The sequence below is a fragment of the Pararhizobium sp. LjRoot235 genome (assembly GCF_964254145.1).
Classification (GTDB): Bacteria; Pseudomonadota; Alphaproteobacteria; order Rhizobiales; family Rhizobiaceae; genus Pararhizobium.
On record NZ_CAXUSP020000001.1, the window covers coordinates 2277593 to 2497943 of the forward strand.

Below are 220351 nucleotides of genomic sequence, written 5' to 3' on the forward strand. Positions count from 1 at the left end.
GCATCCGCGTTTTCGCGCGCTCCTGAAGAGCGAGGGGCCGCAGAAGCTGGCGGCCAGCATTTCCGGTATCAAATATCCGATCAGCCGGCCGGAAGCGGCGTTGGCGGACCCGTTCGCGGGGCGGTGAGGGCTGGCGGCTGACCCCGTCTGTCTGCATGATGGGCGCTTTATCGGAGGATTCGTCATGCGTTACAGTCTTGACCATGTTGCGCTGCTCGTCAGCGACATCGAGCGCAGCGTCGCGTTCTACCGGGAGATCATGGGCTTCGAGCCGATCGCGCGGGAAGGCAGCGCCAATGTCGCCTGGCTCACAATCGGCGGCGGCGATGCCATCCATCTGATCGCCGGCGATTTCGGCGCGACGCATGTGACGAAAGACACGCATGTCGCCATCTCCACGGCCGATTTTGACGCCTTCGTCGCCCATATCGGCGCGCTTGGCGTTCCCTTCACCGACTGGCCGGGCAATCCCGGCCGCATCGGCCTGCACCGCAACGGCTTCCGGCAGGTCTACTTGCAGGACCCGGACGGCTACTGGATCGAGATCAACGATCACCGGCCACCTGCGGGCGTGTGAGGCGGGACGTCTTAAGGGCATGGTCTATCCTTCACGCGCGATGCTCGCCGTGGTTTGGCTTCAGTTCGGACGGGGCGCTGAAAGCTGCCTCGTTTGGATAGTAAAAAGTGACACCTCTCAGCGCCCCGTTCGGCGGTTTTTGTCCGCAAACGCGTTCCGCTACGGCCTCGTCGGCCCTCTGTGCATCGCACGCCCGCAGCAGCATCAGCCTGCGGAGGGGAACCTTCTTGCGAACCCCGATCGCAAGGACTTCCGTCCTTTCCTCGAAACCGGCGCCGGCCCCGCCGGCTGCCACGGCTGGCAGCGTATCCGAGGGCGGGACGGGGGGATTATGGCAGAGGTTTTTGGGACGGGGATATTGAGCGCATGGCGGAGATCCCCTCACCAACAAAATCTAACACTTAGCCTTTGGCTAAGATGTTGATTTTGTGTCCTCTCCCACTGGGGGAGAGGTAGCGGGTGCCGTGCCCTCGCGGCTGAATCCTTTTCCCCGTTTTGGGGCGAATGGCGGCTCGCCGGCAGGCTTGGGAATGGTCCTCGGGTCAAGCCCGAGGATGACGGAGCGGAGGGAGCGGCAGAGGATAAGCAGCCGGCTTTTGTGCTTGAGGAACCATGGTCCGATTGCCCAGCCCCCAAGGTCGTCATCCTCGGGCTTGCCCCGAGGATCCATTCCCGAACGTCAAGGCGCTGCGCAACCGCCAGCTCGAAGGCCACACGTTCCGCCGGCAGGTGCCGCTGCACGATTTCATTCTCGATTTCGTCTGTTTCGAGGCGCGGCTCATTGTCGAGGTCGATGGATTCCAGCATGCGGACAGCGCGCGCGACCTTGAGCGCGATGCGTTCTTCCGGCGAGAGGGGTTTCGCATCCTGCGGTTCTGGAACGAGGAGGTGGTGAAAAACCTCGACGGCGTTTGCCTGACGATCCTTTCGGAATTGCGGAACAGCGGCGAATGAGGGGCCTACCTCTCCCCCTTGTGGGAGAGGACGCAAAATCAACATCTTAGCTTCAGCTCAGTGTTAGATTTTTGCTGGTGAGGGGATCGCTCTGTGCGTCCATGCCTACCCCCTCTCTTGCAATTTCTAGCACTTAGCTGAAGCTAAGATGCTGAAATTGCTTTCTCCCCCACGAAGGGGGAGATAGGCTTTGCGTCTGCCGTTCTCGAGTCGATCGGCGCACCCGTCATTGCGAAAGCCCGTCCATGCTCGTCACCCTTGCCTTTCTCGCCTTCACCCTCTCGGCCGATGACATGGAGGGCGTGGCGACGAGTACCGCGGAGCTGAAGGTTCTGGCTCAGGATGCGGAAGCGGAGTGCCGGCAATATCCGTCGCGGGCGTTGACGCTCGCCAGCTGTGCTGCGCGGGAGGTCTACCAGTCTATTCTGGAATACCGGCACATCTGCAGCGAGGGGCCGTTCATCAATGAAGACAACTGGATTGCGTGTGAGAAGCCGTAGCGGCACGCTACCTCTCCCCTTGTGGGAGAGGACGCAAAATCAACACCTTAGCCGTTAGGCTAAGTGTTAGATTTTGATGGTGAGGGGATCGGCTTTGTGCGTCCATGCCCTCTCTTGCAATTTCTAGCACTTGGCTGAAGCTAAGATGCTGAAAATGCTTTCTCCCCCACCGAGGGGGAGATAGGGAGAATGACGCGCCTTTGCGTTTTTCCATGGTGTTACGATCTGATCGCGGTCTTGAAGGAAACCGGGCGTGCCGCCGGCGCTACCTCTCCCTCTGTGGGAGAGGACGCAAAATCAACATCTTAGCTTCAGCTAAGTGTTAGATTTTGCTGGTGAGGGGATCGGTCTGTGCGCCCAAACCTACCCCCTCTCTTGCAATTTCTAGCACTTAGGTGAAGCTAAGATGCTGAAATTGCTATCTCCCCACCGAGGGGGAGATAGGATCATGGCGGAAACTTGGAAACTTGACGTTTTTAGCGCTTGTAGATGCAAATAACCGCGGCCTGTGCCGCGGTTCTCAGAGTTCAACTTAATCGCCGATTATTTTTTCTTGTTTGGCGCTTGAGTCAGTGCAGATGCCGCAACTTTTTTCACTGCAGCTGGTGTCTTGGGATTGCTCAAAAGCTTTGCAGCTGTTGATGCGACTGACTTCGAAGTACGTTCGTTTGAGGCCATGGTAATTCCTTTGTATGGCCGCCAAAGCTACCTCGACTCCAATCCTCAATTTCCCTTATGATAACCCTGTAACCGGCCAAGGGATTTGAGTCTCTTTGCCCCGCGTGAGCTTTGGCTTTTTCGCGGTATTCAAAGCCGAAACCGAAAGGTTTCGGCTTTGTCATTTCTGTATTTCCAATCATAACTGATCTTGTTTTGTTCTGAGTATTGGTCCAGCCCGAAGTTTCCTTCGGGCTGGTGGTGGTAAAACATAGTTATAGGCAGCCACTGATTATGACGCAGCGGTTCGTGGAATTTCAATCGCTTAACTCAGGCCGCAGCCAATCCATTTTGACGCTACAGCCATGTGATTTTGACGGTACGCGGTAGACTTCTGATTCTGCTACGATTTTCGGTCGAAGCGTTTGGAATGGGAGGCGCGGGCGCAAGGCCGTTGTGAGCAATTCCGCAGACGCACTGTCGACCGGCGGCTGGAAGGCCGGACGGCTTGATGGGCTGGGTCGGGCTGTCTATTTCGATGTTCTGATTACGATCCAATGTGGACTTCAGTGACCGCGGCGATCTTCACATTTGCCTGGCCATAGGAATTTCAATTATGTTTGGTGGCGGTGCTGGCAAGGGAAGCGGCTGCGGCGAGAGGCATATCCGCGCGCAACCATTGATTTTTGTAACGGCGAGATTTCGTTGGGCTAGGTGGCCGAACCCGCGGCTCTCATAGCCTCGACGTCGCCGGCCTTTATCCTCCACCGGCGATGGCCCTGTTTGCTGGTCGAACTCTAGCAGTGCGGGCTCCGGTGCCTTGTTTCCTGGTTGTCAGATTGCCGAGGAATGTTGTGCCATGCCCGTGGCCAGATACTTGTCGAACCCTGCCGCAATCGTCCGCACGAGCGGTTTTCCCATAGGCGTTATCCTGAAGCCTTCGTCGCGCCACTCGAACAGCCCGTTGACATGTGCCGCTGCCATCGTCTCGGCTTCTGTTGCAATGGCTCGCGCTCCGCTCCCAAAGGACCGGAAAAGCTCTCGAAGCGAAAAGCCGAAATCGCACATCAGCCGTTCGATGATCCAGCCCCTGATCCTGTCATCATCGCTCAGAATGACCCCTCGCGCCGATGCCAATCCGATTTCGCGTATCGCCCGCTGGTAGGTGGCCGTCACAGGCGTGTTCTGGACGTAACCTTGCGGGAACTGGCTGATCGCCGATGGTCCAAGACCGATCAGAGTCGTGCACGGATCATCGGTATAACCTTGAAAATTGCGGCGTAGCTTGCCCGTCGATGAGACACGAGAGAGCGGATCCCCGGCGAGGGCGAAATGATCCAGACCGATTTCCTCATACCCTGCAGACAGGATCATCTCGCGCGCCGCCGAAGACTGCTCAAGCCGCGCGCTGACGTCAGGCAGCCATTCGTCCTTGATCATCGTCTGATGCTTTTTCAGCCGCGGAACATGTGCGTAGCCAAACAGCGCGATACGGTCGGGGCCTAGGTCAAGCGTCTGTGCGATGGTCGAACAGATACTGGCAATCGTCTGAAAGGGTAGGCCGTAGAGCAGATCGACATTCACCGACGTTGCCCCGTGGACACGGACACCCTCGATCACTGCTTTGGTCACCTCGAACCTTTGATGGCGATTGATCGCCCTCTGAACTGTTGCGTCGAAATCCTGTATGCCGAGGCTTGCGCGCGTCATACCTATCGTCGCCAGTGCCTGGAAGCGGGCACCGTCCATATCCCGCGGATCGATCTCAACGCTGACGTCCGCATTGGGCTGAATGTCAAAGGCGCTAACAAGTGTGGCCTTCAATGCGACGAGATCGTCAGGCTTCAGGATGGTCGGGGAGCCGCCGCCGAAATGAACAGCGCCTATCTTCGCCTTGCCCTTGACGATGCGCCCGACCGTTTCGATTTCCATTTGCAGATATTTCAGGAAAGACGCCACGCTATCATAGCGCCGGGTGTGTTTGGTGGTGCATGCGCAAAACCAACACAACTGATCGCAATATGGTATGTGAATATAAAGGCTGACGTTTTGACCGGGTTCTATCCCCCTCAGCCATGAGTCGAATTGACTGTGCCCGACGCCTGAATGAAAGTGCGGCGCCGTAGGATAGCTTGTATATCGGGGCACATTTTCAAGTGCCATGTCCGGCGGGAAAACTGTCATCGGTTCGGTCTCCTGTTTCCCGTGGTTTCGATGAAAAGAGGAGCGGGGGCTTTGATTTCAATCAAATAGCAGCGACAGTTTGGCTGATTGTCTTTCATTTTCTTTGCGCGCAAATGGCAGCCAGGATCCATATGGTGATTTGATGACCGAACGGCTTGATGTGCACAGCGCAGGCATTCCCGTCCTCTGTCAGGCCTGCGAGGCCCGGCATCGCGGCGTTTGCGGTGCGCTTGAACCGGACCAACTGGTCGCTCTTGCCAAAACCTCGTCAAAGCATCGTGTGACTAGCGGCGCAGAATTGATCGGCGACATGGAAGCGGTGGATGGTTACTCCAATATCCTTTCCGGCGTCGTCAAGCTGACGAAAACGCTGTCGGATGGACGTGAACAGATTGTCGGCCTGCAATTCGCCCCCGATTTTCTTGGCCGCCCCTTCAGAGAGGAGAGCGCGCTTACAGCCCAGGCCGCGACCGACGTGTCGCTTTGCTCGTTCCCGCGCGCCACGATAGAGGGCATGCTGAAGAGGTCGCCCGGTCTCGAACACCGTTTACTCGAGCAGACGTTGCGGGAACTGGATGAGGCGCGCGACTGGATGGTGACGCTCGGCCGCAAGACCGCCGGGGAAAAAGTCGCGAGCTTCCTGATGTTGATCGCCACCTATATCGATCCAGAGTTCGACCCGCGCTCAGGTTCGGCCGTCTTTGATTTGCCTCTGACACGCGCTGAGATCGCAGATTTCCTCGGTCTGACCATTGAAACTGTCAGCCGGCAGTTGACGAAGCTCAAAGCGGACAAGGTCATCCAGATCGAGAACAATCGGCGTGTAACCGTCGAAAATATCGAGCGTCTCAGATTTCGTGCGGGGCATTAGCAAACGCCCCACGAACGATCGGCGCAATATGCTCGCTCTCGAAAGCAATATGCCGGCGCGTGCCTTCGAAAAAGCCGCGCAGCATGAAACCGAACATTTCGGCATTCGCAACTACACCCTCGTGCCCGATCTTGAACAGAATCTCGGTCAGCTCATCTGCAAAGCACTCATCCTCGACATGCTCGATCCGCAAGCGCTGCGTGGATCCAGCCGTTTTGGTGGCGTCAGGCAAGGCATCGTATGCTGGGAAAATGATCGTTTCTTCCAGATGGTGAGCATGGTGGCAGGAGCGTACTGGCGACCGTCAAGCAAGTAAGCCTTTCGACCCGCTCTGGCAGCGAATCGGCGATGTCCTCCAGCGTGCCGCACAAGGTGAGCTTGCGCCCATGCATCAAGAGCATCTCCTGGAGGAGCACGAACATTCCCCGATCGTTTCGAAGCGGCTGGAAAGGTGCGCGGTATTGCCGCCACCCAGGACTATATCGCCCGCCAATCATTGACATTTTACCTCTCCCGCTTTGGTGCCTGAGAAGCATTGGCCGACATCCGCGGTACCGGCCTTGACATAGATCAAAGCATTTTCCTCTCCGATGCGAGACATGTGACCCCAGACATGCCTTTGGGGAAAATTCAATGAAGCACGGTTCCGCCATCATCGGGCTGGGCGTCGCCACATTCCTGGTGCTGCTCGCTGCCGGATTTGCATATGACGCGGCCTTTGTCAGTCACATGTGGGTTCTGTTTTTCGTATTGCTGATATCGGTGGCCGTGCTTTTGCGCCGCACGACCTTCGAACCGGCACCGGTCGTCAACCCGTCCGTCTACATGGATGAGCCGATTCGCTATGGCGTCATCGCCACCATGTTATGGGCCGTCGTTGGTCTGCTGGTCGGCGTCATTGTTGCGTTGCAACTCGCCTATCCGGAGCTCAACATCGAGCCATGGTTCAATTTCGGCCGGATGCGGCCGCTGCACACTTCAGGTGTGATTTTCGCCTTCTGCGGCAACGCGCTGCTGGCAACCTCTTTTTATGTCCTACAACGGACCACAAGGGCGCGGCTGTTTGGCGGGGATCTCGTCTGGTTCGTTTTCTGGGGCTACCAACTGTTCATCGTCATGGCAGCGACCGGTTATCTGCTCGGGATAACGGAGGGCCGTGAATATGCGGAGCCGGAATGGTATGTTGACCTCTGGCTGACCATTGTCTGGGTTGCCTATCTGGTGGTTTTTCTCGGCACCATTCTGAAGCGTGAGGAGCCACACATCTATGTGGCGAACTGGTTCTACCTTTCCTTCATCGTCACCGTCGCGATGCTGCACGTCGTCAACAACCTGTCGATGCCGGCGTCGCTACTCGGCACCAAGAGCTACTCGGCCTTCTCAGGCGTACAGGATGCGTTGACGCAGTGGTGGTATGGTCACAACGCAGTCGGCTTCTTCCTGACGGCTGGCTTCCTCGGCATGATGTATTATTTCGTGCCCAAGCAGGCCAACCGCCCGGTCTATTCCTATCGCCTGTCCATCATCCATTTCTGGGCGTTGATCTTCCTCTATATCTGGGCGGGGCCGCACCATTTGCACTTTACCGCGCTGCCGGACTGGGCGCAGACGCTCGGCATGGTGTTCTCGATCATGCTGTGGATGCCGTCCTGGGGCGGAATGATCAACGGCCTGATGACGCTATCGGGCGCCTGGGACAAGCTGCGTACCGACCCGATCATCCGCATGATGGTCGCGGCAATAGCCTTCTACGGCATGTCGACCTTCGAAGGGCCGATGATGTCGATCAAGACGGTCAACTCCCTGTCTCACTACACAGACTGGACCATCGGCCACGTCCATTCCGGCGCGCTAGGCTGGAACGGCCTGATCGCCTTTGCGGCACTTTACTACATGGTGCCGAAGCTGTGGAACCGCGAAAGGCTTTACTCGATGCGGATGGTGAGCTGGCATTTCTGGTGTGCAACGCTCGGCATCGTCATTTATGCGGCGGTGATGTGGGTAGCTGGCATCCAGCAGGGATTGATGTGGCGCGAGCATGATGAGCAGGGTTTCCTCGTCTACTCCTTCGTCGAAAGCGTTGCAGCGCTGCATCCCTACTATCTGATCCGAGCGCTCGGCGGCGGGCTTTACCTGACGGGAGCGCTGATCATGGCATGGAACGTCGCCATGACGATACTGGGTTATCAACGCGACGAAGAGCCCATCGGCGGCGCGCTTCCCGCCATGCAGCCTGCAGAATAGGGGACTTCCATGTCATTGTTGGACAAACACGCGATTATCGAACGCAACGCAACCCTGCTTCTCGTCGGCTCGCTTCTGGTCGTGACGATCGGCGGTATCGTCGAGATTGCTCCGCTGTTCTACCTCCAGAACACGATCGAGAAAGCCGAAGGCATGCGGCCCTATTCGCCGCTGGAGCTTGCCGGCCGGAACATCTACGTCCGCGAGGGCTGCTATGTCTGCCATAGCCAGATGATCCGGCCCTTCCGCGACGAAGTGGAACGCTACGGCCATTACAGCTTGGCGGCGGAATCCATGTACGATCATCCGTTCCAGTGGGGTTCCAAGCGAACCGGGCCGGACCTCGCCCGCGTCGGCGACCGGTACTCCAACGAGTGGCATGCCCAGCATCTGATCGAACCGCGCGCCGTCGTGCCGGAATCGATCATGCCAAGCTACGCGTTTCTGAAGACGACGCCACTCGATGTCAGGGATATGGCCTCGCATCTCAAGGCCAATGCGGCCGTCGCCGTGCCCTACACGCAGGAGATGATCGACAATGCCGGCGCGGACGTCAGGGCACAGGCCGATCCGAACGCCGATACGTCCGGGCTCGAAGCCCGGTACCCGAAAGCCAAGGTCGGCGATTTCGACGGCGACCCGCAGCAGCTTACCGAGATGGACGCCCTGATCGCCTACCTCCAGATGCTGGGCACGCTCGTCGATTTCAAAACCTACGTTGAAACCGGTGGTGACCGCTAAGGGGGCCGCAATGGACTATCACATCATGCGGACATTTGCGGATAGCTGGGGGCTTCTCGCAATGCTGCTGTTTTTCATCGGCGCCTCGATCTTCGCCTTCCGTCCCGGCAGCAAGGTGCTGAGCGACGAAGCTGCCCGCATCCCCCTGAAGGATGACTGACATGAGCGACAAACATATCGACAAGATTTCCGGCGTTTCGACCACCGGACATGAGTGGGATGGAATACGCGAGCTGAACAATCCAATGCCCCGGTGGTGGGTGTGGACGTTCTATGCGACAATTTTCTGGGGACTCGCCTATACCATCGCCTATCCGGCATGGCCACTTCTTACCTCCTCGACCAAAGGTCTGTTCGGTTATTCGAGCCGCGCCGAGGTTGTCCAGGACATTGCCGCTGCGGACGCCGTCAAGGGCAGCTATGTGGAGATGATCAAGGGCAAGACGATCAACGACATCCTCGCCGATGAGACACTGCGCTCGATCGCAGTCTCGGCCGGAGGCGCGGCGTTCAAGGTGAACTGCGTCCAATGCCATGGATCGGGTGCCCAAGGCTCGTCTGGATATCCGAACCTGAACGACGATGACTGGCTATGGGGTGGCAAGGCGAATGCGATCCAGCAGACGATCAACCATGGCATCCGCTTTGCCGGTGACGGCCAAACGCGCGATTCCGTGATGCCCGCCTTCCGGGATGTCCTTGACCGGAAACAAATCCAACAAGTCAGCACCTACGTCGCCAGCCTCTCCGGCCCGGCTGCCGAGCAAAGCAATATTGAACCCGGTGCGGTCATCTTCTCGGAGAACTGCGCCGCTTGCCATGGCGCAAATGCCAAGGGCAATCGCGAGCTCGGAGCACCCGATCTGACCGATGCCATCTGGCTGAATGGCTCCGGCGAGACCGCGATCGCTGCGCAAGTGAAGTCTCCGAAGATGGGCGTCATGCCGGCCTGGGGCGATCGCCTCGGTGAAACGGTCGTCAGGGAGCTCGCCGTATTCGTCCACTCGCTCGGGGGCAGCGAGTGACGAACATGTCCGACGCGCTTTGATTTCGATCAAGGCTGCGTCGGACATCGTTTCCGCATGGTGGGCACGTCAATTGATGCATGGGTGCGTGTCGATGACGCAAACTTTTTTGAAAACTGGTACCCAGATGCAGGATCAAAGCGAAATCATTCGGCTGGAAGCGGACGCCGTCAATTCAGCCAGGACCCGCCAGCCCCTCTATGCGCCGCGCCGCAAGATATTTCCAAAGCGGGCCTCGGGTGACTTTCGCCGATTCAAATGGATCGTCATGGCGATCACGCTCGGCATCTACTATTTGACGCCGTGGCTGCGGTGGGACCGCGGTCCGTTCGCGCCGGATCAGGCTGTGCTGATCGATCTGGTGAACCGCCGCTTCTACTTCTTCTTCATCGAGATCTGGCCGCAGGAGTTTTTCTTCGTGGCAGGTCTTTTGGTCATGGCCGGGATCGGGCTGTTTCTTGTCACCTCGACGGTTGGACGCGCCTGGTGTGGTTACACCTGTCCGCAAACCGTCTGGGTTGATCTGTTCCTCGTTGTGGAGCGTGCGATCGAGGGGGATCGCAACGCGCGGATCAAACTTGATGCCGCACCCTGGTCGTGCCGTAAGATAGTGACCCGTGTGATCAAGCATACCATCTGGCTCTGCATCGCAGTCGCGACCGGCGGCGCGTGGATCTTCTATTTCGCCGATGCGCCGAAACTCGTCGCCGATTTCGTCACCGGCGCGGCGGTTGCCTCCGCCTACATGACCGTCGCCATCCTGACCGCGACGACCTATACGCTCGGGGGGCTGATGCGGGAGCAGGTCTGCACCTACATGTGCCCCTGGCCGCGCATTCAGGCAGCCATGCTCGATGAAACGTCGCTAACAGTCACTTATAATGACTGGCGGGGCGAACCGCGATCGCGCCACGCCAAAAGGATGGCGTTGGCCGGCAAAAGCGTCGGCGACTGCGTTGATTGCGACGCCTGCGTTGCCGTGTGCCCGATGGGCATCGATATTCGTGATGGGCAGCAGCTCGAATGCATCACCTGCGCCCTGTGCATCGACGCTTGCGACGGTGTGATGGACAAACTGGGCAAGGAACGCGGGCTGATCTCCTACACGACCCTGAACGACTATAACGCCAATATGGCGCTTGCCACCGCTGGAGGCACCCGCCTGGTCAATCCGGCTCTTGTGCGCGATCCGGACGGCCGGCTTTCCAACAAGGTGGCACACATCAGCCTGCGCAAGCTCTTCCGGCTGCGAACCCTCATCTACTTGGGCGTCTGGAGCGCTATAGGTCTGTTCATGGTCTATGCACTGCTCACCCGTAACCGGCTGGAACTGAACGTTCTGCACGACCGAAATCCTCAGTTCGTCGTGCTGTCCGACGGCTCCATCCGAAACGGTTACACGCTGAAACTCCTCAACATGGTGCCCCGGCAGCGCAGCGTACGGCTCTCCTTAAAGGGAGCTCTCCCCGCAGCGTCGATGTCGGTGCTGGGGAGTGGCAAGCCGGAAGGAGGGGCATTCGATATTGAACTTGAGCCCGACCGGTTGAAGACGATCAAGGTATTCGTCCGGCAAGCCGCAGGGCAGGCGGCCGCGCCCTTTCAGGAATTCAAGTTCGTCATCGAAGACAATGCTGGCGGCGAACGTGCGGACTACACGGCAACCTTCAATGCACCGGAGACAGCGCAATGAAAATCAGGAACGATGTACCGCGGAAGTTCACCGGAATGCACATGCTGTGTATCATGATTGCCTTCTTCGCCATTATCATCGCCGTCAACGTCGCCATGGCAAGCCTCGCGCGGTCTTCCTGGTCCGGCCTCGTGGTCAAAAACTCCTACGTCGCCGGCCAGGACTTCAACCGCAGGCTCAAGGAAAGCCGTGAGCAACTGGCGTTTGGTTACAAGGGTACGCTGACGGCCAGTCAAGACGAGATCACCTACGCGCTGGTGGATGCGCAAGGCAAGGTGATGAAGATCGCATCCGCCCGCGCTTCTTTCAGCCATCCCGTTTATGAAGCGGCCGACTGGTCGATTGACCTTGCATCGCGGGACGGCAAGACTTTTTCAGGACGCCATGGCCTGCGCGACGGCGTCTGGATCGTGACCATCGAAAGCGACATCGGTCTGGCTCGGCCCTATGCTGAGGTCAGGCGCGTTACCATCAGCGGCGGAGTGATCCAATGAGCTGCTGCGCGCCTGCCATCGACATGATGCTTGACATGGAACGGGCAAAAGGCGCGGGTCCTTCCGATGACGAGATATTGCTGGCTCGCCGTCAGCTTGGCAACGGTCTGAGCCAGATTGATTTGGCTGTGCCCTCCGTCCATTGCGCCGCCTGCATCCAGGCCATCGAAACCGGTCTGTCCCGGCTTACGAATATAGAAAGCGCTCGCGTCAATCTTTCGACGAAGAGGGTCTCGGTGAACTGGCGTGGCAGTGTTGTTCCTGACGTCGTCCCGACGCTTGCTCGCCTCGGCTATCCGGCCCACCTTGCCGATGAGCCTGCGGCCGAGAAGGACGGAACTCTCTCCGAATTGATCACGGCCGTCGCTGTCGCCGGCTTTGCGACGGGCAATATCATGCTTCTGTCGGTCTCTATCTGGGCCGGAGCCGATGGCCCGACGCGCGATCTGTTTCATTGGCTGTCAGCCCTCATCGCGGTTCCCGTCATGGCCTTTGCCGGAAGGATCTATTTCCGTTCTGCGTGGAATGCGCTGCGGCACGGGCGCGTGAACATGGATGTGCCGATTTCGCTCGGTGTAGCGCTCGCCTATTCGATGAGCCTCTACGAGACGATCACCCACGGTCATCATGCCTATTTTGACGCCTCGGTTTCGCTGCTGTTTTTTCTCCTGATAGGCCGGACGCTCGATCATCTCATGCGCGATCGTGCGCGAGCCGCGGTCAGCGGGCTTGTTCGCCTGTCTCCACGCGGGGCCATCGTAATTGCGCCGGATGGCCGGCGCAATTACCTAGCCCTGACGGAGATCGAGCCCGGCATGCGGCTGTTCATTGCGGCCGGCGAGCGCATCCCCGTAAACGCGATCGTCGTTGAGGGACGTTCAGACGTCGATTGCTCGCTGGTGACGGGAGAGAGCGGCTCGCAGGGCATCGAGCCCGGCAGCTCCGTTTTGGCAGGCGTACAAAACCTCACAGGTCCGCTGACCATCGAGGTCACCGCCGCAGCCAAGGATTCATTTCTCGCCGAGATGGTGCGGTTGATGGAGGCTGCCGAGCAGGGCAAAGGTGCTTACCGGCGCATCGCCGACCGGGTCTCGGCGCTCTATTCCCCTGTCGTGCATGTTACTGCACTCCTAAGCTTTCTCGGCTGGATGGCCGCCACCGGAGACTGGCACCTGTCGATCACGGTCGCGACTGCCGTGCTGATCATAACATGCCCCTGTGCACTCGGCCTTGCAGTGCCGATCGTTCAGGTGGTCGCCGCCCGCCGACTGTTCGAAAACGGCATCATGGTGAAGGACGGTTCAGCCATGGAGCGGCTGGCCGAGATCGATACAGTCGTCTTCGACAAAACCGGGACGCTCACCATGGGGCCACCGGGGCTGCGGGATGTAAAATTTTTGGATGAACACGACCTAGCGATGGCCGCAAGCCTCGCCGCCTTTTCCCGTCATCCAGCTTCCGTCGCAATCGATACGGCTTTCTCCGTGCGGTCACGCCAGCGGGTGCCGTATGAGAATGTCGTCGAGCATCCGGGTCTTGGTATCGAGGCGACGCTTGATGGCAGGTGCTGCAGGCTCGGGCGGATGTCCTGGGCCTCGGAAGGGGGGGACATCCCGGATTTACAGGCTGGAACCGCATTTAGCATCGATGGTGCCTTGCGCGCCTCGTTCGATTTTGTCGATAGCCTTCGCGACGATGCAAAGGTTGCCGTTCGTGAACTGGCCGGGACTGGCCTGTCGCTGGAGATTCTCTCCGGCGACAAGGCGCCGGCGGTCGCGCAGGTCGCTGGGCTGTTATCCATCGGCATGTTCAATGCGTCGGTCCTGCCCAGCGGGAAAGTCGATCGTCTCGCGCAGCTCCGTACCACCGGGAAGAGGGTCCTGATGGTTGGAGACGGCTTGAACGATGCGCCGGCACTTTCTTCGGCACATGTCTCCATGGCGCCCGCGACAGGGGCCGACATCGGTCGCAACGCGGCCGATTTCGTCTTTCTACGTGATAGCCTGATGGCGGTGCCGTTGTCGGTGCAGATCGCTCGCAACGCTGACCGGTTGATAAGGCAGAATTTCGCGCTGGCCGTCATCTACAATCTGATCGCAGTTCCGATCGCCATTCTCGGCTTTGTCACGCCGCTGATTGCGGCCATCGCCATGTCCGGCTCATCGCTTATCGTCATTGGCAACGCGCTGCGGCTTCGCGCCAAAAAGAGAGGTCTTTCGGTTTTATGGCCGGCTTTTGTCAGGTCTTCTTCAGGAGCCAGGGAGGGCGTACTGTAATGGCAACGTTGGTCTACCTACTTCCCATAGCCCTGTTTCTGGGAGCTCTCGGTCTGGGCGCCTTTCTATGGGCCCTGCGCACGGGGCAGTACGATGATCTTGACGGGGCCGCCGAACGTGTCCTGATCGATACGAATCCCGGAGGCGAACCGTAAAACGCTTGGCAATCTCTTTCGCGGCTCCCTCCGTTGAGTAGCTCCTCGAGCGCTGTCGTTAACAGGTGACTTGCCAGCCAGCTTTATGGCCGCATCGACGTCTTTGCTTTTTATTTCTGATACCCATGTGACCGTGGATTGTGGGGAGAAGAATGTCGGAGTCCCTTGAACAGCGCATAGGCGACACAGATCCGCGTTTGCGACGACGAACGGAAGCGCTCGTTTTCGCCGTGTTGGCGTTCGGCATCTGGCCGTTGCTCGCTGTAGGCGTCGTTGGCGGCTACGGTTTTATTGTCTGGATCTTTCAGATCGTATTCGGCCTACCCGGACCGCCTGCACATTGAGGGTTGCCATGCGTTCGGAACTTCTCTCCCGCCGTCAGGTTCTCGCCGGTCGCTCGGTCGCCAAAGCTTTCGGCATCTCCCCACCCGGCGCATCCGCCGAAGGCCTCGAAGCGTGTACAGGTTGCGGACTATGCGCCGAGCAATGTCCCACCGGCATAATTCGTCTGATCGACGGCTTGCCTTCAGTCGATTTTGCACTGAGCGAATGCACGTTCTGTGGAGAGCGCAAAACCGTCTGCCCTGAGCCCGTGTTCCGGTTGGATGGCCCGTGCGCTTTCACCATGTGGCCGTCATCACTGATGCTTGCCTAGCCACAAGGGGTATCACCTGCCAGTCCTGCGGCGAAAGCTGTCCTGAGGAAGCGGGGGTAGCCCTTAAGAACCGTCGGCCCCACGCAAAGGGCGATGAAGCAATGCGACGATGGGAAATTGCGGACGTAAGCCACGCGACCCATTCGGCGGATAAAGCCATCGCATAAGGCGGATTGTTGCAGCGGCCGAGCGGGCTGACACCCTGCTTCATTCGCCGCTGCGCCGATAAGCGATTGCCTGATCGGCGAAGAGCTGCGGCGACAGGGTCGCCAAACTGCTCGTTTACAACGCAAGAAGTGAAAAGACATGTGGAGAGCGCTGGTGTCGCCGACACGGAACCGTCGTTCCGCTTTCGCAGTCATCGTTCCGTCAAGTGGGCAAGTCTCTATTCCCCTAGGCTTAGAATATAGGCCGATACGTCCTGAACATTGGCCTGCGAGAGTACTATGTTCGGCATGGTCGGATGGTCCTGGGCCGTGAGCCAAGCATTAAGCGCCGCTGCGGTCATGCCCGGTGTCGCGGCAATCACCTCGAAACTCGGCGCTTCCGCCCTCGGCGACTGAGCTTGCCCGGCGAGGACTGCGTGACAGGCCGCGCAGACATCAAGCGCGAGCTGGCGCCCCTGCTGGATGTCCTGTGCCTGTACCGTCGGAACCGTTACAAGAGTGCCGGCAATCACTAAGACGATCGTTACTCGCATTGCCATCTCTCCTCAAACTCGTCGCGTTGCTTAGCGGGAACCCAACGCTATGCCCTCTACATGACCGTTCGCGCGGCCAGGTCCTGCGCGAACAGCTTTCCTTCATCATGAACGCGTTTGGCCGTTATGCTTGCGAGGCTGGAGCCAATATCCGCAAGGCGGCCCGCTTCCGTCGAATAATCGAGCAAAGCCCGTTGCCAGAAGCTGCACCACAGATCGAAGGTGTCGCTCACATGGTCAGGTGACCATAAATTCTCCAAGAGTCGGAAATCCTGTTCGCAGCGGCTCTTCCAGAACCGCTGCGCCTCGATCTGATAGCGAAGCATTGTCTTCAGTGCATCGGTCTGAAGATCTCCTGGGGAAAATGGCAGGACAGGGCTGTCGATCCGGGGCCAGACAAAGGCTGAGATGGGGGAGTATGTAATTGCGGGCATGAGCACACCTCCGAAAACCGGTTCTGTTGATTGAAGCGATCACCAAGATAGTCTTCGGATTTGCGCCGTCCTTGATCCGTATCAACGCAGAACTTCAAATGGACCTCTCGGCATGCCTTTGCGGCTACCCCGATCCTGCCCAAGTTACCCCTCTTCTCGCGGTGCGTTCAGCCGTCCAGGCACACTCGCGCCGGCTTCCTCGGCATTGTTTCTGCAAGTAGCCGGGCTCGACGCGCGTTTCGGCTTGCTCGAGTGCCGTCAGTCTTGCGGAAGAGGCCGAAATTGATACGCGTCAATGCACAGCGATGCAAAGGCGGTTGAAATCTCGCAACTGCTGCGTGGAGCGCGAAAATGATGAAAGTGTCAAAATTTCCGATTATCGCGGCCATATTGGGCGCGGCGGGCCGGCACGCAGAAGCGGCCGGGCTCGAAAAGGACCCTTCGCGATGCCGGCCAGGTAAGGCCCCGCCGGCATCGGTCGGGTTCGCGGCTCATGACCGCGTGCGGGGGGCGATCTGTTGTATCTGTTGAGGTGGATTGTCCGATTGAATGCCCGCCGATCCGATGCAGACCGCTCGGTCCTGATGAGCGCCTCTGTCGATAAACTGGTCCAGGAAGCGGAGATAGAAGCCGAATATGCGATTGGATGGGTTCGGATCGTCCTCGGTCTTGTCCTGTTTGCGAGTGGCTTCCTCGTCTGGTCTGGGACGGCCGGGGTCACAGGGGAATATCACCCGAACCAAGTTCGTCTTACTGCCATGATCACCGTTGGCGCCCTTTTTAGCCTGGGTATCATATCATTCCTCCTGGTTGTCCGCCGTTGGTTCAAGCCGTGGATGGCATTCGTCCTTGCTGCCGGCGATGCAACAATTCTCGCTGGTAGCCTTTATTTTGGTCTGGAAGGCACTCAGCTCGGCGGCAACTGGATCGCCGCAATGCCAGCCATCTGGGCGGCGCCACTTATTCTTGCGGTCGGCGCCCTTCGGCATCGGCCCTTCGTTCAAATATGGGCCACCGCGGTAATGATGGTCGCTGTTTTTGGGGTCGCTTTTGCGCTCGGCTTTGACCTGTTCCTGACCGATTTTGGGACCACTGTTTCTCCTTCTGACCTGGAGGCACGCATCGGTCGCCTCTTCTCACTGCCGCCTCATCTCATGCGGGCTGTTATGCTGACGCTGATCGGCCTCGTAACGGCACTTGCAATGGCGCGTTCTCGGCGCCTTCTCATGCGCGCGGTAGGCGAGACAGCCCGTCGCGCAAACCTTGCTCGTTTCCTGCCAGCCGAAATCGCGCCTTTGTTGGGGGAGAATGGTGTTGCCGCTTGGCGGCAAGGCCGCCTCCAGCAAGCCACCATCCTGTTTGTCGATATACGGGGTTTCACGGCTTTTGCCGAGAAAATGGATCCAGCGAGGCTGTCTGTCTTCATATCCTCCTTCCGCAGACGCGTAACGCGTGCTGTGGAAGCGCATGACGGTTTGGTGGATAAATTCGTAGGCGACGGTGCGCTGCTGGTATTCGGCATTCCAGAACCCCGTGGTGACGATTGCACCCGCGCTTTAGCGTGTGCCCACGAGATTCTTGCGCTTGTCGATCAATGGAACATCAAGCGCGGGTTTAATCCGCCTGTGCGGGTGGGGATCGGCATTCACACGGGTGTGGTGTATTGCGGGCTTGTCGGGGATGACCGACGACTTGAGTTCACAGTACTTGGCGACACGGTCAATGTGGCTGCCAAGATTGAACAGGCTACGAAGCGCTTTGACGCCGCGTTACTCGCCTCTGAAACAGTGGTCATTCAGACTGGGCAACAGGGCAGTTGGCAGGAGGTCGGACGCGAGCCGTTGGGCGGGCGTGGCGAACACCTGGCAATCTTTGCCACTCGGGGAAGCTTGGCGGCTAAGGCTCGAGGCTGAGATTAGTTTAATGGCGAGGCTTTTCAAACTATGGCGCAGACGGCAACGTTTGGCATCGTGAGCGGGTTGGGGCGGTCGGGTCTCGGTGTGGATGAATACGAGGATTATATCCAGACCGACGCGGTCATAAATCCCGGAAGCTCTGGCGGCGCGCTGGTCACTCCCTCCGGCGCTTTGATCGGCATCACGCGGGGAGTTCCCGCCACAAGCGAGGCGAGTGCCGGCATAGGCTTCGCGATCCCGTCGCAAATAGCGGAACAAATCGTCCGACAGATGATAGCTCACGGAGAATACAGGCGCGGCTGGCTGGGCCTCTCCGTCACATCTGCCGAGACTGATGACGGGGGAGGCGCTGGCGAAGCGCAAGGAGTGGTCGTCAACGAGTTGACGTGCAACTCTGCAGCAGAACTCCAAGGCGTGCAGCTTGGCGATGTCATCATGGCGCTGGACGGTCGTGCACTCGGGACGGACGGCCTTCAGGAACGCTATAAGCCTGCTTCCGGCCAACGCTCGCATCAGCCTCGATATCCGCCGCGGAGAAAAGCTGCAAAGGCTGAATTTGGTGCTTTCTGATCGAAATGATGACCCTCGACACAATGCGAGCACGGTTTTCCTCGATTCGGTCACCATCGGGTTCCCGTCAAGGATGAACTCGCGGGCTTGCGCACCGACAGGCCCGGTCCTTCTTGACGTCGGGACCGCCAGCGTGGCGCACTCGGTCAGATTGAGGGCGGGTGATTTTCTGACAGCTATCAACGGCGAGGCCCTGAACTCGCCAGATCAAGTTCGCCAAATTCTGGAAGGTTCGGACGGGAATGTCTCAGTCGATGTTCTGCGAGCAGGAACCGCGTACCGAATTGAAGTTGAATGAGCGTATAATAACGTTTTAGGTCGCGAGGTAGCTTGCACCGTGCTCAAGGGCGTTCCATTTGCGCGAAGCTGTGAGTTCACGACAGACGTGCAGACGGAAGTGATAGTCTCGGCCAGTAGACAGGTGAAATCCGATGGGATGGTCCTTTAAAATCGGGACGATTGTGGGCACCGAAATCCGCGTGCACATGACCTTTGCTCTTTTGCTCGTCTGGATTTGGTTCATGCACTATCGGATTGGCGGAGCGCCTGCTGCATGGGAAGGCGTCGCCTTTATCGTCTGCGTGTTCGCGTGCGTCGTGTTGCATGAATTCGGACACATTGCTGCCGCCCGCCACTTTGGCATCAAGACGCCCGACATCACGCTTTTGCCGATCGGCGGTGTGGCGCGGCTGGAGCGCAATCCGAGCGAGCCGCTTCAGGAGTTGGTGATCGCTGTCGCGGGTCCCCTGGTCAACGTGATGATCGCCGCATTGCTCGTAGCGGCTCTTGGGGGCGTAGTCGGCCTGGAGCAACTTGCCGAGCCGCAGAATCCCCGCGTCAGCTTTCTTGTCAGGTTGGCCGGCGTCAACATCTTCCTCGTGTTGTTCAACATGATACCTGCCTTTCCAATGGATGGTGGTCGGGTCTTGCGGGCGATCCTTGCTTGGCGCTGGTCCTGGGCGCGCGCGACAAGGGTCGCAGCCACGATCGGGCAGGGTGCTGCCTTCGCGATGGGGCTTGCAGGGTTGTTTTACAATCCGCTGCTCATTCTCGTTGCAATCTTCGTTTACCTCGCGGCGGAGGCGGAAGCACAAGGCGCTCAACTGCAGGAGATTTCGGGTGACGTGGTCGTCAGCGATGTCATGGTAACGGCTTTCGCTACCCTTCAGCCCTCGGCGAACCTCAGCGAAGCTGTCGAGCTTTTGCTAGCGACCAGCCAGAGCGAATTTCCCGTGGTCGACCGGGATGGCCAGTTCGAGGGCCTGCTGACGCGTGCTGGATTGATCAGTGCAATGACGGACAAAGGCGTCAATACGCCGGTACGAAGTGTCATGCGCGTCGATATCCCCAGCGTTAACGAGCAGACACCGGTCGACGAGAGCCTTCGCATCATGCAGAGCCGCAATGCTCCGGCCGCTGCAGTGGTCGACGGTCGCCGACGTCTTGTCGGTATGATGAACTATGAAACAATTGGAGAGATGCTGATGCTCCGGACGGCCGCCGAAGACTTTCGTTTCGGTACTCTGCGTCGGCAGAAGCGGGCGGCACGAGGTTGACCGATGTAGCGGGGGGCCATGCCATGGTTATCCCGCTCACGCTCGACAATCGCTACGCCGTCCTTGATGCGGTCGCTCGGATAGAGGATGGTCTTTTCCCCCGGCTGCAGCCCCTCTCGGATCTCCACCGAGAGGCTGTTTCGCTGGCCGACGACAACGGAGCGCAATTGTGCCCGCGCCTCTTGCGCGACGAATACGGCCCATTCGTCGCCGTGCCGGAACAACGCGCCGAGCGGCAGTTTGAGGACCTCGCCTTCGAAAAGGATGACCTGCACGTCGACGCGATAGCCGTGGCCGAGCGGTCGCCAATTTTCCGGCGGATCGGCGAAATCCAGGACGACATCGACGCGCTGCTCTTCTATTCCGAGCGCCGAAACCTTGGTCTGACCGAAGGGCTCTATGCGCCGCACGATCGCCTTCAAATCTTCGCCGCCCCACCCGGTAATGATGGCCTTCTGCCCCGGTTTAATCTTGACTGCGTCCTCCGAGAGCAGGTTGACAACAATCTCGAGGTCGGCGGGATCACCGATTTCGAGCAAAGGGGCGCCGCCCTCAACGACGCCTTCGCTGCGGCGCATGACCCTTAGAACCACGCCGTTCACCGGAGCGGTCACCGGCACGCATTCGCAGGGCCCGCTCCGACTCCGGATTTCCTGGCGCGACAAGAGTCGCGACTGTGCCTGCGCGAGTTCGTGCTGCCTGACGTTCAAGGCGGCCTCGGCTGTGGCAAGATTGGCTTCCGCGACGTTGTGGGTCCGCTCTGCGTCTTCCAGAGTGCGCTGTGAGATCGCTCTGCGCTCTAACAGAAGACGGTTGCGTGCGAGTTCCCCGTGGGCGAAGGTCAGGTCAGCCTTCGCCTTGTTGAGCTCGGCGGCAGCAAGATTGTGCGCGGCACGCGCCGCCTCCACCGCCGCTTGCTGCTCCGCTTCGGTCCTCACGTCCAGAAAGGCCGGTGGCGCGGGCTCGATTTGTACCAACTGGGTCTTCCCTGCCTCGACGACATCGCCCGCCTCGATGCGCTGCATTTGGCCTCGCAAAGGTGTATGAAGCGTGTAGACGTCGCGGACCCGCGTTTCGCCTTCCTCGTCGATTGTGACGCGCAAAACGCCGGTTCCGGCGGTGGCGAGGTCCACCTGAACGGGCTGCGGCCGCAAGGCGTAAGCGATGCCGGCCGCGAGCAGGGCCACCAAGCCGCCCCAGATAACCAACCTGCGTTTCGCGACGCTCACCGGTTACTCCCTTGTCTTCAATACGGCGATCAGATCTAGCTTGTCCAGCCGCCGGCGCACGATCGCGGCGCAGGCCAGCGTCGCCGCGAGAGCGATCAGTGCGGCCTTACCGTAGGTCGCATCGCGCAGCACCAGTACAATTCTGTCTCAAAGGCGCTCGTCATGTACCACGCAAGGCCAAAGCCGATGACCGCGCCGAGCGGAATGGCGACCCATGTGAGGAGGCCGACTTCGCCAAGCAGAATGTAGGAGATTTCCCATCGGCTGAAACCGAGAACGCGCAGGGTCGCGAGTTCGCGCGCCCGTTCGGAGAGCGCTATGCGGATTGAATTGTAGGTGACGCCGACGGAGAGCGTCATCGAAAAGGCGACGAAGAAGCCGATGAAGATCAAGATCGTTTCGCCCATGGTTTTGTAGAAAGTATCGATTGCGGCGTGGCGGAACAGGACGGCGGCAATATGGGGCGTATCCTTGAGCCCTGAGAGTAGGGTAGTGCGGCTTGATGTATCGACGCGGATGTGGAGGCCGCTTATGACGCGTCCGTCGCCCGCGATCCTGTTGAGCGTGGCCATGTCCATATAGGCTGGCTTGCCGATATAGGTTTCGAAGATCTGTAACACCGGCAGGCTCGTCCGCGGCTGGCGCCCTTCCAGGAATTCGACGACGACGGTGTCGCCCGCCTTGACCTCAAGCAATTCGGCCAGTTTGGCAGAGAGCATCAGCCCGCCGGGCGGCGCCTCCAAGCGACCGCGCTCGACGTCAAAGACGGGGCTCAGGATGGCTCCGGTCGGCACGCCAATAATGCCCTGCCGCTCGATGAGTTGTCCGTGATTGATGCGCGCCGAGACAAAGCGATAGGGTTCCGCCGCCAAGACTCCCGGCAGATGCTCGAAATCCCTGATCGTGTCGATCGGTTGAAGGTCGTTGAACGCGACGGTCGCGTCCTGATGCTGTGCGCGCTCGAAGACGGATTCGGCAAGGGAATCGATGGCGTCGACCCATTGGAGTGCCATGATGAGCACGGCGACCGACATGGCCAGGCCGAGACTGGCGAGGAACGCCCGCACCGGCCATCGGATGATGCGCCGCAAGATCATGCGCGACGGTTCGTCCAGAGCGCCGGCCAGTACTGTCCGCGCCGCGAAGGTGCGCCGGTAGATCGGCGGAGAAGGGGGCTGCATGGCCTCCGCGGGTGGGAGCCGGACCCCACGCCGAACCGCCGCCAGGCTGCCGGCCAGCGCCGCTACCAGACTGATCGCGCCGCCAATCACGAAGCCCGCCGGGCCGGGACGGTAGAGCAGGAACGGGAAGCGGTAAAACTTCGTGTAGAGCTCTGTATTCCAATGGCCGAGCCAGGCGCCGATCAGCGAGCCCATGAGTATGCCGATCGTGCCGATGACAAGAACCATCTTGGCGTAGTGCCAGCCGATCGCCCAATTGCCGTAGCCGAAAGCCTTCAGGAGCCCGATCTCGCGGCGCTCGGTCTGGATCAACCGAGCCATCACCATGTTGGTCAGGAAGGCGGCGACCGCAAGGAAGATGGCCGGCATGATCCGTGACATGTTTTTCTGTTGCGCGATTTCGCTTTCCAGAAACCAATTTGAGGTCTGATCCGGACGATCATAGGCCCGACGCCGCCAAAGGGAACAAGCAGGCCATCGAGCTTTCGGATGACCTCCTTTTCGTCCGCATTGGGCAAGAGGCTCAACGTCACGCTGTTGAAGGAAGCCTTGAGGTCGAAGGCTGCCGCCAGCGCATCCCGACCCATCCACAGCACTCCGAAACGCTCGTCGTCGGGCATGAGGCCACCGGGGGCAATGGCATAGACGTATTCGGGGCTAAGCGCGGTGCCCACGACCTGCAGGTTGCGCTTGCGTCCCTTTAGTATGGCATCGAAACTGTCGCCGGGTTTCAATCGGTGGGCCTCGGCGAAGGGTTCGCTGACCACGACCTCGTCGGGCCGCGTTGGGTCGGCCAGGCGCCCCGACCGGATCACCAATGCGTTGAGAAGCTCCGGGGGCCCCGTTCGGGCAACGAAATTAACCGGGCAACGACGGGCTCGGAAAAACCGGTCATGTCGAGAATGGCGCCTTCGACGATACGCGTTTCGACAATCCTCACGCCGGGAATGTCCGCGATATCGCGTCCGAGATATTCGGGTGCGCGCTTGGCCTCGGCGAACATATCGGCAAAACGGGTTCGTTCGTAGTAGGCGGCGGTCGTCTCTTTCAGCGCCTCGATCGTCGTCAGCGCCATGATGAGTAACGCCGTGCCGGAAGCGATTACGCATGCGATCGCCAGCACCTGAGCTCTCAGCCGCCAAAGTTCGCGAAGAAGCTTTCGGTCCAGACTCGTCATCACGGTTACCAGGCGAGTTCGGAGGGCGCGCGCTGAGCGGAATTCCGCCGTGTTTCGACGATGCGCCCGTCGGAGAAGTAGAGCACGCGATTGGCGATTTCAGCAATGACTGCGTTATGTGTGATGAGCGCTGTGGTCGTACCAAGTTCCCGGTTGATCCGCAGGATCGCGTCAAGGACAAGGATTCCAGTCTTGCTGTCGAGTGCGCCCGTCGGCTCGTCGCAAAGAAGAAGGTCGGGGCGCTTCGCGATCGCGCGGGCGATGGCGACCCGTTGCTGCTCGCCACCGGAGAGCTGCGCCGGGAAGTGGTCCAGCCTGTCGCCGAGACCAACCATCGCCAACGCCTCGGCCGGCGGCATGGGATCCCTGGCGATCTCAGTCACGAGGGCGACGTTTTCGCGCGCAGTCAGGCTGGGAATGAGATTGTAGAACTGGAAAACGAAGCCAACGTGGTTGCGGCGGTAGAGATTGAGCGTGCGTTCGTTGTCCATCTCGAGTTCGCGATCGCGAAACACGACCCTGCCGCTGGTCGGTCTATCGAGACCGCCAAGTATGTTGAGCAACGTCGATTTGCCGCTTCCCGACGGACCCAGCAGGACCACGAGCTCGCCTTCGCGCAGATCGACGTCGACGCCGCGCAGGGCGTGAACTTCGACCGTGCCCATCCGATAGACCTTGACAAGGTCGCGCGCCTGCAGGGCCGTGGCCGATATCTCCTTCTCCACCGGTCGCTCCTTGATTTGCGAGGCGTCGCTTTGATCGCGAGGAACCCCACCTGTTGAAGTCGGCAGATGTCATTCCGAGAGATAATGCTCGATCTCCGGGATTGGGAACTTTACCAGATCCTTTGCCACTTCGGCGGTCACGGTGCCGCGAGCAGAAGGACGCAAGCACTTTCGCAGCATGCCGAGCACGCGCGGCGGTGCAACGAGAACGAGATTGGTGAAGTCACTGTCGCGTATCAAGCCATCAAGCTTCTCGGCAATTTGCGAGAGAAACACCTCCTCTGCATGATCGTGCCAATCCGTCTCCTGTGTCGCGCTTCGAGCGCCGCCTTGCGACTGGTAGACGCGGCCCTGGCGGTCCGTTCCAAGATCGCGGGTCGGCGGTTGATGTTCGGAGGCGACATCAACCGGAATGAGATTAAGCCGTTCCGTGTCACCTTCGTTGCGTAGAATAAGGGCTTTGGCTCCATCACATACCAGCACCCAGCCATTATGCGGAATTCTTGTCGTCGACATGATGTCCCCCTCTCTGCAGCCGAGCCTGGCAAAGGTGGTTCCGGGGTCGTTCTTTCCGCCGGCTCAACGCCCCATCAGAACCGGGAGCCTCGCGTCCTCAAGCATCGATCTCGTCACGCCGCCGACAATGAGCTCGCGGAGTCGGGAATGGCCGTAGGCACCCATCACGATGACATTAGCAGCGACATCGACGGCATGTTGCTGCAGAACCTGCGCCACCGATCGACCCGCGCTCGGCAATGTGTCGACTGTCACGTTGATGCCATGACGGGCGAGATAGGTGGCGACGTCTGCGCCGGGTTCTTCGCCGCTCGCCCTGAGCGCCGCGTTTGGATCCACCATGGTAACGTGAACGGAATCGGCATTTATCATGAGCTCGAGTGCTTGCTGCGCGGCATGTGCGGATGATGGACGCGAGTCCCATGCCAGCAGGACCGTTTTAGGTTGCAGCGTGGGGGTGCTGTCAGGCGGCGCGATCAGCAGCGGGCGGCCGGTCTGGAAAAGACAGCCATCAACGACCTGCTGCTTCATATCGCGATCCTGAAATACGCTGGGGCCAATCAGTACGAGATCGGCGTAGAGCGCACGCTCGCCAATCTCGAAATTCGCCCCGGCTGCTTCCACGTAGAGACTGTCGACGTCAGATGAGAGCTCGCTTCGCGCCAGCTTTTCGCGAACCCGTTTTGCGCACTCGTCGAGGTCCTGCAGGTTCTGCTCGCGTTGTTCCAGCCATCCCTGCGAAAGGGTTGCATACCTTCCGGTTGGTTGCGGCGCCACCGCTACAACAAGAGCACTCAAATGGGCACCGGCTTGACGGCTGAGATCGGTCGCCACGAGGAGATCGCCATCGATCGTCGTAGCGGCCATCACATTGAGAATTGTCTTAATGGGCATTTGCTCTCCTCCCTCGGGGATCATTGGGATCGAGACTGCTCCGGCGGCTGCCCAACGCAAGTGAACGGTGCCGCTCAGCAGTTATCTGGCCATGCTTCGAGTGTCCTATTGCCCGACGTTCTTATTAAACCATTCCAACGGACATCCTCATTGATCCGCATCAAAGCGGAATGACGGCTGGCAACGCGATTTCCACGGCGCCTATGCTTGGCTGAGCCAACATATCCAAAAGTCGATGTGACGCATTGTTTCCCCCCCGCTCAATCACTCGCAGCCGGTCGGACCGCACGTAGTAGCAACGATTGTGCGTCTGTCACCGGTATTCGGTTCGGTTGGCATGGCAAATTTGACGAAAAGCAATGCGCCCTAGCGAAAACAATGGGAGCTTTGAGGGGCCGGGGTCAGGCGACTCCGCAGGACGCCTGATGGCCAGGTGCCCGATTTAAAGGACCAAGGCTCGAACGATGAAGGCCTCTGCGCAGAACAAACTCCGCTTATTTCAAGCAGTCATCATAAAATGGCTTCTTCTAATTATCATTATTCTTATGGCCGCGTCGGTTCTCAGCGTTCTTTTGATCAAGGCTTATGCTCTGACAGTGCCACTTGGAGCTGAAACGGGTGGCATTGAGAATGATCGGTACCAGAATCGTATCGTTGAGACTTAACCGTCGAGACTATCCCATGGGCGAGTGTGGCGTTCCCCACTTCCTCTCGATCAGAACGGCTTTCGATCGTGGTCCAAGCGTCACGCGAACTGCATCTGCGAGTAGCGTTGCGCCCTTCAAAATCTTCTCTCGAGCGGCTGAATGAAAAAGGACTTGTTTGGGAGCCATGGTTCAACCGTTCAACCCTCCGTGCACTGACTTTTGTAGCACAGGTTGAAATGGACGCTTTGACGCACATCAAATTGAACGGCGTGATGGCTACGGGGATTGCGGGCTGACAATTGGCGACCGACTTTTGATGCCGGTCAAAGTGAACCCCTTGGATCGGTGATTTACTTTTGCAGTCACTGCGCGAAAAGGAAGGACAGCGGAGGCAATCCATGTTTGCTCAGGACCAAACCGCGGTTACCGCCTTTCTGACCGACCCCGTCACTCATGGAGCCGAAACGGTAGAAACAATCGAAACGCATATCTCCCGCATCTTTCTTGTTGGCCAACGCGCCTTCAAGATGAAGCGCGCGGTCAAGTTGCCCTATGTGGATTTTTCGTCGCCCGAACTGCGATTGAAAGCGTGTAGGAGGGAAGTCGAGCTGAACGCGGCGACGGCGCCGAGGTTGTATCTCGGTGTCCGGCGGATCATGCGCGATCACGAGGGGCGTCTCGTTTTCGATGACGGAGAAGAGCTCGCCGATGCCGTCGTCGAAATGGTCCGGTTTGACCAAGGCTCGTTGTTCGACCGCATGGCCATCGAGGGCAGGCTGACCGCCGAGCTCGTGACCCGGGCGGCAGGCATGATTGCCCGCTTTCATCATGCAGCTCCAGTCGTCCATCAAGGCTCTGGTTCGGCGAACATCGCTGCGGTATTGCGCATCAACAACGAAGGGTTCGCCACCAGCAGGGTTTTCAAGACAGACGAACTTGCAGGCTTCAATCATGCGTTCGAGAGGAAGTTGGTGGATTACGCGCCATTGCTCGATGCGCGCGAGGTGGCCGGAAATGTCAGGCGCTGCCACGGCGACCTGCATCTTCGCAACATCTGCCTCCTCAATGGTGAGCCGCGGCTGTTCGATTGCATCGAGTTCAACGATCAGATTGCTACCGTCGACACCCTCTACGACCTTGCTTTTCTTCTCATGGACCTCTGGCATCGCGGATTTCCGCAGCTCGCAAATCTGGTCATGAATCGATATCTGGACGAATCCGCAGACGAAGACGGCTTTGTTCTTCTTCCCTATCTCATGGCAATACGGGCTGCGGTGAGGGCGCATGTCGCTGCCACGCAAGTAGAGGAGAGCAACGACGACCCAGGGCGACTTGTTGCCGAGGCACGCTCCTACTTCGATCTAGCGCTCTCTTTGCTTGATCCAGTTCCGCCGAAACTAATTGCCATTGGCGGCTTGAGCGGTTCCGGCAAGACAACCGTGACAGAAGCGTTGGCCGCCCACGTCGGTACGCCTCCGGGCGCCAGGATTATCGAGAGCGATCGCATTCGAAAGGCACTGCACGGGGTCCCGGCGGAGAGGAAGCTTCCGGCAAGCGCCTACCGACCCGAAATGTCGGAAACAGTGTATCGGGAGATGGCGTGTCGCGCCGCCTCAATTTTGCGCGCAGGAGGTTCGGTTGTAGTCGATGCGGTGTTTGACAAGGTCACTAACCGCGATCGGATAGAGCAGATGGCACGTAATCTCCAGGTTCCATGCTCGAGGATTTGGCTCGAGGCAGATTCGGCAGTGCTTCGCAACCGTGTCGCTGCTAGAACGGCTGGGCCATCCGATGCGGACCTGGGCATCCTCTCGAGGCAACTCGCGTCCGAAACCGGTGATGTCCACTGGTCTCGGACGAACGCCAACCGGGGCGTTGACCAGGTCGTCCGCGAGATCCTCAGCCTTCAGGCCCGCGGATGACGCGTGCTGAGGCCTACCGTTCAGGCTGAGCGTCTTGCGTCAGGAACGCGTCCATTTCCAATCGCGGACCTCTGGCATGTCCTCGCCGTAGGCTCGGATATAGCTATAATGATCCGCGAGCTTATCCTCGAGCATGCCGATGACGGCTGCTGCCTTATCCTTCAATCCCGGCACGCGTTCGATCGCCTCGATTGCCAGGTGGAAGCGGTCAAGTCCGTTAAGAACGGCCATGTCAAAGGGCGTCGTCGTGGTGCCTTCCTCGACAAAGCCGCGGACATGAATGTTCTCGTGGTTGGTGCGTTTATATGTCAGCCGATGAATGAGATAGGGATAGCCGTGGTAGGCAAAGATAACCGGGCGATCGGTGGTAAACAGTCGATCGAAAGCGTCGTCGGTGAGGCCGTGTGGATGCTGGGCTTTCGACTGTAGTGCCAGCAGGTCGACGACGTTCACGACGCGAATACTAAGCTCCGGGATCGCCGCGCGAAGGAGGGTGACGGCCGCGAGTGTCTCCATGGTGGGCACGTCGCCGGCGCAGGCCATCACGACGTCGGGTTTCGTTACACCTTCCTCGTTGCTCGCCCAATCCCATATGCCGATACCCGCCTCGCAGTGCCGGGCAGCTTCGTCCAGCGTCAACCATTGCGGTTCGGGCTGCTTGCCGGCGACAATGACATTGACGCGGTTCCAGGTCTTCAGGCAATGGTCGCCGACCCAAAGCAGCGTATTGGCGTCCGGCGGAAGGTAGATGCGAACGATATCCGCCTTTTTGTTGGCGACGAGATCGACGAATCCCGGATCCTGGTGACTGAAGCCGTTGTGGTCCTGCCGCCAGACATGGGATGTCAGCAGGTAGTTGAGAGAGGAAATGGGTTTGCGCCAAGGTAGTTCGCGCGAAACTTTCAGCCATTTTGCGTGCTGGTTGAACATAGAATCGATGATGTGGATGAAGGCCTCGTAGCAGGAGAAAAAACCGTGTCTCCCCGTTAGAAGATAACCCTCGAGCCAACCCTGGCATAGATGTTCGCTCAACACCTCCATCACCCGGCCATTACGGGAAAGATGGACGTCGTAGGGTTCAATTTTCTCCATCCAGACGCGGTCGGTAACTTCAAAGACACTCCCGAGCCGGTTCGATTCGGTTTCGTCCGGCCCGAAAATGCGGAAATGGGCGGTCGTTTCATTGAGCCGAAGGACATCGCGAAGATAATGACCGAGCACTTCGGTAGTCTGGACGAGAGATGCGCCGCGCCCTGTAACCGCCACGGCATAATCGCGGATATCTGGTACATTCAGCTCTTTTCGGAGCAGTCCGCCGTTGGCATGCGGACTGGCACCCATTCGTCGCTCGCCTTCGGGCGCGATCCCACGCAACTCCTCCTTCAACCGACCGTCTTCATCGAACAGATCTGCCGGATCGTAGCTGCGCATCCACTCCTCAAGGATTCGACGATGATCGGCATTCTCCCTGCAATTGGCGACTGGTACCTGATGCGACCGCCAGAAGTCCTCGACCTTCTTGCCGTCTACTTCCTTCGGACCAGTCCAACCTTTCGGGCTGCGCAAGACGATCATCGGCCACCGCGGGCAGGAAACGGTATCCGATCCGTTGCGGGATTCTTGCTGGATGGTGCGGATTCGATCGAACACTCGGTCGAGCGTCTCGGCCATCTGTCGGTGCATCTTTTCCGGCTCGTGACCCTCCACGAAGAATGGCTCGTGACCGTAGCCGCGGAATAAATTTGTCAAGTCTTCGTCGCTTGTGCGGGCGAGCAACGTCGGATTGGCGATCTTGTAGCCATTGAGGTGCAGGATCGGCAGGACAGCACCGTCGCGGGCGGGATTGATGAACTTATTCGAAAGCCAGCTCGCGGCAAGTGGTCCAGTCTCGGCCTCGCCGTCACCCACGACGCAGGCTACGATCAGGTCCGGGTTGTCGAAGGCAGCTCCATAGGCATGCACCAAGGCATAACCGAGTTCGCCGCCCTCGTGGATAGAGCCCGGCGTTTCCGGAGCCGCATGGCTTGGGATGCCGCCGGGAAAGGAGAACTGCCGGAACAGTTTTTTCATCCCGGCCGCATCTTGGGAAATTTCAGGATAGATGTGGCTGTAGGTGCCTTCGAGGTAGGTGCTCGCGACCATCCCTGGCCCGCCGTGTCCCGGTCCGCAGACATAAATCATGCTGAGATCGCGATTTCGAATAATGCGGTTGAGGTGAGTGTAGATAAAATTGAGGCCGGGCGTCGTGCCCCAGTGCCCGAGAAGGCGGGGCTTGATATGTTCCGGCTTCAGCGGCTCGCGCAGCAGTGGGTTGTCGAGCAGATAGATTTGCCCCACAGACAGATAGTTGGCGGCACGCCAATAGCGGTCGACGAGCTTCAATTCTCCGGCGGTCGCGGGCCTTGCGGACATCTCGGCGTCTGACTGCATCTGTTTTCTCCTTGGTTCGCTCCGTCAAAGCGATCGCGAGCGGCGGACAGCAAAGGCGCAGAATGCGATCAGTGAGCCGTGAAAACGGTGCGTTAACGGCTTTGGGCAGCATCGGCAACGGTGAGTTCTCGCCGCAAAAGAACGAGCGTCGGGTCGTCGTCGTAGTCCAAGGCCCTGAAACCCATATCCCGCTCCAACTCGATCGCTGAATGGTTCTCACGACTTTCTATGGACTCGATGCTTTTAATTTTGTGCCGCTCCGCATAGCGGCAAATATGCGCAAGCATTTCCCAACTTATTCCCTGATGTTTGAAATCGCTGCGGATTGTCAGTGCGACCTCGCCTCGTTGATCGACCTTGTCAGTTGCCAGCATTGCCACGGCAAGCAGCGTTTCATTGGGCGAGAAGGCGAGAAAATTGACGACGTGCGGATCATCGACACGTGTCATTTCGACGAGCCTTTCGTGGGACACTGCCTTCATTCCAGAGAGAAATCGAAATCGTAGATCCTCCGGCGTCACGTGCGTGAAGAACTCCGCAACGATTGCATCGTCTTGTGGCGTGGCGTGCCGAACGTGGAAGCGAAACCCAGTGCGTGTGGTCAGATCGTCATCGGTGTCGTGAACTTCCATTTCGCTTCTCCTTTGCGCCGGCCAGACAGCGCTCTCAGGCGATGGTTGAGTTGGACGGCTGGCTCATGGTTGGCGAGAGTAGCGCCGCGTTTTGCAATGACATTGATTTAGCTCAAGGAACGAACAAGTCTCTAACAGAGCAATGATGACTTCGGCTGTTAGGTTCGCCCCTGCGGGACGAGAACCGCTGCGCCGCTGACCTTGCCCGCCCGAAGGTCGGCAAGAGCGGAATTGGCATTATCGAGTGGATAAGCAGTAGTGTGCGTGCGCACGCCGGCTTGCCTGGCGACCGCGAAAAATTCGCATGCATCCTGACGTGTCAGGTTTGCTACGGAAACGAGTTCCCGCTCGCCCCAAAACACAGCGTAAGGCATGGTGGGGATGTCGCTCATGTGGATGCCTCCGCAGACCACGCGCCCACCTTTGCGCACCGCCTTGAGTGCCGCCGGTACGAGGCTGCCGACCGGCGCAAAGATGATCGCGGCGTCCAGGGGTTCCGGTGCCGGCTCATCCGAACCGCCGGCCCAGGTGGCACCAAGGTCGAGGGCGAAGCGCTTGGCCGCCGCATCATCGGGACGGGTAAAAGCATAAACCTTCCTCCCCTGCCAGATGCACACCTGGGCGATGATGTGTGCCGCTGCGCCGAAACCGTAGATGCCGATCCTGCGACCGTCACCGGCCCGCTTCAGTGAGCGCCAGCCGATCAGGCCGGCGCAGAGCAGGGGCGCCAGGGATACGGGATCGGCTCCGGGGTCAAGATCGAATGCATAGTCTGCGTCCGCAACGGCATGCGTGGCGAAGCCGCCATCACGGGTGTAGCCGGTGAACAAAGGGTCATCACAGAGATTTTCCGCGTTCGCTCGGCAATAGGAACATGTCCGGCAGGTTTGGCCGAGCCAGGGCACCCCGACGCGGCGGCCTATTTTTGCTGTGTCTCCATCGTCGCCCACCGTCTCGACGATACCGACGATCTCGTGACCCGGAATGAGCGGCAGCTTCGGCGAATGCAGATCGCCATCAATCACATGAAGGTCCGTGCGACAGACGGCGCAGGCCTCGATCCTCAGCCGAATCTCACCGGCACGCGGCAGGGGCAGCGGCCGCTCGACCGCTAACAGCGGCCCGCCAATCGCTTCAAGGACCATCGCTCGCATTGGCATGGCTCTTTCGTTGATATCGGTGGAACCCTGCCCAGAAGGAGCGATGGCCTTCCATCCGATATTGACTTTCGTCTACGCTGTTCAAGCAAGATTCCCGGATTCGATCCGGCAGTCTTAGTTGCTGCTAAGCTGCGCCACGGGCGCATTCGACGCAATAGGGCGAAAAGGGCAGGGCTTCGAGCCGCTGTTCGCCGATCTCGGCCCCGCAAAGGACGCATCGGCCGTAGGTTCCACTTTCAATGCGATCAAGCGCCGACGAAATCGCTTTCAATTCTTCGCGGCCACTCCGGTCCATGCCCATGAGGACCTCGTCGTTCTCCGTTTCGATCGCCCGATCGGCGCTGTCGGGATCCAGTTGTTTGCTGAGGTCGCTTTCAATCGCAGCCAGCCGCCGCTCAATGCCGCGACGCCGATCTTCGAGATCTCGTTTTATCTCCATTATTTTCATTTTTGTTCTCACTCAGTTGTGGCCGACTTGAATCCAGCAACGCCTTTTGCGTGCGGTGGCTGCGACCTCCATAACGGTTCCAGGATATGCAGCTATGGGCTTTGCTCGTTGACCAGGATCAAGAAACAGGAAACTCGTGGTGCCGTCACACGGGAAAGTCTTGCCCATCATACGCCTGCCCATCGAAAATACGATTATTGTCGAACACAGGGGATTTACTCCGCCAATGCGCGCCGCAGCTTGCGAATGACCACGCGTCTCGCTTTGTCGTCGGCAGTCTTTGCCAATTTTTCCTGCAGATCAAGCACAAGCGATTGAAGGTCGTTGTGCCAGTCCATATTGCCTACGCGAACAGGGTCGATCCGTGGCGGCTGCACCGCATCGGATATATCGACCGGTCCCGCCGGCGTCAGCCGGAACGCTGCGTCCAAATGCGGGGATGTGATCCGTTGCTCCGGCAGGAAAGCCAGTAGGCGCCGCCGCAGACCTGAAATTCCTATTTCTTCTCCATGGACGAGAAAGACACCGGCACGAACAGGTTGTCGCGCACGCACCCATTCAGCCAGTTCCGGGCCATCGGCATGACCGCTGTAGATATCGAGCCTGCGAATGCGCGCGCGGACCTTTATATCGTCTCCCTGAACGCGGACCATCGAGGCACCATCCTCGAGAATGCGGCCCAGCGTTCCCGCCGCCTGATAGCCGACAAGCAGGACTGTGGCTTCGTCGCGCCAAAGCCAGTTCTTTAGCCGATGGCGGATGCGGCCCGCCTCGCACATGCCGCTTGCGGCGATGACGATGTGAAATCCCTTGATGAAGTCGACGGCCTTGGATTGCTCGACGGTCTCGGTGAACCGTACGTTTCTGGCCTGCATGGCCTTGGCCAGCAATGCGCCGTTTTCCAAATCCCGTGCATGTTTGCGAAAAATCGCGCTGGCTCGCGTGGCCAGCGGTGAATCGATAATGATCGGGCATGTTGCGATCTCGCCGGCCTGCATTAAGTACACCAGATCGGCGAGGAGCTCTTGCGTGCGTTCGACGGCGAAGGAGGGGACGAGAAGTGCCCCGTTGGGATGGGTTGCCGCCACGACCTCCGCACGCAACGCCTCACGGCGAGTTTGGTCTGTGGCTTCAATGCGGTCTGTGTCACCATATGTGCTCTCGCAAACGACATAGTCCCAGCCCGCTGGCGCTTCCGGGTCGAATTGCAGAAGTTTGTGGCTGGGTCCGATGTCGCCGGAGAAGAGCATCCTGACAGTGGGAGAACCGGCGATTTCCAACTCAACCGAAGCGGAGCCGAGCAGGTGGCCGGCGTTCCAGAACCTGAAACGGATGCCCGCCGCCGCGGTCTGCCATGTTTCAAGTTCCACCGAGTGTAGCAGCGTCACCGCAACGGCTGCGTCCTCGGCGGTATAGATAGGTGCAACGGTCAGCCGGCCCCGGCGCTGGTTGCGGCGGTTCAGGTGCTCGACTTCGCTTTCCTGGATATGGGCGGAGTCAGGCAGCATCACGGAGCAAAGATCGATCGTGCCGGGCGTTGCAAAGATCGGGCCGTCGAATCCGGCTTTGACGAGCTTGGGTAGCAGGCCAGAATGGTCGATATGCGCGTGGGTTAAGATGACCGCGTCAATCGTCCGAGGGTCAAAAGGAAAGGCCCGATAGTTGAGTTCCTTCTCGGTCTTGGATCCTTGGAACAGACCGCAATCGACAAGTATGCGTCTATCGCGAAATTCGATAAGATGACAGGATCCAGTGACCGTGCCCGCTGCGCCGTGGAAACGGATAATCGGCTGATCAGACATGGCTTCGCGGACCTTTGGTGGGATTTCAAATCGTCGCCTAGCATAGCCATCAAAAGCGGGACGCAACTTGATGTGCGTCAAACTCGAGCCGCGCCCGTTGACATATGGGACAGGGCGAGGGGAGGTGTCGAGGTCACCATATGGCTGAATTCGACAAGGTTGTCGCTCTGAGAGCACCAACGGCAGTGAACTTCATGCGAGCAGATGCCAGACACTATACAATCCTCATCCGGGTCGACCGGATAGCACGCCTTTTCAACTCCCTGGACCCCACGCCGTTCAGGGAACGCGACCTCGACGACGATGCCGAGCGATTTATCGTCGAGTGGGCACAGGAAGCCCCTGCGAACGTGCCGATTGAAATTGTTATCCAATTGCCGAAGGAAGAGACGAATTCTGTATCCGAGCAAACTGTGACGCATGCTGTGCAATACAATTTCGAGGGCCGTGCCACCCAAGCTAATCGTGAATTGCGAGAGTTGCTTCGGGAGGGACGACGGGCGTTGATTATCGGCATCCCGATTTTGGCTTTCAGCCTCGTGCAAGTCAGATGGTCAACAATTTGACAGGGACGGCCGCATTTTCGCGCGTGGTCAGCGAAAGCCTGCTGATATTTGGCTGGGTTGCAAACTGGCGCGCTCTTGAAATCTTTCTTTATGGCTGGTGGCCAATTGCGCGCCGTCGCGACCTTTATCGGCGTCTTGCGTCAGCGCCAGTGGCGGTTTTGTGGAGTTAGAAATTCAGGCCATCGGGAGCGGGGAGCGCCCCACTTGCGGCGTACGCCGTTCGACAGGGTTATCGACCGCGTTTTGCGCGAAGCCGCATGATTCTGCGCCGAATCTGTGCCCGTTCCCTTTTTGCGCATTGAAGATGCTCGGCGCGTTGCTTGCGCAGGCACATCTGCTGTCGTCAAGCCGCTTAAATCGGCGGGGGGGATAAAGGGTCGTATGACTTTGACGCGGATCAATGCCTACCGTCGATTAAATGCCGAAAGTGGCGGACGTATGCAGCCCTTGAGGCAGAGAGGAGAGTCCAATGGACGACAACGTTTTGAGACAGGACATTATCGATGAACTCGAGTTCGAGCCGAGCATCGACGCTGCGAACATCGGCGTGGCGGTGGAAAGTGGCGTTGCAACGCTCACGGGCCATGTTCCAACCTATGCCCAGAAGGCGACGGTCGAGGATGTCGTCCGACGGGTAATTGGCGTCAAAGGCATCGCCCAGGAAATCGAAGTACGGCCCTTTGGTGCGAACCAGACCGCAGATGACGAAATCGCGAAGCGCGCCTTGTACATGATCAACTGGAATACGACAGTTCCCAAGAATGCCGTCCAGGTGAAAGTCCAAAAGAGTTGGGTAACACTGACCGGTACGGTCGAATGGCACTATCAAAAGATTGCCGCCGGTGACGCTGTGAAGGGGCTTGCGGGCGTATCTGGGGTCAGCAACAACATCGACCTCAAGCCGCGAGTTTCCGTTTCTGATGTCAAGAAGCGCATCGAGGATGCACTGAAGCGCAATGCAGAAGTCGAGGCCAAGGGCATTCGGATTGACGTCCTCGACGGCATGGTCACGCTTGAAGGCCGTGTCAAAGCATGGCCAGAACGCGATGCCGTCGAAAGGGCAGCGTGGTCTGCACCTGGTGTGAAGGCGGTCGTGGACCGGATTACTGTCGAGTAACGCACCTATGGAACAAGAGACGGTCTCTCCGGGATCGTCTCTTCGGCAGACGCCTAGTGAACAAATCGATTTGATGCTTCGCGGATGAGGAGATTTTCCGCGGAATTCAGCAGGCGACGATAACCGGCGGAATAGGAATGAGCGCATGAACGTGAGGAGTGACCTGATGCCTGCGGCCTACACCATCGCTCAGATTTCGGCTGAACAGATCGACGTGACCTATCCGCTAATCCAAATTGTGGAACAATCACTGGAACAGGCCGACTGGCGCGAAATCTGCGAGAGCATCATTCAGCGACGTGTCAATCTGGCCGGTGGAAACCATATCGCGATCGCAACGAATCCAACAGGATATGTGCGGGGCATCTGTATGTTTCGCATAAAAAACCACCAGCGTTATGGGCTGCTACTCGATGTGCCGATATTCGTCGCGGTCAGCGCCGGGGATGTTGCTGGCGTCTCCGAGGCTCTGCTCGATCACCTCAGGACATTGGCGCAGAATCAAAAATGCCGAATGATGCGGGTTTGGGGCCTGGGAACTGACAACTGGAGCAGAACCCTGCAGAAAGGGGAATTCGAACGTTGGGATCACGGCCTGTTGATGCCGATTGAAGTGGATCCCGGCGATATCTGACGGTTTCGACGAAGGTTCAGTCCTGCGTGGGCCTTGCACTGAAGACATAGCCCACATTGCGAACAGATTTGATCAGCGTGGGGTTCTTTGGATCACGCTCGATCTTCCTTCGCAGACGCCCTACCTGGGCGTCTATGGTACGATCGTACGCCCCCAAGTTACGGCTGCGCGTCAAGTCCATCAACAATTCGCGCGAAAGCACGCGGCCGGCGTGCTTCACGAACACGCAAAGCATGTCGAACTCCCCGGTCGTCAACGCAATATCGCTGCCGTCGGCGGAGAATAATTGGCGACGGCCCACATTAAGTTGCCAACCGTCGAAACAGAAACTTTCCGTTGTCTCGTTGTCTCCTTTTGAGGCCGGGGTCTGGTGACGACGCAACACACTTCTCACACGCGCCAAGACTTCCCGCAGGTGAAATGGCTTGGCAATGTAGTCGTCGGCGCCCACCTCCAAACCCACGATCCGGTCGATCACGTCATCACGCCCCGTCAACATGATGATCGGGATATTCGACCGGGAGCGGATATCCCGTGCCAACGCTAGACCGTCTTCACCACCGGGAAGAACGAGATCGAGAAGGATAATGTCCACCCCAGCCTTGGTCAGACAATCTCGCATTGCCGGGCCATCCGCCGCCGCGCTGACGCGATAACCCTCACCCTCGAAGTAGCGGATCAGCATCTGCCGAATTCTGGGATCGTCATCAACGACCAGGATGTGCTCTGTTCGTATCGCACTGTTCGACATCGTTGCCCTCCGCCGGGCCGTCGCCATACTGTTACAAGCTGTTACATACCCGCACGAAACCTTACATGCTCGTCGTCACGCCGTCACCGTGCCGGTTGAACTTGTCTGAACCAAATCGATCGGACAAGGGGGACACCATGCTCGCGCAGATACATTCCTTGCAGGCTTCCATGTCGAACGCAGTCTTGCCAGGAGCCAGCGCGGGAACGCCGGGCTTGCAGGATATTTTCAGCAAGCAGCCGATGGATCGTTTCGACGCGGGATCGACGCTGTTCTGGGAAGGGGACCCCGCCGCCAATGTCTTTGAGGTCGTCGCCGGCGTGCTGCGTATCGTCAGGGTGTTGAGCGATGGGCGGCGCGTGATCACGGGGTTCATCTATGCGGGCGAGTTGCTGGGCGCGTCTCTCCGCGATCGATATCTCTACAGCGCCGAGACCGTCACGCAGGTCACGGTCAGGCGTTTCGGACGCAACCGCTTCCAGGAGGAAATTTCGCGTCAGCCGGAACTTCGCGAGCAGCTTTTTTCCCGGTTGAGCGATGAACTGGCTGCGGCGCAGGACCAGATGGTGCTGCTGTCGCGCAAGAACGCCGAGGAAAGGGTCTGCAATTTTCTTCTGTTGATGACGCGCCGCGTCGCTCAGGCTTGCCTGGCAATGCCTATCGTGGAACTGCCGATGACACGGCTCGATATGGCAGACTATCTTGGGCTGACGATCGAGACGGTCTCGCGTACAATGACAAAACTGGTAAATCGTGGCGTTATTAGCCCTGCCGGTCGCCATTCTGTTGTTATAGTAAAGCCGGTGACACTCGCATCGCTTGCCGGCGAGAGCTATGCTGACCCGTACGGCGCGCCGACAGGACGTTGTTTAGGGGCTGCTTGATTCACTAACGGCCTATCGAGGTGGAAACTGCATGGGCGACACGGCACACGGCGGATCGGCAACAGAACTGCGGTTGGAAGATGTCGCCCGCTTCCTGGACGATGCCAATATAATGATACATAGCTTTGACGGCATCATTCGCTACTGGAGCAAGGGCTGCGAGAGGCTCTATGGATATACTCGCCCTGAGGCTATTGGCCGGAATGCCCAACATCTCCTTGCCACCGAGTTTCCGGAACCGATCGAGAGTTTGCGTGCGCGCCTCATCGAGCGGGATATTTGGCAAGGCGAGCTGGTTCACTACCACAAGGACGGTCGTGCAATTTCCATCATGAGCCGTTGGGTCCTTTCGGGAGAAGCACCCGCGCCGTTGATTGTTCAGACAGACAACGACATTTCCGAGCTGAAGCAAAGCCAAGCCGGTCTCGCCGAACGGGAAGCTCATTTGCGGTCGATCCTCGACACCGTGCCTGATGCCATGGTCGTCATTGACGAAACCGGGGTGATAGGGTCGTTCAGCGCCGCGGCAGGGCGGCTATTCGGTTATGTCGAGGATGAGGTTCTCGGAAAAAATGTCAGAATGCTGATGCCGCAGCCCGATCGAGACGCCCATGACGGTTACCTGTCTCACTACATTCGCACCGGCGAGCGGCGCATTATCGGCTATGGCCGCGTTGTGACGGGCATCAAGAAAGACGGAACGACTTTTCCCATGGAGCTTTCGGTCGGTGAAACGACTGCCAATGGAAAGCGGATCTTCACCGGTTTCATCCGCGACCTGACGAGCCGGCAACGGATAGAAGAAGAACTGAGGCAGTCTCAGAAAATGGAGGCGGTGGGGCAACTGACCGGTGGCATCGCCCACGACTTCAACAATCTGCTGACCGTAATCAGCGGCAATCTGGAAATGATGGAGACACGGCTCAAGGACGAGGCACTGCGGGAATTGCTGCGTGAGGCGCAGGAGGCGGCGGATGATAGTGCTAAATTGACGAGCCAGTTGCTGGCTTTCGGCAGACGGCAGCCGCTCAATCCGAAGCCAGTCGACGCAGCGATGCACGTCTCCACTTTCTCCGAGCTGCTGCGCCGGACATTAGGGGAGACCATCGAGCTGCGGAGCGTCACAAACGGTACACCTGGCCAGGTAATGGTTGACGCGTCGCAGCTTCAAAACGCACTTCTCAACCTGGCGCTCAATGCCCGCGATGCGATGCCTCGCGGAGGCCGGTTGACCGTCGAGATAGCGCGGACATTGCTCGATCGCGACTATGCGCAGATGTATCCCGAAGTCCGGACGGGAAATTACGTTCTGATCTCTGTGACCGATACTGGCTCCGGGATGACAAACGAAGTGAAGCGGCACGCTTTTGAGCCGTTCTTCACCACGAAAGCCGTTGGTTCCGGTACCGGTCTTGGATTGAGCATGGTTTACGGGTTTGTGAAGCAATCAGGAGGCCATATCCAGCTCTATAGCGAACCCGGCCAGGGAACCAGCGTTCGCATATTCCTTCCCGCCTTTGCAGAAGGGAATGACAAGACCGGAGCCGAGGACGGGGCCTCTTTGCCGGACCGAGATATCCCGAAGGGGCGTGAGACGATTCTCGTGGTCGAGGACGAGGCACGTGTTCGCCGGGTGTCCGTCATGCGGCTGAGGGTCGCGGGCTATACCGTCCTGGAAGCGGACAAAGGAAGCGATGCGCTGGAGATGCTTGCCGCACACCCCGAGGTCGGCTTGTTGTTTACCGACATCATCATGCCTGGCGGCATGACCGGTGACGAGCTGGCAAGGTACGCGCGAGCTCTGAGGCCCGATCTCAAGGTTTTATTCACCTCCGGCTATGCCGAACCGAACATCGCCGGAAAAGAGTTTACCGATCCCGGAAGCTGGTTGCAGAAACCCTATTCCGCGCGCGATCTTGCGACGCGGCTTCGCGAACTCCTCGATTGACGGGGATCGCACCTCTTATTTTATAGCTGGACGCGCTTCTCGCCTGACTCGCTGTCAGGGAGTCCCGTATAACACTATTGGAAGCCAGGTTTGATTTCGCGCTCATTGCGCATTCGGCGCGCAACTCGTTCAAGCTCGCCTGCTGCTTTTGCACGGCATAACAAGCAGAAGCCGGAGATATTTGCGATGACCATTCGGAACATGGAGCATGCCATTGCCCCGAAATCACTCGTCGTTGTCGGTGCATCGAACCGGACCGGCTCGCTGGGAAAAGTCGTAATGACCAATATCCTCGCTGCCGGTTTCGACGGCGAGATCTGGCCAGTGAATCCGAAGTATACCGAAATGGGCGGTCGCCGCTGCTTCTCCAGCGTCGAGGAAATCGATGGTATTCCAGACTTCGCCGTTGTCATGACGCCAGCGGAAACCGTGCCGAAGATTATCGATGCCCTCGGAAGAAAGGGGACCCGCGCGGGGCTGGTGATCACGGCGGGGCTGGACGAGGCCAATGGACTGAAACAGGCCATGCTGGATGCCGCAAGACCGTTCCTGTTTCGCGTCATAGGACCCAACACTGTCGGCATGATCGTGCCGTCTGCGAAACTGAATGCGAGTTTTGCGCATCTGCCGGTCAAGGCCGGTGGCATTGCCCTGCTGTCGCAGTCGGGAGCGATCGCTACCTCGCTGATCGACTGGGCTGCCGATACCGGTGCAGGATTCTCCCACATCGTATCGCTCGGCGACATGGCGGATGTCGATGTCGGCGATTTTCTTGACCTGCTGGCAGGAGATCCGAAATGCCGCGCGATCGTGATGTATCTCGAATCCATCCCGAATCCACGGAAATTCCTCTCGGCCGCCCGCGCGGCGGCGCGATTAAAGCCAGTCGTCGCCATCAAGGCCGGACGCCACGTCGAAGCGGCAAAAGCCGCGGCTACACATACGGGCGCCCTATCCGGCGCCGATAGGGTCGTTGACGCCGCGCTACGCCGCGCCGGCGTTTTGCGTATCGATGGTCTTGCGGAATTGTTCGATGCGGTGGAAACGATTGGGCGGTTCTCGCCGCTTAAGCGCGCCCAGGTCGCCATCGTGACCAACGGGGGAGGAGCGGGCGTACTTGCAGTCGACAGGTTGATGGATCTCGGATGCGTCCTTGCGGAGCTTGGGCCTGCGACCATCCGCTCCCTCGATGCGGTTCTGCCCGGCACCTGGTCCCGCGCTAACCCGGTCGACATCATCGGCGATGCTCCTCCGGAGCGCTACAGGCTGGCTATCGAAGCCGTTGCCGCCGATCCGGCCGTTGATGTGTTGATCATCATGAACTGTCCAACCGGATTGGCGTCTCCGGTCGACGCCGCGCACGCCGTTGCCTCCGCTGCTTCCTCGGGCTTGATTTCTGGCAAGCCGGCGCTGACATGCTGGTTGGGTGGCCAAGCAGCGCGGGAAGGCCGCCAGGTCCTCGCCGCGGCTGGCCTGACGAGCTTTGACACACCTTCGGATGTCGCGATGGCGATGTCGTACCTCAGCAATTGGTCTGACGCGCAGCGCGCTCTGGCGCGCGTCCCAAACGGTGTGAGCGGCAATGTCGTGCGGGACCGGCAGGCGGCCCTTGTGATCTTTCGCAATGTCGCAGGCCAGGGGCGGCGCATGCTGACGGAGCCGGAAGCAAAGGCGGTCATTGCTGCCTACGGAATCCCCGTGCCCGAAACGGTCGTCGTGGACGCGGGCGATATGGTGGAACAGGCCGCCGCGCGGCTTTTGGAACGATCGGCCAAGGTGGCGGTCAAGCTCCTGTCGAAGACGCTGACCCACAAATCCGATGTCGGAGGCGTGGCGCTCGACATCGAAACGGCTGCTGCAGCGCGACTGGCAGTCGACGAGATATCCCGAAACTTGAAGCAGCTCGGCCTTGAGGCGGCGGTTGACGGTTTCACATTACAACCGATGATCGAACGCAAAGGGGCACACGAACTGATACTCGGCATCCATCGCGATCCCATCTTCGGCCCGGTGATTTTGTTCGGTGCTGGGGGCGTTTCCGTCGAAGTGGTGAACGATACGGCGATCGCGCTGCCGCCACTCGATGACCTGTTGGCGGCTGATGTGATCGACAGGACGCGCGTCGGCCGCCAGTTGGCAGGTTACCGGGATCGCCCGCCCGCCGACCGAACGGCGCTTGTGTCATCGCTCAATGCGATCTCGCAGATGATCGTCGATTTCTCCTGCATCGTTGCGATTGACATCAATCCGCTGCTCGCCGACGACCGGGGCGTGATCGCGCTCGACGCCCGCATCGAAATCGACCCCGCTGCCGTGGAGTGTCCGAGCCCGAATCCAAATCTCGCCATACGGCCTTATCCCGCAGAGTGGGAGAAGGAATTCCTTATTCAAGGCAAGGATTATCGGCTTCGACCAATCCGACCGGCCGACATCTCGCTATACCCATCATTTCTCGAAAAGGTTTCGGCGGATGATATCCGATTGCGCTTCCTCGCACCGCGCAAGAGCTTTCCGGACCAAATGCTGATCAGACTGACCCAGATCGACTACGAACGTGAGATGGCATTCGTTGCACTCGATGGGAACAGCGGCGAACTGGCCGGGATCGCACGGTTATACGCAGACCCCGACCATGAGATCGCCGAGTACGGTTTGCTCGTGCGGACTGACCTGCAGGGCCATGGTATCGGGTGGGCGCTGCTTGCCCACTTGAGGGACTTTGCCATGGCGGACGGCCTGCGGCGCATCGAAGGCATAATGCTCAGCGAAAACCAGGAAATGCTGAAAATGTGCAGGGAATTCGGGTTCGTCGTCGAGCGCTACAAGCAGGATCCCCGTCTGTTCCTGGCAAGTCTGGATCTGAGGCGCTCTTCCTGACCAAACGCGCGGGCATCCTTGACGGAGATCAATGTGGACGCGGCGGGAAGGCCTAAGCTTCGAGTTCACAGTTCAATGATCTTCGAAAGGGACATTCCATGAGCTACAAAACCGTTCTCAGCGTGACTGGGATTCATCAGTCCGACGATGATCTGCGGGCAGCGGCAGAGCTATGCGCTTCCGCCGGCGCGCATCTCTCCGCCTTGGTCGTCGCGTTGTCGGCATCGCCACCGATTGGTGAATATGCTGCTGCCGTGTCGGTCGATTGGCTCGAAGAGCGCAGCCGCGAAATTGCGAAGCTTGACGAACGGGCGGAAGATGCCAAGGCCTTGCTTGCCCAAACCGGCATATCTTTCGAAGTCGATACGATCTACACGGAGATTGCATGGTCCGACGAGGAAATCGGTGAGCGTGCCTCCTATGCCGACATCTCACTCCTTGGGCCCGGCCTTAAACTGGACCCGGAACTCCGGGCGCGTGCCATCGACGGCTGTCTCTTCAAGTCTGCGCGACCTGTTCTCATTGTTCCAAAACGCGGCAAGCCGACACTTTCTCCCAGGACGATCATACTTGCCTGGGACTCGCGTCTGGAAGCCGCCAGGGCAGCGCGCGAAGCAATCGACATGATGAAGAACGCCGAGGTTCATGTGACCCTCGTTGACCCTCGGGCATCTTCCGCGAGAAACGGAGAGGAACCCGGCGCCGATGTTGCCGCCTATCTTGCGCGGCATGGGATCGAGGTCACGGTCGACCGGTTGGCGAGCGGCGGCCGTCCCGTTGACGAAGTCCTCAATCAGCATGCGCTTGATGTCTCGGCCGATCTGATCGTGATGGGGGGCTATAGTCATTCTCGCCTGAGGGAACGCATCTTCGGCGGCGTCACGAAGGCGATCGTCGAGGAGTCGAGCGTCCCCGTTTTGATGACCCACTGATCCCGTTTTGCCAAATGCCGCCCCGGTCGTGCGACCGGGTCGGCATCACTTGTCTGTATGGGCTGCAAGACATCACCACTCTGCGGGCTAGTTGTCCGCGTTCACCGCCATTCTTCCGGTCACCTCGACTATATCAATTCCGTAAAACAGGTGAGGCGAAGCGCTTGCGATTGCTTGCGGCGTCGACTTCAGTGCTCCTGGTTCCCACCAATTTATGCGCCGTTCGAGAATTGACCAGGCATGAAGCCGCTGGTGGTGCCATTGATCGGTGTCCGGAAATTCTTGATATTTCCCGTAAATGACGACGCTTCTCCAGCCGGAACCGCTCGAGAACTCATCGACCTCGACGCAGACGTGAGGATTCTCGCGCATCCAGTCGACTTTCTGTCCCGGCATGGAGAAGCTGTAAAGGCAATTGCCGTCAAGGGCATAGTAAATCGGGATGATATAAGGCCGGTCATTTCTGGAGCAGGCCAACCGTCCCAGGCGACCGGTGGAGATCAGGGCGATGCATTCCGGGCGCGTCATTTCCTTCACCATCATGGCATTTGGCTCCTTTTCGGCACCAGGTTTGGCAATGGCAATAGTGGCACGAAAAACGTCACTTCATTTTGATCCGGCGCAAAGACTTTCGGCATCGGTCTCCTGAAAATAGCAGAACATCGCGCTCTTAAGGAGCGAGCCAACGGCACCAAAAGGGAGATTTGTCATGAACGACATGGAACTGCGTCAGGATATTCTGGATGAGCTTTCATTCGAGCCAAGCCTCGAGGCCGAGCACATCGGTGTCGCCGTCGACAACGGTGTTGTTACGCTTACCGGGCATGTCGGTAGCTACGCGGAGAAGACGGCGGCTGAACGTGTGGTACAACGCATCAAGGGAGTGCGTGCCATCGCGCAGGATATCGAAGTCAGATTTCCCGAAGACAAGAAGACGGCCGACGACGAGATCGCCGGGCGCGCCGCAAAGATCATCGCGTGGGACGCGGCCCTTCCGGACGGAAAAATTCATATCAAAGTTCAAAAGGGATGTGTGACGCTATCGGGTCAAGTCGACTGGCACTTCCAAAGCGCTGCAGCCGAAAACGCGGTGTGCAAACTCTCCGGCGTTACGGGTGTCAACAATATGTTGACGATCCGCCCGCGCGTCGACATTGTCAGCATCAAAAATTCCATCGAAACCGCGCTCACGCGGAATGCGGAGATAGAGGCAGACGGCATTAGCGTCGATGTTTCCGGCGGGAAGGTGACGTTGAACGGCAGGGTCAATACATGGCGGGAACGCACCACGGCAGAACGTGCTGCCTGGTCCGTGCCAGGCGTCACAGCGGTCGAAGATCGGTTGGTCGTCGTTTGACCGATGGCGCGCGGCAGGCGATCTGCGGCCTACTCACCGTAGCGCCCGCATTGCATTGAGGATGACGGCGAGATCGATGATCTCTTGCAGGAGTGCGCCTTGGACCGGCGGCAGGTAACCGAAAGCCGCCAGAAACATTGCGGCTAACGACAGTCCGAGACCGGCAATCACACTTTGCCGCGCGATTGCAAACGTCCTGTGCGAAATCGCGATCGCCTGTGCGATAGGTGTAAGCTTGTCGACGAGCAGGACCACACCGGCGGCCTCGGAGGAGGCCGCCGCACCGCGTGCGCCCATTGCCACGCCGACATCCGCAGATGCCAGGGCTGGGGCGTCATTCACCCCATCACCGACCATCATCACAGGACCGGATCGACGAGCGGCGAGAACGGCCCCCACTTTCTGCTCTGGCGTAAGGTCTGCGAGAACCTGATCAATTTCCAATCCGTCGCTAATGACAGACGCAACGTCGAGACGATCCCCCGTAGCAAGAATGATTTTTGTAATTCCTGCTTCACGGAAGCGGGCAACGGCTGTGGAAGCGTCCGTTCTGACTTGATCGGCCATGATGATTATTCCGGCAACGATGCCGTCAATTGCGACCGCCACGACCATTTGGCCCGGTTTTCCATCCGAGCGGAACGATCTCGGATCGCCTTCGTTGCTGTTGGCGGCAACGTAACCGCTTCCTCCAATGACGACCCTCTTTCCGTCGACGAGGCCTTCCAACCCGGCGCCGGCGTTTTCTCGAACATTGGTGGGTGACGAGAGCCGCAGGCCGCGTTTACGGGCAGCGGCGACGAGCGCGGCTGCCATCACGTGGTTCGAAGCCTGGTCAAGCGATGCCGCTAGTCGCAGAAGTTCAGCATCCGTGGCCCCGTGCGCCGCACGGATGTCGACGATTTCGGCAGAGCCGAAGGTCAACGTGCCGGTCTTGTCGAGCACAGCCACACGCACGCGGCTGAGCGCCTCAAGAACATCGCCTCCTTTTATCAAGACCCCAATTTTTGCAGAACGGGAGAGACCTGAAACGAGGGCAATCGGTACGGCAAGGATCAGGGGGCAGGGGGTTGCCACAACAAGGACTGCCAATGCGCGGCGAGGCTCGCCGGACAGAAACCATGCCGCGACGGACAGCCCAATCGTCAGGAGAAGAAAGACGATAGCATAGCGATCAGCCAAGCGCGTCATCGGCGCTTTGCTTTTCTGAGCAGCCTCCACCAACCGCACGATGCCCGCATAGGTGCTCTCGGCCGCCGGGCGGAGGACCTGCATGTCAAAGGCAGGTCCGAGCGAGGTACTGCCGCTCAGGACCTCATCCCGCGGCCGGCGCTCGACGGGGAGGGACTCACCGGTCAGGGCCGACTGATCCAGCAGGGCGGATCCCGACACGATCGAACCATCGACAGGTATGACCTCACCCTGTCGAATGAGAAGGCGGTCACCAGGAACGAGGAAGGAGATAGGCACCTCCTCAAGCCGGTCACGTCTGTAGCGTATCGCACGCTGCGGAACCCGCCCGAGCAAGGCCGTCATTTCTTGCGCCGCGCGGCCGGATGCGAACGCTTCGAGCATTTGTCCGCCGGCATACATAAGTGCAACGACGTTTGCTGCCAGCGTTTCGCCGAACGCCAGTGCCACAGTCATGGAAAGAGCGGCAATCAGGTCCAGACCGAAGTCGCCGCGAAAAAGGGAGTTGCCGGCGGTCACAAGGAGTATAGCCAGGATAGGAACCGTCGCACTTCCCCACAGGAGTGGCGACGCAGAGGGCATATCCATGAATTGAAGTGCGAATCCGCCAATAAACCCGCTCAGCGCAACCGCGACCAGGATCGATTGCATATGATCTGATAGTCTTGTCACGAGGGCATAACGGCGGAAACGGTGTTGCATCGGTCCCTCTCGCAAACACACGGAGCCTTCGGCAAACGCTAAGTTTCAGCACCGGTTGGCGTATACTACTGGTCTTAGTCGGTACGCAGCAAACACTTCTCAACGGTTTTCGCGGGAGGCGCGCCGTTTCTTCACCGACGCGCCAATTGATCTTCAGAATCTAAATCAGGCCGATTTGACGGGGATTTTCTTTTCATTCTTCTGGGCTTCTGCTGATTTCGGCAGCTTGATTGTCAGCAGCCCCCTCGCAAAGGACGCTTCTATCTTGTCGGCGTCGACTACATCGGGGATCGGAAAGCTGCGCTGGAACGAGCCGTAGCTGCGTTCGGAGAGGTAGCAGTCCTTTTCTTTCTCCTCCTTCTCCTCCGTTTTTTCGCCTTTGAGCGTCAGCATGCCGCTTACGACACTGACCTCGATATTGGTTTCATCCATTCCGGGCAGTTCGGCAGTAATCTCGTATTCCTGGTCTCTTTCGACCACGTCGACAGCCGGAGCGATTTGCCACCGGGTGTCGGCCGCGGTCGCGCCGCCTCTAAGTCCACGGCCAAAGGGGGAGCGCCACGACAGGGGATGGAAGTCATCGAACAAGCGATCGATGTCCTGGCGCAGGTTATCCAATAGGCTCCAGGATTGCCCGGTCGCCACCGGTGTCGTGCCCTCGGTCTTAACTTGCAATTTTGTGGGCGACTTATTCATGATTTGAGCTCCTTCTCAGGCTTTGTGTTTCATCGTGGTTCGTGGATTTCATCGGCGCCCATCGTCTTGAATACTCGCGACGACTGCCTTGCCGGGCACACCGAACCACTCGACGGCAGCATCAATGAGAGCCCGTTTGAAGATGAAGATCATTGATGGGAATCAAAGCACCGCTAATTTCCCTTCGGCTGCGATGGCGGCGGCGTATTATAGACCCCGGTAGGAAGGCATCTCGCTGCCGCGTTCGAACCGATTGACGCACGTCAAAGGATGCTCGCGCATGCCGGCTATACTTCGACGGATAACTCTCTTCCTGGCCTGCCGCCAAAGGCAGAAATTTATCGGACGGAGCAACGATGCATTCCGACGTTTCGAATGTTGAAAATGCCGCCCCACTCGGCGCTTCCATTGACAGCGGGCTGAGCGGCCGAGACGCAGACGCGAGGCTAGCGAGATTTGGCCGGAACGTCCTGCCCAAACCGCGATCTCCCTCTTTCTTGGCGACGTTTCTGCGGCAGTTTCGCAGCCCGTTGATCTACATCCTCCTTGCGGCGGCTCTCGTGTCGCTGGCCCTGAGTGACATTAAGGACGCTCTCTTTATTGGCGCCGTCTTGCTCATCAATGGGATTATTGGTGGCGTCCAGGAGCATTCGGCCGGGCGAGCCGCCGCGGCCCTTCGGAAACTGGAGCAGCCGCATGCGACGGTTATCCGTGACGGCCAGCCCCAGGAGATAGATGCGCAACTGCTCGTGCCCGGTGACGTCGTCTCGCTTGATGCAGGCGGGCGGGTACCTGCGGATATCAGCCTGAGGGCCGTGAACGATCTCCTTTGCGACGAATCGCTGCTGACCGGCGAGTCCGCTCCAGTCCGCAAGAAGGCTTCGGCCGGCCAGGACTTGGATGACGGGAGAGACTGCGCCGCCTTTGCGGGCGCGCTCATCACGCGCGGTCGGGGAAGGGGCGTTGTGATCGCGACTGGCGCGGCGACGGAAATCGGCAGGATCGCGGCCGAAGTCGACAAGGCAGACGTCTCGCGCCCGCCCCTGATGATCCGGCTCGAAAGATTCTCGCATATGATTGCCTGGATGGTCGGGCTGGCCGTGGCGCTGCTCATCATCGTGGGGCTCGCACGCGGGATGGCCTTGCATGATCTTTTCATGATGTCCGTCGGCTTGGCCGTCAGCGCGATCCCGGAAGGCCTGCCCGTTGCGATCTCCGTGGCACTGGCCATCAGTATGCGCCGCATGGCGAAAGCGAATGTCATCGTGCGGCAAATGCCGGCAGTCGAATCGCTTGGGTCATGTACCATGATCGCAACCGACAAGACGGGCACGCTGACCCGCAACGAGTTGACCGTGACGGATATTCTCCTGCCGGACGGAACGGAGCTGTCATGCGAGGCGGGCGCGGATCTTGATGCCTGCCGCATTCATGGCCCGGGAGCGACGCCGGATCAGGCGCGTGATATGGCGCTTGCCCTTCTCAAGGCGGCGGCCCTGCCGAACGAAGGCAGGCTCAGGAAAGAAAGCGACGGCTGGAAGGGCGTTGGTGACACCGTCGATGTCGCTCTGCTTGCCGCGGCGCACAAGGCCGGGATCGTGCAGCACGCAATTGAAGAAGACTATCCTCTGCTTGTTCGCATCCCCTATGAGCCGGATCTCAAATATGCCGCGTCCTTTCATCGTCGGGGAAAGAGCGTCCGAATCTTCGTCAAAGGTGCAGCCGAGACACTGATCGACATGGCCGATCGGATGGACGTTGGCGGTCGCGCCGTGCCAATCGACCGCACAACCCTGATCCGGCAGAAGGAGGAGATGGCCGCGCGGGGCCTACGCGTCCTCGCCTTCGCAGAGGGCGAGATCGATGATGAAATCGACCAAGGCTACGGTCATCATCACCTTGTCGATCTGGTTTTCCTCGGTTTGGCCGGCATGCAGGATCCGCTGCGCCCGGAAGTGCCGAAAGCTGTGAGGGACTGCCATGCCGCCGGAATGGAGGTGGCGATGGTGACGGGCGACGACCCCCGCACCGCGGCCGCGATTGCCTCACAGGCGGGATTGATCTTCGGTCCGGACCAGGTGGTGACGGGCGCAGACGTCCGAAGCGCCGAAGAGAGCGGCTCAGAGACGCTTGATGAACTCACTCGGCGGGCGAGGATCTATGCACGCGTATTGCCGACCCAAAAACTGTCGATAGTACTGTCGTTGGCGCGCAATGGGCACTTTGTTGCCGTCACCGGTGATGGCGTCAACGACGCGCCTGCCCTAAGACAGGCTCATGTCGGGGTGGCGATGGGACTTAGGGGCACCGAGGTTGCCAAGGAGAGCGCCGACATCGTTATCACCGACGACAATTTCGCATCGATCGTCGGCGGCGTCCGAGAAGGGCGGGTTGCCTACGCCAATATCCGCAAGGTGATTTTCATGCTGATGTCGACCGGTGCTGCCGAGGTGGTGCTGTTTCTGCTTGCGATACCGCTCGGCCTGCCTATGCCTTTGCTGCCCGTGCAACTGCTCTGGCTCAACCTTGTGACCAACGGCATCCAGGATGTGGCGTTGGCCGGTGAAAGAGCGGAGGGCGACGAGCTTTCCCGTCCACCGCGCCGGCCAAGCGAACCGATCTTCGACCGATTAATGATCCGGCGGATCTGGCAATCCGCGCTCGTCATGGGACTTGGCGGTTTCTTGACTTTCTACTGGTTGCTGCAGCAGGGTTACAGCGAAGCGCAGGCGCGCAATATGCTGCTTTTGCTCTTGGTTCTGTTTGAAAATTTCCAGACCTTCAACAGTCGCTCGGAACGCAGGTCCGTCTTTCCGCTCGGTGTCTTTGCCAATCCATTTTTGGTCGTGAGCGTCGCAGCGGCGCAGGCGCTCCATATTTCGGCCATGTATATTCCCTGGCTGCGAGATACCTTACAACTGGCGCCGATTTCTCCGGGGGAATGGACGGCGCTGCTTCTGGTCGCTTCTTCGGTGCTGGTCGTAATGGAATTCGATAAATGGCGACGGCGGCGCAGCCGGACGGAAGTTTCAACCCGATTATCGGTATGACGGCGCATGTGGGAGCAGCAGGTAGACGGCGAAGTCGACAATACCATAGCTCGGATTTTCGGCGGTATGGCGGCGCTTCGCGCTCTCGTCAAAGTCGCTTGAGACCGACCAGCCGACCGCCAAGGGTAAGTCCAAGCCGGGGGAGGGTCCAATTGTCTCTGACCGCTATTTGCACGTTGCACAAATACCGATCGATATTTGCGTCACTTCAATTGACCCGCATCAATGACGGAAAACTTCGCGTGAATTATTCTCCAGTTAAGCGCATTTGCGGTGCGCTCAGTTTAGGAGTTCTGAGCCATGAAAGCTCAATTTCACCTGCCCCTGATTACCTATCCGGATGCCAGCTCCGACTGGATCATTGAAAACGCACTTGAATTGTCGCGCCACCAGGGGGCCTCGCTGAGTGCTAGTGTTCTGCAGGTGAGAATACCCCGGATATCCCAACCTTTTCCCACGATCGTTGATGTTGAGAAAATGGTCCATGATGCAGAGCAACTTAGCCACGAACGCGGAGCGGCTTTAACGGAAAAGCTCCGAACGCAAGCAAATATAACTCAACAGGACGTGACCGTGGCGCCATTTGAGGCAAAGCAACCCTTCGTCGGCGAACGAGTCGCCCAATTGTCACGGGTGTATGATTTTTCGATACTGGAATTGGTTCCGACAGCCAGGTCGTTGATTGAGAGTGTTCTTTTTGACGGTGGTCGCCCGACGGTTATCTTCCCTGCCGCAAGCTGTTCTGGACGTATCGATACCGTCGCGATCGCATGGGATAGCAGCGCGACTGCCGCGCGAGCACTGACCGGGGCGCGATATTTTTTGGAAAGGTGTTCAAGCGTCATACTCGTGTCCGCCACGGACGACAAACTGATTGACGAAGACATCCGCGACCGTTTGGCAGAAACACTCAGCAGGAGTGGTCTAAGAGTGGAGGTCGTAACCCTCGAAGCAAATGGGGACTGTGCCGCCGCTGCCATTCAATTGGCAGCAACGGAGAAGCATGCCGACTTGTTGGTGGCCGGAGCCTTTGGCCACTCGAGGCTGCGTGAATTCATTCTCGGCGGCGTCACTCGTTCATTCCTAACAAACCTTTCAATACCCGTTCTCATGTCACACTAGACCGTACAGGAAACGCCTCGCAGAAACTGATTGGGTCAACTTCTTTATCCAGGCCGATGCTGGGTACGACGGAGATCAGCACTTGCGCTTCTCCAGTCGCTCGGAGACTCAGGGGACAACGTCCATGACTGATCACGGCACTCATGCAAGCCATGCCGGCCACAACGGTCATCATCCTGACCGACAGGCTCAGCTCATGGTCGATGCGACCGACAAGCCGGAGGCACTGCGGGAGGTAGTCTACACCTGTCCGATGCACCCGCAGGTCCGTCAGATCGGCCCCGGCACCTGCCCGATATGCGGGATGGCGCTTGAGCCTGTCGTGACGACCATCGAGATCGGTCCGAGCTTCGAACTAACCCAGATGACCCGAAGGTTCTGGATCGGCCTCGTCCTCACGCTCCCCGTTCTTGCACTCGAAATGGGCGGCCACCTCACCAACTTGCACATGCTCGTCAGCGCGCAGGCGTCGAACTGGATTCAGTTCGTGCTGGCGACACCCGTCGTGCTCTGGGCGGGCTCCCCGTTCTTCGATCGGGCCTGGGGCTCTCTCGTCAACCGCAGTCTCAACATGTTCACGCTGATCGCGATGGGAACGGGCGTCGCCTGGGCCTACAGCGTCGTCGCCACGGCAGCCCCAGGCATCTTCCCCGCCACATTCCGCGGCGCCGACGGTTCGGTCGCGATCTACTTCGAGGCGGCCGCAGTCATCACAGTGCTGGTGCTGCTCGGGCAGGTCCTGGAGCTGCGCGCGCGGGAACAGACCGGCGGCGCCATCCGTGCTCTCCTCGACCTTGCGCCCAAAACGGCCCGCCGTGTGAGAGCTGACGGCTCTGATGAGGACGTAGCCCTCGGCAGCGTTGCGGTCGGTGATCGGCTGCGCGTCCGTCCAGGCGAGAAGGTTCCGGTCGATGGCGAGTTGATCGAAGGGCGCAGTTCGGTCGACGAATCCATGATCACCGGCGAGTCGATGCCGGTCACTAAAGAAGCGGGTGCCACACTGATCGGCGGCACTCTCAACCGGAGCGGCGGCTTCGTCATGCGGGCGGGCAAGGTAGGGCGCGACACGATGCTGGCGCAGATCGTGCGCATGGTGGCCGAGGCTCAGCGTTCGCGTGCACCCATTCAGCGTCTCGCCGATCAGGTGTCGGGCTGGTTCGTCCCGGTGGTCATTCTAGTCGCGATCGTTGCCTTCGCGGTCTGGGCAGTGTGGGGGCCCGACCCGCGCTTCGCCCATGGTGTCGTGGCAGCCGTCGCGGTGCTCATCATCGCCTGTCCCTGCGCGCTTGGTCTCGCGACGCCGATGTCAATCATGGTGGGCGTCGGCCGTGGTGCAGGAATGGGCGTCCTGATCAAGAATGCCGAAGCGCTGGAGCGTTTCGAGAGGATCGACACTTTGGTCGTCGACAAGACGGGCACCCTTACGGAGGGAAAGCCCAAGCTCACTGCGCTGAAGGTCATCGGGGACGTCGGCGAGGCCGAACTCCTGCGGTTGGCGGCGACGCTGGAGCGAGCCAGCGAACATCCGCTTGCCACCGCAATTGTCGAAGCTGCGCAGGAAAGGGGGCTAACCCTTGGTGAAGCAAGCGACTTCGACAGCCCGATTGGCAAGGGCGTGACGGGCATCGTTGAAGGAAGGAACTTGGTGATCGGCAGCCACCGGATCATGGCTGAGGCTGAGGTTGATTTTTCTACGTTCATGAAGGAAGCCGAAGCGCTTCGCGCCGAGGGTGCGACCGTGATTTACGTCGCCATCGACGGTAAGGTCGGCGGCCTCCTCGCTATCGCCGATCCTATCAAGACGACGACACGGGCGGCCCTCCGCGCACCGCGGGAGGCCAGCATCCGCGTCGTCATGCTTACCGGCGACAACAGGACAACGGCAGAGGCGGTGGCACGCAGGTTGGGCATCGAGGAGGTCGAGGCCGAGATCGTGCCGGAGGATAAGGCCAAGGTCGTCGCGCGACTTCGGGGAGAGGGGCGCGTCGTTGCCATGGCGGGCGACGGCGTTAACGACGCGCCGGCACTTGCTGCCGCCGATGTGGGGATCGCTATGGGAACGGGGACCGATGTCGCGATTGAGAGCGCTGGGGTGACACTGCTGAAGGGCGATCTTCAGGGGATCGCGCGGGCCTGCCGGCTCAGCCACGCAACGATGAGCAACATCCGCCAGAATCTGTTCTTCGCCTTCATCTACAATGCGGCAGGGGTCCCGATCGCGGCTGGTGTGCTCTATCCGGCCTTTGGGCTGTTGCTCTCACCGATCATCGCGGCCGCGGCGATGACGCTGTCCTCGGTCAGCGTCGTCGGCAACGCTTTGCGGCTTCGCCATTCGCCGCTGGACTAGCAGCATGCCACGGCAGAAACTATGCGTGACGTTTGCGGCCTTGGGGGTTTGTCATGAGCCTTTATCCTCACTCTGCCGACTCCATCGGCTCGGTCGCCGCTCCGGTCGAAACCGTATTCGAGTTCCTCGATGATCACTCGAACCTGTCTAGGCACATGGGAAAGTCGTCCTGGATGATGCTGGGGACGAGCATGGACATCTATATGGACAGCAGGCGAACGCGGGCCGTCGGCTCCAGGTTCGGTTTTCGAGGTCGTATCCTCGGAATTCCCTTGTGGGTGGACGAAGTGGTCACGATCCGGGATCCGCCCATTCGAAAGATTTGGGAGGCGATCGGCGAACTGCATCTTTGGGTCATTGGCCGCTACAAGATGGGGTTCGAGCTCACAGCGGAGCCGGGTGGTACTACCCTGCGCGTCTTTATCGAATACGAGCGCCCTGTGGACGGCTTCCCAAGGCTGATGGGCATCCTTCTTGGCGGGACTTACGCCCGCTGGTGCACCCGTCAGATGGTTACCGATGCACAGAAGCATTTCGGAGGACCAACTGCGCCGGGTGCGCCCCCAACCGGAGGTACAGCCAGGAAATAGCGTGGTGGCGAGAAGTCTCGTGCCGTGTGCCAGACGTCATCTCAGGGCGATGCCTTGGATCGCTTGATCTGGCGCAATGCGTAGTTTCGTCCTCAGCGTATCATCGAAATAGGTGAGGCAAAATCGGAGGAGAACACAACCGAGTCAAAGCCAAGACTATCGACGACGTAGAAATCACGTTAAGAAGGAGAACGAAATGACATCGGCCAACTTGACGCGCGGAGTTATTGTCTTCGCGCTAATTGCCATCGGTTCGACATCCGGTGTCGGTGCGCAGACAGGCGATACAGATCCACATCATCCTGAGGCAAATTCCGGCCAGGCGACGCAAACGCCCGATGCTAACGGTGACGCGGGGCAAGACCAAGGAACACAGTTTGGTCAGCCCGGCATGATGGGCCGGAACATGATGCATTCCGGTATGATGGGCGGAATGCCCATGGGCGCAATGCGCGGGCACATGATGAAGATCATATTCGCAATCGCGGATGCCGATGGGGATGGCGCGCTTTCGTTCGAGGAAGTATCCACCATCCATAAGAGAATCTTCGACAAGGTGGACGCCGACAAAAACGCCAAGGTCACACCCGAGGAAATGCGGGCGTTTATGGGTGAGTAGCGCGTGGAACTCTTCCCAGTTGCCGCGAAATGGCGGCGTCGGGTCCGATTCCGGCCGCTGACTGGGGCTCAAAAATTGCCCCTATGTCGTGACGCTCCGCATTTTCGGCTTGATGCCAAAGGTCGCTACGCCGGATCTCAATCTGGGTCATCGATCTAACACTCGCAGTGCGCCCTAACCTGGGTCTGCGTTCTATAGTCAGTGAGTCTTGGGACCGAGCGGCTGATAGGACCTGTGCATCTAAGGCTTGACGCATTCCTCAGCGAGCCATAGTCGGCAATTGGGTCGCCTTGGACGCGACTCGATGTGGCCGCAACCTTGGCGAGGGGCATCTATGGCGCGAGACGACTTCACCCGACCTGTCATAGACAGGCTGTCGCGGAGGGCGGGCATGAGATGCTCGTGTCCGGATTGCAGGCTCCCTACCGCTGGTCCAGATGGCGATGGCGGTGTCACGAACACGGGCGTTGCCGCCCATATATCGGCGGCTTCCCCCGGCGGGCCACGGTATGACCCGGACATGGCATCCGAGGTAAGGAGCGATATCTCTAACGGCATCTGGCTTTGCCAGACCCATGCAAAGCTGATCGACGACGACGAATTCACCTACACGCCGGCTGTTTTGCGTGACTGGAAGGAAACCGCCGAGCACATGGCGGCGCTGGAGGCGAAAGGATTCGCGATCCGGCGCGCGAGCCCATTCCCGGACATCGAGAAGAAGGTGCCGAAGCTCGTGGCGGAGATGCGCGAGGATCTGCGAGGTCAACCTCTTGTCCGGAAATTCATACTGTTGTCGAGAAAGGTTAGCTACAATGGCAGCGAGGTCCCATACTTCGTGTACTACCTTGAAGACCACGAATACCTGCAGTCGATCATGACCATCATGGAGCATAGCAAGGCCATCTACGACGTGGCGTTCAACAGGGTGCCTCGGTACCACTTCCCCGAAGAGTTTGTCGCGTACCTCATCGGGCCTGACGCCTGATTCTCTCGGAAACGCCAACTGGGGCTACCATTCTCGTGACGGCGGTTTGCATGAAAGCCGACAAGCCAGCGCTATCTCGCTGCGGACGCACTATGCCATCGCGGCCGACGGGATCGTCAGACGCGACCCGAGTGGCGCGGTGTATCGTCTGCTGGCGCTGCCCACATCTCACAGCGCCGGGAAGGGGCGGCGATCGACCCTGAAGACGCGCGGATGACCGAATTGGGTGTCGCTCGTGAAGTAGATCATCGTAGTGAAATGGTGCGTCCGATGGCAACGCAAGATCAGATCCTAGCCGCCGACCCTCTTCGCGAACACCGAGGTCACATGGTCCGGAAGCGTCTCGTGCTGCCGATCCAGCGCAACGCAGGCATCGCAGCAGTACCTGAAGCGTCGAGGTGCGCTTTCTTTGCTGAAAGCCCAATTCAGGATCCGCATGCCGAGGCTCTGGCGCGAAATCACCTTCGGGCCTTCGAAGTATTCAATGAGACCCATCCGGAAGCAGTCCTTCGAGCCGAGGAGCGCGGTCAGATCCTCGATCTGCGAGAATCGCTGCCGCAGCATCGAGCGCGCCGCGAATTCGTCTAGTCCCGAACCGTTGGCGGTCTTTTCCGCCATGAACCGCAAGAGGCCGACATCTCGTCCGGCTCCACGCCCGCTCTCTGTGAACGTCACCGCGACGGACTGTTTGCCGTCGCGTCCCACACGACCGAACTCCTGCAAGTAGTCCTCGACGGACGCGGGCTGTTGCCAATGGACCGCCAGACGGACATCAGGGACATCCAGGCCCATGCCGAAGGCGTTCGTGCAGATGATATGGTTCACGACAGGACGACTTTCTCCCTGGAACCGCTTCAGCAATTCCTGCCGTTCCCACTCGTTGCCAAGCTTTGAGTGGTAGAATGGAATTTCGAGGCCGTTGTTGCGTAGGTCTGCCTGCAGTTCCTGAGCTATGCGAGCCGTCGGAACGAAGATCATCGCCTTCCTCGCGGCAAACACTGGAAGCCGGAGGAGTGCGGCGATCTCGTTATGTCGTGCGGACGGAGCGGTTGCCCAGCGGATCAAGGCGATATTCGGTCGGTCTACGCCGCGAACGAACACTTCGGCGTCTTCGATCCCGAGCGACGAGAGGATCCGCTTCTGCATCGCCTGGCCCGCGGTCGCTGTGAAGGCGAGGACGGGCGGCGAACCAAGATTCTTCCGGACTTCGCCGAGGCGACCGTACTCCGGGCGGAAGTCACGGCCCCACGCATCCACGCAATGGGCTTCGTCAACGACGAGGTATTCCGGACGGCTCTCGGTCAGCGCCTTTCGTTCATCCCGGCTCCGGACGAAAAAGCGAAGCGGATTTCTTTCTCCTCAGCGCTGAGAGCGCTGTTCACAAAGGTCGCCGGGATCTTCTTCCGGAGAAGACCGGAGACCTGATCGCTCATCAGCGTCTTCGGCGACGCCAAGATGACGACTGCGCTGCTCGACCGGCTCACCCACCACTGCCACATCCTCGAAACCGGAAACGACAGCTTCCGCTTCAAGAACAGCTCAGCGCATGAACCCAAAAAAACGAAGGAGAAACGTAGGGACTTGACCACCACAGCCGACAAGAACAATACCTAAAAGACGGGTCAATTCTCGGTGGAAACGCCGGGTCAGTTCCTAGCGGAAATCAACAGCAGGCCGTTCCGAAGCCGCTCGATGTCTACAGCGAAGGCGCGCAGCTCGTCTATGAAGATGCGCTGTGACCTCAAATCTTCCGGCCACCGGTCGGTAAGGACGTCGTACGGGTTGCAGGCGGGATTGAACGCCTCGTAGGTCTTCCCTCTGGCTTCGGCAATCTCGAGAGCCGAGACCAAGCAGCCGACCTGATGAAGAAGTTCTTCAGATAGGCTTGAAGTCCTGTTCGCGTTCATAGCGACAGAGTGCGCCAGAACGACTGACGGGGGTAGGCGTCGGCCACCATGCCTTGCGTCGTAGGCAAGGTTTCTCCAGCGCTTGATGAGCTGAAGCGCGATGACGGCACGGGACTTGCGATATGCCGGATCCTGATTGGGAACCGGTTCAGCATCCGAAACCGCCTTCGCGAAACGGAATCTTTCGTAGTCCAAGGACTGTCGTTCGAAGAACTGGCCGAACGCCGCTTCCGGCGGCGTCTTCTTGAGAAACCATTCTGCGAACCCCCAAGGGTTGCCTATCAGTCGATCCTTGTCGAAGCCGATTGCGGTCTTCTTGGAATGGAAGGTGAAGCTCGACCGCTCCTCGAGAGCCGGGAAGAGGACAGCAGGGGTCACGTCGAGATGCATGCCGTCGTACTTCACCGAACGCAGCGGCTCTTCCGTTCGGTCCCATAGTACCGCGAACCGGGTTCGCCTCGAATCGCGGTATGGAGCGTGGAAAGAACATGCTCTGGATCCGTATCCGGATGCATGCTCACCTGGACCATGGCGTCGATGTCGAAGTCGGCGTCTTCCGCATGACGTGCAGTGGTTGCGCCGATCGAAAAACCACCTTGAGCATAGAAGGATTCAATGAGGCCCGAGAGGGGACTGTCCGCGCGTTCCAGCCAATCGTGGACAGTGTGGTAATGACCGACGGCCAGGCGATGATCGGTTGGCGTGAGCTGAATTCGAATCGCGATGTCCGCGAGAAGGACATCGAGCGGGCTGAAGGTCGCGATCTCGCGAAGGACCGGATCCGTATAGTTCATCAGACGGCTCCTATAGTTGATGAATGATGTCGAGCGTCTGGCGGAACCCGCCCAGCACGCGGTTGTGGTCATATATCCGCATCGGCAAATGGGCCTTCGGCATCCAGACCCGGCCCAGCTCCACCGCTGCGGAGACGGGAACCGCAGGGAACACATGTATCATGTCCGCGTTGCCGTGCCTGTCCTTGATGGCTTCAAGAATATGCCGGACTTCTTTCCGCCACAGCGCGAGGTCGCTCGGGGTTCGGAGTATGTCGTTGTGGGCGCCCTTTGCGGAAAGCGACCAGATAGAGGCGTCGTCGCCGAGAACCGCTGTTACACGGTCGTCGCCAATCGCACCGCTGACGTCCAGCTTCAGAGCGACGGCGCTGCCGTTCTTCGCCGGCTCCCCGCGGATGAGTTCCATTTGTCCAGGAGCCGGGTTCCATGCCCAACCTTTCGGTTCACGAAGAAGCTGGCGGACGTGGGCTTCTGAAATATCGGATATTAGCCGACCCAGCTCGATCAGGAGCGGCATAGGGGCTAGGCCAAAGACCGCCAGTCGGTTGATCTCGTTTCGCTCGATTCTGCCCCTCACGCGCTCTTGGTACTTCTCTCGAAGGAGCCGCTGATGCAGCGGCCAGTAGCTGGGGTCGCTGTCGGGAATTCCAAGATCGGGAACGTCCAGATCAATCATCCCATTTCGGACAGGATAGAACTCAGGGAGCAGGGCCTCTTTGACGGCATCGGCATTCACCGGAGATTCGTTCTTACCAATGCCGGCCGCAAACCGGATTACATGGCAGCCACGGTCACGGGCGATCGATGTCACAGCTTCGATCCGGTCTTCGTGCTCGACCTTCATGTCTCTCAGGAGATCTTCTGGGTATTCCCGCCATGTCGCCCTGCCATCAATGAGCCTGTGATGCGGATCGCAGAGCAGCATTAGGTTCGAAGGGTCGCTAGAAAGCTTGGGCGATAAAACTTCATCACCTCGCGGACCGCCGGGCGCATCTGAGAGGCTGCCTCAAAAAGATTTGAGTGATTTCAGTCAGTTGTGATTCCGTCGGATTTGCAAAGATTCGATGGAGATCACGATGGCCTGGACTGAAACCACCCGGCGCAATTATGTCCGGCGGACGAGCGGATATGCAAGCGATGTCACGGATCGGGAATGGGATTTTGTTGCGCCGTTCATGCCTGCGCCACGGCGTCTGGGCCGTCCGCGCAAGACTGATTTGCGCGATGTTTTAAACGCCCTTCTCTATATCGCTTCGACAGGCTGCCAGTGGCGGATGCTGCCGAAGGACTTTCCGCCCTGTTCGACGGTGCAGCGGTATTTCTATGAATGGCGGGCAATGGGTCTTTGGCCACGGATCAACCATCACCTCGTCATGGAGGCGCGGGAACTGGAGGGGAAAGAAGCCTCGCCGACAGCAGGCGTGATCGACAGCCAAAGCGTTAAAACGACTGAAAGCGGTGGTATCCGTGGCTTTGATGCTGGGAAGAAGATCAAGGGCCGCAAGCGCCACATCATTGTAGACACGCTCGGGCTGATGGTCGGCCTCATGGTGCACAGCGCCGATATCCAGGATCGCGACGGCGCTCCCGATCTCCTGAAATCCGTCAAAAACCGGTGGCCGTGGTTGCTTCATGTCTTCGCTGATGGCGGCTATGCGGGCGACAAGCTCAAAAAGCGGCTACAGAAAATCGGGAAATGGACACTCGAAATCATCAAACGTTCCGACAAGGCCAAGGGTTTTGAAATCCTGCCGCGCCGCTGGGTCGTCGAGCGGACCTTCGCCTGGCTGGGGCGATGCCGCAGGCTGGCCAAGGACTTCGAAAAATCCGTCGCTTCAGCAGAAGCGTGGATAACCATCGCCCACATCCGCATGCTCACAAGACGCCTTGCAAGATATGGATATCGTTGAAGCCTTTTCGAGTCCGACTCTGAGACAATGTGCGCAATATAGGCCGTGTTGAGGTCGTCTCTTCCCGTGAGCAGGTCGCCTATCAAGGCTTTGTTGCACCCGCGGAACTGGCACCGGCCGGCGGCACGCGCCCACACGATTGCTTTGACATTCTGCCGGTGCTGCGATTTGTCCCCGATCAGGAGCGGCTCAATCTGATCGGTCTTTCACCATCGGAAGCGGCCCAGCAGATGCAGTTGCTGCTGAGTGGCATCCCTGTCACCCAAGTTCGTGACAACATCCGCAACGTACCCGTCGTAGCACGAAGCGCCGGCGATAACCGTCTCGATCCGTCACGGCTTGCCGACTTTTCACTAATGAGCAGGAACGGCCGTCAGGTTCCGCTCGATCAGATCGGCCATTCCGAGATCCGCTTCGAGGAACCGATCCTGAAACGTCGCGATCGGATGCCAGTGATCACGATCAGGTCCGATATCAACGAGGCGACGCAGCCTCCAGAGGTTTCGCAGCAGGTCATGAAGGCCCTCCAGCCGCTGATCGCATCGCTCCCCGTGGGATACCGCATCGAGATGGGCGGGAACATCGAGGAGTCCTTGAAGGCCAATGTCGCGCTGGTTCAAGTCTTCCCGCTGATGATCGCGGCCACGTTGATCGTCATCATCCTGCAGGTTCGCAGTCTGTCGACGATGACGATGGTGATGCTGACTGCACCGCTTGGCCTCGCCGGAGTAGTGCCGACCTTGCTCCTGTTCAATCAGCCGTTCGGCTTCAACGCCATTCTCGGATTGATAGGATTGGCAGGCATCCTCATGCGCAACACGCTGATCCTGACAGAGCAGATCAAGGAAAACCAGGCCGCCGGTCTTGATGATTATCATGCGGTCATCGAAGCGACCGTGCAGAGGACACGCCCTGTCATCCTGACCGCGCTCGCGGCCGTCCTGGCCTTCATCCCTTTGACCCATTCGGTCTTCTGGGGATCGATGGCCTATACGCTGATTGGTGGTACGGCGGCGGGCACCGTGATGATCCTGCTCTTCCTTCCGGCCCTGTATGCCGTGTGGTTCCGGATCAAGCCTCCGAAGGAAAGTAGTCTTCGGGAAGTGACTTACGCACACGAACCTCCAAGGGCGATTGCGGCGGAGTAGATGGCCCGTGATCAAGACTCCCCATCTATTTTTAGCGGCGGATCTCAATTCAACAAGAGGTCGTGGAGACCAGGAACATGGTGAAAATCGGGGAAGCGCGGGGATGTGGTCGAGCCATTGAAAGAGAATGCTTGAGTGGAGGTGACATGGATAGTCCGACACCTACAGGGATCGATGTCTGTCTTTTCCGGGAGCGAATACTGGATGTGGCGGAAGAGCACTTTCGCCGCATTGGTCACCAAAAAACGTCAGTGGACGACATGGCAGTCCACCTCGGGGTGAGCCGCGCGAACATCTATCGCTTTTTTCCTTCGAGGTCAGCGATCAACAAGTCGGTCTGTGGCCGTTTCCTTAATCGAACAATCCTGTTTGGGGAAGCGATCGCAGATGTGCCAGGGCCAGCCCGGGCAAAGCTTGTAGCCCTTTTGCACGCCCTCCATCGCGAAAGAAAGAGCACGTTCATGCGACTGAAGCCGATCCACGATCTGATCACCGCCGCAACGTACGAGAACTGGGCTGTCAACCGAGCACATAACGAACAGCTAGTGGGACTGACTGAAGCGATCGTAAGGGAGGGTATTGAAGCAGGCGAGTTTGGGGTCAAGGACTCCATCCAGGCCGCGCGCAGCGTGGTGAAGTCGTTCATGCCATTCTACCATCCCGTTCTCATAGAGCAGGGCGTCCGGAGCTGTGAAGATACAGAGGCGGGCCTTTTAGCTCAGACCAGCTTCATCGCCGCAGCGCTCAGCGCGTCACCCTAGGATTCCCGCGGCGGCAGTTTCCAAATTCCAACAGACTCTGATCCCGCATTTTCATTCATTCGTCTTGCGACCAATCAGCTAACTCCAGGAGCATTTATGTCAAATCGAAAAGTTGTCGTGATTACGGGAGCATCATCGGGAATTGGTGAAGCGTCGGCCCGTCTTCTGTCGCAGAATGGATTCCAGGTCTTCGGGGGCGCTCGCGACCTCAGCCGCGCGCCTGCGATACCCGGTGTCCGCTTCGGAACTGTAGACGTCACCGATGAAACTTCAGTCTCCCAATTCGTTGAATGGGTTCTGTCCGAAGCCGGCAGGATAGATGTGCTCGTTAACAATGCGGGCGTCTCGCTTGTGGGCCCCATCGAAAATACATCGACTTCTGAAGCTCAATCGGTGTTCGACACCAACCTGTTTGGGCCTTTGCGTATGATTCGCGCGGCACTGCCGATCGTGTCCCATCAGGTGGTGTAGGTCCTGAGGTTTAGGCGGCCATCAGTGTTTTCCATTTAGGGTCGGGTTGTTCAAGACCAACCTGATGGAAAGATCACCGATGACCAATGACATGATGAACGTGCGTTCGCTTGTTGAAAAGAGCGCCGATGCGGATTTGTTACGCGAGATGATTGGCTTTGCGGCCGAGCGGTTGATGGAGCTGGAGGTTGGCGGCGCGACCGGTGCTGGTTTCGGTGAGAAGAGCCCGATGCGGCTCGCCCAGCGCAACGGCTACCGTGACCGGGACTGGGAGACGCGGGCCGGAACCGTCGAGCTGCGCATTCCTAAGTTGCGCAAGGGCAGCTACTTCCCAAGCTTTCTAGAGCCGCGTCGAATGGCGGAGAAGGCTCTGACGGCCGTCATTCAGGAAGCCTATATTCAAGGCATCTCGACGCGCTCGGTTGATGATCTGGTCAAAGCCATGGGCATGAGCGGCATCTCCAAGAGCCAGGTATCGCGGCTATGCGAGGAGATCGACGTCAAGGTGAAGGCGTTCCTCGACAGGCCGATTGAAGGTGACTGGCCATACATCTGGATCGATGCCACCTATCTGAAGGTCCGCCGCGGCGGGCGCATCGTTTCCGTCGCCGTCATCATCGCCGTCGGCGTCAACAGCGACGGGCGGCGTGAGGTCCTTGGTATGGAAGTCGGCACGTCCGAAGCCGAGCCGATCTGGACAGAGTTCCTGCGCCGGCTGACCCGCCGAGGATTGCGTGGCGTGAAGCTTGTCGTCTCCGATGCGCATGAAGGCCTCAAGGCGGCTGTCACCAAGGTTCTCAATGCCACCTGGCAAAGATGCCGGGTCCACTTCATGAGGAACGTCCTGGCACATGCCGGAAAGAGCGGCAGGCGCGTCGTATCCGCCTTCATCGCAACGGCCTTCGCCCAGGAGACCTCGGAGGCAGCCAGCGCTCAATGGCGCAGCGTCGCCGATCAGATCAGGCCGAAAGTTCCAAAGCTCGCCACCATCATGGACAATGCCGAAGAGGATGTGCTCGCCTACATGACCTTCCCGAAAGAGCACCGGGCAAAGCTGCATTCGACGAATCCAATCGAGCGTCTCAACGGCGAAATCAAGCGCCGCACCGAGGTCGTTGGCATCTTTCCGAATGACGAAGCCATCGTCCGCCTCGTCGGCGCATTGCTGCTCGAACAGAATGACGAATGGGCCGTCCAACGCGCCCGGTACCTGACACTTGAGACCATGGCGCAAATGAGCGATGATCCGCAAATCAGTCTGCCCGCTGTGGCCCGCTGATATCCCTCCGGCCCTATGTCGGAAAGCACGGCCTTCAGCCGCGACCTACACCACCTCCAGGGACACGATCGCACTGCCTTCGATGCGTGCTGCGCGAAGCGGGATCATCATCAACATGAGTTCCGTGCTCGGCTTCCTGCCAGCACCATTTATGGGCATCTACGCGAGCAGCAAGCACGCGCTTGAAGGCTTGTCCGAATCCTTGGATCATGAAATCCGGGAGTACAACGTGCGCGTCGTCCTCATCGAGCCAACGTTCACAAACACCAACCTTGACGTTAACGCAAAGCACACTGGTTCCCCCCTCGGAGTCTATGCGTCTCAGGCCATGGCAACAACCAAAACGATCGAGGCACAGATAAAGGCGGCACCGTCTCCTGAGATCGTTGCCAACCAGATTCTGGCAGCAATCAATGGACCTTACCGTATGAGGCAACCGGCCGGCGGACAGGCAAAGTTGCTAAGCCGGCTGCGCAGGTTTCTGCCGGCACCGGCGGTTGATAGGAGTTTACGGAAAACATTCGGCTTCAACAGGCGGCCTCAATCCTAGATGTCAGCGAACTTCCCGACAAGTCGGCGCGTAGCTCTGTCAAGTCAAGCGTTGATGTAGGAGCGCGAAGAAATCCAAGACTTTGGCGGAGGAAAGCCGCATCGACTTCCAGGGCGCAGACTGCGCACATCCAGGAGACGGTCATCGGAACTTTTCCCGTCCATGAGAGCTGCCGCGGCATGATCGTAGTCTCTGTTCACCTTGATAGCCGAAGAGCAGGACAAGCGTCGCGAGGAGGAGACGAGCGAGAGCGGCTGCAGCTTCTACGGCGCCGCAACAAACCGCGTCCCATTCCGGCATTGCGAAGCCGGATGCGGCCAGTCCCAGCGCGTGGGCTGGCCTATCGTAGCAAGCCGCCGCGATCAGCAGGACTACGTGGCCGCGCTCAATACCGCGGATATTCGACCCATTGTGGATCGAACTTTCGCTTTCGCGCAGTTGCCGGAAGCTTTCCGATACCAAGCGAGTGGCGCCCATTTCGGCAAGATCTGCGTCAAGTGGTGATTCCGCGGGTAAGATTGACGGAAGCCGCGCGGAGGACAGACAAAGTAGCCTTGGCATTCGAGACTAGGTCGAGGCACGCACCACAAGCCGACCTCCAATATTGACGGTGATCTTTTCCCGCTGGCCGAGGAGCATCTCAATTACCGCATCGACCATCTCGGATACGGGCTGCTCATAGGTTGTCAGGCCATAGGACGGCGACGCTGCGAATGCGGCGTTGTCGAACCCGACGACGGCTATATCTTCCGGAACTCTCAACTTGAACTCGCTGCGGATGACGTCGAGCGCGCCGAAAGCCAGAGCGTCATTCTCGCACATGAGGACATCAACACGGTCTGTCGCGGGCGTCTTCTCGAGATAGCGGCGCGCAGCTTCGGCGCCGGCATCGACGCTGTAGCGATCCGCCGCGATTTCCAGCAAGTCGGTGTCGCGTTCACGCCTCCAGAATTCTTTGAAGTTCCGGCGACGGCCGAGAGCCGTCGAGAGGGTTCGCGGCCCACACATGAAGCCCGGTCGATGATAGCCACGCTCCAGGAGGTGCTTGCCAATTTCCGCGATGGCAACGTCGGTGTCGCATGAAACCGCCGGTACGCCCTCGATTTGGCTGTCGCGGGCGAGCACGAACATCGGAGCGCTCCCCCCGCCGAGCTTCCGGTCGTTGAGGGTCTCGTCGCGAAACGCCGTTCCGAGCAGAATGATCGCGTCGACCTGGCGCTGCTCCGCATTCAGGATGGCGTGAATATGGTTGTAGTGGTCATTAATGTTGACGAGGATCGCGACCAGACCTTTGGCCTGCAGCGCGGCGGTTAGTGTCTCCAGAAACGGAAGTTTGTGCGGGTTGCCGAAGTCGTCGACGAGGACCGCGACCTGATGCGTCAGATTGGTGGCCAGGCTTCGCGCCAGAAGATTGGGGCGGTAATTGAGCTTCTCGGCGGCGGCCAGGACCTTGGCCTTGCTCACCTCGGTAATGGAAGAGCCCGGCGTAAACGCACGGATCACCGTCCACTTCGAGACTCCAGCCTCGATGGCCACGTGCTGAGCCGTTGCGCGCTTCATACAAACTCCCTCCCTGCTTCAGAACGTTTATTCCATTTTTTCCGGAATGCGAAATGACCAGTTGATTTTTCTGCACAGCAATCTTATAACGCATCTCGTTTGCTACCGGTAGCAAAAACTATGCACCCGGTAGCAAGTAGGGAGGAAGCGCCGTCTCGGCGCTCGTTGGTTCTCGCGCTTTGGGCGTGGGACAGTTTTGGAGGAGTTTGTAATGAAGTCATTTCTTCGCAGAATCGTGCTCGGTGTCGCAGTTGTTGGAGCGCTCGGCGCTGCTGCAGGTTCGGCACTCGCTCAGGAGGTTTCCATCATCGCCGTGACCCACGGCCAGGCCTCCGATCCATTCTGGTCGATCGTCAAGAACGGCATGATGCAGGCTGGCAAGGACAGCAACGTCAAAGTCGACTATCGAGCCCCTGAAACATTCGACATGGTCGCCATGTCCCAGTTGATCGAAGCCGCGGTCAACCAGAACCCTGCCGGCATCGTCATCTCCAATCCGGATCCGGATGCGCTCGGCCCGGCTATTGAAAAGGCCGTGGCTGCTGGCATTCCGGTAATTTCCATGAATTCCGGCATCGCTGCGGCTTCGAAGCTGGGGATCAAACTTCATGTCGGTCAGGAAGAGCTTTCGGCCGGCAAGACCGTTGGGGAGCGCCTCGCCGGGTTGGGTTTGAAGCATGTTCTCTGCGTCAACCAGGAAGTCGGCAACGCGGCGCTCGATCAGCGCTGCCAGGGTGTTACCGAAGGTTTTGCTGGCGGCAAGGTTACGGTCCTGCCGACCTCTGCCGATCCGGCCGAGATTGAAGCCAAAATCCAGGCGGCTTTGACGTCCGATACGTCGATCGACCTTGTCCTCGGGCTATCGGCCCCGTTGGTCGGCGAGCGCGCTGTCGCCGTCGTTGAGAAGATGGGCAATGGCGACAAGGTAAAGGTCGCATCCTACGATCTGTCGGCAAGCTTCCTGCAGGCTGTTGCCGACGGCAAGGCACTCTTTGCAGTCGATCAGCAGCCTTACCTTCAGGGCTATCTGCCGGTCACCTTCCTGGCGCTCAATTCCCGATACGGCACGATCCCGGCGGGAAATGTTGCATCTGGCCCGAGCTTTGTGACGCAGGAGACGGCCGCGCAGGTCATCGAGAAATCCGCCCAGGGCATCCGCTAACGCGGGTCCGCGGCGCCCTCCGCACCAGGATGCGGAGGGCGTACACTCTTTCAGTTCCATAACGGCTTGCAGTTGAGTGCCCTTTTCGTCCGGGACCGTCCGACATCTGAAGGTAGCACCCGCAATGCCCCGGATATCAGTTCAAAGGATATCGACATGTCCATTGTGGCAGATGACAAAATCAAGAAGACCCCCGCAGACGAACGGTTGAAAAAGGCGTCGGTCGCCACGACGCTGCTTCGTCGGCCAGAACTCGGAGCGGTGGCAGGACTGGTACTCGTAACGGTCTTCTTTCTCTTGACCGCCAATCCTTCAATGTTCACGCTCGCCGGCATCATGAACTTCATGGCCCCGGCCGCTCAACTTGGCATCCTCGCGGTCGGCGCGTCTCTTCTGATGATTGGTGGTGAATACGATCTCTCGATCGGCTCCATGGTTGCGTTTGCGGGCCTGGTGTTCGGCGCTGCCCTCGTTGTCTGGCAGGTTCCGTTGAGCGTGGCGATTCTTATCGCCATCCTCATGGCCGTGGTCATCGGGGTTGTGAATTCCCAGATCGTTATCAAGACCGGACTGCCTTCTTTTATTGTAACACTGGCGTTTCTCTTCATCCTTCGCGGCCTCACGCTTGTCGGCCTCAAGTGGGCAAGCGGGGGTGCCACCCAGCTTCGGGGTATGAAGGAAGCCGCCGCCGGTAGCCCGCTTACATCGATCTTTTCCGGCGATGCGTTTCAAGGACTGTTCGCGTGGCTCGCCTCGAACGATCTGATCGCGAAGTTTCCGAATGGTACCCCACAGGTGTCCGGCATTCCGGTCGAAATCCTCTGGTTCATCGTGATCGCGCTGCTGGCCACATGGGTTCTTTTGAGAACACGATTCGGCAACTGGATTTTCGCCGTCGGCGGCGACGAACGCGCTGCGCGCAAGTCCGGTGTGCCTGTGGTGCGGGTTAAGACCGTCCTGTTCATCATCACCGCCCTTTGCGCAACGCTTGTCGCCGTCTTGACTGTGCTCGACGCCGGATCGACCGACGCGCGGCGGGGATTCCAGAAGGAGTTTGAGGCCATCATTGCGGCCGTCATCGGCGGGTGCCTGCTGACGGGTGGGTATGGCTCTGCGATCGGCGCATTCTTGGGCTCGATCGTCTTCGGGATGGTGCTGATCGGCCTGACCTACACATCGATCGATCAGGATTGGTATCTCGTCTTCCTGGGTGGAATGCTGCTGGTCGCCGTCATGTTCAACAATGTGATCCGCAAACGCGTGACGGGAGAACGCTGATGTCCTCGATTGATACTCCCCTGGTCGAAGTCAGGAACCTTACCAAGCACTTCGGATCAGTCATCGCACTGAATGGCATTTCCATGGTGGTCAAGCCGAGAGAGGTGCTTTGCCTTCTTGGTGACAACGGCGCGGGCAAGAGCACTCTCATCAACACGCTTGCGGGCGTTCACCAGCCGACATCGGGTGACTTTATCGTCGGCGGCAAGTCGACGACATTCTACAGCCCCCGCGATGCGCTCGATGCCGGCATAGCCACGGTCTACCAGGACCTCGCCATGATCCCGCTTATGTCGATCACGCGAAATTTCTTCATGGGTCGCGAGCCGATGGTGGGATTTGGCCCGTTCAAGCGCATGGACATGAAGTTCGCGGACGAGGTGACACGCGACGAGATGCACAAGATCGGCATCGATATCCGCGATCCGCAGCAGGCGGTCGGCACGCTGTCAGGAGGAGAGCGCCAATGCGTCGCCATCGCCCGTGCGGTCTACTTCGGAGCCAAGGTTCTCATTCTTGACGAGCCGACATCGGCCCTCGGCGTGGCCCAGACATCGATGGTGCTCAAATACGTCAACCAGGTTCGCAATAGCGGCCTCGGCGTCATCTTCATCACCCACAACGTCCGCCATGCCTTCGCCGTCGGCAATCGCTTTACCGTTTTGAATCGCGGCAAGACCCTCGGTACCTACGAGAAAGGTGCGATCTCCATCGACGAACTGCAGAACCTCATGGCCGGGGGCAAGGAACTGCAAGTGCTCTCCGACGAACTCGGCGGCACGATTTAAATTCGAACGCATCAGGAAGAAATCATGACAACGATGACCAAATCGTCGCCGTTCACGCTCGCCGTCTGCGCTGAAATGGTGTTCCGCTCCTTGCCCGTAATCAATCGCCTGAAGCGGCTCACAGAGCTCGGCTTCCAGGCCGAAATCTGGGACTGGACGAAGCACGACATCGCAGCAATTGCCAGGTCCGGTGCCACGTTCTCGTCAATGACCGGATATGTGACCGGCACCTTGGCGGACGACGCAGGCGCGGACGAACTTCTGCGCACGGCGCGCCTCTCCATTCCCGTCGCCAAGGAGCTCAATTGCCCGCGCCTCAATCTGCACGGTACGGGCCTCGACGGGCAAGGCCTGCCTGTCGTGAAGTCCGAGGTCGTCACGGGAGCCATGTGGCTGAAAGCCGTCGATACCTTGAAACGCATCGCGGACCTTGGAGAAGAGGAAGGCGTCACCTTCGTTCTCGAAAACCTCAACGAGGCGGTGGATCACCCGAAGACGCCGTTTGCAAAGGCGGCAGACACGATCGCTCTGGTTTCAGCCGTCAACCGGCCTTCCCTCAAGCTCAATCTCGACCTGTACCACGCGCAGATTGGCGAAGGTAACCTGATCGAGCTTTGCCGCACGGCGCTTCCCCACATCGGCGAAATCCAAGTCGCCGACGTACCCGGCCGCAGGGAACCGGGCACGGGCGAGATCAACTACCCGGCAATTGCCGTCGCGCTCGACGCGATGGGCTACCGCGGAACGATCGGCATGGAAGCATGGCCGGAGAGCGACGATGAACTCGCGCTCACCCGCTTCCGCAACGCCTTCTCCATTTGATCAGACGCACCACATTCTTCAGGAGCATTCCATGTCCATCAATCGTCCCGTCAACATCGGCCTCATCGGCGCAGGCCGCATCGGTTCTTTCCACGCCCAAAGCGTCGCCCGCCGGTTGGTGGATGCCAATCTCGTCGCCATCGCCGACCCGGCACCCGGAGCAGCCGAAAAGCTCGCCGCCGAACTCGGCGCGCCGAACGCCTACACGAGCGTGTCCGAGCTGCTCGCCAATCGCGACATCGACGGCGTTGTCATCGCGACCCCGGCGCGGTTCCACACCAATATCGTCGTCGAAGCCGCCGAAGCCGGAAAGGCGGTGTTCTGCGAAAAGCCGATGGCCTTGACGCTGGAGGATGCCGATCGCGCGATTGCCGCTGCCAGGGCGGGCAAGGTGCCGCTGCAGGTCGGTTTCAACCGCCGCTGGGATCAGGCCTTCGCCGAGGGGCGCGCAGCGATCGATGACGGAAAGATCGGGAGCCCTCAGTTGATCCGGTCACTGACCCGCGACCCCGGTCCGTTTGATGCTGACCCCGCCAAAATTCCGCAGTGGACGATCTTCTACGAAACGCTGATCCACGATTTCGACACGCTGCTTTGGCTAAACCCAGGCGCCAAGCCGGTCGAGGTGACGGCCGTCGCCGATGCGCTGGTCCGGCCGGACTTCGCCGACAAGGGTTTCCATGACACTGCGGTCGTCACGGTCCGATTTGACAATGGATCGATCGCTGTCGCGGAAGCCAATTTCTGCGCCATGTACGGCTACGACATCCGTGGCGAGGTCTTTGGTTCCGGCGGCATGGTGACCATGGGAGACGTGCGTCGTTCCAGCATGACCCTGTTCGACAAGAAAGGCGTGTCGAATGACACCTGGCGGCGCGACACAGATCACTTCGTCCACGGCTACACCGCCCAGCTCGCCGCATTCGTGGAGGCGATCAGGACCGGCGAGGTTACCGGTCCGACTGGCGAGGACGCCCGCAACGCTCTCGCCATCGCGCTCGCCTGCGTCGGCTCGGTTTCGGAGCGCAAGACCGTCAAGCTGATCAACTAATATAAGTTGCCTGGCCGCAAGGGAGTGCCGAAACATGCGCAAGCACATGCGCGCCTTGAATTGTCCGCCTTCGAGTTTTGAGGCGTTGAAGCTGGCGATCGCGTCCCGGCAGGTCATCTTTCCTCTTCGCGTCGAAAATGTCGCGAAGAGGGTTCTCGAAAAACCGGAGCTCATGGCGTTCGAGAGCACGTCTTCGATTGCCGAAGATTGCGGCGTATCCGCGGCGACCGTTGCGCGATTTGTAACGCATATCGGGTTCCGCGACGTTGCGGAGGCGCGCGGCATTTTCCGCGCCGAGCTTTGCCGCCGTTTCGGCTGAAACTTTAAGTAGGAGAGAACAGGTGACAGATTCGACCGAATCGAAGCTTCCGCCGGGCGTTTCGCTGGGCGTAAGCCCACTATCCTGGACGAACGACGTTCTTGAAGACCTGGGCGACAACATCCCGCTCGAGACCTGTCTCGAAGAGGCACGTTCGGCAGGCTACGCGGGTGTGGAACTCGGTCGAAAGTTTCCACGCGATGCCACTGTGCTTGGTCCAATCCTTGAACGTCATGATCTACGTCTAGCGTCGGGTTGGTATTCGGGCTTCCTTGCCGATCGAGACGTCGATCTCGAGCTCAGCCAAGTCCACGCGCACGCTTCCCTGCTCAGAGAAATGGGAGCGAAGGTCATGGTCTACGGTGAATGCGGCCGCATGTATCCCGAAGAGCCACTCGACGCGCCGATGTCGAAACGCTTGACCTTGGCACCGACGGAGATCGTTCCCTACGCCGCCAAACTTACCGCCTTTTCCAGAAGGCTCAAAGACGCCTATGGGCTGACGCTCGCCTACCATCATCACCTGATGATGGTGGCGGAAACCTTCGAGGAAATCAGCGCCATCTTCGACGCCGCAGGCCCGGAGGTGGGACTGCTGTTGGACACGGGCCACGCTCGCGCCGCGGAGTTCGATTTCGTCCGCCTCATCAAGCGTTTCGCTGATCGGATTGTTCACATTCACCTCAAGGACGTGAGAGCTGAGGTCCTGGCGAGGGTTCGGGATGGCGACATGAGCTTCAACGATGGCGTCCGGGCCGGCATGTTTACGGTTCCGGGCGATGGCGACGTGGATTTCGATCCTGTGTTCCAGTTTGTCCGCAAAGGCGGTTACAAGGGTTGGATTGTTGTCGAAGCCGAACAGGACCCGAGTATTGCTCCGCCCAAACCTGCTGTCGGCCGAGCGCATCGCTACCTGTCAGGAAGGCTCTTGCTCCGAAACGAGCGCTGAGGTGAGTTGCAACCGATCCGTCGTCGTGTCTGCCTGATCTCCGTCTCCTACTGACGCAAGGCGGCTTCGCGAATTTCCAATCGGTTGGGTGGCATTTCCCGCACCGACGCTTCGGATGTCTGCTTTTCGAGTTGGCTTCCCTAGCAGCGGAACGTCCGCTGTCGTGAAGAGTTTCGGGCGCCGGCAGGCGTACGAAAGTCCCCGAGGAAGGAACCCGCGGTCCACAGGCGATGGCGATGGCTATGGGGATTTCAGATTTCCGCCAGTGGCGTCGGTGGCGCGAGCGCCGTCAGGAAGGACCAGGTGGATGGGGACAGACGATTTTGTTGTGCCCTTGCGCCGTGTTGTTGGCACGTCGCGCGGCGGGACGCGCCTGCTTCAATGTCGATCATCGGCATAGACTCGTGTGGGTTCGTTGCCTGAGGCTGAGTGCCTGCGGCTGGAGGCCGGATCATTTCATGCCGGGTCATGGGGTGGTCTCCCGGTTCGGTGTGGTTTTGTCCGGCGGTCCACGCGGCTGCCTCCACCGTTCGAACATCTCGATGATAATCATGCGTCCGCCGCAGCATGGGCATGGCGGGCGGAAGTCGTCCGGTTCGTCTGGGGTATCGTCATCAGGTGGCGCGGCGACGTTCAGCAGTTCGCGAGCGAGCGCGAGGCTGGCCTTGCGGGCGGAGCCGGCGAGGAGGCCGTAGTGCCGAATGCGGTGGAAGCCACGCGGCAGGACATGGATGAGGAAGCGGCGGATGAACTCGTCGGTTGCGAGCGTCATCACCTGCTGACGGTCGGCGCTGTGGCGGCGATAGTCCTTGTAGCGGAAGGTGATGCTGTCCTTGTCGAAGCGGATGAGGCGGCTGTTGGAGATCGCGACCCGATGGGTGTAGCGCGACAGATAGGCAAGCACGGCTTGAGGCCCGGCGAAGGGCGCCTTGGCATAAACCACCCAGCGCTTCTTCCGGACGGGGGCCAGGTGCCGCTGAAATGCCCGCCGGTCGGTGAAGTGCGCCATCGATCCGAAGAAGGTAAGCCTGCCGGTATCGTGCAGCCCGAGCAACCGAGTGAGGAACAGCCGGCGGAACAGCTTGCCTAGTACCCGTACCGGGAGCAGGAAGGCCGGGCGCGACGATACCCATCGGCTTCCGTCTGACGCGATGCCGCCACCCGGCACGATCATGTGGACATGCGGATGGTGCGTCATCGCCGATCCCCATGTGTGGAGCACGGCGGTGATGCCGATGCGCGCGCCGAGATGCTTTGGATCCGCCGCGATGGTCAGCATCGTCTCCGATGCCGCCTTGAACAGCAGGTCGTAGACTGCCGCTATGTTCTGGAACCCGATGTGGGCGACCTCGGCGGGCAGCGTGAACACGACGTGGAAGTAGCCGACCGGCAGCAGGTCGGCCTCGCGCTCGGCAAGCCATGTCCGCGCCGCGGCACCCTGACACTTCGGACAGTGCCGGTTGCGGCAGGAGTTATAGGCGATCCGCCACTGGCCGCAGTCCTCGCAAGCCTCGACGTGACCACCGAGGGCCGCGGTGCGACACTGCTCGATCGCCGACATGACCTTGAGTTGGGTGAGGCTCAGGTGTCCTGCATGGTCGGCCCGGTAGGCGGGGCCCGCCGCGCGGAAGATGTCGGCGACCTCGACAGAGGCGCGCACGGCTCAGCCGTCGGGCGATATCTCTCCCCGCTTGAACAGGCCGAGCTTGTCGAGCGGGCTTGTCACCGTTCGCACCGTGCGGGTCGCGACCTTGGTATAGAAAGCGGTGTTGTTCAGCTTGGCGTGCCCGAGCAGGACCTGGATGATCCGGATGTCCGTGCCGTCCTCCAGCAGGTGGGTGGCGAAGCTGTGGCGCAGCGTATGCGGCCCGACCCGCTTGGCGATGTCGGCGGCCTGGGCCGCCTCAACGACGATGCGATAGAGCTGCCGCGTGCTGATCGGCTTCATCGCGTGCTGTCCGGGGAACAGCCAGCCATCGCGGTGCATCACGCCCTGCTGCCGCCCGACCCGCCACCACTGGCGCAGCAATAAGAGCAGGTCTTGCGACAGCATGGCGTTGCGATACCGGCCGCCCTTGCCGCGCTCGACCCTGAGCAGCATGCGCTCACTGTCAATGTCGGCGACCTTCAGCATCGACACTTCGGCGACGCGAAGACCCGCACCATAGGCGACTGACAATGCGGCCTGGTGTTTCAGGCAGGTGGTGGCGTTTAGGAGGCGGGCAACCTCGTCGCGGCTGAGCACTACTGGCAGCGTGCGTGGGTGCGCCAGTCGAACGAGCTTGCGCGCCAGATCGGGACGATCAACCGTATGAGTGAAGAAGAAGCGTAGCGCCGACACGATGCTGTTCATGGTCGGCACGGGAACGCCGTCCTTCTGCTGCTCGATCTGGAACCGGCGCAGGTCGTCGGAGGTCGCTGTGCCTGGTGAGCGCCCAAGGAACGTCGCCAGGCGCCCGATATCGCGGAGATAGTTGCGCTGTGTCTCCCGTGAGAAACGCCGCATGTTCATGTCGTCGATCAGCCTCTGGCGCAGCGGGCTGATGGGTGCATCAAGAACTGAATGGGACATGGTCAGGCTCCTTGTTGAAGAAGCCCGTCATGGTCTGCTCACACCGAACGACGCTCAATGCATGCGCCACGACCGGTTGTTGATCTCTACCTCAACTGCGGGCGCCCTCCCGCGCAGCGGGTTCGTTCCACGGCCCCATAGCAGAAATGATTTCCGCTTCGCGTCCCCATTTCGGTCGTTCACATCGCCCGCTTGAGTTCTTAAAAGCGCGTGCCTCGCGGCGATCCGGCCCGTCGCTATTTGATGAAGACGGCCGGATGCTAGCAGGCAAGCTGGTCGCAAATGCTCGTTAGATCAGTCTAATCGGACCAACCTCTCGTTAGCGTCGAATTCTCTAAAAATTACTCTCCAAAGGAAATGCGGCCGACTTCAATGGCATTCGATGGACGTTGGAACGAACGAGCCTTCACTGCGGTATCTAGGTTCCGAATCCGAGATTCTTCCTTTGTAGATCCTGGGATCGCTCGTTCAACCTCCGCTAGATGCGCTGGCGACACGGCGTCACTATTGCATTGACCGCTATGCCCCTCCCAAAGTTTCTCGGCGATCGGACTTCTGACGGCCGCAGTGATCGCTTTTTTCGCTACGTCGTTTTCGGAAACGACCTTCTCGGCCATGAGTGTCTGAATCGCCTCTCCCAGGACCCGTCCAGATTCATCGAACTCCATATTTCCCACCTGATAAATTCGGTCCGTCTTTGCGTCCATGAGGCAGTGATGTGCGGTGAACAACCAGTCATGGACCATATATGCAGGAGCGTATCCCCATGGGTTGAAGCCGCGGAATGGTTGGACAACCTTGGGGACGGAGCCACCGTCTGTATACATCACGCTGGGCGTGATCGGCATCGAGCCCGACCCTGCTCGTGTGAAGGTCAGCCGGTTGTCAGGATCAGGAACAAATACAAATTTTCCGTCTCCAGAAGAGCGGCCTTCACCAACCCACATGACGATGAGAGTACCGGAAAATTTCCCCGCCGGCAGCTTATCGAAATCGATCGTTGTGCAAGCTGCCAAAACACTGCCAGCGACTAATGTGGTCGCTGACAATCGCAGAGGCCTGAACTTCCTCAACAGAGCCATGATCCAGTTCCAACCGCAAAACTGAGGCCTTGGCCCCTAGAAGACACAGAGACGAGGGTCACTCACGACGCCGTCATCGAGAAAGTGCGTGAGCGAGCGTAGCCTCGTGCACTAGGTGCGGTCCAAGGCCCTCATTCCGCAGTTCGATAGCCCTGAATATCTTCAAGCCCTCGTGACTAAGCCGCCAATCGCGTGACGCTTCGGCCGCTACGCAAAGGTAGTGGGTGTTCCTGCAGACGTTGTTCTTGAACTCGCCCCCTCGGTCGGAAATCATTCGCTGGACCGCTTTCCTAGGACCGAGGGTGAATTTGCCGGTTAGCACGAACATGCGTCGGTCGAAGACAATCTCGTTGTGGTCGGCAAGGGCTCCTTTAAGGACGCCGACGTTCCCGAGGGTAGCAATGCCTGTATCCGTCGCGCTGTCGCCGACCAGATGTGTGATCCAGGCGCAGATGTCGTCAGACTCTTCAGGGGTGATCCTGCCGTCGGCAATCGATCGCCTTGCCGCGTCCCGAAGGTTTAGCACCCGCCGATCCTCCTGAATCCTGGAATAGTCGCCGAGTTTCTGCAGCAGCCTTTCCACTTCTCCAGGCGTTATGCGATTGTCGCACGCGATGCCGGCGCAGAATCCATAGAGCTCGTTGATTTCATCTTTTTCGCTCTCGATGATAAAGTCGCGCGAGCGCATAACAACAATATTCTCGATGATGTCGAAGATCTCATTTGGCTCGTTCTTCCAGATAAGAAGGTCTTCGATTAGTTCATGCGCGTCAGGATCGTGGAGGAGTCTGAGAAAATTCTCGGCTTCGACCCTGAGTGGCTCGAACTCCGATGTCTCAATCTTTTCGCTGGCGAGAATGCCTTTCAAAAAGCCGAGCCAGTAAGCGAGAACCTTTCTGTTGTTTGATCTGGCATGAATACGGCCCAGCTCCAGCCCTTCATGTCCAAGCACCATGTTCCCCGAACGTATTGCGTCGTCCATCTGTTCCCCCTGCAAGATCAGCACGTATACAACCTATCAGCGATTTTTCTTTTGCGCGAGTGGCCATCAACCATTTGAGTAGATCCGCTGGGGCCAATGTTTGACGCTGATAGGGGTCAAGGTTCTACGTTCGAACACAAGCTCAGACGCACAACTCGAATCCAGTTTCTTGCGACACGTTTCGGACGTCCTCTTTGCGCCGTCATCCCTGCCGTCGAAAGTTCGTTAGACAGCCGACAGGTCGCCACGGCATTGGAGATCGGATCGTCACTCGCGGATGAGATGGGCGGCCAGTACATCGTGCTCATGAATTCCGACGAGTTCGAGAAACTCGAGTTCAACAAGGACGTCGATATCGCATCGAAGCTCCTGCCGGTGACTATAGACGACACCAAAGAAGGTGGTCTTTTCGGCTTCAAATTTGGTTGAGATATGTTTGATAACGGGCGATTTTAATTCAGTTTTCCATGCTCAGAGATAGCGCGATCCGAACGCGTTCCTCAACAACCGAACGCGGCTTGTCGGGTCGCATGGCCACGTTCAGGACCTCGAGCCGCGCATTGCAAGCCTCCAGTGCCGTCCACATATGATCGGCAGCACTATGCGACATGCCTCCGGACGTCAGAATTACATCATGTTCCTGCAACGCTTCTTGTATCGCGCCAGGATCGTCTCGCAGATGACCGAGGTCCGTAAACTCGATCCAAGGCAACAACAGCATTCCCGCTGCCATATATCGGTTGGAATCGTAAATATGCCCTGGATGAAGGGCTTCACCGGGATGTTGGAGCTCGGAACCCGTGCTCAGTAGCGCGACCCAGACACGCGGTCGGACGTCGACCTGACAGACCACCAGGGCAGCGACATGGGATCGAGCCCTGCGGAACTGGCGCACCAGTGTATATCTTCACTGCCGTGCCGGGCTGGACCGATGCTTCAACATTCCGTCGCCGGCTGCCATCGTTCTCAAGATCGGCAAGGTCCACGGGCCGGGCTCAGTGAAATCAGGCGATCGCACCGCAAAGCCATCCATCACCGAATGGTCGAAGCGCGGCAGGGCGGACGACGCGCGGACGCCGCGGGACCAAACTCTCCCGTTGGCGTTGTGGAGATCGAGTCGCTCCGACCCAGACAAGGGCAGGGCCGTCGCGACGGTGTTCCGCTTTTCCCCCTGTTGGGGCATGCTCCGCTGCCTGTACGACATCCGACGGATTGTATTCGCCCGCAATTATGTCAGGCCGACAGGGACGGAGATCCGCCGGTGGCCGAGGCATTTCATTAGCCCGCACTGTGAGGTAAAATCGCATTCGGGTGCTGAACTTCAGCGCCCCAGGGCGGTCCCCCACCGGTTGGAGTAACACGTGGGCGATCGCGCGCGATGCGCAAAATCCCTGAACGGATGGGAGAGCAACCGGTGCATATGGAGCACTTGTCTGTCGTGAAGGCAGCAGTCCCATGGCCATGAACGAGACACGCGAACCTACCCGCCGTGATTTTCTCTTTATTGTGACAGGCATGGCGAGTGCTGTGGGTGCCGTGGCATCGACCTGGCCGTTCATCGACCAGATGCGCCCCGACGCCTCGACGCTTGCGCTTGCCTCCATTGAGGTGGACATATCCTCGCTCGGCGAAGGTATGTCACTCACGGTCAAATGGCGCGGCCGCCCGGTATTCATCCGCAACCGTACCCCAAAGGAGATCGAGGCGGCGAACGCGGTCGCAATTGAGGAGCTCAAGGACCCTGTGGCGCGGAACGCCAATCTATCCAACGATCAACCTGCGACCGATCTTGCCCGCTCTGCCGGTGACGGGCGGGAGAACTGGATCGTGATGATCGGTGTCTGTACCCATCTGGGTTGCGTCCCTCTTGGACAGGCCGGTGATTTCGGTGGCTGGTTCTGCCCGTGTCATGGATCGCACTACGATACCGCAGGCCGCATTCGTAAAGGGCCAGCACCGGAGAACCTCGCCATACCGAGCTTTGCCTTCATTTCCGAGGCCGTCGTCCGGATCGGCTAAACTTCGCTCCGGGTTCGACTACGAGATTCACCGACACGCTCGCTCGTGGCTATGGTATGATCTCTCCTTCGCATGAACCAAGGGAGGGGTGAATGCGTGGCGTTGCGTCAGTCCTTGCGCTTGAAATGTTGCTCCTGGCCAGTCCGGCAGCAACGGAGCCAATTGTCTTTCATACGGCTCACTTCGGCGACAACACGGTTGTGAACCTCAGTCTTGTTGCCAATCAAGCCGCGGAACGAGTGGGATACGACTATGACGTGCTTATCTCGCTCTCAGAGACGAACGGGCTGGGCGAAGCGCTCTACAGCGACCCCGGAAAACATCGGGCACTTGTCAGATGCAATCCACCGGCGACCGTCGCAGTCAGGGGGATCGATTATCCCGTACGCATGTCGGGTGCGGCAGGTGACTGGAAGGACGATCTCTGGAGGGCAGTCTGTGAAAGTCCGGTTTCGTAGTCTGAATCTGCCTCGGCTTGGATAAGCCCAGCTTCGCGGCGCAGGTGCCAGGTATCAATCGGGATCCGCCGTCCCGGCAGTGCAACCGAACTCTGCGGTATCCAATGGGCGGGTGGAACTGGCCTTTGCAGCCGGGCCATCAGGGCGGCCGATACGACCAGCGGCGCATCAAGTGATTTGGCCAAGGACTCCAAACGTTGGGCGACGTTGACCGCGTCGCCGATGACCGTCAGCTCGCTGTGGCATCCGCTGTCCAGAACGCCGCCGAAGACCGTGCCATAGTGCAGGCCGATTCCCGCCTTCAGCGCAGGGTAGCCGTTCAGCGTGCTGTGGTTCTTCCAGTCGTTGGGGGCATCGACGAGGTCGAGAGCGCATGCCAAGGCCCGGTCTGCATCGTCTTCGGTGGGCTTGGGTTGGCCGAACACTGCCATGACCCCGTCCCCGATGAACTTGTCGACGGTCCGCCATGTTCGAAGATGGTCCCGGAAACAAGGTGACGGTATTCCGCCAGCACCAGGGCCAGTTCGCGCGCGGGCGCTGTCTCGGCAAAACTCGTAAAATCCCGCAGGTCTACGAACATGATCGCTGCATTGCGGCGTTCAAGATCAAGCGCGGGGCCTCCTTCCTCGAGGTCCCCGACGACGAGTGGCGAGAAGAAGCGCGAAAGGTTGAGACGCCGCTTGTCGGCTCTCAGGGCTTCCTTCCGTGTCCGGTCGTGATCCTTCGCGAGCAGATAGATTGCGAAGGCGGTAAAGCCGAAGCTGACCGTGAGGCCCAGGTCCTGGTTGAAGAAGGACGCGATCAACGAGACTGCATCAGCCGTATGATGTCTGGCGGCTGTGATGGCCAGCATGGTGACCCAGGAAACGAGGACGATGCCGGAGTACACAAGGACGAGCCGACGGTCCAGCTTCAGGCCGACATGGTTGAGCAGGATGAACGCAACCACCAGGCTGGTCGTCGTCAAGTTGTGGTTTTCGGTAACCGGTCCGCCAAGAATGTGCGCATACAGAATGAGGGTGACCAGCAGCGCGTCGAGAACGACAAAGAACGTCTTCAGCCAGGAGAGGCCGGGCAGGAACCGTGCGGTCGCCACGGAAGCGATGCTGATGACGAGATAGCTGACGACGACAAGGAAATGGGTCCTTTCGGCACCGTCCCTGCCGCCCAGCAACAGGTTGGCGAGAAGGATGGCGAAGGCGACGAACCGCAACAGGATTGAACGGATTTCCCGTGCGGTGTCCCAATGGGCGCTAAGTGAAGACGTCATATTTGTCGCTTGAAGAGGCGGGTGGGTTTCGAAGACATACCTGTCGGCCGAGCCCGCTTTTCTCGGTCACCGTGAAGGTGTGTGGGACGCGGCCATTGAAACGGCCGCGTCCCTGACGATATCGGACTACTTGACTTCCGTTACCGTGAGCTTGCCTTCGACGCGCTCGGCGACGAACTCGATGCTCGCGCCCTCCTTGAGCTTCTCGAGCAGGGCATCATCCTTGACGCGGAACACCATGGTCATGGCTGGCATCTCGAGGGACTTCAGTTCCTCGTGGATCAGCGTGACCTTCTTCGCCTTGGCATCGACCTTCTTGACGGTGCCCTTGGTGAATTCGGCAGCGAGTGCGCCGGTGGCGAGGACTCCGGCGAAAGTGGCCGCCGTGGCAAACTTGATGATCGATTTCATTGTCGTGTCTCCTTGATTTGGCTTACTTCTTGGCCACGGTCACGTCGCCGTGCATCCCGGCGTCGTAGTGGCCGGGAACGAGGCAGGCGATCTTGAAGGTGCCATCATTGGTGAACTTCCAGATGATCTCGCCGGACTTTCCGGCGGCCAGTCGGATCGCGTTTGGGTCGTCATGTTCCATCTCCGGGAACTTCTCCATCACGGCCTTGTGCTCCATAACCTTGTCTTCCTGGTCGAGGACGAACTCGTGGTCGAGTTCGCCAGCATTCTTGATGGCGAATACAACCGTCTGGCCTTTGCGGACCTTGAAGGTGTTCGGCGTGAAGATCATCTTGCCGTCGTCCGTCTCCTTCATGGTGACGCGGATGGTCTGCGTGGCCTGCCTCTTCTTGCCGGGTTCGCCGACCGCCATGGCCTCGCCGTGGCCGCCGGCGTGCGAGCCGGAGGCGAGGGCCGGGGAGGCGAGCGCCGCGAGGAACAGTCCGATGATTGCAGTCTTCATGTTTCAATCCTTTGTTTGGTTGGGAGAAGAGATCAGCCGTTCTTTGCTGGTTTCGGCGTGACCTGTGTCTTTGCATCCTTGGCCTTGGTCGTGTCGGGAAGCTCTCCCGTCCATTCCCAAGCCTGCGTACCGGGTGGATTTTCGTACCAGCCGGGATCGGTGTAATCGCCCGCGGAAATACCCTCGCGGACCTTCACCACGGAGAACATGCCGCCCATTTCGATCGGGCCGTGCGGACCCCATCCGGTCATCATTGGGACGGTGTTCTCCGGGATTTCCATTTCCATCTCACCCATGTCGGCCATGCCGGCGGTGCCCATTGGCATGTACTCGGGCTGGATCTTGCGGATCTTCTCGGCGACGGATTTCTTATCGACGCCGATGAAGGTCGGGACGTCATGTCCCATCGCGTTCATGGTGTGGTGCGACTTGTGGCAATGGATCGCCCAGTCGCCGACATACTTGGCGTCGAACTCGTAGGCCCGCATCGCTCCGACCGGGATGTCGATGCTGACCTCCGGCCAGCGCGCTTCCGGCCTTACCCAGCCGCCATCGGTGCACGTCACCTCGAAGTCGTACCCGTGCATGTGGATCGGATGGTTCGTCATGGTGAGGTTGCCCACACGGACGCGGACGCGGTCGTCTTTCGATACGACGAGCGGATCGATCCCCGGAAACACACGGCTGTTCCATGTCCAGAGATTGAAGTCCGTCATCTCCATGACACGTGGGACGTAGGTGCCCGGATCGATGTCGTAGCCGCTCAGCAGGAAGACGAAGTCCCGGTCGACGGGCATGAACTTCGGATCCTTTGGGTGGATCACGAAGAAGCCCATCATGCCCATGGCCATCTGCACCATCTCGTCGGAATGAGGGTGATACATGAAGGTCCCGGACTTCACGAGGTCGAACTCGTAGACGAAGGTCTTGCCCACCGGGATGTGCGTCTGCGAGAGCCCGCCGACGCCGTCCATGCCCGACGGCAGGATCATGCCGTGCCAATGGATCGTCGTGTGCTCCGGCAGCTTGTTGGTGACGAAGATGCGCACGCGGTCGCCTTCGACGGCCTCGATGGTCGGACCCGGCGACTGGCCGTTGTAGCCCCAGAGATGGGCTGTCATGCCTTCCGCCATCTCGCGCTCCACCGGCTCGGCGACAAGGTGGAATTCCTTGACGCCGTTGTTCATCCGGAAGGGCAGGGTCCACCCATTGAGAGTGACGACTGGATTGTAGTCCGGCCCTGTCGAAGGCCGGACCGGTGTTTGGGTTGCCGCTGATTCCATCACCGCGGCCTCGGGCAGGCCCATATTGGATGTCTTCGCCCAGGCTGCTGTCGAAACCATTGCCGCGCTTACGCCCAGTAGTTGTCTTCTATTGAACATGTGGGTGTCCTTTCTCAGTGACCGCCGCCGCCGGATTCAGCGGCTGCTGCGACCTCGGTCTCTCCGCGTCCGACTCCAGCGCCGCCGCCGTAGATGGCAGGGGCAAGGTCGGCTTCGGCGAGCCAGAAGTCGCGCTTTGCATTGACCGCGAGGAGGATTGAATTGATCTTCTCCCGGCTGTCGGCGAGCAGTTCGAACGTGTTGGTGATCATGCCGTTGTAGGTGAGGAGGGATTCCTCCTCGATCTTCGTCCTGAGCGGCACGACGCTGTTTCTGTAGTGCTGGGCGATGTCGTAGTTCGACCGGTATGCCTGATAGGCAGATCGGGCTTCCGAGCGGATGTTCACCGCCTTCTCTGCCAGCAAGTTTGCGGCCCGCATGTAGGCCAGTTCGCCCTTGCGCATCCGGGCCTTTCCGGAATCGAAGATCGGGATGACGAACTCAAGCGCGACGTTCCCGGTGGTGTCGACCTCCTTTTCGCCGTCCTCAAGCTCGCGTTCGGTCTCGAAGCCTGTCAGGATTTCGAGGTCGGTGACGTAGCGTGTCGCTTCAGTGAGCTTGTAGGATTTCGCCGTGGCCTCGAGGTCGAGCTTGGCCATCTGCAGGTCGACGCGCCGCTGGAGCGCCTCCGCCTCGATGAGGTCACGCTTCATCAGGCCCTTCGGAAGCTGTGGCAGGCGGTTCGGAATCTGATACTCGATATCCGAACCCCACAGTCCCATGAGCCGGCTCAGTTCCTCCTTGGCAAGCCGGGCTTCGAGGCGCGCCTTGGCGGACTGCCCTGCGAGTTCGGCGAAGAAGACGTGCTCCCTGGCTTGGCCGCCCTTCGTCAGCGAGCCTGCTTCCCCGAGCTTCTGCGCGAGTTCCGAGGCTGCGTCCGCGGCAGCCTGAGCCTGGTTGAGTTGGGCGACCGTCTCCCATGCGGCAACGGCGTTGATCCAGGCGCGCCGGGTGTCGGCCGCCAGTTGCAGCGTCCGCATAGCGGCGGCGAGCTGCGCCTTCCGGAACTCTGTGTCGGCGATTTCCACGTTCCGCTTGTGGGTGGCAAGCGCCAGGATGTTGGAAGCGATGACGCCTTCGACGGTCTTGAACGCTTCAAGTCCCGGCGTGCCAATTCCGATCAACCCCACTTCGATCGTCGGGTTCACAAGCATGGTGGACTGCCAGGCATCGGCAGCCGAGTCGCCAAGATCGGCATAGGCCGCCTGAAGACCCTTGTTGTTGAGCAGAGCGACCTGGACGGCCGTCTCGACGTCGACGCTTTTCTTTGAGAGCAGGGCCTTCACGCGACCAGACACCGCCTGGGCATCGTGTTGGTTCTGGATCCAGACGGTGTCTTTTCCGGCCGCCTCGACCGTCTTCGCGGAGACGGACGAAAACCCGGCGTTCGTAGCGGAATATTCCGCGGCCGAGACGCACCCGCCGAGGATGAGCGGCAGAGTGAGCACCGCCGCAAGTCTGACCTTGGTAATCGTCATGACGCGTCTCCTTCAGGAGCCTGTGCGTCATTCTGGTTTCGCCACGGTTTGGGATCGACCGGGACGCGGTGCGTGTAGCCCGAAACCGGGCTTTGGTGGCGGACCGGACGAACGTCGACCGGCAGGTCGGCAAGATCGCTTGAAGCAATGACTTCAGGAGGCAACGTGGCAGCGCAACCGCTTGCGAAAAGCGGCCAGGCAACCACCAGAAATATGGGTTTCATGGTGTAATCCGAATAGGAGATGGCAGCGGCGCAGCGGGCAATAACCCACCTACGCACGTTCAGACCCGCAAGGACGGGCGTGTCCTATTCAGATATTAGGGGGTCGATGCAGCGGCACGAGTTCGCCAACGACACGATTGTCGTCGATGAATTCGCGGATGGAAGCCGTCACGACGGGACCGCCCCCCACTTCGGGGGTCGCGATAATCGCAAGACTCACGCAGAAATCTTTGCAGCACTCCTGCTTTGCAATTTTCTGCATGTCACCCGGAGAGGCGCTCTCGTCTCCATGGACGTGGTTGCCGTTTGTCATGTCGTGGTGGTCGTCAGATGGGACGGTCGTGGATGTCGCTATCGACCCATGCATTGCTGCCGAAGCAGCAGGCAATGAGTATCCAGCCAGTGATGCGATGATCACCAAGCGAAACAGAACCAGCATTTTTGCCGATGTGATTCGATACATATCCATACCGGAGGACTACCATCAGTCCGGAAGTTGTCAATTACGCGCTTCATCTAGCCGATGATTCGCGTCGATTATGTGGCGCTGCACAATGAGTGCACCCCGGTCGGCGACATCCAGTCAAGCTTCTAGGGGTTCCAACCATGGCAAGGTCAAGAAGAAATACCACGAGCACCGTGAGAGCCGATCGCACCGACGCCGCGGAATAGGGATCCGTCGTGATGATTGGTCTCACCGCTTACGTGGGACTGTTCGCCGTTGCCTTCGGCGCGGCCACCATCCTGCCGTTTCAATCCGAACCGGTGCTCATCGGTCTGCTCGCCGCGGGAAAATTCTCCGTGCCGGGACTGATCGTCGTCGCAAGCGTGGGCAATGTTCTCGGAGCGGTGTGCAACTGGGTTCTCGGCCGATTCATTGATCGCTTTCAGGGCAGGGCGTGGTTTCCGGTGAAGATATCCTCGCTGGAAAGAGCCGGCGGGTGGTACAGGCGGTACGGCCGGTGGTCATTGCTGTTGTCTTGGATGCCGCTGTTCGGAGATGCGCTGACGGTCATAGCCGGAGTGTTGCGCGAGCCGTTATGGTCCTTCTTGATACTCGTGACAGTCGCAAAGACCGGTCGCTATCTCGTGCTCGCGGCGGCGGCGCTCGGGACAACCTCAGCCCTGGGGTTCTGAGTTTTCAGAACCAGCGCAAGCGGGAACATTCTTCTCAAAGGTGCGTTTGAAGGCGAAAGGAATTGCGCCGCCAATGCCCGTGCTAAAAACAGTTTACCGCTTGGTCCGAATTGCGGCCCTGTGCCTCATGGTGGTGAACCTCCACGGCGTGGCGGCGGCTGGCCAATTCAGCGCAGATCCCAATTGCCCGTCAGTCGCAGAGTCCGGCCATCGCTATCCCATATCCGCGCATCATGCCGGTTGCTGTACCAATTTGCACTGCTGCCCGATTCCTGCGGAGCCGCCATGTGCGGGCTCGCATGCTGCCGCGTCCCGACGCCACTCCTAAACGATCCCATGCCGTTCCTGCTCGTCCGCGCGGTTCATCCGCCGCCGAAGCGCCAGCTCGCCTGAACCGAAACCCATTCTCAAACAAAACAGGAGAGTACGATGAAAACCGTCCTCAATTTCGCCGTCGCCGCAGTAGCCTTGCCGACGATCCTTCTGTCGGCAACCACGGTCGCGTCGGCTCAGATGCCGATGCCGGACGCCTGCAAGTGGGAGATGTCCGCCGGCGGCGACATGAAAACGCCGGAAATGCCGATGGGGCAAATGGCCGAGCACCAGAAGGCGATGATGGAGGGCATGCAGCAGATGCATCCCGCCATGATGCATGGGATGATGGCCAAAGACCCTGACGTCTCCTTCGTCTGCGGAATGATCGCCCATCACATGGGTGCGATCAGCATGTCGGAGGTCGAACTGAAATATGGTGACGACCAGCAAGCCAAGGCCATGGCTGACAAGATCATCGACGCGCAGAAAAAAGAGATCGAGGAGATGACCACCTGGGTCAACGAACACGCCAAGTAACCCTCAATTCCCGCGAAAGGACGAAGATCATGCATCATCATCAATCACCGGAGATGAAAACCTGCATCGACAACTGCCTGGCCTGCTACCGGGAATGTCTGTCGACGGCGATGAACCATTGCCTGGAATTGGGCGGCAAGCATACCGAGCCGCAGCATTTCAAACTTATGATGGCCTGCGCTGAAATCTGCCGAACCTCGGCTCATTTCATGCTCATCGGTTCGGAGCATCACAAGCACGTCTGCCGTGAGTGCGCCGAAATCTGCGCTGAGTGCGCCGGCGACTGCGAGCGGATCGGCGACATGCAGAGCTGTGTCGACGCCTGCCGCCGATGCGCGGAGAGCTGCCGGGAGATGGCTGCTTAGATAAGTCCGACCATCCAGGAGTGACGGCAGACAAGTGCTGGTCCGCTACAATTGTCGTCACTCCTGAACTTCGCCAGCCATCTGGAGTTGGCGCGGGAGGGAGGCTGCTCCGGCTAAACTGCTTCGGCGAAACCCCGAAACCTTCGGACAGCGTCGTTGGCCATGCGGTCGACGCACCAACGGGCATAGGTCGGCGCAAACAGCGGGCCGAGGAGCTTGCCCGCGAGCGTGCCCGGATAGTCGTAGTCGATGTACACGCGCAGCCGCGAAGCCTGGCCAGAGGCATTGATCTCGAATCCCATCCGGTAGGCACCGACCAGGTTCGGATGCCCCCGTGTCTCCCATGCCTTTCCGCGGGGTGGCTGCCGCTCAGTGACTACTTCCTCGACGGAAAGCACGAGAGCGAGCATTTTGCCTTGCATCCTGATGACGGAACCCACGGCGCGGCCGCGGGCGTCGTCGAATCCCTATGTCATCCGTCCGCCGAGCATCATCATCGAAGGCTTCTGCATGTGCGACCCGAGACTGGCCTGGTCGTCGATGTAGTCAAAGAGCACCTCGGCGGACGTCCCGACGTCGGCAAGGGCTTGCGCCGCGTGAGCGTGGTTCATCCGAGATTGTCCGTCTTCGTCCGATCATGATCGCCCTGGCGATGGCCGTGATGGAAGAGATGTATCAACGGGCAGGCGAGCAGCAGCAGGTAGGGTGCGAGACCCAGTGCTGCTCCCCGAGCACGAAGAAGACTGCAATCACCGCGAAGGAGGCCATGAGCAATGTCCATTTGGGTTCCCATTCATATCCGAGCACTCCTCAACCTGAGAGCATTCCCGATCACGCTGACGGAGGAGAGCGCCATGGCCGCGGCAGCGATGATGGGCGAAAGCAGCAGCCCGAAGGCTGGGTACAGCACGCCTGCGGCGACAGGAACTCCCGCAGCGTTGTAGATGAATGCGAAGAACAGGTTCTGCCGGATGTTCTTCATCGTCGCATGGCTTAGCTGCCGTGCCCGTGCGATTCCCTGGAGGTCGCCCTTGAGCAGGGTCACGCCTGCGCTCTCGATGGCCACGTCCGTTCCGGTGCCCATGGCGATGCCGACATCGGCGGCGGCGAGAGCGGGAGCATCGTTGACGCCATCTCCGGCCATCGCGACGATCCGGCCTTCGCTGCGCAACCGAGCGACGATTTCACTCTTGTGATCCGGGAGCACCTCCGCCTCGACCTCGTTGATGCCGAGCTTTCGCGCGACGGCATTGGCGGTGGTCCTGTTGTCCCCGGTCAGCATGACCACCCGCACGCCTTCGTTCAGCAATGTCTTTACGGCGTCCGGGGTCGTCGCCTTGATCGGGTCCGAAATCGCGAACAGGCCGCTGACGCGACTGTCGACAGCCACGAAGATGACGGTCGCTCCTTCGCCACGCAGAGCCTCTGCCTCCTTTGCCAAGGCCGACACATCGACCTTGAACTCTTCCATGATCCGGTGGCTGCCGATGATGAGCTTGCGCCCGTCGACCGAACCCGTGACCCCCTTGCCGACCGGGCTGTCGAAGTCTTCCGCATTGCCGAGTGACAGGCCGCGTTCGGTCGCGGCGTCGACGATGGCGGCCGCGAGCGGGTGTTCGCTGGCACGTTCCAGGGTGGCTGCCAATCGAAGCAGCTCGTTCTCGGTCATTCCCTCTGCCGTGGCTATCGACGTCACCTTGGGCTTGCCTTCGGTCAGCGTCCCGGTCTTGTCGACCACCAGCGTGTCGACCTTCTCGAAGCGCTCCAGGGCCTCGGCGTTCTTGATCAGCACGCCGAGCCGCGCGCCGCGCCCGACCCCCACCATGATCGACATCGGGGTGGCGAGACCGAGAGCGCAGGGGCAGGCGATAATGAGGACAGCGACAGCGGACACGAGACCGTGGGTGAAGCGCGGTTCCGGGCCCACCCACATCCAGACGGCGAAGGCGATTATGGCGATCGCGATGACCGCGGGAACGAACCAGCCGGAAACCTCGTCGGCCAGGCGCTGGATCGGAGCGCGCGAGCGCTGGGCATCCGCCACCATCTGCACGATCCGCGACAGCATGGTGTCGCGCCCCACCTTGCCAGCCTCCATGATGAAGCCGCCCGTCTTGTTCATCGTGCCGCCGATGAGGTTTGCGCCGACCTCCTTGGTGACGGGCATGGATTCTCCGGTGATCATCGATTCGTCGACCGAACTGCGGCCTTCGACGAGCGAGCCGTCGACAGGAACCTTTTCGCCCGGCCGCACGCGCAGCCGGTCGCCGACGGCGACGGCCTCGAGCGGCACGTCCTCGTCGGTGCCGTCGTCCCGGATGCGCCGGGCCGTCTTCGGCGCAAGATCGAGCAACGCCCGTATCGCGCCGCCCGTCTGCTCGCGAGCACGCAGCTCCAGAACCTGGCCGAGCAGGACGAGCACGGTGATCACGGCGGCGGCCTCGAAGTAGATCGGGACCGCCCCGTCGGCGGATCGGAAGGTGGCGGGGAACAGTCCGGGCGCAACGGTCGCCACGACGCTGTAGACCCAGGCCACGCCCGTGCCCATGGCGATCAGGGTGAACATGTTGAGGTGCCGCGTGACTATTGAACGCCATGCGCGTTCGAAGAAGGGCGCACCTGCCCACAGGACCACGGGCGTTGCGAAGACGAGCTGAAGCCAGTTTGATGTCTGGGCGTCGAGCAGCATATGCAGATCGACGAGATGGCCGCCCATCTCCAATGCCAGCACCGGTATTGTGAGGACCAGCCCGATCCAGAACCTCCGCCGCATGTCGATCAACTCGGGGCTTGGCCCGGTTTCGGCAGTCACCACTTCCGGCTCGAGCACCATACCGCAGATCGGGCAGTTTCCAGGGCCGAGCTGCCTTACCTGGGGATGCATCGGGCAAGTGTAGATCACGCCTTCGGTCTGATCGACGACAGCGCGCTTTTCTTGAGCGGCGTAAGCCTCGCCATGCGAGGCATGCCTATCATGGTGATGATGGTGGTGATGATGACCACCAGGGTGTTTCTTCTCTTCCATCGGAATCTGCCTCCGTGAGAGCCGGTCTCTTATCCGGGAACTAGCGCTCGCCGTGCCAACTGCGAGAGAGCAAGAAGGTGCAGCAATAGGCGAAGCGGCGCGACGACGACATGGTCGCCATTCGGATCACAGGCGACCGACGATCATCCGCAGGAGCGGAAGATGCAATTCATACCGGTGATCGGGGAGGGCCAAGGGCGGGTGGATGGATAAGGCCGGATATCGATGGGGGCGGCTCGAATGTTTGCCGTGCATTGAAATCCCGCCCCAGTTCGAAGAGGACGGACGTCGGAAGCACGATGTGGCACCAGTTGCACAGGCCCGCGCAGCAAGCCTTCTGGTGGTCGATGCCGTCATCGCCCGGACGATCCAGCGCCTGCGAGGCTGTACGTTCGATTTCTCCAGCATGGGTGTCGCATCTTGCGCTGCCCGCCTCGGCCATAGGGACGGAGAGGAACATAATTGCGACTAAAACGGCCAGCAATCCTGTCGCACATCTTCGAACGGTCTGTTTTGCGGCGATCATGTGCTCGAACCTTCATCCAGTATTCAAGCACACTGTCATACCGTTGCAAGAGTTGCGTTGACATCGATCAAGATGGGACGGGGCGGTTGTACGCCCTCCGGGGGTGTGGAGACAAGCATGCGGTTGAATGCGGACGTTGCAAGGCTGACGGCTCTCACGCTCTCGATAGCCGCCTTTGCCACGCCGATCCTTGTGGCGGCAGCGCAATCGGTGCCGCCCAACGTTGTGCAGCGGCAGCAGGACATGAAGGCGATGGCAGAAGCAGCCAAGAGCATCAACGCGATGTTCAAGGGCTCGTCACCCTATGATGCAAAGAGATTCAAGGGAGCGGCGGAAACCATCCGGTCCAACTCGGGCGTCGCACTTTCGTCTTTGTTCGACGGTTCTGCTACAGGGCCGGGGTCGAAAGCCAGCGCGAGCATCGAGACGGAGCGCCAGCAATTCGATGGGCTGGCCTTGGACCTTGCTGCCTATGCAGTCGCGCTATCTTCCGCCGCCGACCAGAACCCGGAAACGCTCGGTCCCCGGATGCGGATGCAAGCGGGAGACGCCGCCTTCGGAGGAGGGCCTTTGGCTAAGAAGGTCGATCCAGCAGGAGACGCGGCTTCGATGCCCGCCGAGCATGCCTTTCATCTAATGCTGCAGACTTGCACTTCGTGCCATGCCAAGTTTCGGGTCGAAAACAAATAGCGGTCCCTCGATCCAGCCCAACTAGAGCCAGATGCATCTGCATGTCTGAAGCTGCTCATGACAAGGCGCTGAGGGGGATTCTACTTACCGAAGATTTTCCAAAGATCAGATGCAGAACAGTCGCTTTGATCGCGGGATTTTTGCGGCATTTCAGAATTTACGAAAAATTTAGATTAATTTTATCTATCTGAATCTGCTCGTTTCGATCTGAAAAAAGAAAGCTAAGGTTGCACCAGCACGTTCCCAAGCGTGTCCCAATCTTCTCAGAGACAGCCACGGATCGTCACCATGAATACTATTGTCCATTCAGATTCTGCGTATTTCCCATCAGCACGAAGTCTCTCGTCTCAAACGACAGAGAAGGCACAATCAAGGGCGGTTGGCCCCGATGTCCTCCGATCATTGGCGATCCTGCTTGTTATGCTCGTGCACCTGCCAGTCGAGGCGACACCATCCCTGCTGGTCGGCGTTCGTACCTACGCATGGCTAGGGGTCGACATTTTCTTTGTTCTGAGCGGGTTTCTGATCGGAACCCAACTCTTCAACGAAGTCTCGCGAACGGGAAGCGTGGGCCTGAAATCCTTCTATCTCCGCCGTGCCTTTCGCATTTTTCCCGCGTTTTTTGTTGTTCTCGGCCTCTATGCAATCTTTCCCGTGCTTCGAGACGCTCCGACGATGCAACCGGTCTGGAGCTTCGCGACCTTCACCGTGAACTTCGACTTCGATCCGCGTGTGGGCCGCGCCTTTACTCAGGCATGGTCGCTGTGCGTCGAGGAGCATTTCTATTTGGTCCTGCCGCTACTCGTATTGCTCTTGCATCGTCGGATTAGCGTGGGTTGGATGCTCCTAATCACTGCGGCGATGGTGATCGCGGGAATGATCCTTCGATACGCGATTTGGGAAAGCCAAGTCGGCGTTCTTGTCGATGCCGACCAGCTAAGAGATGCCTTCGCCGTCTACCTCAGGGACGTATATTATCCGACATACACCCGCCTAGATGGTCTGATGTTCGGTGTGATCCTTGCTGCGGCGAGATTTTTCAAACCGGAACTTTGCAAGCGTTACGCGCCTCCCCGTGTTGCCGTGCCGGTAGGTGTTGCCCTCGTCGTGGCCGCACTTGTGCTGTTCTCGGTTCGCGGACCACTTGCGGGAGCAAACCTCTTTCTTGTCTTCCAGGCACAGCCGGGTACGGTGGCCGGATTCCCGCTCATTTCAATCGGTATCGCTCTCATTCTTGGCGCGATGCTCGACCTCGAACAGGTTTTAAGACGGTGGCCGGTTCCGGGTGCCGCGATCGTCGCCACCTTGTCGTACAGCCTGTATTTGACCCACAAGTCGGTCTTCCATGTCGACAGGCTTGTCTTCGGAGAAGAGAACCTTCAGGGCGGCTTCGGCTTCGTTGTCTATCTGGCGACCAGCTTCGCGGCAGCAACCGTGCTCTGGTTTTGCGTGGAGAGGACCTTCCTCCTTCTTCGGGATCGTGTTCTCTCTCCGAGCAAATGACCTGGACTTGCCAGCTTCCAGCATAACTCGAAGCTGGCAAGATCTGCTACTGGCGATGCAACCTCCGCCACCCGTATCGCGTCAACCCGCGTGGCTTGTACACCGACAGCGTCGTCGTCACGAGAAGCACGACGAGGCCGCCAGTGGCATGCACGACAAGCGAGCATCTCAGACCGGGAATATCGGTGCTGGAGAATGCTGGATCAGCCGCCAGGGCGGCGATGTGGGCTATCACGCTCATCTGGAGCATCAGCACGAGCGCGGTGAAGATGGTCAGCAGAAGCTTCGCCAGGACCCAGTAGTGCCTGAACAGTCCCCATGTCGTGCCGAGCGACTGGACGAGTCCCGTTGCCAATGAGGCGAAAACCAGAGGCACTATGACCGAACGCGCGACCAGCTCCATGGCGACATAGGCACTCCGCATCACCCGATCATCCTCAGCGGAGAGTCCCGCAACGGCAAGCGCCAGGAATCCTGAGACCGCACCAAGCGATCCCACCGACGAAACGATGTGCGCGATCAGTGTAAACTTGCGGAGACGGGGCATCATCATCATCATCATCATCATGGGCGGTCACTGGTGTCAGATATCTTGCTTCCCGTGTCAGCGAGCGACAGGTGGCGGGACGGTCCGTGGGGACCGCCGATGCCGGACACGGCCACGATGACGGCCAGCAATATTATCAGGCAGAGAATGATCCCGGATATCTTCACCCAGCGTGGCATGCCGGGGTATGGGGGCTGGTCAGCCATCTTCGTCCGCTCCGTCCTGTGCTTCGTCGATTGCTTGCCTTCACATCCACGACCAGTAAAATAGACACGGTGTCTGATAACAGATGCGATGTTCACTCATGTCAACAGGCCCGCAGGATGGAACGGCTAATCCTGGACGCTGCCTCCGATTTGTCCGGAAATAGTCATGAAAACAACCGAGCATATGATCGACCGCCGCGTCGCCCGCACCAGAAGATCGCTGCACCAGGCCCTGATCTCATTGATCCTGGCAAAGGGCTACGATCCGATAACCGTCGAGGAAATCTGCGAAGCGGCAAACGTCGGTCGGTCGACCTTCTACCTTCACTATACGAGCAAGGATGATTTGAAGCGGAGCGGCCTCGACAGCTTGCGCAGGCATCTCGACGCCACGGCTCGCGCGGCGCAGAGTGAACGGGGGAGCCGGAGGTTCGGCTTTAGCCTGGCCATGTTCGAACATGCACGGGAACATGTCGATCTCTACCGGGCGTTGGCGGGCAGCCGTGGAGGTGCGGTTGCGCTCGGCACCATCCGTCAGATACTTTCCGATCTGGTGCGCGACGAACTGGCCGCCGACGGCGACCGGGGTTCTCCGGACGCCATCCCGCGCGAACTTGTCGCGCAATACGTCGTGGGCGCCTACATGGCCGTGCTGACGTGGTGGTTGGATGGGGGCACCAAGCTGCCACCCGACCGGATCGATGCGATCTTTCGCCGCCTGGCGACCGAGGGCGCGATGGCGAAGGACTCTTGAAAAGCTAGACCGCCAAGCGCTCATTTCAAGGCGGCGATGAGCGAGAACGCAAGAATCCCGACGACGACGACTAGGGCGGCAACAAGGAGCATGCGTCTCACTCCACTGATGGCGGAGGCAGGAATTCGTCTGCGCCGCCGCGGCGGGGATTTGAAGCCGAGCGATGGATTGTCCCTAACGAGCTTCTTTCTTCCAGTCATGGTCGCCACCTCGATGCAGCAACGGAGCATCGTAGGTTGAAATTTCAGCACACCTTTTTTTCGACAACTCCTTCTGCGATGGCTATCGTGCGCCATCGAGGATATCGCAACCTGCTTCCCGGATAAACCACTCTCCATGCCTCGCCTGAAACCCGTTACTCCGTAGTTGCTGCTGACGGTGGGCGCGCATGCGACGTTCGGCATCCTGCGCAAGCCGGATGCAACGAAGGACGCAGCCGAGCATGCATTCCACCTGATGCTGCAGACGTGCGCGGCCTGTCATGCCAAATTCCGGAAGCCCTAGACGACGTTAGAGAGGCCGAACTTCGACGGCACCCCGAACCCGTCCCCTAGGCTTTCAGCAAATCCTTCGATGATTGGGCATTCCGGGCGGTCATCGCCATGACAGTGGCTGGCGAGATGCTTCAGCGTCTTCGTCATGGCCGCGATTGCCGCCGCCTTCCGCTCGAGTTCGGCGATGTGTTCGAGGGCGATCGCCTTGACGTCGGAGCTCGCCCTCGAACGGTCCCGCCAGAGCGCCAGCAGGGCCTTCATCTGCTCGACCGAGAATCCGAGGTCGCGGGCGCGGCGGATGAAGCGCAGCGTGTGGACGTCGTTGTCGGCGTAGGTCCGGTAGCTAGACTGGTTGCGGTGGGCGGGCGTGATCAGCTTGATCTGCTCGTAGTAGCGGATCATCTTCGTCGAGACGCCGGATGCTTTCGAGGCTTCACCGATGTTCATTTCCATTCTCCTTGAATGCAGCCTGAGGCCGCCGCACGGACGCCCCCGGTTTTCAGTTCGTCTTGAAGCGCCGTAGACGCAGCGCGTTGGCCAGCACGAATACGCTCGACAGGCCCATTGCGCCCGCCGCGAGGATGGGTGACAGCAGCGTGCCGTTCAACGGGTAGAGTACGCCCGCAGCGACGGGGACCAGGCTGACGTTGTAGGCGAAGGCCCAGAACAGGTTCTGCCGGATGTTGCGGATCGTTGCCTTGCTGATGGCAATCGCCCGCGGCACGCCGTTGAGATCACCCGACATCAGCACGACGTCGGCGCTCTCGATGGCGATGTCGGTTCCGGTTCCGACCGCAAGACCGATGTCGGCTTCCGACAGAGCGGGCGCGTCGTTGATGCCGTCGCCGATGAACGCCACCTTGCGTCCGCCCTCGCGCAGCTTCCCGACGGCTTTGACCTTTCCGTCGGGCAGGACTTCGGCGACCACTTCATCGATGCCGAGCTCTCGGGCGATCGCGTGCGCCGTGCGGCCATTGTCGCCCGTGATCATCGCCACCTTGAGGCCGAGCGCATGCAGCGCTTTGATCGCTTCCGGCGTCGTCTCCTTTACCGGATCGGAGATGGCGATAATGGCGGCGAGCCTGCCGTCGATCGCGGCATAGAGCGGCGACTTGCCCGCGTCGCCCAGTGCCGTGGCTTCCTCCGCGAACGATGCCAGCTTGATGCCGTTCTTCGCCAGGGACCGGTCAGCGCCGACAAGCACCTCGTGACCGTCGACCGTGCCGCTGACGCCATATCCCGGAGCTGCGTCGAAGCCGGCGACGTCCGCCAGTGCCAACCCCTCGGTCCTGGCCGCAGCCACGATGGCCTCCGCGATCGGATGCTCGGATCGCGCCTCGAGACTGGCGATCAGCCGTAGAACCTCGGTGCGGTCAAAACCTTCCGCGGTGACGAGGTCGGTCAGTTCAGGCTTGCCCTTGGTGAGCGTGCCCGTCTTGTCCAGTGCGACGACGTCGACATCGCGGAGTGTCTGCAGGGCCTCGCCCTTGCGGAAGAGGATACCCAGTTCCGCGGCTCGGCCCGTGCCGACCATGATGGAGGTCGGGGTCGCAAGGCCCATGGCGCACGGGCAGGCTATGATCAGCACCGCGACGGCGTTGACCAGCGCGAAGGTGAGGGCAGGCGAGGGACCGAGAACAAGCCATGCCACGAAGGTGAGGGTGGCTGCCGCGATCACGGCGGGAACGAACCATCCCGTGACGCGGTCAACCAGCGCCTGGATCGGCAGCTTCGAACCCTGCGCCGCTTCGACCATTTTGATGATCTGGGCAAGCAGGGTGTCCGATCCGATCTTCGTCGCTTCGAACGTGAAGGACCCGGTCTTGTTGATCGTGCCGCCGACGACCTCGGACCCTGCGGATTTCTTCACCGGAACGGGTTCGCCCGTGATCATGGATTCGTCGACATAGGATAAACCGTCGACGACGCGGCCGTCGACGGGAACCTTCTCTCCGGGTCGGATGCGGACGATATCGCGGAGGGCGACGTCGCCAATCTCGATCTCCACGAACTCTCCGTCGCGCTTCACATATGCGGTCTTCGCCTGCAGGCCGATCAGGTGCTTGATCGCCTGGCTAGTTTTTCCCTTGGCGCGCGCTTCAAGATAGCGGCCGAGCAGGATCAGCGTAACGATGATGGCTGCCGCCTCGTAGTAGACGTTCACTGTTCCCGACGGCAAAACGCCCGGCAGGAAGGTCGCCACCACCGAATAGCCCCAGGCGGCCGAGGTGCCGAGCGCGACCAGCGAATTCATGTCCGGCGTCCCGCGCAGCAGATTGGGCACACCTTTGCTGAAGAAGCGCAGGCCGGGGCCGAACAGGACGAGCGTCGCCAGGACGAACTGGATGACCAGATTGTTCTGCATGCCGATGTTGACCATGATCCAGTCATGGATGGCCGGGATGAAATGCGACCCCATTTCCAGAACGAACAGCGGAAGCGTCAGGGCAGCCGAAAGCCCCAATGACAGCTTCAAACGGCTGGTCTCGCGGCTCCGTCGGTCCTCGCTGTCGTTCGCGGAAGTGTCCGGCGTCACTTTAGCAACATCGTATCCCGCGGCACGAACGGCACCTTCCAAAGCGGAGGCAGTCGTGCCGGCGACGATGCGGACTGTCGCCTTCTCCGTGGCGAGGTTGACGGTGGCTTGCCTCACGCCAGGAACGGCCTTCAGAGCTTTTTCCACACGGGAGACGCACGACGCGCAGGTCATGCCTTCGATGCCCAGCTCACGGGTCTCGGTCTTCGCTTCGTAGCCCGCATTCTCGATGGCCTGGAGAACGGCGTCCGTCGGAACGGGTGCGTTGTATGTGACAGTGGCCCGTTCGGTCGCCAGGTTCACCGTGGCTGAGGCAACGCCCGGAACAGCGGCGATGGCCTTCTCGACCCGGACGACGCATGATGCGCAGCTCATGCCTTCGATCCCGAAATCGGTCGGAACGGGCAGCGTCTCGGATGGGGCTATCGTGGTCATGGCAGTCATTGGGACGATTCCTCTGTTAACTGCTCCTATAGGTAATCCTTCCAATGATGGAAAGGTCAAGGGCTGTTTTTGAAAGAACCCGTTCCTTTGTCGACCCGCTCGTTTCTTCGGGCGAATTCACGATACAGCGCTTCGGCCGACACGCCGATCTCGTCTGCCAGTTGCCGCCATGCTCCCTTGGATGGGAGCGCGCCATCGTTCCATGCGATCCAGGCATCAAGCCTTGCCCTGACTGTTTGGAGCGACATGATCTCCGCCCGTTTCCGGGTGGCTTGCAGTTCTCGGGCGAGATAGCCGGACCATAGGTTGACGAAAATCAAATCTGATTCGAGCAGCCTTATGACGTCTCCGACAGGCACGACCGATACGGTCGCCGCCGATACCGCGATTGCGTCGCAGTGGTAGCAGTCAGAATAGACCGATGCCTCGGCAAGAATCTTACCCGGCATGGCGCGCTGGAGCACGGCCGCGGCCCCATCCGACTGATGACGCACAAGATGGATCGTCCCCGATCTCACGATGTACAGAACGTGGACCGGGTCACCCTGTTGAAAGAGGATCGAGTTCGCACCGAGCCTCTTCGAGGCGGGAGAGATCGAGAGCAATCGGGAAATGAGATCGGACATGATCTCTATCATGTCACGAGACGTCGCCATGGCTCAAGGTCGCGCGGAATTCCAACGGAGGCCACGCTATGAAACTGCTTGTTTTGCTTGCCTTGATTTTGCTCCTTCCGGCAACTGCAGGCGCGCAGCAAGCCCATCATGAGCACAAGTCGGCCTATGCCGGCGAGGAGGCGCGCTCGATCAAGAGCCTGTCGGAAGACGACATATCCGAACTGCGCCGCGGTGGCGGCTGGGGGCTCGCGAAGGCGGCCGAACTCAACGGAATGCCCGGACCGTCCCATGTCCTTAAAATGGCGGACGAGCTGAATCTCAGCCCGAATCAGCAGCGACGGGTGCGTACGGTGTTCGAAGCCATGCAGCACGATGCGGCGGCTGAAGGCGCGCGCTACGTTTCTCTCGAGGAGGGACTGGAGACCCGGTTCCGGGATCGGGCGGTTTCTGATGCGACACTGAAGGGCCTTCTGGCGTCGATAGAACAAAGCCGCGCCAGGCTGCGGTATATCCACCTCTCTGCTCACCTGAGCCTGCTCGACGTGCTGACGGAAACGCAGATCGAAAACTACAACAAGACGAGAGGATACAAGACTCCCAGATAGCAGGCCGCCCCCGCACTTGAACGCGGAGGCGGCGAGGAGTCATCGCTTGGTGTAGGACACCGGATAACCGGCACGCTCGATCGCCTGGCCGATGACGGCAGGATCGAGCGTCGTCTCGACGGTTGCCTTCTTCGAGACGAGGTCGACGGTTGCTACCGAGGCGGGATCGGCGGCCTTGATCGCCTTCTCGACGGTTCCTTTGCAGTGGCCGCAGGTCATGTTTGGGATGTCAAACTCATACATCTGTTGGCTCCTTTCGATGTTGTGGCCTCAATGTGGGGCTTCCAACGATGGGAGGGTCAAGAGGGTAAGTTTCCCGCGGGACAAGATGCAATCTCTTTCAGGATTTTGGTACACGTGAAGCGAAAACAATGACTTGTTGACAGAAGCTCGTCAGGAGAGTGAACGTTTTCCTAGAATTATTCTTACGATACAACGCGGCAGCACATTTTCGTGAGGCCTCTTCCAAGATCGCCTGCTCCATGCCAGAGTAAACAAATGAGGTTCATGAAGGTCATCCATCGACTGCTGTTCGTAACCGCCATGCTCGGGATCGTCGCCGGTCCCATGAGCATCGGTGCGGCTGATAGCGTGATGGCGTCTTCGGGACCTGCTGCACTGGACAAGATGTCTGGCATGGACATGTCCGGGGATATGCCCTGCTGCCCCGATGAAATGTCGACCAAGCCTGACTGCGGCAGCAAGTCCTGCCCTCTGGCACTGGTGTGCACGACGGTGATCGTCGGCCAGGTGGCTAACCCGCATTCCTGGTCGTTGAATCTCGGCTGGGTCGCCCATCGGTTCCTCGTTCCCCCACATGCGGAGCTTGCCTCCTCACTGGTCGATCCGCCAGTGCGTCCTCCAAGAGTCTGATCTCACGTCATTGAAGCACGTAGTCTTTCGGCAAGGCCGCACTGTTGCGCCCGAACCGGACTGAGGACGATCCATATTGACTGAGGACGCGGTTGCGACCCCGTCCGGATGAGATATCAAATCATGAGCAAAAACTTCTTCGGCGCGAGGACTGCGTTCCTCGCTGGTGCAATACTGTTCAGCACCGCCACCGCTTCCTTTGCCGGGGCGAAAGACTACGAATTCCAGGCCGTCCAGACCAACATCAAGCAGGGGCCGGGCACTGTCGTCTCCGTGCGCCTGGTCGACAAGCGGACGGGTAGGGCTGTTCCCGACGCCGTCATCTTCACCACCCGCATGGACATGGCTCCCGAGGGCATGGAGACGATGACCACGCCGGTAGAGGCGTCGGCCTCCACCGAAGCTGGCGTCTACGCCTTCACGACGAACCTCTCCATGGAGGGCGGATGGCGGTTCCAGATTGCCGCCAAGGTCCAGGGCGAACCTGAGACCGTCCAGGATGAACTTGTCCTGAAGGCAGTACCGTGAACACGTCGTCGCGCCTGATTGCCACGCTCTCCCTCGCCGCGATTGCCGGCGGAGGAGGCTACTGGGCTGGGAAGAACGATATCGGCTCACAGTTGCAACAACGGCTTGCGATCCGGATGGCCGAGGCGGAGCCAAAACCGCAGCCGACGGGGAGGGTCGTCTATTACAGCCACCCGGACGGCCTGGCCGCGTATTCCGGCACACCGAAGAACACGGACGACGGGCGGCCATTCGTGGCCGTCCATGAAAGCGAGGATGTCAGCTTCAGCGCGACCGGAGCCGCGGCCCCTGCGGCTGAAACTGCGTCCGCGGCGGCCGAGCGCAAGGTCCTGTACTACCGGAACCCGATGGGTCTTCCGGACACCTCGAAGGTGCCGAAGAAGGATTCCATGGGTATGGACTACCTTCCGGTCTACGACGGTGAGGAGGCTGAAGCCTCGACCGTCAAGGTGTCGCTCGGCAAGCTACAGCGGACTGGCGTCAAGACCGCGGTCGCGGACTTGGCGACGGTCAGCCGCAAGATCCGCGTGCCTGGAACGGTGACGCTCGATGAGCGTATGGTCAGCATCGTCTCGATGCGTGCGGACGCCTTTGTGGAAGATGTCGCCGATGTCACGACCGGTGACCGGATCACCAAGGGAGAAGACCTCTTCCACTTCTATTCGAAGGAGATCGCAACGGCCGGGGCCGAATACGCGACCGAGATGCGCAACGGCGGCAAGCCGGGTCCCGATACGGGGTCGGCTCTGCGGCTGAAGAATCTGGGCGTGCCGACGGCGACGATCACCAGCATCGCGGCCGAGCGGAAGGTGCCCCGGAGCATCGCCTACACGTCGCCGCGCGACGGCGTCGTGCTGGAGCGCATGGCGGTGAGCGGCATGATGGCCGAGGCGGGAGATATCCTGTTCCGCATCGCCGACGTGTCAAAGGTCTGGGTGATCGCCGACGTTCCTGAGTACGAACTGGGCTCCGTCCGCAAGGGCGCGGTCGTCTCCGTGATCGTCCGCAATCTGCCGGGCACGACGTTCAAGGGAAAGGTCGATCTGATCTATCCCGAGGTTGAGATGCAGACCCGCACAACGAAGGTCCGGATCGAGTTGCCCAATCCGGACGGGCGACTGATGTCCAACATGTATGCCGAGGTTGAGATCGAGGCCGGAGCCGGAAGCGCGGTGGTCGCCGTTCCCAATAGTTCGGTCATCGATACGGGCGACCGCCAGATCGTCTTCCTCGACAAGGGCGAGGGCAGGTTCGAACCGATGGATGTCTCTCTCGGTGTCCGTGGCGAGGACATGACCGAAATCACCAAAGGAATTGCCGCCGGCGACCGCGTGGTCGTGTCTGCCAACTTCCTGTTGGATGCCGAAAGCAACCTGAACGCAGCATTGAGCGCCATGACGGCGGACGAGGTGAAGCCATGATCGCGCATATCATCTCGTGGTCCGCCCGCAATCTCCTGCTGGTCTTCTTCGGCGCGGCGCTGTCCATCGCGGGCGGCGTCTATGCGCTGCGCACCTTGCCGCTTGATGCGATCCCCGATCTCTCCGATGTCCAGGTGATCGTCTTCACCGACTATCCGGGACAGGCTCCGCAGGTCGTCGAGGACCAGGTCACCTATCCGCTGACGACGTCGATGCTGACCGTGCCGAAGTCGAAGGTGGTGCGCGGCTTCTCGTTCTTCGGCGTGTCGTTCGTCTACGTGATCTTCGAGGACGGCACCGATCCCTACTGGGCGCGTAGCCGCGTGCTCGAATATCTGAATGCCGCTGCCAGCCGACTGCCGGACGGGGTGTCGCCGAGCCTCGGCCCGGATGCTACGGGCGTGGGCTGGGTCTACCAATACGCCGTCGTCGCTAAGGAACTGTCGCTGGCAGAGCTTCGGTCGCTGCAGGACTGGGTCGTGCGCATCGCCGTCTCCAAGTCGGAAGGCGTGGCCGAGGTGGCCAGCGTCGGCGGCTTCGTCAAGCAGTATTCCATCGTCGTCGATCCGGCCCGCCTGAAGGCGCAGAACGTCTCGCTGTCGGACATCTCCGACGCCGTCCGCACCAGCAACCGCGACGTCGGCGGCCGGACCGTGGAAATCTCCGAGTTCGAGTTCATGGTGCGCGGCAAGGGCTACCTGCAGGGCATCAAGGACATCGAGAACATCGTCCTGAAGACGAACGCGGGCATTCCGCTGCGTCTGTCCGACGTGGCGAGGGTCGAACTGGTCCCGGACGAGCGGCGCGGCATCACCGAGCTGAACGGCGAGGGCGAGGTCGCCAGCGGCATCGTCCTTCAACGCGTTGGGGCCAATGCTCTGACTGTCATCGAGAATGCCAAGGAGAGCCTTGCGGCGATCCAGGACAGCCTGCCCGCCGGAACTGAAATCCTTCCCGTCTATGACCGTTCGAAACTCATCGAAGCGGCCATCGAGACCCTGAAGGGCACGCTGGTCGAGGAATCGATCGTCGTCGCTCTGGTGACCATCGCCTTCCTGCTGCATGTGCGCAGCGCGCTGGTGGCCATCATCATGCTGCCGATCGGCATCCTGATCGCCTTCATGGCGATGCGGGCGCTCGGCCTCGGCTCGAACATCATGAGCCTGGGCGGCATCGCCATCGCCATCGGCGCGATGATCGACGCCGCCATCGTCATGATCGAGAACGCGCACAAGCATCTGGAGCGCGCGCCGGACAAGCCGAGAACGGAAGTCCTGATCGACGCTGCAAGCGAGGTCGGTCCGGCGCTGTTCTTCAGCCTGCTGATCATCACCGTGTCGTTCCTGCCGATCTTCACGCTTGAATCGCAGGAAGGCCGCCTGTTTGGTCCGCTCGCCTTCACCAAGACGTTCGCCATGGCCGCCGCCGCGCTGCTGTCGATTACGTTGGTGCCGGCATTGATGATCCTGTTCGTCCGGGGCCGCATCGTTCCGGAACACAGGAACCCGCTCAACCGCCTGCTGATCTGGATTTACCGTCCCGTCATTGCTGGCGTCCTGAAGGCAAAGACCCTGACTATCATGGCGGCCATTGCCATTCTCGCCGTCACGGCCTGGCCTGTGCAGCATGTCGGCAGCGAGTTCATGCCCAGTCTCGACGAGGGCACGCTGATGTACATGCCGACCACCCTGCCAGGCCTGTCGGTGACCAAGGCGGCCGAGCTGATGCAGACGCAGGACCGCATCATCAAGTCGTTCCCGGAAGTGGAGACGGTGTTCGGCAAGGCGGGGCGTGCGCTGACCGCAACCGATCCGGCTCCGACCGAAATGTTCGAGACCATCATCACGTTGAAGCCGAAATCCGAATGGCGGCCGGGCGTCACCTCCGACAGCCTGAAACAGGAGATGGACGCCGCGCTGCAGTTCCCCGGCGTCTCCAATGCCTGGACCATGCCAATCCGTGCCCGCATCGATATGCTTTCGACCGGGATCAGGACGCCCGTCGGCGTGAAGGTCTACGGCACGGATCTCAAGGAGATGGAGAAGGTCGCACGGGATATCGAGACCGTCCTCAAAGCCGTGCCGGGAACGTCTAGCGCCTATGCCGAGCGGGTCATCGGCGGATACTACCTCGACATCATCCCAGACCGCATGGCTCTGGGGCGGTACGGTCTTTCCATCGACGACGTCCAGGACGTCATCGCGATGGCTCTGGGATCCGAGGTCGTGACGTCGACTGTGGAGGGCAGGGAGCGGTACGGGGTCGCCATCCGGTATCCGCGGGCGTTTCGAAGCGATCCGCAATCCATCGCCCGTGACGTCCAGGTATCCCTGCCGGGAGGCGGCACGGTCCCGCTCGGGGAAGTCGCGGAGGTCAAGCTCACCCGCGGTGCTACGACCATCCGCACTGAAAACGGCCAGCTTGCCGTCTACATCTTCGTCGACATCGCCAACCGGGACCTCGGAGGTTACGTGGCGGAAGCCCAGGCTGCCGTAGCGGCAAGCGTTGAGATGCCGCCGGGCTATTCGGTCGCCTGGAGCGGCCAGTTCGAATATCTCGAACGGGCGAAGGCCCGCCTGACGATCGTCGTTCCGCTGACGCTCGCGCTCATCTTCCTGCTGCTCTTCCTGAACTTCAAGGCGCTGACCGAAACGCTGATCGTCATGCTGTCGCTGCCGTTCGCGCTGGTCGGCGGCATCTGGATGATGTGGTGGCTCGGCTTCAACGCCTCGGTTGCCGTCGCGGTCGGCTTCATCGCGCTCGCGGGCGTTGCGGCGGAGACCGGAGTGATCATGCTCATCTACCTCGACCAGGCTCTGAGGGAGCAGCGCGCGCTCTGCGAGACTGAAGGACGAGACTTCACCCGAGCCGACCTTCATGAGGCGATCATGGTCGGCGCTGTCGAACGCGTCCGGCCGAAGATGATGACTGTCGTGGCGATCATGGCGGGCCTGGTGCCGATCCTCTGGAGCACGGGTGCCGGGTCGGAAATCATGCAGCGCATCGCCGTGCCGATGATTGGCGGGATGATCTCGTCGACCATCCTCACGCTTGTGGTGATCCCCGCGATCTACGGGCTGGTCAAGGGTTGGCGGCTCTCGGCGCGTTCGGAGGCCCGCGCGGCCTCGATCGGGGCAGACGTGACGGCCCTGAAGGAGGCCGCGGAATGACAGGAGGAAGCCATGATAAACGACATGATGGGCAGCGGAATGATGTGGGGCATGGGGCTCGCGGGCCTTATCGGGATCGTGGTGATCGTTCTCGCGATCGCGGCGCTCATCAAGTATTTGTTCTTTCGCTGACGCATGCGCCCGCGTCGTCGATCGACGGTTCACGTGGCGGCCGGCCGAACGCTATGAGACGCAACAATGGCTTGTTTTTAACCCAGTTCGGCGTAATTCTTCGTGTCATGAGACACTGGTCGGCTCGAAAGCTCTACGCTTTGGTCCTCGCGGTCTTTATCGCCGCGGGGATGAGCCTGTCGGTTGCTCAGGCAAGCGGCATGAACGCCAGGATGGCGACAATGTCCGAGATGGACATGTCGGCTCAAGGCGACTGTCAGGACTGCCCCGACAAGCATACTGACAAAGGCATGAAGGCCTGCGGCGTCGTCTGTGCAGCCGCCGTGTTCGCAATGCTTCCGGCAGCGACGCTCATGCGCGAGCCTCGCAAGCTTGCTTTCTTTGCCAGGCGCGACCCGCTCCTGCGCGGGAAAGCATTGCCGCCCGATCCCTATCCGCCACGAACCTCCGACATCGGCTGATGTCCGACTGTCGCGTCAAGCGACCGGGCCGGGCAAGCGAACGTATGCGCTGTTTTTGCGCCGAGCGGCCAACACGGTGAGAGAGCCCACCAAGGGCCGATGCGTTCCCTCATCCACGATGATTGGAAGGATCGAATGTGAATACCCAATTCAATGGCCTAGTGTCGCGCCGGGGATTGCTCCGGACTGGCGCTGGGCTCCTGTTGACCGTTGCATTGCCGCCATTGCTGGGACACGCGGCGGGCTCCAACGAGTACCGGATCGTCGCCGCGCCAGCCCGTGCGCGTCTTGCTGGTGCAGGTCGCCCGGAGACGGATGTCTGGGCCTATGACGGCACCATACCGGGCTCGCTCGTGCGCCTGCGCCAAGGCGAGCCAGCCCGTCTCGTCGTCGAAAACAGGCTCGACCAGGAGACCACCGTCCACTGGCACGGAATCAGACTGCCCAACGCCATGGACGGCGTTCCCGGCCTGACCCAGCCGCCGATCAAACCGGGCGGGAGCTTCGTCTACGAATTCACCCCGCCGGATGCAGGGACCTTCTGGTACCACCCGCATGCCAATAGCCTTGAGCAGCTCGGCCGCGGTCTGGCCGGACCGGTGATCGTCGAGGAACGCCAACCCGTCGCCGTCGACCGCGATCTTCTCTGGCTGCTCACCGATTGGCGGTTGACCGACGAAGGCGGGATCGCCTCCGGCTTCGGCAACCGTATGGAGGCGGCGATGTCCGGCCGCGTCGGCAACACCGTCACACTGAACGGCCAGGTCTCGGAGGCGGAACCGGTCCGGGCCGGAGAGCGCATCCGCCTGCGCCTCGTCAACGGCTCGCTCGCTCGTATCATGGCGTTGCGCTTTGAGGGGCACAGGCCCTTGATCGTCGCGATCGACGGTCAGCCCTGCGATCCGCACGAGCCCGAGCGCAGGCGCATCCTGCTCGGTCCCGCCATGCGCGTCGATGTCATGCTCGACATGCAGGGCGAACCGGGTCGGCGCTACGGCGTCATCGACGATTTCTATGACGGCCTGTCCTATCTGGTGACGCAGCTCGCCTACGACGACAGTCCGCCAGTCCGCGAGCACCCTCTCGACGCCTCGCTTGACCTGCCGCGCAATCCTTTGCCGGAACCCGACCTTGCCGCGATCGAGCGTCATGGCCTGACCCTCCAGGGCGGCATGATGAGCGGCATGGGTGGCATGCAGGGCGGGGGGATGATGCATGGAATGATGAGCATGGTCGGCAGTCCGACATGGACGATCAACGGCATGTCGATGACCGGTGACGGCCATGCCGGCATGCAGCCTGCCCTCACATTCCAGCGCGGTCGCAGCATCATCCTGGTGATGCGCAACGAGACCGCCTGGTGGCACCCGATGCATTTCCATGGCCACAGCTTGGCGGTGCTGAACCGAAACGGAATGTCCGTACCGCACCGCCAATGGCAGGACACGGTGCTGATGGCACCGAAGGACGTCGTCAAGGTCGCCTTCGTCGCCGACAATCCCGGCGACTGGATGCTGCACTGCCATGTCATGGACCACCAGATGGCAGGCCTGATGACCGTGTTGCGCGTCGCCTGAACCAAACAGATCTATCCAAGGAGAAACCGAAATGAACCGTACAATCCGCTTCGCCAGCCTCACCGCTCTCATCGCCTTCGCGTCACCTGCCCTCGCCGAACCGCTTCAGGCGACGCTCTACAGGAACCCGCAGTGCGGCTGCTGCGAGGGTTATGCCGCCTATCTCCGCGACAACGGCTTCACTGTCGACATCAAGCCGACCAACGACCTCCTCGAGATCAGCCACAAGGCCGGCGTGCCGGAAGGGATGGAAGGCTGCCACACGATGTTCATCGACGGCTACGTCATCGACGGCCACGTGCCCGTCAACGTCGTCCGCAAGCTCCTCACCGAGAAGCCCGCGATCGCCGGCATCACCCTGCCGGGCATGCCGATGGGATCGCCTGGCATGACCGGCACCAAGACTGAAAAATTCGTGATCTACACCGTGCCTAAGGACGGCAAGTCACCGTCCGTCTACGCGACGGAATAACGTCGGAACAGGAGGTCATCACCATGGCCCATATTTCAACGGACGATACATCGAAGACGGATGGCCCTTCGGTATCGCGCCGCCGGCTGCTTCTGGCCTTGCCGGCGGTAGGTTTTGCCGGACTTGCCGCGGTGTTTGCCTGGAGCGTCAGCCGCGATCCAAGCCAGCTTCCATCGGCATTGATCGGTAAGACCGTGCCAGCTTTCGATCTGCCGCCGGTCGATGGCCGGACCCTCGGCCTGGCGAGCAAGAATCTCTACGGCGAAGTCTCCCTGGTCAATGTCTTTGCTTCCTGGTGCGTCGCCTGCCGGGGCGAGCATCCTTTGTTCATGCGTCTCGCCGAGCGCAGGACAGTGCCGATCCATGGCCTGAACTACAAGGACCGGCCACAGGATGCGGCGCAGTGGCTGAACACGCTCGGCGATCCCTACACCCGCACCGGGGCCGACCGGGATGGTCGCGTCGCCATCGACTGGGGTGTCTACGGCGTGCCCGAGACCTTCGTGGTCGGCGCTGACGGGCGCATCGCCCACAAGCACATCGGACCGGTGACCGAACAGGCGTTGCGCGAGACGATCCTGCCGCTCGTCGAGCGACTGCGTCGGAAGGCGAAGGGAGGCACTTCATGAGGCGGCTCCTCTTCGCCGTTCTGGCAGTCCTTGCCATTGCAGGGCCGGGGTACCCCGGCCCGCTGCAGAGTTTCGTGCTGCATGAGACGCCGGCACCTGTGCCGGAGCTTCAGTTCACCGACGGCGAAGGAGAGCCGCTCTCGCTCGCGGGTTTCCGCGGCAAGGTCGTGTTGCTCAATGTCTGGGCCACCTGGTGCCTGCCTTGCCGGAAGGAGATGCCGACGCTCGATCGGTTGCAGGCCGCGCTTGGCGGGAGCGCTTTCGAGGTCGTCGCACTGTCGATCGATCGAGGTGGAGCAGATGCCGTGAGGAAGTTCTACGCCGAGATCGGCATCCGGCATCTCGCCATTCATGTCGATACCTCCAGCCAGGTCGGCTTTGCGCTGGCAACGGCCGGGCTGCCGACGACATTGTTGATCGATGCGGAGGGCAGGGAGCTTGGACGGCTGATCGGCCCAGCCGAATGGGACGCACCCGACATGGTCGCATTCCTCAAATCGATCATCGACAAGGAAGGGGATCGCCTTGCGACCCCTCGGAACAAGGAGAAATCGCTATGAGCATACCAAATTCTGCCGAAGCGCATCCTCGTGCGCCGTCCCGACCGCTGGCCGACAGGCTTCCTTCGTGGCTGCAGGGGCGGCGGGGACTCATCGCGCTGACAGCCACCGTGGTCGGTCTCGGCCTGGCGCTCAACTGGAGCTGGCTGGTCGCGGCCGGTGCCGCGCCCCTGCTGCTGAGCGTCCTTCCCTGTGTCGCCATGTGCGCGCTGGGACTCTGCATGAGCCACATGGCTGGTTCAAAGGACAAGGCATCGTCGACCATCTCCTCGGAGGGCGAGACGGCCACCGGTTCGCCCGAAATCCCGCGGTCGTGCTGCTCATCCGAGCAAAGCGGTGCGACCACTGCTCTTCGAGGGTGACCCATGCGTGTCCTGCAGTTGGCGATGCTTGCGATCGCCGTGATGATGGCCCCGATTACATCAGTCCTGGCGCACTCGCTCGAAGAGGTCGATCAGGATCTCCGCGACAGAGAGAAATATTTCCAGGCCGTCGACAGCGAAGCGCCGGGATTCACACTGCAGGACGCTGGCGGCCGAACCGTCAGCCTCTCAGGCCTGCGCGGCAAGGTCGTCGTGCTGAATTTCGTCTACACGAACTGCTCGGACGTCTGTCCGCTGCATGCCGAACGGATCGCTGAACTTCAGACGATGATCAACCAGACGCCGATGAAGGCGATGGTCGAGTTCGTCACCATCACCACGGACCCGAAGCGCGACACGGGGCCGGTCCTCAGCGACTATGGCGAGGCGCACGGTCTTGATCCCGTGAACTGGGAGTTCCTGACGGTCGCAACGGACCAGCCCGAGGACAGCACCCGCAAGATCGCCGAGGCCTATGGGCTCAAGTTCACTGAGGGCGAGGAAGGGATGCAGATGCACGGGATCGTCACCCACGTGATCGACCAGGACGGCCGCCTTCTCGCCCGCTTTCACGGCCTCCAGTTCGAGCCGGTCAATCTGGTGGTCTTCGTCAACGCACTCACCAACAGCACGCAGAAGCCCCACGGGCATCAACAGCCGAGTTTCTGGGACAAACTTAAAGGAGCATTCTGATGACATCCGACGTACCCAGCAGTCCGACGTCCGGCGCGTCCGGAGTCCACCCCGACGCTGCAGAAGCGGCCACGGATGCGGCTGATGTCGGGCGATCGCCCCAGCCCGCAAAGCCGACCCGGAGCTTGAGGCCTTGGGTGTTCGGTTCCTTCGCTCTCTCCGCGGTGTCGGCGGTTCTTTCTGTCCTGGCGTTGCTGTTTGCCGCAGGAGTCCTTGCGCCCCTTGGCGATACCACCGATCTCGAACGCCAGCTACGCTCGTATCTCCTCGCCAATCCCGAGGTCATCGTCGAATCCGTGAACAGCATGGACGCCCGTCAGCAGGCCGCGGAAGAGAACGAGCTGACCGCCGTTCTTGCGCAACGGCACGACGAAGTCTTCAACGATCCAAACTCGCCGGTCGGCGCCAATCCGAAGGGCGATGCCATTCTGGTCGAATTCTTCGACTACAACTGCCCGTACTGCCGCAGCGCGACGCCGATACTCGATAAACTCGAACAGGACGACAGGGGACTGCGCCTCGTCTTCAAGGAATATCCAATCCTCGGCCCCGGCTCGATCTTCGCTGCCCGCGCCGCGCTCGCGAGCCAGAAGCAGGGCAAATATCTTGCCTTCCACAAGGCCATGATGACCCACGAAGGTCGGATCACGGAGACGTCCAGCCTGGAGGTCGCAAGTGAGATCGGGCTCGATGTCGAGCGGTTGAAGAAGGACATGCAAGACCCTGCGATCGACGAGGCCATCAAACGCAATGTCGCACTCGCGCAAGCGCTGCGCATCTCGGGCACGCCGACCTTCGTCGCGGGCAAGGAGATTCTGCGGGGTCTCGCCGATGCCACGGCGATGAAGCGGCTGATCGCATCGGCACGCGGGAGCTAGGCATGTCAGCTATCTCCAACATCGGGCTGATTACGGCTTTTTCGGCGGGACTGATCTCGTTCCTGTCTCCCTGCGTTCTGCCGCTCGTGCCGGGCTATATCTCATATGTTTCCGGCAACGCGCTCGGCCGAAACGATGATGCGGGTGCCGGCCGCATGGCGACACTGCTGCTTAGCCTTTGTTTCGTGCTCGGCTTCTCGACCGTGTTCGTGGCGCTCGGCGCGACGGCCACGGCGTTCAGCAGGCTCCTTCTGTTCTATCGATATGAGGGAACCCTGATTGGCGGCGCGATCGTCATCCTGCTTGGCGTGTTCATGACCGGCCTCGTCCGCGTGTCGTGGTTCGAACGCGACATGCGCTTCCATGGCAGCATTCGCGGCGGCCGGTCGCTCGGAGCGTTTCTGCTCGGACTGGCCTTCGGCTTCGGCTGGACCCCGTGCATCGGCCCCGTGCTTGGCGCGATTCTGACCGTCAGCGCGCTGTCGTCGACGGCGTCGGCGGGCATTGTCCTCCTGGCAACCTATTCACTCGGCCTGGGCATTCCGTTCTTGCTGTCCGCAGCTTTTGCCGCTCGCCTCACGCAGCGCCTGAAAACCATGCGCCGGCTGGGGCGAACCCTGCAGGTCGGCGCGGGCGGTGTGATGGTTGCGATGGGGGTCGCCATGATCACCGGCTCGTTGTCGACCTTCTCCTTCTGGCTCCTGGAGAATGTTCCGATGCTCGCGCGGATTGGCTAAAGGACGAGGGCGTGACATGCGAAAAACACTTGAATGGCAAGGCGGGCTCACCCGACTCTCTCCCACTCTGCGAGCGCCGCGTCCTGCCAATCCACAAAAATGATAAGTCACGCTCTAGGGCAATCACACTCTCAATTCTTTCGCCGCTAGCGGCAAGGAGCAACCGGCAAAGCAGGCTCGGGTGTTGAGGAAGATCGCGCGTGAGATCCATCGCCCGAGGACTGAGCCCCCGTAAAGAGTGGATTGTACGAACGATACGGGAGATAGTTGGCCCAGAAGACGGATCGGTCGCGGCCCGGTTCAGCAACATTTCGTAAGCCCGGCGCCGCGTGAATTCATCTTGAATAAGTGAGGCCTGAGCCACCTCATCGACGGCATCCGAAAAAATCACATCCTGAGCGCCGGCCGTCACCGTCGGCCTCGTTGTCACGGCGTCGCCCTTTCTCCGGTAGACAAGCAGCGGCCCAGGAATCCCGGCAGGTAATAGCAAGCCCACATTGGGGTCCTCGTTGAGCACGTGCTCTTCGTCAGGATGCTGCAACGGCCGTACAACGGCAATTTCGCCGTCCGCCGGTGCGGTGGCGAATTCAACTGAAAGTCCTGTGATTATGGCCTTCTCTTGTGGTCGACGAATGCTGCAGATTGCTCGATGGCTGTCGTCTAGCAAAACAATGCTTGGCCCCCGCTCGTTCGATAGCCCCAGCAAGCTCTGTGCAAGATCTACGAAGCGAACCATCGGGGTCTCACCTTCGAGCTTTCGAGAGATGAGAGCCCGGTTCACTCCGGCGCCTCGCAAATCCAGATCGACAAGCACCGGTCGATTGGTGAGGAGAAGTGATCCGCGTAATTCGGCAAGAGACATTTCCGGCCGATCGTCGCGGACTTTCCCATCGGAGTCCAAAAGCACGGTATGTCTCGCCGTGAGATGAAGCCGCGCCTTGACGGACAAGCCCGCAGGATCCGTGATCTGGATTCGCTGATATCCGTTCTTGGTACCGGCCCATGGGCACAGCCAGCCGTTTGCGGTCCTTTCAATCGTGGCCGCGACGGCGCCTTGGGCGTCCAGCGCATCAATCTTCCAGCCCGCTAAGTTTGACCACCCGACCCTAGCGCCGCCATCGTCAATCTGCCCTCCGACCCGGAAGTTATCAGGCAGAACAAGCACACGGGCACGATCGATGATGAATCCTTCATCGTCATGCCATTGAACCGTTATGACACCCAAGACATCATCACGTCTATCGATCGGGCGACCTGACTTGAGGATTCGAACGGCTCCGTTCATACCTCCATCGCCGTCCTTACCAAACTGCCTAGGCCTCAACGGAGCTTCGACTGCGACGAGGGAGGTGTCTTCAAAGATCAAATCTGGAAGGAAAAGCTTTTCGAACTCAAGACGTCTGTCATCCGAGGTTTCGGCGGCTGATTGCACGCGATATCGCTCGCCGGCCGTCGTTTCGATCAGCGCCATTCCGTCGATCTTCCAAAGCGTGGTCGCCGAGTCTTTCCAAACGCGTTCCACGCTACTGCCCTCGTGGGCCAAAACGGTAGAACCTTGTGGGGTCAAAGCGAACAGAAAGGGCAGCGTCGATCGTACGGAGCCGGTGGCGAGCAATTCGAGACGGTCTTCCCGATCGGTTGGCCGGAGCACTACGCAGTTCGAGGTGCGCGGTGATCCGCCCGGCCAGCAAACTGCCGGTATAGGCTTGCCATCGCGCAACAGGTTTACCGCGATGGTTTCCGAAAATCGCACCGGACCCACAAGGTCGACCTTTCCGGTGCTTTGGGATGTCACTGTAAAGCCGCCGCTTTTATCGGTATCAGACCGGTAGAGTTGCGCGAATTCGCGAGAAATAAGCTGGCCCGCGCTTCCTGAAAAATATGCACGAAAACGGCCTTCGCTAAAGCTAGCAAGCGCATCGAAGGCTAGTTGTCCGTCAGCGAGAGCGATGAAGCCTTGCTTCCAATCGCCGGAGGGAACCCGATATAGATATCGTCGCAGACCGACGCCGTTTCCACGTGCGCGAGGCTCGACCGTGAGCAAATTATTGAATAATCGATTGCAGGCGCCGACATCCTCTGGAAGATGGATTGGAAGCCGCTCCCGCCATCCGAAGTCGTGAGTATCGAGCCAACCGGCTGGATTTGCTTGATGCTGATCGCGGGGAAGTTTCACCTTGCACGCTCGCAAATGCCCGATCAGCTCTGCTGTTAGCTCGTAGATGGTCTCGTCCCGATAACTGTCCGGGAGTATTTCGGCGCGGCTTTCGGCGTAATCCATTAATGCATCGTTTGTGGGGACCGCGGCGCTAGACAGCGCGTCTTCCATCACTCCCTGAAAGAAACGCCGAACCCGGTTGCCTGTCTCGCCTACTATAAGCGCGGAGGGAAGCCCGCCGTTAAGAGCTAGGGTGAGGAGGAATTCGCGACGTTTTCTGCTTGAATGACGGCTGATCTTCGGCGCTTGGCCCCACCATTTCAATCCAGCATCTGCGATATCGTTTCTATCGCTCACAGTAAGCGCGTGGGGAACGACGCCGATATGCGACCATACGCGCCAAAGTGATTTCGCCTCCCGACGATACCATTCGGACGTTACAAAGGCGAAGACCGCGCAGAGTGGTCCGTTGGCGGGGTCGAGCATGGCAGCAAAATTTTCAAGAATGGTGCGGCCGCGATCGAATTCTTCTTGCGAAATCCGATATCTGTATATGGCCTGGCCGTTCGGCCGATCAAGCGCCTGACGCCTCAAAATGTCATCAAGCAGTCTACGCGCGGGAGATAGCCTATCCCGTCGCTCCCCATTTAGTACGTTTCCTTTGAGCACAACACCCACGCGAATCTTTGTTCCATCCCCACATGCCGATCAACACACACTTAAGGCGATTGGTCCAGAGGCGATGAGGAGGAGAACATTGAATCTGCGACGTTTTCTTGGGTTGCGCCTGAAATAAAGCCCATACACACTGTGCTTGGAATAACACTCCTGTTTTCTGAGGATGTCGACTTCCAATTTCTGCTCCCAGTTGAGAGCGCCACCGAATGGTACTTGGACACGGCGTAACGTTGAGTGTTGGAAGCGACCGAGCGGTGATCCCAAAGTTACTTGCCGAATAGCCAACCGAGAATGCCTTTTCGAGCCGGCTTAGACAACTGTTCGGCGGGCTGCGGCTCGACTGGTGTCGCAGATGGCGGTGAGGAGCGCGCCGGGGTAACAGGACGCTCTGGATTGGGATGGGTGGTTTTGGCCGCAGCGGTCCGCGTTGCCGATGCCACCTCAATGCGCTCTCGTTGAGGAGCAATCCCGCGTTCGATGAAGTCAAGGATAGGAGCCGGTACTTCGAGGGATTCCTTCGCACGGGTCAAGGCGACGTATAGTAGCCTGATCTCGGCGGGATCAGGTCCGCCAGACTTCCCGTCACTTGGAGTGCTCCGCAGAAAGTCGTCCGTGAGGCGAACCGACTTCCACTCACGACCCTTCGATTTGTGCCCGTCGAGATAATGATATCGGCCTTCTCCTCGTCCACAGTTCGGTTGAGCGCCCACATTAACTGCTTTTCGCCTCGCTTTTCTACGAGATTGACGAACATAACCAGATGGGCGCCTTCATCGGTCCGGGCGAAATCGACGACCTCGTTCCACGACTTGAAACCGAAGAAAGCAGGACAGGATGAAGGTTCATTCTCTTTGAGAGACTGGACGCCGCGGAGCATGTCCATCAGTTCAGACTTTTCGCCAACAAGATGGGGCTTGCGACCAGCATCCAAGGCTTCGATCACGGCACCGATGGTGCTGGCGTTCGTGCGGGCGAGGATCGCCTGCGGGTTCGTGCTGCCGATCCTGCTTGCAATGCCAGGATTGCCCTTTACAGGCTGACGCTCACCCAACTTCACCAGCATCTTCGTCGCAAGATCGGCTATGGCGTCACCGAAGCGGAACGATGTCGTGAGATAGGTGCTCGCATCGGTCTCGATGGATTCCATCGCATTCACCGCGCCCCGCCACTCATATATCTGCTGGTATCGGTCGCCCACGTAGATTAGTTGCGCCCGCGATTATCACAGGTCTGCCGATGGGTTCTGAACTCAAAGATGGATAGCCCGGCGAAAGCGCTGGACTGATTTTCAACTATCGATCGCCTGGTCGTTAGCGTCGGATCGCCAGCCCACACGTTCTGCATTAAATGATCGTTCACGTTCTCGTAGACGGCAAAGTGCATCGCTGGTTGCTGGTAGTTAGAAGTTTCATTCCACCAGTCGCAAATCGCCTTCGCATGGGAACGGGTTCCAGCATTCTGGAAAGTCAAACTAAGGAATTTTTGTGGGACGTAAAACATCGGCGTGGCCTTTAGAGAGCGCTTTCTCAAATCCTGCGCGTTTTTGACGAATGTCACCACAGTGGCGGGCGTGCCCTTCGCCGAAGCCGGTGTGTATGCGAGTTTCACTCAGGCAACGGAGCGATGACCTACGAACACACATAGAGATGAGCGTCCGGATAGCCGCCGAAATCAGTTGCCGAGGGAACATGTCTGCTTGGTCCTCGATGCTTTCATTCGCGACGAGGATCCAGAACTCCAATGGGCTCGATCCGGACGCGAATTAGCGGCTGCGGAATTGCCGTTGACCGACCTGACCCTCCAAGGCGTGCACTCAGTACTAGATCTTTTCGACGTGGCCTCAGCCTGCGATATCGCATGGCTTCCGATGGTTATGGGAGAGTGGCGCGAGGGGGCTCTCGGCAAACTCATAGCCCAAGGAATTGCTTTGTATGGACTTACAGCGAGTCGTCGTTCTTCGTCCGGGATACAAATCTTCCGCCAGCAAACTTAGCTAGCGTGAGATGCGCCACTTCAGCTCCATGAGAAGCCAGCAGATCAAAATTCTCCGCCTCGATTTTCAAGAGATCAGTAGGGTAGTTCAGGCAGAACCCACATTGCTCGTCTGACAATCCTGGGAGCTTTCCGGCCGCCGGTGTGAATTTCCGAGCAGACGTCCCAAGTCTGAAAAGGAAGCCATCGATATCTTTGTCGCGGATGGACTTTATAAGCATTCGAGACCGAAGCGATCGTATCTGGTCGCTGGTGATATCGAACAGACGCGGCGCGGCCAAGCTTCCTTCGCGCAGCGCTCGAAAAAGACTTTTCGGCTTCCCCAACGGGCCGGATGCATCGCTACAGACGAGCACGTCACATCCATCGAGCCCCTTCATCGGCTTGTATAGTTGCTCGAGCGCCATATTCTCGTAAGCGCCGCCATCCCAAAGGCGGACCATAGAAGTAGGCGGGACTTTCGTACGCAAGGGCTTCTTGGTCGCCGGATCCGTCTCCCACCACCCTTCAATCGGCAGCTTGAGACGAAGTGCTCCAATCGCATACGGTACCGCCGCCGACGCGGCGATCGCGTCAGAAACGGGAACGTCTGGGCTGTAGTGCCGGCCAAACTGCCAGTCGCCCATCGAGTCGTGCGTAAAGCGCCAGTTCTTTCCAGTTTCGTAGCACGTGGTATTGATGTGCCAAACCGGTGTACTGGGCAGATCGCAAAGCTTCAGGCCAATTCCCCATTTCGTTTGCAGAAGCTCTGAAAGAATGTGTGCCCGGCGATTTAAGATCCGCACGTTCTTCTTCAGCAGGCCCGCAATGCCGAGTGCCTTGAGACTGAAAAGATCAGTTTCGGTGAGTCGTGTTCGGAGCCGCGGATAGATCTCTGCCAGAAAGCGTTCCGATGAAGGCCATTGTCCGTCAGCCTCCGAAAAAATTGCACCTGTCACAAGACTGCCGCCAGAGACCGTCGATATCTGGACGACTTGTTCCAGCATTTCTGCTTCAGCCAGGCGCCGGAGCACACCTAGATGGAACACGGCCGCACGGATGCCGCCTCCAGAGAGCGCAAGGCCGATACGAGAGGAACGCCCGCTCGTGCTTGTCATCGGACGCTCCCGACCATCATCCCGATATCGTTTTCTGAAACGATGAACGAGATCGCCGGAAACCCATCGATGTTGGAGATCAAGGAAAGGTCGTAAATCTGACCGACATCGATCGCGCTCGGCGCGGCGGATGCCCCTTGGGGATGTGAATGCCACTCGCCTAAATAACGAACTTGTCCTCCCGAGCGCTGTTCTGCCGTCTCGATCATCTTTCGCAGACCGATCGTCCCTCGAACGAAACTGTACGGTTTCCCGATGCTGTCTGCTGGCGGCGTCGGAGCGTGAACGGCGGTGATGACCTTGGCTTCGAAGTCGATGAGGCCGAGGAGGGGTCCTCCGGTCTCGTTCGGCAATGCCGCCGCTCTGCGGCTTGCTAGCTCACCGCGCAGGCTCTCCGGACATAGGACCTTCCATTCCCCCATGCGGCGCGTCGAGACGTCCGGTGACAAGCGAATGGCCTCCACCGCGTCATCTTCATCTACCGTCCAGATCCTCAGTGACGGCTCGGGCGAGCCCATACCCTTCGATATCCCCGAAGCGATGAGGGCGGCGAGAACACCGACGCGCGACGTGGGAATCTTGCTCGTGAGGGCTCGGCAGGCGCCGGTGTAGCGCATCTGCTGGCCAGCCGCGAAATGGGTTTCCAACGACGGGTTGATCAGAACCTCTCGCAGATAGACTGCCTCGATATCCCGAAGCGTCGTGTTCCGGTCCGCAGCTTCGATCATCAGGACGGCCGATCCTCCATCAGGCGTGAAGAATGCGCAAACGCGGCGCGCGTTGCCTTCCCGGTCGGACAAAAATCTGGAAACAGGGACAGATGCAGACGCGTCGATGATAAGCTCGGCACCGTCGAGAGCACTTGCCAGCCCGTCAGAGATAACCTCGCCAAGTGTGTTTTCCACGATCGCCTTCGGTGCAACGTCCGACCGGATCGCGAGCAGGCGCTCGGCGACACACGGAGCCTTAAGCAGGCCGAAATGACGACGGTTCAGAACGTGCCTCGACAGGTTGTGCGGCAGCAACGCGTCGTCGTCGACGACCGTCCACTCGAAAAATCCTTCGCGGGTCAGAAGTTCTGCCATTACGGAGCCAAGAGATCCGGCCCCAATTAGCACGGCACGCCGCTTGTCAGCGGCCTCGTGTCCGGTGATCCGTGCGGCAGCATCCGCATCCATTTCGGTGTGAACTTGTGCCACCTGCGCCTCGAAATTGGACAGGCTGTCAATATTCGTTTTCGGAAAGAGGCTCCTGAGATACCTGACGTCAGCACTATGGGAACTGTCATTCCGATCGAGCACGCCGAGCGCGACCCCAATCTGACCAGGACTGACCTCTGCTAGAAATGCCATCGGTTTTGTCGCGCCAATGACGCCGGTGCGTGGATGGATCTGAGGAAAGCGTGCTAGCACGCAAAAGACCCATTTCGCGTCATCGTCTCGTTTTCCACCCTCGAACCAATCCTCGACCGTTGTCTTCAGCCGGTCGACAAACGTCGGGTCTCGATCCATCAGCAAAGCGACGAGGTCGGGCAGCCTGCGTGGCGCGCGACGAATTCTTTTCATCTGCTGCGGTTCAACGTCGACCTGAACGACGTGGACGTTGATCACCTGCTGATGGAAACCGTCTGCATTGGCAGAAGTTATCAGTAGAAACCGTCCGGTCTTGTCAGCCGTCCACACGTTGAGTTTCTGACCGGCGTCCATTGCAGCAATGCCATCCGACGTTAGGATGACTTGATGTGGGCTGCTGTAGCCAAAGAACGGATCGAATGGCTGGTCGTCGCCGTGCAGTTCACCTTGCCCCGCCTTTGCGAACCACTGCGAAATACGGGCAACCAGTTCAGAGGCGGTGTATCCACTTCGAACATCTTGCCAAGGGCGATCATCGATGCAGAGCATCGACGGAAAACCTTCTGGGACTATGTTTTGGTGCGGTGTGTCCGGAAAGTCTTCCCGCGCAACGGCAACGGCGGGTGCGCTCGCCCGCCCTGTCACGAAGCAGACCGACACCGTCTCACAATCGCGGATATCGTAGACTGGACGTTGCGGGACTTCGACCCGGAGTTCGAACGTAACGATCTCCATACCATCGTTGGGAAATCGGCGACATTCTTGGACCGAGGCAAAGTCCTGACACGATTCTCTCAGATATCGAACAGTCGCTGCCGCCAGCGGAATGGCGACAGCAGACGGATCGATGATCTCGCTTCCGTCCGGCTGCCACATGGATTAGCCGGCCCGTGTCGTCGTCGAAGAGGCGGCCGCGGCAACCGTTGGCATCGCCGCCGCGATCATGACTGCAACGCCGGTCCACGAAATCTTGAGCTTGATCGGCTTCGGCGCCGATTGCCGCGGCGTCTCCATCGTGACCAGGAACTCGCCTTCGGAGTCCTTGATGATTTCCCTGTAGTAGTTCGCTGCTTGGCGGTGAGGGGGCTGAGCGTCCTCATCCTCGTCAGATCCCTTGAGAGGGATCGGCCAGCTCGGCGAGATGATCTTTTCCTTCTTGTGAGCAAGCTCTTCGAAGAGCCACTTCACCTCGTCGACCGGCTCTGTCTTGTCCTCGCCCTTGTCCGGAGAGAGGCTCTTGTACGAGCAATGATGGAAGAGCTTCAGGATGTCCCACTCCAGACGGTGGGTGTTGTTATGCTTCTTCGTGGTCTTGATCATCAACGAAAGCGTCTCGTAGTTGATGTCGGAGCCGAGCAGGGCGTAGCTCTCACTGCCTGCTTCGCGGAACGTCGCCTGCACGACGATCGAGCCTTCGTTGCGATCCTCGAGCCCGTCATCACTCCGCCAAGCGAACGGCGAATGGACGAAGAACTCGACGCCGTCGGCAGCCTTGTCGAAGCTGGGAACAAGCTCGCCGGCGTCTACGATGCAATCGCGGCGATCTTCAACGGTCAGGTCCCATTCCGCCAGGTACTCTGCAAGCTTCCCCGGACGGGAGAAGACCTTGATGCCGTAACCTTCCTTTAGGCGATGGCGCGCTTCAGCTCGGATGGTCCACGCATCGCCCTCGAGATTGGTTTCGGTGATCGCGTCGGCAGGCACCCACATCTCGTCGATCTTCGGGCGACCGTCGCCCTGGAGAAGGGTCGCATGGTCCCACCAGAAGAAGTCACGAGCACCACAGATGTGGTCGTCGTCAAGATGGGTGAAGGCCACCGCGCGGAACGAATCGCGTTCGGCGTCTGCCATGTCGTCCTTCACCGCTTTGGCAAGATCGATGCGTTTGTCGTGGGGGTCGTTTGCGTTTCGCATATTGGCGAAATCGAAAAGAACGAGATCGTCATTGGCTAGACGGATCAGCGTCGTGTCGGCGTTGCCGATAGGGTAGAACGTCATGAAGGCAGGCATTCCAAGTATCCTTTCGAATAAACCGTAGGGCGGGTTGGACCCGTTTTGTTCCCCTCAGTACATTTCGAGCGTTGAAGCTCGCAGGAATTAACTCGTCAGTGCGTGGTGGTGATTGAGGATATGTTCCTATCCGCCACCAGATTGTTGCTCCCGGCCTTACTTGCTGTTTCCCTAGCAATTCTCTTATTTTACGTTCTTAACCATTGAGCGCGTCCGATTATCAAAAACCGAATGTGCGATGTTTTCAATAATTCCCGGTCGTTACGTCGCCGAAATGAGCTGTTTAGTTTTGCATCTACTAGGACGGTGCTGACGAGGAGCCTTTCAGGTCGCCTTTTTGAACTTTAATCCGGCCTCCGAATACTCGCCTCGCCCAACAAATTTATGCCGGGCGAGGGATATTCTGCGTCATTTAGATGGCTGCCGGACAAAATGGATGGCTGCCTACAATGCATAGACCCCACTGAAATAGCACGTTTTGACCTGATGGATTGAAAAATCCCAATGATTACAATATCCGGCATCTAGGCCTACGTCGCCGATGTCACAATCCGCCCAACTGCTGAGTCACAAACTGATGCCGACCTAGCTTCCCCAAAACGCCGGGCAAACAAAAACCCGCCTAAGCGGGTTTCCATCAACGTGGGAGGCGGGACATCAATCCTCGGCTCCGCGCCTTCAATTTTCCGGTTCCGATCTCAATCGTGAACTGCCGGCAGCGCATCCCTTCGGTAGAACGTAGCCGATCCAGGCTCCTCGAAAACGGGCATGATCCCAGCCGCCGTCAGCCGCTTCTTCACCACCGCGATCTGCCCGCGGGCTTTCGCGAATTCGAAGAGCGAGATGTAGGTATCCTGAAACTCCTCCAAAGCAGACGGCGAAACGTATCTCTGCGGCACTCGGTGTAGTGGGTTCGCGGCTTCGACGGTTTTCAGAAGTCCGGTTGCCGCGAGCCGCTTCACGGTTTTCGTGGTGGTCCCCAGCATGCGCTCGGCACACTGGAATGTGATGCCGGGAGGTGCGGCGACCTGGATCGCAAGCTTCACCGCAAGGGGATCGACGAAGATTCCGTCGAAGCCGACTTCCGCGCCCTGACGGCTATCCACGACGACTTTCGTTATGGTGCCGTCTAGGATGAGACTGATGATCTCTCCATAGCTCCGGTTTACGATCTTCGTCATATCCAGCAGGTTCCTCATTCCTTGCTCGGGGAAGCCGCGTGGCAGATGTTCCAGTCGCTCCAGGAATTCGAGATAGGATGCCTTCCGGAGTCGGCTGCGACGGCGACGGTCGCGATCCTTCTCAACCACAAGCCCCCGGCGGACGATGTCGTCCAAGGCCGCGCCGCTGATGCCGAATCGTGCCTTGGCTTCCTCTGCGGGCAGACGATCCCGCCAGTCTGCGATGAGTGCGTCGAAGGTCTCGGCGGCGATCACGACCCGCCCGTCGCCCGTCTGCCCCGAACCCGCAGGAAGGAGGCCTGCGGAATCGAGTATGCTCCTCAACGTCATCCGGTGGATGCCATGAGTGACTTCGGCCGTCCTGATGCTGTGAAGACGTCTTGGCAGCGCGCAGCCGAGAAAGGCGTCTTCCGGCCCGAGCGCGTGGTTCGAATGGGCATGCTCGGCGACGAACCGGACTACGTCGCGGTATCCTTTGTCATCGGTCCGGCTCGCCAGCAGCTCCTGAAGTCTGCCGTAAAGGGTCTTGAAGTGGCCACGTCGGGAGGCGCGCCAGACATTCTTGTCTCGTTTGCTGAGAAACTCGCGGAGGCCGTCGTATCCACTGCTGGTGATCCGGAACCCGGCAATGACGGCAGCCTGACGATCCTCGCCAGAGGCGACAGTGCGCTTGTACCGATCGCCGAACAGCTCCATGCCGCCGATGACTTCCGTGACAAGCAAAGCCGCCGGGACAGGCATCTCATCGAGCATGCGAGATTCCGCACCATTGAGCATGCTATCATCAGCACTAGCCTCGACGTAGGTATCAACACAGGCACCGCTACCAGCGCCGCCTGCCGCCGCCTTCTCGATCCGACCCTGGAAGTAGATATCGGACGCGAGATCGGCGGCAGCAGCCAGATCCGCGTCATGCGTTCCCCGGTGACGCGCCAGGGTTCCCACAAAGTCTCCGTAGGTGAACCTATCATAGTCCGGGCCGACGACAGCAAGTGGCACTCCATGGATGGCGCAGCGCCCAAGCGTGCGCAGCATCCAGCCGAACCGCAGCCGCGGCCGGGCCTCGACGCGTCCCGTACCCCGTTCGATGTCCTCACCGATGCAGCACGGGCACGCCCGCGCCGACTTCGCCCAGATGTCCTTGAGATCGAACGTCATGCCCAAGGCCCGGATCGTGCCACCGATCTTGACGAGATCGTGGTGCCTGAGCACCGCTGGCTTGATCCCTGTGACGGCCGACACATGGTCGTAGTAACCCGGCTTCTTGTTGTAGCGCGCCATGATGCCGCCATGGATCCGGAAATCCCAGAGTGGCACCCCTCGTGTCACCGAAAGGCGAGAGAGATATGCTGCCAGAGGCTCGTCAGTAGCGATTTCGATCTTCTGCATCAGTCGGTCTCCTACTTTTTCGTCTTGGGGCGCTTCGGCTGCATGCTACGGCCTTCCCCTACCAGTTCCTGCATTGAATTCGCGGGAATGATGTCCTTCCAGTTCTCCACCGCGGTAAAGATGTTCTGCGACGGGCGGCAACCGCTCTCGAGCGCATAAGCGGAAGCGAATACGTCGGGGCCGACGGTCTCGCTGCCACGTCGCAACGCGATCTCGCATACGTGCCGGGTCGTCTGGATCATCGACCCGAATGCACCGCAGGAGGCGTGGAGAAGGCGATGAACGAATTCCTCACTGAGGATCATCGGGTCTGGAGCAAGACCGGCTTCGGCAGTCACGATCTTCTTGATGATCTTCGTCATGATCGAGATGTCTTCCGGGAAGGTCATCCGGCGGAACTCGATGACCTTGCTGCGCTCCTTGAGCTGGCGGTTGGTCTGGCCAGACTGGTCGAGGAACCCCGCCAGTTCGGGAACGCCGCTAAGGATCAGATGCAGAGGCCATCCCGGAATTTCGAGGAGGCTCTTGATCACATCGGCGACGGTTTGCAGTTCCTTGACGGTGTCGCTTCTCAGGACGTGCTGGAGCTCGTCGATCGCAAGAAACAGGACGCGCTGCTCGCGGAGCTGATCTTTCCAGAGTTCGAACAGTTCGCTGGCTGACAGGCGAGGATTGTTGACGTGGTAGCCGAGACGCTTGAGGCCGTCCTTGGCGAGCCCCTTGACGGTGAGCGGCTTGGGAGCCTCCATACTGATAAGAGGATAGAACAGCGAACCGTCAGCCGCCTTACGCGGTGCGAACTCGGCTCGCTTGGAGATGTGCTTCTCGACTGCCGTCGTCTTTCCCGAACCGGACTCACCGACTACGAACAGCGCACGCCGTTTGCCGGACTTCCCGAACAGCTCCGCCGCCGAATTCACGATCAAGGCCTCGTACGCCTCATCGAGCTTGATGTCGCGGGCGGTGCCGATATAGGCCGTGTTCATCCCGCCAACCTGCTCCGCTCGCGTACGGAGCTTGGAATCCATCGTCTCGAGAAGGGCTTCCGCGGCCTCGCGGAAAAAGGCGTCGTAGGTCTTGGTCGTCATTGTTCTCTCCCTGGATCAATATTCGAAATCGAGGTCGTCGCCGGACAGGTCGCCGCCGCCAATACCTGCAAATCCGGATTCTTCCGGACGGATGACCTCTTCGGCCTCGGCCGCCGCCTGAGCCGACCGGCGGCTGGTGCCGAGGTGGCGGAAGGCATCGATGCCGACGACGGTGGGGTCGTGGGGGATCCGAAGCTCGGAAAGGTCGGGCCGGGCACCATCGAGGTCATCCTCCACATCGAGGTCAAAGTAGTTCTTCTCGACGATCGCGTACTGCCGTTCGGACGGGATGTCGGTGCCCAGCTCTGCTCGGGCGCTCGCTGCATGTCCGGCTTCGCGGAGGTCGTTCACGGCCTTGAGGAGGACAGACAGATGCAGCTTCGCGTTGGCGCGGTGGATCGCCCTGAGTTCCTTGGTGGCGCCGACCCACTCCCAGACCGACAGATCGTCAGGCAGGCCCATCGTGGCTTCCGCTTCGACCCAACGGGATCCGTCCCAAAACGAGATCTTCCGGAGACTGAACCTGTCCACGCGAATCTCGGTGCGAGGCGCTTTGCTTCCGGGGAGGGCGGCCTGCATGCGTCTCAACTCCTGGAGCCGCGCATGGTTGAAGTGGATGCCGAGGAATCTGACACCCTTGTCGCCGATCGCCTTGACGATCTTGGTGCCGAACACATGCCGCCGCTGATCGGGATGCAGGGGCGGAAGGATGCCGTACTTCGCAGTCAGGCGCAGCCACTCGTTGTGGGGCGTGGCTCCGTTGAGGCCGTCGTGCGGAGTATGATGGTAGATGTCCACGGTCGCACGCACGAGCATCCGGTTCAGTTCGTCGATGTTGAGCTTCGCCTGCGTTCCATTCGGTCCGCGATCGACGATGTTCGAGAAGGTGCGCCCTTCGAACCAGTGCATGAACCGCATGCCCTGCGTCTTGAAGACGGATTCGATGGTGCCGCGCCCTGCTGCCCAGCCGGCCGCCGTGAACTGATGGGTGCCACGCAACTGCGCGACCGCGGCCCGGACAGGCGTCGCCCGGAAAGCGGGTCCCCAGTCGGTGACCAGGTTGGAAAACAGGACGTTATAGATCCAGGGAGTGCCTGCACCGATGACTGCAGAGAGCATCGTCTTGTCGGAGACTGCCATCTCGAGTGCCGCCATCGCAGAGTCTCCCGATGGCGCCCGCGCGCTGAACCGCATCGCCAGGATGCACCGCGTGGCCACGTCGATGACCACGGTCACCCAGATGCGGGTGCTCTTGATGAGGTCGCGCTCCTCATCGGTCATCTTCTGTGCCAGTCCGGCGAACTGGAGAAGGACGAGCAGGTCGATCTTCCACTCATCCATCTCCACACGCTGCCCGGGCCGCATGATCTGGAGGCCATTGCCCGTCTTGGACAAGGCGGCCCTCGCGACGTCGTCACCCAGCCTGGAGGCAGTTAGGAAGTATCGGCCGAGCCCCTTGACGAGCTTGCCGAAAAATTTCGGGGCGGGCATGTCGTGCGGGCGCTTGTTGCAGGCGATCCGCTCTTCATTCAGCTTTGCGATTTTCGCCTCGAGCATCTGAAGCGCGCCCGTGATGTTGGGTCGCTTGTAGGCTGCATATAGCTTGGCGTGCTCCAGCCAGATGGCGAGGTCCTCGTGGTCGAACCTCGAGGGGATCGCACCCGGGCCGCTGGCGCTGCTGACAAGGGATTCGACGCGGAAACCGTTCTCGACATACGTGTTGTGGAGGCGGAAGAAATGCCGGGGGCAGACGACCTTCACCCATTTGTGGACTTTGCTTCCGCGAGAGTTGGCCTTTCGGGCGTTGTCGTTGACGGTTTTCTCGATGAACGGCAGAAGATCGGTGAGGCAGGTCGCTCCGGTCGTGATCCTCTTGCGCCTGAAACCGAACGACGCCAGTCCCGGGTATTCCGACCCAACCGCCTCGATTTCCAGATAGAGGTCGAGGCAATCCTTCAAAAAAAAGGCGCGTTCGAGCTTCTTTTCCGAGAAGTCGCCAAGTGCGGGAAGGCCGAGCGCGAGATCGGAGCTGCCCCGTTCGACTTTGAGACGTTGGGCGCAATAGAGCGCATAAATCTGCTGATGGCTGAATTCCTCGTCAAACCCGTTCCTGTCTCTTAGGGTGGTCGTCTTCATGTCCTGCGACACCAGGAGGTAGTCCTGGTCATCGATGGAGATGCTCTTGGCATCCCCGAGATAGTACATCGGTACGACGGCCTTGTTGTCGAACTCGAGCGGAAGGGCCTTGATCATGGTGCGTGCCTTTCGACAGGGAGGCGCACCTCCATCAGCGTGTGGTCCTCGATCCGGGAGGGGATGACGGGACGAAGCCAGCCTTCGCCGATCAGGACCCAGAGGGCGGTACGGCGATAGGCCTGCACTTCCAGCCCCTTCAGGAGTTCCCCGAACCTGATGTGTCCGCGGACATCCATGAGAAGTTGCTTGGCTTCCTCCACGTCGGCGTCGTTGCGTGCCCGTCTGGCGAACAGGATCTCTTCCGCGTTCGCGGCCGCGTACTCGCTCGCGAAGTATTCGGTGATGAAACTCACGTCGTCTGCGAAGCCTCCGATGCCCTGGTCCTTGATGAGGATTAGGAGATCGATCAGAAGCTTGGATGCGAGCTTCTCGAACGGCTTCACGGCGATCACGACGCGTTTTCCGCAACGCTTCCTGATCCAGAAGTCGAAGGTGTGGGCGCGGGTGACGCCATCGAAATCGACGTAGGTGACCTTGGGCCACTGCTCGCGCAGTTCGACCACGTCCATGGTCTTGAGGATTCTTCCTGCCTTGAGCTCGAGCGCGCTCTCCATCAGGATGATGGTGTCGTTGAGCGGGTTCACTGCGGTAGCGCGCGTGTTGAATGGCGATTTGTCCGAGGGGATACGGGACGCGCTGCTCGGCCCCGGCATGGTGTCGAAGGTCTCCGTCTTGGTCGGTCGGAGATAGGTTACGACCTCGGGGATTTTGTGGTTCGGCACGATGCCGACCCGCTTCTCCAGGATATGCTGCTTGATGTGATGTTCAGGTCTCATCGGTCAGACTCCCGCGGTACCCGGAAGCGAGTGGGTTGCCGCCACGTCCGGCAACTCCTGCTGCTGGTGCCCGGACCGTTCGTCCAAGCCGACGACCACGACTAGCTTCAGCGACCGGGTGTCCGCGGGGATCTGCAGTGCGGATGCACCCACCACGAATTCCGCTGCCGCCCGCAGATCTGCGCTGGTGTCGAGAGAGAGCTCCCGCAGCTCCGGCGGGAGTGTCTGCAGCAGGTTCTTGTCCAGGATGCCGCGGTCACGGGTCGCCGTCGAAACGGCGACGGCAGACGGGTGGATCTTCATGGTGGTCTCGAGTTTGGTCGTCATCGGATCACCAGCGGGAGAGCGTGTCGCGGTCGAGCGACTCGAGAAGCTCGTTGAGGTCGGAAGGACGCGATGCTTTCGGCCAGAAGGACGGGGCCGCCTTTGGCATGCCGGGCGGATGGTTCTTACGGCCGGTACGGCGCGCGTAGCTGATCTGCCTGCGGAACTGGCGGAAGCTGCAGGGACGCAGACCGAGGCGGCTGCATTCTGTATGCATCGCCAGGTACTGTTCGGAGGTGTTCTTCCAGCCCTCGGCATTCGCAGCCTTGGCTGCGAAACCCAGATGGACCGCGGTCTCGACGGAGGAGTAGGGCGCGCACGAGGTTTCTGCGACGGATACTCGAGACTGAATTGCGACGGTTACGGCGTTCACGGTGGTCTCCGTTGGTTTTTTGACGCACGTCGGCGTTCCCCGGAGTGACCGAGGCGCGACATGCTGGAATTTCAGGGGAGCCGCGGTGGCGGCAGGGACTACTTGAGGTCAGGCGGCGTAGAACGTTTTCCGCTCTGCGCCCTTGGGCGGGGGTTAGACGCTAGCCGCTTCTGCATCGAGCTCGGTCATGATGAGAAAAACGTCGAAGGGGACGACCTTCAATTCCTGGGCGCCGATCTCGCGGAGCTTGGCGTTGAAGCCCTCCATGATCTCGGCGAGCTTGCGCCAGATCTTGAGCTCGTTGCCGGGATGTTCCCCTGCGAGCTCGAGAGCATCCGCAAGAGCAGTGTTCTCGAGGTGGAGATATTCGGTCGGACGATTGGAAAGACCGGGGAACAGTCCCGAGGATTCCTGGGGTCCGGACTTGCTGATTTCACCGAGCAGGGTGACGAGGTTGTCGAGGTGTGCCATATTGCGGCTCCTTTGCCAGTTCGATCTCCGAGAAAAGCCTTTCCTGACGAACGGCGCGTATCCGTCCTCGGGTGGATGTTCTCGTTGAGCGAACCTGTAGTGGAGCCGTGGCGTTGGCGCAGGACCTCGCCGGAATGTTCCTGGCGAGAAGTTTTTTGCTCATTGTGAAATGACACCGGCTGATCCGGCTGCTGGAAGGCGTCTTACGCATAGCAGGTCTCCGAGACAGGTTGGGCCAGGGAGACGGGACCGGCAATTGCTCAGTCTCGGTCGTCTCCGCATTCTGTCGTCGAGCGTATTATCCGGATGCGCATCATGGATCTCCGTCGAGAAGCCAGCTTGAAGCCTGATCATAGTTAATGACCGACGCCAAAGTTTGTCCACCAATTTATTTCAACCGGTAGGTGTTGACGTCCAGGCCCAGGCGCCGTTCAATCCGGCGCCCGCGCGAGCGCGGCGATCCCTTTGTGGCATGCATGCAAGGATCGGATCCTTCCTCAAGCACACAGGAGGACCACCATGCGCAAGTACGTCATGAACCGCGTTGCCGAAGCCCGGGAGCGACTTGCCCCCGTTCTCAGGGAACTGGGGCTCACACTATATGTCGCGGACAATTCGGAAGACACCGCGATCTTCTTCCGCGGGTTACTCGACAGCAGAAATGGATCTCTGTCGAATCCGAGATCCCCGGTGACCCTCCGCTTCGCACTTCCACAATATGTGGAAGGCAGGGAAGCCCAGTGGCATGACGCGGACCTGCATGTCGACGACTGGAGGCTCAAGCCCCTCGGGAGATCAGGCTGGTCGCACCAGCGCTGGTGGGGGACAGAAGCCGTTCCGATCGAGAAGGCGGGCAACCGGATGTTCGCGTGGATCGAAGGCAAGATCCGGAAACACGGGGTCATCACCCCCGTTGCCAATCAGGATTGGATCGTCGACTCGGAGGCATTGGCCGACCTCTACTGGGAGATCGGCGGACGCCTTAGGGGTCTCGCGATCGTCAGGGTCCCCATGCAGTTCGGCAAACTTAGCGAAGAGGTCGAGGCTCTGACATTTCAGGATCGCGAGGGAAGGCGCGTCCATATCGTCCCAGGAGGGATAGGAACCGTCCTGATCGACGGCCAGGAGGCTGGCAAGTATTATGGAAATACTGCATGGGCCGCTCGGCTGGTAGAACGCCTCAAGAAGGGCAGCGAAGCCGCTGTCAGCGGCTTGGAGCCGCCTCGTCGGTGACGCGAGGGGAGGCCGGGTACCTGCCAGTCAGGGCATATTCGATCTCAGCCTCCCTCACAGCGAGTTCAGCCTCCCCGGATTCGCGGATCCTGTCCCGCAGGAACTTCACCTGCGCTGCGCCCTTGCCGGGTTTTGACGGAACAAGCGCGGCCAGAAACCTGTCTCGCGCCTCCTGCCGAGCCCGGGCGTCTTCGATCCCGGCCATGGACTCCTCATGACGCACGAAGTGCTTCACGTTGTCGAAGAACGCCGCGCTCTGCCATTTCTTCTTGTGCAGACGGAGGGGAGACAGCTTGCCGATCCATCTCTCGTCGATGATGGGCTCCGCGAGGGCGGCGTCGAGGTCGAATTGTATTCCTGTCAGTGCCGAATAGATCTTGAGGCCGACAGCCTTTGCGAGGATGGGCGGCAGGGCTTCGGCTACCATGTCCACGTTGCCACCTCCTTCTGCATGGAAGGTCCAGCCGGCCGGGAAGCCCTGAGCCGCAGCGATTATCGCCAGTGTCAGCCTGGGCTTGAAGTGCTTGTCCAGAGGGGCTCCGGGCCTTCCATGGTAATCTTCGAAGTCGACGACCTGTGGTGGGCCGTCGGCATATGAAGACGCATCGAATCCTTGTCGCACGAACGGGTCGAGGTGGCTGTGGCGATCTTCGCTGGATGAGACAGGGATCGTGGAGAGGAGGTTCTTACTGTGCGCATCTCGCCAGTATCCGGCCCACTTGTTGTAGCTGGCCTGTGCCTCCCTCGCGATGACGGAGTGCGTGGGATCCGGCAGCGCTTCATGCTGGATGACAAGGGGACCCAGAGCTTCGACGACAGATTGGATGACCGGCCTTTCGCGCACCGGTGCGAGAAAGGTCCCATCCTCGCCCTTCCTGATCCCGACGATGACCAGCCGTGTCCGCTCCTGGGGCAGCCCATAGTCGCGGGTGGCGATTTCGTGAGTGTCGACGTCGTAGCCGAGGCGCGTCAGTTGCGCCTCCGTCTCGGTGAGATACGCCAGATGCTGCTCATATGCGAAGCTGGCCGGGGTTTCGAACATGAAGGCGCGAGGCTGAACGATTTCGACGGCCCGTACCAAGCCAGGCACGAGATTGCCCTTCGCTGTTTCATCCGTCGTCTTCTTCTTCCTGGAGACAGGTGCGGACGGCAAGCCCCCTGCGAGCAGATCGATGCCTCGATATCTTTCAAGCTCCTCCTTGGCCAACTTGGTGATGTCGGCCTTGATTACCGGCCAAGATGGCCAGTTCTTCCGGAGCGTCGTGATCCGTTTGTTGTTGATCTCATAGAGGCCATGGTGAGCGAACCCCGCCGACATCAGGCCGATCGCCATGCCTCCGGCTCCGGCACCCAGCTCGAGCACCCGGAGCCACCTGGGTGGGCGGGAATGAGCGACCAGCGGCTCGAGTTCTTCCGGGTGCTGTGTCCCTAGATTGCGCACCGCATCCCACAGTTCCGTGGAAAAGATGGCGTCCGCAGAAGCGTCGAAGGAGAAGCCGCCACGGTGCCCGAAACACCCCGAGGAAAACCTGCGCAAGGCCTCATGGGTCCTGGCGACGAGCTTTGCCTCAGGATCGAGGAGAGCCGCTTCCTCCAAGGATTCGGCACCACCGAGCACCCGCTCGAATTCCGCAAGAAGGGAAGCGGCCAGTTTGGAGACCTCATGGTGCGCGGCGAGGTATTCGCTGCTGACAATGATCTCTGCCCCTTCTTCGGGCCATGGGAGGTGGCGCAAGAAGAACCTGTCGAGCCTGGCGATAAAATTGTCGGCGTCTGCTTCAAGGGTTCGTATCGCCGCGGGCGTGTTCCTTGCGGCCGTTGCCAGGAGGGAGGCAGTCCTCCTGTCGGCTGCGGTACGTTCGTCCCCGCTGCGAGACCACCTCAGAAAGGATTCGATCTGAGCAAGCCTGCTGCTCCCGACCGGATGTCCGGCACCGATCATGCGGATCGCTTCGGCGCGCACCTCCTCGGACGAGTCCGCCAGGAGGCGTAGCGTCTCAGGAGAAGCTACGTGCATGGGCATGTCGCTGTCTTCGTCGGACGTGTTCAAGGATCCGGCAATTTTGGACACGGCGACAAAGATCCTGATGTCTTCCGGAGCCAGCCCGGTCTCAACGAGCAGAAGCTTTTCAATGATCTCTGGAGCCGCCATCGACTGCAGCTCACCCACAGCGTCCGCAATCTCGACAAACCTTCGGGAAAGTGTCGCAATCTTACCCTTGAGGCGGCGAGCGCCAGCCACGATTTCTGCCTTGTTCGAAGAATTACCTGTGCCCATTGCCGTGCCTCCATCTTCTCGCTCTCGTAGCAGGCAATACATTTCCCTGGTTCAAAGAAATAAAGTGAATTTTCGGTAGAGGGAGGTCTGCATTGGTCCGGTCACCATGGTGCGAGCCGCGTAGTCATCATCGAAAGGATTCGATTGAGCGGGAACGCACCGACATCGGGTCTAATGATGGAGGTGGTGCCATCATTCAATGGAGATCACGATCCTTTCGGTGTTCAGGATGTCCCGGACTACGCGATCCTCGGTGAGTGTGTCTCATTCTTCCGGCGGATGAAGGTTGGGTCCACTCTCGGCCCCAGGAGGTCTCCATGCGCTAGACTGCACGTCTGAGCTCGAACACATCCGGATACGGACTACAGGTGATTAACGCTTTGCTGGAGCACCTAGATGGCTCGCCCACCAACCGATCAGTGCGAAATCTTGAAGAGGGATTAGGCCACAAGAAACCGAAGCTCCTGGAAATCTCTGTTGGACGTTGCAGGGCGCCCTTCAGGGAAGCTGCCAAACGGGTTAATATCGAGGCAAATCCAAAGCTGGTAGGATCTCCGCGATGGCGGAGTGTCGGAAACGGAGATTGGCATGCCACACGGCGGAAACAACGATGAGGGCACACCCGGCGACGTTGGCGCGATCGGGGAAATGGCCGGCGACAACGAAACTGTCGGCGATGCATTGGCAAACCTCGGTTTCGAGCCAGCCAAGGTCGGCCGCAAGATCGTATCCCAGGGGAAACGCAGAGAAAATTTGAAGAGGCGGGCAACCAAGAGCAAGGACGAGTAGAGCTTCGGTGAGCTACTGCGAACCGTTTCCTGGCTCGAACGAACCGGCGATCCTTGGCGACTTCGGAAGCTTGGGCAGGACCTTCTCGTGCGGGTCGGGCTCGGTTGGATCGAAGTATGGCAGCGGTACCTCGAAGCCGGGATCCACAAACCACTGCGCCTTCATCGGATGGTACACGCCGGGCAGGGAGAAGAGCTCGTTGATCTTGAGAAAATCATCGACGTTCGCAGTGAGGATTGGAATCCGGTGAACGATGGCGACGGCCGATATCATCAAATCGTGCCCGAGCCTGTTGCTCTTCTGGCCGCGCTGAATGGTCCACATGTGCCGGAGGCTGGGAACAGATGTCATTTTGGCGTAGACTGTCGCGACATCAGCAGTCATTTCCGGAAACGGAAAATCCATGTCGATGAGCTCGCTGACCCAGTTGGCGATAAGAAGCGCTCTCCTGGGATCGTCGTCTGTTCGAAGGTGGGCTCCGCGCAGTAGTTCTGTTATGACTGGATAGCAGAGTGCGAGACGATATATGCCAACTCGCAGGAGCCAGGGACGCAGTCCCATAGGCGCTTTCACGCGGCCCATGAGACTGACGATGTCCGTATCCATTAAGAGAATAGGGTCCTTCAGCACTGTAAAATCCTGTTGTCAAAAAACTACCGTCTTGAAAATATCCGAGGTGCGATGCAATTCCTTCGTTAGAGTAAGGAGACTGGCAAACAGTCCAATAGAGGCCCAGATGACGCATGATTCCGATTGGCAGAGACACGAGGCCGAGGCCCGCATCCAGGAGGTTCTGGGCGCAGCTAAAGTACGTGGTACTCAGAGAGTGATCGACACCGACGGCAGATTTGACGTTACATTCGTGCCCAGAAAACAGACCCTGGAGGAGCTATTCTCCCGCCCTGGTCCTCTTCCTGACGATGATGATGGCAATCCCTGATCACTTTTTCTGCAATTACGGTTGGAAACCGTAACCGGCGACGACAAAACCAACAAGATAGGGTGTGTCGAATTCCTATGACTTCGCCCTACATCACTGTTTTAGAATGAGATAACTTTAGCGCCTCCGTCAGAAATGCCACACAAACCCACGCACTTGCTTCGGCCCGAACGTGCGGCTGGTTTTAACGCTGCGAAACCAGGCACACAGGGGCACACAATTTCGGTTGACGTCCGGATGGACGTTCACTAAATGTTCCTTCTATGAGCAACACGTTCACGACCTCCCTTCGAATACGCTGACGGATTTCCGGGACCGGTCCCGGTGCCGCCCAGATCGTTGTTCGTTGGAGTGCAGGTCATGAAGACCGAATCCGCTCGTGCCGCAAGCGATGACGCTTGCGATTTCAACAAGGTTTACAAGCCGCGTTTTCCTTTCATCACCGTCAAATGTGTCGGTCGCATGCTATTTCGCTCGCAGCAGGCAAGTGACTATGCATGCCTTCTGGAAGTTGATCCCGAAGTAGTCGCCTGGCGGTGCGTCACGCGCCCGATCTGCAATGACTCGAGCGCACGAAAGCCTCGGCATCACTTTGTGGATTTCACAGTCAAGACCGCGACCGAGACCCTACTCGTCGATGTCGGGAAGTGTGATCCTCACATCGTTACCTGGCTGCCGAGCGCCGCAGCACGGCGTGGCTACCGCTACCAAGCCGTTTCCATCTGCAACCTCAATCAGATCCGCCTCGCGAACGCGCGGGATCTTATCCGATACGCGGCCCAACACGCCAGTCTAGGCGACCGCATCCGGATTCTCGCCGGCCTCGATGAGATGGGATCGCTTACGCTCGTCGAATGCCTCTCGGCGGTGCGAGAAGGCGGTGCGATGGGGTCGGTCGCCAGCATGATCCTGCATGGCCTGATCGAGGTCGACCTTGATGAGAAACTGCTCGGTCCGGATACAATCGTCCGCCGCGCTCGGTCGTAGGAGACCTCGATGAAACGGGCAAATTCTCACGAGCGGATGAACTCGCTCGAAGTGACTACCTATGCCAATTCACTCCGTATCCCATTAAGGCGATGCGGGATCTTTCTAAGGGGCGACAAGACTGTAGGCTTGGTCCTGCCACCCGAGGCGGACATCTCTACATATCAGCAGGCTGTCAAATCGGTCCTGATTGGCGGCGGGATCCTCCACTACGCCGTCCCATTGGTGCGCGTCAGCGCTTACAAGGGGGAGACGGATGCGGACGACGCAGTCAAGACCGTCTCGCTGAGCAACGCAGTTATCGTCGTGATCGCGCAAGGTGCCGTTCTGCCCCGAGAACTCTCGGTCTCACTGGATCGTCTCGAGCTGGTGACCGTGGTCAAGCCGTATCATCTGATCGCTGCGGCAAGGACGGTGCTCGATGCGGTAATCACGCGGGATCAGGCCACTGCGCTGTTCTCGTATCCTCTGCCGTTGATGTTCGCCGCTCTCAGGCGGTCACGCCCGATCGAAGTCACCCTGGAGAAGCTGGCAGCTTCGATGGATTTGGAGGCGGTGCCGGAGGTGAAGCGCGCGGTCGCGTGGGAGCCGAGGATTGAACAGCTTGCAGGCTATGGCAAGGCCACCGAGTGGGCGCTGGACCTCGTCGAGGATATCGCTGCGTGGAGGCAACGAGAGGTCGAGTGGCGCGACGTGGACGCGGGATTGCTACTGAGCGGTCCGCCAGGCTCCGGGAAGACCTTGTTCGCGAGCGCGGTGGCCAGATCGTGTGGAGCTGCTTTCTTCGCGGCGTCGAGTGCGGTTTGGCAATCCCACGGCCACCTCGGTGACATGTTGCGCGCAATGCGGAAGTCATTCGAGCAAGCGATCGCTGCCGCACCGTCAATTTTATTAATTGACGAATTCGATTCCTTTGGCTCCCGAAAAAATCTTCGGGGAGACAGCGCATCTTATGGTCTACAAGTGATCAATGCACTTCTCGAACACCTTGATGGCGCTGTGGGGCGCGAAGGTGTCGTCGTGATTGCGGCTACCAACAGGCCGGACGATATCGATGAGGCGCTCCGCAGGCCGGGTCGCCTGGACCGCCACATTGCGGTGGAGATGCCCGATCAGGAAGCACGTGAGCAGATCCTGTCGGCGCATGTCGGCGTGGCTTTGCCGCGGGACGAACTGAAAACGATCGCGGTGGCAACCAGTGGCTATTCCGGGGCTGCTCTGCGGCAGCTTACCCGTGATGCGCGCCGAATCGCTAGAAAAGCAAGGAGGTCAGTGTGCGGTTCCGACTTCATGTTGATCGTGCCGCCCGTCGCTGTGTTAACCCATAAGGAGCGATGGCAAGTGTGTGTTCATGAGGCTGGACACGCGATCGTGGGGCTCGCGCTCGGTACCGGTGATATCGAGGCTATCGTCGTCGCCCGTCAGGCTGCGCACCGGGACGATAGCGTCGGCCACGTCAAATGGCGCAGACCAGTTGTGCTCAATCGGACGCTTGGGGCCTACAGGAATGAGATTGCGATGCTGTTAGGTGGCAAAGCTGCTGAGAAGGCAGTCCTCAACGAAATGTACTCTGGCTCCGGTGGCGTTGAGGGATCGGATCTTCATCGAGCGGCGGACATTGCGACAATTCTAATCGCCGGCCACGGTGTTCATGGGCTCGGGTATACCGACGTCTCCCGATCGCGAGATCTCGATCAGCTTCGTCGGACTGATCCCATCTTGCGGAGGAGGGTGGAGCGCCTGCTGGCGGAGGAGTTGGCGCGAGCGGAGGATATCGTCAGGGAGCGGCGGGTCGATGTAATGCGCGTCGCGGAAGCGCTCATGGAACACGAGGTGTTGTCAGGCGCTGGCGTCGCTAAGTTCATCCTAGGACGGAATGCTCCGCCCTAGGACTGGCATCTGCACAACTACGGTTGCATCTCAAGTTCAGCCAAAGCAATCCGTTCGGGAACCAGCGGAGGAGCATTGATGAGCGTTCTCCTTTCGGCCCCGGGCCAAAGAATGCGTTCCCAATCCCATGTCACGTCCTTAATTGCGGCGAACAGTGCGAGTCCGACGGCTTGCGCCAGCCTCGGCGGAACGGCATTGCCGATCTGATCGGCTGTCGCTTGCTTACCCCCCGAGAATTGCCAATCGTCGTCGAAGTCCTGGAGACGAGCACGCATGCGTGCGGTCAGCGCGGGCATGAAGCCTGGTTTCGAAGCCTGCTCCGGCGTCGGCGCAGAGTCTGGCAGGCCAGCGATGTCGACGCACTTCGCGCCCCAGCGAGCCGCCTCCTTTTCCCGAGGCAAGCCGCGTCGTGTGACGATTGTTGAAGCGAGCGCACCTAGAGCCAACACCTTGCCTTCTCGGTCCAAAATGGGCTGTTCGCGCCGGGCACGAGCCCAATCGTGGGCCCCTGTCCAACCATTCGCCGACATCAGGTCGACGAGTGCATCGCCGATGTTAAGTCGGCGTCCAGGAAAGGTGGGCGGCATCCTGAACGCACCTTCGAGATCCTTCCGCAGACCAATGATCAGAACACGGCTGCGCTCCTGCGCGATGCCGTAGTTTTCGGCCTTCATCCTGTGGATTTCTACCTGATAGCCAGCCTTTTTGAACCCGCGCAAGAAATCGGCGACATGATCCGCGTGACGTGCATGCAACAGACCGTCGACGTTCTCGAACAGAAACGCCCGAGGCCTTACTTCGGAAATGACGCGGACCGCTTCAGGGAACAAATCCCGGGGATCATCCTTGCCAAGACCGTAGCCGTCGGACGAATAAGGCTGACATGGAATCCCTCCAGATACGAGGTCGATATCCATCTGGCGGTATGGTTGAAAATCAGTAGCCCTGATGTCGCCCTCGATCACATTCCAGTCTGGTCGGTTCACGCGGAGAGTCGCGGCGGCATGCTTGTCATATTCGATGAGCGCGACATGATCGAAGCCGGCGCGCTCCAAACCAATCGCCATGCCACCAGCACCCGCGCAGAGCTCGACGACCTTCAGGCGATGGTGAGGGGGAGGCGGTGTTTGAACGTTTCGGTGGTCTGACTTGTATTCGAAGAGCGCATGTCCGGAGAACGTCAGAAGGGCAACGAGACCAGGATCGCGAAGAGTTCTCAACTTCAGCCCGCCAAATGTGCCGCCTTCAAGCCTCTTCAACGCGTCAAACGCGAGAGCCATTTCCTGTGCCGTCGTATTGGGTTTCACATCTTGCGGTGTCGGATGGTCAGATCCAAAGAAGGATTCAAACGCCCTTCGAATCTGCACGGCACCCTCGCGAACTTCACTCGATTCGAGCATTTTGGGATCGCGCTCGTCCATCAGACTTTCGACAAAGGCGCGAAGAATGTTCTGAAAATTGGTAAGCGATTCCGCAAGGTTTTTCCTTGCCGCAGTCGCTAACTTTCGTCCGTTTCGCTTGGCCAAGACCTGTCCGGGTGTAAGTTGCGCTTCCTTCAAGCGCCTGCGGATGCTTGCCACTTCTTTTGTATCGATGCGAGCGCCGATTGCCATGCGCTCTAGCACTTCGGTCCGTGTATCGCTGTCGGCTGCAACGAGCGCCTTCACGACCGGAAACTGCGCGCGCGAGGTTTCGAGAAGCTCTTCGTAGCCTTTCAGCTTGGCCCTGAATCCCACGTAAGTCGAGAGTTCGGAAGGGGGCATGTTGCACGTCACGCGCAGGAATTCGCGGGCTTCGCGTTCGGTCGCAACCTCAGTGAGTTTCTCAACTTCTGCAGCCATGTCGAGGATTCGGGCTGACATTTGCTTTTGCAGCGCGATGATCCGCTGCTTCGCCGCCGTCAGTGCCTCTGCCTTCGAATCCATCATGCCACCCAAGATTGCCAACGCCCAGTGCATGGCTCATACCGGCACACCCGTTAAGCGCCCGGGAAGGGATTCATTCAAATGCGATCGGTCAACGAATTCAGGATGAGGAAGTAACCCCGCAGCCTGTTCCTTGCTCGTGGCCTCATCATTCCTTGCGTTTGCATAAGGATGTGAGACGTCGAGAAGATGGAGAGGTTCGTCCATTGCCACTGGCACCCGTGAAAGAGGTTGCTTGGCGGCGCGTTCAGGCGGGATCGAAAATTGGCTTCATTGCGATTTCCGCCTGGTTTTTGGCCCACCACAAGAGCCGCATCCCGGAGGATTGTTTGTTTATGTAGCGAACTCAAGAGCCTTGGTTTCGCAGGAAGTCTCCGCTGGCGGCGGACGCACCAGGATTTTTGAGATTTCCATCGCCCATCGTTAATCTTCATTGCAATATCTGGTTGAAAAGCTGCCTCCAGAAGCTTTAGTTCTTGATGGCTTGGGGAATCATGAATGTCTATCATCTACCGCGTCATTGTCGCCGCCTGCCTTTCCACGGCTATCGCCTCGAACTGCCTTGCAGAAGACCCGGCATCCTCCGGGACGGGATTTGCGGTCACGCCCGATGGATGGGTTCTGACCAATGCTCACGTCGTTCAGGGTTGCGGCCGCATCGAGGTCAAGGGCAGGGGTGACGCGGCTGATCCGCGCATCGACGAGACTAATGACCTGGCGGTCATGAAGATCTCCAGCAACGAACCATTGAAGCCACTGGTATTCCGAAGGTCACCTACCAGGCTCGGTGAGGACATCGTTGCGGTCGGCTTTCCTTTGGCGACACTTCTGGCGGACTCCGTGAAGGTCACCACCGGGAACGTCAACGCACTCGCGGGTATCCGCAACGACACGAGATACATCCAGATTTCAACACCGATACAACCCGGAAACTCTGGAGGCCCGGTGGTCGATCGAAATGGCTTTCTCCTGGGAATAACCAGCGCAACGCTCTCGAAGAAGACTGCAGATGAGATCGGCATCACCGCTCAGAATGTGAACTTCGCGATCCGTGCATCCGTCGCCGAGCTGTTCATGCAATCTCAGAGCCTAGCCAACCAGAGCGTTGAAAAAGCTGAGAACAGTAGTCCTATTGCAACAGCCGATCTTGCCGATCAGATTACGCCATCCGTCTTCCAGATCCTCTGCTACTCACCCAAGGAAACGCCGGTGGCCGCGACGTCACCCGAAGATGGCTCCGCAAGAGTCCAGCCACCTGCGAGTTCGGTCGACCTGCCGACAGATGCCGTTTCCGTTGATGAAGCCTCGCTGCGAGTGCCGCAAGCTCGAACAGGATTCGTCCGTCACCCGAAGGGCGTCGCGCCGATCAAGGCTGCAGCCAGCGGCGATGCGAAGGCGATTGGACAAGCGCCTAACGGAAGTACCGTCGAAGTCATGGAAGTGCGCGACGACTGGTACCGCGTTACCGTCGGAGGCTCCAGCGGATACATGCACTATTCGTGGGTGCGGGTGAACCAGTTCGAGGAGGCAGCGGGTGACGGACGGTTCGTGCAGGTCAAGAGCTTCCGGACGCTCGAAGACGCTCGGTCATTCATCAATGGCGCGCCGGTCCCGCTCGCTGCACATCTGGCTGCGAACGGCTGGATCGCAGTCACCCTGCATGACGTCTATGGCGAGCAGGAGGCAAAGGATGTGTCCAACGCCTTGAAGGCTCGTGGCCTAATCGAGAAGGATTCAATGGTAACCTACGGAAACACCTATGTTCGCAAGATTTGCTGTGACTGACACTGGATCCATTGAAAGGCACATTATGTACTCGTCATTTCGACACCTCTCGCTTGCACTATCCGTCACTCTCGTGGCCATCTCCGTCCTTCCGGTGTTCGCTGCCGAGGATCACTCGATCTACTACGGGTCACGCTCGGGAATGCATCTGACAACGATCTCCAAGAAAGGGATCGGAACCGCTAATGCCGTGATCATGGTCAAGCACACGTCCAAGGATGCGAAGGCATTCTGCGTCGGATATGACCAGGACAATTCCATGGCCTGCGTGAAGCGCACGTTGGCCGAGGTCAAGGTCGGCGACCGGGTCACGGGCAATTGCCGGAAACGCACCTGGATTGATATGTACGGACAATCCTACGCGTTCGAGGGAACGACCAAGGCCTCGGACAGCATGGCGGACTATGCCGTTCGCGACCTGAAGTCGGGAGAAATTCTGGATGGCTCGTCCGCGTCCGGATACGGCGTGGCACTTACAGTTTTCCAACAGCTCTGCCCTGGTATAGCGGAATGAAACTTGCACAGCCTTTGTCCCTGGCAATTCTAGGCTTGGCTTCCTTTCTTTCGAACCCTGCCGCATGTGCCGAATTCTCATTCGAAGGGGTAAAAGATGATCCCATGGCCGAGGCTCGCTTCCGGTTGAAGGGGGAGATCGATCGGGGCGACGTGCAGCGGCTCGATGCGGTCATCCAATCGGCTGGGATCACCCACGCACAGGATCCATGGCGCAAGATCGTGATCTCGCTCGACAGTCCCGGTGGCTCCTATCATGAGGGGCTCGATCTCGCCTTGGCGTTTCGCCGACGCGGCCTCGCCACCGTTGTTCGTTCCAGCGATGAGTGCCTGTCCGCCTGTGCGATCGCCTTCCTGGGTGGCTCGGCCCTCCCGAAAGACCCGAATCCTGTCGGGGATGATGACCCGCTGCCGGATCAGCTTCCCCAGCGATCACTCGAACCTGGAGCCGTGCTCGGGTTCCATGCGCCGTATCTTGCTCTTCCAAACAACGACTACAACGCATCGGTCGTTGCCGATGCCTATAGGTCAGCAGTGCTGGGAATATCGAGGCTCGTTGAGGTCGCCGACAAGCTTTACGTAGTTCCAGCAGAGCTTCCGAAGCTGATTGCACCGACGAAGGACGAACTCTTCGTCGCGGACGAAGTAGACAGTGTCCGCTTCCTGGGCATCGATTACGCCGAGCATACGTATCAGATGCGGGACAAGCCCGGGGTCACGCGCTCCATGATCGTGAACGGGTGCGTGAACCGTTTCTATCACCTTAAGCGACGCAGTAGCGTCGACGGGTTTTCCGTCGCCAAGGCAACAATCGACGAGTTCATCGAGGGATCTCAGCTACTCGAAAATGGTGAAGACCAGATCGCCTTCGGGACGCACGTATTCCGGCAGGGCACGATCAAGACATGGGTCGCATATCTGCCGATCGCGAAGACCGCCGATGGAAAGAGTTTTGTGTGGTGCCTCTTTGCCCCGGAACCATCCAATCTGAATACCTATTACAAGGCAGCCGGATCCATTGAAGAACTATTTGCTAGCTTCGGCGGCAAAGGCGATCTCATGACGCTTTCTACAATGAATGACATGATCGCGCCGACGACGGGAGACTGGATATACGACATGGTCCGCGATATCGATCTCGTCCCGCCGGATACGAAACTCAGCAGTGTCGCCAGCGTTCTCGATCAGTATTTCGCCACGGAGAACGTGATGAACTGGAAAGCTCGTTGAGACTGACCCGGGAGTGGTACGTCCTTCTTGGCGTTGCGGCGATCCTGCTGTCGATCGTTTCCACTGCAGAAGCGACGAATTCTCCGTGCAGCGGACGAAAGGGCGGCATCGCGGGGTGCCAAGGCGATACATTCATCTGCAACGACGGCTCCGTGAGCGCGAGCAAGAAATCGTGCTCGGCATACATGGGAGGCGCTGTCGGTCTGCTTGGCGGCGCGGAATCGCAAATGACCCCTGCATACGATGGAGAATGCTCCTGCCGATCGGGCGCGTACTGCACCGGTCCGCGCGGCGGGCAATACTGCATGACTGACAGTGGTCGAAAGAGCTACCTTCGGAAATGACAACGAGCAGATAGCACCTGTAGTGAATGATATACCGCTCTTGATCGGTGTCAGGTGGCGGACTGAGACAAACGGAGGGTAGTGTGAGATCCGTTCTAGGCATAGACGCCGCATGGACGGATCGCGAGCCGAGCAGCGGCGCCCTCGTTGCCGATGACAGCTCCGGCCGGCGGCTGATCGACGTGGCTGCCTCTTACGCCGCATTTCTTCGAGAGGAAACGGATGCCGGGCCCATCGCTCGCCATCGAGGGTCGGTGCCGGATGCGGCATCCTTGATCGAGGCTGCGAACCGGAAACTAGGTGTGCCAATGGATGTCATTGCCATCGGCATGCCGTTGTCGAAGATGTAACTCGCAGGGCCTCTGACAACATGATCTCGTCCCTCTACGGTACCGCACGAACAACGGCCAGACATAGTGCCGCGTCAAAGTACGCCATCGTAAGCATTGCGCAGGAGCTTTACGCCCCTATCGATTTGTTGCTCGGTGAGACTTGCATACCCCATCACAAGGCCAAGGCATTTCAAATTCAGCCCCTGGCCAAAGTAGTGAGGTGTGATGGAGTAGATGCCAACTCCAAGCTGGGAAGACCTCTCAATGAATGACGTCGCCATGGAAGGGGACAGGTCAAGGAACCAGGCGACGACGTGCAGCCCGGCTTCCGCGCCTTCGATCCTGACCGCATCATGGAATTCGACTTGCAGCGCGTCGAGGAGCGCTGTGCGTCTGCGGGCGTTGTGACGCCGGGCCTTACGCACGTGACTTTCGTAGACGCCAGACTCCAGCAGGGTCGCCAGCGCTTCCTGTGCCAGGATGGGGGCATGCCTGTCCGTCAGGCGCTTCGCGTGCGCGAACACTTCCTGCAATTCCCGCGGCACGACGACGTAGCCAATCCGGAGCGTCGGTGACAGCGTCTTTGAGACCGTTCCGACATAGATGACGTTCGACGCGCCTCCGAGCGCGCGTAGCGGTGGCACGGGATTCATGTCGAACCGATACTCGCTGTCGTAGTCGTCTTCTATGATGTAGGCGCTCTTCTCCTCCGCCCACCTCAGCAACTGCTGGCGTCGTCCGATGGACATCACGCTTCCCATGGGAAACTGATGTGACGGCGTCACATAGGCCAGCCGGGCGTTTACATCCGCCAGCAGGTCCGACCTGATGCCTTCGACATCCACGTCCACCGGGGCCGCCATGGCTCCGGTCATCTCGAAGATGCTTCCCGCCATCGGATAGCACGGGTCCTCGATGACAAATCTGTCGCCCTCGTCGAGCAAGAGACGCGCGCACAGGTCCAGACCTTGCTGGGAGCCATTGACGACGACGATCTCATCAACCTCGCATCTGATGCTCCGTGCTCGCCAGAGATAGCCCTGCAGGGCGGCGCGCAAGCGACTAGAGCCGCGGGGATCGTCGTAGAATAGCTTGGGCGGCCGGCGGAGCGCCGCGTCGTTCATGGCCTTTCGCCAAGCGAGGGTCGGGAAGTCAGAGGATGACATGTCGCCGTAGCGGAAGTCCGCGACCAATCTCTCGGATGGGACACGCATCGGGATCGCCCGAGACCGAAGCCTTTCTCCGAAAGCGGAGAGGCTATGCGGCTCTCCGGCTTCGTGAAGGGCTCCGGTCTTGCTGCCTGCGATCTTGATGGCGACCCGCGGTCGAGCTCCATGTCGAATGACCACGAACCCCTCGGCGGCTAGTTGTTCGTACGAGGACGTCACGGTTGTGCGCGAGACGCCAAGTTCGACTGCCAGAGCGCGGGCCGATGGAAGGACGCCATCGTGGCCGTACACGCCGGCCACGATCTGCTCCCGCAGGCTCTCGTAGATGCCGCGCGCCCCCAGGCCCGGTGACGAATTCTGCTGACGGGTGGACAACTGGACCATCACTTCTCCCTACATAGAGAGGTTTCGATGATCCAAATAGACCGAGAAGACTCGTCCGCCAAGGATTTAATAGAAACTGGACCAGACTTTTTGAGGTAAAAGTGGTTCTATGTCAGGGCCAGTTGAGAGGGTATTGAGGGTGCCAGGTTGCACGCCGCCGCCCGAAAGAAGTAAAACTATGCTGGCCGACATCCACCAACTCACTATCGTCTTCACCGCCTATATCATTGCCGCCGGTAGTCCCGGCCCGAGCAATATGCGGATCATGGGCGTCGCCATGAACGACGGTCGCAAGGCCGCGTTGGCAATCGCGTTGGGCGTGGTAAGCGGCTCGATCTTCTGGGGCCTAATGGCGGCGACAGGTGTATCGGCGGTTCTCAGTCGATACGCGGAAGCTCTTGTCGTCCTGCGGGTCCTTGGAGGACTGTATCTCCTCTATCTCGCCTTCAGAGCAGGCAAAGCCGCACTGTCTTCGGACAAGGACCAGCTTCGGCCGTCCGACGAACGCAAGGCGACAGCAGCCACGCTCTACAAGCGCGGACTGCTAATGCACCTGACCAATCCGAAGTCGATCCTGGCATGGATCGCGTTAATGACGCTCGGGCTCGGTCCTGGGTCGTCGCCCCACACGGTCGTCGTGATCCTCCTGGGCTGTGCGATCCTGAGTGTGACGATTTTCTGCGGCTACGCCGTCGTCTTTTCGACAGCTCCCATGATCCGCTTGTATAGGCTGGCGCGCCGATGGATCGAAGGTACGTTGGCCGTATTCTTCGGGTTCGCTGGACTGAAGCTTCTCCTGACCCACATCTGAAGGCCTTCCTGTCATGTCTATCTTTCAAGGCCTCTCGGCATTCCCGATCACGCCTGCCGACGCTTCCGGCAGGATCGACACCGCAGCGCTCGCGCGTCTTCTCAAGCACATCGCGGAGGCCGGGCCGGACTCCATCGGTCTGCTCGGCAGCACCGGAGCCTACGCTTTCCTCACGCGAGACGAGCGTCGGCGCGCGGTTGAAACGGCGATCGACACCGTCGGCGGCAAAATCCCTGTCATCGTCGGCGTCGGTGCGATCCGCACTAACGATGCGGTGGCCCTCGCTCAAGATGCGAAGGCTGCGGGTGCCGACGGTCTGCTCCTCGCGCCAGTTTCCTATACGCCCCTATCCGACGACGAGGTTTTCGAACACTTCGCCGCCGTCGCCAATGCGGGCCAACTGCCGCTGTGCATCTACAGTAACCCCAGTACCACCAAGTTCACCTTCAGCCCGGCCCTCATTTCCCGGCTGTCGAAGGTCGCGAACATCGTGGCCGTAAAAATGCCTCTGCCGTCGGGTGGCGACTTCGGTTCCGAACTCGCCACTCTCCGGTCTATCACGGGGTCGGCATTCAAGATCGGCTACAGCGGTGACTGGGGCGGCGCACCGTCGTTGCAGGCCGGGGGCGACACCTGGTATTCCGTCGTCGCAGGACTTCTACCTTCGCAGGCCTTGGCTTTGACTCGGGCGGCGCAAGCTGGGGACACCGTGGCCGTCGAGCGACTGGACGCGGCCTTTGGACCTTTATGGGCGCTGTTCAATGAGTTCGGCAGCTTCAGGGTCATGTACGTAATCGCCAAGGTTCTGAACCTCTGTGACGTTGACCCGCCACGTCCCGTTCTTCCATTGAGTGATGAGGTGCGACAGCGCGTCGCCGCCGCTCTCGACCGCCTCAACGATGGCTTTCCCAATTAATTCCACCCCTCCCATTCAACTGGGGCAGACAGGTTTCACTAGGACGAATCGATGCTGATTTCCAACGCCTTCACCGTTTACCTTTTCACGGCATTCCTTTTGGCGATCACTCCAGGTCCGGGAATTTTCTACGTCGCTGCCCGAACACTTTCCGGCGGCCGCTCGGAGGGAATAGCTTCGAGTCTTGGAAACGGTCTTGGTGGACTGTTTCACGTCGCGGCCGGTAGTTTGGGCGTTTCGGCGATCGTGCTGGCGAGCGCCGAGCTGTTCACTGCGCTCAAGGTAGTCGGCGCGCTCTACTTGATCTGGATGGGCTATCGGACCATTCGCCATGCGAGGCTCGACTATCGCTCCCTGGCTGACGCCGAGCTTCCCGTCGGCGGGAAGAGAGCCTTTCGGGATGGCGTTCTGGTGGAAGTGATGAACCCCAAGACCGCAGCATTTTTCCTGGCTTTCATTCCGCAGTTTGTCGACACGGCTTCGGATCATGTCGCGCTGCAGTTTGTGATCCTCGGAGCAATTTCCGTATCCCTCAACACGCTGGCGGACATCGTCGTTGCGTTCGGAGCCGGGAGACTCCGCGACGGCGCGGCTTCGCGCCCGAATGTCATCCGGCGTCTTCGGGAGGGATCGGGTGGCGCGATGATATTGCTTGGGTGCGGACTGCTGCTGGCCAAACGTCCTGTTTCCTGACCTCGCGAAGTAGAAGGAGATAGGCATGACGACCACATGTCTGGTGGTACGGCGCGCCGTTCCTCACGTTCCACGGTGACAAAGTGAGGATCCTCTGGGTTCTCGGTGACATCCACGGCCTGATCGACCGCTTGAAGCACGGCGGGTCGAAAGTCGCTGAGTCCCAGACCTCGGTGTAGTCAGCTCTCGGCACATTTGAGTATCGATATTAGGCCGAGCTTGCTATCCCGGTTTACCGGAAATCGCGGGCTTTGGGGAACGGACTCGGCACCATATCCGGCTCGGGATAATTACCGGATCTGCGCATCGACACGTTGAAGTTGAAGATCCGAAATTTCAGTGATTTTCCTCCCCGGTCGATTTACATGCTACGGAACGGCATTCGAACGAGTCGAAGCCCGGATTTCCTTTCCGGACCTCTCATCGTTTCCGCCGGAAGGCGCTAAATTACGCCGTCAGATGCTGATCGAAAAAACTAGACAGCTTGTTAAATGGAATGAGGTCCACCCGGTCGTAGAGATCGACGTGCCCGGCACCCTTGACCCAGACCAGTTCTTTCGGCTCGGCGGCACGATTGTATGCGTCCTGGCTAAATTCCTTCGAATGAGCCTGGTCACCGGAAATAAACAGCATCGGACGAGGAGAAATCGTCTCGATATCGTTGAACGGATAGAAGTTCATGAACTTCACGGAGCTGGTCATTGTCGGCTTCGTCGTCGTCTGCACCGTCGCCCCGGCGGGCGTGAACTGACCGCGCGATGTCCGGTAAAAATCATAGAACTCGCGCTGGACAGGATCGGTATTGGCGGTCAGTTCCAGAACCGTGCCGCCTATGTACTGGGTTTCTCCGCCATCAAACTCTGCCCAGCGCTGTTCGGCCGCCATCGCGATGAATTGCTTGCGTTGCTCGACGGTCTGCGAGTGGTTGAGGGCATCGCGGAAGGCCGCGCCCATATCGTACATGCTGACCGTGGCTATGGCGCGGATGCGAGGGTCGATCTTGGCTGCACTGATGATGAAGCTGCCGCTGCCGCAGATGCCGATCCCGCCGATCCGCTGGCGGTCCACGTATCTCTGGCTCCCAAGGAAATCCACGCCTGCGCTGAAGGCCTCGGCGTAGACGTCGGGGGAAACGAGATTGCGGGTCGTGCCTTCGCTCTCGCCCCAGAACGGCAGGTCGATGGACATCGCCACGAAGCCCTGCTCAGCCATCTTGGTCGCGTAGAGGTTGGCGCTTTGCTCCTTTACCGCTCCCATGGGGTGACCGACGATGATCGCCGGGGTCTTGCCGTTGCGGTCGAGGTCTTTCGGGGTGAACAGGCTGCCTGCTACACTCGTCTTGTACTGGGATTTGAACGTCACCTTCTGCATGCTGACCTTGTCGCTCGTGTAGAAATTGGCAGCGCCACGGGACATGTCCTGCGCCATTGCCGACGAAAAGCCGAGCAGAGAGGCAGCTCCGACCGCAGCCACACCTGCACCAGTCATTTTCAGAAGCTGGCGGCGGTCGAGGCCTGCCGAGGTTTCGGTCTTGTCATTCATGGTCGTATCTCCGTGAGTTGAGGAAAAGGCGCATGCAAATTCGGGTGTCGTCAAACCTCTTCGATGTGGAGCGGGAACTCGCCGCGCATCAGCAGGGGTTCGAAGCCGTCGTCGAAACGGCCAAGACGGATCAGGCCGGATGAATAGCGGTAGCCGCTGTGGAAGAGCGCCAGGTTGCCCCAGGGCGCGTAATAACAGAGGTCGCCCGGACGCTCATTCTTGAACGGACCGCTCCCGGCCTCGGTCAGCTTGTGCGGTAGGTAGGTGATCTTCTCGTTGGTCGAGTAGTCCTCGATCTTCAGGTCCAGCGGTAGTATCGACGCGAAGTCGCGGGCCGAAGCGTTGTCGTAGAGGGTCGCGGTCATCGTCTGACCGTTGAACGTCATCCTGATCTTCACCTTGGACGGCTCCTGGCTTGTGGGGATCATTGCCCTGTTGCGCTCGGGTCAGTTGTGGGAACACCGCTGTCGCAATCATCGACCCGAGAACGCTACGACGGCTGAGTGACTTCGATTTCGAAACCATGTCAGGTGCTCCGGTTGTAACGCCACGCGACAGCAGCAAGGACGGACGAGCCAGTCAGAAGCACGGCAGCAAAGGTAAATGTGGTCCACCAACCCATCGCGTCGAACAGAACGCCGCCGAGAGATGCGCCCATGGTGATGGCGAGCTGGATGGTGGCAACCTGCAGGCCGCCGCCTGCCTCCGCGTCGTCGGGCATGGTCCGGCTGAGCCATGTTCCCCAGCCGACCGGGGCGGCCGTGCCGAACAGGCCCCATGCAATCAGAAGGATGGCGGTGACGACGGACGACGTGCCGAATGCGATCAGCAGCAGTGCGATGGCCGCCATCACCAGCGGGATCGATCCCAGAATGCTGAACAGCCTCGTCTGAAGCAGACCGCTGACGCAGTAGGTTCCTACGATGCCCGCCACGCCCATCAGCAGCAGCAACAGGGAGAGGGTCGAGATTGAGACCTGGGTCACGGTTTCAAGGAACGGGCGCAGATAGGTGAACAGCGCGAATTGTCCCATGAACAGCAGCATGACGGAGGCCATGCCAATTGCCACCTGTGGACGAACAAGCAGTCGCAGGACGTTCGGCGAGCCTTCCTTGCGGCGCGGCGGAAGGGAAGGCAGGCTGATGCGTTGCCAGATGAGTGCCAGAAATGCGAGTGGCACCACAGCGAAGAATGCACCACGCCAGCCGATGTACGAGCCCAAAAGGCTACCAAGCGGCGCGGAAATCGTCGCTGCGATGGCATTGCCCGCATTCAGTATCGCCAGGCCTTTCGGGACGGCATTTTCAGGCACCAGGCGCATGACGATGGCGGTCGACATCGACCAGAAACCGCCGATGGCGATGCCGAGTAGTGCGCGGCCGATCATCAGCACCACGTAGTTCGGCGCGAACGTGACGATGGTCCCGGAGAGGATCAGCAGGAGTGTCAGGGATGTAACCACCAGCCGGCGGTCCAGTCGGCGGGTAACCGACGACACGAACAGGCTGGTGGCAACCGCGAAGATGCCCGAAATCGAAATCGCCTGGCCCATATGGCCTTCGGTCACGCCTAGGTTCGTCGCGATCGGCGACAGCAGGCTGACGGGCATGAATTCCGATGCGATCAGGACGGCGACACAAAGCGCCATGGAGAACACCGCTCCCCGCGCTCCTGTCATGGACCGCGAAGGATCGTCGCTTCCCGAGGCGGCGCTGGTGTCGATATCGAGTGCGAGTGCTTGCTGTGTCATGAGGGCAATATACAGCGCACCAACTTCACTGATTAGTCGTTGCAATTAGGATGGACCTATCGAATGGTGACATAAGTCATCCGGAGGTTTGCGTGAAACGAGAAGACCTGAACGACATGCTTTGGTTCCTTGTGGTCGCCGAGGAACGAAGCTTCACCAAGGCGGCTGCGAAGCTCGGCACCTCGCAGTCAACGATCAGCCACACGATCAAAAACCTCGAAGCGCGGATGGGCCTGCGGCTTCTGACCCGCACGACGCGAAGCGTCTCGCCAACGGAAGCTGGGGAAAGGCTCATTCAGTCGCTTGCTCCCCGGATCGAAGAGATCGAGAGCGAGATCGATGAGCTGATGGAAATCCGGGACACGCCATCCGGCACAGTTAGGATCACTCTGTCCGATCACGCGCTGGAAAGCCTGGTGTGGCCAAAACTGCGTCCCCTCCTAAAGGACTTTCCGGACCTAAAGGTTGAACTCAACACCGACAACGCCTTCCGCAATATCGTTGAAGATCGGTTTGACGCGGGGGTCAGACTGGGCGAGAGCGTGGACAAGGACATGATCGCCGTCCGGATAGGACCGGATTGGCGCCTCGTTGCTGTGGGATCTCCAGCGTATTTTACCGCTCGACCTGCGCCCCGGTCACCGCAGGAGCTTGTAGCGCACAACTGCATCAACCATCGCCAATCCCGATCCGGTGGCCTCTATGCCTGGGAGTTCGAGAAGGGCGACAAGGAACTGCGTGTTCGTGTCGATGGGCAGCTCACATTCAGCACGTCCTACGCGATGATCGATGCGGCAGCCAATGGCTACGGGATCGCCTACGTGCCGGAGAACATCGTGGCGAGCGATATCGCCTCTGGGCGATTGGTTCAGGTTCTCGACGACTGGTCGCCGATGTTTCCGGGCTACTATCTCTACTACCCGAGCAGGCGGCAGAACTCTCCCGCATTCAAGGTCGTGGTCGATGCGCTGCGTGTCTGAGCAGGAGAATCGTTCCGGCCTTAGGCTCCCTGCCTGAGCCCTCTCGCATCCGTTGTTTGAGTCTTGGCTCGAAAGCAGGCCCACACAACTGGTGCTTCGGGTTCAGAAGCGATCGTAAGTTACGCGCCACCCTTCGGCGGCGTTGACCGGGGAGATAACCAACTTGTCGCCGGCAACCTCGAACTTGCGCTCCAATCGCGTGCCGATGAGTTCACGGACAAGAGAGGATTCAACGGTAATGGCGAAAATATTCTTGGCTTCGTCGATTTCCACCGGCCCGTAGTAGGCCTCGTAGGCCTTGGTGGTGTAGGGCGTGTCCGCCGCATTGGCATCGGGATTCATGGCCTGTACCGACAGGGTGCCGCCCTGGGTGAAGACTAGCTGACCCGAGTAGGGAACGGCCTGAAGGTTGCCTTGCGCACCGACTTCCAGCGAGGTCATGCGCCATGCGCCGATGATTGGGGACTTGCCGTCACTGGCGAAGGTCGGCGACGAGATAGCCAGTGCCAAAGCCGCAAGCGCAATTTTAACGTCGTTCATAGGAGGCTGGTCCTTTCTTGGGTGGAAGAAGGTTGTCATATCCGCTCGATGAGAACCGGATATTCGCCGCGCACGAGGAGCGGGTCGAAGGTGTTTTCTAAGCGGCCAAGCCGGATGAGACCGTCCCAGCGATAGCTGGCATAGAACAGCGCCAAGTTGCCCCACGGCTTGAAGTAGCAGAGATCGCCGGGCCGCTCGTTGCTGACGGCCCACTTCCTTCTTCTGTGAGTTTGCGGGGCGGGTGGACAATCTTGTCGTTTCCCCCGCCCAGAACCTGCCGTCGGCTAAGAAAAAATCTTGAAAGCATGTGCGTTCCCGTCAGACGGGCTGTGCGGTGGGCCGGAACAAGATTTCGTTGATATCGACATCATCCGGCTCGTTGATTGCGAAGGCCACCGCACGGGCAAACGTTTCCGGAGCCACTGCGATCTTGCTGACGAACTCTTTCGTGCCCGCTTGGATATCTTTTTCGCTGATATGTTCCAGGAGCTCGGTACTCACCGCACCGGGAGAGATGATCGTGGTGCGGACGTTGTAGGGCTTTACTTCCTTGCGCAGGCCCTCGGAGAGCGCGCGGACTGCATGCTTCGTCGCGCAGTATACAGTTGCGCCGGGATCCACCACATGCCCGTATACCGACGATACATTGATGATGTGCCCGGATTTCTGGCTTTGCATATGAGGGAGCGCGGCGGCGACCCCGTAAAGCACGCCCTTGATGTTAACGTCGATCATGCGGTCCCACTCGTCGATCTTGAGACGTTCCAGTGGGGCAAGCGGCATGAGGCCAGCATTGTTCAGCATCACGTCGATCCGGCCAAACTTTTGAACGGCGGCATCAACGAGATTCTTGACCTGGTCGCGGTTCGTCACATCAGTCTGGACGGCGACCACGCTGTATCCCTTCGCGGTGAGCTCTGCGGCAAGGGCATCGATGCGATCACCTCTGCGAGCGCCGAGAACAACCGACGCTCCGCGCTCGGCCAGGTGGCGGGCCGTAGCTTCGCCTAGCCCACTACTGGCCCCGGTTATGACGACGACCTTGTTTTCGATTCCCTGCGACATGACGGTCTCCATTGATATGTGAGAAGTTTCAGATGCGGGCGCGGGCCAGGGCGGCAAGAGCCGCGGAACCGACGAGCAAGATTGCGGCGAGGATGAACGCGCTCCACCATCCGATAGTGTCGAATAATACGCCTCCAGCAGACGCGCCGCCAGCGATTGCGAGCTGGATAAGGGCGACTTGCAGTCCGCCTCCTGCCTCAAGATCGCACGGGATGATCCTTGTCATCCACGTGTTCCAAACCACAGGGATGGGTGTGGAGAACACTCCCCAAAGGATGAGCAATGCGGCGGTGATAACTTTGAATGGGCCGACGATGATCAAAAGGAGAGCAATGATCGCAAGTATACTCGGAAGTCCGATGAGCGCGGCGTTGAGGTGTCGACGAAGCACCGATCCGATAGCGAATGTCCCCACCAGCCCTCCCAAGCCCAGGCCTAGCAGGACCATGGACAGAGAGTTGAGTTCTAGGGCGGTCACGCTTTCCATGAACGGTCGAAGGTAGATCGACAGAGAGTTCATGCCGATAAAAGCAAGCGCTGTGGCTCCCATCCCAATGGCAAAGGTGCGATTTCGCAGCAACCCGAACATCTTCGCAACCGATATGGCTGCCACAGGGGGCATCTTCGGCAGGACTGCCATTTGCCATATCAGTGCCGACAGGCCGAGCGGAACAGTAATGAGGAAGGTGCCTCGCCAGCCGATCAAACCGCCGAGAAAACTCCCAAGCGGAGCGGCCGTAACGATCGCCATCGCCGTTCCGCCTTGAAGCAGGGCAATTGCCCTCGGAAGATCCCCCCGCGAAGCGAGACGCGCTAGAATCGCAGTCGAAAGGGACCAGAAGCCTCCGATGGCGATGCCCACCAGTGTCCGGCCGAGCAAGAAGATGAGATAGGTGGGCGCAAGTGCCACGGCCAGGCTCGAAGCGGTTAGAACTGCCGTGTAGAGCAGGACGATCGTTTTCCGGTCCAATGTGCTCAACAGTTTGTTGCCAAACAGACTGGTGAAGACCGCGAAGAACCCCGATACCGCAATCGCCAGTCCAGCCTGGCCTTCGGTGATGGACAGGTCTTGGGCAATTGGGGTCAAAAGGCTGACTGGCATGAACTCTAGTCCGACCAGAAGAAACGTAAGGAGCGACAAGCAAGCTACGGCACTCCAGGGTGTCGTCTCCTGTTCCGCGAAGCTTTCGTTCAAAGTAAGTTCGGTCATCATCGTTCGCTCTCTTTTCGTCGCGCATTTAGATTACCGGGTTGCGGTTGATCCACTAGGAGGCATAGTCTGCACGCTGTGGTGAGGGAGATTCAACAATGCGGCGGGACGAATTTACAGAGATAAGGGCCTTTCTTGAGGTGGCCCGCGAGCGCAGCTTCACGCGTGCGGCCGCCAAGCTCGGGGTGACCCGCTCGGCACTTAGCCACACAATCCGAACGCTGGAGGAGCGGCTCGGAACCCGTCTTCTTTCGCGCACGACCCGAGACGTGGCTCCGACTGCCGTCGGGGATCGGCTGGTGCAAAGTATCGAACATCACTTCGAAGGCATAACCGCCGAGATTGCGGCATTGAAAGCCCTGAGCGACAAACCGTCCGGCCATGTTCGGATCGTCTGTCCCGACGATGCCGTGGATTTGGTCTTCCGGGCGAGGCTGCCGTCATTCCTCCGCGAGTACGCCGACATCACCGTCGAACTCATTGTCGACAACGGTTTTACCAATATCGTGGAGCGCCAGTTCGATGCCGGCGTTCGACTAGGCGAGGCGATTGCCCGTGATATGGTGGCCGTTCGCATTGGTCCTGACGTTTCCTACTGCGTGGTTGGCTCGCCTGATTATTTTAATAGGCGTGCTGCTCCAGGAGGCCCACAAGATCTTACCGAGCATAACTGCGTGAACCTGCGCCTTCCCACCTCAGGCGGCCTCTACGCCTGGGAGTTCGGGAAGGATGGACGAGAGTTCAGCGTCCGTGTCGACGGTCAGTTGGTCTACAGCAATATCGGATCCGCGATTGATGCAGCACTCGATGGGATAGGACTCGCGTATGCCCCGAAGGACCTGGTTCGCCGACATCTCGAGGAAGGCAGGCTAAAGGAAGTTCTTCAGGAATGGTGCCCGACCTTCCAGGGGTACCACCTATACTATCCGAGCCGCCGCAACCACTCGTCGGCATTCTCTGCCTTCGTCGACGCGTTCCGATATCGTGGTGTTTCAGAGGCTGCAGCCGTCTAGGGCGCGATCGGAAGGCATGAACATCGGCACGAACTAGCAGCCTTAACGAGCTCATAGTGTCGATCGATGCAACGTCGCGGGCTTGCCATATTCGGGAAGGGGCGGCGATCGATCCTGAGACGCGCGGATCGCCGAAATAGGTGTGAAATGGTGCGTCGAAGGGCAACCCCAAGATCAGGTCCTAGCCGCCAAACCTCTTTCCAAACACCGAGTTCACATGATCCGGAAGCGTCTCGTGCCGCCGATCCAGGGCAGCGCAGGAATCGCAGCAGAATCGAAAGCGCCGAGGAGTGGCTTCTTTGCTGAAGGCCCAGTTCAGGATCCGCATGCCGAGGCTCTGCCGCGAAATCACCTTCGGGCCTTCGAAGTACTCAATGAGACCCATCCGGAAGCAGTCCTTCGAGCCGAGCAGCGCGGTCAGATCCTCGATCTGCGAGAACCGCTGCCGCAGCATCGAGCGCGCCGCGAATTCGTCTAGTCCCGAACCGTTGGCGGTCTTTTCCGCCATGAACCGCAAGAGGCCGACATCTCGTCCGGCTCCGCGCCCGCTCTCGGTGAACGTCACCGCGACGGACTGTTTGCCGTCGCGTCCCGCACGACCGAACTCCTGCAAGTAGTCCTCGACGGACGCGGGCTGTTGCCAATGGACAACCAGACGGACATCAGGGACATCCAGACCCATGCCGAAGGCGTTCGTGCAGATGATATGGTTCACGACAGGACGACTTTCTCCCTGGAACCGCTTCAGCAATTCCTGTCGTTCCCACTCGTTGCCGAGCTTTGAGTGGTAGAATGGGATTTCGAGGCCGTTGTTGCGTAGGTCTGCCTGTAGCTCCTGACCTATGCGAGCCGTCGGAACGAAGATCATCGCCTTCCTCGCGGCAAACACTGGAAGCCGGAGGAGTGCGGCGATCTCGTGATGTCGTGCGGACGGAGCCGTTGCCCAGCGGATTAAGGCGATATTCGGTCGGTCTACGCCGCGGACGAACACTTCGGCGTCTTCGATCCCGAGCGACGAGAGAATCCGCTTCTGCATCGCCTGGCCCGCGGTCGCTGTGAAGGCCAGGACGGGCGGCGAGCCAAGCTTCTTCCGAACTTCGCCGAGGCGACCGTACTCCGGGCGGAAGTCGCGGCCCCACGCATCCACGCAATGGGCTTCATCAACGACGAGGTATTCCGGGTGGCTCTCGGTCAGCGCCTTTCGTTCATCCTGGCTCCGGACGAAAAAGCGTTCAGGGGCCAGGTACAGGAATTTGACCGCATTTACCCCGACCATCGAGTAGCGGATTTCTTTCTCCTCAGAGCTGAGAGCGCTGTTCACAAAGGTCGCCGGGATCTTCTTCCGGAGCAGACCGGAGACCTGATCGCTCATCAGCGTCTTCAGGGGGCTGACGACGAACGTGCAGCCACGACGCAGGAGGGCAGGGATCTGGAAGCATAGCGACTTCCCGGATCCTGTCGGGCTGACCACGAGCACGGACTTCCCGGCGAGCGCGGCAAGGACGATGGGAAGCTGGCCGCCCCGGAAGTGGGAGACGCCGAAAAGGCGTAGGACGGGACCAAAGTTCATGCCGGATCCAAGAGCGCGCGCATCGCTGTCGAGCCAGCGAGCAAGGCGTATGGCCCAGCGCTCGATCGCTCTCCTTGCCAGCCCTCCGGCGAGATTGGGATGGTGGGCAGCGTGGCAGCCGTCGCAGAGAGTGACGAGGTTCGAGAGCTCGTCGGAGCCGCCCATCGATCTAGGAAAGAGATGATGCACGTCTGCATCGCGCGACTTCACCTTCGCCGAGCACGAAACGCATTTGTATTCATCCCGCGCCAGAACAAGGCGACGGGTGTCTTCCCAATTTCCCACGGAACCAGGCTCCATCGGTTGTCTTTCCAACAGTTTGGAGGAAAGTCGCTGAGAAAGCGTAACCGCACGAGGACGAAATGAGATCAGTTCTGGGGATCGACGCAGCTTGGACCGAATGCGAGCCGAGCGGCATCGCGCTGATCGCCGACAATGGCTCTGGCTGGCAACTGGTCCAGGTTGCAGCTTCTTATTCAGCCTTCCTGCAGCGCGACCTCGGCGGCGTTCCGATCCTGCGGCATCGGGGATCGATGCCTGATGCGACAGCCATCATTGAGGTCGCCAGCGGCAAGGTCGGCACCCCAGTCGATCTCGTCGCAATCGACATGCCGCTATCGATGACACCGATCATCGGACGAAGGGCATCCGACAATATGATTTCGTCCTTGTACGGCGCGAGACATGCGAGCACTCACACTCCGAGCGCGACGCGCCCGGGCAAGCTCAGCGACGAACTCCGGATCGGGTTCGATGACATCGGATATCCGCTGGCCGTCTCGAATCCTGCCGGCTGCGTCCTCATCGAGGTCTACCCGCATCCGGCTCTCATCGAATTGGCGGCGGCGGAGCGGAGGCTGCCCTACAAGGCTTCAAAGATGAGAAAATACTGGCCGGAGGTGGCTCCAGGCGCGCGACGGGAGAAACTGATCGAGGTCTGGAGCCAGATCGTCGCTCTTCTGGATGCCCGGATCCGAGGCGTCGCGGCGGCATTGACGTTGCCGTCGGTCACCGCTCGGGGATACGAGATAAAGGCCTTCGAGGATTCGTTGGATGCTGTCGTATGCGCGTGGGTGGGGGCATGCGTGATGGAGGGGATGGCAAGCGCGCACGGGGACGAGGAGTCGGCGATATGGGTGCCGCGGCTTGGGGCCTGAAGAAAGGTTGCTGACGGATCCGACCCGCTTTACGTTTGCCGGATTGGACGGGCAGATTCGGATGCGAGTGCAGGGGAAGCATTTGAAAGGCATCTTCGATACCAAACGAAACTTCGGTTACGACGGGAAGAAGCGCGGCCGAGCCTTGTGATCTGAATCAGCGCCTTGCTACCGCCCGTGGAAGTTGCTACCGCGTGGCGAATTGAGTGCACCCAGAGGCTTACCTATAATGACCGATGAGCTTCGAACCATCGCCCTTCAATGGTTTAAACGTTTTCTCTTTCCAGACTTTACCAACAAGCTGACATGGCTCGTCGCATTGGGCGGGATCGCCCTGGCAGGTGCTCCGAGTGAGATCCTTGTCGCCGGGCTCAACTGGGTTGTCGCTTTCGTCAATCAAAACCAGTTCACGCAACCTCCTCTCCCAACGATCTCGACCCCTTCAGATCCGATGGGTTATTGGCTCGTGTTCGGCGCGCTCACCCACAATCTGCTGAACAAGTTGGTTTCATACCGACTGAACGCCCTGGAGCATAAAAGGCAGCAGGAGCGGCGGGAGATGGACATAAGGCTATTTGATGCCTTGACCACGCTTCTTCCGTCGAACAGTGGCGCGTTGTATCTTGCGAAAGAACACCACTTCGGAAACTCCTTCGCGATCGCTGCCCTCAATCCTGTTACGGAGTTCGTTCAGACTTGGGACAAGGCGGAATTCGAGTTCGTGAACAAGGATATCGAGGTCGACAAGCGTAATCTGATGGGGCTTGCCGGCGATTTCACGTCGAAGGTCGCTCAATATACGGCCCCGAATGGTTTCGGGATGCAAAGCGCAATACCTCGGGGAATTGATCCGGATTTCGGGCTTCCTGAGCACATCAGCCAAGAGATCCGGGAGTTGAATGAGGCAGCGTCCGCTTTCTACACGGCGCACCAGTCCTTCATCCGGGCGGCTCGCGAGAAGCTTTAGCGGAGGTCACCACTCAACCAGTTTGAGGGAATTGCTAGATATCCTGGATGCAGCTCGAAGAGGAGAAATACGGTAGTCTCGTCCATTGTCCCTGGCATGCCGGACAGTCGTAAGGCAGAGGTCGAGCAACTTGCAAATGCCGTTGCCAACCGAAGCCTATTGCCTGACGGTGACACCCATCGCGGTTCAAACGCGAGCGGTGAAGATGAAATACTTTGTATATGAAAATCCGGGCCTCAGGTCATTTCGCCTTCTAATACCTTCAAAACTAAAACCCGCGGCAAGTAACGCGGAAAGACACTCATGCTCGTCGACACTTTTGTGGTCAGGTTCTGCAATCAGGAAAGTGCCGTCGGGTGCTAGACGGGCTCGCGCGTCGCGGAAATTTGCTTCCACGTTGTAGTCGGGTTCCAGCTCGCCAAGAACGCCGAACATCATGATGAGGTCATACTTGGCATCGGGGGGCACGTCCTTCAGTCGAGCATACTTGGCCCAACTGTCAGCCGGGTTCACAATGGTTGTGCATGCCAGCATCTCAGGTGACGCCAGTTTGACGAACCCATTCTTAGTGCCGCCGACATCAAGAATTCGTCGTTGAGAAGTGTCTGCGAGAAATTCCTTCTCGATACGGAGGACTGTGTGCCCTTGCGACGAGGGCGATCCACAATTGAGCAACCGATATTTTTGCCATTCGGGGAACCGGTTTGATAAGAAGCGGAGAAGTTTTTTGCGCATGACAATCGCAGATAGCGCTTCAAAATTAATGAACTCCAAATGTTTCGTATCGATTTTTCAGTTGCTGCCGGTTGCGACTGAGCTCACCCTAAGGTGTGGCATAGGTTAAGTGGGGTAGACTATGAGCCTGCTAGAAATAGGGTTGGGGACGGTTGGCGCGATGCTAGGATTGGTTCTGAGTTTCAGCGGCCTGGGAGCCCAACCTGGTTGGACCTCGTTGTTCTTGCTTCAAGTTCTGGCCAGTACAATTTTCGTTTCCGTTTTGACCGGCGTGTTCTTGTCGCTTCTGTCTGACGAGGATCGTATTGCACTGATCCGGCGATTGACGTTTTCCCGAACGTGAGCGTGCCCACTTGTTCAAGCCCGCCACTCCCCCGGGGCGTTAGTTTCAGCAAATGCGCGTCACTCTCCTCGACGTCTCGGCAACCAGTCGATCTCGTCGCAATCGACATGCCGTTATCGATTACAATGATCGCTTCGGCGATGGTCTCCACAGGTTCATGCTCCCAGAAACTCAATACCGTCCAGCCGAGTTCGGTGAGGTGCGCCGTCGTGCGCGCATAACGCGTCGGGTTGCGTTCGATCTTCGCCAAATATCCATATTCTTCTTGACCGACGGCGGATGTAGGTCGCAGCCGTGCCAGAAGCACCCTCGAGAAAGACCGCGATCATCAGTCCAGGAAAGGCGAGGTCGCATGTCGTGCGCTTCAGTCTGGGAAGGGGGCGGTGTATCCGATAGCACAGGCCTTCGGCATCCAGTAAGGAGGGGACGCTACGTTCGAATGCATTGTCCTTGCGCGCGGCTCGCTGCATGCGTCGGCGACCTCGGGGGTGGATTGGAGGTCGAGAGGCATTCGCTCCAATACAACGTAGCTGCGGCGACTTCGTGGCTCGTCGGCCTAATTGTGAAGCACTTCGGGGCCGACTCAAGTTTGCGAGCGGGCGGCGGTCGAAACGGCCCGCTTCCTCTCCGACGCTGCAAGCCGATTTTCGAGATCCTCGATTAGCGGCCGAGTGGCCGCCAGAACTTCTTTGGTCGAGGTGAAGGTTTGCGACATGGACGCAATCGATACGAACGCCCCCGTCTGGCAGGTGAAGGGATAACGTCCCCGGATCGCCCTTGAGATGACGTCTCGGCATCCGCCGATGACGGCGTTTCCCGAGTAGCCGTAGCCAGAGTCAGGTCGAAGATCGTCCTCGATACGCCAACTCTTCGGAATGTTCCAGTAGCGATCATGGCAGTCCTCCACCCTGTCGAAGAGATCCTGCAGGTGCATGGCGTCGAGACGTTGCTCGGTGGTCTGGCGCATCTCCGCGAGAGACGTGACCTGGACGTTAGTCAGGCTGGCCGCCTCCTTCGCGCCGCGCTGGAACCCAGCCTCCGAAAGAAGGATTCCCCGGTCGGCGCCGACGTCCGCGACTATTTCCCGGAGGCCCAGAACGTGCAGCTTCGAAACAGGAGACTTCCATTGCTTGCACTCGACGATCCAAGTGATCTCGAACCCGTAGTGTTGCGATTTCACTAGCACGTCGACGTCATGGCTTGTCCGCACGCCTACGATCGTCTTGTCGGTCCCCGCGGAGAGACCGATGGAGCGAAAGAACGCAGCGGCCTCTTCCTGGTAGTCTCTCCATGCCGTCATTCCGAATCCTATTCAATAAGGGGCGGAGGCCCGTTGGGCGACGTGGCGAATCCTCAAGGCGATCGACCCGGTCGGAGGCGAGACGCCGCCTATGCAGGGATTCGACCTCGTTTACGGAAGGACTTGCGCAAACGACTACCCGCTGACGATCGGTCTATCGTTACAATCGGTGAGGTCGCGGATATCATTTACTTATAGTTGATTCGGAGCGCGGTTGGAAAATGGAGATCGATAGGGAAGGCATCGACGACGTCCTCCACGTCGTTTACGAGGCGCTCCGCGATCATGGGCGTTTCAATCAAGGCTCCCGCGGTGGCACCAATGAACTCCTTGGCGTGGCGATCAGGCTAAGGAATCCTAGGGCGCGCATCAGCCGATCGGAAGACCGTGGGAAGCCCTTCAGCGCCATCGGAGAGCTGCTCTGGTATCTGTCGGCGTCGAACAAGTTGGATTTCATCCAACCATACATCGACAAGTACAAGGACGACGCCGAAGCCGACGGTACGTTGCACGGCGCCTATGGACCGCGGCTTTTCAACATGCGAGACGAGATCGATCAGCTCGGAAACGTCGTGAAGCTGTTGAAGGAGAGGCCGGGCTCGAAGCGCGCGGTCATCCAGCTTTTCGACGCGTCCGATCTTGCCGGAACATTCGGCGAGATACCCTGCACGACAACAGCCCAGTTTCTGCTGCGGGAAGGACGATTGAATCTTTCTGTAACGATGCGCTCGAACGACGCCTATTTCGGTCTCCCACATGACGTCTTCTGCTTCACGATGATTCAGGAAATGATGGCTCGCCGGTTGGGATGCGATGTCGGCGAATACTACCACTACGTCGGCAGCATGCATGTCTACGTCGACTACCTTCCTCAGCTCCAGGACTACCTCGACGAGGGATGGCAGCGAACCGAAGCCATGCCGGAGATGCCCGAAGGCGATCCGTTCGAGTTCGTGAGGCCGCTCGTCCGGGCGGAGGCGGAAATCCGCAGCGGTGCGACCATGCGCGCGGAAGACGTCGTCAGCACGCCGTACTGGGCCGACATCCTGAGATTAGTTCAAGTGTTCTGGGCCTCGGGCATTCCGGATCGTCTCGACGAGTTGAAGAAGGAATTTCATAGCGAACTCTATCGCATACACCTTGAGACGCGTCGGCACATGCGGCAAAGGATTCAATTGAACAAAGGCGAGGACGTCCGGAAATGAAATGGCCATCGCGCGACCATGAGAAGCAGCGACTCGTCGCCGCCATGAAAAAGCACGCGGACGACTTGCGGCCTCTTCCCGGCGTTGCCGACGAGGACGCGATCGAAGCGCTCGCAATGCAGTTCGTCGCCAGCCTCCGGCGCGAGGACTTCTACGCGGCGGTGCAGCAAAAGAAGCTTTCCGCCGACCGGGCGGATCCGAACAGTCCGCGCTTCGAAGCCGAGCGTGCGGTCGCTTATCACCTCCAGAACGGAGACATTGAGGAAGCCGCCTGGCTGGTATTCCTGATGACGCACTTTGCGAGGCCTGCCGATACCGGGTGGCTCCGATTGAAGGACGTCTACGGGAAGCTAGGGCAAGATATCTGGACTTGGAAGACGGTGTCGGCAAATCCTAGGGCATTCTCGGACTGGGTATACGCCAACTCGACCGCCATTCGTGGCAAGTTCGGCAATCATCGGAAATACGAGAGCCTCGAGGAGGGAACGAAGCGCGAATTCTCAAAGGTGCTGCAGACCTATATCGCCCTCGTGGGCAAGAGCCATCGCACGTTCTTCGCACAGGCCGTCCGTGACGCCGGCAACGACCCGACCGTGATCTTCGACCATTTGTATCGACGGATGAGCGCGATACTTTCGTTCGGACGTCTCGCCAAATTCGACTATCTGGCCCTCATAGGGAGATACGCTATCGCGCCGATTTCGGCGGGTTCAGCATATCTTTCGGGCGCCACCGGCCCGGCCAGCGGCGCGCGTCTGCTTTTTCTCGGCGATCCCGACGGCGTCGCGTCTGCAAAGCAGCTTCAGGACTGGCTGAACGAACTCGACCACAGCCTGTCCGTCGGCATGGCGGTCATGGAGGACGCCCTCTGCAACTGGCAGAAAAGTCCCACGGAGTTCGTTCACTTCATTGGTTAGATTTCGATCGGCGCGATCTCTTCCCATGTCCAGCGACGCTTGAGATAGTTGAGCTTGTCCGGACCGATCATCCGGCGCTTCTGCATCTGGCCGACCGTCAGGCCGGCCGCTATCTTCGACCTGACGCTGAAGCGAAGAACGCGGTCGCGGTCTTCGGTCAGGGCTTCGAACTCCTCCATCTTCTCGTCCGGGACGATGCAACGGCGCGCGTAGAGGTTCGCCTCGTCCTCGCGGTCGTCCGGCAGCATCTCGTCGGTATCGACGAATGTCTGGGCATGATGGAGAACGAGATGCCCGATCTCGTGGAAGAGAGTGAACCAGAAGTGGTCGTCCGACCGATGACGGAAGCTGACCAGAATCATCGCCTTGTCCGATGTTACGAGCCTGGTCGCGCCGCTGGCCCGACATCCGTTCGGCGCCTTCACCACGGCGAGAGCGACGCCGGCCTCGGCGAGCAAGGTGCGCACCTTTGGAAGGAACTGCTCCGGTGCCTTGAGCATGGACAGTTCCTTGATGGCCTGCAGCCGGTCCTCAAGGTTGCCGACCTTCCAGTCTCTCGTCTTGATGAGATCGGCCTCGAGTTCTCCGCGGCGAAGCCAAAGCAGAACCGCCTCTTCCTTCGTTTCGTAGGCGGGCGAACTGCGGAAGTCGGTTCTCCCAATCAGGCGGCCGTAGTGCTCGTTCCACGACTTCGGGTTGGGGACGCTGAAATAGACAAGTCTCTTCCTGACTTCCTCGGCACGACGGGCGTCGTTCATCTTGCCCTTGGGCTTCTTGCCGGGCGCGGGAACGCTCTGGATGAAGTCGTCGATGTCGTCCTTGGCGACAGCCGCGACGGCGCGGTCCACGGCCTTCTCAAAATTCTCCTGCCGCTTGAGCCAGAATGCGGGCGACGCCCCGAGGATGCCCGCCAGTCCATCAGCAACCTTTCGGTCGATCTGGTGCGAGCCATCGAGAAGAGACCGAAGGAGAGCGATGCCCCCGTCCAGCTTGTCGGCGACCTGTTCGGCGCTTAGAAGGCGGCGCTGCATGACAGCGCGAATGGAATCGCCCGGCTTGGAGAACCAGTCTGTCGCGTTCGTGTCGTCCATCAGGTGCGCCTCGTTATACTTTGCAGCTTCAGTCGCGTGACGCTCGACCAATCTGTCTGTCCATCATCGCCCACGTCAAACTTCTTCCCTGCGGGGACGAAGGTTGCGATGTATTCTGTTCCGACGTCGACTTGAAAGGCGTCGGACGTGCAGGAAAGGAGGTCCTCCACAAGAAAGTCGTGCCAGTCCGCGGCGGTTTCCATCGATTCCGCTTCCGCGATGATCGTAAACAGCGTCCTCGCGAGATGCGTTCCTAAAACTTCCTCGCCACGCTCGAACGTGCAGCAGCAGTCTCGGAGCCCGTCGCTCTCAAACGATATCCTCAACTCAGCCACCTCGGAAATCCGAGCGGAAGCATAATTGCCATGGAAACTTGCGCGACGCTGCAGACCCACCAAACCCTCATTGAGGAAGCGCCGATCCGTGCGGCTTCGACGCCTGCTTCGAACGAATTAGATCGATGCGATCCCAGTTCCTGGCTAGCTCCCGTTCGCTTGCCTCCTCCAGGTCGATAGCTTGTACGTCACAAAGGGCCGATAGTGTGACCATGACGCCTCCTGTCTCCTGCAAGGCGTCGCCCACCGGCCGCGAGAAAACGTAGTAGACAAGCGCCATGGCGTCGTCCTTCGAGCATCCGGCGGCTTGTGCCAGTTCGAGGGCCTCCTCGAGGAAGCGATGCGAACGTTCAAGGCGGTCGTTCGCCGAACTTCGAGGAAAGCAGGCTGCCACCCACTCGCGCACACGCTGCTGGTATGATCGGATGCTCATAGCGACAACACGACTCCGAACTCCTCGACTCACTCCCTAACGTGGCAATTGTTGCCGCGAGTGTGGATGGTTTCAATCTCGCGCTGTGGTTTTCCCAGGGTTCTGCTTGCCTTGTTCAAGCATTCCTGCTGGATCGACCTGACATGCAAGATCGGCGGCGCGCCCAGCGTGGAGGTCGGATCGATCGATTTTGTCAGACGATCAACAAGTTCGGCCGGCTCCTGCTCGGGGATCCGTTGATTCCCAGGGTCAAATATCTTCAGCTTGGATGCGTTCATCGACTTCGATGACGAACCGGGACGGCCGCGCGGCCGAAAACGTCAGATGGACCTCTGATCGTGCGCGTGTGAACCCGACGTAGAATAGGCGCCGCTGTTCAATGATGTCTCTTGGTGTCGGATTGGCCCGAGGAATCCGTCCTTCGTCGATACCGAACATTACGACGACATCAAACTCCCGGCCCTTCGAGCTGTGTAGGGTGCTGAGATTGATGCGATCGTTTCCTTCGCCAGCACCCGAGAACTGGCCAAGTGTCATGCCCGACAGTCCCTGGTCCTGTTCAAGCCGCTGTACGAGGGATTTCATCGCGGCCACGTCGTCGGACAAGACTCTACAGCCGATCGCAAACCTCGGCACGATCGCGGCGTCGAGCGTTCGGAGCCAGGCGGAAAGGTGAAGGGTGCTGTCCCGCGCCGACCAGGTGAAGGCGAGCAGGGTCCGTTTGAACTCCCTCCAATCTTGATCGGACAAGATCGTCTCGGAGAACATGCGCCTACCTTCGGAGACAATCCTAGACCAGCGTGGCTCGCCGACCTCCCATCCGCCACAACACCACGCAGCGCACCGCTCGATCCATCGCATCAACCTGTTCGACCGGGAATAAAGGGCATTCGCATCAGCCCGCACGAATGCCCAGCCATGCTCAGTAGCCGCCTCGGCGACAGCGTCGCCCATGAACGCCGCCGCATAGAGGACAGCGATGTTACCGCGCGGTAGCCCGGGATTTCTCGCCTCCACTTCAGGAAGCAACGTCGAGAACAGCCAGGAGGCGTGGTCTTCGAAGCTTCCAACCAGCGGGTGGAAGTAGACTGTGCCTTCCGCGGCACCTTCCGCCGCCTGGTAGCCGCGGATCTCTCCCAGGGCATATTCCGAAACGGCAACGATCCGGGTTCCGCTTCGGTAGTTCAGCGTCAGTCTCACCGTCTCCACGTCTTCACGCTGCGAAAGCTGCTGCAGCAGCTCTGGTCTCGACCCAGTGAAGCCGTAGATCGACTGATCGGGATCGCCGACCGCCAGCAGGCGAATTCCGGTGCGGAAGCAAAGTCCGAGCACCATCAGGTGAAGTGCCGTACCGAGATCCTGATATTCGTCGACGGCGAGAACAGGGAATTTGGCAAGCAACGCATCGCGCAGCCATGGGTTCCTGACAAGGGCACGCAGCGCAAGAAGGGGCATGTCCTCGAAGTCGATTAGGCCAGCTTCGCGCAGATAGTGCTCGTATGACGTTGCGAGCGCAGCTCGTTGCGGGTTAGCTTCCGTCCATATTGGCTTATTTCTGTCCAGGTAGGTGCGACGGTGGAGGTCCATGCCGAACCGGAAATCCTCCGGATTGCCGGGGCCGCCGACCACGTCCCGGTGAGCCTTGGCCATCGCCACTCCCCTTTGCTGGGCGTTTGCTATCTGGAACCGGGGAGGGAGTCCGACGTCGAGGGACTCGGCGTATGGGATCAGGATCTGCGTCAGGGAAAAGGAGTGGACGGTGCCGACGAAGACACGCTTTCCCGGTTCGACCCCGAGCGCGCCGAGCCGATCCTCCAGTTCCCGCGCGCATTCGTTGTTGTAGGTGATGCAGGCGACACCACGCGGAGCCTTCACATCCTCGGCGAGGATCCGGGCAAGCTTGATCGTGAGGGTCTTAGTCTTGCCGCTTCCGGGACCTGCGAGAACGACGCAGTGCCCGGTCGACTCATAGGCCTGCCACTGGGCGTTGTTCGGCCTCAGTTCCTCCGCGGCGTCGAGATAAAGTGCGCTGTTAGACACGGTCGACCACGTAGCTTATCGCACGCGCGATGTAGCCCGGTACCTCAAGTCCACCGATACGAGCGGTCATGCGCTGTGCGAAGCGACCCTTGCCAATGTCTTCCATCATGGCGAGTAGCTGCTTCCGGTTGACGGTCGTGGGATCCTTTTCCCAGGCGTCGATTCGCGCGATTCGTTCCTTGCCGAAATTGCCCTCCCTTAGGCCTTCGATGATCGCCGCCGTGAAGGCGCCCTTGAATAGATCCATCTCGAGCGTATCGCCGTTGGTGAAGACCCCGAACTCCTCGATGCTTTCGTCGAAGCGAGGCCAGTCATCGGTCTCCAGGAGCTCGTTAAAATATTCCTCGTCGTACTTCTGCGCGCGCATTGCATCCAGGAGCCGGGACAACGCGACCGTCCGCTTCTGCCCCCGATCCCCGTCAGGGTCGAAGTCCGTGATTATTGAAAAGGGGATTCTCAACGCTTCAAGAAACTTGGCGTAGGGCGTGAAGTTCGTTCCCGCGACCGAGCAGATCGTGATGCCCAGACCATCCAGATCGGCGGCGAGCTCCTCGGCAAACCTGGGAACCAGAAAGCGTTCGGCATCGCCTTCGACAAGGATGACGCCGCGCGCGAACAACATTTCGGCGCGTGTGAAATCCAGGTAGCGCTGCAGGTCATCCGCCTCGTTGGTCGACAGATCCAGGGAAGCCGTGGAACAGCCGGCTGTCTCGTCGCCGTCCTCTCGGAGCAGGACGATCGATCTCACCGGAGCGACGCTCGCTATGTGTGGCGAGTGGGTTGTCATGATGACCGACAGCGGTGGATCCTCGCCGTCCTCATCCGGTCTGCTCGCATCCTCGAACAGGCTCCGGTAGACGAGTCTTTGCAGATGGGGGTGCAGATGCGCTTCGGGTTCCTCTATCGCGAGAAGGGAATGGTCGCGCTTGTCCCCTGCAATGAGGTTGCGCAACTCCATTGTCTTGAGCGTCAGGAAGATGAGATTCGCAGAGCCAAGGCTGGCGTCGGAAACGGCCCTTTGTCCGGAGTCGATCAGCAGCCTGATCTGCCGATGAAGCTTTGAGGCATCGGTGGCGGAGAAGCCGAGCGTCGGCTCGACGTCCTGCCGCTCGCCGCTCATGGCCCGGTACGACGTCGCTATGGCCTCCTCAAGTTCGGAAATGGGCTCGAACTCCATCAGGCTGGAGGTTGCCCTGCCAATCTGGTGGGCGACTTCCTGCAGCTCGTTACGGTCGATCGCACCAAAGGCCGTCTCGATCAGCGGTCTGAGGGGAGAGCGCCTCCAGACAGCCAGGTCTCCTTCCGCATCCCTAAGAGCCGGAAGGACATCCATGGAAACCCTGCTTCGCACGTCATGACCGAATTTTCGTGTCGGATCCCTGCCGCCGTAGCACGAGAACTGGAAGTCCCTCTCGCTCGTCGGAGCCCGCCCAAGTCCGGGGCGCGTCCTGTATTCGTACGTCAGTGCTACCGTGTCCGGACTTCCGGGGACACGGTAGTCCGTCAGCACCGCAAGGACATCCGGGTCATCATCGAAGTCCTTTATCTCGACGGACACAAGGATTCGACTTTCTTCGTCGAGTTCTTCAAGTCCGTCCCAGAAGTCGCCGAGAGACAGCTCTCGAGCGCTGTCTGGCAGCGACGGGTCGAATATCAGACGGAGGCCATAGAGCAAGTTCGACTTGCCGACCCGGTTCTCACCAACGATGACGACGTTCCCCGCCAGCGAGACGTCCAGGCATCGGAAGTTCCTGAAGTTATCTATCGTGATTCTTGAAAGGTACATCGGCCGTCCCGCGAGGTGAAATATTCAGGAACGCTACCTGATTCTAGGCCAGGTTGTCTGCGAGCAGCGGCGATACGTCCTGCGACCCTGCAGCCACAGCAACGGACGGCTTCGGCCGCGAACGATGCCACGCTCACAGCACTTTCCTCCTGACCTGCGTGGGCAATCCAGTCGCGGAGGGACATGGGATCGGCACCCCTCGCAGGCTGTCGGAGTTACGGGCCGCATTGACGATGTGATGAACGGATCAGCGCTGGATTGCCGACGTGGTAGGTATCTGGCGGGTAAATTCCTTCCGATAGCGGGTGTTGACCTGCGAGGGAGCATTCCTAATGTATTCGATGGCGGCGGCGCGGACTGGTCCTTCCGCTTCGTTCAGGTAGCTGACGGCCTCTTCCAGAGATGGAGCCCGGCCTTCGGTGTCGAGGAACTTGGGCGGCAGGTCCGTCCACACGACGGCATCCAGGTCCCTGGTGTTCGCCCATGCTGCCAGTCCCGAAAGATCGGCCGGATCAGGATCCTGCCTACGCCAGAGGCCGATGTGCTCCCGTCTCGGTCGGCCCTCACGCTGGCGAAGCAGCTCCCGTGCGCGTTCCGGGTCATCTGCGCCCATCTCCGCCCAGAGTGAGACAACAGGTTCGGCCGAGGCCAGGACAACCAGAGTCAGACGACCGTCCCTCGATTGCCGGACGAACTCGACCCGGACCATGGGGCCGTCTTCATGCCAGTCTGATCGAAGAGGTAGGTCTCTCGGATCCCAGACCAGGGAACCCCACCCCAAGCATGCAATTCTCATCGGATCCTCCATCATGTAACCGTAGGTGATGACTGTCGCTGCCCACGGCCAAACCTAAAACGGGATCTCATCGAGTTCAGGCGAAGGCGTCGCCGGGACCGCGCCAGCGGGCAGCGGAATGTTCGAGACGACGAACAGGTTCAGGATGTCGTCGCGATCCATGAACATGATCTGCGATCTCCTGCTTGCATCGAGCTTGTTCCCAAGCCAGTTCCTCGCCTGTTTCGTTATCTCGCCGCCGGCCACGATGAAGGCGTGATCGACGAGCACCCGGCGATTCACCTCCGGATCGAAGATCTCATGGCCAAGCATCATCACGACCTGATTGTGGATCTCAGCGACATTGGCGTTTCCCGTCTTGGTCACGCCCGAGGAGTCGATCTTGCCCTTCTTTGCCTGAAGTCCGAAGTAGACGACATGCATCGTCGGCAGCGTGTAGCGCATCCAAATGTCCTTGCCGTACTCCAGCGCCTTGTCAGCGTGGCCGGCGGACGTGATACGGTGATACCCCAACTGCCGGAACATCGGCAGCAAAATGTCTTCGATCAGTTCGTCCTCGGAACAGCGATCCAGGAACGCGGCCAGTTCCCTTCGCTTCCTGACTTCTTCCGGATGAAATGGACGGTGTGGGTTCGATGTTTCCGAAACCCGCTTAGTCGCTACATGGCGGAACTGGACCGTCAAGGTGTCGTCGAAGAACGCCTCGAAGCCTTCTCTTCGAAGCGGACCGTTCAACGTCTCCAGAGCGACGCTTCTGTCCTCATCGCCTTCGACCGCATCAGACCTGTCCATGAGGACGCGGAAAACATTGACGAATCTGCCTGGAAGTGAGTGCTGGTGCTGGACAGGTTCTGCCAGGAGCTCCCCGAGTCGTTCCGCCGTCCACGCCCACCTCGTCGAGCCGTCGTGGACGAATGGCAGATCGCAGTCTTCGAAGAATTCGGTGATGTACTTGCTGGAACGATACGGAAATCCCTGTACGTCGCCTATCACGCATTCTGCCAGGGCACGGAGATTTCTTGATTTGAACTGCATTCGAATAACCGCGTCGCTTCGCCAAAAGAATTTCTGAACAATCAGATCATGCCACGACTAAGCGCATATTGATCTTGAATCATGAGATAACGTCTCAAGCTTCTAGGTCCTGACGATCGAAGCTGCCTTTTCACCGCGAACAGGCATCCGGACGCCCCATGGAAACTTCTTTTCGCTGCTTGCTTCGTATTGGTAGACAATGACGCCAGGAAGGTTTCGCTTGTCGTAGCGGCGCCCCAGGTTGAACGCGACGCTGTTCTGAGCGGCCAGAAGGAGATGAATGGTCGTCACTCCCTTGGCTTCGAGGAGCTTGGCGGCTTCGAATAGCTGCTCGGCGAGGGCGTTCTGTTTCGCCTGTGACCAGTGCGAAGAATTCAGATTCGGCAGCGAAAGCCTGACCACCGGAAGATTGAAAGTCGTGATGATGTTTTCCGACCGGACCTGGTAGGACGCCGATACCGCCAGTACCACCTCCGCGGCGTCGCCGATGTCTTCGAATCCTTCACGCTGGAAGCGCTGGCCATCATCGCCGCTATCCAGACTTCGCCACGCTTCACGAGTCCTGTCCCAATCCATGACGACGATCCTGCCCTCATCGTCGAAGATGATCCCAGTGAGGAAGGCGAGGGGGACGGGCGTCAGCCCACCATAAACGAGCGTTACGTCTTGAGGGTCGCCCTGCTTCGAATGCTGTTGGACCGCCCGCCGCGTAGCGTCCACCTCGTTCAGAAGCTCGGCCGGATCCACGACAACGCCGTCTTTTCGCTGTCGCAAATCCAGCAGGACGCCGGTCCGGTGACCGACGATATCCGACGGCACCGCGGCTGCCAGTGGAGCGCCGTCGTCATCGCGAAGTCCGCGGCCCTCGACGACAATGACCTTCCTTCTGTCTCGTAGTTCGTTCTCACGGGAGAACCGCTTCCAGCCGACCCAGACGCAGAAGACGAAGACCCCGACGAACAGGATGACGAGGGGCCACTGCACCCACCCTGGAATGAAGTTTGTCGAGCCGACTTCGAACGAGTACTCGCCGCGAACAGTGGCCTTGACGAGCCAATTCCCACCGAGCAGGGCGACGAGGATCGGGACGCAGAGACTGGCGATCCTCCCTTCAAATCCTCTCGGCCTGAACAGGAACTTCAGGAACTCGCGGATGCCCCAATCGATCGTTTCTCGATACATGGCTTTCTCTAGCTCTCGGATTTGATCTGGACGGGTTCCGGAGCAGTCCCGCGCTGATGGAAGGTCGCCATCGCGAGGAATTCGCGGGGCGTGTCTGATCTGACGACAAGGAGAACTGCGAATGGAATGTCACGCTCTCCGTTCACGAGATCCTCCATGGTCTTCAGATCGGTGAGGCTCGGAACGATCGGAAGCCGGGGATGCGAATGCCATTCGCCGATGTAGTTGTAGTTCTCGTAGTCGTAACCGGTCCTTTCAAAGAACGCGTCTAGGAACGCATTGTGAAAGACGTGGTCCCTGACGAAATGTGCCCGTTCGCCCGTCAGTTCATCGACGGAGAAGTCGACGATCTGGTAATGTCCGGGCCTGATCTGCCGTGCCATCAGGATGCCGCCTATTTCGCGGTCGGCTGCACGAGCCAGCATGGCCTTCATCCTCGCCACGATGCCGTGAGGAAGGATCAACTCCACGGTCACGAAGGTTCCTCGTCGAGGAGATCGGACATAAGCGTTTCGATATCTTCGCCGCCAAGTGCCGCAACCGGCTCCTCCGAAGGCCCTGTTGCTTGCAGATCGATTGGCCAGGTGTCGAAGGGGGCTTCGAATATCCATGCTTTCTTCAACCCAATCGCATAGGCGGAATGGGGAAAGGATGTTTCGCCACCTTGGAGGATGTCGAGCGCAAGCCGCGTGGCATGCGCAGCTATAACTGAGATATCGGCGTCGTCCGCGATGAATGGCGGCCCGTCGTCCCGGTTCATCTCGTAGGCGTTTCCGGTCTCCGCCTGCCAAGGAATGCCATGGTCGTCGCACCACGTCCTGATCTGGTTCCTTGCCGCCAGCGGATACGGATCCGTGTCCGGCCGCGCCCTTGCAATGATGCCGCCGATCCCGCCGCCGAAAACCTCGGCCCAGATCATTGGCTTCTTGTGCCGCTTCGCAGCGCTCGCGCACAGATTGAACGATGTCGGGTTCGCCGTCGCTTCAACGATGAGATCGCATTCGGCGATCGATTCAAGCGTGGACTCCATCGCAAGGGCGGAGGTCTGGCTACCCAGCGCGACGCGCCGCGTGTCGATTTCGGTGTCGGTGACGATCTGGCCGATTCTGTCGGCCAAAGCGTCCACCTTGTGCCAACCGATTGCCCACGCGTCGAGTTCGTTCCGCACTAGGTTGCCAGTCAGGAAGATGTCTTCGTCAACGAGGAGGAACTTCTTGACACCAGCGCGCGCAAGAGATCCTGCAATCTTTGACCCTATGGAGCCGCAGCCTACGATGGCGACGCGATTGCGGGACACAGTTTCACGGTTCGAGGCGGAACGCCGCTCCAGCTCCTCCTCCTCAACGATCCGATAGGGAACCAGAAACGGAAGGCCGTCCTTGCTACGAACTATGTCGAAGGCGGTTTTACGTCCGCTCTTTTCGAGAACGATGATGAACGGCCACTCCGGCCTTTCGAGAAGGGAGGAGAGTTCGGGGATACGTTTGGCGAGGTCTTTGAATTCACCGCCTCCATGTAGCGCCAGCACACTCATGTCTTGCGTCGTCCGCAATATGAAGCCGGTCCGTCTCCCTGGTGCATTCGGTGCTGGCTGCGGTGATGTCCACAGCGCGTTTCCTGGTGCGCCGATCGATCTGAGGTGAGCCACTCTATGGGACCTGCGGGCAGTAATCGTCAGCGATATCTCCAATACCGCCTCGGGGAGTTGCCCTTTGAGCGAAGCCCAGGCACCCTCCTGAACCATCAGGCGCCAGGTCTCGAAGCGCAGTTCACCCGCCAGCGATGACCGGTGCTCCGAAGGCACGACGGCGGTTCCCCCATCGGAAGGGCGCTCGGCAGCAATCAGGCCGTAGGCGCTTTCCACCATCATTGCCCCGGTGACAGCGGGATCCCAGTTGTCCGGACGCCACTGGAGGCAAAGCTCGCCGCCGGCACCATACTGATGTTCGGAGAGCCGCCTCTCTCCGTGGGGCATGACGATCGGCGGGGTGTCAGGGAACGTCGTGGGATAGATCACCGCAAGAGGGAACTTCTCACCGCCATGCACGATCTCCACGTCCACGCAGAGCTGGAAATTGCCAAGGTGCCTGATGCGCACGCTCGTCAGCCAGCCATGTTCCTCCTGGAGGGCGATGAATGCTGCCTTCTCCGCTCTGGCCCTGTTCTGATCCGCCCACCACCAGATCATGCATAGCCCTGAGGTTTCGTCGGTCGGCGGTCGGCATTCGCGAAGCTTGGCGCACTGACGGTGCCTGCGCCTCCCGCAGACGCACCCGTTGCTGCGCGCAGCAGGCGTGACCCGCCGGTGAGCCGGTCAACCGCTCGCCTCGACAGCGCGTATCCCATCCTGGGATTGAGGGCATCAGCCATTTGCTGAAACGTACCCGCTTGCGCCGCTGCTTGGAAATCCGCTCGAGCTTGGCGAAGCCAATCAAAGAAAGCCTCTGCCTTCTGCGGCTCTTTCTCCCATTTGTCGGCAAAGTTCTCGAAGGGGTCGGTAGGGTTCGTGATGATGTGCTTCCGGCCGTCATAGACGATGAACTGGTCCATGCGATCGAGGATCGCAAACAATGCGCCCGAGATCGTATCCTGGTTCTCGTATGAATGGGCTGCGAGCGTGGTGATGATGATGGAAATCGGCCGAAGATCCAGATTACGGGCGAACATGTTGTCCCGGTGGCGCTTCAGGATCATGATCGCGGACTGAAGCGGCGTCTTCACTTTGAAGTCCGGTAGATCCTCCACGCTCGCCCGAACGCTCTCTCTCCGCATGGTCTCAAGGATCGCCCGCTTTCGGCGCTCGAACACCATTGCCTGTCTGGAAGCGAACCAATTGGAGTAGCCTTTGGGATTGGAGCGGGGCCAGTCCTCAGAGAGTATCCGGTAGTTTGGCACCCGCCTGTCGGTGATAGAGATCGCGGTCGATGCCCATCGGGTGTCCAGCATCCGCGCTTCGAGAAGAATCCGTTGCTGCTCGGTATTCGGCACGGCGGGAACCACGTCCATGTGGAATTGGGCACCGTCCGCATAGTCCAGAATCCAGCAGCGGTTACCTTCCCGAACGGGTTTCACCATGGCCCTGGCGTCATGGTAGGCCGTAATCTCGATACCGAGCATGACCTTCAGCTCTTGCTGGGTCTTGTCGCGCTTGGTTAGGAGGCGAAGCTCGACGACAGAGTCCACATCATACTCTTCCGCTTCCGTATGCGGACGGATTGCAGTTCCAAGTCGGAACGACCCTTGGCAGTAGACCTGCGGATCGTATCGACGGACTGTGCTCTCGGGGCGATGAAGCCATTCTCCAAGGGAAGAGTAGCTTTTCTCCGCTTGTTCGTAGCGATGATCCGGAACCTCAAGCTCTTTCACCAGAGCCTCGAGAAATGCCTCGATGGTATTCACATGCATGTTCATGACTGGGAGACCTCATGGTTACGCGTGAACTGATGGATATTACAACTATGGAATTTGTTTCATGATTTGTTCTGCAAGTCATTCTCCAGGCACCTAAGTGCCTGGAGAATATGCGTTATTTTGAGTTCCGATCACTACAAGGTCACGTGGCTGTTGATTTGTGACTCAACAGATGAGACCTTTGTGACTCTGGACCCCCACTTTGTGACATTTCAGTGGGGGCTATCCATACAATCCCAATTCAGCATAAATCAGCTGCACCCGCTCGTCGCCCCGCACGTGTCGCACTTTTCGCACGTCCCATTCCGCACCATCGTGAAGTTCTGGCACTCGGAGCACATGTTGCCCGTATAGCCTTGCGCGATCGAGCGCATGCGGCGTTCGGCCTCCAGCTTCTTGGCGTCCGACTTGGCGGCGGCGGCTTCGGCGGCGGCCTTGTCGGAGAAGAGGGCGGTCACTTCGCTTCCGGCCACTTCGGCGACCTCTTCGGCGATCTCCTCGGCCGGTTCGACGGCGCGTTCCTCGTAGTCGCGCTTGAAGGCGACGATTTCGGAGGTGGAGATGGCGGCGATCGGTTCGAGTTTGCGGGCGGCGGAGCCTGCAAACGCGGTGACGTTGGTGCCGCCGGAGGCTTTGGCAGGGGCGGCGGTCGCAGCTCCCTTCGGCTCGCCCGAAGTGCGGTCGATCTGGCCGCCCTGGACGAGCGTCGGCTTGTGGCCGCGGGTCCAGCCGGTCGAGATCAGGTTGGTCTTGCCTTCCTGGATGCCCTTGCCGAGCGCCGTGTTGGAGAAGTCCGACGTATCGACATGGGCGAGGTCATGGCGGTTCAGGTAGGAGACGGCGAGTTCGCGGAACACGTAGTCGAGGATCGAGGTGGCGTTCTTGATCGCGTCATTGCCCTGCACCATGCCGGCCGGCTCGAACTTGGTGAAGGTGAAGGCCTCCACATATTCTTCGAGCGGCACGCCGTATTGCAGCCCGAGCGAAATCGCGATGGCGAAGTTGTTCATCATCGCCCGGAAGGCAGCGCCTTCCTTGTGCATGTCGATGAAGATCTCGCCGATGCGGCCATCGCCGAATTCGCCGGTGCGCAGATAGACCTTGTGTCCACCGACGACTGCCTTCTGGGTATAGCCCTGGCGGCGGTTCGGCAGCTTTTCACGCTCGCGGGTGACGCGCTCGATGACGCGCTCGATGATCTTTTCCGTGACCGCGACGGCCTGGGCGGCTGCCGGGGCCTGGATGAAGTCCTCCATCGCATCCTCGTCGTCCTCGTCCTCGATCAGCGAGGCATTGAGCGGCTGGGAAAGTTTCGAGCCATCGCGATAAAGGGCGTTCGCCTTCAGCGCCAGCTTCCAGGAGAGCATGTAGGCAGCCTTGCAATCCTCGACGGTTGCCTCGTTCGGCATGTTGATGGTCTTGGAGATTGCGCCCGAGATGAACGGCTGGGCAGCCGCCATCATGCGGATATGGCTTTCGACCGAGAGATAGCGCTTGCCGATCTTGCCGCAGGGATTGGCGCAATCGAAGACCGGCAGGTGTTCGGCCTTCAGGAACGGCGCGCCTTCGAGCGTCATCGCACCGCAGACATGGATGTTGGCGGCCTCGATCTCCTTCTTCGAGAAGCCGATATGCTCAAGCAGGTTGAAGCTCATGTCGGCGAGCTGCTCGTCGGACACCTTCAGCGTGCCTTTGAGGAAATCGGCGCCGAGCGTCCACTGGTTGAAGACGAACTTGATGTCGAAGGCAGCCTTGGTGGCGGCGTTGATCGCCTCGATCTTGTCGTCGGTAAAGCCCTTGGCACGCAGCGAACCGGGGTTGACGGCGGGCGCCTGGTTGATGTTGCCGTGGCCGACGGCATAGGCTTCGATCTCGGCGATCTGGCTTTCCGAATAGCCGAGCGTGCGCAGCGCTTCAGGCACGGCGCGGTTGATGATCTTGAAGTAGCCGCCGCCGGCGAGCTTCTTGAATTTCACCAGTGCGAAATCGGGCTCGATGCCGGTCGTGTCGCAATCCATGACGAGGCCGATCGTGCCGGTCGGCGCGATGACGGAGACCTGGGCATTGCGGTAGCCGTGCTGTTCGCCGAGCGCGACGGCCTTGTCCCAGGCAGCCTTGGCATGGGCGATCAGGTCCTGATCCGGGCAATCGCCGTGGACGAGGGCGACCGGCTCGACCGAGAGCTTCTCATAGCCCTGGGTTTCACCGAAGGCGGCGCGGCGATGGTTGCGCATGACGCGCAGCATATTGTCGCGGTTCGGCTTGAAGCCCGGGAAGGGGCCGAGCTTGGCGGAGATTTCGGCCGAGGTCGCATAGCAGACGCCGGTCATGATGGCGGTCAGCGCACCGGCGATCGCCCGGCCTTCCTTCGAATCATAGGGGATGCCCGAGGACATCAGGAGGCCGCCGATATTGGCGTAGCCGAGGCCGAGCGTGCGGTATTCATAGGAGAGCTCGGCGATTTCCCTGGACGGGAACTGCGCCATCATCACGGAGATTTCGAGCACCAGCGTCCACAGGCGCACGGCATGCTCGTAATCGGCGATGTTGATGTTCTTGGTAGCGGCATCCTTGAACTGCAAGAGGTTCAGCGAGGCAAGGTTGCAGGCCGTGTCGTCGAGGAACATGTATTCCGAGCACGGGTTCGACGCGCGGATCGGGCCGGCGGCCGGGCAGGTATGCCAGTCGTTCATCGTCGTGTTGAAGTGCAGGCCCGGATCGGCCGACGCCCAGGCGGCATAGGAGATCGATTCCCAGAGATCGCGCGCCTTCAGCGTCTTCATCACCTTGCCGTCCTTGCGGGCGGTCAGGTTCCAGTCGCCGTCATTCTCGACGGCGCGCAAGAAGTCGTCCTTGAGCGAGACTGAGTTGTTGGAATTTTGGCCAGAGACGGTGAGGTAGGCTTCCGAATCCCAGTCGGTGTCGTAGGTCTTGAACTCGATGTCCCTGTAACCCTGACGCGCGAACTGCATGACGCGCTGGATGTAGTTTTCCGGAACCTGGTCCTTCTTGGCCGCCTTGATTTCGCGCTTCAGGGCAGGGTTCTCGGCGGGGTCGAAGCAGGCATCGTTGTCGCCAGAGCAATTGACGCAGGCCTTCATGATCGCCTTCAGGTGCTTGGCGACGATCTTCGAGCCGGTGACGAGGGCAGCGACCTTCTGCTCTTCCTTGACCTTCCAGTTGATGTATTCCTCGATATCCGGATGGTCGATATCGACGACGACCATCTTGGCGGCGCGCCGCGTGGTGCCGCCCGACTTGATGGCGCCGGCGGCGCGGTCGCCGATCTTCAGGAACGACATCAGGCCCGACGACTTGCCGCCGCCGGAAAGCTTTTCGCCTTCGCCGCGCAGATAGGAGAAGTTGGAGCCGGTGCCGGAACCGTATTTGAACAGGCGCGCCTCGCGCACCCACAGGTCCATGATGCCGCCTTCGTTGACGAGATCGTCGCCGACGGACTGGATGAAGCAGGCATGCGGCTGCGGATGCTCGTAGGCCGACTTCGACTTGACGAGCTTGCCGGTGAAGGGGTCGACATAGAAATGACCCTGGCCGGGGCCGTCGATGCCATAGGCCCAGTGAAGGCCGGTGTTGAACCATTGCGGCGAGTTCGGGGCGACGCGCTGGGTGGCGAGCATGTAGGCGAGCTCATCGCGGAAGGCGAGGGCGTCATCCTCGGAGGCGAAATAGCCACCCTTCCAGCCCCAATAGGTCCAGGTGCCGGCCAGGCGATCAAAAACCTGGCGGGCGTCGGTTTCGGAACCGTACTGCTCGTCCTTCGGCAGGTCCTTCATCGCGGTCACGTCGGCTTCGGAGCGCCACAGCCAGGAGGGAACGGAATTTTCCTCGACCTTTTTCAGGCGCTTCGGCACTCCCGCCTTACGGAAGTATTTCTGGGCGAGAATGTCGGCCGCGACCTGGCTGAACTGGGCGGGCACATCGATATCCGCCAAACGAAACACGATCGAGCCATCGGGATTCTTGATCTCGCTGATGGCCTTGCGGAATTCAATCTCGGCATAGGCCGACTGGCCTGCCTTGGTGAAACGACGTTCGATCTGCATCTGTCCCTTGTCCTTTGTTTGCCGCATGCCCGAACCGCCGAAGCGCTGGGCAAAAATATCCCCGTCTGGCTGCACGGGGGGTGTGCAGCCAGCTCTCGTTTTTCCGCTCTCTGTGGGAAACCCGTCTCGGGTTATCCTGTATCTTGTGCTGAATTTGGCTGCAAACACTAAATATAGTATTAACAACTTCTTTACGCCAGCTTTTTGTGCCGTGTTTGGCGTCAGGGGCAATCACAAAAAATAACCGTCGCGACCGGCGATCTTTCACCGGACTGCCTGAACCAAACGATTTTTTCTGAAATGAACCGGCCTCGTAATGTGTCCGGTCCCGCTGACGCTGCAACGTGAAATCCATTAACGGCATCAGACCCGATTCCGTCAAGGGCTGGTTTGCGGCGAATTTATGAACACCAGATGTTGTGTGCACCACCTGTGGAAAACGGGGACAGAAATCAAACCCAGCAAAATCAGGCGCTTCGTCGGCTTGGCTGCCACAGCTCCTCTAAAGGCAGGCGGATTTCCGAAATTTTGCGGGTAAGAATTGACCGTAGCGATCATCCGCCATAGCCAAACGGGCCTTCTTATGGCGCTGGGGAAAAACTGATTCGGGCACGCGGCCGACGCTTGAAAGCCGGTTCGCTTCAATTCCAAACCGTCTCCGGCAAGCCCTTTGCCCTGTCACAGGGCGTCCAGATTGATGCCGACGGTGAGCGTGCCGATCGGCTGGTGCGTCTGCGGATCGGACACCGTCAAACTTGCCTGCGATTGCAGCGTTTGCGTCGATTCATCCTTCTCCGCCCGGTCAACAAAAAGCACGCCGGCGCCGGCAGGGTACGTCTTTTGCCATTTCTGCTCGTCGCCTTGCCAATAGTCGGAACTGGGCTCGCTTTCGCCGATGCTGAGGCCCTTGGCATCGATGACGATGATCTCGGTGATGGCCCCGCCGGAGGCCGCCTGCTTGGCCTTGAGGAATTTCGACAGGGGGGTATCCGTCACCGAATCGATCAATGGATGATGATCGCTCGACCGTTGGCTACGCCACTCAGCATCAATGCGATCGATATCGGCCTGCGCCAGATGAGCATGACGTTCATTGTGATCCTTCAGCGCTTCGACGATGACGGGATCCTCTATCCACGACCGGACACTGGCCTCGACATAGGCGGTGACTGGTCCGATGTGGACGTCGCTGGCCATCGACCCAATGATCGGTAGCGACCAGAGGCACGTGCCGACAGCGATCGAAACGAGCGCCCCGCGCATGATGGTCTGTCCTCCCACTGACAATCCGTATCGCGCAGCCATCGGCCGGCGCGATCGATTCTTGCCACCGCAGGAAATCGCGGCGCCGAATGGTTTAATCTATGGGGCCAAACCATTCAAAAATAGCTAACATTCGCCATCACTCATAAATAAATCGCCGCCGCCTTCATGTAAGCGCGGGATGTCGCAAGCGAAACGCACGGTTACGTCAGCCGCGGGAGCCTTTCGCAATCGGCTCCTGATAGGTGAAGCCCATGTCCCAGGGAAAATAGATCCAGGTGTCCTGGCTGACTTCGGTGACGAAGGTGTCAACCTGCGGCCGACCCTTCGGCTTGGCGTAGACCGCGGCGAAATGTGCCTTCGGCAGCATGGCCCGCACCACGGCGGCTGTCTTGCCGGTATCAGTCAGGTCATCGATGATCAGTACGCCTTGCCCGCCATCGGCCTTCAACTCCTCCGAAATGCCCTTGAGGACATACATCTCACCCTGCGCGTCATAGTCGTGATAGGAAGCAACGCACACCGTCTCGATCAGGCGGATGTTCAATTCGCGGCAGACGATTGCCGCCGGAACGAGCCCGCCGCGGGTGATGCAGACGATCGCCTTCCATTCGCCGCCGTTGCCGGCAAGGCGCCAAGCGAGCGCACGTGCATCGCGGTGAAACTGGTCCCAGGAAACGGGAAATGCTTTATCAGGAAGTGACATTGCGAAGCTCCGGTTGATGGCGGCATCTTTTATTCGGGAAAGTGGTGCGGACGACGGGGGTCGAACCCGTACAGATTGCTCCGAGGGATTTTAAGTCCCTTGCGTCTACCAGTTTCGCCACGTCCGCGTGTTTTTCCTTTCAGACACTTGGTTGATTTCGTCAAGCAAATGTTTTGCGGAGGTGGAGCACAGCTCGCGCCGGGCGACCGCGAGTTCGATCGCAGCAAAGAGCCGCTATTGGCCAGACGGCCATGCCGGAACCGAAAAACCCCTCAAACGATGGGGTTATGCGCATTTGGCAGGCGGCCTATATTTCGTGCTCACAGGGAAATATGGAGGCTGGTCGAGTGTTGCAGGAAATCCCATTGACATGGAAACCGATCCGAAATCGTTCCTATGCCGGTATGCTGGGTCAGCATCAACTGGCCTATATATTGCAGCATGACGGGCAAACGACCTGGAAATGGATGGTTTCCGGTTGCAACGGCACGATCCGCTACGACTTCCAATCCGCCGATACGCTGGAGGAGGCCAAAGCGGCCGTGCAGGCGAGTATCGATCAGTGGTTCCGTCGGGCGGGATTGCTGGGCGCGGACATGCCCTCTGAACGGCTTTCCGTCGTTTTCGGCGCTGCATAGCGCCTTTTGATGTTTTTTGATTGAATATCAATCGGGGCTCTGCAGTGGTGATTAACCCTACGCGTGAAGGTTAACCAATGGTTTCCGTTGATGCGGTAGGCCGTTGCCGCTTTAATGGCGATGCCGAGGAAGGGAAACTCGGCATTTTCAGCACCCAAAAATACCCCCTCTTCGGCGCCGGAGAGGGGCATTATACTTAATTTTATACCTGCAGTTTCCGGTGTGCCTGATGTCCTGCCTGTTGCCGCCAGTTCAGCGGATATCGCCGTCCTCGACGATCGCCTCGGGACGATCGCCGCCGTCGGCGTGTTCATAATGCCAGAGGCCGCTTGGATCCTGAAAGCTGATTTCCTCGTCATCGCCGCCGACCTGCTGTTCGGCTGCCGCGGCTTTTGCCGCCGCCAGAGCTATTTCGCGGCTTGGGAAGGTCTCGGAAAAAACGTCGGCAAGCTTGTAGGCCCATCCGCCATCATGCTCAACGATCTCATATACCACCCGGGTCATTTCTTACTCCCTGGAGCGCGTCGCATTCGATTGCCTTGGCGGCGTCGGCACGACCGGACCGGAACAGCCCATGCAGGCGTTGTTCCAATTGCCGAAATGCGGGTCGCAGGTTTTTCCCATTTGCGTCCGGGCAGCCCAAGGTATCACGAAATTCGCGTCGTTTGGTAATTTCGCGACTGGGCGGGCTGAGAACCAGCAACGGTTGATCGCCGTCAAGAAGACGGGCCCCCTGAAAAAGGGCAGCCTTACCGTCGGAGAGCCTGGTCGCGATCCTGGCGAGGCCAGGTCCTGGTGGTGGTCTTTTCAGTTGAACCGGCAATTCCGCTTGATTGCCGCTGGAGATCGGATTTATCAGTTTGCAGGTTCGCCTTCAGAGCCCAAGGGGTGACCGTCGCGACTTTCGATTGAACGATCCGAACAGGACTTGCCGATGACCAGCGAAAAAATCGTAACTGCCGCCATGCTCGCCATTGGCGACGAATTGCTGTCCGGCAGGACCAAGGACAAGAATATCGGCCATCTTGCCGATATGCTGACGATCGCCGGCATCGATCTCAAGGAAGTGCGTATCGTCTCCGACGACGAGGCGGCGATCGTCGCTGCCTTGAATGGTCTGCGGGGTCAATACGACTACGTCTTTACCTGCGGCGGCATCGGCCCCACCCATGACGACATCACCGCGGACGCGGTTTCGCGGGCGTTCGGTGTCGAATGCGTTCATGATCCCGAGGCGATGCGCCTGCTCGGCGCGATGTATGAGCGGCGCGGCATGGAGTTCACCGAAGCGCGGCGGCGCATGGCGCGCATGCCGAACGGCGCCCGGCATATCCCCAATGCGGTTTCGACGGCACCGGGCTTCATCATCGGCAACGTTTACGTCATGGCCGGCGTGCCGCAGGTCTTCCAGGCCATGCTGGACGCGCTTTTGCCGCAACTCGAGACCGGCACGAAGGTCAAGTCGCGCTCGGTGCTGTCACCCTTTGGCGAGGGGGATATCGGCGGTCCGCTGGGGGAGGTGCAGAAGGCTCACCCAATGACGAGCATCGGCTCCTATCCGAAGTTCGACGGCAAGTCGTTTTCCACCGACCTTGTCATCCGCGCCCGTGACGAGGCACTGCTCGATGCGGCAGAGGCGGATGTGCGGGCGATGATCGAAAAGATTGCGGCTGCGAAGCGCGTAACGCGCTGATTCCTCAGGGCGTTTGAGGCGCCGCGATGGTGAATTTCTGCTCAACGCTGGCGGTCTTGCCATTGTTCAGATCGTTGAAATGAAACCGAAGGATATAGTCGCCTGCCGCAGCGCCGCTGACATCGGTGGTCAGCGTCGCATAGATTTCCTGATTGCGGAAAAAGCCGGTGAAGGTGAAGTCGCCAAAGGCTTTCTGGCTGGCGAGAACTTCGCCGGAGGCGCTCAGGATATCCAGATCGACGGTGAAATGCGACTGGATCTTGCCCACCTCGCTTGCCGGCTTCCAGCTTAGCCCGACGGGCTCGACATAGGAAATGAGCGCTTCGCCGGGTTTGAACTGCAGATCCGGCTTCGGCTCATACATGGCGTATCCCGCCGGGTCAGTCGTGACGAACACTGCTTTGCCGATGGAAAAGGGAAGTGTCGCGGAGAAATCGCTGATTGCAGTGCGCATGACGTCGTGAGCGCCGACGGCGTCGCCGGATGCCGCCAAAGCCTCGGCCTTGGTGGCCGCGTCCGCAAGTTGACCAGCCGCGGCCGGCCCGGCCAGCAGCGCCAGCATCACAGCCGCACGGACCGCAACCATCGGAGCGTCTCTTCGTTTACCGGCGCGCATTGTCTCTCCCCCGCGATCCCATGTCCGCCACGGATTTTCGGGATTTACAGGCTGGTGTCAAGGCGAGGCGCATTCGGCTTTTGAAACATGATTATGATAGTATAGTTAATGCGAATAGCTGTGGTTTCGCGCCTTCCGTTGTGGCATAGGCATGGCGACACGAACCCGAGCGAAAGACCCGCATTCCATGAAGCAGGACGTTGATCACGCCGTCGAGGCACTGCGCACTCTGTTCCCGGCAACGCCGATGCAGCTCAACGAGCACCTGAGCGCACGCTACGGCGCGACGATCTACCTGAAACGCGAGGATCTTTCGCCGGTTCGCTCTTACAAGATACGGGGCGCTTTCAATTTCTTCCGCAAGGTGATCGAGGCAGGCGGCACGGGCAAGACCTTCGTCTGCGCTTCGGCCGGCAACCACGCCCAGGGGTTCGCCTTCGTCTGCCGGCACTTCGGCGTACCGGGCGTCATCTTCATGCCGGTGACGACGCCGCAGCAGAAGATCGACAAGACGACGACATTCGGCGGCGAGTTCATCAGCATCCGGCTCGTCGGCGATTTCTTCGACCAGTGCTATCAGGCGGCGCGCGATCATGTGGAAAAGATCGACGGCGTCATGGTGCCGCCCTTCGACCATGCCGACATCATCGAAGGGCAGGCGACGGTCGCGGCCGAAATCGTCGAGCAATTGCCCGAAGGCACGATGGCCGATCTGGTGATCCTGCCGGTTGGCGGCGGTGGCCTTTCGGCCGGGGTGACCGGTTATATGAAGGACGTCACTGCCCCCGGATCCTTCATCTTCTGCGAACCCGAGGGAGCCCCGAGCCTACGGCGCAGCCTGGAGACGGGCGCAGTGGTAACGCTCGACCAGGTCGACAATTTCGTCGATGGCGCAGCCGTCGGGCGGATCGGCGACCTCAATTTCGCGGCGTTGAAGGATTTTTCCACCGACCAAGTGCTGTTGCTCGCAGAAAATGCCATCTGCGTGACGATCATCGATATGCTGAATGTCGAGGGAGTCGTGCTGGAACCGGCCGGCGCGCTTTCGATCACTGCGCTGGAGGCGCTGGGGCGCGACAGGCTGGAGGGCAAGACCGTCATTGCCGTGGTCTCCGGCGGAAACTTCGATTTCGAGCGCCTGCCCGACGTCAAGGAACGGGCGATGCGGCATACGGGCCTGAAAAAATACTTCATCGTGCGCATGGCGCAGCGCCCCGGCGCGCTCAAGGATTTCCTCGGCCTGCTCGGCGAGGAGGACGATATCGCCCGCTTCGAATATCTGAAGAAATCGGCGCGCAATTTCGGTTCGATCCTGATAGGCATCGAAACCAAGCATCCGGAAAACTTTCCCCGGTTGAAGGCCGCGTTCGACGCCGCCGGGCTGCGCTATCAGGATATCACCGACAACGAGATTCTGGCCAACCTGGTGATTTAGATTGATCTTTTTTTCAAGTTATTTCTTGTGGTTGGTCGATCATCTTAAACCATAGGATTTAGGCGGCGATCGGCGATCGCCGGGCATCGATATTGCCGATCAGTGCAACTGCAAAAGGTTTCGTCACTATGCGGGCAAGGCCGTTGGCCGTTTCGAACTTAGCCTTTGACAGGTTTGCTTGTCATGATAAGTCTTCCGCATGGCTTCGTTCTTGTCAAAATTGTTCGGTTTTTCCGGCGGCTCCAAAGCGGAGACCGCCGCATCCTCCGCAAAGACGGAAACCTATGGCGACTGCCTGATCCGGGCGACGCCAAAGAAGGAAGGTGCGCAATTCAGGCTGGCCGGCTCCATCGAGAAGAATGTCGATGGCGTCATTCGCGTCCGTACCTTCATCCGGGCCGATCTGTTCAGCTCGGAAGAAGATGTGATCGACGCGACCTTGCGCAAGGCGCGTCAGATCATCGACCAGCATGGTCCCGCGCTGTTCGCCGATGACGTGGTTTCCCGGCAGGTCTGAGTTCGAAACACTGCCACTCCGCTGGCGGGTTTGATAAACGTTTCTTTAAATTTGCAATTTATAAAATTCCGGAATCAAATCCGGGCGCATGTCGATGACCAACGTATTTCTTTTTCTCGGCGAGGGTCTTGTCTACGTCGGGGTGATGGTCACGCTGCTGCATCTGCGCCATCTCCTCGGTATCGGCGTCTTCATTGCCGCGCTCGGCGTTCTGCATTTCATCGAGACCTATCTCGCCGCCGTCTTCTACGTGCAATTGCCATTCGGCGTGATTTCACCGGGTTCGGCGGTGCTTTTCGCCGGCAAGCTGATGATGATCCTGCTCCTTTACGTAAAGGAGGATGCGGCGACGGTGCGCCAGCCGATCTACGGCCTGCTGGCGGGCAACTTCTTGACCGTCGCACTGGGCCTGCTTCTTCAGATGCACGAGACGGTATCGGTCGTGCCGAACCGGACAGCCGATCTTGCCTTCATCGACGAGATGGGCTGGCTGATGCTGTGGGGAACGCTCCTGCTTTACATCGACTCGCTGTTGATCATTCTCCTTTACGAGCGCCTCGGACGCTGGGTGCGCGGTTTTCTCACCCTGCGCTTCCTCCTCTGCGGCATCGCCGTTCTGACGTTCGACCAGGCCGGATTCTACATCGCGCTGCATGCGGTGAACGGTGCGCCGGCCGAGGTTTTTTTGGGTGGCTGGTTTGCAAAGATGGGCGCTGCCGTCTTCTACGCGGCGATCCTTGGCGCTTATCTGCATTTTTCCAGCCATTCGGGGCGGTCCGTTTCCCCGCAGCCGATCGGCGACATCTTCAATACATTGACTTTCCGGGAGCGCTATGAGGACCTGCTGTCGAAATCCGGGCGGGACATGCTGACCGGCGTGCTCGACCGCAGCCGGTTCGAGTTCGAAGCGCCGCGGCTGGTCCGCAACGCGGCGGTGACCGGCAACATCGTCAGCTTGATCATGATCGACGCCGACCATTTCAAGAGTGTCAATGACCGGTTCGGCCATCTCGAGGGCGACCATGTGCTGAAGGCGATTGCCGTCGCGATCCAATCTGGTTTGCGCCAGAACGATTATTTCTTTCGCTACGGCGGCGAGGAATTCGTGGTTCTCTGTGACGGCCTTGATCACCCGAGCGCGCTGTTGCGCGCCGAGGATCTGCGTAAGCGAGTGATGACGGATGTGACGACATCGGATCTTGCGGCCGTCACCGTGAGCATCGGGATCGCGTCGACCCCTGTCGATGGTTCTGCGGCTCGGGACCTACTGTCGAAGGCGGATGCGCGGCTATATGAGGCCAAGCGGCGCGGGCGCAACTGCGTCGTCGGAAACGCCTGACGACGACCGCAAGAATCCGGTCGTTCAAACGCCGACATTCGGCCGGTCGATGATCTCGCGCAGCGAGAAGCTGGAATTGATCTTGACGACATGCGGCAAGGCGGAAAGCCAGTCCCGATGAATGCGCTCGTAGTCTTCGAGGTCCTTTGCCGCGACGCGCAGGATATAGTCGTATTCACCCGACATCAGATAGCAGACCAGCACATTCGGGCAGAGTTTCACCGCAGCCTCGAATTCGGCCAGCGTCTTTGCGAACTGGCCCGACAGCGAGATATGGACGATGACCATGATGCGGTAGTCGAGCGCCTTGTGCGACAGGCGCGCGTGGTAGCCGCTGATGACGCCGGATTTCTCAAGGATATCGACCCGGCGCGAGCAGGCGGAAGCGGACAGGCCCACCTTCTCGGCAAGTTCGGCGTTGGCGATCCGGCCGTTCTGCTGGAGAATCCGCAGGATCGCAGCATCAATTGCATCTATCGACATTCGTCGAATTTCCTTCGAATTTTTGTGTTTTTACGCAAGAATATTCGAAATATTACGCTAAAGATCGGCAACTTTGCAAGGACATGCGACCTGCTTTCTGTTTCTCTACACGGGTTAGAAACTGCAACGGCCAAGGCCGAAATGAGAGGAACGCGAAATGCGTGTCGGTTGCCCGAAGGAAATCAAAAATCATGAATACCGTGTTGGCCTGACACCCGGATCGGTGAGGGAATATGTGGCGCATGGCCACGAGGTGATCATCGAAACCAAGGCGGGCGCAGGGATTGGCGCGGAGGACGATGCCTACCGTGCCGCGGGCGCGAAGATCGTGGCTACGGCCAAGGACATCTTTGAAAAATCCGACATGATCATCAAGGTCAAGGAACCACAGCCGTCCGAATGGGCGCAGCTTCGCGATGGTCAGATCCTCTACACCTATCTGCATCTCGCTCCAGACCCTGAACAGACCAAGGGGCTGCTGAATTCCGGTGTGACGGCCATCGCCTATGAGACGGTCACCGACGAGCGTGGCGGGCTGCCGCTTTTGGCGCCGATGTCGGAAGTCGCCGGACGCCTGGCGATCCAGGCCGGCGCGACGTCGCTGCAAAAGGCCAATGGCGGTCGCGGCATCCTGCTCGGCGGCGTGCCGGGCGTTCTGCCGGCAAAGGTCACAGTGATCGGCGGTGGCGTCGTCGGTCTGCACGCGGCCCGCATGGCCACCGGTCTTGGCGCCGACGTCAGCATTCTCGATCGCTCCATTCCGCGGCTGCGGCAGCTCGATGATCTCTTTGCCGGCCGCGTCCACACGCGCTTTTCGACCATCGATGCGCTGGAGGAGGAAGTCTTCTCTGCCGACCTCGTGATCGGCGCGGTGCTCATTCCGGGTGCGGCTGCACCCAAGCTCGTCACACGCGAAATGCTCTCAGGCATGAAGAAGGGCGCCGTTATCGTCGATGTCGCCATCGACCAGGGCGGCTGTTTCGAGACCTCGCATGCGACCACGCATTCGGACCCGACCTATGAAGTCGATGGCATTGTGCATTACTGCGTCGCCAACATGCCGGGTGCCGTTCCGATCACTTCAGCCCAGGCATTGAACAATGCGACCCTGTTCTACGGCCTGCAGCTTGCTGACCGCGGCCTGAAGGCGGTTGCCGAGGACCGGCATCTGCGTGCGGGCCTGAATATCCACAAGGGCCGCGTCACCAACAAGGCGGTTGCCGAGGCCCTCGGTTACGAAAACCACGCGCCGGAAGCTGTGCTGAAGATCGCCTGATCGCCGCAGAGGCAATGAACGTAGCGGGGCCGGCGATTCCGGCCCCGTTTTTCATGCGCGCTCGATGCGGCACTGGTAACAATTGTTGCGGGCCGAGCGGACGTGCACATAGGCGATTTCCGGACGCTCGAGCAGTTCGACGGCGCGGACAGCGAGTTCATCGACCGGCGTCACCGCGCCGCTGCCATAGACGATGCGATCGTCGGCACCATAACCGCGCAACAGATAATCCTTGCTCGTCGTCAGGATCGGCGGAACGGCCTCGCCGCCCCCATAGGCTTCGCATTCCTGCGCATGCAGGAAGATCGGGCCGGTTTCCGCATAGGGTTGCAGCGCCGGGAAGGGCCGGTACGCAAGGATGAGGTAGGGATCGCCGGCAGCGATGTTGGCGAGGCAATGGCGGCAGGGCATGCCATCGCCATCGGAGACGTGCAGCTCGGGCGTCAGGCCATAGGCATCCGGTTCGCGGCGGCGGTAGCGTGCTGCGAGATCGCTCGGCATCGGTTTGTAGCGCAGGGTCATCGGGTTTCCTCCGGTTTTCATGGAGGACAGAAATGCCATGCGTTGAGAGCGGGCGACACCCGATTCGTGCCGGATCGGCCTACTGCATAATTCCTTAAATCGGAATCGATTTAAGGATAAAATTATGCAGCAGTTTCAAAGTAGTACAGCGTCCTTTGCGCGTCAGGTTTGACGCGCGGCGCTGTAGTCAGAGGCTGCGTGCGAGCGCCAGCAGTTCCTCGTCACTCAGCGGCTGCACGGTCGCGTCATGGGTAGAGACCGGAGAGAAGCCGAAGCGCTGGTAGAGCTGCAGCGCACGAGGATGATCGAGGGTGTTGGTCGAGACACGGACGACCTTCGGATTGGAACCCCAGGCGGCGTAAAGCGTCTGCAGCAGGAACCACTTTCCGAGCCCGAGACCAAGCGCGCGTTCGAACATGCCGAAATGCGAGAGTTCGACATTGTCCTCATCGACCTGCAGGAGCTCGAAAAATCCGGCGGGCGCGCCGTTGACGTAGAGAACGGTAACGGAGTTGCGCTTGTCGTGCAAAATGGCGGCCAACTCCGCATCGCTCAGCCGTAAACGATCGACCCAGCTCCAGCGTCGCCCGACCTGCAGATAGAGAAAGCGGTAGAACGGCAAAGGGATCTCCGGCACGCGCATGATCGCGGTCTGGATGTTGACCGGTACGGGCAGGCTCTGCTTCGGCGCTGCCGTCATTTCCAACTCGGTGACGCGCACCGCGAGCGGCTCCATGCCTTTTTCCTCGATCATTCCGATCACTCTTTTCCCGTCACCACCGGCGTATCCGCCCGGCTGCCCCATTCGGACCAGGAGCCATCATAAAGCTTATTGTCCGTATGGCCCAATGATTGCAGCGCGAGCATGATGATCGCCGCGGTGATGCCCGAACCGCAAGTGGTAACGACAGGTTTTTCAAGATCGATGCCGGCTGATTCGATGGTTTCCCTGAGCGCATCCAGCGATTTGAGCTTGCCACCGGTGGAAAAGACACCGGAGGGGAGGCTCTTGGCACCCGGCATATGGCCGGAGCGCATGCCGGGCCTTGGCTCGGCTTCATCGCCGGTAAAGCGGGCAGCACCGCGCGCATCGGCGATCTGGCGATTGCCGGTGGCGACGATGTCGATCATCTCCGCAAAGGACGCGACGGCCCCGGCGTTGAACTGGGGATGGAACTGGACCGCAACAGGCGCCGGGACATCCGCCGTCACCGGCCGGCCTTCCGCCTTCCAGCCGTCCATGCCCCCATTCAGTACAAAAACCGATCTGGCGCCCATCGTTCGCAATAGCCACCAGACGCGCGGCGCCGTGAAGATGCCCGGACCGTCATAGACGACGATGGTGTCGGTTTCGCTGATGCCGAGCTTGCCGACGGCATCGGCCAAGGCGGCGGGCGAGGGGATGGTGTGCGGCAGGCCACTCGTCAGGTCGGCAATCACATCCTGATCGTAGAACACGGCGCCCGGAATATGCGCGGCGGCATATTCCGCCTTCGGATCGCGCTTCTGTGCCGGCAGATACCAGGAGGCATCGAGGATTTTGATCGTCGGATCGTTCAGCCGCTGTTCCAGCCAGTCGGCGGATACGACAAAGGCGCTTTTCTGTTCGGTCATTGCATTTTTCTCCGATCAAAGGGCAGAAGTGATTTCCGGCGTGCCGAATCGGATGCGGAAGCGGCGGTTTTCCCTACCCTTCTTCTCGATCTTGGCGATGAAGATGGAGCCGACTTCCTGAGTTTCGGATACGTGCGTGCCGCCGCAGGGCTGGCTGTCTACCGAGGACTTCTCACCGATGCAGACGAGGCTGACACGGCCAAGCCCCATCGGCGGGCGGACATTCTTCGACTTGACGATGTCGGGATTGGCGGCAAGGTCCGCGTCGGTGATCCATTGCAGATAGACGGGGTGGTTTTCGTTGACGAGCTTCATCAGTGCCGACGTCACTTCATCCTTGTCAATGGTTTCGCTCATGTCGAAATCGACGCGACTTTCCTCCTCGCCGACGGCAGCGCCGGTGATCGGGAACTGGCAGACGACAGACAGCAGATGGCAGGCCGTATGCATGCGCATCAGTCTGTAGCGGCGCGGCCAGTCTATGTGCAGCACCAACTTTTCGCCGACCAACGGAACCGGCTGATCGACCGCGGGAACGTGGACGATGACGTCCTTGGTGTCGCCGTTGCGTGTCGTCGCGATGTCGATGCGGCCGCCGTCGGTGCGCTCGAAAAAGCCGTTGTCGCCGGGCTGGCCGCCCGACGTCGCGTAAAAACAGGTCTGATCGAGCTCGATGCCGCCGTCTTCCCGAATTCCCGTAACGATTGCTTCCGTGGTTGAAAGGTAGAAATCATCGCGAAATAGGGCGGTCGTTGTCATGAGATACTTATCCGGCGGGTTCGTATGGCACCGTTATCGCGGAATTTCTGGTCAGCCAGGCCGGAACGGGCAGGCCCTTGGACTTCAGAAATGCCGGATTGAACAGTTTCGACTGATAGCGGTTACCATAGTCGCAGAGGATCGTCACGATGGTATGTCCAGGTCCCAGATCTTTTGCCAGGCGGATGGCGCCGGCAATGTTGATGCCGGTGGAGCCGCCGACGCAGATGCCTTCCTTTTCAATAAGATCGAACACCAGCGGAACCGCTTCCGTATCCGGGATCTGGTAAGCGAAATCCGGCGTGAACCCTTCAAGGTTTGCGGTGATGCGGCCCTGGCCGATGCCTTCGGTAATCGAACCGCCGGAGGCTTTCAGCTCACCGTTGGTGTAATAATTGTAGAGCGCCGCACCCTCCGGATCGGCGATACCGATCTTGACGTTCGGGTTCTTCGCCTTCAGGCCGAGCGACACGCCTGCCAGCGTTCCGCCGGAACCGACAGCGCAGATGAAGCCATCGACCTTGCCGTCCGTGTCGCGCCAGATTTCAGGCGCAGTCGTCTCCACATGCGCGTCGCGGTTGGCGACATTGTCGAACTGGTTGGCCCAGATCGCACCGTTCGGCTCGGTCTTTGCAAGTTCCGCGGCAAGGCGGCCGGAGAGTTTCACGTAGTTGTTGGGGTTCTTGTAGGGCACGGCCGGGACTTCAACGAGCTCGGCCCCGAGCAGCCTGATCGCGTCCTTCTTTTCCTCGCTCTGAGTTTCCGGAATGACGATGACGGTACGATAACCGAGCGCCTGCGCAACCACCGCGAGGCCGATACCGGTGTTGCCGGCGGTGCCTTCGACAATCACGCCACCTGGCTTCAACTGCCCGGACCTTTCCGCCTGGCGGATGATGAACAGCGCCGCCCGATCCTTGACCGACTGGCCCGGATTGAGAAATTCAGCCTTGCCGAGAATGGTGCAGCCGGTTGCCTCGGACGCGCCTTTGAGGCGGATCAGCGGCGTATTGCCGATGGCATCGAGAACGGAGGGCAGAACGGACATGAGCGAACCTCTTGGCTGCGGGATATTGCACCAGGCGGTCGCCTGACGCGGATGATGATTTTAACAGGACATGTCCGAACCGCATCAGTCGTTTTCGGCCTTCACGATCCAACATACCGGAATCTTAACGTCTTTTCAGCTGCAGCGCAGAGCGAAGCAAGAAAAAGTGTTTCATCTGGCTGCCGCGGCGGGCAAAAATTGACCCGCGGCCCAGAAAATCGCTTCTAAAGCCGATGATCCGTTTCTTGTCCCCGGCATCCTGGGCGACCCGGTTCCGGGGCACGACAGGTCCGGAAAATCAACGGCTGATGTTCAGCTTGGTGCTTGCCGTCGAATGGCCCGAATGCGGGAACAAACTCCGTTTCAATGCGTATTGTTTTGTGATCCCGGACTTCGGGGTGACGCAGCTTGGAGCAGCGAAAGGAAAACCCATGACCAACTTTGTCGCACATCCGCAGCATGGTTTGGCCTGGGTCACGGGGGCAAGCTCCGGCATCGGCCGGGCCTTGGCGCTGCATCTGATAAGAGACGGCTTCGACGTGGCGGTCACGGCCCGGGACCACGAAAAGCTGGTTCAGCTGCAACACGAAGCACCGGGACCGGGCAAGATCATCGTGCTGGACGGCGACGTCACCGATCCGCGGGATATGGAGCGCGTTCTCGCGGCCATCGAATATGAACGCGGCGCGATGGCGCTCGCTGTACTCAACGCCGGCGTCTCCATCCCGGTGCATGGCGAGGATATGCATCGAGAGGATTTCGAGAAGACATTTGCGGTGAACCTGCTCGGGACGGTCAACTGCCTCTTGCCAGCCGTGCGCCACATGCAGGCGAGGGGGCACGGGCAGATCGCCATCGTCTCCTCCGTTTTGGGCTACGGCGGCCTGCCGACGAGCGCTGCCTATGGCGCGACGAAGGCGGCACTGATCAATATGGCCGAAAGCCTGAAATTCGACCTCGACAAGACCGGCATCCGCCTGCAGATCATCAATCCAGGTTTTGTCGATACGGCGTCTGCTGCCAAGAACGAATTTCCGATGCCGGCTTTGATCAGCCCCGAAGAGGCGGCTGAAGGTATTGCCAAAGGCCTGAAATCAAGTGGTTTCGAGATCACCTTTCCAAAGCGCTTCACCTATATGATGAAACTGCTCAAGCTCCTGCCTTATGGGCTTTATTTCTGGCTGCTGAACAGGCTGACCGGATGGAAGGACCGGCCGCTTGTAACGCAGCGTCACGCCGCGGAGACGATGGCGCGCGACCCTCAGGCCGTGTGAAGCACGACAACCGCACCGAAGACGAGGACAAGTCCGACCCAGGCGATCGGCTTCAGTTTTTGGCGGAAGAGGAGGCGGCCGGAAATGGCCGTGCCGAAAATCCCGGTTGCGCCGAGGATGGCGTAGGCGATTGCCAGTTCCATGCCTTTGACCGCTTCCACCAACAGAGCAAAGGCTGAAAGCACGAGCAGGATCGACAAGGCGCCCCAGCCGCGGCGGGCAAACCCGTTCGACTTGGTGGACGCCAGATTGGCTGCAACATCCAGCACCCCCGCCAGCACCGCAAACAGGAAATAAACGTTAGACGCGGTCATCGGCCACTTCCAGTTCCTCTTCATCGTGAACTTCGCCTGCGTTGATGAGAATGATGCCACCGACCGCCATCATCAGGCCGATCATCTCCTGATTGCTCAGCACGTGATCAAAGATGAAAACCGAGACCAGCGTGATCAGCGCAATGCCGGAGCCTTCCCAGATCGCGTAGGCTATGCCGACCGCGATTTTCTTCACCGCCTTGGCGAGGAAGACATAGGAGAGGGCGATGGAGACATACATCACCGCATAGCCCCAGGCGCCGCCGCCGGAGGAGGCTGCTTTCATCACCGTCAGGCCGATAACTTCAGTGGTAATGGCGAGCGCCAGAAAAACCCATGCAAGGCGCACATCATCCCCTTGGAATGTTCGATTAAAGACGTTGGGGCTTGCATAAGCTCACCGACAGCGCCGGTAAAGCTGTAGCGATGACTTTATTGCGGGGCGGGTGGTTGAAACGGGCGGCCGGTCCCTGCAGCGGCGCCACGCCGTTCCGACTGTTCACCCAGCTCAACCGGTCAGCTCTTCTGAAAAGCAAGATGAGCACCCAACCCGATCAGCATCGCGCCGCCGGCACGCTGCATGAGGCGTTGCGCCTGGCTCGAGCGGCGCAGCCGGCCGATCACGGCGCCGGCCAGAAGCACACAGACGATATCGGCCGAGGAAAACATGAGATTGACGATCGTCCCCAGAATGGCGAGCTGCAGCCAGACGGGGAACGCGGCGGAGACATCGGCGAATTGCGGCAAGAAGGCCACGAAGAAGATCGCCGTCTTCGGGTTGAGAACCTCGACGGTGACGCTTTCGAAAAAGGCGCGCCGGGCGGATTTCGGCTCGATGCCGGGCAGGGTCACGTCCCCCTGCACCCGGGCGCGAAAAAGCGAAATGCCGAGCCAGACAAGATAGGCCGCCCCGGCGAATTTCACGGCCATATAGAGCATTGGCACGGCGTGGAACAGGATCGAAAGGCCGGCGGCCGCTGCAAAAACATGGACATAGCCGCCGAGATGAATGCCCAATACAGCCATCAGTCCCGACCATCGGCCGCGCGCGATCGTCTGGGCCGCGGCATAAAGCATGGCAGGGCCCGGGATGTAGGCAAAGACCGCGGTCGTGGCAAGAAAGGCGATCAGCAGATCGATTGATGGCATGGTCGGGCTCCGGTTTCGGCCGGCGAGGGCGGAAGTCTTCTCTACTATGGAATTGCAGGATTGTCGCGTCAGCTGATCGCAAGGCTGCCGGGCACGTCAAGCCCGGTGGGAGGGCGCATGGCGCGAGGTTCAAAACCGAAAGCGCAGGAGCCAGCCGATTCTCCCGAGGACCGGAGCCGCCGCGAAGGCGTAAATCGCCAGACGCGCCGCCCAGGATAGCCTGGCGATCTGTCTCGGATCGTAAGCTTCCGGATCATAGGCCGGCACTTCAGTCAACAGTTTCAGCCGCGGAACCTCAGTTTCGAGTTCACGCGGATCGTTTATCGCCCAATGCAGCCTGGCTCCGGTCACACGAACCGAAGGCTGCCAGCTGATGAGCGCCAGGCCGAACCGGCTATAGCCATCAAAGACCAACTCACCACTCGGGAGATGCGCGGTGAGCCGCCGCAGCAACTTCGGGACTTCGTCGGCCGGCAGATAAGGAAAAAGCCCCTCGGCAACAATGATCGCCGGACGGTCGGCCGGCACATCTGCGAGCCAATTCGGGTCCGTTACGGACGATCCGATCAGACTACAACCGTCGCGCTCAGGATAGAGTTTTCGGCGCAGCGCGACAACCTCGGGATAGTCCAGGTCAAACCAGCGGATGTTCGGCGCGGGATCGATGCGGAATATGCGACTGTCCAGCCCACAGCCCAGATGCAGGACGGTCGCGTCGGGATGGCGAGCGATGAAGTCACGCGTCCAGCCGTCGAGAATATGGGCGCGCATCGCCACGCCGATCATCAGGTCGCGATCGATCATCAGCCGCGAAAAATCATAGTCGATCCGGCTGACGGCCTCGGCGGCGAAACGATCCCGCAGAAGGGTATCCGGCAGGCGGCTTTCCCCGGCCTTCGCGTAAAGCGTGATGAGGAGGGTTTCCTTCTCCCCTGTCAGTGACACTTTTTCGGCCGTCATGGTGAACCCGTGGGGTGAGGGCCGCGCACCAAGTTGGCCGCAGCGCACGCATCCTCGAACGCGGCGACAGGCCGCTGCAATGCGCCCGAACTGTACCGCAGAGTATAGGCGACAACGCAGTTGTGAGTAAGGTCAGGCGACTGGGGAGCATGCGGGCCGGTCTCATCACACTGAAAAAATGCAAAGAAAAAAGGGCCGCACCATAAGTGCAGCCCTTTGAAACTGGCTCCCCGGGCCGGATTCGAACCGGCGACCTGTCGATTAACAGTCGAATGCTCTACCGCTGAGCTACCAGGGATCATCTGCGCGCTGCAGAAGTGAGGCTGCTAATACAAATGCTTTACCGATTTGCCAAGCGGTTTTTCAAAAAAAGTGCACAATCTTGTCTGACTGTGGAGAACTCCCCATCCGGGAAGGCCGCGCACTGGAAGAGCCGCACGCAAATCCGCGCTATGGTGTACGGCATCGAGAGCAAGGCAGGTGAGTTTATGGCAGAAGCGCAGAAAACGAAAAAATTCGGTATCGATGCGAGCAGACATGAACTCATTCTCGGGGCGTGGCGCCTGCGCCTGCCAAAGTCGCGGACCTTGCGTATCACCCTTGGCGCCGCGCTGCTCTTTGGCGGTATCCTCGGCTTCCTGCCGGTTCTGGGCTTCTGGATGGTGCCGCTGGGCCTGATCGTGCTGTCGCATGACCTCGCCTTCGTCCGGCGGCAGCGCCGCAAACTTTCCGTCTGGTGGGCGCGCAAGCGGCAGACGCCGTAAAATCTGCGCCACTCTGCAAGGGCCCGGCTGCAAGGGTCGTCGTAGGCCTTTATTCGATGAGGTGCCAATGGCCCTAGCCGCTGGAACCGGTTTGTGGGGTCGGATCCTTGTCGACCGGGGCCGGCTGCATCTGTTCCCCGGTCGCCGGAGCATTGTCGACGGCGCCCTGATCGGTGTCCTTGGCCGCCGGCGTGGTTTCCTCTATCCGTGTCGCCGCATCATTGTCGGTGCTTTCGCCGAATATCTCTGCGCCCGCCCAGGCAATGAGGGCAAGCACCAGGCTGGCGATGAGAACCATCAGCACCGGGCGGCCAAGCGGTCCTTGCCGGGCTTCGACACCGCTGATCTTCACCACCCGGTTCGTGTCTTCGGGCGAAATCTTGTTACCGCGTCCATTGACGACCATCCCTGCCTCCTGGAAGCAGACCGTGCCGCCGCCACAGGTTTCAACATGAGCGGAAAACGGCCGGACGGGGCAAATGTTCCGCTCAGCAAAGGCGGACATCGGCGGTGAGAGCGCTGAATGCCGGTTTTCGGCGCCGCAAGCCCAAAAACTCGCACCTTGAAAAGGTTCAACGAATTATGGGACTTGCGGAACACATATGGAACATATAGTGTTCGTTCTTGATTTGTTTCTCGATTTCCGGAGTGATCTTTCATGCTGACCCGCAAGCAACAGGAACTGCTTCTGTTCATTCACGAAAGAATGAAGGAATCGGGCGTGCCGCCGTCCTTCGACGAGATGAAGGACGCGCTGGATCTCGCTTCGAAATCCGGCATTCATCGGCTGATCATGGCGCTCGAGGAGCGGGGCTTCATCCGGCGCCTGCCGAACCGGGCACGCGCGCTTGAAGTCATCAGGCTCCCGGAGGCCTATTCCATGAGCCTGCAGCCCAAGCGCGGCTTTTCGCCGAGCGTCATCCAGGGCAGCCGCGGCGCTCCGCCGGCGCCAGTCGCCGCCAAACCGGTCGCGGCCAGCAATGAGAATAGCTCCGTCTCGATCCCCGTCATGGGGCGAATCGCAGCCGGTGTGCCGATCTCGGCGATCCAGAACAATACGCACGATATTTCTGTACCGCTCGAGATGGTCGGAACCGGCGAACATTATGCACTGGAAGTTCGCGGCGATTCGATGATCGAGGCCGGCATTCTCGACGGCGACACCGTCATCATACGCAATACCAACAGCGCCAGTCCCGGAGAGATCGTCGTCGCCCTGGTGGACGATGAGGAGGCAACGCTGAAGCGGTTTCGCCGCAAGGGCGCATCGATCGCGCTCGAGGCTGCCAACCCCGCCTACGAAACCCGGATTTTTGGTCCCGACCGGGTCAAGATCCAAGGCAAGCTCGTGGGCCTGATCCGACGTTACCATTGAGCGGCAAACCTGCGTCCGCGCGCCGGGGATACAGGCGGCTGATTTTCTTTGAAAATTGACGTTAGCGGGGGCCCGACAGTAGTCGCCGGCGGTTTGGTATCAGCAATGTGCGGTCTTTTCCTCGCGACGCGAACCGGCAACGGGTGGGAGACAGGTTTCTCCCATGAGAAAAAACTGGAATTCGGCCAAGGCGTCTTGCACTGGATGGGAAATCGGTCTAAACGCCCGTCACACGATTAAGAGATGATCGTTACGAGGCCTCGTGGCGGAGTGGTGACGCAGAGGACTGCAAATCCTTGTACCCCGGTTCAATTCCGGGCGAGGCCTCCAAAATTTTCCACAATATTCACAATTGGATAGGGTCGCCGCTTCAACCATGTTGGCAACCGTGTTCCATCACGCCGCCATGAACGGATATCGGCGTGATGTTTACGCCGATGGGACCGATAACGCGTGTCTCGCCGCGTTAAAAGAGCAATTCCGACGTTTCGCGAAACCGGTAAAAACGCGTTCCAAATGCGGCGCGGCGGCGCGCTGGCGATGACGATGCACTCCGGTTGAAACTCCGAATCAATGGCGACGAAATGCAGGAGAATTTAGCATTGCGGAATGCGGCCGGCGATCAATGATAGTAGAAGCATTCGCAATCGACCTTGCTGTCATCCGGCGCATTCCAGACGCGGACTGCCAGTTTCCTGGCCGTACCGGTCTCATCCAGCCGGAGGCCCAAAAGTGACACGGCCGCGAGTTTTGGATTGACCGCATCGATCTCGACCGTCGAGCCGACTTGATGGACGCCCTCTTTGGGCGTCCAGGTGAAAAACTGCACGCTGTAATGCATGGTGCTCTCCTTCACCGCGGATGGGTCAAATCCCAGTCCCAGACGGTACTGGACGATCCGGCAGGCAAACAGAAACGGCTCGCAACAACCGATGTGGTCTGCCTCTACCTCGAACCTAGCACGATTTGACGATCGAGTGAATCGTTATCGCGTGATTCCGGTTAGAAAGTTCCGCTCCAGCTCTCAAAACTTCGCGCTGCCGGACCACCCGCGCGGGTTAGTTCCCGCGGAACAACAGGCGCGAAATTGTCTTCGTAAAATCTCATCGGATTTGAGGATGACGGTGATGGAAAAGAGGGAGCCGCTGGGTCATATAGAAATTTCGTGGTTGCGGCGGAAGACGCGTCTGGCGCTGGTCGTCGGGGCAGCCAGATGCTCCAGGCATTCCACCCTGAAGGGATGCATGTATGTCACGCAGGATCGAACCGAGCGGCGAGTAATAGCACCGGCGTTCGCGCTGACTGGGTGTCGCGCCCGTCAGCATTTTCATTACCCCCCATTGGGAAAGCCTGATGCAGGAACGTCCAGCAATTCCGCGTACAAGATCAATTGGGTGCCGAGTTCCTTCGCGTCCGCTGCAGACATTGCTGCCTGAATCTGGTGCGGCGGACGATCTGTTGACTGATACACATCCCACTCACGCTGCGAAAGCGCATAGCCGAGCCGCAGAACGACGGCGCCGTGCAGCGGCATAGACGTAACGCCCCATTCCACGAGCGGTTGGATTCTGAGCTGTTCGTTATTGTCAAATTCCCAATTTGCGTTGTCAGCTGATCCCATGACGCAGATCCTCCCATGCAAAGATACGCGCGCCCTACGTCTGACAATGTATATTTAAACATTCTAAAATTCATGCACACTAAAGACGTACTTCCACGCATCCCTAAGGTCATTTGAATGTCGCTCAGATTCACTGCTCAGTGGCCGTCAGACAAGGGGTCACAGCAGGCACAGGCTGGTACTACGTGCCCGTGTCGCCCATCACACGTTGGGGAGCACAAGAGCTGCTCATCGCCTTTGATGTACGCCGGGCTGTAGACGTCCGCCGCTGCCATGGCCGGAACCGAGGACATCAGCGCGAGAATGACCCCAATCATGAGCCTCATTTTGCGGGGACAGGCCGTTACCTATGGGTCGGACAATTGGGAAATCTGGCGGAAGAGGTGTCCGCTCCGCCTAACTCCTGCACCGTCCATTAGCTTCCAAAAACTCGTACAAATCCCGCATATCTGGGCTTTCTTGGTCTTTACAAGTCCATTAATGTCCATGTATATCTAGTACAAGTTTGTACCTAGATTTGTCCTTATGGGAGACGAACATGCGGGCCATCAACAAGCTAACGCCGACAAAGGTCACCAGCCTTTCCAAGCCCGGTCTGTATGCCGATGGACTGGGTCTATACCTCCAGGTTGCCAAGGGCGGTTCCAAGGCGTGGATCTTCCGATACATGAAAAACGGGCAAGCCAAGAAGATGGGCTTGGGCTCCGTAAACCTCGTTCCGCTCAAGGAGGCCCGCGACAAGGCGTTTGAGTTGCAACGCAAGCTCATGGACGGCACCGACCCGATAAAGGAGCGGGACGGCGAACGCCTCGCCGCATTGATCGCAGAAGCCAAGGCTATGAGCTTCGAGGATTGCGCTTCGACCTATATCTCCTCACACCGAGCCGGCTGGAAGAACGCCAAGCACGCCGACCAGTGGCAGAACACCCTAGCAAGCTATGTGTTCCCGCACTTCGGCAAGCTACCCGTTGCCGAAGTTGACGTTGGTCTGGTCATGAAGGCCCTGCGGTCGATTTGGACAGAAAAGCCGGAAACCGCGACCCGGGTTCGTGGGCGCATCGAGTCAATACTCGATTGGGCTACGGCTCACGGCTACCGCTCGGGCGACAATCCGGCCCGCTGGAAAGGGCATCTCGACAAGTTGCTGCCGAAGCGCCAGAAGGTCGCCAAGGTCAAGCATCATGCCGCGCTGCCCTATTCCGAGATAGCGCCCTTCATGAGCGATCTGCGAGCAATGGAGGGGGTCAGCCCCAAGGCGCTCGAGTTCGCCATTCTCACAGCGACCAGAAGCGGCGAGACCCTGGGCGCCCTCTGGACCGAGATCGACATGCAAAACGCGCTGTGGGTCATCCCTGGCGCCCGCATGAAGGCGGAAAAGGATCACCGCGTCCCTCTCTCCAAGCAAGCATTGGATCTCCTGCGCGAGCTGCCCCGCGAGGAGGACAATCCTTTTGTGTTCATCGGCAACCGCGGCAAGGGCGGTCTGTCCTCAATGGCGCTGCTTATGACGCTGCGCCGGATGGAGCGCGAAGACCTTACCGTCCATGGTTTCCGATCGACATTCCGCGATTGGGCTGCAGAGCAGACCGCTTATCCGAATGAGGTTGCCGAAATGGCGCTAGCTCACACAGTTGGCGACAAGGTCGAGGCCGCCTATCGCCGTGGCGATCTGTTTGAGAAGCGCCGCCGCATCATGGCAGATTGGGCGGACTATTGCGGCAAGTCGGCCGGCAAGGGCAACAACGTCGTAGCGATAAGGGAAGCGAACAATGGCTAAGAAACCACGCGAAGTCGCTTTCACTATCCCGGTGGCTGACACAGGAGACGCTTTAGAGCGGAAATACGACATGTACGGCAAGAATGTCGGCATGGAAGTTCGTCACAAGAATCTTTCCTACAGGCCGCCCAAACATGATTGGGAAATCGCGCTGATCCATCTTGCCGCGAAGGCGCTCGAAGGCCAGCTAAGGCTTGTCGGGGATCCGAAAGCGGACCGGCAGAAGATTCAGGAGGTTCTCCTCCAAGGGCTCGACGACAGCCCGATTGAGCCTGGCGCGTCGACGGTTCGCGACAAGGCCGATGAAATCATGGCCGAATTGGCGCGCATCCGCGTGCGAGACGAGTAGCACGGTAAGTGTCCGGGACTTACCGCGCCACGGATTTCTGAGGCCGGTTATCCATTGAGCGTCAACAACGTTCAACGGAGACCACCTACATGGCTCAGAACATTCTCAGGCTCGACGCGGTAATGCGAGCAACCGGGCTCGGCCGCTCCAGTATCTACAACAAAGTAGCAGAAGAAATCTTTCCCAAGCCCATTAAGCTCGGCCCGCGTGCAGTCGGCTGGCTCGAAAACGAAATTGAGGCATGGCAGAACGCATGCATTGAGACCCGCGACACGGGGGCCGCACGATGACCGGCCTTTGTCACGAATCCACCGCTCAAATCACCGTCGCCGCTCAATGGTATCGCCAGCACAAGGGAGAATGCCCACGCCCGATCGTTCCACATCTACGCCAGCGCTTCGGTTTGTCATCTCTTGAGGCCTGCGAGGCATTGAGCGAGGCAAATAGCCAGGGAGGTGCCAATGCTCGCACTTCCTGAAAAGCGAAAGGCCAGCCCCGCCAGGCTGACCTCACTTGAAATTGTCCAAACGGCTCGGGACGATCAGAGAGATACCATACCGCCCTTGGCACTGCAAGAATTTCGCATCCGCCAACGCTTCGGCCTTTCCGGGCCCCTCGCGCGTGCCGTGGCCGAACTGGCTTATGGGGGCGCGGCATGATCACTGACACCGGAGCAGCGCCAAATATCACCCCGCAAGCAAAATGGAATGCAGCTAATCCTAAAGCCATGTGGGCTCATAATGCAGTCCGATCAGCTATCCGCCGCGGCCTAATCGAGCGTCAAGCCTGCGAAGTCTGCGGAGCGGAAAACTCCGAGGCGCACCATGACGATTACGAGCGGCCGCTATTGATCCGGTGGCTATGCCGTCTGCATCACAGAGCTGTGCATCGCAAGCCGAGACAGGAGGATCGCCATGCGTGAGTTCTCCAAGGTCTCGCCTCTGTTGTGGCGCGACAAGCGATTTCAAGGTTTGGCGTCTTCTGACGCCAGACTTGCATTCTTCTACTTTTCCACCTGTGAACATCAAACGAGTGCCGGATGCTACCGCCTTCCTGATGGATACGCTGCGAACGACCTTGGGTGGGACACAGCGCGATATCAAGCCGCCCGAAAGGAAATTACGTCTGCCGGCCTGATCCTGTTTGACGAAGACACCAGCGAAATATTCGTGGCGGGCTGGTTCAAGGAAAACCCCATCACAAACGGCAAACATGCGACGGGAACTTCGCGCCTGATCATGAACATCCAAAGCGACACTATCCGTGAGGCCGCCGAAGAAGGATTTATCGAATCTCGGGATACTTTTGAAAGTGCTCGGGCGGAACAAAAGCAGGGGCCATCCAACGTTTCCAGGCTCGCTAACAGTGATTATCTCAACAGACGTGCATAGCCCTATCGATACCCCTATCCGTAGCCCTACCGATACACAGAGACAGAGACAGAGACAGATACCGAGACATGAGACCGAGACACAGACAGAAAACAAAGACAGAGACAAAAACCTGAGAGCCCCATTCGCGCAAGATCGTTCGCCTGTGCCGATCCGAGAGCGAGTTAGGCTTAGGAGAAGGAACCATTTCAACGTCGGTGCCAAATCCGTTTAAGAGCAACAAAGGGGTGGAAGGAGACACAATTCCCAGTAAGCCACCCTCCCGGCCTCGATCTTCACAATTTCCCCGAAGCAGATCAGACGTGATCGATTGCGATAGTGAGGTACCTCACGACCGGTAGGCGGAGACAATCTCCGCATTACCTTTTTGATTTCATTAGCTAAATTGTTGCCTCTTCCAATTTAGGTACAAATCATGGTACAAACCATCGTGATTTGAACGGGATTCCGGAGCCTTAGAATGTCCGCAGAAGCCGCAGCGATAGACGCCCGAAGCAGCCCGGTTACAGCACCGAAAGGCGTCCGACTGTCTGCTTGTCTGATCGATCGCCGCACGCGAGCGTGGAAGCGGCGCTGCGAGCTGGTCGACACTTTCACGGCTGCCCTCGGCGGGGCAGGGGCTTTGGATGCCGTCCTGTCCTCACGGATCGAGGACGCTGCCGAGATGCGCACCATTGCCGAATTGTCGCGTGCCCGCTTCCTTGCCGGCGAGAACGTGCCTCTGGAAGAAATCACCCGCCTGGAGAATTCCGCGCGTCGCGCCGAGCATTTGCTTTCCCTGCCTAAGCGCGTCGTCGGGCATGACACTGGACCGGATACCGATGGCCCTGGTTCTCGCATCCTTGCCCTTCTCCGTCGCGAGCGAGGTGCCCATGAAGCCTGATGCCGATCGCAGCGAACTGCTGGGCCAAGTGATCGAAATGCTGCTGTCCGATCGAGAGAAGGCGCTTTCGACTGGGAACATCACAGCCGCAATCACTGCCAGCAAGACAGTTGCCGACCTTCTGGCGCTTCGCATTCAGCGCGCGCCGGAAGATGAGGGCGGGGATTCGCCGCTTGAGGTGGAGGACTTGGACCCTCGCCAGCTCGGCCGCGCGATCCTTGCCGTACTTGGCGAGGCGGCACTTGATGACGCCCCCGAACCTGCCCCCCAGACCATTCAGCGCGCACAGCACGAACTCACAGCGCAGCGCTTCGAAGAGGTGGACGAGGTTGCCGCGCTCGATCTTTCGGATTCCCCCGAGCCGGCAGTTGGCGAGCGTGTTCTGATCGGCACCGTTGGTTGCTGGGTCGAGTTGACCCCCGATGGGCGCTGGAGGGCGATGCACGCTGACGGTTCATTGCACCGGTACTGCAAGAGCCGGGACGAGGCCGAGCGGCAGGCTGCCGCGCTGACGTGGTGAAGGAACCCAGATGACACAAACCATTTCCGCCCGCATCGTGGCCACCGAGGCCAGACTTGCCTCCCTTCGCGCGAAGAGGGGCGCCGCCGTTCTGGATGATGCCGACTTTGACGCTCTCGAATATGCGAACGCAGAGGCCGAATTAGAGGCGCTGAGAGATGCTGAGACCATATCCGTCCGCCGCGAGCGTGAAGCCGCAGGACAGACCCGGACAGAGCGCAGGGACGAGCAGCGGGCAAAGCTCAAGCGCCTGGAGCGAGAACGCCTTGCAGCGGTCTCTGAGGCCGAGGAAGCCGTTAAGGCGCTGGTAGACGCCCTGCAGCGGGCCATTGAGGCCAACGAGGAGATTCACAGCGCCGTGCACGAACTGACTGGCCGGGGGCCGGTGGGCTTTGCACCTATATCCTTCGAAAACCGTCTTTCAATGTACCTGGCCGCCGACATGCGAAAGCTGAAGCAGGGCCCGCGCGGGAGTCGCCTGGGCCTCGTGAACTGGCCGAACTGTCCGCCTCGTCAGCATGAGGCGTGGGCCGTCGAAGAATCAAAGATCGCCAAGGCCGATTTGGCCGAAGCACTCAAAGGAGAAAATGCATGAATAAGATTGCAACAGCACAGGCCGCCGAGCCGCTCCACGATGGCAAGCCGATCGAGGTTGATCCGGGCAAGGTGGAGTTCAACGCCGAGGGGCAGTGCTGGCGCGAGTGGCAGGTGCATCTTCCTGTCGGTGCCACGAAGTCCGACCTGCAAACGCCTTCGATTTGGAAGAAGGTCCAGATTAACCGATCAAAATGCCTGTCCGTCAAGGACCGTGTGACGGTTTTTGCCGATGACGAAAGCTGGTTCGCCGATTGCATCGTGCATAAGGCGGATTCGACGGGTGCATGGCTGCGCTTCTCGAAGGTGAGCGACTTCCGCGAGGCGGGCGATATCTGGAGCGACGGGACGCTGGAAACCCGGTTTACCGGCGGTTCGTGGTACGTGCATCGCGTCTCGGATGGGATCCGGACAATCAACATCGGTTTCAGCACGCGCGATCAGGCGGTTGCCGCGGCGCTGGCGTCCTATCCTAAGAGGGCGTGACGATGGCAAACGATATCGTCTACCGCCCGGATTGGAACGTCGCAAGCGTCGATGCCGCCTCGACAATCGCGGGCGGCTATCTTAGGGGCAGCGAGATGCCGGTAGCTCGAAGCATACCGGATGATCTGCCTTCCGCACTGAAATCCCGATGGTCGGAGAAAGAGGCCGGCGGTCTCGGCTATCGGCTCGCCATTGCTCAAGACGCGGCTTCCACGGTCCTTGGCAGGCTCACAGAAGAGAGCCGTGCGGATCTCGTCGCTGCGGTGGACTCCCTGCCGGAAGGCGTCCGGGCGGTTGTATATGCCGAGTTGGGGGAAGGCGTGTCGGGCCACGTCCGTGACGCCTCTCCAGCCGATGTAAGCGCCTTCGCTGCAAGCGAGATCGGGCACCAGCTCGTCAGCGAATGGGGCGGGCGAGCGCCTAAGCGCGTTGCCACATTCAACAAGCGCGCCGATCGGATGCTCGATTCCATGACCGATGAGGGCGTGGGGTACTTCATGGCTCGCTTCACGACCTTGGACGTCGAGCAAGCCAAGGCATTTATCCGGGAACTTGGAAAGTAGGACGATGGCTCCATTATTCACCCCTACGTGTCGGCAGTCGGTGGCCTTGGCGGGATGTTCAGCACAATCATGCCGATCGTGTCGGGCGTCGGCACGATTGCTGGCGGGATGATGCAGGCACAAGGACAACGGCAGGCTGCGGCCTCGCGGAAGGCTAACCTCGACTACCAGGCCAAGCAACTCGAAATGCAGGGCAAGGAAGAAGTGGCAGCCGCGCAGCATGACGCCTTCCAGAAGCGGAGAGAGAAAGACCTTGCACTTTCCGCGCTTCAGGCAAGAGGCGCGGCCAGCGGCTTCGAAACGACTGACCCGACTGGCCTACAGATAGGCGAAGACATCGCCAAGTACGGCACCCTGCAAGAAATGATGGCGATGTACGGCGGCCGATCGCGCAGGGCTGGCCTCGATGCGGAAGCGGTAGGGCGTAGGGCCGAAGGTACGGCGGCAGTTCAAGGTGCCAAGTCGGCGGCCATGGGAACCATTCTAGGCGGGCTCACGTCCGGCTTTGCTCGCTTTGCTGAGTACAAAGCGCCGGCCGCGACGACAAACTATCGCTACGGAAGTTACAGCTAATGGCGATCACAAAACGCCTCTCGACGCGCCCATCCGGCAGCGCAACACAGCGAGTGCCGGATGATGTCATCGGCCTCGGTCCTTTCCTGTTGCTTGAGGGCGATTTTGGCGGGGCGCTCGCATACGAGGGCGAGGCCGATGGAATCCACCTTCTTCTCGAAGGCGATTGGGCAGACAGCGAAGAGACAGGCGGCACGACCAAAAGAATATCCGGGGCGATCACCCAGCGGATTACGCGTCGGATGCCAAAAGATGTCATCGAGATTGGTCCCTTTCTGCTCCTGACGGGCGATCATGAGGGCGCCTTGCGACTGACGGACGAATTCAGCGGTTATCTCAAGCTTACGGGTGAATACTGACATGGGTGTGAACGCAAAACTGGCAGACATTACAGCCGTAAACTCTTTGGTTGGCGGGGAGTTAATCTACGTCGAGCAGGGAGGCAATTCCAGGCAGGCGACCCTTAGCGCGGCTGGAGCACGGTTCCTCGATAGCGGCGACATGATTTCCCCCCTGAAAATGCACGTTCTCAGCGGACTGTCCGGGGCAGGTTACACACCGTATCTGGACATGAATGTTCAGGAGTCTTTCACATCCGGCTCCAGTTTCCACATCACCAGCGCCGTAGTGGGTGAGAAGCTCGCAGGCGGCACGGGCCCTCGCACCGCGCATTATGTCACCCAAGGTTCTGCCGTCGATGAGGCCGGCAAATTCATCGTCGGCATTCAAGGGACCGCTATCGCCAGATCGGGATCCTCAGGGAATTTCTTCGGCGTCAATGGCTACTCTGAAATTTTGTCGGGCGCGGCGTCTTCGGCCGAGTCCGTTGGTGGCGAAATGAACACATCAGTTCGCAACACGAGCGTGCTGCGGAAAGTAGGCATGCATATTGCAGATGTTGACGGTTCGACGGCGGCCGGAACCGTGTTTGACGCCGGTCTGATGATCCTGCGATCGTCGGATAGCGTCGGCTATTTGCACGGTATCCATTTCAGCAGAAACAGCGGGGCAGGTTTCCCGATCAAATCCACCGGCACTATCCTTGAAACGGACACGGGCGCTGTAACTGATGGCATCGACCTTTCGAATTTGACCATTTCGGGAAATGCGTTCGCATCAAACCAGTTCCACGTTGATGGCCTCGGTAAACTTCAGGCTCTAGGCGTCTTTGCCCGCGCTGGATCAGCGGGGACGGTAAGATCGAACGTCTTCAACGTCGATTGGGATGGGACAAACCCGCTCCTCTACATCGACACCACATCTCTAGGACAAATCGTCTATTCAACCGCAACATCTGCATCAGCGACAGCAGGGGCGGCAACGCTGCCCGCGAACCCGGTAGGATTCCTCACGGTAAAGCGAGACGGGACGAACATCAAAATCCCGTATTATGCGGAGTGAGGGCGGCTTGATGCACCTCGTCGCCGTCATCGCCTCTTTCGTTTTCATCGCGGCTACGGTCGCCGACCTGATTTAGGAGAAGCCTATGAGCTACATGTTCCAGTACGCGGGCCAATGCCTCGGAGATCTCATCGAGAGCGGCGCCATGCTGTCGGCCGATACCGATACCGAGATTCTGCCACTCGATGTCGTGAGCGTGATCCTGAAACAGACCCTCGACGGTCCTTTTTCTGAGTTGGTCAACTCGCTCGGGATGGGCGGGCACGCGGGCGTCGTGAAACTGTTCCTCGGCACCCGGGAAATGCCGGAAGGTGGAACGGTCTACATCGTCGGCCAACTGAATCCACCTTGTCTGTCTCCGATCCCGGCGAACGCGATCGAGGCATTCCATAAGGTAGAGGGCGTGTCATTAACAGACGGGCTTGGCATTCACGATCAGGCCGCCTTGAAGCTGCTCTTGCCGTTTGCGGGCGAGGGGGAGGCCGTGGTGCCAGTCAACACCGAGTTTGTTTCGAGATGGCCGGCGCCCAGTTTTCAGGAGTTGGCGCTATGATGCACATCGAACCGCAACGCCTGCTCGGCGGCATGACCATTTCCGCCATCCCAGACATGGCCCGCGTGGTTATGGTGCATGGTCTGACTTCAACATTCCGCGACGGCTTCATTCCGATGGTGCGGAACTTCAAGGCCGCAAAGCTGGCATTCAATGAGGTCAAAGCCGCGGGCACGGCGCTTGATATGGTGCTCGATAGCCGAACAATGGCGCTTGCGGACATCACCGGGGACTTTGGCCGCCATTCCAAATTTGAGAGGGGCATCAAGGCTCTATCATCTCGGTTCGGTGTCGCCTCGCTCATGGCGCCTTGGAGCGCCGCAATGAAGCAGTTCGCCGGCCTCGTCACCATGACTAATCTGCTGCAAGCATCGCAGCGCGTGTCCATTGGGACGGCGACAGCCGACGATATCCGGAAGCTGGCTGCGTCGAATATCAATCCCGACCTTGCGAACCGTATCGCCATGGAATTCGGCGCCTACGGTGATTATGGCGACGATATGGGTGGGGTGCTTTTAGCCCGGGCGGGATCGTGGCGGGATAGGGAAGCGCGTGAAGCCTTTCGGGCTGCGGTTGTCCGTGACGTTGACCGCATCATTGTCACGCCGGGTCAGGACAAGCCCTTGTGGATGTCTACCGAACTCGGCAAAACCGTGGGGCAATTCAAATCGTTCTACATCAGCTCAATGCAGAAAACCTTCATGGCGGGGCTGCAACAGAGAGATGCCGCCACGTTGAGCGGCGTTGTTCTCACGCTCGGCCTCGGTGCCATGACCTATTTTCTCAAGCAGGTGGCTGCAAATCAGCCGCTTTCCGACAACCCGGCACAATGGGCGGTCGAGGCTTTAGACAAATCAGGTTTAACCGGCTATCTGATGGAAGCCAACAACGTCGCTGAAAAGGCCACACGGGGCACGTTCGGCCTTTCCGCTTTCACTGGTGAGCAGGTTTCCCGCTATGCCAGCCGCAACGTGACGGGCACGTTCCTTGGCCCCACGCCAGGCGCGATATCCGACATTTTCGAGATATCAGGTTCCATATTTGCCGGCGGCACGACGCGGGGGGATCTTCGCAAGGCGCGGCAACTGATTCCGCTGCAGAACCTGGCCTACATCCGGCGAATCCTCGACGAGGTGGAAAGTGCAATGGGTGGCGCTCTAGGCCTTGAAGAGAAGGCCAAATGACGTTCATTTGAGATCCTGCCGCGTTCGCGCACGGTGGGCTGTTGGGGCTGGTGACCGGCGTTAGCAGGGCCGGCCCCTTTCCATTCTCAAAACCCGAACACATGGAAGTGGACGAGAAATGGATAGATCCCCGACAGGAGAGTTCCGAGGGTTGCGAGCACGGCGATTGTCGTTTGGAACCAATCTAAGCGTAGCCTGCTTTCCGTCTTCACTACCTCACCATTCCACAAAAGCCGTCCTTTTCCGTCTACTGTGAAGCGGCGCATATCATCCCAAGTTAAGCCATTTTCCTGCATTCACCTCTCCAACGTCTAAGTCTAATGATCGGCTAGATGCGCTCGTTCGGAACGCATTTGATTTGCGATGCCGGTGGCTGATTGTCTCGCGTTGCTTTGTACTGCGAACTGTCCTTGGCGGACGTGCAAAGAGGCATCTGTATGAGGTCAAAGCCCTTGGAGGCAAGGCAGCGCTCGATGTAGCGATCTCGCAAGTCCTGATTGGCGTCCGAAGTTGTTGAGCGGGCAGGCACGTCAACAGCGCCTATGCGATTGCACGTCGTCATGTTCCCGATTGTCGAACACTGCAGCGTTCCAGGGTTGGAATAGCCCCCGGAGGTCTGCGTGACCATCGCCTGCGGTATGGCTTGCAACGACGCAATGCTGCATTCGTCGTCTGCCAGTTGCCGTTCCGCAAACGTCGAACCCGTTCTATGGATCATGTTCACGGGTCCAGATACACAGCCGGCCAGTAGAGCCGCCGCGGCGATAGAAAGTTTACGCATGATCGCCCCCTCATCAGTGGGCGCGATAAAATCCCAGATTGAGTAGAATGGCAACGCTCACGGGCAAAAACTGCAGAATGAAAAAGGCCGGGTTTCCCCGACCTTCTGCGCGGCCCTCATTGCCGGTACATCCGCGGTCAATGACAGGCCGTAGCAAGAATCTAGGCGCCGATCACGATATCGGCAAGGCCCGCTAAACGCCGTTCATGAAGCGGAGAATGTCAGTCACTGCCATCACCACCGTCGCGACCGCTGCGAAGAAGGTAAACAGTGCTATCAGCCCGCCGATCAGCGTGGCTGCCCAACTAAGTTTGACTTCAGTCTTGAGCTTCTTACCGTCCCAGTAGAGGCCGCGGGCTTGGTCTACTCCAAGCAGCGTCAGACCATGCAAGTTGACGGGGCGCACCCCTTCTGGCCAGTCATCTGGCGTTTCCACATCGGCGAACGCACGGCCCCTGATCGCGTCCCAGTCCACCTTGTCTTTCATTCGGCCGCACCCTTTGCCAAGAATCCCTTGGCCTCCAAGTCGTCGACAATGAGCTTTTCAACATAGGACGCAACGGTCCTGCGGTCAGCTTTGGCGGCATTCTCCAATGCCTCTTTCACAATCGGTTCGATCCTGAGTCCAAGTGCGGCAGTGCGCGCCATTCTATCCCTCGTTTACAGATGTTAGCAGATGTTAGTTGACTACTGTCGATAAGCGTTATACATCAACTAACGTTGTTAGACAATGACAGCAAAAAGGCGTAGTTAACCCGATCGCGAGGATATCAAAATGCCAAATACACAAACCGAGCTGGCCCGCGCGCCCGTTCCCATCGTTTCTGTCGTTCCCACCGGCCGCGGCAGCTACCGCCGTTTTGAGGCAACGACGCTCGAAGAAATCTTGTGGCTCTTCGACAAGGCGCCTGAAGAATTCCGGGTTCTGACCAGGGATGAAGTTATCGCTGAATGGCGGCTTGCAGAGGCACGTGTTGAAGCGCAGGAGGTCCGTCGATGACACAGATCACACGGAGAACGATCCTCGGCGGTCTCGCCGCTACTGTTGCCCCATTGCCGGCCGTCGCCGCTCCAGCGTTGGACCTGCAGTACTGGCTTGATACCGCTGATCCGGTTCAAGTTGCCGAGTACCACGCCGCGCGCCTCGCTGAGGTCATGGGCGCTATGAATCCCGCTCGCCGCTGGCGGTCCCACATCGATCGTGAATACAACTTCGCTCTGATCGTCGGCGACGAACTCAAGGGGGCAGGGCAATGAGCGCAGTTTCCCTCGACGATGTCTTCCATGACATCACGGATCTCAGCCGGCTAATCGAAGCAACCTATGACAGGCTGATGGATATGGACTTCGGTCCGCCTGGCTCCCGCAATATCGAACTCGATATAGTTGCGTCACTCACCAAGATCGCCCGCGACAAGGCGGAGGGCCTCGTTAATGGTCTGGAGGCCAACCATGTAACGATCGGCGCCGGTTGGACCGTTGGCGATAGTTGAAACATGAAGGAACGTGCCGAGAGCCCGCTGCGGAAACGTGGCGGGCTTTTTCTTTGCCTGCACCTAGTTTTGTACGCAATAAGCAAAAAATGCCTGAATATGCAATTAAATCAAGGGCTAATGGCGGAAGAGGTGGGATTCGAACCCACGGTACGGTCTCCCGCACGCCGGTTTTCAAGACCGGTTCCTTAAACCACTCGGACACTCTTCCATCTAATTGAAAAGGTTCATCTTTCCGGTTTATCCGGAAGGTTTAAAATCAGCGTTTGCTACCGATTTGCTACCTAATCACTCGATGGCTGGCTTTTTAGCAGCTTTGGTCGCCGCGTCAACTTGCTCTGCAGCATTTGCCTGCATTCCCGGCATGGCATGAGAATGGAGGTCAGTAGTCCCTATTGTAGAATGACCAAGGCGCTCACTGGCGATCTTCGGGTGCACACCGGCGGCCTGCGCTAGTTGACGAGGGCGGTAGAAGTTGACGATCCGGGTGCGGGCGCGAGGCCTGCTACCCGGGCTTGTGACAAAGTCGATCGAGCGCCTCGCGAAGCGCGGTTGCGGCCTGGTTGCGTTCGTCGACAGACATCAGCTCGGGTTCAGCCTCGAGCTTGAGATGCGGCAGCTCGGTTCGAACGGCGCTGCGGGCGGCGACTAGATTGGCCTTCAGATCGAGGACGCGAAAGGTGGCGACGGGATAAGCGAGGCCCCTGATCTGGACGTGCCCCAGCTCCACGCAGGCGATCGTGTCCTTCACGTGCGCAAACGTCTCATAAGAAATGAGCACGGCGCCCGGCGGCGCCTCCTGTTCGAGGCGCGAGGCAAGGTTCACGGCGCCGCCGATGATCGTGTAGTCCATCCGATCCTCACTGCCAAAGTTGCCGACAGTGCAGTAGTCGGTGTGGATGCCGATGCGGCATCGCAGCGGTGCTTCAATTCCGATGTCGCGCCAGATTTCGGCAAGTTCGCTCATCCGCTCCTGCATCGCGAGAGCCATCTGCACGCAGGCGAGCGCGTCCTCCCTGACGCCGCGGGTCTCGGGATCGCCGAAAAACATCAGGATCGCGTCGCCGACATACTTGTCGATCGTGGCGCCGTGTTCCAAAGCAATCTTCGACATTTCCGTCAGATAGTGATTGATGAGCTGGGTGAGATCCTCGGACTCCATCTTGTCGGTGGTCTCCGTAAAGCCGGCAATATCGGAAAAGCATATTGTCAGCTTCTTCCGCTGGCTGGCGATCCTGACGTCCTGACGGCCGGTGAATATCGAGTTGTATACTTGCGGCGCCAGATACTTCGCCAGCTTGCTTGAGAGCGCCTCGAGCGCTGCGGATTTCTCGGCGAGATTCTGTTCCCGTTGCTTCAGCTCCGTGATGTCCGAATAGACGGCGACTGTGCCGCCGCCGGTGAGCCGCCGCTCGCTTATCAGAACCCACCGCCCGTCGCCTCGCCGCTGCACCCACGGTTCGCCGGGATTGCGGTGCCGGGAGAGGCGCTCGGCGACCCATTCCTCGAACCGACCCTCAGCATCCCTGATGTAGCCGCGCTCAGCGGATCGGCGAATGACGTACTCGAATGTCGTGCCGGGCGTCAGTTCGATCGCAAGGTCGCTATAAAGCAGCTCGCGGTACCGGCTGTTACTGAGGACGAGCCGGTCCTCCTTGTCGTAGAGAGCAAACCCCTCGGAGATGCTCTCGATGGCATCGACGAGCCGTTGGCGCGCCTCGGCAACCTCGCGCAGGTTTTTTTCCTCGACCTCGACTGCGGTGTCCCTGAACAGCCTGAGCGCCTCGGCCATGCGGCCGATTTCGTCACCGCCCGCGGCAGGCAGCGGCGCACGAAGATTGCCGCCGGCGATTGCGAACATGCCTTGGCTCACCGCTCCCAGACGCGCGAGAAGGCTACGGTCGACATAGAGCCAGACAATCAGAACCGAGCTCAAGAGGCTGAGAAAGGCGGAACCAAGGACAACTCCCGTGCCGTAGCGCTGGACGACCGCGGCTTCGAGACCGGACGCGGCGATCTCGCGATCTGCCGTGGCGACCAGGTGATCGACGGCAGCGGTGAGATTGCGGGACAGCCGATTGTTTTCGGCCAGAAGCTTTTCGCCCTCAGCCAGGACGGCAAACTCGTCCTGTCGCGCCTTCGGAATGCTGTTGTCACCATCGATCAACGCCTTGAACTCGCCCACCCGCAGTTGAAAGCGGGTCCGCAGCTTCTCATCGATCTCGGTTGAAACCGTTTCGAGGACGGCGAGCGACCGGCGCAGCGGAAAGAGCATCAACGCAAGATCGCCTGGCGTCGGTGCGTTCGCCAACTTAATCAGAGCGTCGTTGACGGCGGATATCTCCTGGTGTGCCCTCTGCTGGGGGATGTAGGCCGTAACCGCCTCGACTAGGTTGATAGTCGCCGCCGCGCGTTGGTCTGGGGCGAGCGACGCGTCGGCCGCGACAGTCCTCCCTTGCGCAAGTTTGGAATTCATCACCAAGATACCAGCCGCCAGGAGGCGCTGGCCTGCAATTGTCGTAGCCGATAAGCGGCGTAACAACTCCTCCTTGCGCGCGACCACGGTAAGGCGCGTGGCAACAAGGTCGTCGAGTGCGTCGAGGTTGCGCCGCAGACCAAGCACCGCCGCCTCGATCTCGGCCACCGCCGCCGTGCCAAGCGTGGCGCCCTTGAGCGCGGCAAGCAGTTCCTCGAGGCGCGTCATCTCGACCCCGATCGCAGCCGAGACCTCGTTGTGCAGTGCCTTGCTCGTCGAAGTCAGTACAGACGGCGCAGTTGCCGCGACCCGCTCGGCCTGGCGCGACAGCTGGAGGGACGCTAGCGCCGACGGCACCCGACCCCTGGTTATGCCGTCGACGACCTCTCCTACCTGGAGGAAGGCATAAAGAGCAGCTGCCGTCGCGAGCACCGCGAAGGTGCTGATGCCGAAGAATGCCAGCAACAAGCGGCCGCGTATGCCTAGGCGTTCAAGCATCGCAGCGACGCTTAATCTGAGCAATCGCGCTGACTTGATCTGCATAAGATGCCTCAAGCGACGCGTGTGGCGGGCTCCTCCTATTCAACCGGCACATACTCTCCACCCCGCCAGACGTACCACACCCAGCTTTGGTTCGTGAGGTCGCCCTTGTCGTCGAAATCGACCGGGCCCAGCACAGTGTCGAACTCCTGTCCGCGCAGTGTCGCGATGACCGCCGGCAGCTCGAGAGAGGCTGCCTTTTCGACCGCCTGTGCCCAGAGCTGGACGGCAGCGTAGCTCAGCAGCGTGTAACCTGCCGGCTCGAAGTTTTCGGCACGGAACCGCTCCACGACCGGGGCCGCTTCGGGGTTTCGCCGTGGATCTGCGGAGAACGTAAAGAGGGTCCCCTCGGCACCCGGGCCGGCGATCAGCGCAAACTCCTCGGTCGCCAGGGCGTCGCCCGAGATGACCTGAAGCGCGTAGCCGCGGTCGCGTGCAGCACGAGCGATCAGCGCAACCTCGGCATGATACCCGCCAACATAGGCTACGGCGACGTTCGCAGCCTTGAGTGCCGCGATTTCAGCCGAATAGTCGTTCTTTGCAGCGGTGTACGCGCGGTAGATCGCTTCAGTCACACCCCGCTTGTTCAACTGCTTTCTGGTAAATTCGGCAAGACCTTTGCCGTAGGTGGTGCCGTCATGAAGGATCGCAATGTTCTTGTCGCCCCAATGATCGGCCAGGTAGTTGCCGGCCACAACACCCTGCGCATCGTCGCGACCAATGACGCGGAACACGTTGTCACGGCCTTGTTCGGTCAACAGCGGATTGGTCGATCCTGGTGAAATTTGCAGAACTGCCGCCGCCTCGTACACCTTCGATGCCGGGATCGAGGCTCCAGAACAGTAGTGACCGACAACGAGCACCACACCATCAGCCACCAGCTTTTCGGCGGCGGCCACCGCTTGCTCGGGATCACAGAAGTCGTCGACGCTGATGAGCCGCAGCTGCTGGCCGAGGACGCCGCCCGTCGCATTGAGATCGGCAACGGCCATCTCTGCGCCACGCTGGCCCTGCTCACCGATCCAGGCGAGCCGTCCAGTCATCGCGGCCGAAACCCCGATCATTACCTCCGCCTGCGCGGGGCAGATGATCAGGGCCGCGAGCGCGGCGATGGCAATGGTGACCACGCGGTGCATGACTACATCCTAACCTTTAGCTTACGCTAATCCAGCCGGCGCCGACAGTCCTTTCCGCAAGCGCGGATACCTCGCCTGGTTCTGCTGCGCACCCGGCTCGTTTCTGCGCGAGCGACCCAGGGACGAGCATTCTGTCTCGTGGGAAGCTTTATTCTCGCGCTTCACCAAGGACTGACGCCAGCGGAACAAAACCGGCAACTCCCCGTTTTCTGAGCGTATGGAGGAGTTGCAGCAATGGTGCTCAGGGTCCTTCCGATGCTTTGCCTGTTCGGGCTAATGGCCGTTTCGTCGGCCGCTGCGGCGCTGAAGGCGCCACAGGTCTACGCGGCGGAGGTTGTCGATACGAGCTTGAACGGCGTCGAAGACGGAAAACGAAAGGCCTGCGTCCCGCCGGATCCGCAATATATTGCCGCCATCGTTCGCGACGCCAGTGGAAGGATCATCGGCATCAAGTACATCATTATCCAATATGTGTGTTGAAAACCGACCTTTCCGCATCAAACAACTGTTTTCCAGTCGCAAGAGGCATCGTATAGATCGCTTTATTTCGATGTCTTGCATCAGGAATATTAATCTTTCATAAACCATAATCTCAAATGTTCCGTTTTGGCACGGTTAACCATTCGCAATTTCGCCACGTTGTTGTCATGATTAATCGACTGTTACGTTTCGTGACGCCGGTTCTTTCGCGCTGGGGCATGCGCGAGAGGGTACCGAATACGGCTTTTACGAATTGCGATTGTGGGACACATGACATCCAATCAGACTGCGGCTTTTCTCTTCCAGGGATTGCGTCTTGCCGCCATCCCCGTGCTTTGCGTCGCGCTGACGGCGTGCGGATCGACGGGCAGCGTCAAGAAAGACAGGACACGCAGCAAGGAATATTTTGCCGAGTCGATCTATGGCGTGAAGGCCAGCCCGCGTGTTGCGCAGGGCCGGAACATCCCGAAGGGAGGTGGCCGCTATCAGGTTGGCAAGCCATACCAGGTGAAAGGCAAGTGGTATCAGCCGAAAGAGGATTTCGGTTACAACAAGACCGGCATATCCTCCTGGTACGGCTCGGCGTTTCACGGCCGCCTGACCGCGAATGGCGAAGTCTACGACAAGTATCACCTGTCGGCCGCCCACCCGACGTTCCCGCTGCCGAGCTATGCCCGCGTCACGAACCTTGAGAACGGTTCTTCGGTGGTGGTGCGCGTCA

At 59.5% G+C, this 220351-nt stretch carries 224 protein-coding genes, 4 tRNA genes and 8 pseudogenes (2 of these 236 cut by a window edge); 120 read left to right on the forward strand and 116 right to left on the reverse strand.

The window, feature by feature from the left end; all coding sequences use genetic code 11:
• The 4 genes from ACSQ2Z_RS10820 to ACSQ2Z_RS10835 all read left to right on the forward strand — a co-directional run.
• On the forward strand, positions 1–127 hold the 3' portion of the coding sequence (locus tag ACSQ2Z_RS10820; RefSeq protein ID WP_436081209.1) for a hypothetical protein. It extends 920 nt beyond the left edge of the window; only the last 127 of its 1047 coding nucleotides appear in the window; its start codon lies off the left edge, out of view; the stop codon is at positions 125–127.
• Between the two features lie 57 nt (positions 128–184).
• Positions 185–577 carry a VOC family protein gene (locus ACSQ2Z_RS10825; protein ID WP_436081210.1) on the forward strand — a complete coding sequence of 131 codons (393 nt, stop codon included), beginning with the start codon at positions 185–187 and terminating at the stop codon, positions 575–577.
• A gap of 621 nt (positions 578–1198) precedes the next feature.
• Positions 1199–1531 carry an endonuclease domain-containing protein gene (locus ACSQ2Z_RS10830; RefSeq protein WP_436081211.1) on the forward strand — a complete coding sequence of 111 codons (333 nt, stop codon included), beginning with the start codon at positions 1199–1201 and terminating at the stop codon, positions 1529–1531.
• A gap of 245 nt (positions 1532–1776) precedes the next feature.
• Positions 1777–2031: a hypothetical protein gene (locus ACSQ2Z_RS10835; RefSeq protein ID WP_436081212.1), complete on the forward strand. Its 255-nt coding sequence runs from the start codon at positions 1777–1779 to the stop codon at positions 2029–2031.
• Between the two features lie 620 nt (positions 2032–2651).
• On the opposite strand, the gene ACSQ2Z_RS10840 is transcribed toward ACSQ2Z_RS10835, so the two are convergent.
• Together ACSQ2Z_RS10840 and hemN are read right to left on the reverse strand one after the other, a co-directional pair.
• Positions 2652–2873 carry a hypothetical protein gene (locus ACSQ2Z_RS10840; protein ID WP_436081213.1) on the reverse strand — a complete coding sequence of 74 codons (222 nt, stop codon included), beginning with the start codon at positions 2871–2873 and terminating at the stop codon, positions 2652–2654.
• Between the two features lie 649 nt (positions 2874–3522).
• Positions 3523–4851, reverse strand: a complete 1329-nt coding sequence (hemN, locus tag ACSQ2Z_RS10845) for an oxygen-independent coproporphyrinogen III oxidase (RefSeq protein WP_436081214.1) — start codon at positions 4849–4851, stop codon at positions 3523–3525.
• Between the two features lie 163 nt (positions 4852–5014).
• On the opposite strand from hemN, the gene ACSQ2Z_RS10850 reads away from it, so the two are divergent.
• Positions 5015–5743 carry a Crp/Fnr family transcriptional regulator gene (locus tag ACSQ2Z_RS10850; RefSeq protein ID WP_436081215.1) on the forward strand — a complete coding sequence of 243 codons (729 nt, stop codon included), beginning with the start codon at positions 5015–5017 and terminating at the stop codon, positions 5741–5743.
• Here the strand turns inward: ACSQ2Z_RS10850 and ACSQ2Z_RS10855 are convergent.
• Positions 5721–5975 (reverse strand): hypothetical protein, encoded by a 255-nt coding sequence (locus ACSQ2Z_RS10855; RefSeq protein WP_436081216.1) that lies wholly within the window; start codon positions 5973–5975, stop codon positions 5721–5723. The two genes, ACSQ2Z_RS10850 and ACSQ2Z_RS10855, sit on opposite strands and share 23 nt — an antisense overlap.
• A gap of 401 nt (positions 5976–6376) precedes the next feature.
• On the opposite strand from ACSQ2Z_RS10855, the gene ccoN reads away from it, so the two are divergent.
• The 10 genes from ccoN to ACSQ2Z_RS10905 all read left to right on the forward strand — a co-directional run bounded on the left by ccoN (position 6377) and on the right by ACSQ2Z_RS10905 (position 15023).
• The gene (gene ccoN, locus ACSQ2Z_RS10860) at positions 6377–7987 is read left to right on the forward strand and encodes a cytochrome-c oxidase, cbb3-type subunit I (RefSeq protein ID WP_436081217.1); all 1611 of its coding nucleotides are present in this window, start codon (positions 6377–6379) and stop codon (positions 7985–7987) included.
• A 9-nt stretch (positions 7988–7996) separates the two neighbouring features.
• Entirely contained in the window at positions 7997–8728 is a 732-nt protein-coding gene (ccoO, locus tag ACSQ2Z_RS10865) for a cytochrome-c oxidase, cbb3-type subunit II (RefSeq protein WP_436081218.1), read from the forward strand.
• 10 nt (positions 8729–8738) lie between these two features.
• Complete coding sequence (locus ACSQ2Z_RS10870; RefSeq protein ID WP_018329243.1) at positions 8739–8888, forward strand: CcoQ/FixQ family Cbb3-type cytochrome c oxidase assembly chaperone; 150 nt, start codon at positions 8739–8741, stop codon at positions 8886–8888.
• A 1-nt stretch (position 8889) separates the two neighbouring features.
• Positions 8890–9753, forward strand: coding sequence for a cytochrome-c oxidase, cbb3-type subunit III (ccoP, locus tag ACSQ2Z_RS10875; protein ID WP_436081219.1), 864 nt, complete (start codon positions 8890–8892; stop codon positions 9751–9753).
• Positions 9754–9880: 127 nt separating this feature from the next.
• The gene (gene ccoG, locus ACSQ2Z_RS10880; protein ID WP_436083051.1) at positions 9881–11443 is read left to right on the forward strand and encodes a cytochrome c oxidase accessory protein CcoG; all 1563 of its coding nucleotides are present in this window, start codon (positions 9881–9883) and stop codon (positions 11441–11443) included.
• Positions 11440–11937: a FixH family protein gene (locus tag ACSQ2Z_RS10885; RefSeq protein WP_436081220.1), complete on the forward strand. Its 498-nt coding sequence runs from the start codon at positions 11440–11442 to the stop codon at positions 11935–11937. The genes ccoG and ACSQ2Z_RS10885 overlap by 4 nt, the downstream gene beginning before the upstream one ends.
• Positions 11934–14213, forward strand: a complete 2280-nt coding sequence (locus ACSQ2Z_RS10890) for a cation-translocating P-type ATPase (RefSeq protein ID WP_436081221.1) — start codon at positions 11934–11936, stop codon at positions 14211–14213. Before ACSQ2Z_RS10885 ends, ACSQ2Z_RS10890 begins: the two co-directional genes overlap by 4 nt.
• Entirely contained in the window at positions 14213–14368 is a 156-nt protein-coding gene (ccoS, locus tag ACSQ2Z_RS10895) for a cbb3-type cytochrome oxidase assembly protein CcoS (protein ID WP_112845190.1), read from the forward strand. The genes ACSQ2Z_RS10890 and ccoS overlap by 1 nt, the downstream gene beginning before the upstream one ends.
• Positions 14369–14520: 152 nt before the next feature.
• Positions 14521–14712: a periplasmic nitrate reductase, NapE protein gene (locus ACSQ2Z_RS10900; RefSeq protein WP_436081222.1), complete on the forward strand. Its 192-nt coding sequence runs from the start codon at positions 14521–14523 to the stop codon at positions 14710–14712.
• A gap of 8 nt (positions 14713–14720) precedes the next feature.
• Entirely contained in the window at positions 14721–15023 is a 303-nt protein-coding gene (locus ACSQ2Z_RS10905) for a 4Fe-4S dicluster domain-containing protein (protein ID WP_436081223.1), read from the forward strand.
• A gap of 385 nt (positions 15024–15408) precedes the next feature.
• Here ACSQ2Z_RS10905 and ACSQ2Z_RS10910 read toward each other — a convergent pair whose 3' ends face one another.
• Together ACSQ2Z_RS10910 and ACSQ2Z_RS10915 are read right to left on the reverse strand one after the other, a co-directional pair.
• Entirely contained in the window at positions 15409–15723 is a 315-nt protein-coding gene (locus ACSQ2Z_RS10910; RefSeq protein ID WP_436081224.1) for a c-type cytochrome, read from the reverse strand.
• A gap of 56 nt (positions 15724–15779) precedes the next feature.
• On the reverse strand, positions 15780–16157 hold the full coding sequence (locus ACSQ2Z_RS10915) for a hypothetical protein (RefSeq protein ID WP_436081225.1): 378 nt from the start codon (positions 16155–16157) through the stop codon (positions 15780–15782).
• Between the two features lie 545 nt (positions 16158–16702).
• On the opposite strand from ACSQ2Z_RS10915, the gene ACSQ2Z_RS10920 reads away from it, so the two are divergent.
• The 4 genes from ACSQ2Z_RS10920 (at position 16703) to ACSQ2Z_RS10935 (ending at position 20199) form a co-directional block, all read left to right on the forward strand.
• The gene (locus tag ACSQ2Z_RS10920) at positions 16703–18070 is read left to right on the forward strand and encodes an adenylate/guanylate cyclase domain-containing protein (protein ID WP_436081226.1); all 1368 of its coding nucleotides are present in this window, start codon (positions 16703–16705) and stop codon (positions 18068–18070) included.
• A 30-nt stretch (positions 18071–18100) separates the two neighbouring features.
• Positions 18101–18643 carry a S1C family serine protease gene (locus ACSQ2Z_RS10925; protein WP_436081227.1) on the forward strand — a complete coding sequence of 181 codons (543 nt, stop codon included), beginning with the start codon at positions 18101–18103 and terminating at the stop codon, positions 18641–18643.
• Positions 18644–18716: 73 nt separating this feature from the next.
• On the forward strand, positions 18717–18941 hold the full coding sequence (locus tag ACSQ2Z_RS10930; RefSeq protein ID WP_436083052.1) for a PDZ domain-containing protein: 225 nt from the start codon (positions 18717–18719) through the stop codon (positions 18939–18941).
• Between the two features lie 133 nt (positions 18942–19074).
• A complete protein-coding gene (locus tag ACSQ2Z_RS10935) occupies positions 19075–20199 on the forward strand; it encodes a site-2 protease family protein (RefSeq protein ID WP_436081228.1) in 1125 nt (374 codons plus the stop codon).
• Here the strand turns inward: ACSQ2Z_RS10935 and ACSQ2Z_RS10940 are convergent.
• From ACSQ2Z_RS10940 to ACSQ2Z_RS10970, 7 genes are all read right to left on the reverse strand, one after another.
• A complete protein-coding gene (locus tag ACSQ2Z_RS10940; protein ID WP_436081229.1) occupies positions 20103–21428 on the reverse strand; it encodes an efflux RND transporter periplasmic adaptor subunit in 1326 nt (441 codons plus the stop codon). The genes ACSQ2Z_RS10935 and ACSQ2Z_RS10940 overlap by 97 nt on opposite strands.
• Before the next feature lie 95 nt (positions 21429–21523).
• Positions 21524–22990 carry an ABC transporter permease gene (locus ACSQ2Z_RS10945; RefSeq protein ID WP_436081230.1) on the reverse strand — a complete coding sequence of 489 codons (1467 nt, stop codon included), beginning with the start codon at positions 22988–22990 and terminating at the stop codon, positions 21524–21526.
• Complete coding sequence (locus tag ACSQ2Z_RS10950; protein ID WP_436081231.1) at positions 22942–23427, reverse strand: hypothetical protein; 486 nt, start codon at positions 23425–23427, stop codon at positions 22942–22944. The genes ACSQ2Z_RS10945 and ACSQ2Z_RS10950 overlap by 49 nt, the downstream gene beginning before the upstream one ends.
• Positions 23421–23786: a hypothetical protein gene (locus ACSQ2Z_RS10955; protein WP_436081232.1), complete on the reverse strand. Its 366-nt coding sequence runs from the start codon at positions 23784–23786 to the stop codon at positions 23421–23423. The genes ACSQ2Z_RS10950 and ACSQ2Z_RS10955 overlap by 7 nt, the downstream gene beginning before the upstream one ends.
• Before the next feature lie 5 nt (positions 23787–23791).
• On the reverse strand, positions 23792–24511 hold the full coding sequence (locus ACSQ2Z_RS10960) for an ABC transporter ATP-binding protein (protein ID WP_436081233.1): 720 nt from the start codon (positions 24509–24511) through the stop codon (positions 23792–23794).
• Positions 24512–24580: 69 nt separating this feature from the next.
• Positions 24581–25027, reverse strand: coding sequence for a host attachment protein (locus tag ACSQ2Z_RS10965; protein ID WP_436081234.1), 447 nt, complete (start codon positions 25025–25027; stop codon positions 24581–24583).
• A gap of 63 nt (positions 25028–25090) precedes the next feature.
• Positions 25091–25945, reverse strand: coding sequence for a universal stress protein (locus tag ACSQ2Z_RS10970; RefSeq protein WP_436081235.1), 855 nt, complete (start codon positions 25943–25945; stop codon positions 25091–25093).
• A 1021-nt stretch (positions 25946–26966) separates the two neighbouring features.
• On the opposite strand from ACSQ2Z_RS10970, the gene ACSQ2Z_RS10975 reads away from it, so the two are divergent.
• Positions 26967–28490 carry an AAA family ATPase gene (locus ACSQ2Z_RS10975; protein ID WP_436081236.1) on the forward strand — a complete coding sequence of 508 codons (1524 nt, stop codon included), beginning with the start codon at positions 26967–26969 and terminating at the stop codon, positions 28488–28490.
• Positions 28491–28529: 39 nt separating this feature from the next.
• Here ACSQ2Z_RS10975 and ACSQ2Z_RS10980 read toward each other — a convergent pair whose 3' ends face one another.
• The 5 genes from ACSQ2Z_RS10980 to ACSQ2Z_RS11000 form a co-directional block, all read right to left on the reverse strand.
• Positions 28530–30920, reverse strand: coding sequence for a phosphoketolase family protein (locus ACSQ2Z_RS10980; RefSeq protein WP_436081237.1), 2391 nt, complete (start codon positions 30918–30920; stop codon positions 28530–28532).
• 92 nt (positions 30921–31012) lie between these two features.
• Entirely contained in the window at positions 31013–31552 is a 540-nt protein-coding gene (locus ACSQ2Z_RS10985; RefSeq protein ID WP_436081238.1) for an N-acetyltransferase family protein, read from the reverse strand.
• A 158-nt stretch (positions 31553–31710) separates the two neighbouring features.
• Positions 31711–32706 (reverse strand): zinc-dependent alcohol dehydrogenase family protein, encoded by a 996-nt coding sequence (locus ACSQ2Z_RS10990; RefSeq protein ID WP_436083053.1) that lies wholly within the window; start codon positions 32704–32706, stop codon positions 31711–31713.
• Positions 32707–32836: 130 nt separating this feature from the next.
• Positions 32837–33151 carry a TraR/DksA family transcriptional regulator gene (locus tag ACSQ2Z_RS10995; protein ID WP_436081239.1) on the reverse strand — a complete coding sequence of 105 codons (315 nt, stop codon included), beginning with the start codon at positions 33149–33151 and terminating at the stop codon, positions 32837–32839.
• 224 nt (positions 33152–33375) lie between these two features.
• On the reverse strand, positions 33376–34962 hold the full coding sequence (locus ACSQ2Z_RS11000) for an MBL fold metallo-hydrolase (protein ID WP_436083054.1): 1587 nt from the start codon (positions 34960–34962) through the stop codon (positions 33376–33378).
• A gap of 140 nt (positions 34963–35102) precedes the next feature.
• Between ACSQ2Z_RS11000 and ACSQ2Z_RS11005 the strand changes: the two genes are divergently transcribed.
• The 3 genes from ACSQ2Z_RS11005 (at position 35103) to ACSQ2Z_RS11015 (ending at position 37279) form a co-directional block, all read left to right on the forward strand.
• On the forward strand, positions 35103–35528 hold the full coding sequence (locus ACSQ2Z_RS11005; RefSeq protein ID WP_436081240.1) for a hypothetical protein: 426 nt from the start codon (positions 35103–35105) through the stop codon (positions 35526–35528).
• A gap of 469 nt (positions 35529–35997) precedes the next feature.
• Complete coding sequence (locus tag ACSQ2Z_RS11010; RefSeq protein WP_436081241.1) at positions 35998–36645, forward strand: BON domain-containing protein; 648 nt, start codon at positions 35998–36000, stop codon at positions 36643–36645.
• A 166-nt stretch (positions 36646–36811) separates the two neighbouring features.
• Complete coding sequence (locus tag ACSQ2Z_RS11015) at positions 36812–37279, forward strand: hypothetical protein (protein WP_436081242.1); 468 nt, start codon at positions 36812–36814, stop codon at positions 37277–37279.
• A gap of 16 nt (positions 37280–37295) precedes the next feature.
• Here the strand turns inward: ACSQ2Z_RS11015 and ACSQ2Z_RS11020 are convergent, their stop codons facing one another.
• Positions 37296–38030, reverse strand: coding sequence for a response regulator (locus ACSQ2Z_RS11020; RefSeq protein ID WP_436081243.1), 735 nt, complete (start codon positions 38028–38030; stop codon positions 37296–37298).
• 137 nt (positions 38031–38167) lie between these two features.
• Between ACSQ2Z_RS11020 and ACSQ2Z_RS11025 the strand changes: the two genes are divergently transcribed.
• The 4 genes from ACSQ2Z_RS11025 (at position 38168) to ACSQ2Z_RS11040 (ending at position 44671) form a co-directional block, all read left to right on the forward strand.
• Complete coding sequence (locus ACSQ2Z_RS11025; protein WP_436081244.1) at positions 38168–38914, forward strand: helix-turn-helix domain-containing protein; 747 nt, start codon at positions 38168–38170, stop codon at positions 38912–38914.
• A gap of 31 nt (positions 38915–38945) precedes the next feature.
• Positions 38946–40862: a PAS domain S-box protein gene (locus ACSQ2Z_RS11030; protein ID WP_436081245.1), complete on the forward strand. Its 1917-nt coding sequence runs from the start codon at positions 38946–38948 to the stop codon at positions 40860–40862.
• A 186-nt stretch (positions 40863–41048) separates the two neighbouring features.
• Entirely contained in the window at positions 41049–43739 is a 2691-nt protein-coding gene (locus tag ACSQ2Z_RS11035; protein WP_436081246.1) for a bifunctional acetate--CoA ligase family protein/GNAT family N-acetyltransferase, read from the forward strand.
• 98 nt (positions 43740–43837) lie between these two features.
• Positions 43838–44671: a universal stress protein gene (locus ACSQ2Z_RS11040; protein WP_436081247.1), complete on the forward strand. Its 834-nt coding sequence runs from the start codon at positions 43838–43840 to the stop codon at positions 44669–44671.
• An 87-nt stretch (positions 44672–44758) separates the two neighbouring features.
• On the opposite strand, the gene ACSQ2Z_RS11045 is transcribed toward ACSQ2Z_RS11040, so the two are convergent.
• Positions 44759–45214: a pyridoxamine 5'-phosphate oxidase family protein gene (locus ACSQ2Z_RS11045; protein ID WP_436081248.1), complete on the reverse strand. Its 456-nt coding sequence runs from the start codon at positions 45212–45214 to the stop codon at positions 44759–44761.
• A 166-nt stretch (positions 45215–45380) separates the two neighbouring features.
• Here ACSQ2Z_RS11045 and ACSQ2Z_RS11050 point away from each other — a divergent pair, with 166 nt between their 5' ends.
• A complete protein-coding gene (locus ACSQ2Z_RS11050; RefSeq protein ID WP_436081249.1) occupies positions 45381–46028 on the forward strand; it encodes a BON domain-containing protein in 648 nt (215 codons plus the stop codon).
• 33 nt (positions 46029–46061) lie between these two features.
• Here ACSQ2Z_RS11050 and ACSQ2Z_RS11055 read toward each other — a convergent pair whose 3' ends face one another.
• Together ACSQ2Z_RS11055 and ACSQ2Z_RS11060 are read right to left on the reverse strand one after the other, a co-directional pair.
• Positions 46062–47921 (reverse strand): heavy metal translocating P-type ATPase, encoded by a 1860-nt coding sequence (locus tag ACSQ2Z_RS11055; protein ID WP_436081250.1) that lies wholly within the window; start codon positions 47919–47921, stop codon positions 46062–46064.
• Between the two features lie 165 nt (positions 47922–48086).
• Positions 48087–48617, reverse strand: coding sequence for an Hsp20/alpha crystallin family protein (locus tag ACSQ2Z_RS11060; protein WP_436081251.1), 531 nt, complete (start codon positions 48615–48617; stop codon positions 48087–48089).
• Between the two features lie 356 nt (positions 48618–48973).
• Between ACSQ2Z_RS11060 and ACSQ2Z_RS11065 the strand changes: the two genes are divergently transcribed.
• The 6 genes from ACSQ2Z_RS11065 (at position 48974) to ACSQ2Z_RS11090 (ending at position 57330) form a co-directional block, all read left to right on the forward strand.
• Positions 48974–51667 (forward strand): cation-translocating P-type ATPase, encoded by a 2694-nt coding sequence (locus ACSQ2Z_RS11065; protein ID WP_436081252.1) that lies wholly within the window; start codon positions 48974–48976, stop codon positions 51665–51667.
• A 300-nt stretch (positions 51668–51967) separates the two neighbouring features.
• Positions 51968–52789: a universal stress protein gene (locus tag ACSQ2Z_RS11070; protein WP_436081253.1), complete on the forward strand. Its 822-nt coding sequence runs from the start codon at positions 51968–51970 to the stop codon at positions 52787–52789.
• 196 nt (positions 52790–52985) lie between these two features.
• Positions 52986–55136, forward strand: a complete 2151-nt coding sequence (locus tag ACSQ2Z_RS11075) for a copper-transporting P-type ATPase (protein WP_436083055.1) — start codon at positions 52986–52988, stop codon at positions 55134–55136.
• 53 nt (positions 55137–55189) lie between these two features.
• A complete protein-coding gene (locus ACSQ2Z_RS11080) occupies positions 55190–55726 on the forward strand; it encodes an SRPBCC family protein (protein WP_436081254.1) in 537 nt (178 codons plus the stop codon).
• 196 nt (positions 55727–55922) lie between these two features.
• Positions 55923–56345, forward strand: a complete 423-nt coding sequence (locus tag ACSQ2Z_RS11085; protein WP_436081255.1) for an EF-hand domain-containing protein — start codon at positions 55923–55925, stop codon at positions 56343–56345.
• 520 nt (positions 56346–56865) lie between these two features.
• Positions 56866–57330 carry a hypothetical protein gene (locus ACSQ2Z_RS11090; RefSeq protein WP_436081256.1) on the forward strand — a complete coding sequence of 155 codons (465 nt, stop codon included), beginning with the start codon at positions 56866–56868 and terminating at the stop codon, positions 57328–57330.
• 291 nt (positions 57331–57621) lie between these two features.
• On the opposite strand, the gene ACSQ2Z_RS11095 is transcribed toward ACSQ2Z_RS11090, so the two are convergent.
• A complete protein-coding gene (locus tag ACSQ2Z_RS11095; RefSeq protein ID WP_436081257.1) occupies positions 57622–58587 on the reverse strand; it encodes a helicase-related protein in 966 nt (321 codons plus the stop codon).
• Positions 58588–58764: 177 nt separating this feature from the next.
• On the opposite strand from ACSQ2Z_RS11095, the pseudogene ACSQ2Z_RS11100 reads away from it, so the two are divergent.
• Positions 58765–58944 (forward strand): annotated as a pseudogene (locus ACSQ2Z_RS11100) (ATP-binding protein); the annotation flags it as partial.
• Between the two features lie 32 nt (positions 58945–58976).
• Here ACSQ2Z_RS11100 and ACSQ2Z_RS11105 read toward each other — a convergent pair.
• The 3 genes from ACSQ2Z_RS11105 to ACSQ2Z_RS11115 are packed head-to-tail and all read right to left on the reverse strand — an operon-like array spanning position 58977 to position 60875.
• Positions 58977–59642, reverse strand: coding sequence for a hypothetical protein (locus tag ACSQ2Z_RS11105; protein ID WP_436081258.1), 666 nt, complete (start codon positions 59640–59642; stop codon positions 58977–58979).
• The gene (locus tag ACSQ2Z_RS11110) at positions 59639–60031 is read right to left on the reverse strand and encodes a hypothetical protein (protein ID WP_436081259.1); all 393 of its coding nucleotides are present in this window, start codon (positions 60029–60031) and stop codon (positions 59639–59641) included. The genes ACSQ2Z_RS11105 and ACSQ2Z_RS11110 overlap by 4 nt, the downstream gene beginning before the upstream one ends.
• 10 nt (positions 60032–60041) lie before the next feature.
• A complete protein-coding gene (locus ACSQ2Z_RS11115; RefSeq protein ID WP_436081260.1) occupies positions 60042–60875 on the reverse strand; it encodes an SAVED domain-containing protein in 834 nt (277 codons plus the stop codon).
• Positions 60876–61107: 232 nt separating this feature from the next.
• Here ACSQ2Z_RS11115 and ACSQ2Z_RS11120 point away from each other — a divergent pair, with 232 nt between their 5' ends.
• From ACSQ2Z_RS11120 to ACSQ2Z_RS11150, 7 genes and pseudogenes are all read left to right on the forward strand, one after another.
• Complete coding sequence (locus ACSQ2Z_RS11120) at positions 61108–61941, forward strand: IS5-like element ISRm4-1 family transposase (RefSeq protein ID WP_436080270.1); 834 nt, start codon at positions 61108–61110, stop codon at positions 61939–61941.
• A 155-nt stretch (positions 61942–62096) separates the two neighbouring features.
• Positions 62097–63089 (forward strand): annotated as a pseudogene (locus ACSQ2Z_RS11125) (efflux RND transporter permease subunit); the annotation flags it as partial.
• A gap of 146 nt (positions 63090–63235) precedes the next feature.
• Positions 63236–63850, forward strand: a complete 615-nt coding sequence (locus tag ACSQ2Z_RS11130) for a TetR/AcrR family transcriptional regulator (RefSeq protein ID WP_436081261.1) — start codon at positions 63236–63238, stop codon at positions 63848–63850.
• A gap of 96 nt (positions 63851–63946) precedes the next feature.
• Positions 63947–64297, forward strand: a pseudogene (locus ACSQ2Z_RS11135) (SDR family NAD(P)-dependent oxidoreductase); the annotation flags it as partial.
• Between the two features lie 103 nt (positions 64298–64400).
• The gene (locus ACSQ2Z_RS11140) at positions 64401–65600 is read left to right on the forward strand and encodes an IS256 family transposase (protein WP_436080955.1); all 1200 of its coding nucleotides are present in this window, start codon (positions 64401–64403) and stop codon (positions 65598–65600) included.
• A gap of 70 nt (positions 65601–65670) precedes the next feature.
• Positions 65671–66150 (forward strand): annotated as a pseudogene (locus ACSQ2Z_RS11145) (SDR family NAD(P)-dependent oxidoreductase); the annotation flags it as partial.
• Between the two features lie 330 nt (positions 66151–66480).
• A complete protein-coding gene (locus ACSQ2Z_RS11150; RefSeq protein ID WP_436083056.1) occupies positions 66481–66654 on the forward strand; it encodes a zinc-binding dehydrogenase in 174 nt (57 codons plus the stop codon).
• 63 nt (positions 66655–66717) lie between these two features.
• On the opposite strand, the gene ACSQ2Z_RS11155 is transcribed toward ACSQ2Z_RS11150, so the two are convergent.
• Positions 66718–67710 carry a LacI family DNA-binding transcriptional regulator gene (locus tag ACSQ2Z_RS11155; RefSeq protein ID WP_436081262.1) on the reverse strand — a complete coding sequence of 331 codons (993 nt, stop codon included), beginning with the start codon at positions 67708–67710 and terminating at the stop codon, positions 66718–66720.
• 211 nt (positions 67711–67921) lie between these two features.
• Here ACSQ2Z_RS11155 and ACSQ2Z_RS11160 point away from each other — a divergent pair, with 211 nt between their 5' ends.
• The 7 genes from ACSQ2Z_RS11160 (at position 67922) to iolE (ending at position 74079) form a co-directional block, all read left to right on the forward strand.
• A complete protein-coding gene (locus ACSQ2Z_RS11160) occupies positions 67922–68872 on the forward strand; it encodes a sugar ABC transporter substrate-binding protein (RefSeq protein ID WP_112858084.1) in 951 nt (316 codons plus the stop codon).
• 156 nt (positions 68873–69028) lie between these two features.
• Complete coding sequence (locus ACSQ2Z_RS11165) at positions 69029–70150, forward strand: ABC transporter permease (protein WP_106666621.1); 1122 nt, start codon at positions 69029–69031, stop codon at positions 70148–70150.
• A complete protein-coding gene (locus tag ACSQ2Z_RS11170) occupies positions 70150–70938 on the forward strand; it encodes an ATP-binding cassette domain-containing protein (protein WP_112858082.1) in 789 nt (262 codons plus the stop codon). The genes ACSQ2Z_RS11165 and ACSQ2Z_RS11170 overlap by 1 nt, the downstream gene beginning before the upstream one ends.
• Positions 70939–70962: 24 nt before the next feature.
• Positions 70963–71760: a TIM barrel protein gene (locus ACSQ2Z_RS11175; protein ID WP_115114386.1), complete on the forward strand. Its 798-nt coding sequence runs from the start codon at positions 70963–70965 to the stop codon at positions 71758–71760.
• Between the two features lie 31 nt (positions 71761–71791).
• Complete coding sequence (locus ACSQ2Z_RS11180; RefSeq protein WP_436081263.1) at positions 71792–72811, forward strand: Gfo/Idh/MocA family oxidoreductase; 1020 nt, start codon at positions 71792–71794, stop codon at positions 72809–72811.
• A gap of 34 nt (positions 72812–72845) precedes the next feature.
• Complete coding sequence (locus ACSQ2Z_RS11185) at positions 72846–73130, forward strand: RpiR family transcriptional regulator (protein ID WP_115114384.1); 285 nt, start codon at positions 72846–72848, stop codon at positions 73128–73130.
• Positions 73131–73152: 22 nt separating this feature from the next.
• Positions 73153–74079 carry a myo-inosose-2 dehydratase gene (gene iolE / locus ACSQ2Z_RS11190; RefSeq protein WP_436081264.1) on the forward strand — a complete coding sequence of 309 codons (927 nt, stop codon included), beginning with the start codon at positions 73153–73155 and terminating at the stop codon, positions 74077–74079.
• A 251-nt stretch (positions 74080–74330) separates the two neighbouring features.
• Here iolE and ACSQ2Z_RS11195 read toward each other — a convergent pair whose 3' ends face one another.
• From ACSQ2Z_RS11195 to ACSQ2Z_RS11215, 5 genes are all read right to left on the reverse strand, one after another.
• Entirely contained in the window at positions 74331–74471 is a 141-nt protein-coding gene (locus ACSQ2Z_RS11195) for a hypothetical protein (RefSeq protein WP_436081265.1), read from the reverse strand.
• A 74-nt stretch (positions 74472–74545) separates the two neighbouring features.
• The gene (locus tag ACSQ2Z_RS11200) at positions 74546–75739 is read right to left on the reverse strand and encodes an IS91 family transposase (RefSeq protein ID WP_436081266.1); all 1194 of its coding nucleotides are present in this window, start codon (positions 75737–75739) and stop codon (positions 74546–74548) included.
• A 3-nt stretch (positions 75740–75742) separates the two neighbouring features.
• Entirely contained in the window at positions 75743–76651 is a 909-nt protein-coding gene (locus tag ACSQ2Z_RS11205; protein WP_436081267.1) for a tyrosine-type recombinase/integrase, read from the reverse strand.
• A 341-nt stretch (positions 76652–76992) separates the two neighbouring features.
• Positions 76993–77733 (reverse strand): DUF1353 domain-containing protein, encoded by a 741-nt coding sequence (locus tag ACSQ2Z_RS11210; RefSeq protein ID WP_436081268.1) that lies wholly within the window; start codon positions 77731–77733, stop codon positions 76993–76995.
• Positions 77734–77806: 73 nt separating this feature from the next.
• On the reverse strand, positions 77807–78715 hold the full coding sequence (locus tag ACSQ2Z_RS11215) for a hypothetical protein (protein ID WP_436081269.1): 909 nt from the start codon (positions 78713–78715) through the stop codon (positions 77807–77809).
• Between the two features lie 96 nt (positions 78716–78811).
• Between ACSQ2Z_RS11215 and ACSQ2Z_RS11220 the strand changes: the two genes are divergently transcribed.
• Complete coding sequence (locus ACSQ2Z_RS11220; RefSeq protein ID WP_436081270.1) at positions 78812–79144, forward strand: DUF2326 domain-containing protein; 333 nt, start codon at positions 78812–78814, stop codon at positions 79142–79144.
• Between the two features lie 28 nt (positions 79145–79172).
• Here ACSQ2Z_RS11220 and ACSQ2Z_RS11225 read toward each other — a convergent pair whose 3' ends face one another.
• Together ACSQ2Z_RS11225 and ACSQ2Z_RS11230 are read right to left on the reverse strand one after the other, a co-directional pair.
• Positions 79173–79610, reverse strand: a complete 438-nt coding sequence (locus ACSQ2Z_RS11225; protein WP_436081271.1) for a molybdopterin-binding protein — start codon at positions 79608–79610, stop codon at positions 79173–79175.
• 12 nt (positions 79611–79622) lie between these two features.
• The gene (locus ACSQ2Z_RS11230; protein ID WP_436081272.1) at positions 79623–79919 is read right to left on the reverse strand and encodes a hypothetical protein; all 297 of its coding nucleotides are present in this window, start codon (positions 79917–79919) and stop codon (positions 79623–79625) included.
• Positions 79920–80170: 251 nt separating this feature from the next.
• Between ACSQ2Z_RS11230 and petA the strand changes: the two genes are divergently transcribed.
• Positions 80171–80734, forward strand: coding sequence for a ubiquinol-cytochrome c reductase iron-sulfur subunit (gene petA / locus ACSQ2Z_RS11235; protein ID WP_436081273.1), 564 nt, complete (start codon positions 80171–80173; stop codon positions 80732–80734).
• A gap of 376 nt (positions 80735–81110) precedes the next feature.
• On the opposite strand, the pseudogene ACSQ2Z_RS11240 reads toward petA, so the two are convergent.
• The 7 genes and pseudogenes from ACSQ2Z_RS11240 to ACSQ2Z_RS11270 form a co-directional block, all read right to left on the reverse strand.
• A pseudogene (locus ACSQ2Z_RS11240) lies at positions 81111–82462 on the reverse strand (adenylate/guanylate cyclase domain-containing protein).
• Between the two features lie 126 nt (positions 82463–82588).
• On the reverse strand, positions 82589–82873 hold the full coding sequence (locus tag ACSQ2Z_RS11245) for a copper-binding protein (RefSeq protein WP_436081274.1): 285 nt from the start codon (positions 82871–82873) through the stop codon (positions 82589–82591).
• A 22-nt stretch (positions 82874–82895) separates the two neighbouring features.
• Complete coding sequence (locus ACSQ2Z_RS11250) at positions 82896–83375, reverse strand: cupredoxin domain-containing protein (RefSeq protein WP_436081275.1); 480 nt, start codon at positions 83373–83375, stop codon at positions 82896–82898.
• A gap of 32 nt (positions 83376–83407) precedes the next feature.
• Positions 83408–84757 carry a multicopper oxidase family protein gene (locus ACSQ2Z_RS11255; protein WP_436081276.1) on the reverse strand — a complete coding sequence of 450 codons (1350 nt, stop codon included), beginning with the start codon at positions 84755–84757 and terminating at the stop codon, positions 83408–83410.
• A gap of 14 nt (positions 84758–84771) precedes the next feature.
• A complete protein-coding gene (locus ACSQ2Z_RS11260; RefSeq protein WP_436081277.1) occupies positions 84772–86235 on the reverse strand; it encodes a TolC family protein in 1464 nt (487 codons plus the stop codon).
• Positions 86232–86459 (reverse strand): hypothetical protein, encoded by a 228-nt coding sequence (locus ACSQ2Z_RS11265; protein WP_436081278.1) that lies wholly within the window; start codon positions 86457–86459, stop codon positions 86232–86234. The genes ACSQ2Z_RS11260 and ACSQ2Z_RS11265 overlap by 4 nt, the downstream gene beginning before the upstream one ends.
• Before the next feature lie 88 nt (positions 86460–86547).
• Entirely contained in the window at positions 86548–86928 is a 381-nt protein-coding gene (locus ACSQ2Z_RS11270; protein WP_436081279.1) for a hypothetical protein, read from the reverse strand.
• Between the two features lie 215 nt (positions 86929–87143).
• Here ACSQ2Z_RS11270 and ACSQ2Z_RS11275 point away from each other — a divergent pair, with 215 nt between their 5' ends.
• The 3 genes from ACSQ2Z_RS11275 to ACSQ2Z_RS11285 all read left to right on the forward strand — a co-directional run bounded on the left by ACSQ2Z_RS11275 (position 87144) and on the right by ACSQ2Z_RS11285 (position 88813).
• On the forward strand, positions 87144–87596 hold the full coding sequence (locus ACSQ2Z_RS11275) for a YqaA family protein (protein ID WP_436083057.1): 453 nt from the start codon (positions 87144–87146) through the stop codon (positions 87594–87596).
• A gap of 429 nt (positions 87597–88025) precedes the next feature.
• Positions 88026–88448: a CopM family metallochaperone gene (gene copM / locus ACSQ2Z_RS11280; RefSeq protein WP_436081280.1), complete on the forward strand. Its 423-nt coding sequence runs from the start codon at positions 88026–88028 to the stop codon at positions 88446–88448.
• Between the two features lie 29 nt (positions 88449–88477).
• A complete protein-coding gene (locus ACSQ2Z_RS11285) occupies positions 88478–88813 on the forward strand; it encodes a four-helix bundle copper-binding protein (protein WP_436081281.1) in 336 nt (111 codons plus the stop codon).
• A 113-nt stretch (positions 88814–88926) separates the two neighbouring features.
• On the opposite strand, the gene ACSQ2Z_RS11290 is transcribed toward ACSQ2Z_RS11285, so the two are convergent.
• The 4 genes and pseudogenes from ACSQ2Z_RS11290 to ACSQ2Z_RS11305 all read right to left on the reverse strand — a co-directional run bounded on the left by ACSQ2Z_RS11290 (position 88927) and on the right by ACSQ2Z_RS11305 (position 91838).
• Positions 88927–89223 carry a polyketide cyclase gene (locus ACSQ2Z_RS11290; RefSeq protein WP_436081282.1) on the reverse strand — a complete coding sequence of 99 codons (297 nt, stop codon included), beginning with the start codon at positions 89221–89223 and terminating at the stop codon, positions 88927–88929.
• A gap of 57 nt (positions 89224–89280) precedes the next feature.
• Positions 89281–89424: a hypothetical protein gene (locus ACSQ2Z_RS11295; RefSeq protein ID WP_436081283.1), complete on the reverse strand. Its 144-nt coding sequence runs from the start codon at positions 89422–89424 to the stop codon at positions 89281–89283.
• A pseudogene (locus tag ACSQ2Z_RS11300) lies at positions 89421–89581 on the reverse strand (DUF2933 domain-containing protein). The gene ACSQ2Z_RS11295 and the pseudogene ACSQ2Z_RS11300 overlap by 4 nt, the downstream one beginning before the upstream one ends.
• 25 nt (positions 89582–89606) lie before the next feature.
• Positions 89607–91838: a copper-transporting P-type ATPase gene (locus ACSQ2Z_RS11305; RefSeq protein ID WP_436081284.1), complete on the reverse strand. Its 2232-nt coding sequence runs from the start codon at positions 91836–91838 to the stop codon at positions 89607–89609.
• A 301-nt stretch (positions 91839–92139) separates the two neighbouring features.
• Between ACSQ2Z_RS11305 and ACSQ2Z_RS11310 the strand changes: the two genes are divergently transcribed.
• The 3 genes from ACSQ2Z_RS11310 to ACSQ2Z_RS11320 all read left to right on the forward strand — a co-directional run bounded on the left by ACSQ2Z_RS11310 (position 92140) and on the right by ACSQ2Z_RS11320 (position 94557).
• Positions 92140–92310, forward strand: a complete 171-nt coding sequence (locus tag ACSQ2Z_RS11310) for a hypothetical protein (RefSeq protein ID WP_436081285.1) — start codon at positions 92140–92142, stop codon at positions 92308–92310.
• A gap of 171 nt (positions 92311–92481) precedes the next feature.
• On the forward strand, positions 92482–93054 hold the full coding sequence (locus tag ACSQ2Z_RS11315) for a c-type cytochrome (protein WP_436081286.1): 573 nt from the start codon (positions 92482–92484) through the stop codon (positions 93052–93054).
• A 288-nt stretch (positions 93055–93342) separates the two neighbouring features.
• Complete coding sequence (locus ACSQ2Z_RS11320) at positions 93343–94557, forward strand: acyltransferase family protein (RefSeq protein ID WP_436081287.1); 1215 nt, start codon at positions 93343–93345, stop codon at positions 94555–94557.
• A gap of 46 nt (positions 94558–94603) precedes the next feature.
• Here ACSQ2Z_RS11320 and ACSQ2Z_RS11325 read toward each other — a convergent pair whose 3' ends face one another.
• Together ACSQ2Z_RS11325 and ACSQ2Z_RS11330 are read right to left on the reverse strand one after the other, a co-directional pair.
• Positions 94604–95107, reverse strand: a complete 504-nt coding sequence (locus tag ACSQ2Z_RS11325) for a hypothetical protein (RefSeq protein WP_436081288.1) — start codon at positions 95105–95107, stop codon at positions 94604–94606.
• A gap of 14 nt (positions 95108–95121) precedes the next feature.
• Positions 95122–95310: a hypothetical protein gene (locus ACSQ2Z_RS11330; protein WP_436081289.1), complete on the reverse strand. Its 189-nt coding sequence runs from the start codon at positions 95308–95310 to the stop codon at positions 95122–95124.
• 166 nt (positions 95311–95476) lie between these two features.
• Between ACSQ2Z_RS11330 and ACSQ2Z_RS11335 the strand changes: the two genes are divergently transcribed.
• Positions 95477–96064: a TetR/AcrR family transcriptional regulator gene (locus ACSQ2Z_RS11335; protein ID WP_436081290.1), complete on the forward strand. Its 588-nt coding sequence runs from the start codon at positions 95477–95479 to the stop codon at positions 96062–96064.
• Positions 96065–96481: 417 nt separating this feature from the next.
• Positions 96482–96568 (forward strand): annotated as a pseudogene (locus tag ACSQ2Z_RS11340) (cytochrome c); the annotation flags it as partial.
• Here the strand turns inward: ACSQ2Z_RS11340 and cueR are convergent.
• From cueR to ACSQ2Z_RS11355, 3 genes are read right to left on the reverse strand one after another with little or no spacing between them, the layout of a single operon-like run.
• A complete protein-coding gene (cueR, locus tag ACSQ2Z_RS11345; protein WP_436081291.1) occupies positions 96565–97005 on the reverse strand; it encodes a Cu(I)-responsive transcriptional regulator in 441 nt (146 codons plus the stop codon). The pseudogene ACSQ2Z_RS11340 and the gene cueR overlap by 4 nt on opposite strands.
• A gap of 52 nt (positions 97006–97057) precedes the next feature.
• Complete coding sequence (locus tag ACSQ2Z_RS11350; protein WP_436081292.1) at positions 97058–99538, reverse strand: heavy metal translocating P-type ATPase; 2481 nt, start codon at positions 99536–99538, stop codon at positions 97058–97060.
• A gap of 56 nt (positions 99539–99594) precedes the next feature.
• A complete protein-coding gene (locus ACSQ2Z_RS11355) occupies positions 99595–100164 on the reverse strand; it encodes a Crp/Fnr family transcriptional regulator (protein ID WP_436081293.1) in 570 nt (189 codons plus the stop codon).
• 68 nt (positions 100165–100232) lie between these two features.
• Here ACSQ2Z_RS11355 and ACSQ2Z_RS11360 point away from each other — a divergent pair, with 68 nt between their 5' ends.
• Positions 100233–100760 (forward strand): Spy/CpxP family protein refolding chaperone, encoded by a 528-nt coding sequence (locus ACSQ2Z_RS11360; protein WP_436081294.1) that lies wholly within the window; start codon positions 100233–100235, stop codon positions 100758–100760.
• A gap of 39 nt (positions 100761–100799) precedes the next feature.
• Here the strand turns inward: ACSQ2Z_RS11360 and ACSQ2Z_RS11365 are convergent, their stop codons facing one another.
• Positions 100800–101003, reverse strand: coding sequence for a heavy-metal-associated domain-containing protein (locus ACSQ2Z_RS11365; protein WP_436081295.1), 204 nt, complete (start codon positions 101001–101003; stop codon positions 100800–100802).
• A gap of 255 nt (positions 101004–101258) precedes the next feature.
• Between ACSQ2Z_RS11365 and ACSQ2Z_RS11370 the strand changes: the two genes are divergently transcribed.
• The 13 genes from ACSQ2Z_RS11370 (at position 101259) to ACSQ2Z_RS11430 (ending at position 113253) form a co-directional block, all read left to right on the forward strand.
• Positions 101259–101633 carry a hypothetical protein gene (locus tag ACSQ2Z_RS11370; protein ID WP_436081296.1) on the forward strand — a complete coding sequence of 125 codons (375 nt, stop codon included), beginning with the start codon at positions 101259–101261 and terminating at the stop codon, positions 101631–101633.
• Between the two features lie 108 nt (positions 101634–101741).
• Complete coding sequence (locus ACSQ2Z_RS11375; protein ID WP_436081297.1) at positions 101742–102161, forward strand: FixH family protein; 420 nt, start codon at positions 101742–101744, stop codon at positions 102159–102161.
• Complete coding sequence (locus ACSQ2Z_RS11380; RefSeq protein WP_436081298.1) at positions 102158–103582, forward strand: efflux RND transporter periplasmic adaptor subunit; 1425 nt, start codon at positions 102158–102160, stop codon at positions 103580–103582. The genes ACSQ2Z_RS11375 and ACSQ2Z_RS11380 overlap by 4 nt, the downstream gene beginning before the upstream one ends.
• Positions 103579–106752 (forward strand): efflux RND transporter permease subunit, encoded by a 3174-nt coding sequence (locus ACSQ2Z_RS11385; protein ID WP_436081299.1) that lies wholly within the window; start codon positions 103579–103581, stop codon positions 106750–106752. The genes ACSQ2Z_RS11380 and ACSQ2Z_RS11385 overlap by 4 nt, the downstream gene beginning before the upstream one ends.
• A 185-nt stretch (positions 106753–106937) precedes the next feature.
• Positions 106938–107345, forward strand: coding sequence for a hypothetical protein (locus ACSQ2Z_RS11390; protein ID WP_436081300.1), 408 nt, complete (start codon positions 106938–106940; stop codon positions 107343–107345).
• A 137-nt stretch (positions 107346–107482) separates the two neighbouring features.
• Positions 107483–108922: a multicopper oxidase family protein gene (locus tag ACSQ2Z_RS11395; protein WP_436081301.1), complete on the forward strand. Its 1440-nt coding sequence runs from the start codon at positions 107483–107485 to the stop codon at positions 108920–108922.
• A gap of 31 nt (positions 108923–108953) precedes the next feature.
• A complete protein-coding gene (locus ACSQ2Z_RS11400) occupies positions 108954–109394 on the forward strand; it encodes a DUF411 domain-containing protein (RefSeq protein WP_436081302.1) in 441 nt (146 codons plus the stop codon).
• Between the two features lie 23 nt (positions 109395–109417).
• On the forward strand, positions 109418–110023 hold the full coding sequence (locus ACSQ2Z_RS11405) for a DsbE family thiol:disulfide interchange protein (protein ID WP_436081303.1): 606 nt from the start codon (positions 109418–109420) through the stop codon (positions 110021–110023).
• Complete coding sequence (locus tag ACSQ2Z_RS11410) at positions 110020–110583, forward strand: TlpA family protein disulfide reductase (protein ID WP_436081304.1); 564 nt, start codon at positions 110020–110022, stop codon at positions 110581–110583. Before ACSQ2Z_RS11405 ends, ACSQ2Z_RS11410 begins: the two co-directional genes overlap by 4 nt.
• Positions 110580–110945 carry a hypothetical protein gene (locus tag ACSQ2Z_RS11415; RefSeq protein WP_436081305.1) on the forward strand — a complete coding sequence of 122 codons (366 nt, stop codon included), beginning with the start codon at positions 110580–110582 and terminating at the stop codon, positions 110943–110945. Before ACSQ2Z_RS11410 ends, ACSQ2Z_RS11415 begins: the two co-directional genes overlap by 4 nt.
• Positions 110946–110948: 3 nt before the next feature.
• Positions 110949–111638 carry an SCO family protein gene (locus ACSQ2Z_RS11420; RefSeq protein WP_436081306.1) on the forward strand — a complete coding sequence of 230 codons (690 nt, stop codon included), beginning with the start codon at positions 110949–110951 and terminating at the stop codon, positions 111636–111638.
• Entirely contained in the window at positions 111638–112516 is an 879-nt protein-coding gene (locus ACSQ2Z_RS11425) for a DsbA family protein (RefSeq protein ID WP_436081307.1), read from the forward strand. Before ACSQ2Z_RS11420 ends, ACSQ2Z_RS11425 begins: the two co-directional genes overlap by 1 nt.
• 2 nt (positions 112517–112518) lie before the next feature.
• The gene (locus ACSQ2Z_RS11430; protein ID WP_436081308.1) at positions 112519–113253 is read left to right on the forward strand and encodes a cytochrome c biogenesis CcdA family protein; all 735 of its coding nucleotides are present in this window, start codon (positions 112519–112521) and stop codon (positions 113251–113253) included.
• On the opposite strand, the gene ACSQ2Z_RS11435 is transcribed toward ACSQ2Z_RS11430, so the two are convergent.
• The 13 genes from ACSQ2Z_RS11435 to ACSQ2Z_RS11495 form a co-directional block, all read right to left on the reverse strand.
• Positions 113183–116089 carry an STY4851/ECs_5259 family protein gene (locus ACSQ2Z_RS11435; protein ID WP_436081309.1) on the reverse strand — a complete coding sequence of 969 codons (2907 nt, stop codon included), beginning with the start codon at positions 116087–116089 and terminating at the stop codon, positions 113183–113185. The two genes, ACSQ2Z_RS11430 and ACSQ2Z_RS11435, sit on opposite strands and share 71 nt — an antisense overlap.
• A 526-nt stretch (positions 116090–116615) precedes the next feature.
• Complete coding sequence (locus ACSQ2Z_RS11440) at positions 116616–117236, reverse strand: hypothetical protein (protein WP_436081310.1); 621 nt, start codon at positions 117234–117236, stop codon at positions 116616–116618.
• A gap of 56 nt (positions 117237–117292) precedes the next feature.
• Positions 117293–117697 carry a hypothetical protein gene (locus ACSQ2Z_RS11445; protein ID WP_436081311.1) on the reverse strand — a complete coding sequence of 135 codons (405 nt, stop codon included), beginning with the start codon at positions 117695–117697 and terminating at the stop codon, positions 117293–117295.
• Between the two features lie 329 nt (positions 117698–118026).
• Complete coding sequence (locus ACSQ2Z_RS11450) at positions 118027–119178, reverse strand: patatin-like phospholipase family protein (protein WP_436081312.1); 1152 nt, start codon at positions 119176–119178, stop codon at positions 118027–118029.
• Positions 119175–121406, reverse strand: a complete 2232-nt coding sequence (locus tag ACSQ2Z_RS11455; RefSeq protein WP_436081313.1) for a ThiF family adenylyltransferase — start codon at positions 121404–121406, stop codon at positions 119175–119177. Before ACSQ2Z_RS11455 ends, ACSQ2Z_RS11450 begins: the two co-directional genes overlap by 4 nt.
• Positions 121407–121409: 3 nt before the next feature.
• On the reverse strand, positions 121410–122540 hold the full coding sequence (locus ACSQ2Z_RS11460; protein ID WP_436081314.1) for a hypothetical protein: 1131 nt from the start codon (positions 122538–122540) through the stop codon (positions 121410–121412).
• 698 nt (positions 122541–123238) lie between these two features.
• A complete protein-coding gene (locus tag ACSQ2Z_RS11465; protein WP_436081315.1) occupies positions 123239–125110 on the reverse strand; it encodes a TniQ family protein in 1872 nt (623 codons plus the stop codon).
• A gap of 11 nt (positions 125111–125121) precedes the next feature.
• Positions 125122–126198, reverse strand: a complete 1077-nt coding sequence (locus ACSQ2Z_RS11470; protein WP_436081316.1) for an ATP-binding protein — start codon at positions 126196–126198, stop codon at positions 125122–125124.
• Between the two features lie 15 nt (positions 126199–126213).
• The gene (locus ACSQ2Z_RS11475; RefSeq protein ID WP_436081317.1) at positions 126214–128451 is read right to left on the reverse strand and encodes an integrase; all 2238 of its coding nucleotides are present in this window, start codon (positions 128449–128451) and stop codon (positions 126214–126216) included.
• Complete coding sequence (locus ACSQ2Z_RS11480) at positions 128448–129230, reverse strand: hypothetical protein (protein WP_436081318.1); 783 nt, start codon at positions 129228–129230, stop codon at positions 128448–128450. Before ACSQ2Z_RS11480 ends, ACSQ2Z_RS11475 begins: the two co-directional genes overlap by 4 nt.
• 3 nt (positions 129231–129233) lie before the next feature.
• Positions 129234–129557 (reverse strand): hypothetical protein, encoded by a 324-nt coding sequence (locus ACSQ2Z_RS11485; RefSeq protein ID WP_436081319.1) that lies wholly within the window; start codon positions 129555–129557, stop codon positions 129234–129236.
• 4 nt (positions 129558–129561) lie between these two features.
• Positions 129562–129927, reverse strand: a complete 366-nt coding sequence (locus tag ACSQ2Z_RS11490) for a hypothetical protein (protein ID WP_436081320.1) — start codon at positions 129925–129927, stop codon at positions 129562–129564.
• Positions 129928–130080: 153 nt separating this feature from the next.
• Positions 130081–130398, reverse strand: coding sequence for a hypothetical protein (locus tag ACSQ2Z_RS11495; RefSeq protein ID WP_436081321.1), 318 nt, complete (start codon positions 130396–130398; stop codon positions 130081–130083).
• Positions 130399–130917: 519 nt separating this feature from the next.
• Here ACSQ2Z_RS11495 and ACSQ2Z_RS11500 point away from each other — a divergent pair.
• Positions 130918–131631: a hypothetical protein gene (locus ACSQ2Z_RS11500; protein ID WP_436081322.1), complete on the forward strand. Its 714-nt coding sequence runs from the start codon at positions 130918–130920 to the stop codon at positions 131629–131631.
• On the opposite strand, the gene ACSQ2Z_RS11505 is transcribed toward ACSQ2Z_RS11500, so the two are convergent.
• Positions 131603–133909, reverse strand: a complete 2307-nt coding sequence (locus tag ACSQ2Z_RS11505; RefSeq protein WP_436081323.1) for a DNA cytosine methyltransferase — start codon at positions 133907–133909, stop codon at positions 131603–131605. The two genes, ACSQ2Z_RS11500 and ACSQ2Z_RS11505, sit on opposite strands and share 29 nt — an antisense overlap.
• Positions 133910–134497: 588 nt before the next feature.
• On the opposite strand from ACSQ2Z_RS11505, the gene ACSQ2Z_RS11510 reads away from it, so the two are divergent.
• Positions 134498–134698, forward strand: a complete 201-nt coding sequence (locus ACSQ2Z_RS11510) for a hypothetical protein (RefSeq protein WP_436081324.1) — start codon at positions 134498–134500, stop codon at positions 134696–134698.
• A gap of 12 nt (positions 134699–134710) precedes the next feature.
• On the opposite strand, the gene ACSQ2Z_RS11515 is transcribed toward ACSQ2Z_RS11510, so the two are convergent.
• Positions 134711–135328: a type II toxin-antitoxin system VapC family toxin gene (locus ACSQ2Z_RS11515; RefSeq protein WP_436081325.1), complete on the reverse strand. Its 618-nt coding sequence runs from the start codon at positions 135326–135328 to the stop codon at positions 134711–134713.
• Between the two features lie 670 nt (positions 135329–135998).
• On the opposite strand from ACSQ2Z_RS11515, the gene ACSQ2Z_RS11520 reads away from it, so the two are divergent.
• Entirely contained in the window at positions 135999–136625 is a 627-nt protein-coding gene (locus ACSQ2Z_RS11520) for a hypothetical protein (protein ID WP_436081326.1), read from the forward strand.
• A 9-nt stretch (positions 136626–136634) separates the two neighbouring features.
• Complete coding sequence (locus ACSQ2Z_RS11525) at positions 136635–138515, forward strand: AAA family ATPase (RefSeq protein ID WP_436081327.1); 1881 nt, start codon at positions 136635–136637, stop codon at positions 138513–138515.
• 17 nt (positions 138516–138532) lie between these two features.
• Here the strand turns inward: ACSQ2Z_RS11525 and ACSQ2Z_RS11530 are convergent, their stop codons facing one another.
• Positions 138533–140473, reverse strand: coding sequence for a DNA cytosine methyltransferase (locus ACSQ2Z_RS11530; RefSeq protein WP_436081328.1), 1941 nt, complete (start codon positions 140471–140473; stop codon positions 138533–138535).
• A gap of 465 nt (positions 140474–140938) precedes the next feature.
• Between ACSQ2Z_RS11530 and ACSQ2Z_RS11535 the strand changes: the two genes are divergently transcribed.
• From ACSQ2Z_RS11535 to ACSQ2Z_RS11550, 4 genes are all read left to right on the forward strand, one after another.
• Positions 140939–142225: a trypsin-like peptidase domain-containing protein gene (locus ACSQ2Z_RS11535; RefSeq protein WP_436081329.1), complete on the forward strand. Its 1287-nt coding sequence runs from the start codon at positions 140939–140941 to the stop codon at positions 142223–142225.
• A gap of 25 nt (positions 142226–142250) precedes the next feature.
• The gene (locus ACSQ2Z_RS11540; RefSeq protein WP_436081330.1) at positions 142251–142739 is read left to right on the forward strand and encodes a hypothetical protein; all 489 of its coding nucleotides are present in this window, start codon (positions 142251–142253) and stop codon (positions 142737–142739) included.
• The gene (locus tag ACSQ2Z_RS11545; protein WP_436081331.1) at positions 142736–143968 is read left to right on the forward strand and encodes a hypothetical protein; all 1233 of its coding nucleotides are present in this window, start codon (positions 142736–142738) and stop codon (positions 143966–143968) included. Before ACSQ2Z_RS11540 ends, ACSQ2Z_RS11545 begins: the two co-directional genes overlap by 4 nt.
• Before the next feature lie 427 nt (positions 143969–144395).
• Positions 144396–144662 carry a hypothetical protein gene (locus ACSQ2Z_RS11550; RefSeq protein WP_436081332.1) on the forward strand — a complete coding sequence of 89 codons (267 nt, stop codon included), beginning with the start codon at positions 144396–144398 and terminating at the stop codon, positions 144660–144662.
• A 74-nt stretch (positions 144663–144736) separates the two neighbouring features.
• Here ACSQ2Z_RS11550 and ACSQ2Z_RS11555 read toward each other — a convergent pair whose 3' ends face one another.
• Positions 144737–146197, reverse strand: coding sequence for a PLP-dependent aminotransferase family protein (locus tag ACSQ2Z_RS11555; RefSeq protein WP_436081333.1), 1461 nt, complete (start codon positions 146195–146197; stop codon positions 144737–144739).
• A 178-nt stretch (positions 146198–146375) separates the two neighbouring features.
• Here ACSQ2Z_RS11555 and ACSQ2Z_RS11560 point away from each other — a divergent pair, with 178 nt between their 5' ends.
• From ACSQ2Z_RS11560 to ACSQ2Z_RS11570, 3 genes are read left to right on the forward strand one after another with little or no spacing between them, the layout of a single operon-like run.
• Positions 146376–147008, forward strand: a complete 633-nt coding sequence (locus ACSQ2Z_RS11560) for a LysE family translocator (RefSeq protein ID WP_436081334.1) — start codon at positions 146376–146378, stop codon at positions 147006–147008.
• A 13-nt stretch (positions 147009–147021) separates the two neighbouring features.
• The gene (locus tag ACSQ2Z_RS11565; protein WP_436081335.1) at positions 147022–147924 is read left to right on the forward strand and encodes a dihydrodipicolinate synthase family protein; all 903 of its coding nucleotides are present in this window, start codon (positions 147022–147024) and stop codon (positions 147922–147924) included.
• 54 nt (positions 147925–147978) lie between these two features.
• On the forward strand, positions 147979–148617 hold the full coding sequence (locus tag ACSQ2Z_RS11570; protein WP_436083058.1) for a LysE family translocator: 639 nt from the start codon (positions 147979–147981) through the stop codon (positions 148615–148617).
• Positions 148618–149064: 447 nt separating this feature from the next.
• Here the strand turns inward: ACSQ2Z_RS11570 and ACSQ2Z_RS11575 are convergent, their stop codons facing one another.
• The 3 genes from ACSQ2Z_RS11575 to ACSQ2Z_RS11585 form a co-directional block, all read right to left on the reverse strand.
• The gene (locus tag ACSQ2Z_RS11575) at positions 149065–150159 is read right to left on the reverse strand and encodes an alpha/beta hydrolase (protein WP_436081336.1); all 1095 of its coding nucleotides are present in this window, start codon (positions 150157–150159) and stop codon (positions 149065–149067) included.
• Between the two features lie 50 nt (positions 150160–150209).
• Positions 150210–150587, reverse strand: coding sequence for a cyclophilin-like fold protein (locus tag ACSQ2Z_RS11580; RefSeq protein ID WP_436081337.1), 378 nt, complete (start codon positions 150585–150587; stop codon positions 150210–150212).
• A 98-nt stretch (positions 150588–150685) separates the two neighbouring features.
• Positions 150686–151837 carry an MFS transporter gene (locus ACSQ2Z_RS11585; protein ID WP_436083059.1) on the reverse strand — a complete coding sequence of 384 codons (1152 nt, stop codon included), beginning with the start codon at positions 151835–151837 and terminating at the stop codon, positions 150686–150688.
• Positions 151838–152001: 164 nt separating this feature from the next.
• Between ACSQ2Z_RS11585 and ACSQ2Z_RS11590 the strand changes: the two genes are divergently transcribed.
• A complete protein-coding gene (locus ACSQ2Z_RS11590) occupies positions 152002–152889 on the forward strand; it encodes a LysR family transcriptional regulator (RefSeq protein WP_436081338.1) in 888 nt (295 codons plus the stop codon).
• Between the two features lie 102 nt (positions 152890–152991).
• Here ACSQ2Z_RS11590 and ACSQ2Z_RS11595 read toward each other — a convergent pair whose 3' ends face one another.
• The 4 genes and pseudogenes from ACSQ2Z_RS11595 to ACSQ2Z_RS11610 form a co-directional block, all read right to left on the reverse strand.
• A complete protein-coding gene (locus ACSQ2Z_RS11595) occupies positions 152992–153429 on the reverse strand; it encodes a lipocalin-like domain-containing protein (protein ID WP_436081339.1) in 438 nt (145 codons plus the stop codon).
• A gap of 35 nt (positions 153430–153464) precedes the next feature.
• Positions 153465–153694 (reverse strand): annotated as a pseudogene (locus ACSQ2Z_RS11600) (cyclophilin-like fold protein); the annotation flags it as partial.
• A gap of 53 nt (positions 153695–153747) precedes the next feature.
• Positions 153748–154494 carry an SDR family oxidoreductase gene (locus tag ACSQ2Z_RS11605; protein ID WP_436081340.1) on the reverse strand — a complete coding sequence of 249 codons (747 nt, stop codon included), beginning with the start codon at positions 154492–154494 and terminating at the stop codon, positions 153748–153750.
• A gap of 28 nt (positions 154495–154522) precedes the next feature.
• Positions 154523–155707, reverse strand: coding sequence for an MFS transporter (locus ACSQ2Z_RS11610; protein ID WP_436081341.1), 1185 nt, complete (start codon positions 155705–155707; stop codon positions 154523–154525).
• A gap of 95 nt (positions 155708–155802) precedes the next feature.
• On the opposite strand from ACSQ2Z_RS11610, the gene ACSQ2Z_RS11615 reads away from it, so the two are divergent.
• Positions 155803–156717 carry a LysR family transcriptional regulator gene (locus tag ACSQ2Z_RS11615; protein ID WP_436081342.1) on the forward strand — a complete coding sequence of 305 codons (915 nt, stop codon included), beginning with the start codon at positions 155803–155805 and terminating at the stop codon, positions 156715–156717.
• A gap of 181 nt (positions 156718–156898) precedes the next feature.
• Here ACSQ2Z_RS11615 and ACSQ2Z_RS11620 read toward each other — a convergent pair whose 3' ends face one another.
• Positions 156899–158587 (reverse strand): RecQ family ATP-dependent DNA helicase, encoded by a 1689-nt coding sequence (locus ACSQ2Z_RS11620; RefSeq protein ID WP_436081343.1) that lies wholly within the window; start codon positions 158585–158587, stop codon positions 156899–156901.
• Between the two features lie 62 nt (positions 158588–158649).
• Between ACSQ2Z_RS11620 and ACSQ2Z_RS11625 the strand changes: the two genes are divergently transcribed.
• A complete protein-coding gene (locus ACSQ2Z_RS11625; RefSeq protein ID WP_436081344.1) occupies positions 158650–159444 on the forward strand; it encodes a DUF429 domain-containing protein in 795 nt (264 codons plus the stop codon).
• Between the two features lie 229 nt (positions 159445–159673).
• Positions 159674–160411 (forward strand): hypothetical protein, encoded by a 738-nt coding sequence (locus ACSQ2Z_RS11630; RefSeq protein WP_436081345.1) that lies wholly within the window; start codon positions 159674–159676, stop codon positions 160409–160411.
• 186 nt (positions 160412–160597) lie between these two features.
• Here the strand turns inward: ACSQ2Z_RS11630 and ACSQ2Z_RS11635 are convergent, their stop codons facing one another.
• From ACSQ2Z_RS11635 to ACSQ2Z_RS11645, 3 genes are all read right to left on the reverse strand, one after another.
• Complete coding sequence (locus tag ACSQ2Z_RS11635) at positions 160598–161185, reverse strand: methyltransferase domain-containing protein (RefSeq protein WP_436081346.1); 588 nt, start codon at positions 161183–161185, stop codon at positions 160598–160600.
• Positions 161186–161328: 143 nt separating this feature from the next.
• A complete protein-coding gene (locus ACSQ2Z_RS11640; RefSeq protein WP_436081347.1) occupies positions 161329–161739 on the reverse strand; it encodes a hypothetical protein in 411 nt (136 codons plus the stop codon).
• Between the two features lie 333 nt (positions 161740–162072).
• The gene (locus ACSQ2Z_RS11645; RefSeq protein WP_436081348.1) at positions 162073–162789 is read right to left on the reverse strand and encodes a restriction endonuclease; all 717 of its coding nucleotides are present in this window, start codon (positions 162787–162789) and stop codon (positions 162073–162075) included.
• Positions 162790–163010: 221 nt separating this feature from the next.
• On the opposite strand from ACSQ2Z_RS11645, the gene ACSQ2Z_RS11650 reads away from it, so the two are divergent.
• Positions 163011–163994 (forward strand): thymidylate synthase, encoded by a 984-nt coding sequence (locus ACSQ2Z_RS11650; protein ID WP_436081349.1) that lies wholly within the window; start codon positions 163011–163013, stop codon positions 163992–163994.
• A gap of 44 nt (positions 163995–164038) precedes the next feature.
• Positions 164039–164911, forward strand: coding sequence for a hypothetical protein (locus ACSQ2Z_RS11655; RefSeq protein WP_436083060.1), 873 nt, complete (start codon positions 164039–164041; stop codon positions 164909–164911).
• Here ACSQ2Z_RS11655 and ACSQ2Z_RS11660 read toward each other — a convergent pair.
• From ACSQ2Z_RS11660 to ACSQ2Z_RS11735, 16 genes are all read right to left on the reverse strand, one after another.
• Positions 164908–166002, reverse strand: a complete 1095-nt coding sequence (locus ACSQ2Z_RS11660) for an ImmA/IrrE family metallo-endopeptidase (protein ID WP_436081350.1) — start codon at positions 166000–166002, stop codon at positions 164908–164910. The two genes, ACSQ2Z_RS11655 and ACSQ2Z_RS11660, sit on opposite strands and share 4 nt — an antisense overlap.
• Positions 166002–166337 carry a hypothetical protein gene (locus tag ACSQ2Z_RS11665; RefSeq protein ID WP_436081351.1) on the reverse strand — a complete coding sequence of 112 codons (336 nt, stop codon included), beginning with the start codon at positions 166335–166337 and terminating at the stop codon, positions 166002–166004. The genes ACSQ2Z_RS11660 and ACSQ2Z_RS11665 overlap by 1 nt, the downstream gene beginning before the upstream one ends.
• A 67-nt stretch (positions 166338–166404) precedes the next feature.
• On the reverse strand, positions 166405–166770 hold the full coding sequence (locus ACSQ2Z_RS11670; protein WP_436081352.1) for a hypothetical protein: 366 nt from the start codon (positions 166768–166770) through the stop codon (positions 166405–166407).
• Positions 166771–166799: 29 nt separating this feature from the next.
• Positions 166800–167048, reverse strand: a complete 249-nt coding sequence (locus ACSQ2Z_RS11675; protein WP_436081353.1) for a hypothetical protein — start codon at positions 167046–167048, stop codon at positions 166800–166802.
• On the reverse strand, positions 167020–168810 hold the full coding sequence (locus ACSQ2Z_RS11680; protein WP_436081354.1) for an ATP-dependent helicase: 1791 nt from the start codon (positions 168808–168810) through the stop codon (positions 167020–167022). The genes ACSQ2Z_RS11675 and ACSQ2Z_RS11680 overlap by 29 nt, the downstream gene beginning before the upstream one ends.
• Positions 168803–170596, reverse strand: a complete 1794-nt coding sequence (locus ACSQ2Z_RS11685) for an ATP-dependent nuclease (RefSeq protein WP_436081355.1) — start codon at positions 170594–170596, stop codon at positions 168803–168805. The genes ACSQ2Z_RS11680 and ACSQ2Z_RS11685 overlap by 8 nt, the downstream gene beginning before the upstream one ends.
• Before the next feature lie 247 nt (positions 170597–170843).
• Positions 170844–171305, reverse strand: coding sequence for a hypothetical protein (locus ACSQ2Z_RS11690; RefSeq protein WP_436081356.1), 462 nt, complete (start codon positions 171303–171305; stop codon positions 170844–170846).
• A 141-nt stretch (positions 171306–171446) separates the two neighbouring features.
• Positions 171447–172385 (reverse strand): hypothetical protein, encoded by a 939-nt coding sequence (locus tag ACSQ2Z_RS11695; RefSeq protein ID WP_436081357.1) that lies wholly within the window; start codon positions 172383–172385, stop codon positions 171447–171449.
• A 144-nt stretch (positions 172386–172529) separates the two neighbouring features.
• Complete coding sequence (locus ACSQ2Z_RS11700; protein ID WP_436081358.1) at positions 172530–173609, reverse strand: SAVED domain-containing protein; 1080 nt, start codon at positions 173607–173609, stop codon at positions 172530–172532.
• Between the two features lie 8 nt (positions 173610–173617).
• Positions 173618–174043 carry a Mov34/MPN/PAD-1 family protein gene (locus tag ACSQ2Z_RS11705; protein WP_436083061.1) on the reverse strand — a complete coding sequence of 142 codons (426 nt, stop codon included), beginning with the start codon at positions 174041–174043 and terminating at the stop codon, positions 173618–173620.
• A gap of 38 nt (positions 174044–174081) precedes the next feature.
• Positions 174082–175797 carry a ThiF family adenylyltransferase gene (locus ACSQ2Z_RS11710; RefSeq protein ID WP_436081359.1) on the reverse strand — a complete coding sequence of 572 codons (1716 nt, stop codon included), beginning with the start codon at positions 175795–175797 and terminating at the stop codon, positions 174082–174084.
• Positions 175794–177020: a nucleotidyltransferase domain-containing protein gene (locus tag ACSQ2Z_RS11715; protein WP_436081360.1), complete on the reverse strand. Its 1227-nt coding sequence runs from the start codon at positions 177018–177020 to the stop codon at positions 175794–175796. The genes ACSQ2Z_RS11710 and ACSQ2Z_RS11715 overlap by 4 nt, the downstream gene beginning before the upstream one ends.
• Before the next feature lie 251 nt (positions 177021–177271).
• Entirely contained in the window at positions 177272–181084 is a 3813-nt protein-coding gene (locus ACSQ2Z_RS11720; RefSeq protein ID WP_436081361.1) for a vitamin B12-dependent ribonucleotide reductase, read from the reverse strand.
• 678 nt (positions 181085–181762) lie between these two features.
• Positions 181763–182347: a hypothetical protein gene (locus ACSQ2Z_RS11725; protein ID WP_436081362.1), complete on the reverse strand. Its 585-nt coding sequence runs from the start codon at positions 182345–182347 to the stop codon at positions 181763–181765.
• A gap of 208 nt (positions 182348–182555) precedes the next feature.
• Entirely contained in the window at positions 182556–183053 is a 498-nt protein-coding gene (gpt, locus tag ACSQ2Z_RS11730; RefSeq protein ID WP_037160083.1) for a xanthine phosphoribosyltransferase, read from the reverse strand.
• A gap of 42 nt (positions 183054–183095) precedes the next feature.
• Positions 183096–183180, reverse strand: a tRNA-Leu gene (locus ACSQ2Z_RS11735).
• Between the two features lie 238 nt (positions 183181–183418).
• Here ACSQ2Z_RS11735 and ACSQ2Z_RS11740 point away from each other — a divergent pair.
• Positions 183419–183691: a hypothetical protein gene (locus tag ACSQ2Z_RS11740; protein WP_436081363.1), complete on the forward strand. Its 273-nt coding sequence runs from the start codon at positions 183419–183421 to the stop codon at positions 183689–183691.
• Positions 183692–183943: 252 nt separating this feature from the next.
• Here ACSQ2Z_RS11740 and ACSQ2Z_RS11745 read toward each other — a convergent pair whose 3' ends face one another.
• A complete protein-coding gene (locus ACSQ2Z_RS11745; RefSeq protein WP_436081364.1) occupies positions 183944–184195 on the reverse strand; it encodes a DUF2188 domain-containing protein in 252 nt (83 codons plus the stop codon).
• A gap of 70 nt (positions 184196–184265) precedes the next feature.
• Between ACSQ2Z_RS11745 and ACSQ2Z_RS11750 the strand changes: the two genes are divergently transcribed.
• Positions 184266–184583 (forward strand): hypothetical protein, encoded by a 318-nt coding sequence (locus tag ACSQ2Z_RS11750; RefSeq protein ID WP_436081365.1) that lies wholly within the window; start codon positions 184266–184268, stop codon positions 184581–184583.
• A gap of 42 nt (positions 184584–184625) precedes the next feature.
• A complete protein-coding gene (locus tag ACSQ2Z_RS11755; protein ID WP_436081366.1) occupies positions 184626–185384 on the forward strand; it encodes a competence/damage-inducible protein A in 759 nt (252 codons plus the stop codon).
• 4 nt (positions 185385–185388) lie between these two features.
• On the opposite strand, the gene ACSQ2Z_RS11760 is transcribed toward ACSQ2Z_RS11755, so the two are convergent.
• A complete protein-coding gene (locus ACSQ2Z_RS11760; RefSeq protein WP_436081367.1) occupies positions 185389–185970 on the reverse strand; it encodes a hypothetical protein in 582 nt (193 codons plus the stop codon).
• A 217-nt stretch (positions 185971–186187) separates the two neighbouring features.
• Between ACSQ2Z_RS11760 and ilvA the strand changes: the two genes are divergently transcribed.
• The 3 genes from ilvA (at position 186188) to ACSQ2Z_RS11775 (ending at position 189291) form a co-directional block, all read left to right on the forward strand.
• Entirely contained in the window at positions 186188–187435 is a 1248-nt protein-coding gene (gene ilvA / locus ACSQ2Z_RS11765; RefSeq protein WP_436081368.1) for a threonine ammonia-lyase, read from the forward strand.
• Between the two features lie 199 nt (positions 187436–187634).
• Positions 187635–187952 carry an HlyU family transcriptional regulator gene (locus ACSQ2Z_RS11770; protein WP_436081369.1) on the forward strand — a complete coding sequence of 106 codons (318 nt, stop codon included), beginning with the start codon at positions 187635–187637 and terminating at the stop codon, positions 187950–187952.
• Positions 187953–188040: 88 nt separating this feature from the next.
• On the forward strand, positions 188041–189291 hold the full coding sequence (locus tag ACSQ2Z_RS11775) for a diguanylate cyclase (RefSeq protein ID WP_436081370.1): 1251 nt from the start codon (positions 188041–188043) through the stop codon (positions 189289–189291).
• Positions 189292–189315: 24 nt separating this feature from the next.
• Here the strand turns inward: ACSQ2Z_RS11775 and ACSQ2Z_RS11780 are convergent, their stop codons facing one another.
• A complete protein-coding gene (locus ACSQ2Z_RS11780) occupies positions 189316–189774 on the reverse strand; it encodes an Lrp/AsnC family transcriptional regulator (RefSeq protein ID WP_436081371.1) in 459 nt (152 codons plus the stop codon).
• 157 nt (positions 189775–189931) lie between these two features.
• On the opposite strand from ACSQ2Z_RS11780, the gene ald reads away from it, so the two are divergent.
• Entirely contained in the window at positions 189932–191050 is a 1119-nt protein-coding gene (ald, locus tag ACSQ2Z_RS11785; protein WP_436081372.1) for an alanine dehydrogenase, read from the forward strand.
• Between the two features lie 51 nt (positions 191051–191101).
• On the opposite strand, the gene ACSQ2Z_RS11790 is transcribed toward ald, so the two are convergent.
• The 5 genes from ACSQ2Z_RS11790 to ACSQ2Z_RS11810 form a co-directional block, all read right to left on the reverse strand.
• Positions 191102–191572 carry a DUF1203 domain-containing protein gene (locus tag ACSQ2Z_RS11790; RefSeq protein ID WP_436081373.1) on the reverse strand — a complete coding sequence of 157 codons (471 nt, stop codon included), beginning with the start codon at positions 191570–191572 and terminating at the stop codon, positions 191102–191104.
• A gap of 187 nt (positions 191573–191759) precedes the next feature.
• Positions 191760–192326, reverse strand: coding sequence for a GNAT family N-acetyltransferase (locus ACSQ2Z_RS11795; protein ID WP_436081374.1), 567 nt, complete (start codon positions 192324–192326; stop codon positions 191760–191762).
• A 5-nt stretch (positions 192327–192331) separates the two neighbouring features.
• Complete coding sequence (sseA, locus tag ACSQ2Z_RS11800; RefSeq protein ID WP_436081375.1) at positions 192332–193186, reverse strand: 3-mercaptopyruvate sulfurtransferase; 855 nt, start codon at positions 193184–193186, stop codon at positions 192332–192334.
• Between the two features lie 15 nt (positions 193187–193201).
• Positions 193202–193945: an alanyl-tRNA editing protein gene (locus tag ACSQ2Z_RS11805; protein WP_436081376.1), complete on the reverse strand. Its 744-nt coding sequence runs from the start codon at positions 193943–193945 to the stop codon at positions 193202–193204.
• 7 nt (positions 193946–193952) lie between these two features.
• A complete protein-coding gene (locus tag ACSQ2Z_RS11810; RefSeq protein WP_436081377.1) occupies positions 193953–194993 on the reverse strand; it encodes a cysteine synthase A in 1041 nt (346 codons plus the stop codon).
• 431 nt (positions 194994–195424) lie between these two features.
• Between ACSQ2Z_RS11810 and ACSQ2Z_RS11815 the strand changes: the two genes are divergently transcribed.
• Positions 195425–196267 carry an SDR family NAD(P)-dependent oxidoreductase gene (locus tag ACSQ2Z_RS11815; protein ID WP_436081378.1) on the forward strand — a complete coding sequence of 281 codons (843 nt, stop codon included), beginning with the start codon at positions 195425–195427 and terminating at the stop codon, positions 196265–196267.
• Here the strand turns inward: ACSQ2Z_RS11815 and ACSQ2Z_RS11820 are convergent.
• The 5 genes from ACSQ2Z_RS11820 to ACSQ2Z_RS11840 all read right to left on the reverse strand — a co-directional run bounded on the left by ACSQ2Z_RS11820 (position 196255) and on the right by ACSQ2Z_RS11840 (position 198988).
• Positions 196255–196581: an SMR family transporter gene (locus ACSQ2Z_RS11820; RefSeq protein ID WP_436081379.1), complete on the reverse strand. Its 327-nt coding sequence runs from the start codon at positions 196579–196581 to the stop codon at positions 196255–196257. The two genes, ACSQ2Z_RS11815 and ACSQ2Z_RS11820, sit on opposite strands and share 13 nt — an antisense overlap.
• Positions 196568–196930, reverse strand: a complete 363-nt coding sequence (locus ACSQ2Z_RS11825) for an SMR family transporter (RefSeq protein ID WP_436081380.1) — start codon at positions 196928–196930, stop codon at positions 196568–196570. Before ACSQ2Z_RS11825 ends, ACSQ2Z_RS11820 begins: the two co-directional genes overlap by 14 nt.
• Positions 196931–197097: 167 nt before the next feature.
• Positions 197098–197730, reverse strand: a complete 633-nt coding sequence (locus ACSQ2Z_RS11830) for a LysE family translocator (RefSeq protein WP_436081381.1) — start codon at positions 197728–197730, stop codon at positions 197098–197100.
• 129 nt (positions 197731–197859) lie between these two features.
• Positions 197860–198690 carry a class I SAM-dependent methyltransferase gene (locus ACSQ2Z_RS11835; protein WP_436081382.1) on the reverse strand — a complete coding sequence of 277 codons (831 nt, stop codon included), beginning with the start codon at positions 198688–198690 and terminating at the stop codon, positions 197860–197862.
• 223 nt (positions 198691–198913) lie between these two features.
• Positions 198914–198988 (reverse strand) — tRNA-Asn (locus tag ACSQ2Z_RS11840).
• 190 nt (positions 198989–199178) lie between these two features.
• Here ACSQ2Z_RS11840 and ACSQ2Z_RS11845 point away from each other — a divergent pair.
• A complete protein-coding gene (locus ACSQ2Z_RS11845) occupies positions 199179–199454 on the forward strand; it encodes a hypothetical protein (RefSeq protein WP_436081383.1) in 276 nt (91 codons plus the stop codon).
• A 73-nt stretch (positions 199455–199527) separates the two neighbouring features.
• Here ACSQ2Z_RS11845 and ACSQ2Z_RS11850 read toward each other — a convergent pair whose 3' ends face one another.
• Positions 199528–199860, reverse strand: a complete 333-nt coding sequence (locus ACSQ2Z_RS11850) for a hypothetical protein (protein WP_436081384.1) — start codon at positions 199858–199860, stop codon at positions 199528–199530.
• Positions 199861–200112: 252 nt separating this feature from the next.
• On the opposite strand from ACSQ2Z_RS11850, the gene lexA reads away from it, so the two are divergent.
• On the forward strand, positions 200113–200829 hold the full coding sequence (gene lexA / locus ACSQ2Z_RS11855; protein WP_436081385.1) for a transcriptional repressor LexA: 717 nt from the start codon (positions 200113–200115) through the stop codon (positions 200827–200829).
• A gap of 256 nt (positions 200830–201085) precedes the next feature.
• Positions 201086–201159 (forward strand) — tRNA-Cys (locus tag ACSQ2Z_RS11860).
• A gap of 292 nt (positions 201160–201451) precedes the next feature.
• On the opposite strand, the gene ACSQ2Z_RS11865 is transcribed toward ACSQ2Z_RS11860, so the two are convergent.
• Together ACSQ2Z_RS11865 and ACSQ2Z_RS11870 are read right to left on the reverse strand one after the other, a co-directional pair.
• Positions 201452–201670, reverse strand: coding sequence for a hypothetical protein (locus ACSQ2Z_RS11865; protein ID WP_436081386.1), 219 nt, complete (start codon positions 201668–201670; stop codon positions 201452–201454).
• Positions 201671–202159: 489 nt separating this feature from the next.
• Positions 202160–202450, reverse strand: a complete 291-nt coding sequence (locus ACSQ2Z_RS11870; protein ID WP_436081387.1) for a hypothetical protein — start codon at positions 202448–202450, stop codon at positions 202160–202162.
• A gap of 538 nt (positions 202451–202988) precedes the next feature.
• Here ACSQ2Z_RS11870 and ACSQ2Z_RS11875 point away from each other — a divergent pair.
• The 14 genes from ACSQ2Z_RS11875 (at position 202989) to ACSQ2Z_RS11940 (ending at position 212724) form a co-directional block, all read left to right on the forward strand.
• Complete coding sequence (locus tag ACSQ2Z_RS11875; RefSeq protein WP_436081388.1) at positions 202989–204227, forward strand: tyrosine-type recombinase/integrase; 1239 nt, start codon at positions 202989–202991, stop codon at positions 204225–204227.
• On the forward strand, positions 204220–204576 hold the full coding sequence (locus ACSQ2Z_RS11880) for a hypothetical protein (protein WP_436081389.1): 357 nt from the start codon (positions 204220–204222) through the stop codon (positions 204574–204576). Before ACSQ2Z_RS11875 ends, ACSQ2Z_RS11880 begins: the two co-directional genes overlap by 8 nt.
• Before the next feature lie 89 nt (positions 204577–204665).
• On the forward strand, positions 204666–204866 hold the full coding sequence (locus ACSQ2Z_RS11885) for a helix-turn-helix transcriptional regulator (RefSeq protein ID WP_436081390.1): 201 nt from the start codon (positions 204666–204668) through the stop codon (positions 204864–204866).
• Positions 204867–205490: 624 nt separating this feature from the next.
• Positions 205491–205967 carry a hypothetical protein gene (locus ACSQ2Z_RS11890; RefSeq protein WP_436081391.1) on the forward strand — a complete coding sequence of 159 codons (477 nt, stop codon included), beginning with the start codon at positions 205491–205493 and terminating at the stop codon, positions 205965–205967.
• A gap of 460 nt (positions 205968–206427) precedes the next feature.
• Positions 206428–206850, forward strand: coding sequence for a hypothetical protein (locus ACSQ2Z_RS11895; RefSeq protein WP_436081392.1), 423 nt, complete (start codon positions 206428–206430; stop codon positions 206848–206850).
• Positions 206840–207370, forward strand: a complete 531-nt coding sequence (locus tag ACSQ2Z_RS11900) for a hypothetical protein (protein ID WP_436081393.1) — start codon at positions 206840–206842, stop codon at positions 207368–207370. The genes ACSQ2Z_RS11895 and ACSQ2Z_RS11900 overlap by 11 nt, the downstream gene beginning before the upstream one ends.
• 10 nt (positions 207371–207380) lie before the next feature.
• Positions 207381–207965 carry a hypothetical protein gene (locus ACSQ2Z_RS11905; protein ID WP_436081394.1) on the forward strand — a complete coding sequence of 195 codons (585 nt, stop codon included), beginning with the start codon at positions 207381–207383 and terminating at the stop codon, positions 207963–207965.
• On the forward strand, positions 207962–208450 hold the full coding sequence (locus ACSQ2Z_RS11910; RefSeq protein ID WP_436081395.1) for a hypothetical protein: 489 nt from the start codon (positions 207962–207964) through the stop codon (positions 208448–208450). The genes ACSQ2Z_RS11905 and ACSQ2Z_RS11910 overlap by 4 nt, the downstream gene beginning before the upstream one ends.
• 2 nt (positions 208451–208452) lie before the next feature.
• Entirely contained in the window at positions 208453–209013 is a 561-nt protein-coding gene (locus ACSQ2Z_RS11915; protein ID WP_436081396.1) for a hypothetical protein, read from the forward strand.
• A gap of 54 nt (positions 209014–209067) precedes the next feature.
• Positions 209068–209586 carry a hypothetical protein gene (locus tag ACSQ2Z_RS11920; protein WP_436081397.1) on the forward strand — a complete coding sequence of 173 codons (519 nt, stop codon included), beginning with the start codon at positions 209068–209070 and terminating at the stop codon, positions 209584–209586.
• A complete protein-coding gene (locus ACSQ2Z_RS11925) occupies positions 209586–209945 on the forward strand; it encodes a hypothetical protein (RefSeq protein ID WP_436081398.1) in 360 nt (119 codons plus the stop codon). The genes ACSQ2Z_RS11920 and ACSQ2Z_RS11925 overlap by 1 nt, the downstream gene beginning before the upstream one ends.
• 1 nt (position 209946) lies before the next feature.
• Entirely contained in the window at positions 209947–210987 is a 1041-nt protein-coding gene (locus tag ACSQ2Z_RS11930; RefSeq protein ID WP_436081399.1) for a hypothetical protein, read from the forward strand.
• Between the two features lie 85 nt (positions 210988–211072).
• Positions 211073–211540: a hypothetical protein gene (locus ACSQ2Z_RS11935; protein WP_436081400.1), complete on the forward strand. Its 468-nt coding sequence runs from the start codon at positions 211073–211075 to the stop codon at positions 211538–211540.
• Complete coding sequence (locus ACSQ2Z_RS11940) at positions 211537–212724, forward strand: hypothetical protein (RefSeq protein WP_436081401.1); 1188 nt, start codon at positions 211537–211539, stop codon at positions 212722–212724. Before ACSQ2Z_RS11935 ends, ACSQ2Z_RS11940 begins: the two co-directional genes overlap by 4 nt.
• An 86-nt stretch (positions 212725–212810) precedes the next feature.
• Here the strand turns inward: ACSQ2Z_RS11940 and ACSQ2Z_RS11945 are convergent, their stop codons facing one another.
• From ACSQ2Z_RS11945 to ACSQ2Z_RS11955, 3 genes are all read right to left on the reverse strand, one after another.
• A complete protein-coding gene (locus ACSQ2Z_RS11945; RefSeq protein WP_436081402.1) occupies positions 212811–213020 on the reverse strand; it encodes a hypothetical protein in 210 nt (69 codons plus the stop codon).
• Between the two features lie 678 nt (positions 213021–213698).
• On the reverse strand, positions 213699–213992 hold the full coding sequence (locus ACSQ2Z_RS11950) for a hypothetical protein (protein ID WP_436081403.1): 294 nt from the start codon (positions 213990–213992) through the stop codon (positions 213699–213701).
• Positions 213989–214153 (reverse strand): hypothetical protein, encoded by a 165-nt coding sequence (locus tag ACSQ2Z_RS11955; protein ID WP_436081404.1) that lies wholly within the window; start codon positions 214151–214153, stop codon positions 213989–213991. Before ACSQ2Z_RS11955 ends, ACSQ2Z_RS11950 begins: the two co-directional genes overlap by 4 nt.
• Before the next feature lie 127 nt (positions 214154–214280).
• On the opposite strand from ACSQ2Z_RS11955, the gene ACSQ2Z_RS11960 reads away from it, so the two are divergent.
• From ACSQ2Z_RS11960 to ACSQ2Z_RS11970, 3 genes are read left to right on the forward strand one after another with little or no spacing between them, the layout of a single operon-like run.
• On the forward strand, positions 214281–214505 hold the full coding sequence (locus tag ACSQ2Z_RS11960) for a hypothetical protein (protein WP_436081405.1): 225 nt from the start codon (positions 214281–214283) through the stop codon (positions 214503–214505).
• Positions 214502–214762, forward strand: a complete 261-nt coding sequence (locus ACSQ2Z_RS11965; protein WP_436081406.1) for a hypothetical protein — start codon at positions 214502–214504, stop codon at positions 214760–214762. Before ACSQ2Z_RS11960 ends, ACSQ2Z_RS11965 begins: the two co-directional genes overlap by 4 nt.
• Positions 214759–214998, forward strand: coding sequence for a hypothetical protein (locus ACSQ2Z_RS11970; RefSeq protein ID WP_436081407.1), 240 nt, complete (start codon positions 214759–214761; stop codon positions 214996–214998). The genes ACSQ2Z_RS11965 and ACSQ2Z_RS11970 overlap by 4 nt, the downstream gene beginning before the upstream one ends.
• Before the next feature lie 121 nt (positions 214999–215119).
• Here the strand turns inward: ACSQ2Z_RS11970 and ACSQ2Z_RS11975 are convergent.
• From ACSQ2Z_RS11975 to ACSQ2Z_RS11985, 3 genes are all read right to left on the reverse strand, one after another.
• Positions 215120–215209 (reverse strand) — tRNA-Ser (locus ACSQ2Z_RS11975).
• A gap of 294 nt (positions 215210–215503) precedes the next feature.
• A complete protein-coding gene (locus ACSQ2Z_RS11980) occupies positions 215504–217972 on the reverse strand; it encodes a PAS-domain containing protein (RefSeq protein WP_436081408.1) in 2469 nt (822 codons plus the stop codon).
• An 80-nt stretch (positions 217973–218052) separates the two neighbouring features.
• Positions 218053–219150, reverse strand: coding sequence for a branched-chain amino acid ABC transporter substrate-binding protein (locus ACSQ2Z_RS11985; protein WP_436081409.1), 1098 nt, complete (start codon positions 219148–219150; stop codon positions 218053–218055).
• A gap of 234 nt (positions 219151–219384) precedes the next feature.
• Between ACSQ2Z_RS11985 and ACSQ2Z_RS11990 the strand changes: the two genes are divergently transcribed.
• Together ACSQ2Z_RS11990 and ACSQ2Z_RS11995 are read left to right on the forward strand one after the other, a co-directional pair.
• Positions 219385–219630, forward strand: coding sequence for a hypothetical protein (locus ACSQ2Z_RS11990; protein ID WP_436081410.1), 246 nt, complete (start codon positions 219385–219387; stop codon positions 219628–219630).
• A gap of 270 nt (positions 219631–219900) precedes the next feature.
• Positions 219901–220351, forward strand: the beginning of a protein-coding gene (locus ACSQ2Z_RS11995; protein ID WP_436081411.1) for a septal ring lytic transglycosylase RlpA family protein. Its footprint extends 581 nt past the window's final position; the window shows 451 of its 1032 coding nt (coding positions 1–451); the start codon lies at positions 219901–219903; the stop codon falls past the right edge of the window.

Bases quoted from the DNA above. Each gene is read 5' to 3' on its own strand.
- hemN (WP_436081214.1), bottom strand. From the start codon at position 4,851: ATGGCACTTGAAAATGTGCCCCGATATACAAGCTATCCTACGGCGCCG.
- ACSQ2Z_RS11565 (WP_436081335.1), top strand. From the start codon at position 147,022: ATGTCTATCTTTCAAGGCCTCTCGGCATTCCCGATCACGCCTGCCGAC.
- ACSQ2Z_RS11560 (WP_436081334.1), top strand. From the start codon at position 146,376: ATGCTGGCCGACATCCACCAACTCACTATCGTCTTCACCGCCTATATC.
- ACSQ2Z_RS11160 (WP_112858084.1), top strand. From the start codon at position 67,922: ATGAAGTCATTTCTTCGCAGAATCGTGCTCGGTGTCGCAGTTGTTGGA.
- ACSQ2Z_RS11405 (WP_436081303.1), top strand. From the start codon at position 109,418: ATGGCCCATATTTCAACGGACGATACATCGAAGACGGATGGCCCTTCG.
- ACSQ2Z_RS11335 (WP_436081290.1), top strand. From the start codon at position 95,477: ATGAAAACAACCGAGCATATGATCGACCGCCGCGTCGCCCGCACCAGA.
- ACSQ2Z_RS11610 (WP_436081341.1), bottom strand. From the start codon at position 155,707: ATGATGACCGAACTTACTTTGAACGAAAGCTTCGCGGAACAGGAGACG.
- ACSQ2Z_RS11900 (WP_436081393.1), top strand. From the start codon at position 206,840: ATGAAGCCTGATGCCGATCGCAGCGAACTGCTGGGCCAAGTGATCGAA.
- ACSQ2Z_RS10945 (WP_436081230.1), bottom strand. From the start codon at position 22,990: ATGTCACGGATCATGCCGGCCATCTTCCTTGCGGTCGCCGCCTTCCTG.
- ACSQ2Z_RS11890 (WP_436081391.1), top strand. From the start codon at position 205,491: ATGCGTGAGTTCTCCAAGGTCTCGCCTCTGTTGTGGCGCGACAAGCGA.
- ACSQ2Z_RS11030 (WP_436081245.1), top strand. From the start codon at position 38,946: ATGGGCGACACGGCACACGGCGGATCGGCAACAGAACTGCGGTTGGAA.
- ACSQ2Z_RS11305 (WP_436081284.1), bottom strand. From the start codon at position 91,838: ATGGAAGAGAAGAAACACCCTGGTGGTCATCATCACCACCATCATCAC.
- ACSQ2Z_RS11875 (WP_436081388.1), top strand. From the start codon at position 202,989: ATGCGGGCCATCAACAAGCTAACGCCGACAAAGGTCACCAGCCTTTCC.
- ACSQ2Z_RS11130 (WP_436081261.1), top strand. From the start codon at position 63,236: ATGGATAGTCCGACACCTACAGGGATCGATGTCTGTCTTTTCCGGGAG.
- ACSQ2Z_RS10825 (WP_436081210.1), top strand. From the start codon at position 185: ATGCGTTACAGTCTTGACCATGTTGCGCTGCTCGTCAGCGACATCGAG.
- ACSQ2Z_RS11475 (WP_436081317.1), bottom strand. From the start codon at position 128,451: ATGATCAAGGCCCTTCCGCTCGAGTTCGACAACAAGGCCGTCGTACCG.
- ACSQ2Z_RS11555 (WP_436081333.1), bottom strand. From the start codon at position 146,197: ATGGTCCAGTTGTCCACCCGTCAGCAGAATTCGTCACCGGGCCTGGGG.
- ilvA (WP_436081368.1), top strand. From the start codon at position 186,188: ATGAAGCAGGACGTTGATCACGCCGTCGAGGCACTGCGCACTCTGTTC.
- ACSQ2Z_RS11520 (WP_436081326.1), top strand. From the start codon at position 135,999: ATGAAGACCGAATCCGCTCGTGCCGCAAGCGATGACGCTTGCGATTTC.
- ACSQ2Z_RS11905 (WP_436081394.1), top strand. From the start codon at position 207,381: ATGACACAAACCATTTCCGCCCGCATCGTGGCCACCGAGGCCAGACTT.
- ACSQ2Z_RS11065 (WP_436081252.1), top strand. From the start codon at position 48,974: ATGCATTCCGACGTTTCGAATGTTGAAAATGCCGCCCCACTCGGCGCT.
- ACSQ2Z_RS11865 (WP_436081386.1), bottom strand. From the start codon at position 201,670: ATGCATTACAGCGTGCAGTTTTTCACCTGGACGCCCAAAGAGGGCGTC.
- ACSQ2Z_RS10835 (WP_436081212.1), top strand. From the start codon at position 1,777: ATGCTCGTCACCCTTGCCTTTCTCGCCTTCACCCTCTCGGCCGATGAC.
- ACSQ2Z_RS10955 (WP_436081232.1), bottom strand. From the start codon at position 23,786: ATGACGAGTCTGGACCGAAAGCTTCTTCGCGAACTTTGGCGGCTGAGA.
- ACSQ2Z_RS11760 (WP_436081367.1), bottom strand. From the start codon at position 185,970: ATGGTTGCGGTCCGTGCGGCTGTGATGCTGGCGCTGCTGGCCGGGCCG.
- ACSQ2Z_RS10905 (WP_436081223.1), top strand. From the start codon at position 14,721: ATGCGTTCGGAACTTCTCTCCCGCCGTCAGGTTCTCGCCGGTCGCTCG.
- ACSQ2Z_RS11165 (WP_106666621.1), top strand. From the start codon at position 69,029: ATGTCCATTGTGGCAGATGACAAAATCAAGAAGACCCCCGCAGACGAA.
- ACSQ2Z_RS11985 (WP_436081409.1), bottom strand. From the start codon at position 219,150: ATGCACCGCGTGGTCACCATTGCCATCGCCGCGCTCGCGGCCCTGATC.
- ACSQ2Z_RS11425 (WP_436081307.1), top strand. From the start codon at position 111,638: ATGACATCCGACGTACCCAGCAGTCCGACGTCCGGCGCGTCCGGAGTC.
- ACSQ2Z_RS11440 (WP_436081310.1), bottom strand. From the start codon at position 117,236: ATGGAATCCATCGAGACCGATGCGAGCACCTATCTCACGACATCGTTC.
- ACSQ2Z_RS11080 (WP_436081254.1), top strand. From the start codon at position 55,190: ATGAGCCTTTATCCTCACTCTGCCGACTCCATCGGCTCGGTCGCCGCT.
- ACSQ2Z_RS11870 (WP_436081387.1), bottom strand. From the start codon at position 202,450: ATGGGATCAGCTGACAACGCAAATTGGGAATTTGACAATAACGAACAG.
- ACSQ2Z_RS10915 (WP_436081225.1), bottom strand. From the start codon at position 16,157: ATGCCCGCAATTACATACTCCCCCATCTCAGCCTTTGTCTGGCCCCGG.
- ACSQ2Z_RS11605 (WP_436081340.1), bottom strand. From the start codon at position 154,494: ATGTCGCAGGGAATCGAAAACAAGGTCGTCGTCATAACCGGGGCCAGT.
- ACSQ2Z_RS10930 (WP_436083052.1), top strand. From the start codon at position 18,717: ATGAACTCGCGGGCTTGCGCACCGACAGGCCCGGTCCTTCTTGACGTC.
- ACSQ2Z_RS10980 (WP_436081237.1), bottom strand. From the start codon at position 30,920: ATGCAGTCAGACGCCGAGATGTCCGCAAGGCCCGCGACCGCCGGAGAA.
- ACSQ2Z_RS10935 (WP_436081228.1), top strand. From the start codon at position 19,075: ATGGGATGGTCCTTTAAAATCGGGACGATTGTGGGCACCGAAATCCGC.
- ACSQ2Z_RS11260 (WP_436081277.1), bottom strand. From the start codon at position 86,235: ATGACGATTACCAAGGTCAGACTTGCGGCGGTGCTCACTCTGCCGCTC.
- ACSQ2Z_RS11465 (WP_436081315.1), bottom strand. From the start codon at position 125,110: ATGCAGAAGATCGAAATCGCTACTGACGAGCCTCTGGCAGCATATCTC.
- ACSQ2Z_RS11935 (WP_436081400.1), top strand. From the start codon at position 211,073: ATGAGCTACATGTTCCAGTACGCGGGCCAATGCCTCGGAGATCTCATC.
- ACSQ2Z_RS11330 (WP_436081289.1), bottom strand. From the start codon at position 95,310: ATGGCTGACCAGCCCCCATACCCCGGCATGCCACGCTGGGTGAAGATA.
- ACSQ2Z_RS10995 (WP_436081239.1), bottom strand. From the start codon at position 33,151: ATGGAGATAAAACGAGATCTCGAAGATCGGCGTCGCGGCATTGAGCGG.
- ACSQ2Z_RS11830 (WP_436081381.1), bottom strand. From the start codon at position 197,730: ATGCCATCAATCGATCTGCTGATCGCCTTTCTTGCCACGACCGCGGTC.
- ACSQ2Z_RS11670 (WP_436081352.1), bottom strand. From the start codon at position 166,770: ATGAGCATCCGATCATACCAGCAGCGTGTGCGCGAGTGGGTGGCAGCC.
- ACSQ2Z_RS11625 (WP_436081344.1), top strand. From the start codon at position 158,650: ATGAGATCAGTTCTGGGGATCGACGCAGCTTGGACCGAATGCGAGCCG.
- ACSQ2Z_RS11780 (WP_436081371.1), bottom strand. From the start codon at position 189,774: ATGTCGATAGATGCAATTGATGCTGCGATCCTGCGGATTCTCCAGCAG.
- ACSQ2Z_RS11700 (WP_436081358.1), bottom strand. From the start codon at position 173,609: ATGTATCGAGAAACGATCGATTGGGGCATCCGCGAGTTCCTGAAGTTC.
- ACSQ2Z_RS11115 (WP_436081260.1), bottom strand. From the start codon at position 60,875: ATGAAGGTCGAGCACGAAGACCGGATCGAAGCTGTGACATCGATCGCC.
- gpt (WP_037160083.1), bottom strand. From the start codon at position 183,053: ATGTCACTTCCTGATAAAGCATTTCCCGTTTCCTGGGACCAGTTTCAC.
- ACSQ2Z_RS11050 (WP_436081249.1), top strand. From the start codon at position 45,381: ATGAACGACATGGAACTGCGTCAGGATATTCTGGATGAGCTTTCATTC.
- ACSQ2Z_RS11185 (WP_115114384.1), top strand. From the start codon at position 72,846: ATGCGCAAGCACATGCGCGCCTTGAATTGTCCGCCTTCGAGTTTTGAG.
- ACSQ2Z_RS11895 (WP_436081392.1), top strand. From the start codon at position 206,428: ATGTCCGCAGAAGCCGCAGCGATAGACGCCCGAAGCAGCCCGGTTACA.
- ACSQ2Z_RS11880 (WP_436081389.1), top strand. From the start codon at position 204,220: ATGGCTAAGAAACCACGCGAAGTCGCTTTCACTATCCCGGTGGCTGAC.
- ACSQ2Z_RS11110 (WP_436081259.1), bottom strand. From the start codon at position 60,031: ATGAACTATACGGATCCGGTCCTTCGCGAGATCGCGACCTTCAGCCCG.
- ACSQ2Z_RS11285 (WP_436081281.1), top strand. From the start codon at position 88,478: ATGCATCATCATCAATCACCGGAGATGAAAACCTGCATCGACAACTGC.
- ACSQ2Z_RS11370 (WP_436081296.1), top strand. From the start codon at position 101,259: ATGAGGTTCATGAAGGTCATCCATCGACTGCTGTTCGTAACCGCCATG.
- ACSQ2Z_RS11230 (WP_436081272.1), bottom strand. From the start codon at position 79,919: ATGTCGTACAGGCAGCGGAGCATGCCCCAACAGGGGGAAAAGCGGAAC.
- ACSQ2Z_RS11925 (WP_436081398.1), top strand. From the start codon at position 209,586: ATGGCGATCACAAAACGCCTCTCGACGCGCCCATCCGGCAGCGCAACA.
- ACSQ2Z_RS11075 (WP_436083055.1), top strand. From the start codon at position 52,986: ATGGTCGATGCGACCGACAAGCCGGAGGCACTGCGGGAGGTAGTCTAC.
- ACSQ2Z_RS11500 (WP_436081322.1), top strand. From the start codon at position 130,918: ATGCGCAAGTACGTCATGAACCGCGTTGCCGAAGCCCGGGAGCGACTT.
- ACSQ2Z_RS11410 (WP_436081304.1), top strand. From the start codon at position 110,020: ATGAGGCGGCTCCTCTTCGCCGTTCTGGCAGTCCTTGCCATTGCAGGG.
- ACSQ2Z_RS10890 (WP_436081221.1), top strand. From the start codon at position 11,934: ATGAGCTGCTGCGCGCCTGCCATCGACATGATGCTTGACATGGAACGG.
- ACSQ2Z_RS11585 (WP_436083059.1), bottom strand. From the start codon at position 151,837: ATGACAGGAGCGCGGGGAGCGGTGTTCTCCATGGCGCTTTGTGTCGCC.
- ACSQ2Z_RS11250 (WP_436081275.1), bottom strand. From the start codon at position 83,375: ATGAAGACTGCAATCATCGGACTGTTCCTCGCGGCGCTCGCCTCCCCG.
- ACSQ2Z_RS11805 (WP_436081376.1), bottom strand. From the start codon at position 193,945: ATGACAACGACCGCCCTATTTCGCGATGATTTCTACCTTTCAACCACG.
- ACSQ2Z_RS11615 (WP_436081342.1), top strand. From the start codon at position 155,803: ATGCGGCGGGACGAATTTACAGAGATAAGGGCCTTTCTTGAGGTGGCC.
- ACSQ2Z_RS11350 (WP_436081292.1), bottom strand. From the start codon at position 99,538: ATGACTGCCATGACCACGATAGCCCCATCCGAGACGCTGCCCGTTCCG.
- ACSQ2Z_RS11210 (WP_436081268.1), bottom strand. From the start codon at position 77,733: ATGGCTCTGTTGAGGAAGTTCAGGCCTCTGCGATTGTCAGCGACCACA.
- ACSQ2Z_RS10840 (WP_436081213.1), bottom strand. From the start codon at position 2,873: ATGACAAAGCCGAAACCTTTCGGTTTCGGCTTTGAATACCGCGAAAAA.
- ACSQ2Z_RS11970 (WP_436081407.1), top strand. From the start codon at position 214,759: ATGAGCGCAGTTTCCCTCGACGATGTCTTCCATGACATCACGGATCTC.
- ACSQ2Z_RS11175 (WP_115114386.1), top strand. From the start codon at position 70,963: ATGACAACGATGACCAAATCGTCGCCGTTCACGCTCGCCGTCTGCGCT.
- ACSQ2Z_RS11470 (WP_436081316.1), bottom strand. From the start codon at position 126,198: ATGACGACCAAGACCTACGACGCCTTTTTCCGCGAGGCCGCGGAAGCC.
- ACSQ2Z_RS11480 (WP_436081318.1), bottom strand. From the start codon at position 129,230: ATGAGACCTGAACATCACATCAAGCAGCATATCCTGGAGAAGCGGGTC.
- ACSQ2Z_RS11290 (WP_436081282.1), bottom strand. From the start codon at position 89,223: ATGCTCGCTCTCGTGCTTTCCGTCGAGGAAGTAGTCACTGAGCGGCAG.
- ACSQ2Z_RS11580 (WP_436081337.1), bottom strand. From the start codon at position 150,587: ATGATCCCCACAAGCCAGGAGCCGTCCAAGGTGAAGATCAGGATGACG.
- ACSQ2Z_RS11025 (WP_436081244.1), top strand. From the start codon at position 38,168: ATGCTCGCGCAGATACATTCCTTGCAGGCTTCCATGTCGAACGCAGTC.
- ACSQ2Z_RS11510 (WP_436081324.1), top strand. From the start codon at position 134,498: ATGCCACACGGCGGAAACAACGATGAGGGCACACCCGGCGACGTTGGC.
- ACSQ2Z_RS11495 (WP_436081321.1), bottom strand. From the start codon at position 130,398: ATGGCACACCTCGACAACCTCGTCACCCTGCTCGGTGAAATCAGCAAG.
- ACSQ2Z_RS11945 (WP_436081402.1), bottom strand. From the start codon at position 213,020: ATGCAGGAAAATGGCTTAACTTGGGATGATATGCGCCGCTTCACAGTA.
- ccoP (WP_436081219.1), top strand. From the start codon at position 8,890: ATGAGCGACAAACATATCGACAAGATTTCCGGCGTTTCGACCACCGGA.
- ACSQ2Z_RS11035 (WP_436081246.1), top strand. From the start codon at position 41,049: ATGACCATTCGGAACATGGAGCATGCCATTGCCCCGAAATCACTCGTC.
- ACSQ2Z_RS11485 (WP_436081319.1), bottom strand. From the start codon at position 129,557: ATGACGACCAAACTCGAGACCACCATGAAGATCCACCCGTCTGCCGTC.
- ACSQ2Z_RS10985 (WP_436081238.1), bottom strand. From the start codon at position 31,552: ATGGAAGTTCACGACACCGATGACGATCTGACCACACGCACTGGGTTT.
- ACSQ2Z_RS11090 (WP_436081256.1), top strand. From the start codon at position 56,866: ATGGCATCCGAGGTAAGGAGCGATATCTCTAACGGCATCTGGCTTTGC.
- ACSQ2Z_RS11005 (WP_436081240.1), top strand. From the start codon at position 35,103: ATGGCTGAATTCGACAAGGTTGTCGCTCTGAGAGCACCAACGGCAGTG.
- ACSQ2Z_RS11630 (WP_436081345.1), top strand. From the start codon at position 159,674: ATGACCGATGAGCTTCGAACCATCGCCCTTCAATGGTTTAAACGTTTT.
- ACSQ2Z_RS11525 (WP_436081327.1), top strand. From the start codon at position 136,635: ATGAAACGGGCAAATTCTCACGAGCGGATGAACTCGCTCGAAGTGACT.
- ACSQ2Z_RS11385 (WP_436081299.1), top strand. From the start codon at position 103,579: ATGATCGCGCATATCATCTCGTGGTCCGCCCGCAATCTCCTGCTGGTC.
- ACSQ2Z_RS11365 (WP_436081295.1), bottom strand. From the start codon at position 101,003: ATGTATGAGTTTGACATCCCAAACATGACCTGCGGCCACTGCAAAGGA.
- ACSQ2Z_RS11815 (WP_436081378.1), top strand. From the start codon at position 195,425: ATGACCAACTTTGTCGCACATCCGCAGCATGGTTTGGCCTGGGTCACG.
- ACSQ2Z_RS11810 (WP_436081377.1), bottom strand. From the start codon at position 194,993: ATGTCCGTTCTGCCCTCCGTTCTCGATGCCATCGGCAATACGCCGCTG.
- ACSQ2Z_RS11835 (WP_436081382.1), bottom strand. From the start codon at position 198,690: ATGACGGCCGAAAAAGTGTCACTGACAGGGGAGAAGGAAACCCTCCTC.
- ACSQ2Z_RS11180 (WP_436081263.1), top strand. From the start codon at position 71,792: ATGTCCATCAATCGTCCCGTCAACATCGGCCTCATCGGCGCAGGCCGC.
- ACSQ2Z_RS11020 (WP_436081243.1), bottom strand. From the start codon at position 38,030: ATGTCGAACAGTGCGATACGAACAGAGCACATCCTGGTCGTTGATGAC.
- ACSQ2Z_RS11705 (WP_436083061.1), bottom strand. From the start codon at position 174,043: ATGAAGGCCATGCTGGCTCGTGCAGCCGACCGCGAAATAGGCGGCATC.
- ACSQ2Z_RS11755 (WP_436081366.1), top strand. From the start codon at position 184,626: ATGACCAGCGAAAAAATCGTAACTGCCGCCATGCTCGCCATTGGCGAC.
- ccoG (WP_436083051.1), top strand. From the start codon at position 9,881: ATGCAGGATCAAAGCGAAATCATTCGGCTGGAAGCGGACGCCGTCAAT.
- ACSQ2Z_RS11775 (WP_436081370.1), top strand. From the start codon at position 188,041: ATGTCGATGACCAACGTATTTCTTTTTCTCGGCGAGGGTCTTGTCTAC.
- ACSQ2Z_RS11595 (WP_436081339.1), bottom strand. From the start codon at position 153,429: ATGAACGACGTTAAAATTGCGCTTGCGGCTTTGGCACTGGCTATCTCG.
- ACSQ2Z_RS11675 (WP_436081353.1), bottom strand. From the start codon at position 167,048: ATGAACGCATCCAAGCTGAAGATATTTGACCCTGGGAATCAACGGATC.
- ACSQ2Z_RS11710 (WP_436081359.1), bottom strand. From the start codon at position 175,797: ATGATCTGGTGGTGGGCGGATCAGAACAGGGCCAGAGCGGAGAAGGCA.
- ACSQ2Z_RS11530 (WP_436081328.1), bottom strand. From the start codon at position 140,473: ATGCACTGGGCGTTGGCAATCTTGGGTGGCATGATGGATTCGAAGGCA.
- ACSQ2Z_RS11790 (WP_436081373.1), bottom strand. From the start codon at position 191,572: ATGACCCTGCGCTACAAACCGATGCCGAGCGATCTCGCAGCACGCTAC.
- sseA (WP_436081375.1), bottom strand. From the start codon at position 193,186: ATGACCGAACAGAAAAGCGCCTTTGTCGTATCCGCCGACTGGCTGGAA.
- ACSQ2Z_RS11850 (WP_436081384.1), bottom strand. From the start codon at position 199,860: ATGGTCGTCAATGGACGCGGTAACAAGATTTCGCCCGAAGACACGAAC.
- copM (WP_436081280.1), top strand. From the start codon at position 88,026: ATGAAAACCGTCCTCAATTTCGCCGTCGCCGCAGTAGCCTTGCCGACG.
- ACSQ2Z_RS11360 (WP_436081294.1), top strand. From the start codon at position 100,233: ATGAAACTGCTTGTTTTGCTTGCCTTGATTTTGCTCCTTCCGGCAACT.
- ACSQ2Z_RS11215 (WP_436081269.1), bottom strand. From the start codon at position 78,715: ATGGACGACGCAATACGTTCGGGGAACATGGTGCTTGGACATGAAGGG.
- ACSQ2Z_RS10910 (WP_436081224.1), bottom strand. From the start codon at position 15,723: ATGCGAGTAACGATCGTCTTAGTGATTGCCGGCACTCTTGTAACGGTT.
- ACSQ2Z_RS11265 (WP_436081278.1), bottom strand. From the start codon at position 86,459: ATGAAACCCATATTTCTGGTGGTTGCCTGGCCGCTTTTCGCAAGCGGT.
- ACSQ2Z_RS11430 (WP_436081308.1), top strand. From the start codon at position 112,519: ATGTCAGCTATCTCCAACATCGGGCTGATTACGGCTTTTTCGGCGGGA.
- ACSQ2Z_RS11750 (WP_436081365.1), top strand. From the start codon at position 184,266: ATGCAGGCGTTGTTCCAATTGCCGAAATGCGGGTCGCAGGTTTTTCCC.
- ACSQ2Z_RS11980 (WP_436081408.1), bottom strand. From the start codon at position 217,972: ATGCTTGAACGCCTAGGCATACGCGGCCGCTTGTTGCTGGCATTCTTC.
- ACSQ2Z_RS11045 (WP_436081248.1), bottom strand. From the start codon at position 45,214: ATGATGGTGAAGGAAATGACGCGCCCGGAATGCATCGCCCTGATCTCC.
- ACSQ2Z_RS11155 (WP_436081262.1), bottom strand. From the start codon at position 67,710: ATGAAGCGCGCAACGGCTCAGCACGTGGCCATCGAGGCTGGAGTCTCG.
- ACSQ2Z_RS11725 (WP_436081362.1), bottom strand. From the start codon at position 182,347: ATGCGCGGGGCGCTCGTTTCGATCGCTGTCGGCACGTGCCTCTGGTCG.
- ACSQ2Z_RS11920 (WP_436081397.1), top strand. From the start codon at position 209,068: ATGTTCAGCACAATCATGCCGATCGTGTCGGGCGTCGGCACGATTGCT.
- ACSQ2Z_RS10975 (WP_436081236.1), top strand. From the start codon at position 26,967: ATGTTTGCTCAGGACCAAACCGCGGTTACCGCCTTTCTGACCGACCCC.
- ACSQ2Z_RS11715 (WP_436081360.1), bottom strand. From the start codon at position 177,020: ATGAACATGCATGTGAATACCATCGAGGCATTTCTCGAGGCTCTGGTG.
- ACSQ2Z_RS11220 (WP_436081270.1), top strand. From the start codon at position 78,812: ATGTTTGACGCTGATAGGGGTCAAGGTTCTACGTTCGAACACAAGCTC.
- ACSQ2Z_RS11990 (WP_436081410.1), top strand. From the start codon at position 219,385: ATGGTGCTCAGGGTCCTTCCGATGCTTTGCCTGTTCGGGCTAATGGCC.
- ACSQ2Z_RS11540 (WP_436081330.1), top strand. From the start codon at position 142,251: ATGTACTCGTCATTTCGACACCTCTCGCTTGCACTATCCGTCACTCTC.
- ACSQ2Z_RS11015 (WP_436081242.1), top strand. From the start codon at position 36,812: ATGCCTGCGGCCTACACCATCGCTCAGATTTCGGCTGAACAGATCGAC.
- ACSQ2Z_RS11055 (WP_436081250.1), bottom strand. From the start codon at position 47,921: ATGCAACACCGTTTCCGCCGTTATGCCCTCGTGACAAGACTATCAGAT.
- ACSQ2Z_RS11745 (WP_436081364.1), bottom strand. From the start codon at position 184,195: ATGACCCGGGTGGTATATGAGATCGTTGAGCATGATGGCGGATGGGCC.
- ACSQ2Z_RS11450 (WP_436081312.1), bottom strand. From the start codon at position 119,178: ATGACAAGCACGAGCGGGCGTTCCTCTCGTATCGGCCTTGCGCTCTCT.
- ACSQ2Z_RS11885 (WP_436081390.1), top strand. From the start codon at position 204,666: ATGGCTCAGAACATTCTCAGGCTCGACGCGGTAATGCGAGCAACCGGG.
- ACSQ2Z_RS11315 (WP_436081286.1), top strand. From the start codon at position 92,482: ATGCGGTTGAATGCGGACGTTGCAAGGCTGACGGCTCTCACGCTCTCG.
- ACSQ2Z_RS11720 (WP_436081361.1), bottom strand. From the start codon at position 181,084: ATGCAGATCGAACGTCGTTTCACCAAGGCAGGCCAGTCGGCCTATGCC.
- petA (WP_436081273.1), top strand. From the start codon at position 80,171: ATGGCCATGAACGAGACACGCGAACCTACCCGCCGTGATTTTCTCTTT.
- ACSQ2Z_RS11770 (WP_436081369.1), top strand. From the start codon at position 187,635: ATGGCTTCGTTCTTGTCAAAATTGTTCGGTTTTTCCGGCGGCTCCAAA.
- ACSQ2Z_RS11140 (WP_436080955.1), top strand. From the start codon at position 64,401: ATGACCAATGACATGATGAACGTGCGTTCGCTTGTTGAAAAGAGCGCC.
- ACSQ2Z_RS11245 (WP_436081274.1), bottom strand. From the start codon at position 82,873: ATGAAATCGATCATCAAGTTTGCCACGGCGGCCACTTTCGCCGGAGTC.
- ACSQ2Z_RS11275 (WP_436083057.1), top strand. From the start codon at position 87,144: ATGATTGGTCTCACCGCTTACGTGGGACTGTTCGCCGTTGCCTTCGGC.
- ACSQ2Z_RS11320 (WP_436081287.1), top strand. From the start codon at position 93,343: ATGAATACTATTGTCCATTCAGATTCTGCGTATTTCCCATCAGCACGA.
- ACSQ2Z_RS11085 (WP_436081255.1), top strand. From the start codon at position 55,923: ATGACATCGGCCAACTTGACGCGCGGAGTTATTGTCTTCGCGCTAATT.
- ACSQ2Z_RS10925 (WP_436081227.1), top strand. From the start codon at position 18,101: ATGGCGCAGACGGCAACGTTTGGCATCGTGAGCGGGTTGGGGCGGTCG.
- ACSQ2Z_RS11060 (WP_436081251.1), bottom strand. From the start codon at position 48,617: ATGAATAAGTCGCCCACAAAATTGCAAGTTAAGACCGAGGGCACGACA.
- ACSQ2Z_RS11325 (WP_436081288.1), bottom strand. From the start codon at position 95,107: ATGATGCCCCGTCTCCGCAAGTTTACACTGATCGCGCACATCGTTTCG.
- ACSQ2Z_RS11255 (WP_436081276.1), bottom strand. From the start codon at position 84,757: ATGTTCAATAGAAGACAACTACTGGGCGTAAGCGCGGCAATGGTTTCG.
- ACSQ2Z_RS11390 (WP_436081300.1), top strand. From the start codon at position 106,938: ATGAGACGCAACAATGGCTTGTTTTTAACCCAGTTCGGCGTAATTCTT.
- ACSQ2Z_RS11940 (WP_436081401.1), top strand. From the start codon at position 211,537: ATGATGCACATCGAACCGCAACGCCTGCTCGGCGGCATGACCATTTCC.
- ccoS (WP_112845190.1), top strand. From the start codon at position 14,213: ATGGCAACGTTGGTCTACCTACTTCCCATAGCCCTGTTTCTGGGAGCT.
- ACSQ2Z_RS11000 (WP_436083054.1), bottom strand. From the start codon at position 34,962: ATGTCTGATCAGCCGATTATCCGTTTCCACGGCGCAGCGGGCACGGTC.
- ACSQ2Z_RS10965 (WP_436081234.1), bottom strand. From the start codon at position 25,027: ATGTCGACGACAAGAATTCCGCATAATGGCTGGGTGCTGGTATGTGAT.
- ACSQ2Z_RS11575 (WP_436081336.1), bottom strand. From the start codon at position 150,159: ATGAATGACAAGACCGAAACCTCGGCAGGCCTCGACCGCCGCCAGCTT.
- ACSQ2Z_RS10850 (WP_436081215.1), top strand. From the start codon at position 5,015: ATGACCGAACGGCTTGATGTGCACAGCGCAGGCATTCCCGTCCTCTGT.
- ACSQ2Z_RS11375 (WP_436081297.1), top strand. From the start codon at position 101,742: ATGAGATATCAAATCATGAGCAAAAACTTCTTCGGCGCGAGGACTGCG.
- ACSQ2Z_RS11535 (WP_436081329.1), top strand. From the start codon at position 140,939: ATGTCTATCATCTACCGCGTCATTGTCGCCGCCTGCCTTTCCACGGCT.
- ACSQ2Z_RS11355 (WP_436081293.1), bottom strand. From the start codon at position 100,164: ATGTCCGATCTCATTTCCCGATTGCTCTCGATCTCTCCCGCCTCGAAG.
- ACSQ2Z_RS11930 (WP_436081399.1), top strand. From the start codon at position 209,947: ATGGGTGTGAACGCAAAACTGGCAGACATTACAGCCGTAAACTCTTTG.
- ACSQ2Z_RS10885 (WP_436081220.1), top strand. From the start codon at position 11,440: ATGAAAATCAGGAACGATGTACCGCGGAAGTTCACCGGAATGCACATG.
- ACSQ2Z_RS11205 (WP_436081267.1), bottom strand. From the start codon at position 76,651: ATGTCCCATTCAGTTCTTGATGCACCCATCAGCCCGCTGCGCCAGAGG.
- ACSQ2Z_RS11620 (WP_436081343.1), bottom strand. From the start codon at position 158,587: ATGGAGCCTGGTTCCGTGGGAAATTGGGAAGACACCCGTCGCCTTGTT.
- ccoN (WP_436081217.1), top strand. From the start codon at position 6,377: ATGAAGCACGGTTCCGCCATCATCGGGCTGGGCGTCGCCACATTCCTG.
- ACSQ2Z_RS11295 (WP_436081283.1), bottom strand. From the start codon at position 89,424: ATGAACCACGCTCACGCGGCGCAAGCCCTTGCCGACGTCGGGACGTCC.
- ACSQ2Z_RS11070 (WP_436081253.1), top strand. From the start codon at position 51,968: ATGAAAGCTCAATTTCACCTGCCCCTGATTACCTATCCGGATGCCAGC.
- ACSQ2Z_RS11400 (WP_436081302.1), top strand. From the start codon at position 108,954: ATGAACCGTACAATCCGCTTCGCCAGCCTCACCGCTCTCATCGCCTTC.
- ACSQ2Z_RS10870 (WP_018329243.1), top strand. From the start codon at position 8,739: ATGGACTATCACATCATGCGGACATTTGCGGATAGCTGGGGGCTTCTC.
- ACSQ2Z_RS11455 (WP_436081313.1), bottom strand. From the start codon at position 121,406: ATGTGGCAGCCGGACGGAAGCGAGATCATCGATCCGTCTGCTGTCGCC.
- ACSQ2Z_RS11195 (WP_436081265.1), bottom strand. From the start codon at position 74,471: ATGATCGACATTGAAGCAGGCGCGTCCCGCCGCGCGACGTGCCAACAA.
- ACSQ2Z_RS10970 (WP_436081235.1), bottom strand. From the start codon at position 25,945: ATGATCCCCGAGGGAGGAGAGCAAATGCCCATTAAGACAATTCTCAAT.
- ACSQ2Z_RS11010 (WP_436081241.1), top strand. From the start codon at position 35,998: ATGGACGACAACGTTTTGAGACAGGACATTATCGATGAACTCGAGTTC.
- ACSQ2Z_RS11120 (WP_436080270.1), top strand. From the start codon at position 61,108: ATGGCCTGGACTGAAACCACCCGGCGCAATTATGTCCGGCGGACGAGC.
- lexA (WP_436081385.1), top strand. From the start codon at position 200,113: ATGCTGACCCGCAAGCAACAGGAACTGCTTCTGTTCATTCACGAAAGA.
- ACSQ2Z_RS11685 (WP_436081355.1), bottom strand. From the start codon at position 170,596: ATGTACCTTTCAAGAATCACGATAGATAACTTCAGGAACTTCCGATGC.
- cueR (WP_436081291.1), bottom strand. From the start codon at position 97,005: ATGAACATCGGTGAAGCCTCGAAAGCATCCGGCGTCTCGACGAAGATG.
- ACSQ2Z_RS11660 (WP_436081350.1), bottom strand. From the start codon at position 166,002: ATGGACGACACGAACGCGACAGACTGGTTCTCCAAGCCGGGCGATTCC.
- ACSQ2Z_RS11420 (WP_436081306.1), top strand. From the start codon at position 110,949: ATGCGTGTCCTGCAGTTGGCGATGCTTGCGATCGCCGTGATGATGGCC.
- ACSQ2Z_RS11950 (WP_436081403.1), bottom strand. From the start codon at position 213,992: ATGAAAGACAAGGTGGACTGGGACGCGATCAGGGGCCGTGCGTTCGCC.
- ACSQ2Z_RS11955 (WP_436081404.1), bottom strand. From the start codon at position 214,153: ATGGCGCGCACTGCCGCACTTGGACTCAGGATCGAACCGATTGTGAAA.
- ACSQ2Z_RS11795 (WP_436081374.1), bottom strand. From the start codon at position 192,326: ATGATCGAGGAAAAAGGCATGGAGCCGCTCGCGGTGCGCGTCACCGAG.
- ACSQ2Z_RS11040 (WP_436081247.1), top strand. From the start codon at position 43,838: ATGAGCTACAAAACCGTTCTCAGCGTGACTGGGATTCATCAGTCCGAC.
- ACSQ2Z_RS11960 (WP_436081405.1), top strand. From the start codon at position 214,281: ATGCCAAATACACAAACCGAGCTGGCCCGCGCGCCCGTTCCCATCGTT.
- ACSQ2Z_RS11505 (WP_436081323.1), bottom strand. From the start codon at position 133,909: ATGGGCACAGGTAATTCTTCGAACAAGGCAGAAATCGTGGCTGGCGCT.
- ACSQ2Z_RS11690 (WP_436081356.1), bottom strand. From the start codon at position 171,305: ATGGTCCGGGTCGAGTTCGTCCGGCAATCGAGGGACGGTCGTCTGACT.
- ACSQ2Z_RS11845 (WP_436081383.1), top strand. From the start codon at position 199,179: ATGGCAGAAGCGCAGAAAACGAAAAAATTCGGTATCGATGCGAGCAGA.
- ACSQ2Z_RS11910 (WP_436081395.1), top strand. From the start codon at position 207,962: ATGAATAAGATTGCAACAGCACAGGCCGCCGAGCCGCTCCACGATGGC.
- ACSQ2Z_RS11820 (WP_436081379.1), bottom strand. From the start codon at position 196,581: ATGACCGCGTCTAACGTTTATTTCCTGTTTGCGGTGCTGGCGGGGGTG.
- ACSQ2Z_RS11655 (WP_436083060.1), top strand. From the start codon at position 164,039: ATGAAAAAGCACGCGGACGACTTGCGGCCTCTTCCCGGCGTTGCCGAC.
- ACSQ2Z_RS10900 (WP_436081222.1), top strand. From the start codon at position 14,521: ATGTCGGAGTCCCTTGAACAGCGCATAGGCGACACAGATCCGCGTTTG.
- ACSQ2Z_RS11650 (WP_436081349.1), top strand. From the start codon at position 163,011: ATGGAGATCGATAGGGAAGGCATCGACGACGTCCTCCACGTCGTTTAC.
- ACSQ2Z_RS11170 (WP_112858082.1), top strand. From the start codon at position 70,150: ATGTCCTCGATTGATACTCCCCTGGTCGAAGTCAGGAACCTTACCAAG.
- ACSQ2Z_RS10990 (WP_436083053.1), bottom strand. From the start codon at position 32,706: ATGCGAGCGATGGTCCTTGAAGCGATTGGCGGGCCGCTGTTAGCGGTC.
- ACSQ2Z_RS11415 (WP_436081305.1), top strand. From the start codon at position 110,580: ATGAGCATACCAAATTCTGCCGAAGCGCATCCTCGTGCGCCGTCCCGA.
- ACSQ2Z_RS11645 (WP_436081348.1), bottom strand. From the start codon at position 162,789: ATGACGGCATGGAGAGACTACCAGGAAGAGGCCGCTGCGTTCTTTCGC.
- ccoO (WP_436081218.1), top strand. From the start codon at position 7,997: ATGTCATTGTTGGACAAACACGCGATTATCGAACGCAACGCAACCCTG.
- ACSQ2Z_RS11270 (WP_436081279.1), bottom strand. From the start codon at position 86,928: ATGGATATGTATCGAATCACATCGGCAAAAATGCTGGTTCTGTTTCGC.
- ACSQ2Z_RS11915 (WP_436081396.1), top strand. From the start codon at position 208,453: ATGGCAAACGATATCGTCTACCGCCCGGATTGGAACGTCGCAAGCGTC.
- ACSQ2Z_RS11460 (WP_436081314.1), bottom strand. From the start codon at position 122,540: ATGCCTGCCTTCATGACGTTCTACCCTATCGGCAACGCCGACACGACG.
- ald (WP_436081372.1), top strand. From the start codon at position 189,932: ATGCGTGTCGGTTGCCCGAAGGAAATCAAAAATCATGAATACCGTGTT.
- ACSQ2Z_RS11965 (WP_436081406.1), top strand. From the start codon at position 214,502: ATGACACAGATCACACGGAGAACGATCCTCGGCGGTCTCGCCGCTACT.
- ACSQ2Z_RS11545 (WP_436081331.1), top strand. From the start codon at position 142,736: ATGAAACTTGCACAGCCTTTGTCCCTGGCAATTCTAGGCTTGGCTTCC.